Raw genomic sequence first — 230,686 nt, 5'->3', positions numbered from 1 at the left:
TCCAGCTTATCACTTATACCAAGACGTATTGAATTCCGGTGGATCGAAACAATATGCTTACGAGCACTACTTGGCGAAGATGAACTACCCAGCAAATGATAATTGGGGCGTTGAATCTGCTCCTTTAGGGACAGTAGATGTAACGACGCTTCAACAGACAAATGGATTCCAGGCCTTAGCAAATGGTGGAGTCTATGAAGAAGGCTATATCATTGATTCCATCACAGATAATGCAGGTAATGTGATTTATAAACATGAAAGTAATTCTGTCCGTATTTATTCCGAAGCAACGGCATCGATCATGAATGACATGATGCGTAGTGTGATCAATGAAAAAATCACTACACCATTCAAAGATGTCATCTCAAGCTTAAACGGAAACCTAGGAAAAGCAGATTGGGTCGGAAAAACTGGTTCTACCAATGAATACCGAGATTCATGGCTGATCGTCTCAACTCCATCTATCACTATCAGTAGCTGGGCAGGACACGATGACAATACTGGAATGGACAGCCAAGCAAGGATACGTTCGGCTAATTATCTTGCCAATCTAATCAATCAAGCTTACCAAGCAAACCCTGAGATTTTCGGCACTGATGAGAAATTTGACTTATCATCTGATGTGATGAAGAAAAAAGTATCTGGGTTTACAGGACAAACAGCTGGAAAAGTTACTGTCAATAAAAAATCTATCCAAACGCCAGGAAAAACAGTTGAATCACTTTGGGCGAAAAATGGTCCGAAGAAAAGCGCCTTTAAATTCGGCGTTGGCGGTACTGATGAAAACTATACAGATTACTGGAACACCGCTTCAGCTTATGCTAGAGCGAATCCAGAGACCAAAGAATCAGACGATAAAGATGATTGATCTAATAGATTAATCAGAAATAAAGGGAGCTGCGACAAAAATCTTGTCGCAGCTCCCTTTTTCCGAATAAACGGTGTTCAAAAGCTTACATCTACAATAATAAGTCAAATTTATACAAAAATGTGAAAAGCCATTTTCACAAAATTTTTCTATATAACTTTACTAACGAAACTGTTTTAATTCCTTTTCTTGTCTTTGGAATAATTCGGTTAGTTTTTCTGCAAATTGTCCTTTTACTGATTCTTTCAAGTGTGCATGTCGGTTAGAAAATTCTTGAGCAGCTTCTTCTGCAGTCATTTGGTGGTTTTGATCTGTCAATCGTTTTTCTGCCCAAATTTGCTGAGATACCCCCATCCCAACTGAACGTACATTTGATCGATGTAGATTTTTCTCTAATTCTTTTAGTAATTGCATTAAAAATTCATTCATAAGATGATTTCTCCATAGTTATTTGTCTGATTTTTTGACGATAGGAACGTTCTAGTTCGTCTTGCTGCTGATAGAGTTTTCGTCGTTCTACTTGTAGGGCTTGTTGATAATGCTCCTGATAATTCGAATAACTTCGTCTTGCTTGAAACAGAGGCTCATTATCTAAAGCTAAGTTCTTTAATACATGATGCAGTCGCTGCTCCTCTTGCTCCATCAATCGTAATCCTTGATTCTTAAAGTGGATCAATTCATCTTCTTGAGCTTCTAATTGTCTTCGTTCACTTCGATAATCTCTTTCCAATTCTTCTAGTTTCATCTACTTCTCCTTTAATTGAATTGCTGTGCTAATTCTCGATCTCGTGCCACGATTTCATTGATTTTGTCTTGGATCTCCTTCGCCAATGTATCAAAGGCCTCCCCCATACGTCTTGCCTTATTGATTCGCAGCAGATAGACTTCTTTCGCAGAATCGACTAAGTTTTCTTTTGTAGCGCCCACACTAGCTAATGCTTCTATGATTTCCTGTTCAGTCAACGAAGGGGCGACAAAACGTGCTTGTCGCAAGCCTTCTAGCCATTTTTTCTCTAGCTCAAAAATTCCTCTTTGATTGATGCGGATAACTTCTTCCATAGCGCTTTTCATTTTTGCCGATAACTTTCCCACTACTAACCTAGCTTGTGTGTCATCTAAGTAAATTTGTTCTTTAACTGTCAGCCGGCCGCCACTTAATCGTAGTTTTTTGCGTATGTTGTTCAGTTCTTGCAACTGATAGGAAAACAACTGGGTCGCTTGGTTTTCTTTCTGTTGTTTTCGAGCTTCAACATTGTTTTCATTTTCAGGAATAATCAGCTTTCCATTTTCATCAAACTTCCAAGAGGTTAAACTGTGGGAAGCAAGCAGATTCAAGAATTCTGTTTCCATACTGATCCGAACTTCAGCACCTGTGCCATTACCACCAAAATTACCGATAAAATCGGCGTGATTTCGGTAATTGGTGAGCATACCGGGATTTTCTTCCACCCATTTTTTTGCTTCTGGTGATAAGAGATCAAACGGGTCCGGCCCGTTGAAGCCGACATTTTTCCATTGTTTCTCTGCTGCTACATATAATGCTAAGAATCCACCTAATGAATGGCCGGTAGTAGAAATAGCAGCTTCTCCATATTCCTTTTTTACTTCATTAGCAAATGCAATCGCTGAATTGATTTGCCCCGCTGTTTTCAATCCACTAACGGATAAAATCTTGTTTGTTGTTGCTTTTTCAGAAAAACTTGCTCCTGGTCTATTCCCATAGAGATTCATGATACTCCTTGCATCCGTTTCCAAATCTTTCCAATCACTTAAGTTCGTTCCTGCAAAAGCAATCACTACTTGAGAAATATCCACTTTACCGTTCTTGATTGGCGCTACAGCCATCGCCTGCATGCCATCCAATGAGTCTTTGATTTTTAGGATTTGGAATTCCATACCAGCAAATTCTTTAACAGAGTTCTTTTTGTATCCCTCATTGTAGCGGGGATATTTGGGATCTAGCCAATAAACCTTCTCACTAATATCATTGTAATGCTTATCGTTTATTGTCATACTAACTCCTCCTGTCCGTTAGAAAAAATTACTTTTACTCTTTTTATAGTGACTCCTGTCTTTTGTACCTCTCTGTTCTCAATGCCAAAGCCACCAAGTTCATTTCTCTCCTTCCAAAAACTATAATCAAAATAAACAGATTTCCCTTCATTATTTGTCATTGTCACAAGTGCACCATAACTTCCGGTGACAGGGTTTTTTTTAAATTCTTCTACCTTCACTTCCTTGATATCCGCAAAGGTATTTTTCAGAACTTTGACTGACTGTTTTTCTACTGCGAGTAAATCTTGCTGTTTTTGCGCTTCTCTTTTGTCCATGTAGACTTTCCCTCCGATTCCTAATATGACGATTAAAAAAATGGCTAAGCTGCGTTTTCTTATTTTCCGTGACAAGAACGTGCCTCCTTTCTTTTTATGTAAGTATTGATATCTTCATTATTTAAGTACGCAAAAATTGGCAAGAATTTTTTTATTTTTGAAATTTTTATTCTCCAATTTGCTATGGACGATTGGCGCTACAGCCATCGCCTGCATGCCGTCCAATGAGTCTTTGATTTTTAGGATTTGGAATTTTGTATTGCCGAAACTATAAATTCCAGCTTCTTTTAAATAAGATGCATAATTTTTATGCTTCGGGTCTAATAAATAAACTATATTACTAAGCTTATTGTAATTTTTTTCTGTTATAGTCAAATTATTTCCTCCTCCTCATTCGAATATATCACTTTAATTTTATTTTTAGTTTTTCCTTCTTTTTGTATTTTTTCATTTACAACTGCAAAACCACTTAATTCGGTATCATTTTTGATGAAACCATAATCAAAAGTTACAGATTTACCTTCAATATTGGTTAATATCACAATGGTGTGATAAAAACCGGTTATATTATTGTATCCAGTACGTTCAATCTTCACTTCCTTGATATCCGCAAAGGTATTTTTCAGAACTTTGACTGACTGTTTTTCTACTGCGAGTAAATCTTTCTGTCTTTGTGCTTCTCTTTTGTCCTGTCTCTTATACACATCTAGATGTGTATAAGAGACAGTCCGGTGACAGGGTTTTTTTTAAATTCTTCTACCTTCACTTCCTTGATATCCGCAAAGGTATTTTTCAGAACTTTGACTGACTGTTTTTCTACTGCGAGTAAATCTTGCTGTCTTTGCGCTTCTCTTTTGTCCATGTAGACTTTCCCTCCGATTCCTAATATGACGATTAAAAAAATGGCTAAGCTGAGTTTTCTTATTTTCCGAGACAAGAACGTGCCTCCTTTCTTTTTATGTAAGTATTGACACCTTCATTATTTAAGTACGCGAAAATTGGCAAGAATTTTTTTATTTTTGAAATTTTTATTCTCCAATTTGCTATGGACGATTGGCGCTACAGCCATCGCCTGCATACCGTCCAATGAGTCTTTGATTTTTAGGATTTTATACATAGTACCGTTAATTTTAAAACTTAAATTTTCTTGCATTTCAGGTACATAGTCTCTATGTTTAGGATCTAGCCAGTAAACAGCATCACTTAATTCACTATATTGTTTGTCAGTAATCATTAAATACTTTCCTCATTTCCATTAGAGTAAGTTACTTTAACTTTATTGAGCGTATTTCCTTCTTTTTGCTTTTTTTCATCAACTATTCCGTAACTTCCTATCTCATTTCTTTCTTTCCAAAAACTATAAGAAAAATAAATCGATTGATCTTGTTTATTAGTCATTAGAATAACTATCCGGTATGAACCCGTCATTTCATTTCGAGCAGATTTTTCAATCTTCACTTCTTTGATATCCGCAAAGGTATTTTTCAGAACTTTGACAGATTGTTTTTCTACTGCGAGTAAATCTTTCTGTCTTTGTACTTCTCTTTTGTCCATGTAAAATTTTCCTCCGATTCCTATAGTAAGAATGGTCAAAATGATGACTATGGTCTTTCGGCTTTTCTTAGGCAAATAGAAGTCTCCTTTCGGGTTAGGTATGATGGATTGTTTCTCCTTTAAGATAAGTACGCAATCGGGCTTGGATTTTTTTGAATTTTTTAGAGTTACTTATCTACTTTTCTACTTTCTTTTTTATCACGTTTTCATTTTAAAGTAATTTTGATAGTAGTGAACAAAATGTAGCATCTACGCACAGATTGTGTCGTATACGATGGACGTAAGGTTTGTTTCCGCCATTCTCTCTTTTTTTAAAGTCACAAAAAAAAGGGGTTATGACAAAATTTTGTCATAACCCCTTTTCTCGTATAAACGTTGTTCCAGAAGCTGACCACTTTTGGAACAACCTTTAAATGATTGATCTTTTATTATTTAGTTGATCCTTTTTCTTCGATTCCATAAGGCAAGATAATCGTTTTTTCTTCGACTTCTTCTTTATTCATCATTTTCGTCAATAGGCGCATGGATACCGCTCCTAAATCGTATAATGGTTGTGTGATACTTGTCAAACGAGGACGAGCTACTTCTGTCAGTAAAGAATTGTTGCTTGTGATGATTTCGAATTCTTCTGGTACTTTTACGCCGCGGTCTAATAAACCATCCAAGATACCAATGGCTAATTCATCGTCTGAAACATAGACAGCTGTTGCACCGCTATTATGAATCCGGTCAACTAGAGACAGACCATCTTTAAAGTTGTATTGTGCCTCAAAGATCAATCCTTCGCTATATGGTAGATTGTTTTCGCTTAATGCTTCTTTATAGCCTTTTAGACGGTTTTGACCATTGATAGGATCAATCAGCGCACCGCTGACAAAAGCAATTTTTTTATTGCCGCTTTTTGCTAATTTATTTACTGCATCTTTTGTTGCTGATACATAATCAATGTTTACGCTCCCTACTTGTTCATCTGGATCAATGGAACCAGCTAGTACAACAGGCGTTTTTGAACGTGAAAATTCTCCACGGATTTCGTCTGTGATATGGTGACCCATAAAGATCACACCGTCCACTTGCTTAGCCAATAAATTATTCAATACATTGACTTCTTTTTGATCGTTACCATCTGAGTTTGCTAAGATGATATTGTATTTGTACATTGTTGCCACATCGTCGATACCACGTGCTAAAGAGGCAAAGAACATATTGCTGACATCAGGAATGATTACGCCAACTGTTGTTGTTTTCTTACTTGCCAAGCCACGTGCGACTGCATTTGGACGATAATCCAAGCGATCGATAACTTCCAAGACTTTTTTTCTTGTTGCTGGTTTGACGTTTGGATTGCCATTTACGACACGTGAAACAGTAGCCATCGAAACATTTGCCTCTCTCGCTACATCATAGATAGTGATTGTTTGCTTTTCCATTTGTGTTCTCCTATTCATATTTTATATGTTTTCTGAAAATACGTCTTACATTTCTAAAATAGGATATCAAATAATCTCAACAATTGCAACCGTTTTATCTCTGTTTTCATGAAAATTTTTACTTTTTTCAGTTTTAAGAACGTTGGTCTTTTAATCAATCAGTGGTACAATTATTGAATACAAAATTAATTTAGAAAGTAGGTTGCCAAATGAATAACGTAAAAATCAATGAACTACGTCAATGGATGGCACAACACCAAGTAGAATTGGCTTATATCAGCGACCCTGGCCACATCGCTTACTTTTCCGGATATGAAAGTGATCCTCACGAGCGTGTACTAGCTCTTTTTATCCCTCTTGAACAAGATCCTTTCCTTTTCACTCCTGCTCTGGAAGTTGAAGATGCTCAAAACAGCAGCTGGGCGTACGATGTACGTGGCTACTTAGACAGCGAAAACCCTTGGGAAATCATCGGAAAAGAGCTTCGCGCACGCTATGGGCAACCTGGTAATGTAGGGATTGAAAAGAATGCTCTGACTGTCGATCGCTTCGATGCTATCTCTGATATCTTGACAGGTACAGATTCTTACACCGATCTAACTTCTATTATCCAGCGTCTGCAACTGATCAAAACGGTAGAAGAAAAAGACAAACTGATCGAAGCTGGTAAATGGGCCGATGTTGCCTTTGAAATTGGCTTCAAAACAGTAAAAGAAGGCGTAACGGAACAAGCAATTATCGCAGAAATCGAATACCAATTAAAAAAACAAGGTGTTTCACAAATGTCTTTCGACACATTAGTCCTTGCAGGAGCAAATGCTGCAAGCCCTCATGGTACACCAGGAAGCACGAAGGTTTCACCAAATGAACTAGTGTTATTCGATCTTGGCGTTGTTTGGAATGGCTATTGCAGTGATGCTACTCGTACAGTGGCTTATCAAAAACCAACAGAATTCCAAGAAAAAATCTACAACATCACTCTTGAAGCACAGCTTGCCGCACAAGACTCAGTTCGCCCAGGTGTGACAGCAGGTGAACTTGATCAAATCGCACGAAACGTGATCAACAGCTATGGCTACGGCGAATATTTCAATCACCGTTTAGGTCACGGAATCGGAACAACCGTCCACGAATTCCCTTCTCTTGTAGAAGGAAACAACTTAGTGATCGAAGAAGGGATGTGCTTCTCTCTTGAACCAGGAATCTATATTCCTGAAAAAGTAGGGGTACGTATCGAAGATTGTGTGTATGTGACAAGTGATGGTTGTGTGCCATTCACGACTACACCAAAAGAATTACTTGTTTTAGAGTAATGAAAATAAAAAAGGTGAGAGCTGGTCAGCTCTCACCTTTTTATTCTAGAAATGAGTATTCTTAGTGATTGGTAGTCGAATCTGTCATTGTATCTTTCATTTCTTTTTTAGCTTCTTTTGCATCTTCTTTTGCCATTTTCAACATTTCTTTTGTGTCATCTGCAACTGGTTTTGCTTCTGACATTCCTTCATTGACCGTCTCTCCTGCTTTACCTGCAGCATCTTTTACATCGATCATGATATCTTCTGAAGTATCTTTAGCAATACTTCCTAATTCGTCTGCTGGTTTTTTCAGATCTTCTGCTGTTTTTTTGAAACGATTAGATAAATCAGCTGATTGTTCTTTGAGGTTTAACAAGATATCATCTGATTCGCTTCCTGCTTCCTCTGCTGATTCACTTACCTTCTGCTTAACATTGCCTGCTAGATCCCCTGCTTGTTGAGAAAGATCTTGCGCTTTTTCTTTTGCAATCCCTGTTAACTCAGATGATTTTTCTTTTGCCATATCTGTGTAATCTGAAGCCATATCCATCAGATCGTCTGCTTGAGCAGCCAATTCATCCCGAAGTTCTTTACCAGATTTGGGTGCTAACAATAATGCGGCGATTGCTGCGGCTGTACCTCCAACTACTGCACCTAATAAAAATCCACCTTTTTTAGCCATTCTTATTTTCCTCCTGTCGTTTCAGTATGTTTTTTGTTTTTAAAAAATTTCATCGCTGTTCCACCGACTTTTCCGGCAACAGTCGCTTTAGCTGTCGTTTTTCCGATTCCGCCGACTTTCGTCACGATGTTTTTACTAGAATGATTAAGTTCCGATACACTTTCACTTAAATCAGCAACTGCTGTGAACAATGGATCGATCGTTGCGACTTTTCCATTGATATCCAAGAGCAGCTCATTACTTTTGACCAGCAACCCTTCTACTTGTCTAGATAAAAGATCTACGTCTTGTGTGACGATCTCAATTGTCGTATTTGCTTCTGCGACAGTCTGGTCTACTTTTTCTAAAGTTTTGGAAACTTGCAACAATACGCGAACGATGAAAACGACAAGTATCGCAAAGGCGATTGCTGCGATCAATCCTGCAATTTCTCCTCCTGACATGATCAAACTCCCTTCTTGTCTCTCTTTTCTATAAGGATAGCATTTTCGTGTTTTTTAAACAAATAAAAACGAGCTTCAACTACTTTTTATTCAATTAGCAGCTGAAGCTCGTTAGAAAAAAAGATTATTTTTTCTTTTCTTCTTTGATTTCTGTTATTCCTTTTGGATTATGATCGATCTTGCTTCCTTCTGCTTCTAATGTTTTACCTAAAGACATGATGTATTCACGCAAAGGTGCCCCTACTTCTGGATGTGTCAGACCATATTCAATACTTGTTTTCATAAAACCAAATTTGTCACCAACGTCATAACGTTTACCTGTGAATTTACGGGCAAATACGCGTTGTGTTTTATTCAACGTATCGATTGCGTCAGTTAGTTGGATCTCATTTCCAGCACCTGGTTGTTGTTCTGATAATACATCAAAGATTTCTGGAGTCAATAAGTAACGCCCAATAATAGCTAAATCACTTGGTGCTTTGCTTGGATCTGGTTTCTCAACAAAGTTTTTGACATTGTATAACCCATCTTCCAGTACTTCCCCTGGGTTGATAATTCCGTATTTTGAAGTTTCATCGTGAGGAACTTGCATAACAGCAATCGTAGAAGCGTGTGTACGTTCATAGTCATCGATCAATTGCTGTGTCAATGGTACTTCGTCTTCCATGATATCATCGCCTAGCATAACGACAAACGGTTCATTTCCAATAAAGGCTCTTGCTTGAAGAACGGCGTGTCCTAACCCCTTTGGATGAGATTGACGGATGAAATGCAAATTGACATCTGTCGTTTCTTCTACTAATTTCAATAATTCAGTTTTTCCTTTTTCACTTAGGTTTGTTTCTAATTCGATATTTGAATCAAAGTGATCTTCGATTGGTCGTTTAGCTTTTCCTGTAACGATCAAGATGTCTTCGATTCCTGATTTCAACGCTTCTTCAACGATGAATTGGATCGTTGGTTTGTCCACGATTGGCAACATTTCCTTTGCCATCGCCTTTGTTGCTGGTAAAAATCTTGTTCCTAATCCTGCTGCTGGAATAACTGCTTTTTTTACTTTCATATACATTCGCTCCTTCAAAAAATTGTTAATGAGAATTCATTTTCTTTTTTCCCATCACGTAACATGATTTCTTTTGCGGCTGTTTTGATTTCTTTTTGCTCATACAGCACTTCATAGATTGTTTGAGTGATGGGCATTTCGATTTCCATCATTTGGGCTAGTTCCATCGCTGCTTGAGTAGTATTCACACCTTCAACGACCATTCCCATATTGGCTAGCACCTCTTCTAGAGGCTGTCCTTGTCCTAACAAGTTGCCTGCGCGCCAGTTTCTGGAATGAACACTTGTGCAAGTAACGACTAGATCGCCTACTCCGCTTAAGCCAATAAAGGTCAGCGGGTTGGCACCCATTGCTACACCTAAACGGCTGATCTCAGCTAATCCGCGCGTCATGATTGCCGCTTTTGCATTATCACCAAACCCTAAGCCGTGAATAGCACCAGCTCCAATGGCAATGATATTTTTCAAAGCTGCCCCCATCTCTACACCAATCACATCAGGGTTGGTATAGATTCGAAAATAATGGTTCATGAACAGCTCTTGTACATATTTTGCTGCTTTTGCATCTGTGCTTGCCGCTGTGATCGTCGTAATGTCATGCTTTGCTACTTCTTCCGCATGGCTTGGCCCAGAAAGAACAGCAACAGCTTTTCTTTTTTCTGTCGGGATTTCCTCTAACAAGATTTCAGAGATTCTTTTATGCGTTCCCTGTTCTAATCCCTTACTTGCATGGATGATCACTGGCTTCGTATTCAATTTGGCAACTAGTTCTTTTGCAACAGAACGTATTGCTTTCGTCGGGATAACGAATAGTACCGCATCTGCATCTTTTACTGCATCTTCCATATCGGTGAATGCTCGGATGGAATCGGGTAGATGATGATCTGGTAAATAACGTTGATTGGTGTGTTGGGTGTTGATTTCTTCTACTTGTGAAGCACGATGTCCCCAAATCCGAACGTCATGTCCGTTTTCAGCGAGGACTTGTGCCAAAGCAGTCCCCCAAGAGCCTGGTCCTAAAACCGCTACTCTATAATTCATTTTACCACTCCTGAAATTTTTTTCATTTTTAACGCTCTGAAAATCAAATAATTTGTTGATTTTTTCCTAATGAGCGGTCATAATCCGGTAAATTTCCTTTTTTTCTACGCCAAATAAACAGAATCAATGTGCCGACAAATAAAACAGCAGACAATAATTGAGAAATGCGGATCACACCTAAAAAGTAAAGGCTGTCTGTGCGTAATCCTTCGATAAAGAAACGTCCGAAACTATACCACATTAGATAACATAAAAGGACTTCTCCTTTTTTCAAAAGATGTGGTTTCTTCCGCAAAACCAAAAGCAGAATAAATCCAATCAAGCTCCAAAGCGATTCATAAAGAAAGGTTGGTTGTCGATAGATCCCTTCGATATACATGTTATCAATGATGAATTGCGGTAAATGCAGACTTTCTAAGAAACTTCGAGTCGTGTCTGGACCATACGCTTCGTGGTTCATGAAATTTCCCCATCGTCCGATTGCCTGCGCCAGTAATACACTTGGTGCAGCGATATCTAAAAAGGTCCACAAAGAAATAAAATGATATTTGGTAAAAAAGTACAGTGTGATTGCACCTGCAATCAATCCCCCGTAAATCGCTAATCCTCCTGAACGGATATTGAATATTTGGATTGGATCAGCTATATATTGGGGAAGATCGAATAAAACATAATACAAGCGGGCACCAATAATGGAAATCGGCAATCCCCACAACATAAAATCTGTCACGTCATCTGCTTTTAATCCTACCCGAACAGCTTCTCTGCTGCTGAGCCACATAGCAATAATGATTCCTGATACGATAATCAATGCATACCAGTAGATAGGAATTCCTACAAGCTCAAAAGCAACTCGATTGATTTGTGCTAACATATTGTCACTCCTTGCTAGTCATTGCCTGAGTTTTCTTCAATCAAGCGACTTAATCTTTCTTCAAATGTTTTCGTTGCGTCAAAGCCCATTGTACGTGCGCGGAAATTCATCGCGGCTACTTCAATGATGATTGCAACGTTTCGTCCTGTTTTGACAGGGATTTTTATTTGTGGAATGCCCACTTCCGCGATTTCAACGGTCGTGTCTTCAGAGCCCAAACGGTCGTATTTCTTATCTTTCGCCCATGCTTCTAGATAAACAGCTAACTGGACTTGCATAGAGCCTCGTACCGCACTCGCACCGAAAAGATTCATTACATCAATGATCCCGATTCCTCGAATTTCAATCAGATGTTCCAGGATTTTAGGAGGTTCTCCGATTACCGTCAGTTCATCTTGCTGATAGACATCTACTCGATCGTCTGCAATCAATCGATGTCCGCGCTTAATCAGTTCCAACGCCGTTTCACTTTTCCCGATCCCACTGTCACCTTGAATTAGTACACCTAATCCGTAGACATCGACTAACACACCGTGGACACTTGTTCGAGGGGCTAAGCGCCCATCTAAATAACTAGATAATTCACCTAGCAGCCGGGATGTTGAGATGGGCGAACGCAGCACAGCTATCCCATTTTCATTGGCTGCTTGGATCATTTCTTCCGGAGCCGGCAATCCTCTTGAAATAATAAATGCGGGCATATCTTCACTACATAATCTTCTCATGATGATCAAACGCTCTTCTGGGATCATCCGTTCCGCAAAACTGATTTCTTTACTGCCAAATAGCTGTAAACGATTATGGGAATAATAATTAAAATAACCGGTCAACTCTAGTCCTGGGCGTGAGATGTCCCCAGTCACGATGACGCGGTCTAAACTTTTCTCGTCGCCTGTGACGATTTCTAAAGATAATTTTTTTACTAATTGGCTAACTTTTACAACTTCTGACATTCATGCTACCTCATTTCTATTAGAGTGTTCTCTATCATTTTATCATTGTCTAGCCAAAAGTACTACCAATTAAAAAAAACGTTTTTATTTAATTACTAATGTAATAGAAAACGCATTCTTGATCCTAAACAAAAAAGCTGTGCCGAGATCTCGGCACAGCTTTTTTTATTTTCTGCTGTTATGTTCACTAACAATTACATTGACAAGTGACATCAAGATAGCTACTAACAATGCTGCACCAAATGAAGAAAAACTAAAATGTTCTGCTCCTACAAAAAAGGACGTCATTTTAAGAATCGCTGCATTGATAACAAACGTAAACAATCCCAATGTGACTAATGTAAAGGGCAGGGACAGGATCGTCAAAATCGGTTTGACAAACATGTTCAACACAGATAATACGAAGCTGGCAAGAACGGCCGTCCAAATACTGCTCACATGGACCATCGCAGGAAAAAGAACAGCCAACGATATGAATGTTAACGTATTAACCAAAATACGCTGAAAGTACGACATTAAAAGTCACTCCATTCGTCATCATCGATTTTTTCCGCTTCTTTGCGTTTTTTTGTTTGTTCACGATAATTGTTTTTTTCATAATATGCATTGTTATGTCCATAGTTTGTTCGTGCAGAACGCGCAGATGGGATAATCAAAGCTAATAAAATGTATAAAATGATTGGACTTCCAAAAGCAACTAAGCTTAGGAATACATAAAGCACACGGATAACAGTGGGATCAATCCCGATATATTCCCCAATCCCTGCTAAAGTACCTGTCAAAACAACATTTTTATTGGATTTTGTCAACTTTTTTTTCATCATGTCTCACCTCTGTTCTACTATTTTAAATGAAGAAAATCGTTGTGACAACCTTCTTCTTAATCGGTGTTCAAGAGATAGCCTATCAGCAATAAGGCACAATTTTGTAAAATAGGGGAAGCTATTTTACAAAATCGCTTCTTATTGCTCAAGGCTGAACACCTCTTTCACAACCTCTTTATTTATCTGTATCTTTTAAATAGATACTTCCTGTTGTCGTTGAAAGTTGCACTTGTGCGATTTCATCATCTGAAACACGACGGAATTGCAACATTTGGTTTGTCCGTTCTTTTTTCTCACGAACTACTTCGTAATTGGACAGACGGCTGTTGATGCTTCCAAGACTTGTTTTAGCGTGTCCTTCCAAACCGATGCTATCTGGTAAAGCAACTTTGACATTCCCGTTCACTGAACTTGCTTCTACTTTTTTCAAATTATCTTCTTTAATCGTAAGACGTACATCACCATTTACTAAAGACACCGAAAGGTTTTCTGGTGTCGCACCAAATGTCACTGTGCCGTTTACTGTTTCGATAATAGAATCTAAGATGTTCCCGTTTCGAATATCGATATTGCCGTTTACACCTTCTACTTCCAACATCGTTGCAGTTAATTGGTCCACGATGATGTTCCCATTCGTAGATTTTGTATAAATATCTTTAGCTTCCAATGTCTCAATCATGATGTTGCCATTTAGAAGTTTGATAGCTGCATGGTCGTATACTCGTTTAGGTAAGTAGAAAACAAGGTCTGCACGCACACGCTTATTTGGAATTTGGAAGGAGATATGATCTTCATTGACCTCAATCTGGCTCCGTTCAGAGAATGCTTCAAATGGTTCAGCACCCATTTTTCCGTAAAGTTTGATCTTAGCTTCCACTTTCACATCATCACTGTCCCACGTTTTTAACGTCACGTTTCCGTTTGCTGCCTTGATATCAAGGATACTTGCTGCAGGAGCTTCATAGTAAAATTCATGTTCAAATTTCGTTGTCGCAATTCCAGGGACACGTAAGCTGACATCTTTCCATTCCATGTTGTCATTTACTGTTTCTGAAACAGTTTGGAATGTTTTCTTCAAGAATTTGCCTAACTGTGATCCAGCTTCTGACATTTTTTCGCCTACTTGATTCAGCGTATCCGTCGCTTGATCTTTCCAATCATCTGGCAATTCAAACTTATCCGTAAACGTCTCTTTTTTCTCAGACCATTGGTTCTTGCGGATATCTTTTAATTCTGCTTCCAGCTTCAATTGTTCTTCTAATAGTGTATCGCCGGTTGCTTCTAACTCTTTGATTTCTGCTTCTAACGTTTGACGCTGTGCTAATTCTTCTTCTGTCAATTCGCCTAATTCTTCTTTTGTATTCAGCTGCATCAATGCTTCCTGTTTCTCATTGCGTGCTGCCTTATTGTCAGCGAATTGAGCATTTACTTCGTCTAGACGCGCCGAAGTTTTATTCGCTTCAGTTGCTAGTTCATCTAAGATCTTTTCTAAGTTTTCTTGATCTTGTCTTTCTTTTTCTTTTGGATCAACTGGCTCAGAAATTTTTTCTTCACCGTTTTCAAGTTCATCGATCAATTGACTTGCCTGATCTTTTTCTTTATGACTAGCAGTTACCTTGTCTGCTTCTTTTTTGATTTGTTTTTCGTCTTTTTCAGTTGCCATGCTTTCTAATAAATCTAAGCCTTCTTCAGTCGAAAGGATTCCTTTTTTCACTAAGTCTAAAATACGTTCTCTTTCTTTCATGGAAATTGCCTCCTTAAGCAAAATTGTTTGCAAGCTTTTCCTTACATCCATATTATGCACTGATTCAGTAAAAATGTCATAGGACTTAAGTTGTAACTTTTACTCCATCTTGAGATGTTCTTTCTTTTTTGTAAAGAGATATGCTGTAGTCACGCAAGTTAAGGGCAGGACAAGTAGTGCGGCCAATGTGGTAAGGATAGCCATCGTATATTCCAAGACAAATGATTTTTCATTGATTATTTGCTGAAAAGGAATGTCTAAATCAATAAACCAAAGAATCAACGCTAAAGAACTCCCCATAAACGCAAAAAGAAGAGTCATCACTGTTGACGCCAATATTTTTTTAGCAATGGCAAAACTAGCATGGCGCAATTGGTTAAAAGACAATTGCGGATTTGCCTGATATACTTCGAATGTTCCACTAGAAATCGCTACACTCGCATCTAAAACAGCACCGCTAAGACTGATCAGAAGCAACGACCTCGTAAGTAGTCTAAAATCAATTGCTAACGTCTTATCTAAGCCAGATAGTTCTTCTAGTTCTATCGAAGTAAACCCTTGGATCGCTAAAAAATCAGTGATAGGAAGCAATAGTAGGAAACAAAACAAAAAGATCAGTATACTGGCAAAAGCGGCTCGCATTTTCAGATTATAACCGTTGATAAAAAATAAGATAACCACAGCGATCAATAGGAACCCTATAATCGACAATACCAATATCGGCCACTTCTGATGATAGCCGAATAATAATAGGAAAAAGATTCCTAAATTAATGAATAATCCTAAAAGAATATACATACCTTGCGTACCGCCGACAAATAGCACACTGATTGCGAAAATTCCAACAAGTATAATAAGTACATTCATTTTTTTAACCTCCTTACAGCGAGAAAAAAGAGGACCGCGATAGGGATTGATAATACTATTCCTAAGCTGCCAGCAATGACGCGTAAAAATTCTAGTGATAAATGTTGTTCTACCGTTTCTTTGAAAGACCAATGATTTCCTAAATATAACAGAAGCGATGGAATCGCTCCGCTGATATAGACGAATAAAAGGATATTAGCCATCGAACCAATCACATCTCGGCCCACTTGCCTTCCTGAAAGCCATAACTGTTTCGCTGATATTTTCGGTTGTTGCTTGGTCAATTCTTCTAATGTCGCAATGACTGTGATCACGGTATCGAGTGTCCCTCCAGCTGTCCCAATCAGCACGCTGGAAAGAAAAACAGAACGATACGGTCGTGTCAGATAATTCAGTTCTTCATAGCGCAGTCCTTGATCTTTCCAATGATTCATTGTCAAAAGACAAATAAAAAATGCTAAAAAAACACTTGTAACTGCAGCCGAAATTTTGATTATACTGCTTCTATTCCATCCGTCTAACGCCAATATACTAACGATTATCCCTATAACGACAAATAAGATTGCTATATTTAAGAGAGAGATACCTTCTGTTTTGGTAAAGAGGAGCAACAAAAGTAAAAGTAAAACGATGTTGACGATGAGACTTCCTAAAGCAAATACGCCCTGTTTTCCACCAATAAGCAACATGGTACCAATGAAGATACTTGTAAAGAAAAAAAGCCAGCCATCATTTTTTTTCGCTACTAGTTGCCATTCATCTCCATGCATTTGGACAAGATAGATTTGTCTTGTTGTTATATTTGCTGTTTCGATTTGATTTTTTTGATAAGGAGCCGATAAAGAAATCACTTCTCCTTTTTGGTCCGTGTTCATCAATCTTCCTGTAATCAATTGCTGATCCTCTTCTATTCTCACTCTTTCGATCTCGATGACAGGTACGTCATATAGAGCAGCTTGACGCTGAATAAACCATGAAGCAAGTATACAAATAAAAAATAGAGTGATGATGATGCCAATCTTTTTTTGCATTCTTTATCCTTTCTATTGAAATAATGAAAAGGGTTTGTGACATGTTTTGTCACAAACCCTTTTCCCGAATAAACGGTATTCAAAAGCTTGCATCTGCGGTAATAAGTCCAACCAAACGAAAAATAGGAGGAGCTATTTTTGTTTGACTGTTCTTATGACTTGATGCAGGACAGCTTTTTCACAACTTCAGTTTAGAAAATCTCATTGTGGTTCGTATTTAATTCAGTGATTTTCCCTGTAGCCAAGTAGACGATCCATTCACAGATGTTTGTCACATAGTCTCCGATTCGTTCTAGATAACTGGCAACATTCAAATAGTCTGTTCCACTGATGACTGTTTCAGGATTTTCTTGCATGTTTTTGATGGTTGCATTATAGATTCGATTGAAATAGTCATTGACTCTTTGATCCATATTGGCGATCGTACGCGCGTCTTTTTCGTCTGTTTTGACATATGCAACTAGGACGTTGTCCACCATTTTTTTCACGTAATCGGACATATCGGAGATCTCTTTTTCGATTTCCGGTATTCTCGTCTGTCCTTTTACGCGGATTGTGGATTTAGCAACGGATACCGCATGATCGGCCATACGTTCTAAATCAGAGCTAGCTTTCATGACTGTGATAATCATACGCAAGTCAGTTGTAACTGGCTGTTGTAATGCAATCATTTCAAAACTTTTTTTCTCCAAACGCGTTTCCATATTATTGATATTTATATCGTTTTCGATAACTTCTTGGGCTAAGATTTTATCGTGTTTGATGTATGCACGAACTGACTTGTGCACAGCGCTGCTCACCATCATCCCCATTTCGTAGAACTGATTATGGAGATTCAGCAATTCTTCTTCAAATTGTGTACGTAGCATTCCGTTTCCTCCTTATCCAAATCGACCTGAAATATAATCTTCTGTCTCTTGTTTTTCTGGATTCATGAATATCTTCTTCGTATCGTTGTATTCGATCAAGTGACCATCTAAAAAGAATGCCGTCTTATCTGAAATACGTGAAGCTTGAGACATATTATGGGTCACGATGATCATCGTATACCGCTCTCTTAATTCTAACAGCATACTTTCGATTTTCCCAGTAGAAACAGGGTCAAGTGCACTTGTTGGTTCGTCCAATAAGATGATTTCGGGATTCACTGCCAAAACACGTGCGATACATACACGCTGCTGCTGCCCACCGGATAAAGACAAGGCACTTTTATGCAGTTTATCCTTCACATCCTCCCAAACGGACGCTGCCTTCAGACTTTCTTCCACTACTTGATCAAGGACTTTTTTATCTTTTTCTCCTTTTAACTTCAATCCATAGATGACATTTTCATAAATAGAAAAAGGAAATGGATTTGGCTGCTGGAAGACCATGCCGATTTCTTTTCTTAGTTCAACAACATCTGTTTTCGGACCATAGATGTCTTTGTCTTTATATAAAACACTTCCGGTGATCGTTACATTTGGAATCAGATCGTTCATTCGATTCAACGAACGTAGATAGGTAGATTTCCCGCAACCAGAAGGACCGATCATCGCTGTGATTTCACCTTGATTGAAACTTAGATCGATTCCCTTTAGTGCTTCTTTCTTTCCATAATACAGATGAAGATCTTTGGATGAGATAATTTCTTTTGTCATGTTGAGGCCTCCGTCTTAACCAAAATGACCGGACACATAATCTTCGGTTGCCTGAATTTTTGGTCTGGTAAATATCTTGTTTGTTTTGTCATATTCCATTACTTTTCCTAGATAGAAAAAGGCAGTATAGTCACTGATACGAGCTGCTTGTTGCATATTATGCGTCACGATGATGATCGTGTAGTCTTCTTTCAAGTTTACAAGTGTTTCTTCAACCGTTCCTGTCGAAATAGGATCCAAGGCACTTGCCGGCTCGTCTAACAGCAAGATATCAGGTTTCATCGCGATTGCACGAGCGATACACAAACGTTGCTGTTGTCCGCCAGATAAAGCCAAGGCACTTTTATCCAAGCTATCTTTTACTTGATCCCACAAAGCTGCTTGTTTCAAGCTTGTTTCAACGATTTCATCTAATTTCTTTTTGTTTTTTTCACCATGCTGTTTCAAAGCAAAAGTTATATTGTCATAAATCGATTTGCTAAAAGGGTTAGGGCGTTGGAACACCATGCCGATCCGTTTGCGCATTTCATAAACATCCACTTGAGGCGCATTGATATCCACGTCTTTATACATGATCTTTCCAGTGATTTTCGTATTAGCAATCCCATCATTCATACGATTCAAAGAACGAAGATACGTGGATTTTCCGCAGCCAGAGGGGCCAATCAATGCAGTGATCTTATTTTTTTCGAACTCTAGATCCACTCCCTTGATTGCTTCATTGTCGCCATACCAAACATGCAGATCATTCGTATATAATGCTACTTCCTTATCTTTTGGCATGGTAATGACATTTGTTTCATTCCAATTATATTTTTTCATCTTACTTCTTCTCCTTAGGCTGAAGTCATTTTTCGGTATAATCGTTTGCCAATCGCACGAGCGCCGAAGTTGAACAGTAAAACAGCAATGATCAACACGGCAGAAGCACCAGCCGAAACAGAAACACCATCAGGCATCGTACCTTCTGTGTTGATTTTCCAAATATGGACAGCCAGTGTTTCAGCTTGACGGAAAATGCTGATCGGACTAGAAACACTTAATGGATTCCAGTTCGTAAAATCTAATGCTGGCGCGCTTTGACCAGCTGTATAAATCAGTGCGGCAGCTTCACCAAAAATTCTTCCTGAACTTAGGATCACACCAGTCAAAATTCCTGGTGTCGCTTCTGGAACAACCACTTTTATCACTGTTTCCCAGCGTGACAAACCTAACGCCAATCCAGCTTCTCGTTGTGTGTAATGGACCGCTTGTAAAGATTCCTCGACCGTTCGAGTCAAAAGAGGCAAGTTGAATACGGTCAAAGCCAATGCACCAGAAATGATTGAGAAACCATACTGGAATTGAATAACGAAAACCAAGAAACCGAATAAACCGACAACAACAGAAGGCAAAGAGCTCAAGATCTCGATAGACGTACGAATCACATCTGTCACCCAATTTTTACCAGCATATTCCGAAAGATAGATACCCGCACCTAAAGAAATAGGAAAACTGATGATCATGGTAATCAAAAGCAAATAAATCGAGTTAAACAGTTGAATCCCGATCCCACCGCCTTCTTGGTAGGCTTTTGAAGGTTCAGTCAAGAAAGACCATGAAATGTGCGGTATTCCTCGAACTAAGATATAAAGTAATAAAGCTGCTAAGATCAATACGATGATCCCTGAAACCACATATAGAACACCTGTAGCAATTTTATCTGAGCGTTTTGCGTTCATTATTTCAGCTCTCCTTTCTTCCCAATCATACGGATCACGATATTAAAGAATAATGACATCAATAGCAAGATCAGCGCTAATGACCATAACACATTATTTTCCACTGTTCCCATGATTGTATTTCCGATTCCCATTGTCAAGATGGACGTCAATGTAGAAGCAGGAGTAGTAAGTCCTGTTGGCATTAATGCCGCATTACCAATAACCATTTGGATAGCTAAGGCTTCGCCAAACGCACGAGCCATACCAAAAACGACTGCTGTTAAAATCCCGGGCACTGCTGCTCGCAGCACCACTTTGTAGATTGTTTGCCATCTTGTGGCACCTAGCGCTAATGAAGCTTCCCGATAGTGCCGTGGCACTGCCTTTAATGCATCCACAGTCATCGTTGTGACAGTCGGTAAGATCATAACGAATAACACAAATGTACCAGCTAAGATACCGAACCCTGTCCCGCCAAAGATACTTCTGACAAAAGGCACGATAACAGATAAACCGATAAACCCGTAAACGACAGACGGAATACCTACAAGTAGCTCGATGACTGGCTGCAAGATCTTCGTTCCGTTTTTAGGAGAAATCTCCGTCATGAATACTGCTGCTCCAATAGCAAATGGTGTGGCAACAATAGCAGATAAAAAGGTCACAATAAATGAACCTGTGATCATAGGCAATGCCCCTACCATGGGTTTCCCATTGGCTCCGATTTGGCTCGGATTCCAATCTGTACCAAACAGAAAATCAAATACATTGATCTTATCAGTAAAAAAGGTGGCCAATCCTTTACTAGCGACAAAATAAAAAATAGATAATACAACCAACACGATCAGCGCGATACATAAAAAACTAATAAATTTTCCGCGCTGTTCCATTTTTGAACGTTTTGATTTTGTTAATAATACTTTTTTCACATCTTCCACAGATGACTCCCCCTTAATCAGGTTTAACATACTCACTCAGTGTACAAATTGAACATCAATTTGGTTTTAATAACATGTAAAAGTTTAGCTAAGTTTGTAAATTTTGTGTAAAGATTACTCTTTAACAATGTTTCCTTGCCAATCACGTTCAACTTTCATATGTGAAACAGGGATATAGCCTAGCTCTCCGACAATATTATCTTGTACTTCTTCAGATAAGATATAGTCTAAAAATTCTTTTGTCAGTTTTTTTGGATGGTCTCTTGTGTACATATGCTCATATGCCCAAATCGTCCATTTGTTCGTTGTCACATTTTCGTCTGTCGGTTCCACACCGTTAACATTCAACGTATCCACATCATCGGAAACGTAAGAAAAAGCAACATAGCTGATTGCTCCGGGTGTGTCCGCAACGATTTGGCGCACCATTCCGCTTGAATCTTGTTCCTGTGCCTGAACAGCTGTTTCTCCGTCCAATACCCATTTTTCAAACGTACTACGGGTCCCGCTTCCTGATGCACGGTTCAATATAACTACTGGCTGATCTTTCCCACCGACTTCACTCCAGTTTTTGATCTCGCCCGTAAATAATTTTTTCAGGTTTTCCATACTGATATCTTTTACGCCAATATCCTTGTTCACAATAGGAGTGATTCCAACAACTGCTACTCGATGATCGACTAATGCCGAAGCATCAATCCCTGATTTTTCTTCCGCGAATAAATCAGAATTTCCGATATCGACTGCTCCTGACTGTACTTGAGACAAACCAGTTCCGCTTCCGCCCCCTTGTACATTGATGAATTTTCCAGGATTTTCTGTCTGGTAGGTTTCAGCAACCGTTTCTACTAAAGGCTGTAAGGCAGAAGAGCCAACTGCAGTAATGGATTCTCCTCGATCAATCCACTTTGAACAGCCTGATAAAAGAATAGCTAATCCTATTATTGGTAAGAATAATTTTAGTTTTTTCATTAGAAATCTCCTTTAATCCTAAAGTATATTTATTCTATCATTTTCATTACTTGATGAAAACGAATCAAAATCATTAAATAACAAAATAAATTCTCATAATTGCAAAAAAAGCTATCTCATTAAAAGTTTCTATGCTATACTGGCTTTGAAATGTGTCTCTTTTAATAGCATATATTAGCTTATTTCTTGCTTTCCCCAAAAAACAAGAGATACCCCAAAGTTAATTTCGCTCATGCGAGACGCTTTCTCCATTTCTGACGTACTCTCAGAAATGGCCCCGAGAGAAAAGGACACGAGATCTCCATCTATTGATGGCTCTCCTGTCCTTTTTGTATTTTAAAGGAGCGGCGAAATCAGTCTTGCTAATCCTTCTTTCATCTTAATCATCATTCCTCGGTTTTCATACACTTCTTTTGTGAGATGCGTCGAAATCTTTGAATCTTCAAAGAATGCTTTTCTTACGCGTGAAGCCATTCGTTCATCATAGATCAGTGTATTGACCTCAAAATCCAATCTAAATGAGCGAACGTCGATATTAGCTGAACCAACGGAAACGATGCCGCCATCGATAATCATCGTCTTTGCATGGATAAATCCATTTTCATATGTTTCAATTCTTGCCCCATACTCGATCAGCTCTGCAGCGAAAGAATACGTTGCCCAGTAAACGAGAAGATGATCTGGTTTGTTAGGTATTTGGATATGGACTTTTACGCCTGAGAGAAGAGCTAACTTCAATGCCTCATGAATCGATCCATCCGGTATGTAATACGGCGTTTGGATCAATATCTCCCGTTTGGCTAACGAAATCATTTTCAAATATGTCATTTTGATTTGTTCATGTTCGGTATCTGGTCCGCTTGTCACGATTTGAACAGCCATATCACCTGTAGAATGAATGGTCGGGAAAAATTCCGGTGAATAACCTACTTCTTTTGTATGCTGAGAATTCCAGTCCATCAAAAAACGGTTTTGCAAGGTGTAAACCGCTTCTCCGTAGATACGCAAATGATTGTCTCGCCAATAACCAAATTTCTTTACCAATCCTAGATATTCGTTCCCAACATTGAACCCACCTGTATATCCGATTTTCCCATCAATCACTACGATTTTACGATGATTGCGATAATTGATTCGAGGATTGATATACGGAACGAATAGAGGAAAGAAAAATGCGACTTCTCCGCCAGCTTTTTTTAAATTCTGAAAAAAACTAGAAGAAACTTGTGTGGAACCCCATGCATCAAGAAGGACTCTGACTTTTACTCCGCGTCTTGCTGCCTCTGTCAATGCCTCTCGAACTTCTTCACCTAATGCATCACTGCGGTAAATATAATACTGGAAATGGATGTGGTCTTCTGCCTGTTTGATATCCTCGATCAGCGCATCGAATTTTTCACGACCATCTGTAAATAAAGTGATTTCATTTTTAGTCGTATAAAGCGTACTTTCAAATACAGTAAGCATATAGATCAATTGTTTCACATCTACTTGTCCAGTAGGCGGATGAGGGTAAAGACCTCGCATCAATGCTTGTTTGTCTTCTTCGATTTCTAGATTCTTACCGATTTTCCCTTGGATCTTCAAATCAAAGATTTTCTCTTTGGAAATCCCTCTTCCTAAAAAAATATATAAAATAAATCCTACAACTGGAATGAACATCAAAACGAGCAGCCATGCCCATGTTTGCGCAGTTTCCTTTCTTTCTCGAAAAACGATAATAAAGGAAAGCAAAATATTCATAATCAAAAGGATCGTAAAAAAATTGTCAACGATAATTTTCACGGCTTCACCTCTTTTTCTACCAACTTAAGAATACCCAAGTTGTTTTTTAAAGTAAAGGGAAAAAAGCCGCCCCATTTACTCCACCTAGCCAATAAAAAAAGAAAGCTGGAACGAAATCGTCCAACTTTCTGATTATATTTATCTTGTGGCACTAGAATTTCAAGAAACGTCTCATAGAGATGATCGAGCCGAGTGAACCAATGATCACACCAATACCGACCATCAAAAGATTGATTTTCCAAACGATATTTTCTGGATGGATCAATGAATAATGAGATCGTAATAATGACGGATTGATCAATTGGTAAAACCATGCGTAACCAAATGTAATGATCAGTATCGGAAGAATGGCACCGATTAAGCCGATCCAACCACCTTCAAGGAAAAATGGCCAGCGGATATATCCATTTTTTGCCCCTACTAAACGCATGATTTGGATTTCACGCTGTCTAGATAAAATCGTGATCCGAATCGTGTTAGAAATGAGAAACATTGCTACAAACAACAGCAATGCCGCCGCAACTAATCCCCATGTTCGAACTGCACCAGCAATTTGGAAAATCCGATCTGAGGAAGCCCCACCGTAATCAGAACGGGAAACATTCTTCAAATCTGCCGCTTTTTCTGCTACTTGTTTTGTATAAGAAGGATCGGTAGCACTTACTACGTATACATCATATAACGGGTTATTATCCCCTTCAAACAATTTCCAAGAATCACCCATTTCGTTTTGGATTTTCTTCAATTCCTGTTCTTTGCTTGAAAATTCGACTTTCTTGACATGATCTAAGTCATTTAATTCTTTTTCTAGTTTTTTCATCTCTTCGTCTTTTGTACCAATGTCTACGAACACAGATACATCCACGTTTCCTTCTATATCTTGTGCTAATTTGGTTGCGTTCATGATGACCGCCATGAATACGCCAACTAAAGTCAACGTGATCGTTACCGCACTGACTGAAGCGACTGTCATCCAGCCGTTACGTTTCAAACTCTTGATACTTTCTAATAAATGGCGGAAAAAGGTTCTAATCATCGTATCCATATTCCCCTTCCGCTTGGTCTCGAATAATGCGGCCGTTTTCGATAGCAATTACTCGGTGTCGAATCGTATTTACGATCGTACTGTTATGTGTAGCCATCACGACAGTTGTTCCTTGTGCATTGATCCGATCTAATAGTTTCATGATTTCCCATGAGTTTTCCGGATCCAGATTCCCTGTCGGTTCATCCGCGATAAGTACTTTAGGCGTATTTACGATTGCTCGGGCAATAGAAACACGTTGTTGTTCCCCACCAGATAATTCGCTAGGAAAGACTCGGACTTTGTGTTTCAAACCAACAAGATCCAGCACTTCCATTACTCGTTTTTTGATATCCCGAGGTTTTCTGCCGATAACTTGCATGGCGTACGCAACATTTTCATATACTGTTTTTCTTGGCAATAATTTATAGTCTTGGAACACCACGCCGATTTCTCTGCGTAGATAAGGAACTTCGCGGTTTTTGATGGCTATTAGATCATGACCTGCGACGTTCAAAGTTCCTTTTGAAGCTTTTTCTTCTCGATACATCAATTTGATGAATGTAGATTTACCAGCTCCAGACGGACCAACAACATAAACAAACTCTCCTTGTTCGATGACAATCGAGAGATTGCGGATAGCAGTGGTACCGTTTGAGTACTTCTTCATTACATCCTTCATTTCAATCATGGCGTTCTCTCCATATCTTTTTCAGTCTTTAGCTATTATAGCATGGCAATGTTTCAACTTGCTTGCAAAATCTTACAATTTTATTTCAATTTAACAAAGGGCTCTTATTACAGATGCATTTTCAAATAGCCGTCAATAAATAAATCAAGATCTCCATCCATAACAGCTTGGACATTTCCTGTCTCTACGTTTGTCCGATGGTCTTTTACCATAGAATATGGATGGAAAACATAAGAACGGATCTGTGATCCCCAGCCGATTTCTTTTTGTTCTCCTCGCAGTGCAGCTGCTTCTTGTTCTTTCTTTTCCACTTCTAATTGGTAAAGCTTAGCTTTCAGCATCCCCATCGCTTGTTCACGGTTTTTCAATTGTGAACGTTGTGCCTGACTCGCTACTACTGTTCCTGTAGGCAAGTGAGTGATTCGTACAGCGGATTCTGTCTTATTGATGTGCTGACCACCTGCGCCACTTGCCCGATATGTGTCGATCTTCAAATCATCTGGATTGATTTCTATATCGATCGTTTCATCAAGCTCTGGCATCACATCTACCGAACAAAAAGAAGTATGACGTCGTTTCGCTGAGTCAAAAGGCGAGATACGTACAAGGCGATGAACACCTTTTTCTGATTTCAGATAACCAAATGCGTTGTGTCCTTTGATCAGTAGGGTCACACTCTTGATTCCTGCTTCATCACCTGCTTGATAATCTAGTGTCTCTACTTGATACCCATGCTGCTCTGCCCAGCGTGTATACATACGTAAAAGCATACTGCCCCAATCTTGGGACTCCGTTCCGCCAGCCCCTGGATGCAATTCAACGATGGCGTTGTTTCGATCATAAGGACCATCTAACAACATAGATAATTCATATGTCTTCATTTTTTCATCTAGCGCATTGATACGTGTTTCTGCTTCTTCTTGCATTGCTGCATCAGGTTCTTCCTGCAACATCTCCACCATCAATTCGATTTCTTCCAGTTCTTCAGCAAGAGAATGGAATTGATCATAGGTCTCTTTATTTGCATTATTTTCACTGATCACTTTTTGAGCAGCTTCGCTATCATCCCAAAAACCAGGTTCAGCCATTTTTGCTTCTGCTTCCGCAATGTCTTCTTCCAGCTGGTCTAAGTCAAAGAGACCTCCTGAAGCTTGTGACCTTTTCCTGCATTTCTGTCAGGAGATTTCGAATTTCGGATATTTCCATGTTTTTTTCCTTCTTTCACTATACTTTTTTCATTATATCTAGTCTAACAGAATCGGCAAATAACAGAAAGAAGGTGAGACGAATTCTTTAAAAAAGAATTTGTCTCACCAATCCTGCTGTCAGAAATTAGTTTGCATCTTTTCCGTGACAGTTCTTATATTTTTTCCCGCTTCCACAAGGACAAGGATCATTTCTACCAACCTTGTTCACATGGATTGGTTGTTTTTTCGCGCTAGTATTACTGTTTTCTTTGGCATCTCCATCTTCTGAGTGAGAAGCTGTTCCTTGAGAAACTTGCTCACGCTGTACGTTTTGACGGATCTCAGCTTTCATGAAGATACGAGTGACTTCATATTCAATGGCACCTACCATATCTTCGAACATCTTGTAGCCTTCTGTTTGGTATTCGACTAATGGATTGTTTTGACCATAGGCACGCAAGCCGATTGACTGACGTAATTGGTCCATTGCATCGATATGATCTGTCCATTTAGAATCCACGACACGTAAGATCACGACTTTTTCGAATTCCAGCAGCTGCTCTGGTCCGTTCAATTGAGCTGCTTTGGTATTGAATACTTCTTGTGCTCGTTCGTTTAGATATTCTTTGATTTCTTGAGGGGTTTTTCCTTCGATATCTGTAAGGGAAATACTGTCTTCATGGACAAGCGTGCTGCCAGCAAAATCGACGATACTTTCCAAATTCCAATTTTCTTTTTCTAATTGCGTATGCGCATCTACCACACGACTGATTGTCCGTTTGACCATATTCATCAGTGGTTTAGATAAGCTTTTTTCTTCCATGATTACTTCTTGACGCTGTTTATAGATTACTTCACGTTGCTCACGCATCACGTCATCGTATTGCAAGACGTTCTTACGTGTGTCGTAGTTGTTTCCTTCTACGCGTTTTTGTGCAGATTCTACTTGTTTCGTCAGCATCTTGCTTTGGATCACAGCGTCTTCGTCACCGATCTTCATTCGATCTAAGAAAGCTTTGATTCGTTCTGAACCGAATCGTTTCATCAAATCATCTTCTAAAGACAAGTAGAATTGTGACATACCAGGGTCTCCTTGACGTCCTGCACGTCCTCGAAGCTGGTTATCGATACGACGAGATTCATGTCGTTCTGTCCCGATAACTGCTAAGCCACCAAGTTCTCTTACGCCAAGCCCTAGCTTGATATCTGTTCCCCGACCAGCCATGTTGGTAGCAATCGTCACTGCGCCTTTTTGACCCGCATTCATGATGATCTCTGCTTCTTTAAAGTGATTTTTCGCATTCAGTACTTCATGAGGAATACGTTCTTGATTCAGCATATCTGATAATAACTCAGATGTTTCAACCGCAACAGTTCCGACTAAGACAGGCTGTCCTTTGCGGTAGCGATCTTTGATATCTTGTACGACAGCATGGAACTTGCTTTGTAATGTTGGGTAAAGCAAATCTGGACGATCGTCACGGATGACCGGACGGTTTGTCGGAATTTGGTATACTTGAATATTATAAATCTCTCTGAACTCTTCTTCTTCTGTCTTAGCTGTACCAGTCATCCCCGCAAGTTTCTTGTACATACGGAAATAGTTCTGGAAAGTAATCGTCGCCATCGTTTTCGTTTCGTCTTCGATCTCTACGCCTTCTTTAGCTTCGATTGCTTGATGAAGACCATCTGAATAACGGCGTCCATCCATGATCCGGCCCGTAAATTGGTCAACAATCAATACTTTTCCATCTTGAACAACATAATCGATGTCTAAAAGCATGATGTAGTTGGCTCTCAATGCTTGATCCAAGTGATGGGTCAATGCAGTATTTTCAATGTCATATAAGTTGTCCAAACCGAATGTTTCTTCAGCTTTTTCGATCCCTGCTTCCGTTAAACTGATTGTTTTTGATTGTACATCGATTTTGTAATCTTCTTCTTCTTTCAAACGTTTCACGAAGTTGTCTGCTCTTGTATATAAAGCTGTTGATTTTTCTGCTTGCCCTGAAATGATTAGCGGCGTTCTCGCTTCATCAATCAAGATCGAGTCAACTTCATCGACAATGGCATAATTCAGCGGACGTTGTACCATTTGATGGCGGTAAACGACCATGTTGTCTCTCAAATAGTCAAATCCTAATTCATTATTTGTGCTATAAGTGATATCGCAATTATAAGCCTCGCGTTTTTCATCCGAAGATTTTGAGTTGATATTCAACCCAACTGTCAATCCTAAGAAATTATAAAGCTCGCCCATTTCCGTCGAGTCACGGGTTGCTAAATATTCATTGACGGTAACTACGTGGACCCCTTCGCCAGTCAAAGCATTCAGATACACCGGCATCGTTGCGGTCAAGGTTTTACCTTCACCAGTACGCATTTCAGGGATATTCCCATCGTGAAGCACGATCCCACCCATCAATTGTACGTGGTATGGATATAACCCCAATACACGTTTTGCTGCTTCCCGAACGACTGCAAAAGCTTCCGGAAGTAATTGATCTAATGTTTCTCCTTTTTGGTATCTGCCCTTGAATTCAGCAGTTTTTGCTTGTAATTGTTCATCAGTTAATGCTGCCATTTGGTCAGCGTATGATTCAACTTTTTTTGCAATGCTATCTAAACGTTTTAGTTCTTTCTTATCGTTTTCGATAAGTGAACGAATCAAATTGGCCATGCGTTGTGTAATCTCCTTTTCCTTCTGTGTATTATCCAGACTATGTAGACTCTACTTTTCATTTTATCATTAGTTATAGATAATTGAAATATCTTAATCGTATTAAAGTAAGAACTTCATAATTTATTCATATTTTAACTAGAAAAGAGACGAACTCAAAAAAACTTGCGGCAGCTATTGACAGCTGCTGCAAGTTTTTGATGTTATTTAAGTATGGCTGATCAGTCTGTTTCGATCAATCCGTATTTTCCATCTTTTCGGCGGTAAACGATACTTGTACCATTTGTTTCTGCATCTTCAAAAATAAAGAAGTTATGTCCCAGCATGTTCATTTGTAAGACTGCTTCTTCACTGTCCATTGGTTTCAATGAAAGGCGTTTTGTACGTACGATATCTAATTCAGAATCGTTTTCGTTTTCTTCCTCTCCATTGAATAAAACAGCAGCATCTGCAGTATTCATGCCCGTTTCACGGGATTTACGATTGATTTTTGTTTTGAATTTGCGGATTTGGCGTTCCAATTTGTCAACAACCAAATCGATACTTGCGTATAGATCTGGAGAAGTTTCTTCGGCACGTAATACAAGATAAGGTAATGGGATCGTTACTTCCACTTTTGCTGTTTTTTCTGTATAAACTTTTAAGTTCACATGCGCCGTAGCATCGGGTGCGTCACTGAAATAGCGTTCTAGTTTGCCTACTTTTTTCTCAACGTAGTCGCGAATCGCTTCAGTTACTTCGATATTTTCGCCGCGTACATTATATCTAAACATAAAAATTACCCCTTTCGTCTACCACAATCAAGAAGGAGAAGGACCACTCTTTCCCTCTTCTTAATTCTATTATATCGAACTCTAGGTTATTTGCAAATTAAATCGCTATCAAATTTCCACATCTGATTCATCTTGCCAAAGAAATGGTTCGGATGATTTTCGGCTGTGCGGTCTGCAAGCAATCTGCTGCATGAAAAAGTGTCTGACCTGTTGTATAGACATCGTCAATAATCAATATTTTTTTATGTTGTATCTTAGAAAAGGGTACAGCAAGCTCAAAAGGCTGAGGCATCTCCAATCTTTCCTTTCGCGTGTTTTTTGCTTGAGCAAGCAGATGCTGCTCTCTTTTGAGTAGCATCTGAAAAGGAATTTTTGCTGCTTTCAACATCTCACTTACTTGATTGAATCCTCTTTCTAGCCACCTTTTTTCAGATAAAGGTATTGGACAATAAACATATGCCGGGTAATCTTTTTTTATCTGAGTCCATTTATATGCAAAAGTCCCTGCTAATCGGATGTCTCCCATAAACTTGTACCGATTGATCCAAGCTTGCATCTTTTCATCGTACGTAAAAAAGGCGCGGTGTTGAAAATCATATGCAGGATATTTCTTCTTCCATTCTTGACAGTCGTTGCAGTAAACGAAACTAGTCTTTGCTTTCTTTTTTGTATCCTCGTATTTCAAATTGATTGGTTTTTGACAACCTGCACAACCTTTTGCTTCCAATAAATGGAATTGTGCGCGGCAAACTGAACATGTCTGAGGAAGTCTATATTTCGACACACCGATGATCTCGCTGAATGTTAAATTTTGGATGATGTCTTTACTGCAGCAACTACATCTCACAGCATCTTCTTCCCTTCTTCGTTCATTTCTTTGATTTCTTGACAGGCTTTTCGAATAGCTGAAGTTTTTTCTTCATAGAAAAAATAGACCCGACTGTTCGTATAAGGACCTTTACGATCAGCTCTTCCTGCGATTTGCACCAAAGAGGATTTAGTAAAAACTGGATGATCTGCTCCTAAAACGATGACAGAGATTCTTTCAAATGTGACTCCTCTTTCTAAGATCATCGTGGTTAACAGTATCTCGTATGTTGCTTCTCGCATTTTCTGAACTTTTTTTGCCCGTTGATCGTCTTGTGAAGAAACATCTGTTATCTCATATTCTGGAAAAGCTTCTTGCAGTGTGACTTTTAAACGATGCATCATCGTAATACTTGGACAAAATAAAAGGATACGGTTTTCTTTGATTAGTTGCTGAATGATTCGCACCAAAGAGTTGATTTTCTTTTTGTTCCCACATTTTTGTCGCCAATTATTCATGAAAACAAGTACGGGTTCAGGAAGCAAGCGCCGATGAAAGCGCAAGGCAAGTTTGTGGAGCTCAAATGTCTGCTTGATTTCCTTTAGTAACTTCTCATCAGGCGTGGCACTTAAGTAGATGAATCGGCCGTCTGATCTGATTGCTGTTTGCACAGCGTGAGCTAGCCCAGTGTCCCCGCTATAAGGAAAAGCATCAATCTCATCAATTACTAATAAGTCAAAGGATCGATAAAAACGGTATAGTTGATGAATCGTACAGATAACAAAAGAACTAAAGGTATAAGCTGTTGTTGTGTTCCCATGGAGCAACATGATTGTTTCTTCTGGAAAAACAGGACGATAGCGTAAAAACAATTCATTACAAACGTCGACTCGCGGTGTACAAATGGCTACTCTTCCTCCAGCTTTTAACGTTTTCACTAAAATCGGATAAAGCATTTCTGTTTTTCCTGCACCTGTTACCGCCCAAATAAGATGGTGTTTTTTTTCTGAATGATAAAGTATCCTCTCTGCGATTTCCGTTTGTTTTTCAGTAAGCTGTCCTGTCCAAGAAAAGACGACTTCTCGAGGTTCTGCTTTTGGCTGATCAAATAAATATAACTCTTGTTGACTGTCGCATCGCCCTAAAGACAAGCAATGTATGCAAAAATAGCCATAGTCTGCAAGCAGTCCCTCAAAGACAGGCGTTTTCACTCCACAACGATGACAAAGAATCCTGTTACCTAAATGTTCTACTGCTGCAATCTTCTTATAATTTGGTAAGTTTCCCTCCTCACAGTCCATTGCTTCAATCTCTCTCGTAAGAAGCCTTCTGCCCCAAAAATGATTCATATCATTCGCCCTAAAAAAATATACGAAAAAACAAGCAATCTTTTTTTTGGATTGCTTGTTCGATAGTTCTATATAATCTATTTATTCACCAATCAATGTAATTGCTTGGTCTAATACTTTTTCGCCATTCATCATTCCATAATCAGCCATATTGATGACGTCTAAAGGAATGCCTTTTGGTTCCAGACGTTTTTCAAAATCAGCTTTCATAAAGCGAACTTGAGGTCCTAATAACAGTACATCTACATCTTTATTTGCAAGATTATTATCTGCATCAGAAGCTGACACAGCGAAAATATCAGAATCGATTCCTTTTGCTTCCGCAGCTTTTTGCATTTTTGTTACGAGCAAACTTGTGCTCATACCAGCCGAACATACAAGCATGATTGTTTTTTTAGCCATACTTTTCTCTCCTTTTTAAAACAGACTACGCAAACGTTTTCTTAGCGTCTGTTACTCTATTATATAAAAAGAAAGAAATTTGTCAACGTTTTCTAAACACGGTTTATTTAATCAAATAGCCAGCTAGATTTCACTAATTTATTGAATACGACATATTCTTTATCCAAATTGATGACCACTACTTCATAGCCTGCATTTAACCAGCCGTAGGCACCCTTTTCTGGATGTTTATAGTCATTTGCCCACCAATCTGTGCTTTCCCTGGCTGTTTTGGGAAGTCCGTTACTGGGAAACAACAGTTCATCAAATTGGGTAAAGGTCAATGTTACTTGGAAGCCGCCGTTGTTCTTCAAATAATGCGTAATTGCATCGTACTTTTTCATTCGTTCCTTCATCCCCGGATCCACCTGCCTTTGTCTTTATTATCGCATACTACAGCAATTGCGCAACCGTTATAGTGTTGAAACAACCTAGAACTTTCTTTATACTGAATAAAGCAACCGAAAAAAAAGAGGTGACAAGATGATCGAACGTTATCGTACAATCAAAGAAAATGGACAAAGTGAGATCGAAATCAAGAAATCACGCTTTATCTGTTCTCTTAAACGAATAGAATCAGAAGAAGAAGCGAAAAACTTCATCCAAGAAATAAAAAAAGAACATTGGAAAGCAAACCATAACTGCAGTGCCTTCGTCATTGGCGAAAAAAATGAGATCCAACGAAGCAGCGATGATGGCGAACCAAGTGGAACGGCGGGCGTACCGATGTTGGAAGTCCTCAAAAAAAATCAACTGATCAATGTAGTTGCAGTAGTCACTCGATATTTTGGAGGAACGAAACTCGGCACGGGCGGATTGATACGAGCATACACTCATGCGGTCTCTCAAGCATTGTCCGACATTGGAATCGTAGAAGGTACCTTGCAACAGGAGATCTCCATCGTGATCACGTATCCGCAACTAGGAAAATTACAAAATTATCTTGAACTACAGCATTTTTTCATAAAAGAAATCCAATACACTGATCAGGTCATCGTCATCTGTGCAGTGAATGAAAAAAATGCTGACAGCTTTAAAGAATCCATCATTGAGCTGCTGAACGGACAAGTCCAATTTGAAGAAGGCCCTGTTTCTTATCACGAGCAACTGATAACTGATCATATATAAAAACAGGTGATTCTGATTCTCTTTTTTTCGAATAAGGAATCAGGGATCACCTGTTTTTTATTTTTCCAAATAAAACTCAAAACGATTTCCTACATATTGCGTACGCACATACTCAAATGGCGTACCATCTTCAAAATAGGAAATCTGACGCAAACGAAGAACTGCATCTCCTCGTTTCACCTCTAAATAGTCTGCGATTTTCTCAGAAGCCAATACAGCAGTAATCGTTTGATTCGCTGGACCGATTTTTTTTCCGCCTTTTTCTTCTAATGTGCGATACAGCGATTCAGTAATCTCTGCTTTGCTGTAGCCATCGATCAACTTTTGCGGAACACTGGCTACTTCAAAACAAATAGGGACATCGTCTGCAAAACGAATACGTTCCATTCGCAAGATCGTGTCATCTTTACTCAAGTTTAGTTTTTCCATTTCACTTGAGCTTGGCGAAGTCAAAAAGTAAGAGATTGTTCGACTAGACGGTACTCTATTTTGCGATTCCATGATTTCTGTAAAACTTGTCGCGCCAGACATCTTTTCTTGTACTTTTTCTCGCGCAACATATGTACCCGAACCGATCTTTCTTTCTAAGATTCCTTCATCTGCCAAGTTTTGAATTGCTTGTCTCAACGTCATACGGCTGACATTGAATTTCACTGCTAATTCTCTTTCTGAAGGAAGACGGTCTCCGACTTTCCATATACCTTGTTCGATTTCATTTTTTAATTGGTCATGAATCTGTATATATACAGGTAATTGATTCGACATAACGTACACCCGTCCTTTCGTTTCTTCTATTATAACTGGTATATACCTGATTCACAACTGAAAAAGATAAAGGATTCTATCCATAAACAGATGATGTAGGTACAAATCTTTCTTCCCATTCCTATTAATAGAATTCATTTTCTAGATATGTCCAATTGAGAAAATAACAAAAGACCCTATAATCGCTGAAAATGCCGATTTATGGATCTTTTGTTATTATTAGCGGTTTTTAGCCATCCATTTTTTTGTATGATTCGTTGGGCGTTTTGATTTTACATGGACTGCTTTTTCGCCTTTTTTAGGAATGTTCACTTCGATATCGTATTTTTCTGATTTGACCAATTCATATAACTTTTCAGCTGCTTCGTCTACTTTTTCTTTCCACTTCATTTTGACCCCTCCAATTCTTTTTGTTAACTTAACTCTATCTTAAATTGACAGAATCTTCAAGGAACAAGGTAGCAAAGCAAAAAAAAGAGCTCTCGAACTAACGAGAGCCTACGGTTGTGCTATACTGGGGTAGCTGGATTCGAACCAACGCATGAGGGAGTCAAAGTCCCTTGCCTTACCGCTTGGCTATACCCCAATGAAATGGAGGAGAGTGGATTCGAACCACTGAACCCTAAGGAACGGATTTACAGTCCGTCGCGTTTAGCCACTTCGCTACTCCTCCGAAAGGTTTGTATCAACCTGACTTAGTTATAATACCTAATTTTCCAGATTTTTGCAACCCTTTATTGAAAGTTTTTTTGATATTTTTTTATTCGTGCAGATTCCAGTGACGAATCACTGTTTCTATCGCATTTTCAAGACTTTTTTCTTTCCCAAAATCTTCTTCACCAAAGAAAATTTCATATTCTTTTGGTCCATAGGCTAAAATTTCACCAATCATTTTTTTCCCTATAAATAACTGAGTGACTTCATAATTCTTACCTTTGATATCTTTTTTTACTTCTTCGATACGCACTTCAATATCTTTATTTTTTTTTGACATCATTTTCACCTCTCAGACATTTTATCATATTGCAGCCAATAAAACATTCCTTAGGTAAAAATCTCTTGTCCATTTCATCTTCTTTTATACAAGAGGCGACTTCTCTAAAGCTCTTAATTCTCCCCTTGACCTATAGCGATATAGTTGGCCGCTGCGCCTACAAGATTAGCATCGTTTCTGTATTCACACAATAGGATCTGTGGCTCGAAATCATGCAGGTCGAATTGATCTGTCAACTTCTTCATTCTACTTTGGATCTCATCAATGAGCCCATCCTTTGCAGAAACACCACCGCCTAATACGATAACTTCCGGATCGAATGAAAATTGGATACTGAATAAACCTTTTGCAAGGTACGTATAAAAACTCTCAACTTCTTCTTTTGCTATTTCATCCCCGGTTTCTGCTAATTCAAAGACGTCTTTTCCGGTATAAGTATTCTTATCGACTCCTTTGCGTTCACAATACCGCCAAGCCATCTGTACGGCTGTACCAAGTTTACTAAATGTCTGATCGCCCTCTAAGAACATCAAACCGAATTCTCCACCATAAAGATGTGCACCTTTATTGATTTGGCCTTTCGTGAACATCGCCCCGCCGATCCCAGTTCCTACCACGACAAAAGCAACATCTTGATAATCACGAGCAGCTCCTTCATAAAACTCAGCCATTCCGGCACAGTTGGCGTCATTTTCAATCGTTACCGGAAGTTGAAACAAAGTTTCCAAATCTCTAAAAATATTAAAGCCATGAATATAAGGAATCGCACTGATGCCCTCAATTACCTGTTTCTCATTATTCACTACTCCAGGTGAGCTGATCCCAATTCCTTCAATTTCAAAGGAAAGACTCATGTCTTTATAGACTTGTAATAATTGCGCTTTCATTTCTTCCCAAGATTCAGGCGTTGTAAATTGGCCCTTGCCTTTGACATCTTTACTATCCCAACAACCATATTTGACAGCCGACCCGCCAAAATCAAAAACTAATATCCCCATAAAAATATTCTCCTTTTTGCTTGCTAAAGCTATTGTAATGTATATTTTCAGTATTTGAAAGCATTTTCTCGGATCACAAGTCTATTCGTTAAAGCTGGTTTTGTGTAAGTGACTTGCTAAAATCACTTGATCTCGCAATTGTTCTCCGTTCTCAAAAATCGGTTTAGAATAATGATGGATAAAATAATCTTTGACTCGACCAATCTCCACATAGCCCATTTTTTGATAGAGATGTAACGCAGCACTGCTAGTACTGCCGGTTCGTACGATGATCTGAGTTTGACTGGAAGCAAGTTGTGAAAGCTTCTGAAAAGCTGTCTCAAGGAGTTTCCCACCAATCCCTTTTCCTTGATGCGAAGGTTCTACAGCTACGTTAACGATTTCGAATTCTTTTTCCCTTACTATATAGATCAGTATACCTATTGTTTTTTCTTTTTCTTTCCATATCCAGCCGTTTCCCTTTGAAACATATACCTGAACTTTTTCTTTATCAGGATCTGCATCTAATAACAAGGACCATGGTAAATCTATCTTATTGAGTTCTTCGATCATTTTTGACCTCCATATATGTAGTCATGAAGTCGTTGCTTTGATAGTCACTCTCTCTTTTCTTTATTGCTCAGTGCTACCCGTATTTTTCACAACCTTTTTTTGACGGTGTTCAACATCCAGCACTTCGGCAATAACTCACAATTTTGCAAAATATGGGAAGCTATTTTCCAAATTGTTTCTTTATTGCTCAGTGCTACCCGTATTTTTCACAACCTTTTTTTGACGGTGTTCAACATCCAGCACTTCGGCAATAACTCACAATTTTGCAAAATATGGGAAGCTATTTTCCAAATTGTTTCTTTATTGCTCAGTGCTACCCGTATTTTTCACAACCTTTTTATAATCTGGTTCTTTTTTATCTTTCTTATTTCTCGTTAATTGAAAGGTCAAAGGTACATAATCGATGCCGCCTTTGACAAAGGGATGACAGCGTAAGATCCGAGCCGTCCCCATTACCGTCCCTTTTAGCGCACCATGAGTTTGAATTGCTTTTATCATATAATTAGAACAGGTTGGATAATAGCGGCAACTAGGAGGAAATGCAGGCGAAATAAAGCGCTGATATCCTCTAACTAAATAAATCAATATCTTCTTCATCAACTAGATTCCTTCTTTTCTTTTACTAAAAAAAGGGATCGCGACTAAAGTCAACGTTCCCTTCTGTTTTCTTTTATCCTATGCTGCTTCATGGCTCATTTCCTATCGACTAGAACCACCGTAATTAATTATCAATGAAAAAAGTCTCGAATATGAATCCACAAGCTTGGTTGAAATACTTTAAATGGATTGCCACCACCGATGACACCATATCCAATCATCGTTCCGGCTACAAAAAGAAGGATAAGCAATAAGATCACCACTAAAATCTTTATCAGAGTTAATAAGATATATCGTTGGTTACTCATTCAGCCACTTCCTTATGCAATCGTTTGTGCTGTTTTTTCAGCAGGAGTTTGATCCATGTCTACACGTTCAACATCTGCACCTAATTTTTGTAGTTTGATATGGAAGTTATAATAGCCACGGTCTAGATAATTCAAGTTGCGGACACGTGTGATTCCATTTGCTTTCAAGCCAGCTAAAACTAATGCTGCTGCTGCACGCAAGTCTGTTGCATACACTTCCGCACCTTGCAATTCATGGTTTCCATCCATGATTGCTACATTTCCATCGATTTTGACGTGGGCGTTCATACGGCGCATTTCTTCTAAATGTTGGAAACGATTTTCAAAAACTGTTTCAGTCACTACGCTTGTACCTTCTGCCACTAATTGGATGGCTGTCATTTGCGCTTGCATATCTGTAGGGAAACCAGGATGAGGCATCGTTTTTACATCTGTAGGTAAGATATGTTTTGGTCCGATGACACGGATTCCGCCTTCTTCTTCAATGATTTCTGCACCCATTTCGATCAATTTAGAAATCAATGGGCGGTTATGTTCAGAGATAGCATCAGCAATCAGTACATTGCCTTCTGTCATTGCAGCAGCGACCATAAAGGTACCAGCTTCGATACGATCTTGTACGATTGAATGGTTGACTGCATGTAAATGATCAACGCCTTCGATACGCATTGTTTCAGTACCCGCTCCATAGACATGAGCACCCATTTTATTCAAAATATTTGCTAAATCAACGATTTCTGGTTCGCGAGCTACGTTTTCAATGATGGTTGTTCCTTTTGCTTTTACGGCAGCCATCATGATATTTTGAGTAGCACCTACACTAGGAAAATCTAAATAAATCGTGTTACCGATCAATTCATCTGCAATTGCTTCAATATAGCCGTTTTTTTGAATAATTTTTGCTCCTAAAGCTTGAAATCCTTTTAAATGTAAATCGATTGGGCGTTTACCAATCGCACATCCACCAGGCATAGCCACTTTTGCATGTCCATTTCTAGCAAGTAGCGGTCCCATCACAACGATTGAAGCACGCATTTGACTAACATATTCATAAGGCGCTTCGATCTCTAATTGTCTTGAAGCGTCGATTGTTACTTGATTCTTTTGTTCATCAAAATCTACATCTACATTTAAGTGACGAATCACTTGATTCATAGTGAAGACATCAGAAAGAATCGGAACGTTGTCTAATGTCGTAATACCTTCTTCTGCTAACAAACTGGCAGCTAAAATAGGCAATACAGCATTTTTAGCTCCTTCAATTCTTACTGTTCCATTTAATTGATTGCCACCTCTTACGATGATCTCTTCCATGTTGTTGTTCCCTCCAAAAAATTCCAATGAGCATACACTTACTCAAAATCTTTTCTATTATAACACCCTTGCTTTTAAAATAGTACCTTTTTTTAAAATTTACAGGCTAACGAAAAGATTTCGGCATAAAGCGATAACTTCTAAGAAAAAATTACTTGCAGTGTACCCTAAAAAGATTGAAAAAAGTACGATTGCCATTCTAATTTGCGTATTATGCATTGGTCTAAAAAAAGTCTCAATGCGTAACGAACGTAAAGACCAGAAGGCTAAGTAAATAAACGCCAAATGACTCACGATTCGAAGTATCGCATCAATTCCGTATACTTGCATAATGACGTCCTTTCTAACAGTTGTTTTTATAATAACTAATAAAATGATAATACCATAAAATGTATAAAAGGAAAAACAAGTATACTTAAAAATAGAGGAATACCCTTACATTTTTAGGAAATAAGGGAAAAATATGCAAAAAAAGAGACTGAGACAAAAGTCTTGTCTCAGTCCTTTATTCCAAATAAACGGTGTTCTCCTGCCAACTCCTCGGTCACAAGCCATAATATTCATCAAACATGAGAACCTGTTTTTTAATTTGTTCCTTGTGACTCGGAGCTAAATGGCAGGCTCACGACCTCTGATTCAGGGTGTTCCAGAAGTAGCTTCTTCGGAAATAAGCTGACCACTTCTGTCACAACCTCTGATTCACGGATAAACATCCGCTTCTCATGTTATGAGTGCTTAGATACTTTAATACGATTGATTGCTCGATGCAACGCAACAGTTGCCCGCTTCAATTCGTTCGTATCTTGTTTTGCTTTTGCTTCTTCGATTTGGCGTTCTGCACGTTGTTTTGCACGTTCCGCACGAGATACATCGATATCCCGTTCACGTTCCGCACTATCAGCAACGATTGAAACAACATTATCACGCACTTCCATGATTCCGCCATTCACAGCAATCCAATCGACATGGGTATCTGAATCTGTTCGTTTTACACGAACTTCATCAATCGTCAAAGGAACGATGATCGGTGCATGTTTAGGCAAAATCCCAAGCTCACCAGCTGTCGTACGTGCGACGACGATAGCTGCATGGTGATCATAGACCAAACCGGCAGGAGTTACCACATTTACTGTTAAATATTGATCCATGGGGCACCCCTTTCTAGTAGCCTAGTGTTTTCGCTTTTTCTACGACGTCTTCGATTCGGCCAACACTTCGGAAAGCTTCTTCAGGAAGATCATCGTATTTGCCTTCCAAGATTTCGCGGAATCCTTTCACTGTTTCTTCTACAGGAACATAAGAACCTGGAAGACCAGTAAATTGTTCAGCCACGTTAAAGTTTTGTGACAAGAAGAATTGGACTCTGCGGGCACGAGAAACTAACACTTTTTCCTGATCGGATAATTCATCCATACCTAAGATAGCAATAATATCTTGTAATTCACGATATCGTTGCAATACGTGTTGGACTTCTGTTGCTACTTTATAGTGTTCTTCTCCCACGATTTCAGGTGCTAAAGCACTTGAAGAAGAAGCCAATGGATCTACCGCTGGATAAATCCCTTGTTCTGTTAATTTACGTTCCAAGTTGGTTGTCGCATCCAAATGGGCGAATGCTGTTGCCGGCGCCGGGTCAGTGTAGTCATCGGCTGGCACATAGATGGCTTGGATCGATGTAATCGAACCTTTTTTCGTAGATGTGATACGTTCTTGCAATTGACCCATTTCTGTTGCCAATGTTGGTTGATACCCAACTGCAGAAGGCATCCGTCCTAACAAGGCTGATACTTCAGATCCAGCTTGAGTGAAACGGAAAATATTGTCGATAAACAACAGTACATCTTGGCCTTCTACATCACGGAAATATTCCGCGATCGTCAAACCAGTTAACGCAACACGCATACGTGCACCTGGTGGTTCGTTCATTTGACCAAACACCATGGCTGTCTTTTCGATAACTCCTGAATCTTTCATTTCATAATACAAGTCATTACCTTCACGAGTACGTTCACCGACACCGGTAAATACAGAAATACCACCGTGTTCTTGGGCGATATTATGGATCAGTTCTTGGATCAGTACGGTTTTACCAACACCGGCACCACCGAATAGTCCAACTTTCCCACCTTTTAAATATGGGGCAAGCAAGTCGATAACTTTGATCCCTGTTTCCAAAATTTCTGTACTTGTACTTAATTCGTCAAAGGCTGGTGCTTTTTTATGAATTTCGCTTCTTTCCGCATCTTCTGGGAAAGGTGTTTCTAAATCGATCGTATCTCCTAGTACGTTGAATACGCGACCTAATGTTTCTTTACCTACAGGAACAGAGATTGCTTTGCCTGTATCAATGACTTCCATTCCTCTTTGTAAACCATCTGTTGATTCCATCGCAATGGTCCGGATCACTCCGTCCCCTAATTCTAATGCTGCTTCAAGAACAACTTTTGATTTATTTTCGTCATTTTTATAAACAACTAATGCGTTGTTGATATCTGGTAAGGATTGGTCTAAAGAAAATTCCACGTCGACAACGGGACCGATTACTTGAACAATCTTGCCTGAACTCATCTTTTTTCCTCCAATCTCAATACTATTCTAGTGCCGAAGCTCCGGCAACAATTTCGGTAATTTCTTGGGTAATAGCCCCTTGTCTTGCACGGTTATAAGAAACCGTCAGCTCATCAATGATATTAGCAGCATTATCAGTTGCTGTTTTCATTGCTGTCATACCAGCAGCATGTTCTGCTGTTTTGGCGTCAACGATCGCACCGTAGATCAAACTTTCAGCATACTGAGGCAATAACTGAGACAAGATTTCTTCTTTTGAAGGTTCAAAAATATATTCTTGTTCGAAAGTCGTTGCTTCTTCTGGATCTAAGTCTGAGATTGGCAGCATTTTTTCTACACGAAACTGACTAGTTAGCGAATTGATATGATGGTTATAACATACGTATAATTCATCGAATACTTCGTTTTGGTACATAGTTGTTGCCATATTTACGATTTTGCGGACTTCATCAAAGCTTGGCTGATCAGATAAATTGCGCAGCTCATATGCTAGGTTGATACCGCGTGCTTTAAAGAAGTCTGCACCAGTTCCGCCAATTGCGATCATCACGTAATCATCGGGTGATTGGTGGTCTTCTTCTAAAATAGACATCGTTTGTTTCAATATCGAACTGTTATATCCACCGACCAGACCGCCATCTGCAGTGATGACGATATAACCGGTTTTCTTCACAGGACGGCTGAGCAGCATGCTGTTGTAATTGATATCCCCTCTAGGATTTTCTGAGGCAATATCATTTAACTGAGTAGCAGTCAAATGCGTAACGATTTCTCTTACTTTTGTTGCATAAACCTGAAACTTCTGTGAAGAAGCTTCAGATTTTGTCAACTTAGAAGCAGACACCATCTGCATTGCCCGCGTGATTTGGCTCGTTTTTTTCGTTGAAGCGATACGTGTCTTGATTTCATTTAATGAAGCACCCATTCATCTCACCTCACTATGCATTTTGAATGGATTTCAATTTATCTTCTGTAGAGGAATTATTTCCTTTTGTAGCTAAGAACATGTCTTTATATTCCTGAATCGCACTGTTCAACGTTTCTTCTTCTGGAAGATCTTTTGTTGTACGGATTGTTTCAAAAATATCTGAATGATTGGTATCCAGATATTCGAATAATTCATGTTCGAAGTCTAAAATACTGTCTACAGGGATACTGTCCAAGAATCCATGTGTCAAGGCATACAAAATCACTACTTGTTTTTCAACAGCTAGCGGTGCATGCAGTTTTTGTTTCAAGATTTCTACTGTACGGCGTCCACGATTTAGTTTTGCTTGTGTTGCCGCATCCAAATCAGAACCGAATTGTGTAAATGCTTCTAATTCACGATAACTTGCTAAGTCTAGACGTAAAGTCCCAGCAACTTTTTTCATTGCTTTGATTTGCGCAGAACCCCCTACACGAGAGACAGATAGTCCGGCATCAACCGCTGGACGAGTACCTGCGTAGAACAAGTCGCTTTCTAAGAAGATTTGTCCGTCAGTGATTGAAATAACGTTTGTTGGGATATAAGCAGAGATATCTCCAGCTTGCGTTTCAACAAATGGCAAAGCAGTCATTGAACCGCCGCCTAGATCATCACTTAATTTTGCTGCACGTTCTAATAAACGTGAGTGCAAGTAGAAAACATCCCCAGGATAAGCTTCACGACCTGGTGGACGGCGAAGTAGCAAGGAAAGTTCACGATAAGCAACAGCTTGTTTTGAAAGATCATCAAAAATGATCAATACATGTTTACCGTTGTACATGAATTCTTCACCCATTGCAGTACCAGCATATGGTGCGATATAAAGCAATGGTGCTGGTTGAGACGCACCGGCATTCACAACGATTGTGTAATCCATTGCGCCATATTTTTTCAATGTTTCAACTTGTGTACGAACTGTAGAATCTTTTTGTCCGATTGCTACATAGATACAGATCATATCTTGACCTTTTTGGTTGATGATCGTATCGATCGCAATAGAAGTTTTCCCTGTTTTACGGTCACCGATGACTAATTCACGTTGTCCGCGTCCGATTGGCACAAGAGCGTCAATCGCTTTTAGCCCTGTTTGCATTGGTTCGTTAACAGATTTACGTTGCATAACGCCTGGTGCCATCGCTTCTACTGGACGAGCTTTGTCAGTAACGATTTCACCTAGTCCGTCGATTGGTTGACCTAGCGGATTGACTACCCGACCGATCAAGGCCTCTCCAACTGGAACTTCCATGATCTTACCTGTTCGTTTTACTTTATCTCCTTCACGAATGGACTCGAAATCGCCAAGGATAATGATACCTACATCATTTGACTCTAAGTTTTGCGCCATTCCGTATGAGCCGTTTGAAAATTCAAGCAACTCACCACTCATCGCGTTTTCTAAACCATGTGCACGAGCGATCCCGTCACCTACATAAGTTACGGTACCGATTTCTTCGACTGAAAGCACGTTTTGATAATTTTCAATTTGTTCTTTAATCAAGGCACTAATTTCTTCTGCTTTGATGGCCATTCGATTCACCTACCTCTTTGTACTATCTGTTTAATTGATTACGCATTTTTTCTAATTGCGTGCGAATGCTTCCGTCGATTACTCGATGGTTGGCTTCAACAATCGCGCCACCAATAATAGAAGAATCAACGATTTGTTTTAATTCAACTGATTGATAGTCCATTGTTTTTGCAACATTCTTTTCTAATTGTATTCGTTGTTCGTCTGAAAGTGGGACTGCTGTTGTGACACTTCCCAATAGTAACCCTTGATGTTCATCATATCGACGTTCATATTCTTCGATCATGAACAAAAGGTCATCCATTCGGTTATACTCATAAACAACTTCTAAAAAGTTTTTAACGATCCCATCATAACCGCTGACAAGCTTGTCCATGATTTCTCGTTTTTCATGAGGTTCTAGACGAACATCACTTAACATATTCCCTAATCCAGGTACTTGTTCATAGATTTGACGTAAACTTACGAGATCTTGATAGATTTCTTCTGCTTGATTTGAATCGATCGCCAGTTCAAATAAAGCTTTCCCGTAACGTCTTCCTACTGTATATTTATCTAGTTTCATTTGAAGAACCTAGACCTTCAATGTATTGATTGATTAATGATTCATGCATTTCTGGAGATAATTCTTTGTTCAAGATTTTTTCCGCGATTTGAAGAGAGAGTTCTGCAACGTCGTCTTTTACAGAGTTCAGCGCTGAATCACGTTCTACAGTGATATCAGCTTGGGCTTTGCTTTTTAGACGAGCTGCTTCTTCTTGAGCATCCTTCAAAATATTTTGGCGGCTTAATTCTCCACTTTCTTTCGCATTTTTGATGATATCAGCTGCATCAGAACGAGAGGCTAACAATTGTTGTTCGCGTTCTTGTTCCATTTTCGCTGAGTTGATGCGAGATTGTTCTGCAGAATCTAAATCATTGGCGATCTTGTCTTCACGTTTTTTCAAAATATCGCTGATTGGTCCCCAAGCAAAGTGCTTCAAGAGAGCCAGTAGTATCAAAAATGAGCCGCTGACAACGATGATATTACCTAACATCGCATTGCCAACTTCTGCAATTGCCAATTGATTCAGCATAGGCGAGCCTTCCTTTCTTTGGAGTATTTCTAGTTTCCATGTAAAAAAGCAGTAACAAACGATGTTGTTTCTGCCTTAATACTGATTCAATTAAACGGCAAAAACTAGAATCAAGGCGATAACTACCCCTAAGATAGGAACAGCTTCAACTAGAGCTACCCCGATAAACATTGTTGTACGGAATTGACCAGACATTTCAGGTTGGCGAGCCATTGATTCGATTGTTTTAGAGATAACTTGACCGTTACCATAACCGGCTCCGATTGCTGCTCCCATGATTGCGATTGCTGCTGCGATATAATTCATAATTGTTTTCCTCCTAAAATAGATAAATAGTAGTTTGTTTTTTAACCGAGTATTATTCTTCTACTTCAATCTTATGGCTCATATAAACCATTGACAAAGTAACAAAGACAAATGCTTGGATGCTCCCAATAAACAAGGAGAACGCGATCCAGACCATCTCTAATGGAATTGCTAATGGTAATGAGAACCAGCCTAAGCTTGTCATCATTTTTGCAATCAAGGTTAGCAAAACTTCCCCCGCATAAATATTCCCATAAAGACGTAAAGCAAGTGTTAATAAGTTTGTAAATTCTTCAATTAGTTTCATCGGAAACATAAAACTATAGGGTTTCAAGAACGAATTTACGAAATATCCTTTGAAGCCTAACTTTTTCACCCCGAATAAGTGAGTAAGTAAGATCATTATAAATGCCAAAGTTAAAGTAACAAACGGGTCTGCTGTCGGGCTTTTCCAAAGTGTTGTTTCGTTAGGTAAGACGATTTTTGTTACTAAACCGATGTTGTTTGCAACAAAAACAAATAAAAACAATGTAAATGCCAACAAATGGAAATTGCTCAATTCTTTTCTAGGCAGATTATCTGTTACGATTCCTCGACTAAAATCAATGACCCATTCTATCGCATTTTGTTTGCCTGTTGGTTTCAACTTAAGATTTCTTGTAAAAAAGTAAGTTAAGAAGAAAACAATCAAACAGGTCAGTAACACCATTATACAAACTGTACCATCAAACCAAATTGGTCCAATGTGGAACGTTAGCGAGCGTTCATCCAATCCATTTCACCTCTTTTCCCCGAAATTCACATAAAATCAATTCATGTGCGTATCTGGTTTTTTCCAATCGGTTTCTAACCACACGGTATCATACCACCATGAAACAGAAAATTCAAAACATTTTCATGAAAATTAGACACTTTTTTATTTCAGTCAAAAACGAAGCGAATTTTTCCCCATACACGGTGCTCCTGATCTAAGAAAAAACCTGTGATAATCATGTTTTATCAGATTAAATGCTAACAAATTTTATCATTAAGTAAAAGCAAAAGCACCGAATATGCGAAAAAGGATAATGAAATTATCTAGAGAAATTTTTTAATGTTCGATCAATTTGTCGATCGATATCTTTTCGTTTCAAATCTTCCCGTTTATCATACGATTTTTTCCCTTTTGCCAGACCAATCAATACCTTGGCATAGCCGTTACGAATATAGACTTTTAAAGGAACAACAGTGATTCCCGTGTTTTTCAATTCGTTTTCAAGACGAACGATTTGTTTCTTGTGCAATAATAGTTTTCTCGTGCGCAACGGATCATGATTAAAAATATTTCCTTGTTCATAAGGACTGATATGAACATTATGCAAGAAAGCTTCCCCGTTGCGGACACGAATAAATCCATCTTTCAGATTGATCCGGCTGTTTCGTATCGACTTGATCTCCGTTCCTTGCAAGACCATCCCTGCTTCCATCGTGTCGATGATCGAATAATCATGGCGAGCTTTCTTGTTTTGTGCAATTAGTTTTCCCTCGCCTTTTGGCATAGCTGTTTCCTCCAACTCATTTTATTTTTTCTTTTTCTTCTTTTTGACACCTTTGTAAAATGGCTTTTTCCCTTTTTTCTTACCGAACGTTTGCTTACTATCACTATATCGTTTGTTCTTCTTGCCATTTTTTTCTGAGCGTTTGCCTGCTTGTTTTCCTTCTCGTTTTCCAGATTTTCCATTGCGTGCTTTTGGACGTTCCAACGCAGTGACCTCTTCTGCGGAAACGAGTTCAAAATCTACTGCTCGTTCATCTGGATCAGCTTTTACTACTTTTACGCGCACTTTTTGTCCGATTTTAAAAGTCAGACCGGTTCTTTCACCTACAAGCGCTAAATGATTTTCAATAAAATGGAAGTAGTCTTGTTTCAATTCATTGATATGGATCAATCCTTCTACTGTATTCGGCAGTTCGATAAACAGTCCGAATTTCACAACAGAGCTGATGATCCCGTCGAATTCTTCTCCCACTTTGTCCATCATGAATTCTGCTTTCTTCATCGCATCTACTTCACGTTCTGTTTCTACTGCGCGACGCTCCATCTTAGAACTATGATCTGCGATTTCAGGAAGTTCCTCAGCCCATAAACTTTGATTGCTTTCACTTTTATCTTGGCTATAGGAACGGATCAGCCGATGGACGATCAGATCGGGATAGCGTCGAATAGGAGATGTAAAATGTGTGTAGTAATCTGCTGCTAAGCCATAATGCCCAAAATTGTCTTCTGAATAGCGTGCTTGTTGCATACTTCTTAGCAACATAGTATTGATAACTGCAGCTTCTGGTTTATCTTCTACTCCTTCGATCACATGCTGTAAATCTTTCGGTGTGATCGTTCCTTTCGTTCCTCGTACCAGAATGCCCAAAGCTGAAGCAAAATCAAAGAAGCGCTGCATTTTTTCTTCTTTTGGCTGTTCATGGATTCGATAAATAAACGGAAGATTTAATTTATTATAATGTTCAGCTACCGTTTCGTTGGCGGCAAGCATAAAGGATTCGATCAAGCGTTCACCTATGCCTCTGCTTCTTAGCTGGATGTCATTTGGGTGTCCTTCAGCATCAACAAGGATCTTCGCTTCACGATCCTCAAAAGAAATCGCTCCACGTTTGATTCGCATCGTTTCAAGGATTCGATGCAATTCACCCATTTCTTGGAACATAGGCACGAGCTGAGCATAGCGTTGCATCGTTTCTTCATCTTGATCTTCTAAGATTTGATTGACAGCTGTGTAGGTCATCCGTTCTGTTGTTTGGATCACACTTGGAAAAATCTCATGAGAGACAACTTGTCCATTTGGATCGATCTCCATTTCACAACTCATGGTGAGTCGTGGAACATGGGGATTCAATGAACAGATACCATTGGATAAACGTTGTGGGATCATCGGAATCACTCGATCGGTCAAATAGACACTTGTTCCTCTTTCGTATGCTTCTCTGTCCAGTTGACTGCCTTGCGTCACATAGTAAGATACATCTGCAATGTGTACTCCAAGAAAATAATTACCATTTTCTAATTTTTTGACCGTCACTGCATCATCTAGATCTTTTGCATCTTCTCCATCAATCGTAACGATGAGCTGATCTCTTAAATCTCTGCGTCCAACAATATCCTTTTCGCTGATCTGGTCTGGAACTTCATCTGCCTCAGACAACACATCATCAGGAAATTTTGTAGGGATACCGTTAGCCACGACAATCGAGAGGATATCCATGCCAGGGTCATTCTTATGACCAATCACTTGCTTGATTATCCCTTCTAAACTAGTCGCATACCCTTTTTCAGGGTAATGGGTCAGTTCGATCAGTACAATACTTCCGTCAACTGGACGAACTCCCTCTGCCGCTGCATACACTTTGAATTGGTTAAGCTTTCTATCTTTCGGGATGACCACACCATAAAGATCCGTTTCCTGTATCTCTTCGTCTGAATAAGCAACAAATTCTCCGGCTAACTGAGTAGTCGCTCGGTCTCGAATCTCCACTACTTTTCCCTCTGCTCCGCGATCCATATCTGTATTTGCTCGCTTCATGATATCAATTGCTACGGTATCCCCATCCATTGCAAAGCCAGTCGCTTCTTTCGGGATATAGATGTCATCTTCTTCGGGATCAATCGTTACAAATCCAAATCCTCGTTCATTTGCCCGAAATGTCCCTTCGACCAAGATTGGTTTTAAAGGAAGTTTCACTTTTCCTTTTTTATTGAAAACGATACTCTGTTCTCTTTCCATTTGAGCAATCGTTTGTACTAGTAATTTAAAATCATCGCTTTTTTGAAAGCCTAGACCTTCAGCGATTTCTTCCATAGAAAAACTACGTTTGCGACTGCTTTCCATGAAAAAGAGAATTTTCTCTTTTATTGTTTCTTTTGTCATATTTATTCCTCATTCCAAGGTAATTTTTCTAAAAATTCCAACACGTCTTTTTCTAATTCGCGTCTTGCTGTGCCAACTGTAATCACATGACCGCTTTCAGGATACCATTGAAGTGTCACCCGTTGGCGGCTCAATTTGCGTGCCGTTTCAAATACACCATTTGGGTCAATCATTTCATCTTTCCCAGCTTGAGCTAAAAATATCGGCTGTTGGATATCTGATAGTCTACTTTCTGCGATTGCTGCTTGGTCTTGTATATCCATTAATTGATGTTCAGCTAACGAGCGGTAAGACACAGCTTTTTCATTGATTTCTTTTTCTGATTTGCCTGCTATCTTCAGCACTTGACGTACATATTTTTCAAAATTTTCAGGCACGTTTGTTTCTACAGGAGACAGGGGCGAACAGAAAAAACCGCCGCCAATTACTGATTCTTCTTCTAGTGCTCGTACAGCAAAGATGCCACCCATCGATAATCCCAATACGGCAATATCAGAAAACTGTTCAGACTGTAAAAAATGGATGGCTTTTTTAGTATCTGCCCACCAGCTTTCTGCTTTTTCTTGCAAGATATCATATGGCTCCATCGTTCCATGTCCTTTAAATAGCGGCGCATAGACTGTATAATCTGCTTTTTCTAAAAACCGTGCGAGCATCCGGACATCATTTGGACTTCCTGAGTACGCATGAAGCAGCAAAACTGCTCGTTTTCCATGTTTTGCATAAAGGGGTTTTGGTAATTGTTTCACTCGTTTCACCTCTTTCGCCTCATTTTACCATAGTTTCTTTCATAACTTCTTCTTAAGCGTTCTCTTTGCAATAAAAAAAGCCGCCCGCCGTTGTGCGAGAGGCTTATTCGACTACTTCGAAGATAAAAATGCTAGGACAAATAATAAGATCATCCAGACAGCTCCCATGACTGCAGTTGATCGCTGCATGACAGCTTCAAAGCCGCGAGCTTTTTGTTTGCCGAATAGTTGATCCGCACCGCCGGTAAATGCACTCGCTGCACTATTTTGCTTGCTTGGCTGCATCATAATCGCAATGACCATAACAATCGATAAAACGATCACGATTCCCAAAATTAAATTATACATATAGCAGCCTCCTTCCCAAAAGATATCGTCTCTTTAACTTTATCATAGATAAAACTCCGTGACAACTCTATATAAATGGAAAAACAGCTGAAAGTGCAAAACTTTCAGCTGTTATTATTATGATTGGCGTAAGACGTCATGATATTCTGGTTTCTTCTCAAACTCTTTTTTTGCGTAAGGGCATAAAGGGATGATCTTTTTCCCTTCTCGTCTTGCTACTCCTACTCCAGTATACACTAGCTTTTCAGCTAATTTTTGACCACGATATGCTGGATCGACAAATGTATGGTCAATGATCATGATGTCTGGCCCCGCATCCGACCATGTCATTTCTCCGATTTCTTGTTGCTCATCATTGAATAAAGCAAGACGATTTTTTTCCTCTTTGATTTCCATATGCCGCACTCCTCAAATAACTGATATTTTTTTATTCCTACCTTATTTTAACAGTCTCCTGGTCTATAAACAATTATTTATCCTCGGATTGCTTACAAAAAGGAAGAGAAAATCAATCCATCGTTATTCTTTGTTCAATAAATGAAAAAATCACTGTCCAATAGGTTTTCGGATCTTTCATCGATGCTTCCAAATGTTCTGCTTCTGGAACAAGCAGTAATGCTTTATCCCCTGCCGTAGCGTTTTGAATCGTGTATGCTGCTTCTGTAGGAACAAAATGATCTCTTTCACCATGGATGACTAACAAAGGCAAATGGTTACTACCAAGCTGTCTTGTAGCTGATGCTTGCTTTAAAGAATAACCTGCGTATTTCTGAGCATAGTGATTCGCATATCTCATGATCATTTTTTTAGGAAAGACCGTGATTTTACTTAACATGTACCGAAATTCCGCATAAACAGAAACATATCCGCTGTCTAAGATAAATCCTTTGACTGCAGATGGAAGCTTTTCACCACTTGCCATCATAATCGTAGAAGCGCCCATCGAACCCCCATGCAAAATAATGGATGCATCTGGTTGTTCATCTAAGATGAGTTGGATCCATGCAATTAAATCTAGCCGGTCTAGCCATCCCATTCCGATGATTTCTCCTTCACTTTCTCCATGCGCACGTAAATCGGGTATAAGAACGTTGAATCCTTTCTCTGCATATCTTTTACCTATATGAGACATATCTCTTTTCCCTGTACTTCGATAATCATGTACACAAATGACCCATTTATTTTGCTGAGTTGGTTGGAGGAACATCTGTCCAGCTAGTTTCAACCCGTCATAACTTTTGATCGTTTTCGGTATTCCTTGTTCCCAGAAGCTTTCACACTCTTCTTCTAATTTTTGTCGCTTTTTTTCTACTGACGTGACTGCAGCAGGATCCATCAAGCGGTGCCCAGTGTCTTCATACCAGTCATAGCCTCTCTGTACTCCCGCTCTTACTAATTTCTTTGCATAAAAATAAGAAAGAAAATGGTAACTGATTCCTATAATTATCAGAATAAGAATGAAATAAAAAATAACCATCGTACACCCGCCGCTTTCTGCCAAACTATAATCTATTTATTATACAATATACCGATCAATAGGATTCTTTTTCTTCGGCACACGTAAATTCCATTTCTTTTTCATTGTATCATTTACTTAAAGTTCTTCTCAATAGATTTACTTGTAAGAGAGCATTTACATTCACAATAAAAGCCAGTATACTAATTTCGTGCATTATAAACAAGACGCTCGTCTTGGACTGGTTCGGAAACTTCCCAGAATAAAAAACTAAGTATCTCTAAAGAAAGGAGATTGGAAATAATGCGAAAAGTAATTATTGATTGCGATCCAGGGATCGACGACACTTTAGCTTTATCACTAGCTGTCAAATCCCCTGATATCGAAGTAGTTGCTATTACCGTCGTTTGCGGGAATGTCCCTGTAGATATCGGTACGCAGAATGTGCTGAAATGTTTGGAACGCTGTGATCGTTTAGATATCCCTGTTTATCAAGGAATGGAAAAACCTTTGAAGCAACCTTTCATTAGTGCGCAAGACACTCATGGGATGGATGGATTAGGGGAAACAAATTTCCCGATGGTCTTAGCAAAACAGGCAGAACCGCTCCATGCAGTTGATTTTCTGGCTGATTATTTCAAAGAAAAAACAGATACATCAGTCATTGCTTTGGGTCCTTTGACCAATATCGCTTCTGCTTTGAAAATCAACCCAACTGTTGGGAAACATATGGATCGTTTTGTCTCAATGGGCGGAACTTACAAAAGCCATGGTAACTGTTCACCAGTTGCTGAATACAATTACTGGTGTGATCCTGAAGCAGCTTCTTATGTATTCGAGAAGCTCAAACAACCGATAGAAATGGTTGGGTTAGATGTGACAAGAGAAATCGTCTTGACACCAACTATCCTTGAATATTGCTGCCAAATGAATCCTGAAGAGGGAGAGTATCTAAAAGCGATCACTCGTTTTTATTTTGACTTCCACTGGAAACAAGAAAGAATCTTGGGATGTGTCATCAATGATCCGTTAGCTGTTGCTTATTTTATCGATGAGTCTATCTGTGAAGGCTTTAAAAGCTTCACTGCTGTAGAAACTCAAGGAATAAGTCGCGGGCAAACATTGGTTGATCGTTATGAATTTTGGCAGAAACCTGCTAACAGTAAAATTATGACAAAAGTAGATACTCGTCTTTTTTTCCAAAAGTTTTTAACCGTTCTTTTAAATGCACAAGAAGAAACGATTATGAAAGATTTGGAAAGGTTAAAGATGGGCTAACAAAATGAATAAAAACAAGATGGCAACTCGCGTACTTACAATGATGGCTTTGTGTATTGGGATCAATTATGTTGGAGGAACGATTGCTTTATGGCTTCGTTTGCCAATCTATCTAGACTCTATTGGAACGATTTTTGCTGGCGCGTTACTTGGTCCCATACCAGGAATGTTGACAGGACTATCCAGCGGTGTATTAAGCGGGGTGACTACAGATATTTTTTCACTGTATTATTCACCGATCCAAATCCTCACAGGTTTGTTGGCTGGATTGATTTTACCAAGGTATCTCGACAAAGACAAAAAACGTTTGAAACTTTTATTACTCGCTTTGATTTTGTCTGTACCTGGAACGATCGTCTCTTCGATCATTACCGTTCAGTTATTTGGCGGAATCACTTCCTCAGGATCTAGCATGATCGTCCAATTGTTACATGGGTTAGGTTTTGATCAAACCATCAGTGTGATCTTGGTACAGGCGGGCACAGACTACCTTGACCGTCTGCTGTCTATCGTCGTTGTTTCATTAGTCATCACTATGTTGCCGCAGCGCTTGATATATTCCAAGAGAAAAATAGGATGAACAAACAGAGCCAGATGAGCAACTTTTTGCTCATCTGGCTCTATTTTTCATCTATTAAAAAAACTTACGCTAAGTAGGATAAAATAATGGCTTGATATTTTTCGATCATATCTAAATAATTATCGAGCTCGACATACTCATCTACTTGATGAGGCAAAGTAACGACACCAGGCCCAAAGACGACAAAGTCGAAGGAGTGGTCAGCTTTCGTAAATTCAGCTGCATCTGTGGTTGCTGCCGCTCCAACTAAAGGTAATGGCTGACTGAATTGTTGCTGAATGCAATGAATCAAAGGAGAATCTGGATCAGCTTTGACAGGTATTTTGTTGTAATCAATCGTCAATTCCAAATGGTAGTCTGTCTCTTGATTCAATTCCTTGACGATTGATTGCAGTAATGTAATGATTTTATCATTTGGATATTCAGGAATCGATCGGATATTCCCTTGAAGCTGCGCGTGGCTCGGAATGCTGTTTACTTGATTTCCGCCACTAATCAACGTGACGTTATGGATTGTTTTTCCTAAGACGGGATTCTCGATTGTTTCAGCGAGGTGATTCATTTCAGCATTTGCTTTCGTAATGAATTCATTTAGATGATTGATCGCATTATAGCCTTGGTCTGGCATAGAGCTATGCGCTTCTTTTCCGTGCGAGATGACTGTATAGTTGATTGATCCCATGTGTGTATACATCAAACTGTAATTGGTTGGCTCTCCGATGATCAAGGCATCTAAGTCATCCACATAGCCTGCTTTCGTGAGCTGTTCCCCACCTAATTCACCCACTTCTTCTCCGACAGTGGCTAATAATTTGACTGTTCCGTTAAATGGTTTTCCTGACTCTTTGAGCTCGATCATGGCAATCACCATTGCCGCCAAGCCACTCTTCATATCTGTAGCACCACGTCCGTACAAACGATTCCCATGGATTTCTGCTGCAAAGGGCGCATAGGTCCAAGACGATTCATTACCTGCCGCCACGACATCCATATGACCAGATAGGCCTAACACTTTTCCTGATTGCCCTTTTTGGAATTGAGCAATCAGATTATCTCTACCATTACTATAAGAAACGATTTCTCCTATTATGCCATGTTTTTCCAAAAGCTTATTCAAATAAGCTGCTACTTCGCCTTCATTTCCATTCACTGATTTTATTCGGATGATCTCTTGTAAAATCGCAATTTTTTCTTCTTTTTTCATCTAATCTTCTCCTTTGCCGTTTCTTTTTATTGTATTGGAGTACGCCTAGATTTTCAAATAAGAGAGGCCACAGAAAAAAAGGGCGTGACAAAAGCAGCGTCACATTCCCCTTTTCCAAGTAAATGGCGTTCCAATTCTTGCCTCTACGCTAGTAAATCCAACCAAGTAAAAAAACAAGAGAAGCTACTTTGTTGAACTGTTCTTCTGTAGTCAAATCATTTTATTCCTCATCATTGAAAATAAGAGTATCACATGATCTATAATTACCCCTCCTTACGTAATAACCACGTAGCCAATTATTTTCTTCAAGAGAGTAGTCATACTCATATTCATACAAACTATTCCTTACCATGAAAAAAATACTGACACCGCCTCTACCACTTTTCGTATCCTTCACCACTCTTGAAATAAAAATATCATAATCGGTTAATTGGTATTCCTCCTCTAATAATTGATACAGTGCTCGTGTAGCTATATGTTTCTTGATTGGAAATTGATAGAGCCATGTACCACCTAACAGTAAAACTATCGAAATAAAAATCTTAGAACAGTAATTTCTTTTTTTAGAAATCCTCCTTCTCATCATCAATTCTCCCATGTTAAGATATGGATCGCTCTTTCATCAAAATAATCAGGAAGATCGTATGGCAAAGCAATAAGCGGCTGATACATTCCTCCTACTTGCACAGCAGCTGAAGCATACCAATAAGCTTGCCAGACGATTTTAGAACAGTAAGTCGGATCCATCCCAAAAATATTTGTAGTTATCCCATATTTATAATTTTTATCATTGTAATTATCTAAAATTTTTTCATTTTTCTGTCTCCCTGTTCAAATGATTTTTATCGAAAGAGGAAGATTGCCATCCCCTTTTTGAAGAGAATCATCCTATCCGAGCGTAAAAGGATATGAATGAAACGAAGACTGCTTCCTCCTCTCTTATTGTTCTGTCCTTAAAAGGTCCTATACGATGTTATCTCTTGATAACTGATTTTTTTCGATACTATTGTCTCGTATCGATATTTGTAAATATTATATACAGAAGCCAGTTACAAAAATAAAATTATGAGTTATTTTTAATAAATATGGATATTTATATAATAGGTTTTATATGATATTTATAAATAAACAATTGTTATTATACTAATTTATGTACTCTCCCGATTTTTCTGTTCTTAAAAAAGAGATTTATTCATCAAATGATTTTCACAACAAAAAAACTCTCTACTTGCTGAAATCAGCAGGTAGAGAGTCTGATTACTTAACTAAGTGATCATGCTCGTCTATCTTTCAATAGGTCGATCATGTATCTTCATTAGAAAAGAATTATTTGTTTTTCAAGTTGTAGAAAGATTTCAAACCTTTGTATTCTGCAACTTCACCAAGTTGGTCTTCGATACGTAGTAATTGATTGTATTTAGCAATACGGTCAGTACGTGATAGAGAACCTGTTTTGATTTGACCAGCGTTTGTTGCAACAGCGATATCAGAGATTGTTGAATCTTCTGTTTCACCAGAACGGTGAGATACAACTGCTGTGTAGCCAGCTTCTTTAGCCATTTCGATAGCTTCGAAAGTTTCTGTTAATGTACCGATTTGGTTCACTTTGATAAGGATTGAGTTAGCAATTCCTTTTTCGATACCTTCAGATAATTTTTGAGTGTTTGTTACGAACAAGTCGTCACCAACTAATTGAACTTTGTCGCCTAATACGTCAGTTAATTTCTTGAATCCGTCCCAGTCGTTTTCGTCTAATCCGTCTTCGATTGAGATGATTGGATATTTAGAAACTAATTCTTCGTAGAATTTGATCATTTCGTCAGTTGTTTTTTCGCCTTCGCCTGAGTCAGCTAGTACGTAAACGCCTTTTTCTTTGTCGTAGAATTCTGAAGAAGCAGCATCCATAGCAAGAACAACGTCTTTACCAGGTACATAGCCAGCTTTTTCGATTGCTTCGATGATTACTTCGAACCCTTCTTCGTTTGAACCAAGGTTTGGAGCAAATCCACCTTCGTCACCAACAGAAGTTGCTAATCCGCGAGCTTTCAAGATTGAAGCTAATGCGTGGAATACTTCAGCACCCATACGTAGAGCTTCTTTGAATGTTGGAGCGCCAACAGGCATGATCATGAACTCTTGGAAGTCGATTGAGTTATCAGCATGTGATCCGCCGTTGATGATGTTCATCATTGGTGTTGGCAATACTTTCGTGTTGAATCCGCCTAGGTAGTGGTATAAAGGTACTTCTAGGTAGTCAGCAGCTGCACGTGCAACAGCGATAGAAACACCTAAAATAGCGTTCGCACCTAATTTACCTTTGTTAGGAGTTCCGTCTAAAGCGATCATAGCTTTGTCGATAGCCATTTGGTCACGAACATCGTAGCCAATGATTGCTTCAGCAATGATGTTGTTTACGTTGTCGACAGCTTTAGTTACACCTTTACCGCCATAACGAGCTTTGTCTCCGTCACGTAATTCAACTGCTTCGTATTCACCAGTTGAAGCACCTGAAGGAACCATTCCGCGGCCAAAAGCTCCGCTTTCTGTGTATACTTCTACTTCGATTGTTGGGTTACCACGTGAGTCTAAGATCTCGCGAGCGTAAACATCAGTAATAATTGACATGTTTTGTCTCTCCTTTGAGTTTGTTTTTTCCTAAGGGATTTCCCTCATATACGATTTTAGTTAATTTTGCTCATTAGTGCAAACATTTCTTGCATTTTTCGCAAATTTTCACCAATTATTTTACAGCGTCTAACAATGACAAGAATGAATCTGCTTGCAAGCTTGCGCCGCCGACTAAAGCACCGTCAACATTTTCTTTTGCCATGTATTCAGCAATATTTTCTGGTTTTACAGAACCGCCGTATTGGATACGAACAGCTTCTGATACTTCTTTTCCATAAAGTTTTTCAACTGTTTGACGTACAACACCACAAATTTCGTCAGCGATTTGTGCGTCAGCTGATTTACCAGTACCGATTGCCCAGATTGGTTCATAAGCAATCACCATGTTTGACACTTGCTCAGCTGAAAGATCAGCTAAACCAGCTGTAATTTGTCCTTCGATCCATTCAGCAGTTTTGCCTGCTTCATATGTTTCTAAAGATTCGCCACAGCATAAGATTGGTGTCATACCGTTTGCAAAGATAGCTTTTGCTTTTTTATTGATGTCTTCGTCTGTTTCATGGAAATATTCACGACGTTCTGAATGTCCGATGATCACATAGTGAACACCTAGATCAGCAAGAGCTGCTGGTGAAGTTTCACCAGTGAACGCACCTGAGTTTTCCCAGTAGCAGTTTTGTGCTGAGATTTTTAGTTCTGTACCTTCAGCTGATGTCATTAATTCTTGTAAGAATAATGCAGGAGATCCGATGACTGAATCAACCTTGTCATTTGAAGGGATTTTGTTTTTTACTGCTTCAGCAAATTCTTTTGCTTCTGATGCAGTTTTGTTCATTTTCCAGTTACCTGCGATAATAGGTTTACGCATTGAGGAACACACTCCTTAATTTATTGAAAAATGGCTAGGGAGTCATGAAAACTCCCTTCACCTTTTGATCGATTACTCGTCAGAATAGAGCAAACTTGGCTGTTTATTTATCGTTGATTGCTGCTAGTCCTGGTAATTCTTTACCTTCAAGCAATTCCAAGCTTGCGCCGCCACCTGTTGAGATGTGTGTGAATTTGTCAGCAAAACCTAATTGTTCTGCTGCTGCAGCTGAGTCTCCGCCACCGATGATTGTTGTTGCGCCTTCTAAGTTAGCGATTGCTTCACAAACACCGATTGTACCTTTAGCAAAGTTACTCATTTCAAATACACCCATAGGTCCGTTCCAAACAACTGTTTTTGCACCTTGTAATGTATCAGCAAATAATTTTACTGATGCTGGGCCGATGTCTAAAGCCATCAAACCGTCAGGAATGTCTCCTTCGATTACTTGTGTTTCTACATCATTTGAAAATTCTGGTGCACAGACATTGTCGATTGGCAAGACAAGTTTGTCGCCTGCTTTTTCGATCAATTCTTTTGCTAGTGCTACTTTGTCAGCTTCTACTAGAGAGTTACCGATCTTGATTCCTTTTGCTTCGTAGAATGTGTAAGTCATTCCGCCACCAATCAAGATTTTATCTGCTTTAGGAATCAAGTTTTCGATTACGCCGATTTTATCAGAAACTTTTGCGCCACCAAGGATTGCGATCATTGGGCGTTTTGGTTCTTCTACTGCTTCACCGATGAACTTGATTTCTTTTTCCATCAAGAATCCAGCAACTGTTGGGATACCAGTTGAAGCGATACCTACGTTAGAAGCATGCGCACGGTGAGCTGTACCGAAAGCATCGTTAACAAATACATCACCTAATGAAGCCCAGTATTTACCTAGCTCTGTATCGTTTTTGCTTTCTTTTTTACCGTCAACATCTTCAAAACGTGTGTTTTCAAATACGACAACGTCGCCATCTTTCATGTTGCGGATTGCTTCTTCTAATTGTTCTCCGCGAGTTTCAGGTACGAATGTTACTTCTTTACCTAATAATTCGCCTAGACGTTTTGCAACTGGAGCTAAAGATTTTCCTTCTTTATCTTCTTCTGTTTTTACACGTCCAAGGTGAGAGAAAAGGATTGCTTTTCCGCCTTGTTCTAAAACGTAGTTGATTGTTGGCAATGCTGCTTTGATACGAGTATCGTCAGTGATCACGCCGTCTTTCAAAGGAACATTGAAGTCAACACGGACAAGAACTTTTTTGTCTTTTAAATCGATATCTTTCACTGTTTTCTTAGCCATTTTATTTCCTCCTGAATAAACTTATTATCAAAAAAAGCGGAAGAAGCGCGATTGCTTCCCCGCTTTTAAATGTACATGTCTATCATTTACACTTGTACGTTTGTCTATCTTATAAGTTAGCGAAGTATTCTAAAGTACGTACTAATTGTGCAGTGTATGACATTTCGTTGTCGTACCAAGCAACAGTTTTAACTAATTGTTTGTCGCCAACTGTCATTACTTTAGTTTGTGTAGCATCAAATAATGAACCGTAAGTCATACCAACGATATCTGAAGAAACGATTTCGTCTGTATTGTATCCATAAGATTCGTTTGAAGCTTCTTTCATTGCTGCGTTGATTTCGTCAACAGTTACTTCTTTTTCAAGAACTGTTACTAATTCTGTTAATGAACCTGTTGGTACAGGAACACGTTGAGCAGCTCCGTCTAATTTACCGTTCAATTCAGGGATTACTAAACCGATAGCTTTAGCAGCACCTGTTGAGTTAGGAACGATGTTTGCAGCAGCAGCGCGTGCACGGCGGAAGTCACCTTTAGGATGAGGTCCGTCTAGAGTCATTTGGTCACCTGTGTAAGCGTGGATAGTTGTCATTAATCCTTCAACAACACCAAATTTGTCGTTCAATGTTTTAGCCATAGGAGCTAAACAGTTAGTTGTACATGAAGCACCTGAGATAACTGTTTCTTTACCAGTTAATGTTTCGTGGTTTGTGTTATAAACGATTGTTGGAACATCGTTTCCGCCAGGAGCAGAGATAACAACGCGTTTAGCACCAGCTGTTAAATGTTTTTCAGCTGCTGATTTAGAAGTGAAGAAACCAGTACATTCTAGAACGATATCTACGCCTAGTTCGCCCCATGGTAATTCTTCTGGGTTGCGGTTAGCTAATACTTTAACTTCTTTTCCGTTTACGTTGAATGAACCTTCATGAACTTCAACTGTTCCGTTGAAACGTCCTTGAGTTGTGTCGTATTTTAACAAGTGTGCCAACATTTTAGCATCTGTCAAGTCGTTGATTGCTACTACTTCGATTCCATCTACATCTTGGATACGACGGAATGCTAGACGTCCAATACGTCCAAAACCATTAATACCTACTTTAACTGTCATTTAAGATTTCCTCCTTATGAAAATCAAAAAAATATTTATTTTAAAGGGTTACCCCTTTTAAAATCTCGTTTGCAGCAGCTTCATCAGTGATGAGCCACGTTTGTTTTGGTGCATTTTTCATATAAGCTCGAATTGCTTTGGCTTTTGATTTTCCGCCCGCTATCGCCATGATGATCGGGACTTTCGCCAAATCTTGCAATTCTATGCCGATTCTAGGGACCTTATAAACGACTTCGCCTTTTTCATTGAAAAAGTAGCCAAAGGATTCCGCTACAGCATTTGCTTGTTTCAGCATGACTAATTCTTTTTCAGTCATCTTTCGACGTGCTGCCATGTGTAATGCACGCCCAATACTATGAATAACACAATTCGCCTCACTAATCAAGTTTAAGACTTCTTGGATAGATGGCTCATTGAGTAAAGAATTGTAAGTTGCCAGACTTAATTGTTCCGGAACATAAAGCGCACGGTGGTTTCCGTTTGCTTTAGCAGCCATTCTTGCACTGACAGAATTTGCCTGTACAGTTATCGCTTCACCAATCCCGCCTCTTGCAGGAACAAATAGGTTATGCCGTTTTTTATTTTCCAGATTAGACAACTGTTCTGCTACAACTGCCATGGTGGTTCCTCCCATCACAGCGATGATATTCTCGCCTTCCGGAAGCAGTCGGTCTAAGGCTTCACTCAGCGCTTCGCCGAATGCATCAGCCACTTTGGTTTGCTCTTCGCTGTTTCCTGAAACAACGATACAGCGCTGATTACCAAAATATTCTGCCAACTGTTGTTCGGTTTGATGCGTACCTAAAAGCTGATCCATGAAGTTTTCAAGACTTTGATAAACTTCTTCGCCCTTAGTTGTCAGCGTCATACCGCTTTTTGAGGTATCGATCAAATTCAGATTTTTCAAAAGGTCTGTTTCTGTTCGCAATACTCGTTCTGTTATCCCCATACTTTCCGATAAACTTCGACGTCCAATCGGCTGCATCCAATAGATATTTCGTAAAATTTTATAGCGTTCTTGCAACACTTCGATAATATCTGGTGCAACAGATTCAATCATTTTTATTTCATCTAGCATAGCGATCTCCTTAGTTGGACACTTTACGTCCAATGTAGACTTAAAACGACCCATATACGATAAAAAAAAGAAATTAACTTTTCGAATTTCACATCAATAAAGGGAAATCTCAACCTCACGACTGTTAGTCTAACAGTTTTGCTTTCGTTTTTCAACTAAAAAGATCAGAAAAAGTAAAATACTTTTTCTGATCTTTTGGATGATTAATTATCATAACGTTTTCTTTTTGATGAACTCGGGATTCCTAATAAATCACGGTATTTTGCTACTGTTCGTCTTGAGATCGCTATCTCATCTTTTTTCAGCAATTCAACCAATTTCTGGTCCGACAACGGCTTGCTTTTGTCTTCCTGATCAACTAATTCCTGTAACTTTTTCTTCGCAGTATCTGCCGAAAGATCTTCTGTCTGTTCTGCACCGTTAGTAGGGATTCTTGCAGTGAAAAATTTCTTTAACTCAAATACACCGAAATCTGTTTCCAAATATTTCCCGTTGACTGCTCGACTGACCGTAGATTCATGCACATTTATCTCGGTCGCAACTTCCTTTAACGTAAGAGGTTTGATTGGCCGCCCCTTGTCGATAAAGAAAGCTTTTTGCCGAGAAACAATGACTTGAGCAACCCGCAAAATTGTATCCCCGCGTTGGAGGATCGTTTTCTTCAACCATTCGAATTCCTGTTTCCGTTCTTTTAAATAATTTTCAGTTTCTTTATCTGCTTGTTGTGACATTTGCTTGAAGTAGGTCTCTTGGAATCGGATATTCGGCTGGTTTTTTCGGTTTGAGATGACTTGTACATTTCCATCGTCCACTAATACCCGGACATCAGGAATAATGTACAATTCGCTACTACGGTCGAAAATTCGTCCAGGACTTGGGCTCAATGTTTGCAAATAGTCGAATATTTGCTGAACAGCGTGTAAATCAACAGAAAAACGCTGCGCAATCTCTTTCCATTTTCGCTCTACCAATTGCTCAAAACATTCTTCTAGAACGATATAAGCTAGTTCCGGCGCATAATCATCCCGTTCCGTTTGAAGCATGAGACATTCTTGCAAACTACGTGCACCTACTCCAGCTGGTTCTAATTGTTGGATCAGTGTCAACGCATCGAGCATTTGGATAGGCGTCGCTCCGATCTCTTTTCCAGCTTCCTCTAAACTAATCGTCAAAAATCCGTTCAAATCGATGTATTCTACAAGATAAAGAACGATTTTCCTCAAAAAAGTATCTCGGTAATTCAAATGGACTTGTTCGATCAATGAATCAAATAAAGACCCTTTTGTATCAGGAATCTGATTTAGGTAATTTGTCTCTTCTCCTTCATAAGAAGATGAAGAAGCTTTTATGTAATCTGGCTGCCATTCCGGCTCAACAACTTCCACCAATGGATTTTCCATTGCTTGGTTCTCAACGAATGCCAACAGCTCTTCACTGTTATATTGTAAAACTTGGATGGACTGCTGCAACTGTTGCGTCATGGCTAGTTTCTGTGTCTGCTGCTGTTTTTGTGAAAAATTTTGCTCAAATTTCATTTTTTTGTCCAATCCCCTTGTAATTTTTTATCTGTTTAGTTACAATTATCCCAGTGCTTGCGTCCTTAGTGTAGTGGATATCACGTAAGATTCCGGTTCTTGAGACGGGGGTTCGATTCCCTCAGGACGCGTTCTATTTTTTTATAGCAGGATTCACGACACTTTCTACCAGAGACGGAAAGTGTCTTTTTGCTTTTCTTAAAATTTACCTACCTGTTAATTCCCATCCTCAACGCTGCGCAAGTCACTTTTATTTTTGAAATGCTGATGTTTGAATGTCTTCCATGACCACATGCTAAAGTAGATACGCACTTATTATACCTGTTCATCTAACCACTTATCAATCACAATTCGACTAAATCACCAGAATCTATTCACTCCAACATAAAATGTACATATAATTGACTTTTATCCCTTTTGCTTATGGACATATTCTAATACTTCTAATTTTTGTTGATTCATCTCTTTTGTATGAATAACTTTATTTTCATGTCAAATCATCTTGTTTATACAATAAAATTTGAATAAGGTTAAATATTACAGCTACTTGGTTAATTGTATCATTTAGATTTTTGAACGTATTTTTGTTTTATTATCAATTTATCGAATTTGGTGATAAAACATTGATTCGACGATCTTAATGCTCGGCTATTTCGAGTCTATAGTACAACTGACATACGTTTAACTTTAAATATGGTTAGGGATGATCCTTTTTTGTTTGATAACAAGACTTGCCATTCGAAATTAATCCTCGCTCTAGGAATGGGAGCAGATATATTCATTCTTTTAGTGTAGTTAATACCAACAATCAACTACTTTAGGACGTGATTTTACTATGAACAATCATTTAAGTATCCATTCTCTTTCAAAAAAATATAAAAATAGTAGTAATTTTGCCAATAAAAATATAACTATCGTTTTTTCCCCTGGAGAAATTGTTGCTGTAACTGGACACAACGGTGCAGGAAAAACAACTTTCTTAAATCAAATCATAGGCGTAACAAAACCTACTTCCGGTAGTATTACTTTCCAAGGCCACTTTTTAGATAAAAACTGGAAAATGGCTAGGCAATTTGCAGCAATGATGCCCCAATTTCATGCACCATTAGATGGGGTTACCATGCAACAGTCTATTGAAGCTATTTTAAGGATACGAGGATTTAATAAATCTGATACCCAGACTCATGTTATAGAGATTATGCAAGAACTTAAAATTTCGAAATGGGCTCATGTACAAGGGCAGAAACTATCAGGCGGATTGCAAAGGCTTACTTCATTTGCCATGTCTATTGTTGCCCCTCCACCAATCTTACTGCTTGATGAACCTACAAATGATGTTGATCCGATAAGAAGAAAAATCATTTGGAATTCGTTAAGAAAATTGGCTCAAAAAGGACACATTGTAATTGTGGTAACTCACAATTTACTCGAAGTAGATCAATATGCAGATAGATATCTACTCTTTGATAAGGGAACTTTAATTAAAGATGCGTATGTTCGCGAATCGTTAGAAAAAACGTTGATCCAAATGCACCTTGTACTATTCTCTGAGAAGGAATTTGAAATGCAAGAATTACCTAGAAATATTGGCTGTATCTTACAAAAGGGTGAGTTACGTTACGATATCACTTTGTCACAAGAACAAGTAGTTGATGCAATGATATGGATTAATGAAAAGATTTCATCAAGAGAAGTAACGAACTATAGCTTATCACCTCAAACATTAGAAAACACATACGGAGGATTAACGAATGAAAAATAAGCAAAGCTACGATTCCTATTCACGCCCTTCCGATAGTCGATTATTTCAATTATACGCTTTACTTAGATGGAGTCTAATAAGATACAAGGTACTTTTGCCAGTCTTTACAGTGGCCCAACTGCTACTATCATTAGCAATTGTTTACGGGCTTACTTTTTTAATTCCTACAATGGATGATACAACCGCTGTTTATTTATCCTCTGGTGCAATAGTACTTGGGATTATTGCTGTCGGGTGCGTCTTATCGGCACAGATAGTAAGCACTGCTAAGCAAAACGGAATCGTTTCTTATCAAAGAACACTGCCCGTTTCCCGATTCAATCTCCTATTTGCTGATTTTATTATCTGGGGATTCGCTTCTTTACCAGGAATCCTGATGTCTTTTCTTGCTTCATCCCTAAAATTTGGTCTAGCGATTCATTTTTCTGTACTGTCTGTCGCTTTATTGATTTTAGCTCAAATGTCGATGATTTCTATCGGATTTTGTATTGCTTACTGGCTGCCCGCTAACGGAGTGTCTTTAATGACACAAATCATCATGATTGGCGGGTTACTTTTTTCACCGATTACTTATCCGGCCGATAGACTGCCTGAATGGACAAAAATAATATATGATTTCTTACCTTTTGTCCCAACAGCCAATTTGATTCGTACTTCTTTTTTTGGCTCTGGATTTATTCAGCTAAAAAATATCCTAACAGTTAGTATTTGGTTAATCATCACCGGCGCATTGTCATTAAGAGCATTATCACGGAGGAATTGAAGATTTTGAGAAGAATTGAAATAACTGAATTATATAAAACCACCTCTGAACACTTCAGACTGAACATTGAACAACTCGATTTATATTCAGACACGATTTACGGATTGATAGGACCCAATGGATCTGGAAAAACCACTTTATTGAAATGCATTTGCGGACTATTGATTCCTGACAGTGGGACGATAAACTACACCGATGATCTATCTCAAGCGCCTGCTATGATTGATTTAGGGATGATTGGAACTAATTTTATTGATTTGGATGGATTAAACAGTCTTTCATTGGATGAAATTTATTGGGATCAAGTTGTTTATCATCACTTGCTTGATCCACCTTTACTTCAAGAATTATTAAATGATGTCGCTTTGAATGTATCAGGCACTTTGATTTTCAGAAAAATGTCATTAGGGATGAAACAACGCTTTATGTTGGGGATAAGCTTGCTTTCAGATCCTCAAATTATTTTACTAGATGAACCATTTAATGGCCTTGATCCTGATGGCGTACAGCTTTTTATAGAATGTTTAAAATCTCAGATCAATGATCGAATTATCGTTATAAGTAGCCATGGGCTAGAAGATCTAGAAACATTTATTCACTCCGTAATTTTTATAGAAAATGGTGAGCCAAGAGAGCCTCTTCTTCTTGAAACAATAAAAAATAAAGGGAAGGGTGGATTAAGAGATTATTATGATAAACAAAAAAGCAGCCAAGGATGAACAGGGCCATAAGATCAAAATATTTCAATACGAAGTGAAAAAAATAAAAAAGTTACTGCCAAAAATATTTGTGATAGGTTTAATCACTCAAACAACCGCTTTCTTATTTTTTCTCTTCATTGGTAAATATGAGGAGCATGGTAAGTTATTTAGCAGTTTCATTGGATTGATATCGCTATCCACTACTCTTGCAATCTGTATTTTGTCTATAGTAGGCGCAGTATTTATTAGGAAACTGATTGTTCATCTATATATTGGAAATCAAAGAGCTCGAATGTTTCTTTTTCCTATAAAACGCAGTCAGCTTTTTCTTACAAAAAATGTTTCTTTTTTTCTTATATTCTTGTTAGGATCGATTTTTTCACTAATTGTATCCTTTATTTTCGAATTACTCCTTTATGCTATATTCAACGATCCACAAAGCTTAAGTATGATTGTTTTCGTTCATTCTATACTCATTAAAATCACCTGTTGTCTACTGTTGTGTTCTATCATTACCCTCTCTGAAATCGTAGCTGTTAGAATGCAATCTGAGACAGTGACCATTATCACTGCTGTTATAAACATTATAGGTGTTTCAAATATTGTCGTTTTAGGTGCATTGAATTACACAATATTAACATTTATACTGTCAGTTTTTATCGCTCTGATTATTGGAATGACACTGATCACCTTTACACAACGCATAGAAAAAACAGAAATACTTTAAATTCCATAATGGAAAACCAGACAGACTAACTTTTAAATTCTGTAGTCTCTATTCATAAACGTCAAACAATACGATGCTTGCAAAGTATCTATCAGCTTCAGTCCAAGAATGATAGATTCCACCATTTTTCTCGACTAAAGATCTTATACTTTTTATACCTATACCAGCACTCTGTCTTTCCTTTCTTGTATATCTCTCATTGACTAAATAAGCATTATTTATCTCTATGAAAAGATCACTTTTAAACTGCTTAATAATCACGATGATATCTTTGCCTTTTCCGTTATTTCGAGTGCATGCTTCGATCGCATTATCCATTAGGTTTCCCACAATGATTGCTATAATATCATGATCAATTTTTACATTTTCTGATATAAAAATCGATGTATTGACCTGAATTTCCGATTGTTCTGCTATAGTCAGTTTTTCATTTAAAATATAATTCAAGATGGGATCCGAAGTATAAAAGTCAGTAATCGTTTCTTGTTGTTTCATCGTCTTCCTCAGATATTTCTTAGCTGAAGAAATATCTTCATTTTCTAACAGCCCAGATAGAACCAAAAAATGATTTCGCAAATCGTGTCTAATTTGTTTCAGATTCTCTTGGCTCTTTTTAATTTCCTCCACATATTTTATTTCTGATTCAAGCGCCTTCTTCTCTAGAGAGATTCGATTGATATATGCTTGATGAAAAGAAATACTGTGATAAAGGTATAAAACACAAATATTCATGATTACAATTCCCATCGTTATAAAAACATCTATTATCCTTCTATTGATGGCCATGTTTACTTCTGACATAAGAAACCCGAAAAGTATGATACTTGAAATAATCGGAATTGAACTCATTGTTAAGAGAGATATAGTATTAATTTGATTATGTAGCGTTTCTTTTCGCGAAAGGAATAGTCGCATGCCAAAGAAAAATAAAATTTCGATAAGTAACGTGAGACTAGTGCTAAATAGGATCGAATAATGAGTATTTATATTTTCTAACTGATTCAAAATTACTAACTGAATCAACTTGACTGAAACCGATTCGCAGATGAAATTAACTGCTAGTAGAAACAACATCCAAAAGAAAATCTCACTATCTGATAAAAAATATTTCTTCGCAATACTCGCAATTACAAAAAGACTCAAGAAAATATTAATATAAGGTAAATATTCAAACTGTAAAAAAAGATTCGAAAGGAAATTGAATAAAATAATCGTACAAATAATTAAATTTATCAAGAAAGTCTTACTTTTTTTTACTGCCACTCCAGAGAAAAAATAATCGAGCAAAAAAACGTACATTATTAAACTAATATTTCGAAGTAAAGCATCTTCCATTAGAATAAATCTCTCTTTCGCATAAGTATCTTTGTTAGAGCGTCTGCTTTAAACTTTCTGCTTATAGGCAATTCAATGATATTTTCGCAATTGCTTAATCGAACATAGTTTTTTCCTATTTCTCTTATATGCTCCATATTTATAATAAATGAAGCATGTGTTTGAACAAATGTTGATGGCAACTTGGCAATGATCTCCGAAGTTGACATATTTGCTACATATTTGTTTTGAGATGTCATATTGATGAATACTTGACGTCTATTTTTTTCAAAAAACAAAATGTCATTTAACGCGATTCGATAATCCGTTTTTCTATAGGAAAACTCAAATTTATTATTTAAAATTCCTAAATATTTGATAGCCCTTTCAATTACTTGAAAAAAATAGTTCTGTTCCAACGGCTTCAGAATATAATCAAACGTATGTAATTTAAAGACTTTTTCCATATATTCTCGATAACTCGTTAAAAAAATAATCGGAACATTGAAATCATTTTGTCGAATAAAATCTGCTACCTCCATTCCATTCTTTCCTGGAAATTCAATATCTAAAATATACATATCAAAATTTAATTGATCCATTTGTTTGATCAACTTTGACGGATCATAATATACATAAGGTTCAAATAAATCTGGATCATAATTTTGCAACAAATTACCTACATAGTTAGCAATGCCAGGTTCATCATCGCAGATAGCAACCTTCAACATAATATCACTCCTATTGTATGCTGACATACCTTGAATGTGTACACAACTATTAGGGTTCGATTCCCTCAGGACGCGTTCTATTGCTATTTTAGCATAACTTCCGAATGTTTGCTTCCTTATTTTTCAAGTGAAAACTGTCCACCAAAAAAATTGGCGGACAGTTTTTTTATTATAAGTATACTTGTTTTCACTTACTGGACTGGCCGATGATCGTTTCTGCCATAATAATTCTCGACAGTCGTTGGATGCCCTAATAAATCCCCCACTGTCGTGATGCGATACCCTTGCTCTTGCAGATAATCGATCACTTGAGGGACGGCACGAATCGTTTCAGGATAAATATCATGGAATAAAATAATTGCACCATCGTATACTGTTGCTTGGATCTTCTGCAAAATCAAATCAGGATTTCTTGTCTTCCAATCTTCTGAATCGACCGACCATTCGATGATTGGTCGCTGGATAACACTTGCTCCTACACTTGTGATCGAACCATAGGGCGGACGAACGAAAGTGGGGGTTTTACCAGTGGCTTTTTTGATCTCAGTGTCTGTTTTTGTCACTTCCTCTGTGATCGACTGGGCAGAAAGCGTCGCCAGATCTTGATGATCATACGTGTGATTGCCGATCTCGTGTCCTGCTTCAGCTGTCTGCTTCACAATTTCAGGATGTTGCACCGTATTTTCTCCTAAAACAAAAAAAGTAGCATGCACATTTTTTTCTTTAAGTATTTGCAACAGCTGTGGTGTCGTGGTCGCTCCTGGTCCATCATCAAAACTGATGGCAATACTTTTGACAGTTGGATCTTGGACAGTTTCTGTACTTTCTTGTGTTGGTTCTGGTTCAGTTGATGGACTTTGTGCCGGTTCCACTGATTCTTGAGTGGGTTCGTTGACGCTAGCTGTTTCAGTCGACTTGTTTTTATTCGTTGATTGTTCTGATTGTTTGAAAGCTTGTGACGAACGCTCCGAAGAAGTTACTTGTCCTTTCTCTTCGCTGATCAAGGAGGCGACCGAAGTGACTTCGAAAAATAAAAGCACGGATAAAGCAATGATACTGATAACTAAGTAATTTCTTTTCACTATATCTCTTCTTTCTCATTTTCTCTTTTTCTCTTCTTAATTACTTACTTGAAAATAACTGTAAAAAATTGAAACTGCTAGTCGCAACTACTTCTCGCCTAATGATCCAAATAATCTTCCGATGCCAAAATCGTTTTTGTCACGGACTTTGGAATGACAAATTCTGGTGTTCCCATATAACCAGGAGCAATTTCATATTGAGAAAAAGTCAGAACTAATTGATGCTCTTTATTCAAATAAAAACTTCGTGTTGGTGTAACAAGTGTTGGTTTTTCTATCGTTCCTTCTTGAATATCTTGTTCAGTCCAATAGTACTTAGACGGATCTTCCTTGACTTGTTCGGTCATTTGCCGCTTGACTTCTTTTGTCAAAACAGATAGATAGGTGTCATCTTTGAATAACAGCGGAAGTGAGAGCTGGACACTGTTTTTCTTGTCGATTGTGTCGTATCTTTTTTCAACGTGGCTATCCGCTGCTGTTTGGGTAATCTGTCTTTCGATCACAAGAAACCGGTCATCGTCTACGATTTTCTGATAATCACCCAGAACTTGGTAATGATCCGTTTCAAGATTTCCATATTCTTTTTCAGCTTTTTTAAAATCTGCTTGTCCTTCGTGAAAGTATTTTTGGTTTAATCCATGAATCGTTTTGTTTTCTTTCTCATTTTGAGTATGGATCTTCGGTACTTGAATATCGATTTTTTCAGATTGATCAGTAAAACGTTCACCTAAGATCAATTCAATGACTGTTCCTAAAATTGGTAAGTCTTCTGCAAAGCTTCGAACTTGACTATTAAAAAGGAGACTACTTGTTGTAATCATCACGATAGCCAAAGATACTCCGAAACCTTGGAGGCGTCTCTTTCTCCGTCTTGCTTTTATGAATGATTGCTCTTCGATAAGAAAACGCTGGCGGATCTCCTCTTGAAGCCCTCTTGGAATTTCTTGTTCTTTATAAGTTTTCTTTAGTTTTTTTAACTTTTCTTTTTGAGAATACATAGCGGTCTTCTCTCCTTCATTCTAGGATTTGACGTAAAACATTCAGTGAACGATACATTTTTGTTTTAACTGTGTTTTCGTTCATATCTAAGATAGTCGCAATTTCTTTCAAACGAAATCCTTCAAAAAAGTAAAGGATCAGAATCTCTTTTTCCGGACTGTCTATTTTATCTAAAATCATATGGAGTTCTGCAACGGAAGTTTCTAAAGGTAATTGCTGCGGGATATCTTGAATTTCAAATAAGTCAACAGGGGTCCTTTTTTGTCTGCGCCAACTATCTAATGCCGTGCGGATCAATATCCGGTAAAACCATGCACTAAAATGCTCGATTTCTTTTTCTTTTTCAAAATACTTCAGTGCTTTATGGAAACTATCTTGCATCACATCTAAGGCCTCTTCTTTATCATGTACGTAATTCATCGTGATACGGAACATTTTTTGATAATCAGTTTCGATGAGTCCATTCAGCAGGTGACGGTATTTTTCAATCTGCCGTTTTTTCTTATATCCAGTAAAAATCATTCTCCACTCCTTTCCGCCTCACTTAATATGACGTACAAGGTACGCTAAAAGTTTCAATTATTTTATTTTTTATGTATTAACTTTGAATTTTTATATACAAAAAAGAAGGTGTGACAAAAATCATGTCACACCTCCTTATTCCGATAGGTTCAACGTCTCTGTTGCAACCTCTGATACACGGTGTTCTAGAAGTAGCTTCTTCGGAAATAAGTGGAAATTTCTTGAAGTTGACCACTTCCGTCACAGCCTCTACAGTAAATGATGTTTATTCTTTTTCAGAGTCAGAAAATTCTTCCTCTTCATAGTCTTCATCATCATCGTCTTCGTCTATGATACTTAAATCTTCTTCGATATTCCCAGGCAAGTCTTCTTCATCATCTGTTGGGTCATCTGCTCCAATTTCTTGCAAGTCAGAATTATAAGCAGCGATTTCTTCATCTTCATCATCATCGTCATCAAACAGATCATCGTCGTCTTCTTCTGTCAGATCTGTATCTTCTGGGTCATCGTCATTGTAATCGATCGCGTCTTCATCATCATTGATAAAGGCGTTGACTTTCTTGCGTTTACGGCGACGCGGAGTATCTTCATCCTCTTCGTCCATTCCATGGTTTACTTCTTCATCGATCGAATCGATAGCATACCATGAACGCAAGCCCCAACGATTATCCCCTAATGAGATAAAGCTGCCGTCAATATTCAAGTCAGTATAAAATTGTGCGAGTGAATCACGAATTTCACTGTCTGATTTACCAAGATAGTTTTGGATTTGGTTGGCTAAATCAGAAAAATCCATGACATCGCCACGTTGTTCTAAGATCGCGTGTGCTACTTCGATCATTGATAATTCGCTTTTGTTTGCACCTTCAAATACACTAATTTCCAATCAGGACACGTCCTTTCACAGTCTACTCCTTATCATACAAAATCAGACACAAAAAATCAAACTTTTCTTTTATATTTACGCTGTAAAATCCAATGTCAAATAATATTCGCCGATTTTTTCTAGTCCCATGAACAAATCATAATCGATTCGAACCTTGCCTGCTGTGGGACGGTCTTTCAAACTTACATGCAGTTCTTTCGTAAAGGTAGCAATCTGGATCATACCGTATGGTGTTCGGTAGGCTGTTTCTAATCGTTCTTTGTAACCAAATTTCAAACGCATTCGCATTTCTCCTGCACGGATCAGCTGTACATGACCATCTGGAACTAATTTGATCGTTACAGGGATTTCATCGCCTGTTTCCTCCTGAATCTCTTTATACCGTATGTACAGCGTATCGCCAATCGTCACCATTTGCCCTTTCAAATCAAAATAAAAATCTTGCACTTCCCCTTGTTGTTTCACTTTTGTACGCAATTTGATCGAAATCGGTGTTCCTTGTGATAATTCCATTCTTCATTCTCCTTTACTTCTCATAGCTACATTGTTCCTAGTTTCTTTTGTTTTGTCAACCAACTTGTCCATTTTTACAGAAAACCTTTTTTCCAAAACAACTCCTTGAATTTAGAGTATAATATTGTAGAAAATATGAATTTATAAAAAGGAGCCGGTTGAATGAACCCTGCGATTCGACTAGATCAGCACATTTATCAAAAAAACGACTTTTCCCCTTTCGCATTAACAGATATATTAACGGAATATTCCAAAGAACACCAGCAGATCTTTTTGCATTTCTGGCAATATGACTGCACCGTCATCTTAGGTATGAAAGATGTTCGGACACCTTTTCTTAGAGACGGGATCCAAACACTGAAAGATGCAGGTTATGCTCCGGTAATCAGAAACTCAGGTGGATTAGGAATCGTATCAGACGAAGGGATTTTGAATATTTCTTTGATTTTCCCCCAGAATGACCAAAAAAAAATAACCATCGATGAAGCTTACGAGCAAATGCTTCGATTGACTAAATACGCCTTTCCGAAGGCACCAATTCAAGCATTCGAAATCACCCATTCTTATTGTCCTGGAACTTATGATTTAAGCATACATGGCAAAAAATTTGCCGGCATCGCTCAGCGTCGCATCAAAAATGGGATTTCTGTTATGATGTACTTAAGTGTCAACGGTAATCAGGAAGAACGCGGGCAAGTCATGAAACGATTTTATCAATCTGCTTTAAAAGAAAGCTTTGGTACAAATGGCTATCCTGCAGTTGATCCTGCCACAATGGCAACACTTGAAGAACTGCTTGACCATCCCCTTCTCGTAGAAGAAGTCAAAGAATCATTTGCAAAAGCTTTTGAAAAGCTGTATTCTGCAAGTGATTTACTGGATTCTACCGACTGGCTAAAAAAAGAAATCCAGCTGGAGCAATGGAACAACCAAATCCAGAGAATGGAACAACGCAATAACATAAAGGAGCTACAATATGACAACCCCTTATAAATATCAAATGCTGCCTATGGAGAAAGTTTTTCGTGACCCAGTCCATAACTATATCCATGTCCAGCATCAAGTAATCTTAGATTTGATCAACTCGAAAGAAGTCCAACGTCTGCGACGAATCAAACAATTAGGCACTGCTTCTTTCACTTTTCACGGAGCAGAACATAGCCGTTTTACCCATTCATTAGGTGTTTATGAGATTTCAAGACGAATTTGCGATATCTTTTCTCGAAATTTTCCAAAAGAAAAGATAGGCAACGGAGGCTGGGATGATCAGGAACGGCTGGTAACTTTATGTGCGGCACTATTGCATGATGTCGGTCACGGTCCTTACTCTCATACATTCGAGCATATCTTCCATACGAATCACGAGGCTATCACTGTAGAGATCATCACTTCTCCAGAAACAGAGGTGTATCAGATCCTTAACCGAGTAGAAGAAGGTTTTCCTGAAAAAGTAGCGAGCGTGATCCAAAAAACCTACCCTAATCCGCAAGTTGTCCAAATGATTTCCAGCCAGATCGATGCAGATCGAATGGACTATTTGCTTCGGGATGCTTATTTCACCGGAACGGAGTATGGAACATTCGACCTTACCCGAATATTACGTGTGATTCGTCCATATGAAGGCGGGATCGCCTTTTCCATGAGTGGCATGCATGCAGTGGAAGATTATATCGTTAGCCGATATCAAATGTATGTGCAAGTGTACTTCCATCCTGTTTCCCGTGGTATGGAAGTGATCTTGGAGCATCTGCTTCATCGCGCGCACGAGTTGTATCAAGAAGATGCCAGCAGTTTTGAACTTCACTCTCAACTACTCTTGCCATTTCTTGGCGGAAGCTTTACTTTAGAAGAATACCTCAAACTTGATGATGGGGTCTTGGGTACTTACTTTACTCAATGGTCTGAATCTGCTGATCCTATTTTAAATGATTTAGCTAAACGTTTTTTGAATCGTAAACCACTGAAATCCGCCACTTTTTCTGGCAACCGAGATTCAAATTTGATTCAAAAACTTACTTTATTAGTAGAAAAGGTCGGCTATAACCCTGTTTATTATACTGCTGTCAACTCTAGCTACGATCTGCCTTATGATTTTTATCGCCCAGAACAAGGCAGACATCGTACGCAAATCGAGATTTTGCGAAATGACGGAACTTTGATAGAATTATCACAGGTTAGTCAGCTTGTTGCCGCTTTAGCGGGACAAGAACAAGGAGATGAGCGATTTTTCTTTCCAAAAGAAATGGTTGACCCATCCTTGCGTGATCATTATGATTTATTTGATGAAACTTATCAAGAATTTGCCAGCCATATCCGTAATGGCGCATTGATTGAAATAAACTGAAATATATTGGAGGAAATTATGGCTATCAAACTAGTCGCTATCGACATCGATGGTACTTTATTAAATGAGAAAAGAGAAGTAACAAAAGAAGTAAAAGAAGCGATTGCCGCTGCTGTTGCAAAAGGGGTCTCAATCGTTTTATGTACTGGTCGCCCCTTACCAGGTGTCCAAGAACAGTTAAACGAGCTGGACCTTTTTCAAGATAATGATTACGTTATTACTTATAATGGAGCACTCGTACAACAAACAAAATCAGGTAAAATCATTGCCCGTCACGGTCTGACTCATGAAGATTTTCTAGAGATCGAAGTGATGGCACGCCGTGTTGGCAGTCATCTCCATTCGATTGATGACAAAGCGATCTACACACCTAATCGAGATATCAGCGCTTATACGATCCACGAAGCAAGTTTAGTCAAGATGCCGCTAAAATATCGAACACCTGAAGAAATGACACCAGACATGAACATCGTCAAAATGATGATGATTGACGAACCAGAAATTTTAGACGCAGCAATTGCACGTTTACCGCAAACTTTCCGTGATAAATACACAACGGTCAAAAGTGCACCCTATTACTTTGAAGTACTAAATAAAGAAGCAAGTAAAGGTGCGGCAGTTGCAAATCTCGGACAACATCTTGGTATTGATCAAGATGAAATCATGGCTATCGGGGATAACGAGAACGACTTATCCATGATTGAATATGCTGGTCTAGGAGTAGCTATGGGAAATGCCGTTTCTCTTGTCAAAGAAGCAGCAAATGTCATCACTTCATCGAACGACGAACACGGCGTAGCTGAAGCAATCAAAAAATACATTCTGTAATAAATAAAAAACTGAGAGAAAGCTGTTCTACTCGCTTTCTTTCAGTTTTTATTTTTTATTTTTTTCGACCCATCTCTCGACTGCCCATCGATGGCTACCACGTTTCAATTTTTCAAGTGCTTCTAGAGGACTGACCCACCAGATTTTATTGGTCTTTTCTGTGGGTTCTCCTATACGCTTCCAAGAATCAGCAGCAAAGAAATATCCTGGATTATAGTAATAAGTTGCACGATAATTCGAGTAAAAGTACTCATCTGCTTCTCCCAGATAGAAAGCAATTTCTGCCGCAATCCCCATTTCTTCTATTAGCTCACGAACGATTGCTTCTTCTTTCGTCTCATCTCCTTCAATTTCCCCGCCAGGAAGAAAAAAAGCACCATTTGGAGCCTCGATTACTGCAATCTGCTGATCTCTTTCTATGACAATATATGCGGCATAACGGGTTTGATAATCAGCAAATTGCTTTTTTTCACCAAAAATTGGTTTATCCATGAATAGTTTCCACCTTAACAGTTTTATTTTCTATCCATTTTACATGAGAAATTTCTCATGAACAAGCACAAATCAACTATTTCCTTACTTCTTTTTGTTATGATTAAATAAAAGGAAAGGGAGAGATGAATCTATGAAAATGGCTCACACATGTGTTCGAGTGAAAGATCTTGAAGCATCAATCGAATTTTATCAAAAGGCATTTGGTTTTGAAGAAAGCCGCCGTCGTGATTTTCCAGAGAACAAATTTACACTTGTTTATTTGACACTTCCTGGGGATGACTATGAATTAGAGTTGACTTATAACTACGATCATGGTGCCTATGATTTAGGAAATGGTTATGGTCATATCGCTATTGCAGCTGATGATTTAGAAAAATTACATGAACAGCATAAAGCTGCAGGTCTTGAAATTACTGACTTAAAAGGATTACCTGGCACTGCGCCTTCTTACTACTTTGTCATTGACCCTGATGGTTATAAAATCGAAGTCATCCGAGGATAGTTAGTAGGGGGCATTTTGCTCTTGATTGAACAAAAAACAAACGCCAATAATTAAAATGAGACGCAAACTTTCTTTAAATTGAAAAAGTTTGCGTCTTTTTTTAACAACTATTGTAGCTATAAGGCTGCCACTCTCCACTTATTTATTTTTAGTTCATTTGAAAGAAATCAAATAAACGAGGTACCTTTAGAAAACAAAACTGCTTTTCCTCCTATTATCACACGATCTTCTTTTAATTCACACTCTAGATACCCGCCCCTTGATGACATTTGGTAAGCTGACAATTTTGTTTTACTCATTCTTTTCGCCCAATAAGGAATAAGATTAGAATGTGCTGACCCACATACTGGATCTTCATTGATTGTTAATTTTGGAAAGAAGGTTCTAGAAACAAAGTCTTCTTGCACACTTTCTGCTGTCACGATGACCCCTATTCCTAAATCAAAATTTTTGATACTTGTGAAATCTGGCTGCAATTTAGCCACTGTTTTTTCATCTTCCAATACGAAAAATAAATCACGTGCTAAGTAGGCTTCTTTAATCTTAGCCCCAATCGCTTCTTCATATTCAGACAATATCGGTACTTTTTTTGGCATAATACTAGGAAAATCCATGTAATAATGATCTTCAATTCTTGTCACAAATAGATTACCGCTTTGAGTAGAAAATTTAATCGTTTCATCAAGTATTTTGTAATAGTTAAATAAAACAAATGCTGTTGCTAATGTCGCGTGACCGCAAAGATCGATTTCTCGATCTGGCGTAAACCATCTAAGCTCAAATCCTTGATTTTTCTTCACTGTAAATGCTGTTTCAGATAAATTGTTTTCAATGGCAATTTTTTGCATCGTACCTTCTGGCAGCCATTCTTCTAGAACATAGACTGCTGCTGGATTTCCTTTGAACACCTCATCTGCAAATGCATCAACTACGTAATAATCTAAGTTCATTTTAAAGACCCTCTCTCTAATTTGTTATAAATATATTCTGCACAGCAAAGATCTTCAACAGCTAGACCAACTGCGTCGAAAATCGTCGGACTCGATTCTCCTTTGTAAACTGTTTTTTTCCCAGAAACTAATTCGCCTAATGTACCAACGATACAAGATTCCTCTAAATCTCCTTCTGACATGGCTATAAGTAGGTCTCCGCTTTCTGTTAAGGCAGCTGAGTAATCATCTACATAGATTTGAGAAGTTTCCATCAATGGTGTGCTTATCTCTCTTGTATCAGGAGTAAACGTGCCCACAGCATTGATATGTGCGTCTTCCCTTACCCACTCTTTTTGAAGAAATGCCTCTTTACTAGGGGTCAACGTACAAATGATTTCCGCTGAACGTACTGCATCTTCTACTGATATTGCATTTATAAACGTTATTTTCGGATACTGATTTTTAGCATTAGCGATAAAAGCATTTCGTCTTTCTTCTAAAATATCGTAAACAAACACTGTAGTGATGCGACGAATGGTAGAAATCGCAGCCAAATGCGACAATGCTTGTTGACCAGCTCCAATTAAAGCAAGTGTTTCTGCATGCTGATCTGCTAAGTAATCTGTTGCTAGCGCAGATACAGCAGCTGTTCGAATCCAAGTGACTGCATTTGCGTTTATCAATGCTTTGGGTAGTCCGTTTTGAGCATCAAACAAGAAAATCTCTCCTAAATGAGAAGGTAAATGATACTGATGATTATCCGGGAAAGCGGTAATGACTTTTGTCCCAAAATATCTGTTCTCTCCCAAATAGGCAGGCATCATCGCAAACACATTTTTGTCTTTTCCGTCCGGTAAAATTTCCACCAATCGAGGATTTTGGCTGATTTTACCACTTTCATAATCAAAGAAACATTTTTTCATTACTTGGATCGCTTCTTCAAAACTAAAAGAAGCTACTACTTCCTCAAAATTAATAATTTTCATAGACAATTCCCTCCTCACAAAAGATTAACTTCTAAAATCAATACAATCAATGGTAAAATTGTATGGTATACAATTTTAAGGAGTGGAGAAAATGCCTATTAATTCTTATGACAACTACCCGTTAACTTGGCGGCCAGACAAACAAAAATTGAAGCGTCCTTATTATCAATCGTTGATTCAACAATTAGAACAAGATATTTTAAAGAATAAATTACAGAAAAACACTCAGTTACCCTCCCAAAGAGAGCTAGCTGATTATTTAGATTTAAATTTTACTACCGTTGGCAAGGCTTATAAATACGGAATTGAGAAAGGTTTGCTGTATACGAATATTGGAAGTGGCACTTTTATTTCTCCCAATGTCTTTGAATCCATTACCATCTCTACCAATGAAGTAACCGAACATATCATTGATTTTGGTCTGGTTAGTTCTTTTGAAGAATGTAATAAATTTGTTGTCCCGTTTATTCAATCAACTGGTAATAACCCAAATCTTGTTGGTTTGCTTAATTACCAAGATCCCAAAGGCACAAATTTTCAATTGACTACTGCAGCAAATTGGTTAAAAACTCAAGGAGTCATTCCGCCCTTAGAATCTCTATCTATTGTTTCCGGTGTTCAAAATGGATTGGCTATCACACTTTCTGCACTTTTCTCTCCAGGTGATAGAATAGCAACAGACCGATATACGTACGCTAATTTCATTGAATTGGCTCATTTATATCATTTAGAGATCGTTCCAATTGATTTTGACGAGCAAGGAATGCGACCTGATATATTGATTCAGGAATGTAGAAAAAAGAAGATCCATGGTGTCTTTCTTATGCCTTCTTGCAATAATCCTATAGGGTTTCAAATCTCTCACCAAAGACGAGAGCAATTAGCCGAAGTAATTGAAAAAGAAGGTCTATGGGTTATCGAAGATGATATCCATTCTTTTTTAACAACTTATTATCAACATACGATCATTCCTCCTTTCCAAAAATTGTTACCTAACCAAACAATCTACTTAGCTGGAATGACAAAATTTATTTGTTCTGGATTGCGAGTTGCTTATCTTGTAGCTCCAGTACATGTCCAAAGCAAGATAGAACAAGCAATTTTTAATATAAATGTGAAAACTTCTGGATTAGATGTGGAGGTCATCACTCAAATCCTCCATTCAAATGAAGCAAATAGAATCTTAGAAACTAAATTAAATCTTACGAAAAGAGCTAATCAGCTTTTTGATTCTCATTTCAAAGTAGAAAAACCAACGAATCGTGTTCCTTATTATCGAATTCTTCCAGTTGATCCTGAGATTGATCCTAAGAGGATTGAAAATGACTTTCTGGCTAACGGCATCCGACTCTATCATTCCCGACGCTTTACTACGCGAGCGCAACCGGATGCATTCGTTCGTATTTCCCTATCTTCAAACAACCTTGAGATTTTAGCTTCTGGACTAAGTATCGTAAAAGAAAAAATAAAAAAATATGAATTATAATCTATTGATAAATAAAGGAATCAAAGCTGATTGATTCCTTTCGATAAAAAAGAGGCACTACCCGAAGTTCAACAACGGATAGTGCCTCAAAAAGCAAATGAACATTTTGCACTTAAAGTAACCAAACAGCAAAAAAATTTGTCTTATATTTTATTTTCTTATTTTGCTAGATCACTAGATTTCTGTCAGAAGATGAAATTATCCAATCATGACACTTTCTTCTGGATATTTGTATTTTGATTGAGTTCTTTGTGCTTTTGTCATCAGAGAGAAGACCACAGTCAATACCCCAACTCGTCCAATGTACATAAGCGCTATAATGATCAATTTCCCTATTGCAGTCAAGTCTGGCGTCAATCCCATCGTAAGTCCTACTGTTCCAAATGCAGAGAAGACCTCAAAAGCAATATATTCGATGCCAGAAGTTTTAGGTATCGTTTCAGTCACTGATAAAATCATGATGGCGACTACACACAGTGTCAACGTGATAAAAAACAACGTGAGTGCTCGCAACACTGCGCCTTGACGGATTGTACGGCCAAATGCTTCCGCTCTCGTACGTCCTTTAAGCATCGAACGCATCTGGATCAGCAACACACCTAACGTAGTTGTTTTCAATCCGCCGGCAGTCGACCCAGATGTTCCGCCAATGTACATCAAAAACATCGTTAAGATCAGACCGGCATGACTCATATGGAGATAATCAACTGAATAATATCCAGCCGTTCTAGGTGTTACACTCATAAAAAAAGTATTTGCCAATCGTTGAAACATATTCCCTTCCACTAATGTTGCCCCATTGTGTTCTGTGAAAAAGAACACAACGAAACCGCCTAATAAAAGGGTACCTGTAACGGTTAATGCGATTTTTGAATGAATCGTCATCTTCTTTTTCTGATGATATTCCAATAAGTCACGCCAAACGATAAAGCCTAATCCGCCAGAAATAATCAAAGCAGATACTACCATGATCAAATAAACATTTTGCTGGTGATTGGCTAAACTGTCTCCTAATAAATCAAACCCTGCATTACAAAAACTAGAGATTGCATGAAATAAACTGTACCAGATCCCTTTCAGCCAGCCAAATTCAGGCACGAATACAAAAGATAAAGCAACCGTACCAATCAATTGGATCACAAAGGCCAATTTCAGGATGTAAAGCATGAGCTTCATCACACCTGATACTTCTTCTAGATTTAGCGCTTCTTTTAATATAATACGTGTGCTGAGACTGACTTTTTTCTTTATCAATGCAAAGCATAGAATCGGAACCATCATAAAACCAAGACCGCCAATCTCAATCAAAAGCATAATCAAAAACTGACCAGCACTGTTCCAATGTTCTGCTGTATTCAATGTCGTCAATCCCGTCACGCAGACGGCAGAAGTTGCAGTGAAAAGCGCATCGATAAAATTTGTCCCATGCCCACTATTACTAAAAAATGGCAGGGTAAGTAGGCCACCGCCAACTAAAATCAGGAGAAAAAATCCTAATGCGAGAAGCTGAACGGCCGGCAAGCGTTTCTTTATTTGTTTGTTTTGTTTAATCATCGTTTTCCTCTTTTAAAAAAGGATACCACTTAGTCAGTGGTACCCATATTTTTTACTTTGATCAACCTTGTTACTTCTGCGCGCTCGTTTTCTTCTAGCTTCATACGAATATAATAGATCGTTTCTTCTAATTGAGGGATCGTCATATATTCTAATGCATTGACTCGCCGACGTGTCTTTTCGATCTCACTTGCCATCAGCTGACAAGTTTTTTCGATTTCTGTCAGTTCCAAAAGTTTTGGAAGCAAGGTAGTAAACCGATCGATTGACCGATCCAGTTCGGCACTGGAATTCAAATACCCGTATTCCAAAGGTGTGTCTGTCAGCTGTTCATCATATTCAAAATTCATCACAGGTACTTTTACACTCATGATATTTTTGTCTACGATAGACAAATCAACGTTTTCCGCCGGCAAAGCAAACAATTCTTCAATGAAAGGTTCCGTGATTGAAGCATTTGCCAATACAAAATCAGACATTGCTTCTGTCATGGACTCTTCCATTTCTTGACGCAGTTGGTTGTTCTTTCGAATCAACAGAATGAATTGACGCATCAGTTCATCTTGCTTATCTTTTAATAATTTATGCCCTCTTGTGGCAGTTGTCAACTGTTTTTTCAATCGGGTCAATTCCATGCGGGTCGGATTCACATTCAATCGTGCCATCAGAACTCACTTCCCTTCTGGCAGATATTTGTCCAGCATGTCGTCTTTGATTCGTTTTAATTCGGTTCTTGGCAACATCGATAGCAGTTCCCACCCTAGATCAAGTGTTTCAGTAATCGAACGGTTCGTGTGGAATCCTTGATTGACATATTCTTTTTCAAACCGCTCAGCAAACTTCGCATAGATCTTATCTACATCAGATAAAGCAGATTCTCCTAAAACTACGGCTAATTCTTTTGCCTGCTTTCCTTGTGCATAGGCTGCAAAAAGCTGATTCATCGTTGCCGCATGGTCTTCTCTTGTCTTTCCGGGTCCAGTTCCTTTATCTTTTAACCGCGAAAGAGACGGAAGTACATCAATTGGTGGTTGTATCCCACTCTTATAAAGCTCTCTAGTCAAGATGATCTGGCCTTCTGTAATATAACCGGTCAAGTCAGGGATCGGATGGGTCTTATCGTCTTCTGGCATTGTTAAAATCGGAATTTGAGTAACTGATCCTTTTAGTCCGCGGATCCTTCCTGCTCGTTCGAACAAAGTAGCTAAGTTCGTGTAAAGATACCCAGGGTAGCCTCTTCTTCCTGGAACTTCTCGCCGTGCTGCAGAAATCTCTCGCAATGCCTCTGCATAGTTGGTCATGTCTGTCATGATAACCAATACATGCATTCCTTTTTCATAAGCAAGATATTCTGCAGCAGTCAAAGCCATACGAGGAGTAGCAATACGTTCGATTGCAGGGTCGTTTGCTAAATTCATGAACATGACAGAACGGTCGATTGCACCAGTTTGTCGAAAATCCTCCATGAAAAATTCTGCTTCTTCAAAAGTGATTCCAATAGCAGCAAAGACTACGGCGAAATCATCTGATGAATCAAGTACCGTTGCTTGTCGCGCGATCTGAGCAGCTAATTCTTTGTGAGGAAGACCAGAACCAGAAAATACTGGTAATTTTTGTCCACGAACTAATGTGTTCAAATGATCGATTGCAGAGATACCTGTTTGGATAAACTCATCTGGGTAATCCCGAGCTACTGGATTGATTACTTCTCCGTTAATATCCAAATACTTTTCAGGCAGGATTTCTGGTCCATTATCTTTTGGACGTCCCAAGCCATCGAATACTCGACCAATCATATCTTCCGATACACCTAGTTCTAAAGGATGTCCTAAAAATCGTACAGAAGAGTCACGTAAATTGATACCACTTGTTCCTTCAAATATTTGGACCATTGCTTTATCTTCTTGAACTTCCAATACTTGTCCCCGACGAATCTCGCCATTTTGCATACGGACTTCGATTAATTCTTCATATTTGACACCAGCAACTTTTTCAACCGCCATCAATGGACCGACGACTTCACCGATCGTACGATATTCTTTAATCATTGCTCATGCCTCCTTCTGAAACGATTGTTTGCATCGTTTGTTTGATTTCACCTATAATTTGATCTAGTTTTTCTAATTCTGTTTCCGGGATATATTTACTTCGTCCGATCCTTTCACGAATCGATACGGTACCGTCCATGATCTCACTTAAATAAGCACCTAACGACAACGCACGGCGTCCTTCTTCACCAAAGGTCAAGATCATCTTCAACATTTTGAATTGTTTCTCTCTTGAAGTGAATGTATCGACATCATCAAAAGCATTTTGCTGCAAATAATCTTCACGAATGGATTTTGCCACTTCTAATGTCAGACGGTCATTATCTGAAAGGGAATCAATCCCTACCAAACGCACGATTTCATTCAGCTGCTGTTCTTCCTGCAAAATACGCATGCCCTCAGTGACCATGGATGCCCAGTCAGCTTGAAGGATATGATCCATATACTTCCCTACTTCTGTTGAATAAAGAGAATAACTTTGGATCCAATCGATCGAAGGAAAATGTCTTTTTTGGGCTAAAGTCGAATCAAGTCCCCAGAATACTTTTACGACCCGCAATGTATTTTGTGTGACTGGTTCCGAAATATCTCCTCCAGAAGGCGATACAGCACTGATTGCGGTTATACTTCCTTCGCGACCTTCTGATCCTAAAGCAATGACTCTTCCAGAACGTTCATAGTATTCCGCAAGACGGGAACCAAGATAAGCTGGATAACCTTCATCACCAGGCATTTCTTCCAAACGTCCGCTCATCTCACGAAGTGCTTCTGCCCATCGCGAAGTGGAGTCTGCCATGATAGCAACGTCATAACCCATGTCACGGAAATATTCCGCAATCGTGATTCCCGTATAGATAGAAGCTTCTCGAGCCGCTACCGGCATATTAGATGTATTGGCAATCAATACCGTACGTTCCATCAACGATTCTCCTGTATTAGGGTCAATCAATTCAGGGAATTCATTTAAAACATCCGTCATCTCATTTCCACGTTCACCGCATCCCACATAAACGACCATGTCCACATCGGCCCATTTTGCGATTTGATGCTGAACGACTGTTTTTCCTGCACCAAATGGACCAGGAACAGCTGCTGCTCCCCCTTTTGTCACTGGGAAGAACGTATCGATCACTCGCTGTCCGGTGATCATCGGTGCATCAGGGTTTAATTTTTCTTTGATTGGCCGACTACGTCTTACTGGCCATTTTTGGAGCATCGTCAAGTTTTTGTCACCATTTTCAGTTTCAACGACACATACGGTTTCATCAATAGTGAACGACCCTTTTTCGATTGTTTTGATTGTACCTTTTATCCCATTTGGCACCATAATTTTGTGTTTGATAACTTTTGTTTCTTCTACGATTCCAATCACATCGCCAGCACTAACCGTTTCTCCGGCTTCTAATGCTGGTTCGAACCACCATTTTTTCTCATGATCCAATGCAGGCAATTGGACTCCCCGTCCTAAGAAATTACTTTGTGTGATTTCCATAAAGGTATCTAATGGCCGTTGGATTCCGTCAAACATTTGTGAAATGATCCCTGGTCCTAATTCAACAGATAAAGCTTCACCAGTAGAGCGAACCGGTTCGCCTGGACCAATTCCAGAAGTCTCTTCATATACTTGAATAGACGCCACATCGCCACGCATCTCGATAATTTCTCCGATAACTCCTAGATCTCCCACTAGACACATGTCTTGGATACTGGCATCAGACATGTTCTCAGCCATTACAAGAGGTCCGGAGACTTTTATGATTTTTCCAATTTGCAAAATTTCTATCTCCTTTTCATACTATAAGATATTTTGACCTACTGCTTTTTCTACGTTCTTTTGAATTTCTTCCAGCCCAATCCCTAATGATCCTTGATGATTGGGAATCAATACGATAGCAGGTATCATTTGTTCCTTGTAACGTTCGATCGTTTCTGGGCTCAATGCTGCACATTGCTCTGTGACATAAATCACGCCATACTCATTCTTTGCCATTTCTTCAATTGCCTGACGAACGGTCTGCTTGGTTGTACCATAACGAACATCAAAGCCAAACAATTTGAATGGCAAAACAGAATCTTTGTCGCCAACTACACCGATCTTATGCGTCATAGACTTGTCTCACCCGCTTTCTGATTGTTTCTGGTTCGAAATGGCTTCTTTTGCCGATAACCAGTAAACGAAGGTTTTTGCTTTCTACCTCTTTTGCGTTCAAAAAGGCTAGTAGTGGCAGTGGTCCGAAAGCCTGGGTTTGGGCTTCTTGATACAATGAACTTAGATAATCATCTTTCAACTGTTCAAGCTTTACGAGATCAAGATTTCCCTCACGGATGACAGGACGCAGAAACTCAGCATAATCTGTCTCTAATAGAAAGTTCGTGTAAGCTTCCATGTCTTTATCTACAAAGTTCAAAAATACTTCTTTTTCGATACTTCCCGAACTGGAAAGCACCGTCGTCATGAACCCATATGTTCTTTTCTGCAATATTCCTCGAGCCATCGTTGTGATATTGGTCAAGTCAATAAAAGCAATGACTTCTGTCAGCAATTCTTGATATCCTAGCTTATCGGCGAGCCGTCGCTGTTCAGTCAAAAACTGCCGATCATAGATCACATCGATTCCCTGAAGAATGGTAGACTCTTCAAAATAATCACGTACTTCTCGTATACTGTCCATAATGCTTTCAGGGAGTTCATTTGAAACTTGCGTATGAATGGCATCCTTCAAGGTTTCTAATGAATAAAACCCATCGTCGATATACAAATGGTCCAGATTTTGATTTGTCATCTCGGCTTTTGTCAAAACCTTCAGATTATGGAAAGTATAACGCATCGTATAGATCCAAACGATTTCAGGCTCCGGTGCTGATTCCTTTAACCAGCGAAATAGACGGCTCTGCTCCTTTAAAAGATTCTGTTCGAAGTCATATTCATATCCGTCATAGATATATGGACTGTAAATCGTGGATTTCAATATTTCACCAAGTGCTTCGACAGAATTGGTTTGAATCATCCGTTCAAATGTCTCATTGGACAAAAGTTCAAGCTCTCTTCCGCGAATCAAGGGATTTAGTTCGTGGTATTCCATACACTGATCCCTCCTTATTCAAATAATTGATTGGCAATCTCAAAACTCATCGTTCCTTGAATATCTTGTACAAGGCTGCTGAAAAGAAAATTATACTGAACTCCTTGATCATTTATCAGAAACCCAGCTTGACCAGCAACAGATTCATCGCTTAAAACCATCGTAAAGGGAAGTTCATTGTTCCATTCATCCAACAATGTCTGAGAAAGATAAGCTGCTGATTTTTCTCCAGCAATGAATGTTACTTTGCCTGTCAAAGGTAATGAATACAATGAATTTTTGATAAACTGGATTTGTTCAGATTCATCCCAATTCTCCATTTCAGCTATTGCATCTGCAAACAATCGTCGTAAAAATTCCTGCTTCGCGTTCAAATTTTCTTGTCGTACTTCTACTTGTTGGCGATTCCTAAGCTGACGGTATTTTTTTTCAAGTAATTCGATTTGTTTTTCTTTTTGTTTTTGATGTTCTGTTTCGATTTGCGTACGTTTTTGTTCAAAGTTTTGATCGATCTTTATTCGCTCTTCTTGCTCTAACGCCGCTCTTTCTTGCTCTGCTGCTTCATTCATCTGAGAGATGATTTTTTCAATGGCGTTCATCTGCTTTTCCTCCTTTATGCTTAGGCATTCAATACTAATAGGAAGGAAATAACGAAACCTAAAATCGCATATGTTTCAACCATCGCAGCAAAAATGATTCCTTTTGTAGCATGTTCAGGTTTTTTCGCTAAAATTTGGATACCTGCTGCTGCAACTTTTCCTTGGGCGATACCTGAAAACAAGCCTGTAAAAGCAATCGGCAGAGAAGCGCCTAAAAAGTTCAATCCTTGTACAACTGACATATCATTTCCTAAGTTGATAAAAATCAAAAAGGCGATAACGAATCCATACAACCCTTGCGTACCTGGAAGCAATTGCAGAATCAGAGCCTGTCCGAATTTTTCGGGTTGACTTGTTGTTAACGCTGCTGCTGCCTCACCTGTCATTCCAACACCTTTAGCTGAACCGATTCCTGAAAAAATCGTCGCTGTTGCCATCGCTAATACTGCAAATACCATTCCACCATTTTGACTAATTAAGTAATCCATCATTGTATAAAAATCCTCCAATTATTTATTGTTTTTTTTCTTATGATTGATGTTGACGTATTTTTCCGCCGTTTTCAGCGGGTCAAAGGCACGTCCGCCTCCTGTATAAAATTTTCCAAAAAATTCGACATACTGCAATCGTGCGCCATGGACATAGGCACTCAACAGTGTCAAAAACATATTCAGTGCGTGTAAAGCGATGATCAAAAGGATCCCTACACTGAATCGAGCGGCTGGCGGCATGAAAGCAACTAGCATATTGAATGCCGCGCCAATACTTCCGCCTGAAATACCTAGTGCCATCAAACGTGTATAACTGACTAAATCACCGATATAACCAGTCAGTCCGTAAAGATTATACGCTCCTTTGGCAGCACCCTTGACTTTAGACGGCGATTGGATAATCGGCACGATTAAGATACATAAAGCAGCAATGATCGATAGCCCCGCGCCAAGATAAACAAACGCTGTATTTTTTATCAACATGGCACCAATCAATGCAATAACGATCCCAATTAGGATCCCTTGCCAGGCAAATCCATCACTGACAGCACTCAAGTAATCTTTCCTCCTGATATTTTCCTTTGCTGCCACAAATAATCCAACCAAGATCTGTATCAGACCGAAAATCACAGATAAAATCAAAATCGTATTGACATCATCCGTCGTAGATAGGATTGGGAAAGGCAAGCGGATGCCAAACAGTTCTTTTGGTAATGCCTGTCCGAAAAATGAACTGTAGATCAATCCCCAAATGATCGATGGTACCGAGAGAATCTCAAAGAATTTTACGAAACGTTTCATCCCGCGTGGTAAAACAAGTAGTTTTTGAGCTAGTATTGTCCCAATGAGCATCAGCAATCCGTAACCCACATCTGCGACCATCATCCCGAAGAAGACAAGATAGAACGGTGTCATCCAAGGTGTTGGATCTACTTCTTCATATTTTGGCAGACTGTACATTTCAGTCAGCAATTCAAAAGGTTCGATAAGCGGATGGTTTTTCAATTTAGTAGGGACTTCCTGCTGAATCTCTTCTGAGTTTGGTGTTTCGAAACTAACATATATATCTTCTTCTGATACAGTTTCGTTTAACACATGCATCAAATTCTGTTTTTCTTCTGCATCTACCCAACCTTGCAAAACGATCAGATAAGTCGCATGGATAAACCGTTCTTTTACTTTTTCCCGTTCTGCAACGGCAAGTGTGACTTCTTCTACCCATTCAAATTCTTGGATATAGCCGCTGCACTGACCTAACGCTGTCGTTATCTTTTTTTGCTGCTCGTGAACAATGGACAATTGCTGTTTGGTTTCTTGCAATTTTTCTTTAGGATTTTGTTCATAAGGATACGTTTCTTTATTGAACCCGTATTTCCCAGCAATTTCTTCTATAGCAGCAACTGATTTTTTTAAAGCAACATACGAAAGATAAACTTGTTTCGGCGTATAATCTATTTCTTCCATATAAACGTCATCAAGCTTACTCAGTTCTTCCTTGAAACTTTCAAAATTTGCTGCACTCACAGTCCCCATCTCAAAAATGGTCGTCTTACTTGCATACATACTTGGAGCAATATCCAGCTGTTGCCAATGAAGAAGCCATTCTTCCTCTTCTTCTAAACGATCACGTTTTTCAGTTAGCTGTTCCCACTTTTCTTTTAAATCAAGGACTTCTTCTAATTTATTCATGAAATTTTCTTCGGAATAATTTGCTTCCAAGTCTTGTAAGGAAAGTTCTTGACGTTTCAAATGGAGTTTCTTTTGACGGCTATCGCCGTGGTGTTGTATGAATTGGATAGCTTCTTGGATGTCTTTCAGCCGATTGCCTAAAGCGCTTAATTTTGCTTCTTTATCAATAATCGTGGTATCTGGAAAATATTTTTCTACCCACTGGTTGTTTGTTCTATTTTGATACAGATCCCGGATTTCAACATTTTGGATTCCTTGTACTGCTTGTAAAATCCTCTCCTGATTTCTTTTATCTGAAATGAGGGTCACTTTTTCCATCTTAGTGACGGCCATAAGTTTCTTTCACCCTTTCAATGATTGCACCGATTGCTTGACTCTGATGCTTTTGATATTGGTCTTTCAAAGTAGCTTGCACCTTGTCTGCTTCTGCTTTCAATTTCATTTTTTCTTTTTCTAATTCTTGCTTTTCGAATTGTTCTTTTTCTTCTACCAACTGTTTCAGCTGTTGCCGATTGTTCGTTTGGATTATTTCCAATTCTTGCTCTTTTTCTTCTGCATAGGTCTTTAACTGCTGCCGTAGGGTTCGAGCACGCTTCTCATTTTCTTCTTCTGCTTTTCGGATTTGTTCCAAAGCTTCTAACACTTGCTTCACTTCCTTTCGATTTAAAAAAGAGGTACATGCTTTCTTTTTTCATTGAAAGTATGTACCTCTAAAGATAACTTAGTATAGGCAGGCCCCTTCAATAAAATGTCCTTCTCACCCCTTGAAGAACTAGATCCTTGAAGCTTACGCCCAACCTTTTTATTTCTGCTTACTTTTTATTATAACAAATTAAGCAATATTTTCAACTATCGTCATGAATTTCACACGAAAATTCTCTTTACAGATAGTAACACAGCAAGAACAGATAAGTATAGGGGCAAGTCTTACATAGTTTAAATTTTTTTAAATCCTTGTTACAATTAGTCTACTTTAGGGGGAATACAAATGAAACCAATCATCGGCATTGCCGGGAATCAACTGATTCGAGCAACAGATACTTTCCAAGGAAATCAAGTAAGCTATACACCGCAGGGATTTGTGGATGCAGTTTTAGATGCTCAAGGATTGCCTCTTATTCTGCCAGTCATGTCTCCAGATTCAGCGCCTCAACTAATTGAGAAAATCGACAAACTCATTCTTGCAGGCGGTCAGGATGTTAGTCCGCAACTTTACATGGAAGACCCTCATCCAAAACTGACGGAAACAAATATTCAACGAGACCAATTCGAACAGGCATTGATCTTGGAAGCATTGAAACAAAGAAAACCGATTTTTGCAGTCTGCCGAGGACTTCAACTATTGAATGTCGTGTTGGAGGGAACACTTTATCAAGATCTTTCATTATATCCAAAATGGTCCGTAAAACACGAACAACAGCCCACTGCCCCGCAGTTTGCGACTCACGAAGTCAAAATCGTTTCGGACAGTTTATTAAGTGACCTTCTCCCTGATTCATACTTTGTGAATTCCTATCATCATCAGGCAGTCAAAGATCTTTCTCCTTTGTTAAAAGCCATCGCCTTTTCCAACGATGGACTCATTGAAGCAGTCCAAAGTAAAGATAATATGCACAAAATCCTTGGTGTCCAATGGCATCCGGAACTTTCTCATCGTGTAGATTCATCTGAACAGCGTTTATTCGATTTCTTTGTGAATGAATTTTAATCGTTTTTCTGATTAGGTCGTGAGCCTGCCGTTTAACTCTGAGTCACAAGGAGCAATTTCAAAAAACAGCTTCTCATGTTTGTTGGATATTGTGACTTGTGACCGAGGAGTTGGCAGGAGAACACCGTTTATGGAAGAGGTCGTGAAATCAGCGTTTTGACCTGAGTATTAGAGAAACAAAACGGAAAAATCGCTTCTCATATTTTACCGTTTTTTGAGCTAATACCGAAGGTGACTGCGACACGCCTTTTGTTGCAGTCCTTTTTTAGTCTATTGAGCAATGTTGGCTAGCATTTTTCTCAATCGTCCTTTCGATAGTCCAACAGCCTTTGGAGCTGAGTAATCTGTTGCTGTAATTCCATTCCTTTTGTCGTATCCCGATTAAGTTTGCGTGGGAGCTGCTGCTCGATCACTTTTTTTACATTCGTTTGATCAGATTTTTTTGCAAATTGTTGTTCAATAGGCAAGAACGGATAATGTGTCACGATTTGGAAACCGTAAGAATTGCATAATAGTGAGTAGCCAGCAATCCCGGTTGTTTTTTGATAAGCTTTGGATAGACCTCCGTCAATAACAAATGCTTTTCCGTTTGCTTTGATCGGTGACTCCCCTTTTTTTACTTTTACCGGCGTGTGCCCATTGATGATTGCTGAACCTTCTTCTTTTGCATCGAATTCTGCCAAAATTTTTTCACTGAACCACTCTTCATCTCGCAAGTGATAATAGGGATTGCTTTTTTCGACGTGCGTATGAGGCTCTGTGAGAAAATAGCGCTCAAAAGTCGCCATTTTACTCTTGCCAAATAAAGGCGAAAATGGCCCGCTCCACGCATACCAAATCAAATCAGTCGCTAAATCTTCTTTTGCAGTCAGATCTTTTGCGCTTTCAGTTATCTGTTTTTCAAAAAATCCCAGTAGTTCTTTTCCGCGATAAGATTGGTCTAATTCAAATGCTAAGAGCTGCCCCTTTTCATCTACAGGTATACAGCCATGAAACAGTACATGCTGATTGTTCGTGAGATACATTCCCCCTTTTTCGATCAAAAACGTCATGTGTTTTTGCATTCTTAATGAGTGCTGGAATGAATACATCAAACTATCGATCACTTTTTGTTCCTCTTCCAAGAACTTTTTAGGATCATCTGGCTGGATCGTTTGAAAACAAGTCCCTTTCAACTCATAGAGCTGACCTTCTAAATCGATCGTTGATTCCTCATAGTTGATTTTTTCCAACAATTTACGATCGTCCATTTTAAATTCAGGTCGTCGATCCAACAACTGATGTTCTGATTTGAATTGGAGGATAGAAAGTGCTTGATGGATTTTTTCTAATTCTTCTTGCTCTCTTTCAGATAGATCTTTCCTGTTTTTAGGCGTAAATACAGGATTCTTCTGGTAGGTTTGATGGGCAAAAGAAAATAATGGACGTAAATTTAATCCATATTCTTTCTCTAATTCAAATAAATAGTTGTAGCGTGCGGCAATCCGTAAAAGCGTCAATAAACATGCCTCAGAGCCGCAATACGCACCAATCCACAAAATATCATGATTCCCCCACTGGATATCTACAGAGGAAAAATCCATGATTCGATCCATTACTTTGGCTGCTTGAGTTCCCCGATCAAAAATATCACCCACGATATGCAAATGATCGATGACAGATTTTTGGATCGTCTGCGCAAGTTTTGTTAAAAATTTTTCTTCTTCCTTCATCAAGACAAGTTGTTCAATGATTTTTTTTACATAGTCTTTTTTCCCGTTGATACGATCATCGATATACAAGAGTTCCTCAATGATATAGCTATATTCTTTTGGCAATCCTTTTCGAACTTTTGATCGAGTGTATTTGACTGTCGTAAACCGTAAAAGATCAATCAAACGATGGATCAGCTGGGATTTATCTTGTTTTTTGTACCAATCAGTCGTCAATGCATATTCTGGATAAGCCGTAAAAATAGTGAATTGGCTAATCTCCGTTTCCGTCATTTGTTCAGAGAAAAGGTCTTTGATCTTTTCTTTAAGATTTCCTGAACCGATACGCAGAATATGATCAAAAGCAGGAAATTCGCCATGTATATCGCTCAAAAATAACTCTGTTCCTTTTGGAAGCTGCAAAATTGCTTCGAGATTGATGATTTCCGTGATGACATCTTCCGTTGTGGGGAATTTCTCTGAAAGTAAATCTAAATAGCGGTCCATTAAAACGCCTCCAAAAATTGGTATACTCAACATTATAAAGTTGTTATACACTATTTTCAATGGATATATATCCAATATAATAAAAAAATAGAAATAGGTCTATACAAAAAAGAAGCTGGGAACAATAAATGTCCAGCTTCCTTCTATATTTTTCTATATTTTATGCTTTTTTTCGTTCATTTCTCATAATTGAAATCGATTGTTTCAATGAACTCCATAATCCGCCTTCGCTATAAACGAGTACATTCGATTTGTACATATTTGCAGACAAGATCATCAATAAGAATGTCACGGCTACAAGTACCAACAAGGAAATCAATGCTCCACCCATACCGACTGTCTCATTTGCCAAGCGAACCGGCATAATATAGGAAGATAAAAATGGAATATACGAAGTGATCCGAATAACGATATTATTTGGATCTGACGCACCTAATATCAACCCAAGCATGTATCCGCCTAAAGATAAATAAGTCACTGGCAAAATTGCTTTTGCTGTATCTTCTGTTTTGTTGACCAAAGAGCCACATAAAGCTGCCAAAACAGAAAAAATCAAAATGCCAAAGATCATAAATAGAAGAGAATACCACAAGAATGGTCCAATCAAGTTATCCAATGAGATACCGTCCAATATATTCTTGACCATTTCCATATCTTTGAATTGATTATATCCTACACCAAAAATAATGCCGTATAATGCCATTTGCGTTAATGCAACAAGCAAAACACCAGTTAGTTTCCCGTAAAAATGCTTTTGTGCAGTCGTGCTGGACAGGATCACTTCCATGATCCGCGTGCCTTTTTCAGAAGCAATCTCTTGTGCAATGATTTGTGCATAAGTCAGAATGATAATGAACAAGACAATCGTCGCCACATAGCTGACAACATATTGGACTGTCGAATTATCTTCTCCTACCGACATTTTTCCTTTTGAATCAAAGTTGACTTTTTGCCGAGTCAAACTTGCCTGTTGGCTCAAACTTGCCACTTCTTCTGGAGAAATGCCTAATTCACTTGCTCGAATCATTGATTGCAAGCCAGTCAATTGTTGTTGTATCAGCAGTTGTGTACTTTGTCCCAATGAATTTTCGCTATACAGCGTCCCATTTACCTTATCTTTATCAGTTGTGACTACTAAATAAGCATCAATTTTTTCTTTCGAAAGGTCTTTTTGTGCGTTTTCTTCAGAATCCACTGCTTTGAACTCAAAATCATCTGTTTTGACTTGGCTCATTTGCTGCCTGATTTGCTCATTATCAGCCAATACGCCGATTTTATTGACATCACTATTTTGCTGGGCAAAGTTTCCTGCTACATAAATAATACCTAGCATGATGAAAGGGACTAATATCATAATCAAGAAAGAAATCGACTTGACATTTTTTAAATAGACATCTTTGGTAATAATCCAAAACTTACGCATCGATTTCACCTGCTTTCAATTTGAAAATCTCTTCCAAAGTTGGCGGTTGCTGGTTGAACATAGGGATATAACCGAATTGAGTCGCACGAGTAAAGATTTCTTTCCCTGCTTCAGGATCCTCTAATGTGATCTCTAACGTATTATCCTCACGAAGGATCACTTTTTTCACGCCTTCGATTTCTTCTACTTCCTGTTGGCTTAATCCAGATTCCAAGAATAACTTCGTACGGCCAAATGATTCACGGATCTCATGGACTTTTCCATTCAAAACCATTTTTCCGTTTCGCAGCATGATCAAATGATCGCAGATTTTTTCTACATTATCCATATTATGGCTAGAAAAAATGACACACGAACCGTGTTTTTTCAATTCCAATATTCCATCTTTCAGTAATTCCGCGTTTACTGGATCTAACCCGCTAAATGGTTCATCCAAAATGATCAATTTAGGTTCATGGATCAATGTGGCGATGAGCTGGACTTTTTGCTGATTCCCTTTAGACAAAGATTTTACTTTATCCGTCTTTTTCCCTTTTACCTGAAATTTTTCCATCCAAAAATCGATTTTTGGTTCAATTTCTTTTCTTGATTTCCCTCTAAGTTCTGCAAAATAAAGCAGTTGGTCTTGAATCGTTACTTTTGGATAAAGTCCTCGTTCTTCTGGAAGATAACCGATGATATCATAATCTTTCTCCCCAAGATGATGACCATTCCATAACACTTCTCCTTGATCTTGTGTCAAAAAATCCAAGATCAAACGAAAAGTCGTTGTCTTACCAGCACCGTTTTGACCAATCAGCCCCATGATTTTTCCGTCTGGGATTTGGAAAGAGACATGATCGACAGCTGTGTAGTTCCCAAAAGTTTTAACAAGATCCTTGACTTCTAACATTTCTTCACTCCTTCTTCAATAAATCCATATATCCTAAGACACCAGATGTAAGCGATTTATTATTTACCAACAAAACGTATACTCTCTTGTTGTTGTAAATAAAATGATAGGACACTTTACTTTCTTTGTAAAGTGCCCTTTTCTCATTCCTGATGTAATTTATCAAATACGTTTTGTGCGACATTTTTCGGTAGTCCGATTTCTTGTAATTCTTCTATCGTAGCTGCTGTGATATTTTTCAATGATTTGAACTCTTTAAGCAACATTTTTTTTCGTTTCGGTCCTAGCCCTTCGATTTCGTCTAATCGGGAAGCAAAACTGTTTTTACTACGCAGTTGCCGATGGAAAGTGATTGCGAATCGATGGACTTCATCTTGAACCCGCTGGAGCAAGAAAAACTCAGGTGAATTTCGCTCAAGTGGTACTACAGCCAAATCTGTACCGAATAGCAATTCATTTGTTTTATGTTTATCATTTTTTGCCATACCAGCAATAGGAATATCGATTCCTAATTGATTTTCTAAGACATCTTTCGCTACATCGACTTGTCCTTTTCCTCCATCGATCAAGATCAAATCAGGTAAAGGCAACCCTTCACGAATCACTCGTGAATATCTGCGATAGATGACTTCTCTCATCGATGCATAATCATCGGGTCCGTTGACTGTTTTTATTTTATATTTCCGATATTCTTTTCTTGCTGGTTTTCCATCAATGAATACGACCATCGCAGCCACAGGATTCGTTCCCATGATATTGGAGTTATCAAAAGATTCGATGCGTATTGGGGTCGGGATATTCATTGCGTTTCCTAAACGTTCAACTGCTCCGATCGTCCGTTCCTGCTTTCTAGCAATCAGATCAAATCGTTCATTCAAAGCAACTGAGGCATTCTTATTCGCCAATTCCACTAATTTTTTCTTTTCGCCTCGTTTCGGTTGTAGAACTTTCGTATCCAACAAAGCTTCTACACTTGGCTTGTCGATCGTATCAGGAATCAAGACTTCTTTAGGAATGAAATGTTCATTTTCCTGATAAAACTGGCCAATATAAGTCAAAAAATCTTCTTCTGCTTCGTTATAGAAAGGAAACATTGAAACATCTCGTTCAATTAACTTTCCTTGTCTTACAAAAAACACTTGGACACACATCCAGCCTTTATCAATCGCATAACCAAATACATCTCGATCCAGTAAATCAGTATTTGTCATTTTTTGGCGAGTCATGATTGTTTCGATAGCACGGATCTGGTCTCGGTATTCTGCAGCTTTTTCAAATTCCATGTTTTCAGCAGCTTTTTCCATTTTCTGATGGATCTCTGACTCGATTTTTTCGTGTCCTCCGTTTAAAAAGTTTTTCACTTCATCAACGATTTTCGTATAGACTTTCGGATCTACGTCGAAATAATAAGGACACAGACATTGCCCCAAATGATAGTAAAGACAAGGCTCCTTCGTCTGACTAGGTTTGCATTTTCTCAGAGGAAATAATCGGTCGAGGATCTTCTTTGTCTCATTCGCCGCACCGACATCGGGATATGGTCCAAAATACAGTGCTTTGTCTTTTAGTACTTTGCGAGTAATCACCAAACGGGGATATTTTTCATTCGTTATCTTAAGGAAAGGATAGGTTTTATCATCCTTTAACATAATATTGTATTTAGGATCATTTTTCTTTATCAGATTGATTTCTAAGAGCAAGGCTTCTATATTCGATTCTGTAACGATGTATTCAAAGTCTTCAATTTCACTAACAAGCCGTTCCGTTTTCGTATTATGGCTGCCAGTAAAATATGAGCGGACGCGATTTTTCAATATTTTGGCTTTTCCGACATAAATGATCGTTCCATTTTTATCTTTCATCAAGTAACAGCCGGGCTGATCAGGAAGTAAAGCTAATTTGTTTTTGATTCGTTCGTTCATCTGGTACTCCCCTTCATATTCAATTAAAGTTATTATAGCATGTCTGTCAAAAAAACAATCCAGCCTGACAACGTAATTATACTCAAAAAATGTTAATTTGAATAACCTTAACTCAACCGCAAAAAAACCGAGGACGGAACTGAATTCAGTCCCATCCTCAGCTTATTTTTGCTTTAAGCTTTTATAAATATTGATCGATCATTTGACGTAGTTGTTCTTTTGAATGAACACCAACAGCTTTTTCTACTACTTGACCATCTTTTTTCAACATTAATGTTGGAATACTCATGATTCCGAATTGTTGAGGAGTTTCTGGATTTTCATCCACATCCATTTTAGCAATTCTGAATTCTTCTTCATCATATTCTTGTTCCAATTGATCCAAAATCGGTGCTTGCATACGACATGGACCACACCAAGTTGCCCAAAAATCAATTAATACAAGTCCTTTGTCTGTTTCTTCGTTAAATGTCTTATCTGTAATTACTTGTGACATATCAAAGACCTCCATTTTTAAAATCTATGACCAGTATAGCATTTCTATCCTTGGATAGCGAACCATCTGCTTACCTTTAGTAAGTTTTACTTAAATTTAACAATTGTTGCACCATTTCCGCCTTGATTTGCCGGTGCAAACTCAAAGCTTTTGACGCTCCGATGGTTTTTAAGATAATCAGTAATTCCCTTGCGAAGTGCGCCTGTCCCCTTTCCGTGGACAATAGTCACTTGAGGATAACCTGCTAGGATGGCAGAATCCAAATACTGATCTACTTCACTTAGCGCTTCCTCATATCGTTTTCCTCGAAGATCCAATTGATTCGGCACATGACTGCTAGATTCAGAGCGTACAGCATGGACAACTCGTTGTGTCGGCTCTTTTTGAGGAGCAACAGGCGTCAGTTCGTCTTCGGACACATTCATTTTTAGTATACCGATTTCTACTTGCCACTGATTCCCGTTTTTACGTAAAAGCGTTCCTCTTTGGCCGTAAGTCGTAACCAACACTTCGTCTCCCGGTTTCAATGTTTTTTGTTCTTTCGCCTTCTTCAATACTTTATTTTTCTTCAATGTTTCTTCTTGATGTAGATTTGCTAATTGGGTCTTTGCATCGATCAACTGATGCTCTTTCACATTTCCTTGCCCGATCTGCTGTTGCATTTTACGAATATCAGCAATGATTTTTTCTGCTTTTTCTTCCGCCTCTGACACGACTTCATTTGCTTTTTTCTTTGCTTTCTCTATTTCTTTTTCACGTTCTTCAAAGAAATAGCTGTAAGCTTCTTTCAAATCATGATGAAGTTCTTGTGCTTCAGAAACAAAATGACGCATTTCCAGATATTCAGTCTCTGCCATTTTCCGGCGATTCTCTAAATCTGTGATCATTTCATTTAAATCTTGGCTCTCATCATTCATCAACTGCTTTGCTTCATTAATAACATCTGTATCAAGGCCTAATCGGCTGGAGATTTCAAACGCATTGCTTCGTCCAGGCACACCGATCAGTAAACGATACGTTGGACTTAGTGTATCCACATCGAACTCCATGCTGGCATTAATCGTATTTGCCCGATTGTATCCATAAACTTTCAATTCAGGATAGTGCGTAGTTGCCATCACATAAGCAGACTTTTTACCAAGATCATCTAAGATTGCGATGGCTAGAGCAGCACCTTCTTGTGGATCTGTTCCTGCACCAAGCTCGTCAAATAGTACCAGACTTTTTTCATTGACTTTTGATAAAATATCTACGGTGTTCGTCATATGAGAAGAAAAGGTCGATAGACTTTGCTCAATCGATTGTTCGTCACCTATATCCGCAAATACTTCTTCAAAAATACCGATTTGGCTTTCTTCTCCTGCAGGAATCGGCAACCCTGCTTGCCCCATCAGCTGTAACAGACCTAAAGTCTTCAACGTGATCGTTTTCCCACCTGTATTAGGTCCTGTAATGACGATGGCTTGATAGTCTTTTCCAATTGCGATGTCATTAGGAACTACTTTTTCCTGATCAATCAGCGGATGTCTTGCTTGTTTCAAGACGACATGATTGTCTTCGCTGATTCCCGGCACGATGGCTCTTAATTCTTTACCAAATCGTGCTTTTGCATTCATCAGATCCATTTTACCAATCACATAAGCATTGTGGATGATTTCTTGACGATGTGGAACAAGTTCTGCAGAAAGTTCACTTAAAATACGTTGAATCTCATTTCGTTCAGCGATTTGGTATTGACGCAAACGATTATTCAAATCCACCACTTGTTTTGGTTCAATAAATAAAGTCTGTCCTGAAGCACTTTGATCGTGGACTACACCGCCAAATACACCGCGGTATTCTTGTTTGACTGGGATAACGTAGCGGTCATTTCGCATGGTGATGATTGCATCGCTCAAATATTTTGCGTTCTTCCCGCGGACGATTCCGTCTAACTGTTCACGAACAGCTTGTTCACTTCGACGAATGTTCTGTCTTATGATTTTTAGCTCAGGAGAAGCATCATCGGTCACGCGTCCGTCTTCATCAATTGCTTCCTTTAAACGGCGACTTAAAACAGGAATCGTGACTAGCTGATCTGCCCACATATACAAACGCGCAAATTCGATTTCACTGTCAGAAAGATCATCAATGAACCGATGCAATTCACTTGTCGTAGATAACACTCTGGAAACTTGTGCAAGCTCCACTCCATTCAAGTCTGCCTCGATTTCGATCCGTTTCATATGAGGGCGGATATTTTCAAGTTTTGGTATAGGAATCCCGCCTCGCAGACGTTGTACTTTCAACCCATCCTCAGTTTCTTGAAGCCATTCTGTGATCGTTTGTTTCTCGCTCACTGGTACCAATTCTGCCAGTTCTTCTTTTCCTTGTGCAGTCACTACAAATTGTTTGACCATTTGTTTGACTTTTTCAAATTCCAATGTTTCAAGGATTCGGTTATTCATTTTATCACCTTATCTTTCACTATGAAAAAAGGGCTGTGCCGGACATACGTTGCGCAGCCTTCTTAAATAAACTACTGTGTACAAAAAACAAAACATTCTTGTAAAAGTTTTTCTAAAAAAATATTTTCTAGCCCTATTTTTCCTTAATTCAAAATATTCGTTACCCAAAGCTCATACATCTTGTTGGTAAGAAAGGGCGTTCTCTCAACGATAAAACGAGCGAAACTATGCTCGCCGAATTGATTTTGGACCACATCTAATGGAACAAAGGCAAGTAACTGCAAAATCAAAAATATAGTAACGTAAGCCATGATTAGTGACAGGATGCCTCCTGCAATCCAGTCTACCTGTCTCAAGATCGGCACATATGTCAATCCATGGACAAAGACCCCCACAAATCGGGTGATCAGCCAGCCAATCAGCAAAATGATCAGAAAAGCCGTTCCTGCATAAAAAGCTTCATCTAGGTGAAAGGCAAATACTTGATCAAAAAATGCTAATTTTGATGTCGGGGTGACAGCTGGGTATGGAATGTATAATTCCAAATGACTTGCTAATGGTTTGTAAAAATGCTGGGCAGCAATAAATGACAACACATATCCGATTGCGAATATGACTTGTAAAGCAAACCCGCGACGTGCTCCAGAAAAAAACGCGATTAGCAATAAAAATAAAATCAGCAAACTCAGCATGCTACGTTCCTTTCTCTTCTAACTTTTTTAAATTTTTCTTATTTTGATAAAAGGATCTTAATTAGAAGATTTTTGTTTGATTTGTCCTTTTCGTTTTTCATTTAAAATCTGTTGTGCTTCCACATGATTTTTAATTGTATGATCTGCTTGACCATTTTCTTTCAGTACTTCTCGAGCTTCATTCTCGATTGCTTCCATGCGTTTTACGCGATTTTCAAGCTCTGTAAATTTGATCATTTTTTTCTTTAATTCTGCTGTTTCTTCTTCTAGTTCCAAGATTCTTTCTTGTTTCTTCAATTGATCCGAAAGCGCATTGACAGCCATCAAGATCGCTGCTTGTTCATTATCCATTTGTGGTGATAATTGTTTCAATTCTGCTAACTGCTCATTGATCAGCTTCGTTACGATATCCATATGATGCTTGGTTTCCCGTCCGATAATAGTATATGTTTGGTTGGCAATCACTGCTTTGTAGCGTGTTTTTTCGTGCGCCATACGAATCATTTCCTCCTATTTGATGAAAGTTTTATTTAGTGTACCATGAAGTTGGTTCTTTCACCGTTCTCCACAAATATTTTTCACATACTTAACTATTATATGATAAACTTTAAAAAAATGCTATGTCTCGCAACCTCTTAGAAAACGAAAAGTCAGGAGTTGCGGTATAGATTTATGTATAAAAACGAGGAGAATTTTATGAGCAACGTCATTATCAAAGCAACGAACGACCAACTTAGTCAAATGAAAGCATACTATCGCTCTTATTTGTTAAATAAACAGATTCCTTATACTATCTTTGCTGCAAAAAAAGACGGGACGACCATCACTGCTTACACATCAGGAAAAGTGATGTTCCAAGGGGCAAACGCAGAAACGGAAGCTCAGCGCTGGGGACAGGCACAGGATAAACAGGCCAAACCAGCAAGAACGGTCTCTTCTTTGCCAAAAAATATCAGTCAATTATCCGTTTTAGGTAGCGATGAAGTCGGAAATGGCAGCTATTTCGGTCCACTAACAGTATGTGCTGCTTATGTGAAACGTGATCAGCTTGCAGAATTACGTAAACTTGGTGTTCGAGATTCAAAAGAGTTAAAAGATAGCCAAATCATCCAACTTGCTGATATCTTAAAAGAAACTATCCCTTACAAACTACTTGTCTTGCCCCCAGAAAAATACAATGAGATCCAGCCAAAATACAATGCCGTTCGGATGAAAGTCGCTTTGCATAATCAAGCAATCCATTTGCTGCTAAAAAAAATCGCACCAGAAAAACCAGAAGCGATTTTGATCGATCAGTTTACGCCAGAAGCAAATTTTAAAAAATATGCGCGTTTAGAAAAAAATCACTTGCAAGAAAAACTGTACTTCGTTACTAAAGGAGAACAATATCATTTAGCTGTTGCTGCTGCTTCTATCATCAGTCGTGCCAGCTTTTTAGAAGAGTTAGACAAAGCATCAGCTGAAGCTGGAATCACCCTTCCCTCAGGAGCTGGAACGAAATCTGATCAAATAGCGGCAAAACTATTAGAAAAAGGCGGCATACCTATGCTTGAAAAATATGCCAAACTTCACTTTGCCAATACAGAAAAAGCGTTGAAGCTACTAAAAAAATAAAAGAACTGTGACATAAGTCGTGTCACAGTCCCTTATTCCGAATCAACGGTGTTCAAAAGCTTGCAGCTGCGGTAATAAGTCCAGCCAAATGAAAAATATGAAGAGCTATTTTTGTTTGGCTGTTCTTATTACTTGATGCAGAACAGCTTTTTCACAACCTCTTTCCTTAAACGGTGTTCTCCTGCCAACTCCTCGGTCACAAGTCACAATATTCATCAAACATGAGAAGCTGTTTTTTGAAATTGCTTCTTGTGACTCGGAGCTGAACGGCAGGCTCACAACCTCTTTCTTAAACGGTGTTCCAGAAGTAGCTTCTTCGAAAAATAAGCCGAAATTTCACAAAAATTTGAGAAGCAATTTTCGTAAATTCCTTCTTATTTCTTGAAGCTGACCACTTCTGTCACAACCTCTTTCCTTATTTATTGCTGAAAATAAGTGGTCAATGCTTGTGTCAAACTTGCAGCGATCTGCTGCTGATAACTGTCTGTTACTAATTCCTCTAAATCACCATCATTATTCATGTAACCCATCTCGATTAAAATAGAAGGTTGAAGATTTTCTCGAAGAACTTGATAGTTCCCAGTGGAGATTCCCCTTGAATCCAGAGGCAGATCAGTGAAGGAATCAGCGATTGTTTGTGCTAATGTTTCCTCTTGTCCATAGTAATAATATGTCGTGATCCCAGTTGCTTCATTCGCATATTCCGTAGAGTCTGCGTGTAAACTGATAAAGACATCTGCCTTTTTTTCTTCACTGTAGTCGCATATATCTCCAAGCTGTACTAATTCATCTGTAGTGTGGGTCAAATAAACCGTTGCTCCAGCATCCTCTAGCGCCTTTTTTACTTTTATAGCTGTACTTAATGTTATATCCTTTTCTTCTGTTTGTTCATCATTGCTTAATGCCCCAGTATCATTTCCGCCATGCCCAGGATCTAATACAATCACTGCATCAGATAACTCTTTCGGTTTTGTTTGTATATTCTTTGTGACTTTGGTTCCATCTTCGAGGGCTAAATATCCAGTATAGCCATCATTTGTCTTAATCTGATAAGCATTTTTTGTTTCGGAAAGAAACTCCGTCAGTTCTCCGCCGTTTATAGTTGCTAATGGGGTAGTTAGCGAGTCATCTGTATATAGTGTACGGTCATTTTTTCCGATTTTGACTAATGTCTCTTGTTCTGTGTCATCAGATGATTCCTTTGTCTTTGTAACCGTACTGTTCGTACTGCTGACCGTTTGTCCAACTATCTTTTTTTGACCAAAAACATCTATTTGAAAACAGATAATAATGATAATGATTGCACATACAAAAGCTCCAATTATTTTTTTCATTCTTGACTCTCACCTCGTAGATCCAGACTAAGGGTCAAAACTTAAAATCAGCTTAAGTACGCAAAAAAGGAGCTGCGACAAACGTTTTGTCACAGCCCCGTGTTTTCAAATAAACAGCAAATTTAACCAATCAGTTCCCATGCGCCCCACTCATTAGAACCTGGTTCTTCCCCTTGATTCCACCACTTTGCCTGGTAAACTTTCCCTTGATAAGTGACGATGTCTCCCTTGACATAAGCTTTTTCTGGGTGCCATTCTTCGTATCCTGGAGCAGGGTCTTCGCTTTTCGTTGTGATCGTTATCGGCAAGCTTTTCTCAGATACATTTCCAGAAGCGTCAAATGCACTGACTGTATAAGTGTACGGTGTATTTGTCTCCAAACCTGTATCTGTATATCGAGTATGAGCTGTTTGTGCTACACGCTGACCATCACGATAGATGTAATAACCTGCCACCTGATTATTGTCTGTTGATTCTTCCCAACTCAAAGTAACTTGTGTTCCTTGAATATCTGAAACAGCTAGATTTTCGGGTACAGATGGTGGTTGAGTGTCGGATGGATCCGGTATCAGTTCTTTTCCATAGATAACTTGCCGATTGATTTCCGCTCCTTCATCTCCGATTCTTTGGACTAACGCAATATGGCCAATTCGATCGACTGTTGGATTCTCATCACTTGATCTTAATCTAAATTCATAAGAAGCATCTGGCTCGATATGTTTACCGTCATATACAGAAGCTAAATCAATCACGACATATCCATTTTCTATCGTTACTGTTCCAGCTTTGTAATCTCCGGCACTTAGGCTTTCAGCTGAATGGATTGGAATATATAGTTTAGGGAATTTGATTGTTTCTTGGGCTAATTCCACTGCACTCAATACACTAGAAGTTTCGTTAAGCTGCTCGTTATTCTTGATAGTGATGTTATAACCATTCGCACCATATTCATTATAAGTAGAAATATCTACATCAATCGCTAACGGGGAGGAAACTATTTCTTGTTCTGACAGCTTTTCGTCACCGAATAATCCTTGTTTGATCGCATTAGTCAGCTCGTCTCTCTTACTACTGTTAGTTTCCTTATCTTGTGATTGCATCCAGGAGATTACTCCACCTAATTCATTTTCTTTTACATATTCTGCTTTGTAGCTGACAGATCTGACATTGTCATAAGTAAAGAATTCTCCTGTTGTTTTACTGTACATATAAGGTGCTTTCGCTACATCATCCCAATATTCTTTTAAGTCTGCTGTTTGATCAATCAAATCAGCGATATTCCGATAAGGCCAGACGCCGCCAGCTCTACCACCATTTCCTGAAACAAGATCGTTTTTGTTTTTGGCACCGTAAGAAGGTGTTTGATCGGCATCTTGGTTGCTTGCTTTTGCTGATTGGAACAAACCAGGCAGCTCTTTGTTATCCCCGCTTTCTACCTCATGCCAGCCGCGTGTATAAAAAGCTGCACCAATCACGATTTTATCGGAAGGAGCTCCTTCTTTTTGTAAAAATTTGACTGTCTGATTGACAGAAAGACCTTCTTCATAATTAGGATCAGCTGGATTGCCATAAAGTGCCGTATGGTGAGCACTGTTTGGACTCCATGCCCCATTCAAATCATAGGTCATGATATTGGCAAAATCTACCACAGAGAATAATTTAGGAATGTCAATCCCATCATTTAATTTTTCTCTGGAAGAAGGAAGCGCTACAGATAATTCATATGTTTTCCCTAACTTTTCTCCTTGTTGATCAATTGACTCGCGAATCTCTTTTAAAAGCGTGATGTAATTCTCTTTATCTTCCGGTTTTGCATGTGGTGTTCCTTCATCGTTTACATTATCTACTAGATCTGGCTGACGGACATCAGCTGGATATTCCCAATCGACATCGACAAAATCCATATTGGTATACTTAATAAATTTCGTGATATTTTCTACTAGATTTTTACGTTTTACTGGATCAGCTGCCACTTCTGAAAAGTCTCCTGATTTTGACCATCCACCTAAAGATACGCCTATTTTTAGATTTTTATTTTTGCCGCGTAAATCTTGGATTGCATTCAAAATCCCAGAACTTGGTGTGTTCCATCCTACGCCAGGTTGATCTAAAGATGCACCCACTGCAGCATCTGCATCTGTAAATTCCAGATTCCCCTCGCTATCAAAATCTAAGAAGGCAAAGTTCAAATGTGTTAGCTGATCCGCTGGAATATCTTGAGGAAGAAATTTCCCTTCACCATCCCAGATGGACCAATCTCCATAATACATGACATTCCGGTATTCTTTTGCTTGAACAACTTGAGCTGTTTCTTCGGCATAGACAGAGTCTTTTTGTCCTAATAACGGAGATGTGACAGACATCACCGAAGAAAATAACATTACTGCTAAACTGATTTTTTTCATTTTTGACATATTTTGAAACCTCCTTTTGTCTATTCGTTGTGATTCATCCACCAAATAAATAGTTTCTTTCATTCTACAAACAATTAATTATTTTTGTTATTAAATAAAAACACCTCCTAGATTCCCGACAGAACAAGCGCACCAGAAACATTGACTTTATAATTACAAATAAATAGTAACATTCCGGAATTAAGTTTGCAAACGTTTTCTTTTATATTTTGTTCGTTATTTATAAGTAAACAAAAACTACTTTTTGGTTAAATCCTTTTTGATAACGATTCAATTAGAATGAAATAATAAATAAAATATTCCTTGATAATTATGAGAGAATAACAAAGTTTTATGCATGAAAAACTAGCCGTATAAAAAAGAAACAAGATACAACGATTTTCGTCATATCTTGTTTCTTTACCTAACTATTTTTCTCCACATTTAACAGCTTTACGTTTGTCCTAATACACCATTCAAATATAAATCGATCAATTGTGCCACATTTAGCGGTTCTTCTACAGGTCTTTTTGATCGAGTGATGTACGGTGCCAACACTAAGAAAAAATGCCTTGCTGCAATTTCTTTGGAAATCCCACTTCTTAACACGGATTGGTTTGTTGAAAAAATTTCTTCAAATGGTTCACGATAATTTTTCTTCCATAGAAAGAAAAGATGATCTCTCGTTTCACTGGAAAGATTGCTTTCAAGGTCGTGAAGCATCAGAAATAAATCAACAAGATGCGTCTCAATCAAAAATTGAGCCATTTTTGTCAACGTCACTTGAAATCTCGTTTCGCTTGTTTGGACGATTTCTCTCAACGCTTTCCCAACATCTTCTAAGTGCTTTTCTAATACTGCTGTATATAACTTTTCTTTATCACCAAAATAGTGATAAAGATTGGGCTGGGTGATCCCAACTTTTTGTGCGATCTCTCTTGTTGAAGTACCGAGATAGCCCTTGGACATGAACAAGTCAGTCGCTTCTTTTAAAATTTTTTGTTGCGTGTCTTTATTGTATCGATGGACCATTTTTCCACCTACTTTTTGGTTATTCTTTTTCTTTCAATACACCATCTTCCATCATAAATATTCTATCGCATTTGTCAATCAACCGTGTGTCGTGCGTCACCATGATTGTTGCTTTATTTTTTTCTTTTGATTCTTTTGCCAAAATATCGACTACTTCTCTTGCCTTTTCTGAATCCAAACTGGCAGTTGGTTCATCTGCTAGAATAATAGACGGATCATTGTACAATGCACGAGCAATTGCCACCCTTTGTCTTTCACCACCAGATAGTTCTTCTGGATACTTGTTGATCAGCTTATCCACGCCAAGCTGCTCAAATAATTCTTTTGCTTCTTTTTGCCGACGTTCATGTTTGATTTTATCTACTAATAACAACTGCTTTTTTACTGTCAGAAAAGGAACCAGATTTGATGCCTGCAAAATAAAACCAATTTCTTTGAAGCGGAGTTTAACACGTTCGCTTTCTTTTTGATTACTGAATTCCTGATCATTGATAAATACAGAGCCGCTGCTAGGTGTCTGCAATCCGCCTGCTAAAGTCAAAAAGGTACTTTTTCCTGAACCAGAAGGACCGATGATTGCAACAAATTCCCCTTTATCGATACTCATTGTTGTTTCTTTCAATGCTTTTACTACTTGGTCGCCATCTTGGAAACTTTTTTCTACTTCTTTAAATTCTATTGCTTTCATGTTCTTCCTCCTTCTTATCCAATGGCCTTCAGCGGATCGATTTTCACGATCGTCCGAACAGAAAATAGTGCGCCTAACACAGCCACTACCAACATCAACAAGCTAATGACGCCAAAAAATAGCCAATTGCTTTGGAATGGAACCGCATCAGGTAGAACAAGAGATGTTCCCACTGTTCCCACTAGACCAAGAAGAATACCAACAAAGGATAAAATGAATGTTTGTGCCACTACAGAGCGTGCAATAAATCCTCCCGTGATTCCTTGGGCTTTCATTACACCAAAGATATTGATTTTTTGCATCGTCAGTACATAAATAAAAATCCCGATCACGATAGCCGCAATAACAATCAAAAAGCCAATCATAAACCCAAAAGTCAATACTTGTGCATTGTATCCAGGTAATTCATTGATGAATTTAGAAATTTTGATCTGTTCCAAGTCTTCAGGTAAATCGTTGATTTTTCCTCTGACAACTATTGCATTGATCCGTGCATTCTCACTTGTGTCTTCTTTTTCGAAACGGATTTGTTGGTAAGCATTGATGGTCGTATAAAGAACCGGTGAAACATTAAACTTGGCATGATCCGTAAAACCAGTTAATTTAAACGTCTTATCACTACCAGATAACTTAACCGTATCTCCTACGGCTAGACCATATTCTTCCTTCAGGCTAATATCGCCTATTGCCTCATCATCGTTATTAAAAGCTTTTCCTTCAACAAGATTCGGCATGATGAACTGATCTTTATCGATACCAAAGAAGCTAACATTGATTTTTCCTTCTTCTGTACTGTCTTTACTAGTCACGACTCCAGGTGTTTGGGCAAGATACGCCACTTTCCCACCTTCGACTTCTTCTGCGGTCTTCTTAGTAATCATGGACATCCCTAGATTTGAATTGGCATCTTTCGAAAGAACGATCGAATCTGCCTCCCACTTGTCAACCGCCGTTCGATTGTCTTGAGCTAAGCCATAAGCTAACCCGGTCAAAAAAAATACCAAGTAGGCGATTAAAAACATCACCCCTGCAACTAATGCGTAACGTAACTTTGAATGCATAATTTCATTTAATGCTAAAAACATTTAATTCCTCCTCTTGAAATAATTATTTTATACAATAATTTTATCACTTGATAAATTTTTGGCGAATATTATGCTCAAAATACATTTTCGCTTTTTTATTATATCTCCTTATGATGTCTAAACGCTTTTTAGTTAGTATTTTTCAGTTTTTTTATTATAAAAATAGCATTTCACATAATAAAAGACCGTGATGTTTCTCACGATCTTTTTTCTACTCTATTGCGATTTGCTCTCTTAGCTAGTACTTTAAAAGCTAACTCATTGAGATAGTGAAAACGTGGGGTATATTCAGCCAAAAATCCAAAGTTTTCAACTGCTAACTGTGGAATCGTGGTTTTTTGTTTCACGATATCAGCAAGTAAGTTCAAATCTGATAATAAAAATTCTTTGCTTATCAGCTGTCCGCCAATGATTTCTAATGTATCTGGATGATAGATCAGCTTTGCATTTACTGTTTTATTTTCTTCATAGTATTGTGGAAATAGGTCAAGCTCTCCTGAACAAGAACAGGCACTTTGTTCCAAAAATGGTGCTTCGTCTTCTGTCAACCCAACAGTTCCTAAAAAGTAATCGGTAATGACCGTTGCTGTTATCTTTTGTTTGAGATCATAAGCAGTCGGCTGCTCGCACAAAGTCAACGCTACCGCTCTCGCCATATGTACAGCTCGAGTAACTAAGGGCAAAAAGAGATGCCGTTCATTCTTGTCAAAACTGACTGGAACGATATCGCCAATCGCATAGATATCCGAATCACTTGTCTGCAGGTATTCATTGACCATCACAGTGTCGTCCTCATACAATGCCACTTTGTCTTTTAACAATGACGTATTTGGACGAGTTTGAGCAGAAAAAATGACGATATCTGCCTTCAGTGTTTGAGACAAAAGTTGTACGGATACTACCTCTTCTCCTGATTTTTTCCAATCAATCAAAAATTCATTTGGATGAAAGTTGATTTGCTTGTTTTTCAGCTGATTTTGAAAACTGCCAATCATATCTTTATCGAAATATCTTGATAAAACATTCGGCATGTAATCAACTAAATGAATCATATGTCCCTTATTTCTCAAAGCATCTGCTAATTCTAACCCAATATAACCAGCACCAAAAATCACTACTTCTTTTGCTTCTTTCAAAGCGGCAAGTACTTGTTTAGATTGCACTAGATTTTTATAGGTGTAGACATTTTCAGCTTCAATTTGTTTATATAAAGTGGCAGGAGATGAACCTGTTGCCACGATTAGTTTATCATAGGTTAGGGTTTCTTTTTTTCCTTCCTCAGAAGTGAGGATGAGCTGATGTTTATCTGGGTCAAGTTCAGTTACTCTCCATTCCGTGATCAGTTTTGCACCACTTGCTTGAAGAGTCCGCTCGTTGTTGACAGCTTCAGCTAAACTATGTATCTTTCCTTTTAAATAAAGATTGATCCCATTTGAAACATAGCCTAACCCATCTTTGTGATCTTCATCGATCAACAGAACTTCTGCTTCCGGTTGAAGTTTTCGTAGATTTAGGGCAGCGGTGATGCCTGCATGGGAAGCACCAATGATCACGATTTTCATGTTTTATTCATCCTTAAATTCAATTTTTCTAAATAGCATTCTTTTAAAAATTGGTTCAAATAGGGAAAATCATAGTTAAATTCATTACTCGTAAATACAAAAACTTTAGCGGACTTCTGTGACGGGTATTCTTTCAATTGGCTAGTCAAAATGACATCATATTGCTTGTCTTTCTCGTATTCGACTAAATCATATTTGATCGTATTCAACAACTGTTCTTGAATGATTTCTTTCACGATATCCGCCATTAGCCTTTCGTAAGGAAGATCATAAGCAATTTGCAAACGCAATTCCAATTGCTTGATTAGCGTTCGTAAAATAGATGCATAGCGAGCAAATAATTCAAAACGGGCATTTTCCTCGTCTGCTTCAGTAAAATCTACAATAGCAAATGTTTGTCTGACCAGCCTTTCGCATAAAACAAGGAATTGTTTATCTTCTACTTCAGTTAACCGTTGTTTCAATCCTTCTTGACCAAAAATATTCATCCATCCTCTAAAATAGGCAAAATGAGCGTGATTTTGCATCACTGTCAACGCAATCTTTTGCGAAATCTCTTCTGGAAAAACATAGAAAGAAAAATATTCTTCTATCGATTGTTTAAACGTTCGATTCAATTGAGCCACTACGTCATCTTTGTATTTTTCGCTTATCAAAAATTCCTGAACATGTGAATTATGTGTATCTAATGTAAAGTTACTGATCATGAAAAGATAAAAAACCAACGTTTCGTTTTGGTCCCAAGGAAAGGCATATTGAAAGAAATAACGGGTCAAAAATGTATGAAGCTCCAATAAAAATTGTGTCGTTTGAAACAATCCAACAGGAAGATTACTATAATCTGGTTTGGCTTTTTTCGTACAGCGCATCCGTTTCTTCATAATGGAAAGCCATATTTCAAATTTCAGTCGTCCTTCTTCTGTAATGGCGAAACTGAACTCTTTTTGTAGCAGATCTAAAAAAGTGTTTCCTGATAAATCGCTGTATTCCTTTTTATTTTCAAGGTAGGGGCGACCAAACCAAAATAATTGAAAATAGAAATAGCGGATTTGATTTTCTGGGCCAGTCAAACGCCCGCTTTTTATTTTCAAATGAAACTCTTTTAAAGAATCATTTAATTCCTTCACTCTACGCGACAAAGTAGCCGAACTGATATTAAGTTCCATAACGAGTTTCTGCCGATCAAATGAGCCATATTCTAACAGATAAAGAAGGATTTGATATTTTGTAGAATAGCGCAAGTAGCAATGATAATAAACATCGATAGCTGCTATATTGCCATGTCTGATCAATAAAATATTTCCTTCTTGAATAACGATTTCCAGTTGTTCGATGTTTTCCAAGCTAGTTTGTAAATAAAATAAATCTTCTTTCAAGGTAGACCGATCGATTGATAAGCGGGCAAGTACGTTATTAACAGAGATCTCTCCTTTTTCCTCTAATAAAAGTTGAAAAAGTTTGATTTGCCGTTGTTCATTTTTTTCAAGCAAACTGAAAAGTTCCAAGTCCACTCCTCCAAGCATTTCTGATTTTAACAGCAGAAGTTTCCTTCTCACCCTTGAAAAAGAGGATCTGCGACAGTTGTCACAGATCCATACAAATTCTGATCACTTAGCTTGACGGACCAGCTGACAGTTCCCATGTGATCGTGCCTTGATACCTTACGCCAGGTTGAGCGTTCGTACTGCTATTTACCTCTAAGAGTAAACCATCGGTATCGGGAAAGTCAACGAGAACCTCTCCTTTAGCTGTACCATCACTTTGATAAATCAACGTGTTTTGTCCTTGCTGGATCAATTGCTTTGATCCAGCACGATTAAAATACAATTTTGTTCCGCTTAATTCTTGACCTTGATCATTCTTAAATGAAGAAGTCAATGTACCTGTCAGTTGCCAAGGAGACGTGCTTGGAAGCCGAGTATCCCGTACATCAAAAGAAAAATCGCCTTTTGCTTCATAATAACTGGTCTTCAACGGTTTGGGGAGATCATTGCCAAATGTAAAATCATCTGGTACATCAACTAATGTCAATTCTTGTTTGGGGACAAGAATTGTTTTAGAGGATGTTTGGACAATCGGGTTAGGAAGCTTAGCACCATCTGCTAATGTAATATTGCTAGAAAGTACAGCTGCCTTTGTCGGTATGCTGACAGATTGCACAGAAGTATCTACAGTATTTAATTGATAGTTGTAAGTAAGATGAATGGTATCGCCGACTTTGCTCAATAAATCTGCCGGGACAGAAACTCCTTGTTGAACGCCAGTATCTGCGACAGTTGTATCATTTAATTTTAAGGTGCCATTGATATAAGTAGTATTTTCTGGAAGTGAGATCGTGATTTTTTTGTCGGTTATCGCATCCCCAGATTTTGTCAACGTGAATGTCGCATCTTCTTGTATCGTATCCCCTGATAGTGCAGATAAGGGAGTTCCTTCATCCGGTTGTCTGCTAAGATTTTTTAGCTGGCTGTCTGCACTCACTGATGGAAAATTAGCCACTGTTATTTGGGGAAGAGTGGTGATTCCCGCTTGTTCAGACTGCCATTTGTACGCAAAAGACGGATACAGGTTAGTAAGCACATCGTCCACCAAGCGATAATCAAAATAATATTGCCCTGAAGCCAATGCAGGTAGTGTAGAAGTAGCTGTAGTTGTGCCGCCATTATTTGATGAGATCGTTTGGAAAAGTTGATCTGTCCATCCTGCCGCTAATTTTTGGGTTCCTTTCGAATAAAGCCTGTAATGGATCGACCCCGTTTTTAATTCAGTTGCTGACCAATTGGCCGTGACTTGGTACGGCGCAGGGGAAAGGAGCTTTCCCCACTGACTATCAGCTGTTAAATTTGTTGGTAAAACCGTACCGTCTAGCTTATACTGCTCCAATACCTTTAAAGCAACGGGAGAAAGCAATCCACCTTGCGCATCTTTCCCGCTATATAAGATATTGGTTGACTGATTCAATCCACTTGTGCTTGCTGGAGTATGAGTCAGTGTTGCACCTTGTGTGACGTTTTTTCCTGTAAAATAATTGACTACACGATCAAAGCGAGTAGATGGTAGTTGATCAAAACGTCCTTCAGTCAACCCCATCGTTAGTGTTCGATTATTGGTTGAGCCTGGAAGGTTCTGGTTATTCCCATCCACGTATTCTGTAGTATCAGCAAATGTATTATATTTTCCTGTTGAATCACTTGGTGAAATGTAACTATTCCACGTATTTATCTCTGCACTTGCAGAAAATGCATATGCTCCTGGATTCAATTTTCCACCAGTTAGTTTAGGATAAAATCTACCTGCAGCTGGAGCTATAATCGAATTGAACATACGATCTTGGATAATATTATTCGAGTCATAAAAATCAACAGAAAAAATAGCCTTTTTAGACATAGAAGGTTGTAATTTACCCTTGGTCAAAATTTTGTTTGGACTCGTATCATATTTATCTCCGTTTTCTGTCATCTTCGCGACATTAGCTGTAATATCAAATTGAAGCGGGACATCGTCAACATTGAACTCGCCTCGCGTAATAATAGCGATGATATCTGCCAACAGAGTATTTGTATCCCACGAACCCATCCCGAAACGTAAGGTATGGCTTCCTGCTGATAATAAACTTCCGCTAGTAACCTTGATGGGGGCACCGGCAATATACAAGTAGGCGTTGTTCCAGTCAATTGCTTTTAATACATCACTGCTTGATACATGTTCCGGTAAATTGATGATTGCAACGAAGGCAAAACCTTGTGCAGTGATATTCACCAAATCAAGTACATTTGTTAGTTTCACATGGCTTTCCCAATGAAAACGGACCGTGCCACCTTTCCAAGGATCATTTGAACCATCGTTCAAATAAGTAGCAGTCAATTTAGGCAACTGGTTAGCCCCAGTTAGTTGGACAAGCTTCCCGCCATTCACTGCACTACGTCCACCATTTGGAGGTACGATGTTTTCGTATGTGTACGGATCATAAGAAATGGTAGGAGGCGTTGCTCCAACAGCTTCTGCCGAAGATGAAAAGATAAATATACTTAAAACAAAAAGCGAAGTAAAAAAGAAGGAGCGAAAAAATGTAAATTTATTTTGTAGCAACATGTTCATCCTCCTTTTCCTTTCTTCTCCATAACAACAACCACGCAAGAAGCCATAATTCTATACCAATAATCAAATAAAGAACACGGATCCTTTGTTCATTCGTCTCCGGGAATACGCCATGTTGATTAGCTTCTTTATAAATCGATGGCTGTGTCTGCTGTTTTGATGCGCCATTGACTGAACCACTTGGATGCGGAACTGGACTTAGATCATAAAATGTAATCGTGCCTGAACTTTTGGTATCTGCTTGGACTGGCTCTTGCCAGCTGAAGAACAGCAAACTTGCAATAATCCCTCCTAATAAGATTGATGTTTTCAACGAAATCACCTCATCGTATTGTTTCTCCTTTTTTCTTTTTCTTGTGGATCCACAAAAACAGCAAAATCAACAGTAACACTAGAACTGCAGCAACCAATCCTACATAAAGCCATGGGAAAGATTGTTCTTGTACTTCAAAAACGGAATTTTCATTTACTTTCTGTGCTTTTTCTTTTTTGATCGTAAAGTTTTGTGTAAATCGCCATTCATTACTGTCACCTGATTTTGCTATGATTTCTGCGCGGTAATCACCAGCTTTTGCTTTATCACCAGCTAAATCAAGATTCAAGTGAAAATTCGAATTTGGTGCAACTAAAAATGCATTAGACGTATTTTCAATATAAAGCTGATTTTCATAATAGATCTTGCTCGTAAATATCAAATTGCTGATAATCGTAGGCTGAGGATTTTGGAAACGAAGCTGAACAGTGGGCTTTGCATTGACCTCGTTCAAATCTCCTGATAAAAGTTTCAGATCCGGTTCTATCGTCTCTTGACTTTCTTGTAAAACGACTGCGAGATTATAAGCAATACGATTTTTGACTTGTGCTCCTTCTGTAGCATTTTCTGCTTCAGCTTCTTCTTTAGGTGAAACATGAATACCCGCTAAGACACGTCCCTTAAAGCTTTTAGCTGGGATTTTTACTTCTACAGGTACAGTTGTTTCAGCATGCGCTGATACATTGACTTCCTTTTTCGCAACAATCAAAACGTCACGGACATCAAACGGCAAAGTCCCATCTAGCGTTGGTTTTTTTTGACTATAATCGATCGTTCCACCATCACTCGTTACCGCCGGATTAACAGAGACCTCAAATGTACGTTCTTGATCTGAAGAATTGCTGATAATTACTTCCAGTGTCTGATTTTGTTCCAGTGCCACTAATAAATCAAAATAACCGATTGCTTTATCTATTTGATTCTCTGGAAATACCGGTTTGATCCCAAAGTCTCCTGCTGAATCCTCTGCTTGACTGATTGACGGAAAAATGAAAAATAGACTTAAAATAGAAAAAAACGAAACAAACAGTCGTTTACTTTGATTCATTGTCCACCACATCCTTTCAACAACAACTACGGTAAAAAGATTCTTCATCCATAGTATTTTCACCGCAGTTTGTTGAATTTATTTCATATTCTATGCTACTGGGCCAGCCACGAGATTCCAAGTCAAATCAGCCTTGAATGTTCCAGCTGCTGCTTTAGGCACTTTCAGCGTGATATTTGCTGGATCATAAACAGAAAGCCATGTTCCCAGACCTTGGTCTTTTGCTGCTGTAAATATTGGTGTCGCTGTACTTGCTTTACTCAATCCAGTCACAGCTTGACTAGTTGGTGCAGTGGCTTCGTTATCTGACGTACTTTTCACAGTGGATGTCCCAAAATCCAATTCAGCCCCTTGCAAAATTTGTGAACCGTTTACAAAATCTGAAACCGAAACTGTCACGTTCCACCCTTGTGCTTGCCCGTCTGCACCTACACCTCGACGATCTGATACTTGGAGATAAGGTGTATCATTTTTTGAAGCATCTACTTGATATGTTTTTGTTCCGCTTTCAATCTCGTGTGTACCAAACGGCAATTCGGGAACTACATCCAGTGTTAAAGGACCTGTCTGGCCAGTTGCTGGATTTTCCGGATCTGCCGGATCTACTGGTTTTGAAGGGTCAGTAGGGTTAAGAGGCTCCACGGTATTTGTTGGTTCAGTAAAGGTAATATCTCCTTTTGAAGTTGCTTGACCTTCAGCAAAAGCTGGGGTTGCCAAGCCGCCTAGAAGAAGTGTTGAAAGTAATAATGTCCCAATCATGTTCTTTTTCATAATAAATCACTCCTTTTTCTTAGTGACCTAAGTATAGTAGAGACAGCATGCAAAAAATCCTCATGAATTCATCCGCTTACTTGAAATTCTGACCCTTTTTGTATAAAAGAGAAAAAAGCAATAAAATCGTTTACATGAATATTCTTCTTTTTTTATTAAGTATGAAAAAACATTTCAATTTTCTTTTTTTCGTTTCAACTTATTCTATTAATGGCATCTCTGACCCATACAAATAGGAGTACGGCTTCAACTGCCGCACTCCTATTGTTTTCGTCATTTGTATCTTAAATAAAACGATTCTCACGCAATTTTATTTTTTTGATATCTTCTACTGTTTGTGTTCCAGCTAATTGCATGACCATTTCCAATTCTGTTTTAAAGAAATCAAACACTTGACGGACTCCTGTGCTTCCTCCTAAAGACAATCCATAAATAACGGGTCTGCCAATAGCAACTAGATCTGCACCTGATGCGATTGCTTTGAAAACATGCTGTCCGCGTCGTACACCGCTGTCAAACACGATTGGTACACGTTTATCTACTGCATCTGCCACATATTGCAACGAATCAAACGCTGCAGGACCACCATCTAGTTGACGGCCGCCATGATTAGATACCCAGATTCCGCCAGCACCCGATTCTAATGAACGATAGACATCTTCTTCTGACTGGACACCTTTCACATAAACTGGCAAATCAGAATGAGCAGCAATAAATTCTACATCTTTTGGACTAAGCTTCTGTTTGGAAGATTTGTACACAGCATCCATCGTTTGGCCTACTCCTGATTGATAAGCCTGAACGATCGGCATTGGCAGTGGGAAGGTAAACCCATTTCTGCGGTCTGTTTCACGGTTTCCTCCAACTGTTGCATCCGCTGTCAATACGATTGCTTTTGCTCCATTACGCTTGGCCACTTCAAGAATATCCAAATTGATTCCATTATCTTTGCTCATATAAAATTGAAACCATTGCGGTGCTTTCTCCCCGCCTGCTTCTCTTATCTCTTCTAAAGTACAAGAAGCGTAAGAACTTGCTGTATAGATCGTCCCAAAATCTGCTACACCTTTTGCAGAAGCTTTCTCCGCCTTCACATGAGCTAAGCCATGAGCAGCAACTGGTGCCATGATGATTGGTGCAGTCAGCGTTTCTTCGTCAAAATGTGTAGTTGTATCGGGTAATTCTACATCTCTTAATACATGAGGAATAATCAGCTGATGATTGAATGCCCGTTCATTTTCTTGATAAGTAAATAAGTCGCCAGCACCACTGCTGATGTAACCATAACCACCAGCTGGAATCACTTGTGAAGCGGCTATTTCTAAATCTTCCATATTGATAAAATCCACTATTCCTTCATTTGTACCTGCTTGATACGTTTTTTCCATTTCAATGCCTTCCCTCTATAAAAAATTGAATGAATGATATGATAGCGTTTACACTTTTTATATTACTCTTCCGTATTGATACAGGCAAATAATCTGTTTACATTTCAGTCATTCCAGATGTCACTACTCTGGAAGAAATGTTTAGAACACAAATAGATAAAAAACGATGGGACTTTGACAAAAATCGTGTCAAAGTCCCTTTTACGAAATACTGTGTATGCCTATTGAAATAAGTGAGGATTGTTTCTTTGTGTTTCAATCGTTTCTTGCCATTCTTCGTTTAATTTTGGATTACCGTTTTCTTCCTTGAACGCATACGGTCCCAATCCAAAAAGCTCAGTTAGTATTTGATTCACGATTTCATATAGCTCGGTGTGATCGGACACATGATTATTGAAGATCATCTCATTATCACCACGTTTAAATCTCACATTCGGGCTCTCATGATGTACCTCTATGCATTTTTCCTCTTTTTTTAACTGACGGACTTCTGAAAACATCTCATAAATATCTTCTCCAATAAAACCTTCAGCAAGCGCCAGACTGTCCACAAGACCGCCTACTGTCAACTCAGAGATTATCGCTTTGTTGGCACCAAGCTTTAATGTATAGCTTGTTGCTTCTACTACGCCGCATGCATTGCAACCGCCTTCTGATAGTTCGCTTTTTCTGATCAATTGAACTTCTTTCATTTTCTGTTCCTCCTCTTAGTTTTCTACTTATGTATTTTTTATCACCTGACGTAAGTGAATTTTATCGTCACGATCACGTGATTTATTCTTCAGAGATTCTATTTATCTATCTAACATATCCTTTATTCTTCTACTTTTCTTTAGCATATAAGAGATACGCATAGTAATCAAGCAAGGATTGTTGATATAAAAAGAACAAATACCGCTATTTTGATTTCTTGTGACTCTATTACTCATATAAATAAAATTTATTATACCTGCTCTTTTTGACTATATCCTCATCTGACTCCTATACTTCGTTTGTATTAAAACTTAGGAGGAATCATTCATGCTTACAGGGCTAAACTTATTAAATAATCCTTTTCTAAATAAAGGAACAGCTTTTACAAAAGAAGAACGGGCAAAATACGGAATCACTGGTATGCTTCCAAGTACTGTCCAAACATTGGAACAACAATCTGTCCAAGCTTACGGTCAATACTTAAGCAAACAGACCGATTTGGAAAAACGTATCTTCTTAATGAATCTATTCAATACAAACCGGACATTGTTTTATAAATTGATGGGCGAACATTTAGTTGAATTCATGCCTGTCGTTTATGATCCTGTCGTTGCGGATTCAATCGAACAATACAACGAAATTTTCTTGAAACCACAAGATGCTGCATTTCTTTCAATCGACGAACCAGAAAACATCAAAGCAAGTTTGAAAAACGCAGCAGATGGACGCGACATTCGTTTGATCGTTGTGACAGATGCAGAAGGAATCTTAGGTATGGGTGACTGGGGTGTGAACGGTGTTGACATCGCTATCGGTAAATTGATGGTCTATACTGCTGCGGCTGGTATCAATCCTGCACAGGTCTTACCTGTATCGATCGACGCTGGTACTAATAACGAAGAATTATTGAATAATCCATTATACTTAGGGAATCGTCATGCTCGTGTAGAAGGCGAAACTTACTACGAATTCATCGATCAATTCGTTCAATCAGCTACTGAATTATTCCCAGAATTGTTATTACATTGGGAAGATTTTGGACGAGGAAATGCTGCAACGATCTTAGAAAAATACGAAGATAAAATCACTACTTTCAATGATGATATCCAAGGCACAGGAATCGTTGTACTAGCTGGTGTATTAGGTGGATTGAATATATCAGGTGAGCAATTGAAAGATCAAACAATCTTGACATTCGGTGCTGGTACTGCTGGTGTAGGTATCGCAAACATCCTTTTAGATGAAATGATCCGTCAAGGTGTACCTGAAGAAGAAGCACGCCAACATTTCTATCAAGTAGATAAACAAGGTTTATTGTTTGAAGATACAAAAGGATTGACTCCTGGTCAAATCCCATTTGCTCGTAAACGCTCAGAATTCACTAATGCTGATGAATTGACAAACTTAGAAGCAGTTGTAAAAGCAATCCATCCAACAATCATGATTGGTACTTCTACCCAACCTGGAGCATTCACTGAAGAAATCGTGAAAGAAATGGCGGCTCATACCCCACGTCCAATCATCATGCCTTTGTCTAATCCAACAAAATTGGCAGAAGCAAAAGCAAAAGATTTGATTGAATGGACGGACGGAAAAGCTTTAGTTGGAACAGGTATCCCTGCTGCTGATGTGGAATATAACGGTGTAACTTACCAAATCGGTCAAGCAAATAATGCGTTGATGTACCCAGGATTAGGGCTTGGTTTGATTGCTTCAACAGCTACACGAGTAAATGCTGAAATCATTTCTCAAGCTAGTCGAGCATTAGGCGGAATCGTTGATGTAACAAAACCAGGAGCAGCTATCTTGCCTCCAGTAGCAAAAATCACTGAATTCTCTCAAACGATTGCTGAAACTGTCGCAAAATCAGTTGTTGCACAAAAATTGAATCGTGAAGAAATTACGGATATCAAAGAAGCAGTTGAATCTGCTAAATGGGTTCCTGAATATAAATCTTTAGAAGATTAAGATTGTTATAGTAAAAGAACATACAGAAACTTTGTATGACGTCTAAAAAGAAAAAAGCGACTGCGGCAAAACAGCAGCCAGCCAACTACTGCTCTTTTGCCGCTTCTCTTTGGCTTTTTTCATACGATACAGAATAAGAAAGGATCTGTAAAAATGGCACAAAAAACAACAACTGCAACTGCAGTTGAGGAAAAGAAAAAAGAAGGATTTTGGTCAACAAAAATTACCGGCGTAAGTTTGCCCCTTTATTTGATCATGGTTCTTGTCCTGATCATTGCAATGGCTTTAGGAAAATTACCGACGAATATGATTGGCCCAATCGCTGTTTTGGTCATTTTCGGTAATTTATTTCATTTTATCGGGACAAAAATCCCTATCGTCAAAAGTTATTTAGGTGGTGGCTCCGTCTTTGCGATTTTTGCCTCTGCTGCGATTGCTACATTTGGGATCTTACCTGAGTATGTAGTGAAATCCACAGAAAACTTTGTCAGCAATATGGGCTTTTTAGACTTTTATATTGCTGCCTTGATTACTGGTAGCATCCTTGGTATGAACCGTAATCTATTGATGAAAGCTTCTGTTCGTTTTATTCCTGTTGCACTTATTTCAATGGTCGTCTCCTTTTTTGCCGTAGGACTCGTAGGTATGCTTATCGGAAATGGTTTTGCAAATTCCGTTTTATATATCTCATTGCCCGCAATGGCTGGTGGTGTTGGAGCCGGAGCCGTACCTTTATCAACGATTTATGCAAATGTTTTAGGTACGGACGCTTCTTCTATCATTTCCCGCCTGATTCCTGCTACAGCAATGACAAATGTCCTAGCTATTATTGGTGCAGCGTTAGTTGCTCGTGCGGGACAATCAATGCCAAAATTCAACGGTAATGGTAAATTAATGGAAAAAGGCGACCTTGGCGATGGAAAACCTAGAAATGTAAAACCTTCCATTCCACAATTAGGTGTTGGTTTGATGGTATCATTGACTTTCTTCATCTTAGGACAAATCGGTAACTATTTTGTTCCTAAAGTCCATGCGTACGCATTCATGATCATTATCGTTGTTATCTGTAAAATCGCAAACCTTTTACCAGAATATTACGAAGATGCAGCTATCATGTTCAACAACTTGATTGTCAAAAACTTGACAGCAGCTGTTCTTGCCGGTATCGGTATTGCGTTATTGAATCTGAATGTATTGGCTTCTGCTTTGACATGGCAATTTGTTGTCTTATGTTTGACAAGTGTTATCGCGATTTCAGTGGTTTCAGGATTTGTCGGTCGTTTGTTTGGTTTATATCCAATCGAATCAACTATTACTGCTGGCTTATGCAACAACTCGATGGGTGGTACAGGAAATGTAGCTGTCTTATCTGCAGCTAATCGGATGGAACTTATTGCTTTCGCTCAAATGGGCAATCGGCTTGGTGGTGCCATCGTTTTGATCATCTCAGGTTTCTTGATGCAATTACTTTCTTAGTCAAAAAAATACCTGATCATCAAGTATCGGCTTGATGACCAGGTATTTTTTGATAAAAATTTACAGGATTTTCAAAAATCTTTTTTGCATTTTATCGGAATGATAACCGATGTGTTCATAAAATCGGTGTGCTTCTACTCTGTATTCTGCAGAATTAAGTCTTATTGCTGATATTCCTCGTTTTTTCGCTTCTTCTTCTACGCCAGTCATCAAGGCCTTTCCGATTCCTCTTTTTTCAGCATGTTTAGACACAGCAAGTGCCATAATATTGAACATCGGATCGCTGAAAATCGATTCATAGGACTCCGCTTGTACATAGCCAGCTGCTTTTTTAGAAATAGGATCTTCATAAACCAAGAAAAAATTTTTTTCTGGCTCCTTCAACAGTTTCTTCATTTGTCTCACCGTAACAGTTAATGGTACATCATACCCTAATTGTTCCGCATTGATTTCTCGTAGTGCTTCTGCATCACCTAAACGCATTTCCCGCAACATCCAAATCACCAGCCAATTTCTATTTTTTTAAATGAATTTTTTTATCACAGTATACTCCTTTTTTCATTTAAAAAAAGACTTTTCAGTGATTTTGACTTGCTTGAATCCAGGTCCTTCTAATGTTTGCAAGATGACGAAAGCATTGTAAAGATTGATCAAAAGAACCACGATGACGATTGCTTGAAAAATAAAGGTCACTTTTTTTGAAGACAAAATCCTGCTAAATCTTGCTCCCCACAAACCTCCAATAATAGCAGCGGGGATAACATAAAACAACATAGATAAATCAAAGCGCATAAAGCTACTTGTTAAAGCAATCGTTACCAATTTTGCCAGTTGAGAAAAGAAAATCGTAGATAGAGAATATAGTGTTGCTTCTTTTATTGGCAATGCAAACATCAGCATCAACAAAGAAACATTGACTGGTCCGCCACCAATACCTAAAAAGCTAGCTAAAAAGCCCAGAACTACCCCACATATAAGGTACCAAGTCCATGACGTCAAATGAAATTTTGGCTGATGATGCTTGGTGTAGAAGAACGCAAAAACCAAGGTCAATACCGTCAAAAAAATTTGAATCAGCTGCACATGCTTCTCATTTTCAAATAACTGTAAAAAAACTTCGAATACAATGTTGCCGACTACTCCTCCAACAACAGCTCCACTAGATACCCAACCGACAATCTGCCAATTCAGTGATTTCCCGCTTGATACTTGTCGCACAGTCGAAACAATGGACATCGTGAATACTGCAACTGTTGAGTAAAAAGAAATCCCTGCAACAGAATGGGCACCGATAAGGTCAAGAATCGGTTTGATCAACACGCCTCCACCCATCCCGGAAATAGCGCCGACTGTGTTCGCCAGAACGATCACCATAAAATAAATCAGACCAATCATCTTTTATTTCCTTTCTCTTGTTTATCTCTTTTGGCGATTTTTACTCTTTTCTTTTATTATACAGTAAAAGAAACAAACGAGGCTTCGAAAGCTTTTCTACTTTTTAAGGAAATGTAGTGCTAAACGAAAAGAGGTTGTGAAAAAGCTGTCCTGCATCAAGTAATAAGAACAGCCAAACAAAAATAGCTCCTCCTATTTTTTGTTTGGTTGGACTTATTACCGCAGATGCAAGCTTTTGAACACCGTTTAAAGAAGAGGTTGTGAAAAAGCCGCTTAGTTTCGAGTATTAAGAAAAATTTTGTGAAAATGGCTTTCCACATTTTTGCATAAATTTAGCTTAATACCGAGAAACTGGCTTTTGAACACCGTTTATACCAAGAGGTCGTGAGCCTGCCGTTCAGCTCCGAGTCACAAGGAACAATTTCAAAAAACAGCTTCTCATGTTTGTTGAATATTGTGACTTGTGACCGAGGAGTTGGCAGGAGAACACCGTTTAAGGAAGAGACTGTGAAATCAACGTTTTGACCTGAGTATTAGAGAAAAAAACGGAAAAATAGCTCCTCATATTTTGCCGTTTTTTGAGCTAATGCCGAGGGTCAGCTGATTGAACACCGTTTAAGGAAGAGACTGTGAAATCAACGTTTTGACCTGATTATTAGAGAAACAAATGGCAAAATAGTTCTTCATATTTCGCCGTTTTTCGAGCGAATGCCGAGGGGCAGCTGATTGAGCATCGTTTATTTGGAAAAAGGGATTGTGACAAGACGTTTGTCACAATCCCTTTTTTTATATCTTATTAATTCATTCTTTCGTTCTATTCTTCTTCTTCCGCCATGAATGTATTGAATACTTCTTCGATCATATCCCATTCTGCGTCTGTTTCGATTTGTTCTAACTCGCCTTCTGTTCCATCTTCGTTTTCGATGTATGCATAAGCTTGTAATTCTACATCTTCATCTTCTGAAACACCAGCTGGATATAAAAGAACATAGTTACGTCCAAATTCTTCTTGTCCGTCAACTGTTAGCAAGATTTCGTATAATGTTTCATTTCCTTGGTCGTCCACCAATGTAATGTGTTCGTGTCCTTCGTGGTCGTGGGAATGGTTATGTTCTGTCATAAGATTACCTCTTTTCTTTTTATTATTAAAATAATTGCTTACCTGAGCCGTCTAAATAATTTTGTAAAATCATCACAGCTGCTAATTTATCGATGACTTTTTTTCGTTTCGCTCTTGAAGTATTTGCCTGCTCTACTAGCATACGTTCTGCCTGAACAGTGGTTAGTCGTTCATCTTGATAATCAACCGGCAAGGAGAATAGTTCTTTGATCTTCTCTCCATATAACATGGAAGCTTCTGCCCTTGGTCCGATGGAATTGTTCATATTCTTAGGTAATCCAACTACAAAACGGTCTACTTCGTACTGCGCCACTAATTCCTTCAACCGATCAAAGCCAAACTCTTCTTCTGCTTCATTGATTCGAATGATTTCTACTCCTTGAGCTGTCCAGCCAAAGGGGTCGCTCACAGCAACGCCTACTGTCTTAGAACCGACATCCAAGCCCATTACTCTCATAAATTCACTCCATGATTTGAGAGGTAGTCTTTGACAATTACTTCCATGATTTCATCGCGTTCGTGACGGCGAATCAAATTTCGTGCATCACGATAACGAGGAATGTAGGCCGGGTCTCCAGAAAGCAAGTAGCCGACAATCTGATTGATTGGATTGTAGCCTTTTTCTTCCAAAGCCCGATAAACAATCGCTAATGTTTCGCTCACTTCTTTTTTGCGACTATCGTCAAAACCAAAACGTACGGTTTCATCTGTAAAACCCATGATTCTACACCTCTTTCCCGCAAGGTAATTCCAGCTTACCTTCTACACCCTTATTTTACTCGAAGAAAGGGAAAACTACAAACAAATATTCCAAACTTCTGAATAAATTAAGAAACACGATTTGTCTGATTTTTCCTTTTTTCTGTGGCTTTTTCAAAAGCCCTCTTTTCATAAAGTATACGCTATATTTCTTTGAAAGTATGTTTTTACACAATTTTTTCATAAAGTTCATAAAAAATTCGAATTGCTGCTACTAATTTTTCGTTTTCGTTGCTTGCCCTGTCTCATAATTGATGGTGTAGCCATCTTGAACATTGTAGATAAAGACATTAAATTCAATTTTTTTGTCTTCAATGCTTTCTGCTTCCAACTGCACACCTCTTGCTACCAGTTCATTTCCCTCGAAATGAGGAGTGACACGATAGCGTACATGATGATTTGTTTCCTTGATATATGCCGCAATATCATTTTCATGGACAAGCATATACGGAGCATTCAACGAACGCGTCCCTGTCATTAAGTTTTTAATGTTATTATTTTGACCAGTCAACTGGAAACCAATCAAATGGCTGCGGTTGTATAACCATTGTCCGTCACTTAATTTCTTTTGTTTCCAACCTGTCGGATCAATATACAAAGGTTCTCTCTTTTCAGTAGGAAACAAGTCTTTTCCCAACATCGCATTGGCTTGTCCTACTCTGTTCAATTTGTCTATATTTGAATAGCTTTCCCATGTCCCTTTGGAAAGACTAAGGTCCTCTTTTGTAAACTCCGGCTGATTCCCATTGATTTCTATTTCTTGATGTTTTCCATCATATTCTGGCACATCCGCTACTTGAGAAGCTTGCGGTGTGGAATCAAAAATGGTTGTAATTTGTTGGAAGATATCTGAATCTTTTTGTGTGGTGGAAATACCGAGTGCCCCTGCAATCACAGCAGCGACGATCCCCACAATCGCCTTGGTTGTTTTTTTGCTCATTTCTTTACTCCTTTACTAACAGCTCCCTAAATCTTAACATATGTTCCCCTATAAATAAATACTGGAAAGAAATAGAAACAGTAAAAAAATAAAACCAGTTTTTAGACGGCTTAAAAACACAAAAAAGAGACGGATTCCTCGTCTCTACTCAATCACAAAACACTATTTACAAGATATTTATTATCAATCAAAAAATTTTTCTTACTACTCAAAACTAAACGGCTTCTGTACGACCTCTTGGCAAACGGTGTTCAAAAGTTTGCATCTGCGTAATAAGTCCAACCAAGTCAAAAACATAAGAAGCTTTTTGCTTGGTTGTTCTTATTTCTTGATGCAGGGCAGCTTTTTCACAACCACTTTTAAGCGGGTGACGGGAATCGAACCCGCGACATCAGCTTGGGAAGCTGGGATTTTACCACTAAACTACACCCGCGGCACAAAAACAGTATACGCCTCTTTCACTCCTTCCTCAAGTTTTTTTATTCTTTACGCTTCCGATATGTTTTGTAGTAAAATAAAACTAATCAATCAATTATTGGAGAAGATGCTATGACGGGAAAAGAATTAGATCTGCTGCTAGACACTTGTCTACTCGCTGGGAAAATCATGATGGAAAGCAATGCAGAGATGTATCGGGTAGAAGATACGATGAGTCGAATTGCTTTAGCTTCTGGAAATTTCCGTTTGGTCAGCTATGTCACGCAGACTGGTCTCTTTATTGGTCTTGATCGTACCTCGACCATTCGAATGGAACAAATTACCAACCGTTCGATCAATTTAGAAAAAGTAGTAAAAGTGAATGATCTTTCACGTAAGTATGTTGCTTCAGAACTAACATTAGAAGAACTTTACAGTGAATTGCAGGCAATCGACCGAGACCGTTCGTTCTTTCCTGTCTGGTTGCAGATCGTTAGTGCGGCAGTTATCAGCGGAACGATCATGGTGTTATTCGGCGGAAAGATGACCGATTTGCCTGTGACTTTAGTTATTGGTGGATGGGGATACGCAGTTTATCTGTATAGTTTGAAATTTTTTAGAATCAAATTTTTATCGGAATTTTTATCTTCTTTATTGATTGGCATAGCTGCTATCTACAGTGTTCGTTTTGGCTTAGGAAGCAATCAGGATTTAATTATCATCGGATGTGTGATGCCTTTGGTTCCTGGGGTTCAAATTACGAATGCTATCCGTGATTTGCTAGCTGGCCATTATGTGTCAGGGGTTTCTCGCGGAACAGAAGCGATGATGACTGCTACGATGATTGGTTTTGCGATTGCTTTTATTTTCCAGCTTTTTTATTAAGAAAGGAGCACGAGTATGGGCACGATGTTTATTCAATTTTCTTTTAGTTTTTTAGCGACTGCGGCATTTGCCATTGTTACAAATGTCCCTAGGCGTTCATTGGTTTGTTGTGGTCTTTCTGGTGCTTTCGGCTGGATGATCTACTGGATCTGTGTTCAAATGGGCGGATCTGCTGCTTTCGGGTCATTGCTTGGCTCTTTAGGAGTCGCATTCATCAGTGATCTTTTCTCTAAACGTTTGAGAATGCCTGTAACGATTTTCAATATCCCTGGGATGGTTCCTTTAGTCCCTGGTGGTTTGGCTTATCAAGCGGTTCGGAATCTCGTTACTGAATCCTATCAAGAAGCGGCTCATTATGCGGTCCAAGCAATCATGATAGCTGGTGCAATTGCTTTAGGTCTCGTATTATCGGAAGTCTTTAACCATAACATCCGCAACTTCAAAGTAAAGCGTGATGCAATCATGTTGAAGCGAAAAAAACGGCTTTTTAAATAAACGAAATGTAACAAAAAAAGGTTGTGACAGAAGTGATTAGCTTCACGAAATAAGACAGGATTCACGAAAATGGTTTCTTAAATTTTTGTGAATCCCATCTTATTTTTAGAAGAAGCTACTTCTGGAACACTGTTTAGTAGAAGTGGTGAAATCAGCATCTTGGTCCGAGTATTAGAGAAACAAAATGGAAAAAGGAACTTGCATGATTAAATTAAGTCTGTTTACTAAAAAGTTAGATATGATCCTTTATTTTTAATTTTTTAAAATGATTCATTCCCTATCTTTTCTTGAATAAATTTCTTTAGTTTATCAATACTTCTCTTACCCATCTCTAACTGTTCTCCATTCGTAAACGTTACTACTTCATTTACTCGGCTAATAGATGCAACGTTTTCAGTATTAATGATGTAGGCTTTTAAATCTTTACATAAATACTCATATTCCAGTGTTTTTTTATATTTTTTTATTGTGCCGTTTACGAGAGCCTCTTCGTCTTTCAATACCAAGCCTATTTTATTTTTATAACCTGGCATACTCATTAGATAAAGGATCTCATCATAATGGATATAATGATCGCTATTGCCATAACGAACAGACGTCCACTTTTTTTTGTTTGCTTGTTGAACAGGCTCGTTCTCTTTTTCTTTCAATAAGTAACTTTGGATGTTTTTTTTATTTTTTTCATAAGTGAATTCTTTTATCAAATAACCGCTAGGCGTAATATTTCGGTTAATAACAGCTATTGCTTTATTCGGATGAGAGGTCAAATAAACAATTTTACACTTCGCGTTCTTTTCTCTAAGCATTTCTCCTAGTTCAATCCCGCTGTAATAAGCGTTCAAATCGATATCAAGAAAAAAAATATCCGATGAACGAATGTCATTGTTTTTGACAAATTCAACAAACTGCATGACGTTCAATCCCTTGATTATCTCGAAATTCCAAGGAATCAGTAAATTTCTGGATTCTTCTAAAATATCTTCTATCATTTTTTCAAAAACCAAACTGTCATCCAAAATAAATATACGTGTTATCATACAAAGTACCTCCACTTGATATTTTACTATTTAAATTATTGCATACCATTTTTCTAAATACATTTTAGGAATAAATTGTAATTCTCTTCACAATCTTTTCCAACACCTTTGAAACCGCCATCAACTACATTCAGTATGCAACTTCTAAAATAAATATCATTTTACAAAACATATCAAATAGCCAAATATCTCATACAAAAAAAGCCAGACAACCGACGTCCTTACACGTCAACTGTCTGAGCTATGTTCATTTATTTTTTTCTTTTAAAAAGAACGATACACATACTGATTTTTCGGAGCAGAGACTTTCTCAGCGTTTGTCACAACTACAGATGGAATTTCACGCTTGAATGGTTGATAATAGTCCGATTGGATGGTTCCTTCTATTTTATACCACTCATCATTTTTAACCGTTACTCCTTCAGGCATATGTGTTAACAATCCAAAGACTCCTGAATCTGCCACACAATGGATAATACCGAATCGGAACAAGAAGACATCTGCATTGCTATCGTTCGGTGTTTGGTAAACAAATCCTTCGTAGCTGATTTTTTTGCCAATGAATTCGCTAGGGTAATTATAGATTAGCTCCATGACTTCTAAATAATTTTCATCTGTGATCTCGATAGTCTGCTTATCCCCATACTTCTCTTTCAGTTCATTCATTTGGTCTAAGTAGTCTGATTTGTTGAAATAAATACTTGTATCCGGCTTTAGGTATTGTGTCTGCATTTCCGGATCCCCTACCGATTCTTTGCTTACCGGAAAATTAAATCCTTTGGCTTCTACGATCGTAGTGTCCAGACTAACTGTTGGAAACAACGTACCAACGATCACTGGCAAAGCAAGCAGTACATAGGCGATTCCACGTTGATAAGGTTTCGATAACCCATGGTCGTGATCATGATTATGCTCGTGCGTCTCTTCCTCTGCTTTTCCGTTTTTGACCCACAAATACAGCTGAACTAAAGCCAAAAGAGCAGATAAAATCATCGAAAGAATAGCTAAATAACGATAGTGGACATTGATATATTGATCAAGTTTGCCAGAAACTTGCAAATACATCATCAATTCGAAATAGCCAGATAAAATCAAAAACCGCAGCATACTTTTCCTCCTAGATAAATAATGTGAATCCAACAACGCTAAGGGCAATCAGTCCGATCAGCGATAAAATAAAACGTCCTGTAAAATATCGTTTCATCATCAATAGATTTTTGATATCGACCATCGGACCAAAGACCAAAAAGGCAGCTACAGGTGCTGTGCCGAACAGACTTAACAAAGAAGACCCGATAAACGCATCTGCTTCTGAACAAAGAGACATCGTAAAAGCTAATAACAGCATGATAATGATGGCTAAAATCTTTGTTGAGCCGAGCGTTAGCATCACTCTAGTTGGTAAATAAGTCTGCATCGCAGCTGCGATTAACCCACCAATGATCAAATAACGACCTGTATCAAAAAATTCATCGATTGAATGTGTCAACACATGCCCCGTTTGATGGATCAGCCGATTTTTTGGTTCATTCTTATCACTGTGTTCTTCTTCATGGACATGATGGTGGTGATCTTCTGCTACTTTAGAGGAGATTTTTTCTTTCAATACAGCGTCTTTTTGAAAATAGGCAAGCCAGACACCAATCACAAGGGCAACAAAAAAGCTGCCTATCACCCGCCAGCTTGCCATCTGCCAAGAATTGCCAAATGCGATAAACGTGGAAAAAATCACGATGGGATTAATGATTGGCGCTGTCAGCATAAAAGCAAATGCTGTGTGGACCGGCACGCCTTTTTTTACAAACTGATGAACGATTGGTACGATGCCGCATTCACATGAAGGAAAGAAAAATCCTAAGATCGAACCAGTAAAAATAGAGAATATACGATTTTCAGGAAGCCATCGCTTCACACGTTCTGGGGTCAAAAATACTTGTAAGGCGCCTGAGATAAGACAACCTAATAGTACAAAGGGCAATGCTTCGATAACGATCGATAAGAAAATCGTACTCATCTGCAAAACCGAATTGGGAATAAAAGAAAACATGAGTTTCCTCCTTTTCATTTCTAGTTCATTCGCTTTGCAAATATACGCTTTTATTCAAAAAAAAACAAGTTGCTCTGTAAATTTTTACACAACTCTTATTTTTTATCAAAGCACTTCAATTGACTTTTTCTATTATTCCCATTAAATTAAGGTCTCGTACATATCACTTCTATCACAAAAGGGAGAATGAAAATGAAACAAACCACTAACTTGACTGAAGTTCAAGACATACTGCAACAATCATCCGTTGCCATCGTTTATCTTTCGATGCCTAATTGCAGTGTTTGTCACGCTGTTCGTCCACGATTGGAGGAGCTGCTCACCCATTATGATATTCCGGCACTTCATTTGGATGCATTCGAAACACCAGAAGTAGCTAGCAGATTTGAAGTATTGACTGCGCCAGTTGTTCTGATTTTTCATCAAGGCAAAGAGGTCTTTCGGCAAGCGCGGTTCATCGACTTTAAAAAAATCCGGTATTTACTAGATGAACTGACAGCAGAAGATGACTCTCTTTCTTATGAAGAAATCTTTCGAACAGAATAATCATTATCCAAACAGAAAAAAGCGATTGAACAAGTGAAAGTTTTGCCTTCATTTGTTCAATCGCTTTTTATTTTTATTCTGCTGTATTTTCGGAATGCGCATTTGCGTCAGAATGCAAGAAATAGATTAAGGTTTGCAATTCATTCGTCAAATCAACATTTTGGATCAATACATCTGACGGAGCATTCAATCGAGCAGCGGTAAAGTTCAAGATTCCTTTGATTCCTGCTTCCGTTAACTGATTGACTACTTCTTGTGCTCTTTCAGCGGGAATCGTTAAAATCGCTACTTCGATTTGCTGGATCTTGATTTGTTCCGACATATCTTCCATTGGATAAACGGGGATACCGTCTACGATGCGTCCAACGATTTCCTCATTCACATCAAAAGCACAACTGATACGTATGCTATTACTTTGATGGAATTTATATTTTAGTAAAGCACTTCCCAAGTTCCCTACACCAATCAGCGCAACATTTGTCAATTGATCATCATTTAATGTCTTCGCAAAAAAGTGCATAAGATCTTCTACATCATACCCATACCCACGTTTTCCTAATTCGCCAAAATAAGAAAAATCTCGACGGATCGTTGCACTATCTACTTGAACGGCTTCACTTAATTCAGTTGAAGACACTTTTTTCTTTCCAGCATTATTTAAAATCCTTAAATAACGATAATACAAAGGCAGTCTTTTTGCTGTCGCCTTTGGAATAATATGATCTTTCACGAAATGACCTCCACGTATTGTCTAATTACATCTTTGATTTCTCCATCATAGCAGTATTTATAGGAAAAAATCAATTCCATTGCTCAGATATTGTGAAATTTTATTCTTTATTCATTTATTTATCATTTCTGCAAATCTCGCAGTATGAGGGAATTTATGGTAGACTACTAATTGAAAAATAGTTTTTTATTTGAGGAGAATTCACAAAGTAGAAAAGAGGATTCCATGATATTATTACAAGCCAATCAGATTGCTCGCCATTTTGGTGCAGAAGTCTTATTTGAAAACATACATTTAGAAATCAGTACAGGCGCTCGTGTCGCTTTAGTTGGCAGAAATGGCGCTGGAAAATCGACTTTATTGAAGATCATTGCTGGAATTGAAGCACCAGATGATGGAAAGATTGCTAAAAATAAAACAGCGACTCTCGGATACCTCGCTCAGGACACAGGACTTGATTCCAATGAAACAGTGTGGAACGAGATGTTGAAAGCTTTTGAACAAGTTAGAAAAATGGAACAGCGGATGCGCGAACTAGAGATTTTCATTAGCGAAGGTACGCCAGATACACCCGCTTATACTTCTTATTTAAAAGAATATGATCGCCTGCAACACGATTTTTCGGATCGAAACGGCTATGGTTATGAAAATGAAATTCGTTCCGTATTGCATGGTTTTAAATTCGATTCTTCCTTTTATGACCAGAAAATCGATACTTTATCAGGTGGACAGCGTACACGTTTAGCTCTAGCTCGCATGCTTTTACAACACCCTGACATTTTGATTCTAGACGAACCCACAAACCACTTGGATATCGAGACGCTTTCCTGGCTTGAAAATTATCTGCAAAGTTATACCGGTGCATTACTGATTGTTTCACATGACCGTTATTTCTTAGATAAAGTAGTCAATGAAGTTTATGAACTAAGCAGAAGAAAAATGCGCCATTACAAAGGCAACTATTCGAAGTATCTAGACTTGAAAGCAGAACAGCTGACAAGTGAATGGAAGGCTTATGAAAAGCAGCAGACAGAGATCCACAAATTAGAAGACTTCGTTGCTCGGAATCTTGTTCGTGCCTCTACCACTAAACGGGCGCAAAGTCGCAGAAAGACATTAGAAAAAATGGAACGTCTGGATCGTCCTCAAGGGGATGAGAAACAAGCAAACTTTCTTTTCAGTATAGAAAAACCTTCTGGAAATGTTGTCTTGCAGATCGAAGATGCCGCTATCGGATATGATGATGTCACCTTATCTGAACCAATCAATTTGGATATCCGCCGACAAGAAGCGATTGCTCTAGTAGGTCCGAATGGTATCGGAAAATCGACGTTGCTGAAATCGATTATCCACCAGATTCCTTTTATCCGTGGCAAAGAAACGCTAGGGACAAATGTCACCATCGGCTATTATGATCAAGGGCAAGCTGATCTGCATACAAACAAGACGATTCTAGCAGAATTGTGGGATGAGCATCCTACCACTCCAGAAAAAGACATTCGAAGTGCTTTAGGTGCTTTCTTATTTTCTGGCGAAGATGTAGAAAAACCAATCCCTCTGTTAAGCGGCGGTGAAAAAGCACGGGTTGCTTTAGCCAAGCTAGCGATGAACAAAGAAAATTTTTTGATTTTGGATGAACCAACAAACCATTTAGATATTGACAACAAAGAAGTATTAGAAAATGCATTGATCGATTACGATGGCACACTGCTTTTTGTTTCCCATGACCGATATTTCATCAATCGGATTGCGACAAAAGTCGTCGAACTCTCTGAAAATGGCAGTAAAGTCTATCTTGGAGACTATGATTATTATTTAGAGAAAAAACAAGAAGAAGAAGAAATCGCCGAATTGTTGGCACAAGATGAGCCAGAATCCGCTCCTGCTCCTACGAATAAATCCGATTATTACCAGAGCAAAGAACAGCAAAAGCTTATCCGTAGCCTTCAACGAAAAATCACTCAGGTTGAAGAAGAAATGACGCGGATCGATGAATGGATCGATCGGTTGGAACAAGAAATGGTCGCACCAGAAAATCTGGAAGATCACGTAAAACTCAATGAGCTGAACCAAGCTTTAGAATCAGCTAGACAAGATCAAGAAACAAAATTGTCGGAATGGGAAGAACTAAGCTTGGAATTAGAAGAATACGAGAATTAAAAGCCAATGGAAAGAGGTTGTGACAGCACTGTTGTCATAGCCTCTTTCTTTTTTATGCAGAAACATAGCGAAACCGTTCTCTTTTTCTTACTATTTTTCTCTACTGACAAAATAAACAATAATTTTCCGGCACAATTATTTGCTGTTTTTTGCCATAACATAGTACGATCAACGTAGAAAAGGAGATGTTTTTATGAAAGTTGTTGTCATTGGCGGTGTAGCTGGCGGTCCTTCATTTGCCACTCGTTTCCGTCGATTGAATGAAGCACACGAAATCATTATCTATGAACGCGGAGAGAATATTTCTTACGCAAGTTGTGCTTTGCCTTATTATTTAGGTGGTGTGATCACGAACCGTGACTCGCTGATCGAACGTACACCAGAAATATTGAAAACAAAAAACAACATCGATGTCTTTACTAAACACGAAGTAACAGCAATCGATCCATCTGCTAAGCGATTACTAGTTAAAGACCTATCTACAAATAAAGAGACAGAAACGGATTACGATAAGTTGATCATCTCTTCTGGTGCTAGACCAGCTTACCCGGATATTCCCGGAGTTTTTGAAGCAGAAAACGGCTTTGTCCTTCGCAGTGTGACGGATGCGGATCGAATCAAATCGTTCCTGGAAGAAAAAGATCCACAACATGTCGTCATTCTTGGCGCAGGTGTCATGGGTCTGGAATTAGCGGAGAATTTCAAGCATCGCGGCTTAGACGTGACTTTAATCGATCAATTGCCGCAAGTCGCTTTCCCTTATGATCCAGAAATCGCTGATCTAGTTTATGACAAATTGCTAAAAGAAGGACTAACCGTTCATTTAGAAACAACAGTTACTGAGATCCGTGAAAAAGGTCGAGAATTAGTATTATCAGATGGCTCCGTCCTTTCCACTGATATGCTTGTCTTTGCTGTTGGTGTTTCTCCGAATAATGAAGTGGTGAAAGCAGCCGGCATACAATTATCAGATACAGGCCAGATCATTGTTGATGACCAGTTACAAACCAATCTGCCGGACATCTATGCGATTGGTGATATTATCGAAACGACTAGTGTAGTGACTGGGCAGCCGATTCAAAGTATGCTTTCCAGTGCGGCCAATCGTCAAGGACACATGCTGGCAGATATTTTAAATGGTACGCCTATGCGCTATCGCGGATATATTGGTGCGGGTGTCGCAAAAATCTTTGATTATACAGCAAGTTATGCTGGAATGACAGAACATGCACTAAGAGCATCAGGCATAACGAATTACAAAACTGTTTTTATCACTCCTTTTGACCATGCCTATTTCTATCCAGGAGCCACAAGATTAAATCTAAAGCTGATTTTTGATGCAGATAGCGGTCGGATTTTAGGTGGACAAGCATTTGGAGAAAAGGGAGTCGATAAACGGATGGGAGAGCTTTCTGTAGCGATCACCGGAAACTTGACTGTCTTTGATTTGCCCGATCTGGAGTTGCCTTACTCTCCCCCATATTCTACTACCCGTGACCCGCTGAATATAGCTGGTTATGTCGCAATTAATCAAATGACAAATATCGTAGAAACAATCAAAGCAGGTGATATACCCGAAAACGATTTGAAAGAAGCGTTCTTTTTAGATATACGTGAACCTAATAAAGCACCTTCTGGCAGTATCTCGGCAACAAAAAATATTCCAATGAATGAATTACGAGATCGAATCAATGAAATCCCAAAAGATAAAAAAGTTTACATTACTTTTAGAAGAGGACTGAATACTTATACTTCTGCACGAATCTTGTCAGGTTTGGGTATCAAAGCGATTTTGATTGAAGAATAAAAAAACGACCGCGGTGGGTAGCCGCGGTCTAGGAGTTATTTTTACTTGAGGAGTAAAAATGAAAAAGTATATAGGGTTGTTGGTTGGTATGTATATAGAATAGAAGATAAATGTGAAGAAATTGTGCATTATTTCTTCACATTTATTAGGTTATAGTTTAAGAAAGTTTAAATATTCCACAGTTTGGTTATTTTAGGCGTTTCTTTTCATTAGAAAAACCATCTTTTGGTTCTGAGATAAATCTTAACGCATAGTCGTCTCTAGAATAACGGCGCCTAATGTTATAAGGCTTCATATTAATCTCTCAACACCAGGGCCTAATATGATATTTCTATTAGATGTTTTTTTGTTTTCATTTTTGTTTTCTATTCTTTTTTCTAACAAAATTTGCTGTAACTTCTTTAAGTGAGCCGGGTCGATTGGCTTACGTTGTGAGATGCTAGGAACTAGTTCTCCAAAAATGTCTCTTCTATTGTTATAATATTTTTTGACTTCCTCATGAATCGCATAATGATGAACGGACATTCGGTTGACTATATCATTTACAGCTTGGTTATTCAATTTTCTGTTTGGGATTTTTCCATCAAGACACCAGAACAAAAGAGTATAGTGTATTTGGAAAGTTTTTTTATTTTCTTCTTCGAAAGTTTTTTTTAATTCTTCATCGTATCGCCATGTAGATTTTATATAGTTCAATTTTTCTTTTTCTATATTCAACCAATAATGAAGATAATCAGATAAATAAATTTTATCTTGTAGTTGACCAACCATGTCTTTTTTAAAATATTTTATAAATTCACTTGATGGTGTATCCCCAGTAAAAGGTGGTCTCCAGGTCATTTGTGCTAAATTTGCAACATAGTCCAACCGATAATATGCTTCCATAGAATTAGAATGACTAGTTTCTTCTGCATAGTATTTCTTCTCATACATGCGCAAATATTTTAACACATCCGTGTATACATCAAATCCTACGGCTTGAAAATGAGCATTTAGTTTCTGTTGGCTTTCGTTACTTTGACTCACAAGATCATATCGTTTATTTTTTTTGAAAAAATGTGAAAACATTTTGTTCCTTTTCATACAATCTCCTCCCTTTCTTTTGTCGATTACCGTATCATTTTATCGAAAAGAGGGAAAGGTCATTTTTTTCCTTTTGGTTTATAGAAAATGAAAAATATAGTGAAGGATTTATGGGATACGGCTAATCATCAGAAAATAAAAAGAGTGGATCTCTCCACTCCATGAAAAGCGAACTTTTTGGAACACTACATTTTTCCCAAGCCCACATTTTTTATAGCCAAACTTCTTTTGCGACTTGCTGCAATAATTGGATTTTCTTCCATTGTTCTTCTTCTGTTAAATGATTTCCTTCTTCTGTTGAAGCAAACCCACATTGAGGACTGATACTTAGATTTTCCAACGGTACAAATTGTTGTGCTTCTTTTATTCGTTCTTTTATCTTCTCCGTATCTTCCAAATCTGGAAACTTAGAAGTAACTAATCCTAAAACGACTTTACTTTCTTTGTTATTCCAATGTCTTAAAGGGGTAAAATCACCTGCTCGTTCAGAATCGTATTCCAAAAAGAAACCATCATAATTCGTTGAAAACAACTCTTCTGCAATGGGTTCATATCCACCGGAGAACAGCCAAGAAGAAGCGTGATTCCCGCGACAGATATGTGTCGTGATCGTCAAATCTTCTGGTTTGTCTTCCAGTGCGTTATTGATAATCTCTGTACAAATATGGGCCATTTCTTTCGGATCAATTCCTTTTTGAAGAAGTGTTTCTCTTTTAGTTTGATCAGCTAAAAACGCCCAATTTGTATCATCGAATTGCAGGTAACGGCAACCTTTTTCATAAAAAGCATGGATGGCTGCTTTGTAAGTAGAGGACAAGTCCTCATAAAAATCAGATAGATCAGGATAGATCTCATTGATTTTTGAAGAACCATCGTTAGATAGAATCTCTTGTCGTAAAATCATCGTGGGACTAGGGATCGTTGCCTTTGCGACAAAAGTATCATCTGTTTCCACTACTTCTTTCAGAAAAGCAAAATCTTTTAAAAATGGGTGGTTTGGATTGAAAGATAATTTATCTACTACCCGAATATTATAAGCTGGAGCTGCTTTCCCGTGGAATGTTTGATTATATCCAGTTTCTGGAACATAGCCTTCGATACCATTTAGTTCTTCTAAAAAATCAAGATGCCAAAATCCGCGCCGAAATTCGCCATCCGTAATTCCTTTGATGCCCACTGCTTTTTGATTTTCTACTAATCTCTTTATCTCCTGATCTTCGATTGTACGAAGTTCTTCTTTTGAAAGTAAGCCTTCTTGAACTTTTTTTCTTGCTTCTTTGATTGATTGCGGACGTAAGAAACTTCCGACATGATCTACTGTAAATGGTTTGTTTTTGCTCATTTCACTCACTCTTTTCTTTGTTTTTTGTAAAAAAAAATCCTTTTACTAGCAAATACTAGTAAAAGGACGATTATACTCGTGGTACCACCTTTTTTCAGAAAAAACATTCTTTCTCTCAGCCTGACAATAAAATCAGTGGTCTTGGTAACGAAAGACTGTTCGTTTTTGCCTACCTTTCGACAAAAAATCCTCTAAGGCCATTTTCGACAGTCAACTTCTAGCTTTTTACACCAACCAAAGCCTCTCTTGAACCATTTCCTGTCTACTTTCCTTCTCATCGGATACTATTAGAATAAAATTAGAATAGCATGTTTGAAAGAAAAGTCAATAGGGGATAAGAACAAATAAATACTAATTTGGTATCCTTAGATCACTTCCTTAAAATAATTATACCCGTTTCAACTACATAAAAAGGACTTAATTTTGAAAAATTTCCCATCAAAACTAAGTCCTTTTTATTATAGTTATGCAAATTTGCTGATTTTCTCACTATTTCCGATACATCTTGAATTCTAAGAATAGGTCATTATAGATGCCTAGGTATTTCGATCCTAAATCTTCGTAGACTTCAAGATGAGAGATCGTGTCATCAGATGGATAAAATTGTTCGTCCGACGAAATGTCTTTTGGCAATAACGCTTTTGCTTTTTCATTTGGTGTAGAATAACCAATATACTCTGCATTTTGTGCCGCGTTTTTCGGTTCTAGCATAAAGTTGATGAAATCATAGGCACCTTCTTTATTCTTCACGGTTTTTGGCATAACGATATTATCAAACCAAAGATTGGACCCTTCTGGTGGGATCACGTAATGTAAATGTTCATTTTCCCACATCATATCGGCAGCTTCACCAGAAAATGTTACTGCCACGGAAGCTTCTTCATTGATCATATACATTTTGATCTCATCAGCCACGATTGCTTTGACATTTGGTGTTAGATGATTCAATTTATTTGCTGCTTCTGTCAGCTGTGCCATATTCTTACTATTCAAAGAATAGCCTAGACTATTCAAAGAAAGCCCCATAACTTCTCGTGCACCATCAATCAGCATCAAACTGTCTTTCAATTCCGGCTTCCACAAATCATCCCAATGCTGGATTTGATCTGCATCAAAGAATTTATCATTATATACGATCCCTAAAGTTCCCCAAAAATATGGAATCGAATACTGATTATCTGGATCAAAATCCAAATTTAAAAATCGTGGATCGATATTATTTAATCCTTTGATCTTTGAATGATCTAAGGGTAGCACTAGTTTTTCTTTGATCATTTTTTGGATCATATATTCACTTGGAATAGCGATATCATAGTTTGTTCCACCTTGTTGGATCTTTGTGAACATCGCTTCATTAGAATCAAATGTTTCATAATTTACTTTGTATCCATATTCTTTTTCAAATTTCGTGATCAAACTAGGATCGATATAATCCCCCCAGTTATAGATCGTCAGTACCTTCGCTCCACTCATGCCACTTGTTTTTTCAAGTTGACGTACACCAAGCAGCAGCACCGCAATAATGATGAGAATACCTAAAAACAGAGATTGTAATTTTTTCATCGTAGCCGTGCCACCCCCTCGCGTACTCTTCTGTTTTTCTTCAACCGTTTTGGACGGTTCTCTTTACTAATGAAGTAGTAACCAATGACCAATATCATGGAGAACAAGAAAACTAATGCACTTAGCGCATTGATTTCTAAACTGATTCCTTGTCTTGCACGAGAATAAATCTCTACTGAGAGCGTTGTAAAGCCATTTCCTGTGACGAAAAACGTAACCGCAAAATCGTCAAGAGAATAGGTAAATGCCATAAAATACCCAGCTATGATCCCTGGAGAAAGATAAGGCAAAATGATATTTTTGACTACTTGCAAATTATTAGCACCAAGATCTCTAGCCGCATCAACCATTGAATCGTTCATTTCTTGCAATTTTGGCAAGACCATCAAGACGACGATTGGAATGCTGAAAGCAATATGGGAAAGCAATACACTCTGAAAACCTAATCCGAATCCTAGTAGTGTAAAGAAAATCAAGAAACTAGCACCGATAATAACATCAGGAGAGACTAATAAGATGTTATTCATGCTCAACAACGCTGTCCGTGCACGTCGTTTCTTCGTGTAATAGATCCCCATAGCCCCAAATGTCCCGATGATCGTGGCGATCAATGCAGATAAAAAAGCCAGCATGAACGTATTCAATACGATAATGATCAAACGAGTATCTTCAAAAACAGCTTCATAATTTTCCCAAGTAAACCCTGTAAAGCTGTTCATCGTTCCTCCTTCATTGAAGGAATAAAAAATCAGATAGAAGATCGGTGCATATAAGAATAAAAAGACGATCCCTAAATAAAGATACGACCATTTAAATTTTTTCATTTATGAGCGACCTCCTTTTTTCTTCTCGCCTGTCAGGAGCATCACGATAAACATAGCAATGATTAAAATCACACCGATTGTAGAACCCATCCCCCAGTTTTGCGTAACCAAGAAATGCTGTTCGATAGCTGTTCCTAAAGTGATTACTCGGTTACCACCAATCAGACGAGTGAGCATGAATAAAGAAAGAGAAGGAATAAAGACTGCTTGGACGCCGCTTTTCACACCATTTAATGATAATGGAAAAATCACTCGTCGGAAGGTCTCAAAGCTATTCGCTCCTAAATCTCTGCTGGCACTGATCAAAGAAGGATTCATCTCTTCCAGTGCATTGAAAATCGGCATAATCATAAATGGAATCTCGATATACGTTGCGACGAACAAGAAACTGAAGTCTGTGAACAATATCTGTTTCGGTCCGATCCCGATAAAGTCAAAGAAATGATTCACGCTGCCGTGAACACTGAAAATTCCAATAAATGCATAAGCTTTAAGCAGCAGATTCACCCATGTAGGCAAAATAATCAACATCAGCCATAATTGCTTGTGCTTCAGTTTTGTTAAAAAATAAGCAGTCGGGTAACTGATGATCAGTGTAAAAAACGTGATCAAAAATGCATACCATACAGAATTGATCGTCATAGAAAGCGATGTCCCCGACGTAAAATAAGATAGATAGTTATTCAGCGTGAATTGCCCATTCATATCAAAAAAAGATTGATAAATGATCATTAATACAGGCGCGATCACGAATAAACCGAGCCACAAAATATAAGGGACGGAATAGATCCTGCGCATTGTTTTCATTCTTGTCCCCCCTATTCTTCGTAACTGTCAAGACGTGCATCGAATTCTTCTTCAGACTCGTTGAAACGCATGACATGGATATCTTCTGGCTCAAAGGCCAATCCTACTTTACTTCCTTCTTTAGCTTTTTTCGTCGAATGGACCATCCATTCATTTTGCTGTTCATCATAACAGATGATTTCATAATGGACACCACGAAACAGCTGAGTATCGACCGTTACGACTAACTTTCCTTTATCTGGTGTCGTGATTGTCAAATCCTCTGGGCGTAAAACAACTTCAACTGGCTCATTCGGGCGCATCCCGCCATCGACACATTCAAATTGCTTACCAACAAATTCAACTAGATTATCTTCAATCATCACACCGTCCACGATATTGCTTTCCCCAACAAAATCAGCAACGAAATGATTGATTGGCTCATCATAAATATCTACAGGCGTACCACTTTGGACGATTTTCCCTTTATTCATGACAAAAATCTCATCACTCATCGCCAACGCTTCTTCTTGATCATGAGTCACAAAAATAAACGTGATCCCTAATCGTTGTTGCAGATCCCGCAGTTCATACTGCATATCTGTACGTAGTTTCAAATCAAGCGCCGATAACGGTTCATCTAGTAGCAATACTTTGGGTTCGTTCACGATTGCTCGTGCAATCGCTACACGCTGTCTTTGACCACCAGACATTTCACTGATCTCCCGTTTCTCATATCCAGGAAGCTGGACCATACGCAATGCATCTTTTACCTTCTTTTCGATATCAGATTTGGACATTTTTTTGATCTTCAATCCAAAAGCAACGTTATCAAAAACATTCATATGAGGAAAAAGTGCATAATCTTGGAAGACGGTGTTTACTTGTCGCTTATTAGCTGGCAAATCATTCAACCGTTTCCCTTCAAAATAGATGTCCCCTTCTGTAGCTTCGGTGAATCCAGCTATAATACGTAGGATCGTTGTTTTACCACAGCCGGAAGGACCAAGCAGTGTATAAAATTTTCCTTGTTCGATCTCAAAACTTACTTTTTTTAATACTGTTTCATCATCATAGCGTTTCACTACTTGATCAAATGAAATGATTGGTTTCCCCACGTTTTTACCCCCTATATTACAAATATGATTGTGTCGCGACAATCAATGCTTTTGTTCGTTTTTTGAGATGATTCCTTAATTGATGTTGTTTTGTCGCTTGATAATAGATCGACTGTCCTGCTTTTGCCACATAGACCGTCTCTCCTAAGCTTAACTCTAATTCCCCTTCTAATACAAAAATAAACGTTTCAGATAATGAAGGTTCAAACGTCTTATATTCTCCTGCACCTTCAAAAGTTAGTAAGACAGGCTCCATTTCTTTTTCATTCGAATCAGCCACCAGCCATTCCAATTCATACCCGTTTTCTTCATCGAAATAAACCGTATGATCTTCTTTTGAATAAACCACTTGCAGATTCGCTGCTTCTTGATGAAAAAATTCTTCTGGAGTGACACCTAAGACTTCAAGAATAGAAAAGAATGTTTCCATTGATGGTGAACTTAAATCTCGTTCCAACTGGGAAATATACCCTTTTGACAAATCTGTGCGTTCGCCTAGTTCTTCTTGTGTCAAATTCTTTTGGATGCGCAAATTTCTTAACTTCTCACCAATTTCCATAATTTCCTCCGTATGAAGTTTTCTAATAGTAAACTTCTGGTTTACTACCACTCGTATTAGTATACGAATTTTATTGCAAAAGGCAACCCTTTTTAAAATTTTTTTTGCTGAATATTTCTTTATCTTTTCGAATCATTTCTACTTATTCGATTCTTTCTTTTTTCTGCCTCTTTCACCTAATTTTTGTCTAAATTTAAGGAAGAACCAGAATAAAAAAGTAGGCTTTGTGGTATGATAAAAGAAAATTTTTAAAAGGAGTGTCTCACGAATGAACGCTTTTCGATCTTTTCAGGTAATAAATGAACCTGTTTTCCATACAGCAATCAGTGATCTGCCATTTACTGAATTGGCTGAAAATGAAGTCTTGGTAAAAATTGCCTATTCTGATGTCAATTATAAAGATGCATTGGCAATGAGCGAGTCTGGTCAGGTGATACGAACCTATCCGATGACTCCAGGGATTGATTTATCCGGAACTGTCGTCCAAAGTAAAGATTCACGTTTTTCAGAAGGAGATCTTGTACTTGCTACTGGTTTTGGGCTTGGTGTCACCTATCCAGGCGGTTACAGCCAATACCAAAAAGTACCAGGAGACTGGTTAGTCCCTCTACCGAAAAATATGACACTGCGGCAAGCGATGATTTTTGGTACAGCAGGGTTTACTGCTATGTTGTGTGTGAACGCTTTAATCCGTCAAGGCATAACCTCCAATAAAAAAGTTGTCGTTACTGGTGCTTCTGGCGGTGTAGGCAGTGTAGCTGTCGCCCTGTTACATAAACTCGGATTCCAGTCAATCATTGCTTTTTCCAGAAAAGAAGAGTCTGTCACATGGCTAAAAAGCCTAGGTGCTTCTCAAGTCGTACGACCTGATGAATTTCTGCCAGAAACAACAAAAACTTTAGGAAAACAGCAAATCGATGCTGTCATCGACACAGTAGGTGGTGAGCAACTAAGTAGTCTTCTTCCATTGATCTCTTATAACGGTGTAGCAGCTTTATGTGGCAATGCAGGGGGAATCAAACTAAACACGACCGTTTTGCCTTTTATTCTGCGAAACATCCAATTGATTGGGATCGATTCTGTCAATGTACCTATTGAACAACGTCCTTCTTTATGGCAACAGATGGCAGATTTGCAGATGGCAGATGATCTAGTCGTCCAAGAAGTTACTCTGGAGCAGTTGCCTGAAACAGCAACTAAACTACTTGCTGGGACACATCAAGGAAGAACACTGGTAAATGTAGGTGACCAAAAATGAAGGTTCTGATCACAGCTGGAGGGACAACTGAAAAAATCGATCAGGTACGTGCTATTACGAATCATTCGACAGGACGATTAGGACAAGCTTTAGCTGATCACTTAGCTGCCAACCCAGATACCACAGTCGATTACGTGACTACGAGACAAGCACTGAAACCGGAAAGACGTTCCAATATAACGATCTATACGATCGAGTCTGCCCAAGACTTGTTTTTACAATTAGAAGCACTCACAAAAAAAGAACACTATGATGCAATTATCCACAGTATGGCAGTCAGTGATTTTACTCCTGCTTTTAGTTTTTCAGAAGAACAGTTGGCAAAAAAACTACCCGCTTCTTCAACACAAGAAGAACTGGCCAATTGGTTTGCAGAAAATGAACAAATAAAGCACTCTGCTTCAAAGATCTCTTCTGACACCGAGCATCTTGTGCTCGTTTTGAAGAAAACGCCAAAAATCATTTCTTATCTGCGTGAATGGCAGCCGAAAGCGAAAATCATTGGTTTCAAACTATTAGTAGACGTACCAAAGGAATCTCTTCTTACAGTTGCCAAAAACAGTCTGATAAATAACAAAACTGATTTTATTTTCGCGAATGATTTGACAGAAATCCATGGCGAGACACACCACGGTTATCTCTTATCTAAAGATGGGACAGTGGAAGAAGCACAAAGCAAATCTGAGATTGCTGCATTGATTACTGAAAAAATTAGATTGGAGGAATCAAAATGAAAAAGATCTTATTAGGCGTTACCGGAAGTATTTCTGCTTACAAAAGCGCCGATCTTACAAGTCAATTTGTCAAATCAGGTGTCCAAGTAGATGTGATTATGTCTAAAAGCAGCACACATTTTATCACGCCATTAACCTTGCAATCTCTGTCGAAGCGAGCAGTCCATACAGATGTCATGCAAGAATCAAATCCACAGGTGATCAATCATATCGAACTAGCCAAACAAGCTGACTTGTTTCTAATCGCACCTGCTACGGCGAACATTGTCGGCAAGCTAGCAAACGGCATTGCAGACGATCTCCTTTCAACAGTCGCAATGGCGCTTCCGATGGGAACACCAAAACTGATTGCCCCTGCTATGAACACGAATATGTATCAAAACCCGATTACTCAGCGTAATCTGGAAACATTGAGATCTGTCGGCTATCAGGAAATCGAACCAAAAGAATCTCTTTTAGCTTGCGGAGATTTTGGAAAAGGTGCCTTAGCTGATATTCAGACGATCATCGAACAGGTCATGCTGACTCTTAACGAAAGAAATGCTTAGTGAAAAAGGAGTACTTATGAAAAATACAAAAAACTTTACTTTGACTGCGATGTTTTTAGCTATTTTGATTTTATTAGCTGTTACGCCTCTAGGGTTTATTCCTATTGGCCCAATAAATGCAACAACCATGCATATACCTGTAATCATTGCTTCGATCGTTTTAGGACCAAGACTAGGTGCTTTTCTTGGCGGTACATTTGGACTGATCAGTATGATTCGAAGTACGGTTATCCAAACACCTTTGTCTTTTGTCTTTTCTCCGTTCATCCCAGTCATCGGAACTGAACATGGAAGCTGGAAAGCCTTGTTGATTGCGTTTATCCCTCGGATCTTGATTGGTGTTGTTCCTTATTTCGTTTATAATGGTCTGCGCAAACTGATGAAACAAAAAGCAGATACCGTCTCTTTATTCTTAGCAGGACTTGCCGGCTCATTGACCAATACGATTTTAGTGATGAATATGATCTACTTTTTATTCCAGCAAGATTACGCCAAAGTCATCGGGACAAATTTAAACGCTGTTTATTCAGCTATTCTTGCAGTTATTTTTACAAGTGGCGTACCTGAAGGAATCGTCGCTGGTCTTGCGACTGCGGCAGTATGCAATGTCTTGTTAAGATACTTCAAGCGCCCTTCTCTTCATCACTGATAGTCATCGTAGCCGATGTCTGATTTTTTTCTCTTTTGGTGTTACTATTAAATAGTAAGATTTGACGTCGAAAGGATGATCCAAAATGAAAATTTTTGTTGTAGGTGCAAACGGACAGATTGGCCGACACCTGATAAAAGATTTAGCTTCAAGTTCCCACGAAATTTTTGCTGGGGTAAGAGATGTCGCTTCCCAGACATTAGTGAAAAAAGAGAATGTTTCGTATGTCTCTTTTGATTTGACTTGGTCCGTGGAAAAAATGGCTGAAGCATTCAAAGGTATCGATGTATTGATTTTTGCTGCCGGTTCTCAAGGAAAGAATCTTTTGCAAGTAGACTTGGATGGTGCAATCAAAACAGTTATCGCAGCTGAAAATGCGCATGTCTCTCGCTATCTGATGGTCAGTGCTGTTTATGCAGATGAACCAGCAAAATGGCCTAAGTCCATGACAGATTATTATATTACTAAACATTATGCAGATGAATGGCTGAAACGAACTAACTTAGATTTTGTCATTCTTCAACCAGTCACATTGACGAACGATGAAGAAGTCACCTCCATTCAATTGACTAAGCCTAATGAAAAAGCAGCCAAAACGATTACTCGTTCTACAGTTGCTGCTGTACTTGCCGCTCTTGTGGAAGAAACGGATATTTCCCGTACGACTCTAGTGCTTTCTGAAGGTAGCCAAGAGTTGAATACAGCATTCCAAGAATGGGCAAAGGAGGAATAGATCCATGCGTGCCATTTCAATCAAGCATCCTGGTTCTGTAGATGTATTAGAACAAATAGAAGTGCCTGTTCCTGAACCAAAACAAGGCGAATTATTGATAAAAGTCCATACAGCAGCTGTCAATCGAACAGATATCATGAAAAGAGAATCAGTCTCTTTAAAACCTCCCTACCCTATTTTGGGTGTCGAAGTAGCTGGAGAGGTAGTTGAGAATAAAAGTGATATCCCCATTTTTACTCCTGGGACAAAAGTGTACGGATTAGTCAATCTATGTGGTTATGCTGAATATGCTGTGATGCCTGCCAATCGAGCAATCCTTCTCCCTGATACGTTAGATTATGTTTCTGCTGCTGGAATCTCAGAAGTTTTTCTGACTGCTTATCAAACACTTTATTGGCTTGGAAAATTACAAGAAGGCGAAACTGTTTTGATCCACGCAGGAGCAAGTGGTGTTGGAACAGCAGCGATCCAATTAGCTAGACAACTTTCTCACGCGAAAATCATCGTTACTGCAGGATCAGAAGAAAAGCTCGCCTTTTGTAAAGAACTTGGTGCAGATGAATTGATCAACTATAAAAAACAAGATTTTCAAGAAGAGGTAAGAAAAATCACTGATGGCCGAGGAGTCGATGTTATCTTGGATTTCATCGGCGCTTCTTACTGGGAAAAGAATTTAGCTTCTATAGCCGTTGATGGTCGCTGGGTCTTGATTGGTATGCTTGGAGGAACCATTGTGCCTGAGATAGACCTTGGTGTATTAATTGGGAAACGCGTCCAACTTCTTGGTACATTATTGACACCTAGAAGTGATCAGTATAAAGCAGAGCTCGCACAAACTTTTATGGAAAAAGCGGGGCCTTTTCTAGAAAGTGGCAAGATTCGGCCAATCATTGACCGTACATTCCAATTCAGCGAAGTCAAACAAGCGCATGAATATATGGAAGCAAACAAAAACATCGGAAAAATCATTTTGAAGATAACTGAATAAAACCATGCTGATCAAAAAAGAGGCTGGGACAGAAGCGTTTAACTCCAAGAAATAAGAAGGAGTTGCTTCTGCTTTCGCCGTTTATACGTGTTTAGAGCGTGAGACAAAAGTGTTCTTTACTTTTGTCCCACGCTCTTTTTCCGAACAAACGGTGTTCAATCAGCTGACCCTCGGTATTCGCTCAACAAACGGCAAAATATGAGGAACTATTTTGCCGTTTGTTTCTCTAATACTCAGGTCAAAACGCTGATTTCACAACCTCTTTTTATTTACGTTCTATTTCATTCATTTTCCGAAGCAAATCGAGCTGCTTGTATGCCCGCTTGTCGCCCAAAAATAATGATTTCTGCAACTGAGTTTCCACCGATCCGATTGTCTCCATGTAAGCCACCTGTGACTTCTCCGGCAGCATACAACCCGCTGATTGGCTGATTTTCTTTATCCAATACTTCGGTATTCGTATTGATTTTCACGCCACCCATCGTATAATGGATCCCTGGCGCGATTTTGATTGCATAATAATTTGGAGACGATAGATCATGTTCCATGGCTGTGGCACGATTGAATTGAGCATCTTTTTTCTCCGCAACATCCGCATTCCATCCATCAACTGTTTTTGCTAATGTTTCTTTTGGCAAATCAATTTTTTCTGCTAATTCTTCCATTGTTTTTCCAGTTGTGACATATCCTTTTTGGTCATAAAATTCGATGGCAGTGACACGATCACGCACGCCTTGATCAAAAATCAAATACGCTGATTTTTCAGGCAACGCTGTGATGGCTGCAGATACTTTATCCCTTGTATCCATTTCATTCACAAATCTTTTTCCTTCTTGATTCACCAAGATTGCTCCTTCTCCGCGAACCACTTCACCGATCAAGATTCCCTCATCCTGTTGCACGGTTGGATGAATTTGTATTTTATCCATGTCAACGGTTTGTCCGCCTAACTTTTCGATCATGGTAATACCATCTCCAGTTGATCCTTCTTGATTTGTCGTAATATAATCAGCTAAATCAGGACGATATCTTTCAATAAATTCTTTGCTAGCACCAAAACCGCCTGTAGTGACGACGATTGCTTTACCGGTGATTTTTTTTGGTTCTTCTCCTTGGACATGTACAGTCACTTCATTGACTGTTTCGCCATTTTTCTTAATATCTGTCACATCTGTGTTGACAAAAATCGGTATTTTTCGCTCATGGACGCTGTTCAATAATCCATCCACTAAATATCCACCGATAGCCGAGCCATCAGACGGACGATGCGTCCTCTTCTCACTCATCCCTCCAGTGATCGTTAAATTATCTAGTTTGATCCCATTTTGATCCAACCAATCGATTGCATCAGCAGAGTGATCGACAAAGTAACGAAGCATTTCTTTATCATTTGTTCCTCCGCCACCTTTTAGCGTTTCTTCATAGAATGCCTCATTTGAGTCTTCGATTCCCTCTTCTTTTTGGAATTTGGTTTCAGAAGCGTTCATTCCGCTTGATGATTTAGACGTATTTCCTCCGGCAACAGGCATCTTTTCGAAAATCACTGGGTTCAAGCCAGCATCTTTTGCTTCGATAGCGGCTGCCATCCCTGCACCGCCGGCTCCCACGATTACGATATCATAAGATTCTTTCATTTCTTTTGGATCAGTATATGCTTGTTCAGAAGCACCTGATGACACTTCGGCAGATTCCTTCGTACTAGAACTTGTCTGTGCTGTATTTTTCTGATCTGCGCCACATGCACTCATGGCAAGAAGCGAAACCGCCGTTAATAAACCAACAACTAATTTTTTCATGTTTATCCCCCTTTTCTCCTTATACCTATATTAAGTGATTTTTTTCACAATATCAACTCTGTTTTTCTTTAAGACATATAGTTTTGGTAAACACGCGCTTCTTAGTATAATTAAGGATATACATGAAGGAGTTATTTTATGAATCATTTGAAAACCTTTTTTACGAACAGTACAAAAACTGCTGGCAGAATCACAAATGGAATCTATATTTTATTACGTATCATCGTTGTTATTATGTTGGCTGATCAGATTTGGAACCAACATTGGGGAAATACGATGCTTTTATTATTGACACTGATTTTATTTGAAATTCCTTATTTCCTGGAAAAGATATTAAAAATACAGATTCCAAATATGTTAGAAATCATATTGTTATCTTTTATTTTCAGTTCAACGGTTTTAGGAGAATTAAGCGATTTTTATGGCTATTTTTCAATGTGGGATACTTTTCTACATGCATTCAGCGGATTTTTAGCTGGGGGTGTCGGTTTTTCACTTGTTTATTTGCTCAATAAAAATACAAAAACGATGAACTTGACTCCTTTGTTATTAGCAGTCGTTTCCTTTTGTTTTTCGATGACAGTTGGTGTTATGTGGGAGTTTGTTGAATTTTCAGCAGATAAATTGCTACAATTCGATATGCAAAAAGATACGATCGTTCAGCAAATCAATAGTGTGGAGTTAAGCAAAGACGGAAACACTGTCTATCATGTTCCTGATATCACTCGGACAATCATTGAAAGTCAGAATGCAGACGGTAAAACAGATAAAATAATCATCCAAAATGGTTATTTAGATGTGGGAATCATGGATACTATGAAGGATTTATTTGTTAATTTTATTGGAGCAGTCGTTTTCAGTATATTTGGTTACCTTTATAGTCGAAATGATTACCAAAAATTTACTTTCATCAAGAATTTTATTCCCAAAAAAATCAAACGATAAAAATACTAAAAAAATAAGAGAAGAGGCAGTGACAAGACTTTTGTCACAACCTCTTCTTTTTCGAATAAATAGCGTATCATCAGCTAGCCAACAGGATGAATTCAAAAACAGTAAGATAGAAAGAACTACTTTTCCGTTTTTCTTCTCATATTGTGAGCTGATTTCACCATTTTTTATTTATCTAATTTACTTAAAACCTGCATAACTTTTTCATAATCTGAATTAGGTGTGCCGTCTAGATTTTCAGCAATAAAAGAAAAACCCATTTTTTTATAAAGAGCAATTGCCTGATGGCTCCATGTCTGGGTGTGAAGATAGATTGGTCCATCCGTATGGAGGGTAGGAAATTCTTGTAAGACTTTAGCAGTCAATGCTTTTGCGAGCCCTTTTCCTTGGTAAATTGGTTTAACTGCCAACCAATGAAAAACCGGATACACTCGCTCTCTTGATTTCTTTCGCCAAGCGGTACAGGTTGCTACTTTTTCTCCATTTTTTGTCTCTACAAAAAACATCCTTCTTTCAAGTTCTTCAGGATAAGGAGCAAAGTTTTTTTGAAAATACTCAAGTGCTTCATCTGACGTTTGAAATTCCCCAACAGAAGTTTCAATCTCTGACCAAGCAGATTCGTCCCCTTTTTGATAGGTTCGAAATTTAAAGCCTTTCGCTAAAGGCGTCATTGGCACAGGCAGTTGAAGTGGTCTTGTCATCCAGATTTCTGCGTAAGGCAACGTTTTATCTAACATTTTTCTATCCCTCCTCGTATCCATTATGCCAAATAACTGATAACTCAGCTACTTATTTGACTATAACAATCAGAACCAGTCATCTGCGTCAAATTCATTTCGATTAGCGTATACCCATGTTCCTGCCATACCTCGCATGACATCTCCTAAAGCGGAAGAAGAAGGGACGCCTCCACCAGGTGCGGGTGTTCCCTGACTAGGAAGTGGTACTTGCGGCTGCAGATGCTCATTGGTGGAATCAATAGTTGACAAGCGCTTTTTCTTCGTTTCCTTGCAGTCATCTGATTCATTTTGATCTTCCGGCTGTTTAGCAACAATTTCTTTTTCCAATTGTTGTTCTATGTTAGACTCTAACATTTCATTTTCCGATTCAGAAACTTGTGGTACCAAATGATCTTCTTGCCCTATCGTTTGGTTAGATTCTGAGCTTTTTACAGATATTCTTGCTGGTTCTAGGCTTCTTGTTTGTTTTACTTCTTCTGTTGGAGAAACTGCATGAGCCATTTGTTGTTTTTTTTCTGACAAGCTTTCTTCTTGTCTTTTTTGTTCTTTTTGGTTTATCTGTTTGTTTAATGGTAAAACATGTAATAGCGACTGAGCATGGAGTTCTTGGAGTGAATACGGGTCATGATAACTATACATAATCGTAAAATCGCCTGTTTGTTTGGTCAAATAACCATCCTCCAATGGTTCTCCGTTGATTGTGACCTCTACATCCTTTGACGGTACGGGTTTACCTAAGGAGTTTGTTGCGGATTGGATCAACTCTTCTTTACTTATTTTTTCATTTGGCTGAGCAATAACAACGTGACCTTCTAATGAACTATTATCCGGTACATAAACATAAGTGAAGGTAATTTCCTCTCCTGATTGCTTCCTATTATTCATCAGTTCTGAGTGAAGGGCTTCAAGGATTACCGACCAGTTACTATTTCTGTCTAATCTGTTTGCTTGCATCCAGTCAGAAATAGAAGTGACTTTTCCGTCTTGTTCATAAGTCGACAAATCTACATTTGGCACTCGATCAGAAAATTCAGCAGATAGTTGTAAATCTGGAATAGGTTCTACACTACTTATGCGTGTTTCTGCTTGCAGTTCTTTATTCGTTTGACGATCAATAAAATGAGTGATGACAGTCGATGAAGCAGCAGGTGCTTCTACATAAACGACAACTGTTGTTTCCACCGCTTTTGATGTAAGAGGATCTACATAAGTTAATGCGACGGGATATTCTCCCGGTGTGGTAGGATCTACTGTCCCGCTCATTTTGATTTCTTCTTTATTCCCTGAAGTTCCATCGCTTTTTGTTACATATTCGATAAGCGCTTTAGGGTCGTAATTCTCTCCTGTTATTAGATGAAGATCTTTTCCTTTGATAGCTGTTTGATCAGCATGAACATGAATCACAGCAGATGCAGTCATTGTTTTTAAAGCAATTGGATCAAAATAAGACAAGTCAATAGTAGATACACCTGTATTGGTCGTGTCTATGATATTCCCATTGTTTGAAATTACTTTGGACATATCTCCTTGTGTTCCATCTGCATTCCTCAAGCTTTCTACCAGATTCGATATCGAAATTTTTGTCCCTGCCAGAACGTCGATTTCCTTTCCTTCGAACTGTGAATAATCTTTTCCATATACATAAGAGACTTGTGCACTTCCACCGTCCTTCACACCTGTCAAAGCATGATTTAAAATATCAATAATTTGTTTTAGCTGATCACCTTTTGTTGGATCAGTCATACCGGAAAAAATAGAAAGCGGCACGCTGCTTCCAGTTTCTGATGTCCATAATGTTTTGTTAGGAATTAACCAATAGTGGTTTATCGTTGGAGGATAACTGACTTTATTATAGGAATTCAAAGAAGGAAGTAGCTGTGTTCCACTTACATCAGTGAAAGTATGGGTAATAGTAATAGGGGAATCAGTCGTCTCAGAGACAGATGTACGTACGATCTTGATGGTTTGTGCCGTTGCCTGAACGGGTACATTCATATAGACACCTACAGATAAGCTGATCAGCATCGTACGCATCACAAATTTGACGTAGCGATTTTCAGAACACGATCGTTCTTTGTCTAAACGGCAAGCGTGTTTATTTAGTTTTTTAGGTTGTCTTTTTGAACACATTTATTCTTAGTCCTCCCTACTCTTGCCTCGGCATGAAGTAGTAATTTTCATAAGATGATTTTATTATATAGATAAAATCAAAAAAAGATGGTCCATTGGGACAATATTTTTCTTGATTTTTTATTGTTTCAAGAAAATCGGAATAATAACTTATGTACTTTTTAATTTTGTCAAGCAATAACTCTCGATATCTAGTCATCCTTTCTTTGAAAAAAACATAAATCAGCTAATAAATAGGTGAGACAAAGTTGTCCTCCATAAATATTAGCTGATTTTTTCAGTTAAATGTCTATTTTTTTCTCTGATAATGATATTCCCAAAATATTCCCAGTCATCTGGAGTCGGCGGATTTTTCCATATTATCTGCTCTTTGTTGAATTTTTCAAGCAAACAATCAGATAAATAAATATCCGTACGGGAAGTGATTCGACTTTCAATCACAATATTGTAATTTTTAAATCCCTTCACTTGAGAAATAATATAATCGGTATAGGCAGATCCTTGAGAAAAATCAATACAGACATGGATTGGTGCTTCAAAATAAGAGACTGGACAAATACCGACCAATAAAAAAAGATAATCATAAAATAAGCGAATCATGAAACGTTCATCTTTTTCCAAGAAATAACGTTTATTATCTTGTATAACATTTTGGATCGCTGTACTGAATATTGGATACGTTTCGAAGAAAAACTGCAACTGCTTTTTAGACGTAAAACTAGTCATCTCAAAGTCGAATATCCAATTTTTCCGATTGACATGCATCATCCCCATACGAAGTTCTTTTCGTATATGGAGTCTTTCTTCTTCAGAAACTTCAGTTGAAAATGGTAATTGATCAATCAATTCCACTGACATTTTTTGACTAATCATATGGATATCATGGAAATGAGCTTCTGCAAGTCCAAACGCACCATCTAATTCAAATTCTTCTTCCGTAATCAAAAATAACATGATATAAGAAATCTCATCAATAATCTGCTCTTTAGGGATATGTAGAAAAGAAATATGCGATAAATCCTTAATAATCTTCATTCCTTCTGAGCTCTTAAAGTATTCATCTGAAAAGAAACGTTTTCCTATTGGTTGATTTCCATAAATCCTCAACAAACTAACAGTAGTTAGCAAATTGAATTTGATTCGCTTTGTGGCAGACAACTTTAAATTGAACAGATATTCAAAATATTGCACGATACTCTTTGCTTCATTCATGACGCTTTCTCTAAATGGCATAGAAAAACCATTAAAGACCCCAAAATATACCCCAAATAATACGTTCCGTATGTTTATTTCTTCCCCAACTAATATGTTTTTCTTTAACTTTATTTGATGCTGTGCAAGAAAAGAGACTAATTCTCTTCTTTTTACATAAGCTCTTGATATGCTTAAAAAATGGTTCTCTGCAAATTTTTCAATTGTTACTTTTGAATCCACGATCTCCGTTAACAGTCGAGCAATTTTTGATCGTTGAAAGTAGATTCTTCTTAAATTTTTGATATCCGTCAAATTTAGCCGTTCAACATGAATCTCTCCTTCTTCTGAGATTTGGATCTCTGGCTTTGATTTGAATTCAAAAAATTCTTTATTTAATTCTATGATATAATTTCTTGTTTTAAATTTAGATAAACCTAATGTTTCATATAACTTAGACAACACGACGTAATTCTTTTTCTCAAATTCTAAATATCTGGCTAACAGCAGTTTTTCTCTATCTTCCTCTTCGATAAGGTAATCCAACTTCATATCCTACACCTCAAAAAAATGCCTCATACCAATCACTTGATATGCAGATGAAAGTTCATCTTTTCACCTATACTGATTTTATGATGGATTACACCTGTTTTTTCATCAGTTATTCTCATTTTTTATCTTTTTTTTGAGAATATTGCAAAAAATGGAAAAATTTACGGGAAAATATTCTATATTTTTTGTTTTATTGTGTTAAAATGTACAAGATTTGCACCATTTGCGTAAACAACCACAAAAAAGAGCAGGGCGTCCACCGTCCTGCTCTTTTACTTATTTTAAGTGCAATTACTTATTAATTCGCTAAACTTTTGCTTGTTTCTGATAGTGCTTGTTTCTCTCCAATGATCCGCACTTCTGTTTCTAAAGACACATCAAATTTTTCTTTGATTACTTCTTGGATGTGCGCAATCAATTCAATATAATCTGTCGCTGTCGCATGATCGATATTGACGATGAATCCAGCATGTTTTTCAGAGATTTGTGCACCGCCCCATTTCAGACCTTGCAATCCTGCTTGCTGGATCAGCTGACCCGTATAATGTCCTACTGGGCGCTTAAAGACACTGCCGCATGAAGGGTACTCTAATGGCTGTTTTGATTGACGCAATTCTGTCAACTCATCCATTCGTGCTTTGATTGCTTCATAATCCCCTGTTTGCAAACTGAATCGAGCTTCCAATACGATAGCACGTAGTTCTTGGACTTTACTGTGACGATAAGAAAATACCATTTCTTCTTTTGTCAAAGTTTTCAATGTTCCATCTTCAAGCAAAAGATCCACTTCAGCAAAAACATCTTTGATCTCTCCGCCATACGCACCTGCATTCATATAAACCGCTCCACCGACACTTCCCGGGATGCCGCAAGCAAATTCAAATCCAGTCAATGATTCGGCCAAAGCTGCATAAGTCGTATCAATCAGTGAGGCACCTGCTTCCGCAATGACCATCGTTCCTTTGACATGAATCTGTTTCATTTCAGTCAGCATGATGACTACACCACGGATCCCGCCATCTTGAACGATCAGATTGCTTGCGTTTCCTAGTACCATCCAAGGTATATCATGGATTCGGCAATAATCGATGATTTGCTTTACTTCTTCTTGCTTTTTCGGGAATGCAAGGACATCAGCTGGTCCGCCTGTTTTCGTAAACGTATAGTTCATCAATGGTTCATCAAACAATAAAGTGATCGTGGCTAAGCTTTCAACTATTTCTTCTTTATTCACTGAGGATTTTCCTTTCTTTTCTCAAACGTCCCCATTATTCTATCACGCTTAATACAATCTTGCCAGTCTTGTTCAAAGTTGATGACGGTAGTGCTCTTTAAGCACTTCCTCGCATAATTCATGACTTCTTACTACTTCTTGCTGTTTAAGCAGTTCTGCTTCCCGTTTACCTGAACGTACCTGAGATAAGAAGGCCTCTACCATTGGCTCAAACCCGCGTTTGACTAGCGTGTTCGTCCAGTCGCCAAATTCTTTCACCTTTTTTCCATCAGCATCTTGAATGACAAGCTGGGTCAGGTCGCTTACTTCATAAGTACCATTCTTACTTGTTACTTGATATTTTTCTGTATTAGCACCACTTGCCAAATCCATCGTTAATATAGCCGTTTGATTTTGTGTTTCTAATTGTAAAATGGCATATTCCAAATATTCCTTTGTTTCTCTTATCTGATATTTTGTACTCAAAATGGGTTCATCCAATAAATACACCGCTGTATCAATGAGATGTAAAAATAAATCATAAAGGACGAATTCTGTCGTCTCTTTTGCCGCTATTCGATTTTTTTGCAGTTGGATCAGCCGCTTCTCTGGGATACGTTTCAATTCTTCTACCATAGGAGCAAAGCGTCGGTTAAAACCGACCATCAAGATCAATTGGTTCTTATCAGCCAATTCTTGCAATTCACGCACTTCGTTTAGATGGACACTCAACGGTTTGTCAATATAAACATGGATACCATTTTCTAGACATCTTTTTGCTAGCTCATAATGTACTTTTGTTGCTGCGTGAATCATGCATGCTTCGATTTTTTCTTCTAAAAGCTCATCGATCGTTTCATATAGATGTTGGAACCCATATTCTTTTTGGATTCTTTCTTTTGTTTCTTTATTTCGTGTTGCAAAATAAAAATCAACTGTTCCTTGTTTTTTCGCATAAGTTGGTAAATATGCTTTTTCTGCAATATTCCCTACACCGATTACACCAATCTTCATCGACTTTCCTCCTGGATCATTTAGTTACTTTCATCTTACACCATTTTTTCCTAAAATGAGGTACAATAGTATCGCAAAGGTAAGGAATTTAATTCGAAGGAGTGTGCTTTTATTGAAATTTATCTCTTGGAACGTGAACGGGCTTCGTGCCATCGTAAATAAAAATTTTTTAGAAGTTTTTCATGAGTTAGACGCCGATTTTTTCTGTTTGCAGGAAACAAAGCTCCAAGCAGGACAGATTGATTTAGATCTTCCTGGTTATTATCAATATTGGAATTATGCGGAACGAAAAGGCTATTCTGGTACAGCCATTTTTGCTAAAGAACCTGCATTGAATACCACTTACGGAATGGGTATCGATATCCACGACACAGAAGGCCGTCTGATTACTTTGGAATATTCCGATTTCTTTCTTGTAACTTGTTATACGCCAAATTCTCAAAGTGAATTGAAACGTTTAGATTACCGATTAGAATGGGAAGAAGCCTTTTATAATTATCTAGAAAATTTAAAGAAACAAAAACCAGTCATCGTTTGCGGGGATCTAAACGTCGCGCATCAAACGATCGATTTGAAAAACTGGAAAACGAATCAAAAAAATGCTGGATTCACTCCAGAAGAAAGAGCGGCTCTTTCTCGACTGTTGGATAACGGGTTTATCGATACATTTCGTTATTTTTATCCAACTCAAGAAGGTGTTTACTCTTGGTGGAATTACCGATTCAATTCAAGAAAAAACAATGCTGGTTGGCGGATCGATTACTTTTTGACGAGCAAAGATTTAGCGCCAAGACTGGCTGATGCAAAGATCCATACGGACATTATGGGCAGTGACCATTGTCCAGTAGAATTAGATTTGAAATAAAGAGGTTGTGAAAAAGCTGTTTAGTTTCGAGTATGAAGAAAAATTTTGTGAAAATGGCTTTCCACATTTTTGCATAAATTTAGCTTAATACCGAGAAACTGGCTTTTGAACACCGTTTATCAAGAGGTTGTGAAATCAGCGTTTTGACCTGAGTATTAGAGAAAATAAACGAAAAAATAGTTCCTCATATTTTGCCGTTTGTTGAGCTAATACCGAGGGTCAGCTGATTGAACACCGTTTAAGAAAGAGGTTGTGAGCCTGCCGTTTAACTCTGAGGCACAAGGAGCAATTTCAAAAAACAGCTTCTCATGTTTGTTGGATATTGTGACTTGTGACCGAGGAGTTGGCAGGAGAACACCGTTTATCAAGAGATTGTGAAATCAGCGTCCTGATCTGAGTATTAGAGAAAGAAAACGGCAAAATAGTTCCTCATATTTTGCCGTTTTGTGAGCTGATACCGAGAAGTCATGATCCTCTCGTCTAACTCCGAGTCGCAAGGAATGAGTTCAAAAAATAGCTTTTCTCTACAAAAACTACATAAAAAATCCTATGTTTTTTGTTAAAACTATTTGTTTTTTTCAAAAGTATGTTACAGTAATTTCCCAAGGAGGTTTTACAGAAATGAATTTTGTTGCCATGGATTTTGAAACTGCCAATCATCAGCCTTATAGCGCTTGTTCTCTTGCGTTAGTCATGGTAAAAAACAGCCAAATCGTCGATGAATTCTATACATTGATACAGCCTGAAACTCCTTTTTTCTGGCGAAACGTCCAAATTCACGGAATCCATCAAGAAGACGTACGCAATGCGCCAAAATTTCCAGAAGTCTGGCAAACTATCCAACCATATTTTCAAAAAAATCGTTTAGTCGTTGCACATAATGCTGCTTTTGATACAAAGGTCTTAGCAGGTTGTTTAGATTATTACCACCTCGAACAGCCTAATTATCTTTCTTTATGTACAGTGAAAAGCAGTCGTCGCTTGTTCCCTGAATTTCCAAATCATCGATTGAACACTGTGTGCGAAAATTTGAACATCCAATTAGATCATCATCATGATGCATTGGAAGATAGTCGTGCGTGTGCGGAAATCCTGCTTTATCAAGAAAAAAAATTCGGGACAGATCCATTGAAAAAACTCGTGACTATAAAGTAAAACAATCATTTACTTATGAAACGCACAAAGAGGTTGTGAAATCAGCGTTTTGACCTGAGTATTAGAGAAACAAACGGCAAAATAGTTCCTCATATTTTGCCGTTTTTTGAGCTAATACCGAAGGTCAGCTGATTGAACACCGTTTACAAAGAGGTTGTGAAAAAGCTGTCCTGCATCAAGTAATAAGAACAGCCAAACAAAAATAGCTCCTCCTATTTTTCGTTTGGTTGGGCTTATTACCGCAGATGCAAGCTTTTGAACACCGTTTAAGGAAGAGGTCGTGAGCCTTCCGTTCAGCTCCGAGTCACAAGGAGCAATTTCAAAAAACAGCTTCTCATGTTTGTTGAATGTTGTGACTTGTGACCGAGGAGTTGGCAGAAAAAGATTGACAGTTTCTTAACTCTTTTCTTATTTTTTCTATTCAATCAAATAACTCATTTTATATACATCTAAAAATTCACCTAAATCTGTTCTTGCCCCTCTAGGCATGACCGCTTCAATTTGGAAACCCATTTTCTGGTAAAGGTGTACGGCTCTTTCATTACGAACTTGAACATCCAGCTCCAATCGAAAAAGTACACCCATTTCCTTCGCCCAATTGATGATTTCTTCTAACATAAGAGTACCTAGTCCCATTCCCCAATATTCCTGCAGGATACTGATACCGACTTCTCCCACGTGAGATAAACGAAATTGACTGTCTGCTTTGACTGATGCTGTTCCAACAATCGTCCCCTCATTGATAGCAAGCAGCAATAAATTATTGTTGCTTTCGTACATATAACCCAACTCTTCTGCTAAAGTTTCTGGTGGTAAAAGAAGTTCTGCTTCATCTAAAGCTAAAAATTCTGTCTCGCTATTGACTTGTTCCATCATCGAAAGAATATCTTTTGCATCTTTTGGCACTGCTTCCCGCAAGATGATTCCAATTTCTTCACTCATGGTTTTCAACCCATTTTTCTAGGATTCGCTGTTTGAATGTTTCACTTTGTTCCCCATATGAGACTAATTTCACATAACGCTTTTCTAAATCTGTATCACTTTTTTCTAAAATCAGTTCCAAATAATCTTCTGGCAGTGCTTCTTCTAATAGATTTCCCCATTCGACAACGGAAAGCCCATCTCCTTCAAAATATTCATCTAACCCTAAGTCAGCTCCGCTAGCTGCTACCCGATAAATATCCATGTGATACAACGGAATCCTGCCTTGATTATATTCTCTAATAATCGTGTATGTCGGACTTTTGATCATTTGCGTTATTCCCAGTCCTTGGGCGATACCTTTCGTCAATGTTGTTTTACCCGCACCTAGATCACCAGTCAATATCAGATTATCACCTGGCATGGCGGAATGACCAATTGCCTCTGCAAATTGTTCTGTCATTGTTAATCCTGATAGTTCGATCATTTTTCATCTTCTCCCGCTCTTCTTTCTTTTTGCCAGTATATCGCGTAATGAAGTTTTTTTAAAGAAAAAAACGAACTAGTCAAGAACAGCAGCTGCCGTTTTTGGACTAGTCCGTGTGTATTTGTTAATCAATCAATGTTTGTGCTGCTGTGATAATCGATAATTTATATACGTCTTCTTCATTTGCTCCACGAGACAAGTCAGAAACCGGCTTGTTCAAACCTTGCAAGATTGGTCCGATTGCTTCAAAGTTACCGAAACGTTGAGCAATTTTATAGCCAATATTTCCTGATTGCAATTCTGGAAATACAAAGACTGTTGCTTGCCCAGCTACTTCTGAATCTGGCGCTTTTAGTTGTGCAACTGAAGGAACATAAGAAGCATCAAATTGCAATTCGCCGTCGATCAAATATTGCGGTGCTAGTTTTTTAGCGATTTTAGTGGCTTCAACTACTTTGTCTACTTCTGGCGATTTCGCTGAACCTTTTGTCGAGAAGCTCATCATCGCCACTTTTGGTTCGATATCGAACAGTTCAGCTGTTTTTGCAGAATCTACAGCGATTTCTGCCAATTCTTGTGCAGTTGGATTCACATTGATCGCACAATCAGAAAAGACGTATTTTTCTTGGTCTCTTCCACGTACCATGATCATCGCACCACTTGTTCGACTGACACCAGGTTTTGTTTTGATGATTTGAAGTGCTGGACGAACAGTGTCACCAGTCGAATGGATTGCTCCAGAGACCATGCCGTCTGCAACACCCATATACGTAAGCATCGTGCCAAAGTAATTCACATCTTTTAAAATCTTTTCTGCTTGTTCTTTGGATGCCTTTCCATTTCTACGTTCGACAAAAGCATCTACCATTTCATCCCACTTATCATAAGTATCAGGACTAATGATCGTAAAGCTAGATGTTTTGATTCCTCTGGCATGTGCTGCATTTCTTATTTCTTCTTCGTTTCCTACTAAAATGGGTTCCACCAGTTCTTCTGCTTTCAACCGGGCAGCTGCACCTAAAATTCGAGCATCAGTAGCTTCCGGGAAAACGATTTTGATCCCACGGCGAACAATCTTAAATCTTAAACTATCAAACAATTCCACAAGATGACCTCCAGACGTTTTTATATGTATTATCATACACTATTCCATAAAAAAAGAACAGTTTATTTTATCTGTATCAGTCAAAAATGCTGGAAAAATGAAGTTTTTCACATACATGGCAAACTGCGCTATAACAGGAAAGCGCTGTTTTATTACACTGTTTCAGGCAGCTGCCAATCAATCGGTTCTTCTCCTAACGCAAGGAGTGCATCATTCGTTTTTGAGAAGGGTTTGGAACCAAAAAAGCCACGGCTTGCAGATAGCGGACTGGGGTGTGGAGATGTAATGATGATATGACGGCTCTTATCGATCATTTTGATTTTTTCTTGCGCCGGTTTTCCCCACAAGATAAACACGATTGGTTTTTCTCGTTCATTTAATTTTTCAATGATCGTGTCTGTTAATCTTTCCCAACCTTTCCCGCGATGTGAATAAGCTTGCCCTTCCCGAACAGTAAGAACAGTGTTGAGTAAGAGGACTCCCTGTTTAGCCCATGATACTAGGTTCCCATGTTGAACAGGTACGATACCAAGATCATCATGCAGCTCTTTGTAGATATTTCTTAAAGATGGCGGGATCTTCACGCCGGGCTGCACAGAAAAAGATAATCCATGAGCTTGGTTTTCTCCATGATAAGGATCTTGTCCTAAGATCACTACTTTGACTTCTTCATAAGGAGTCAATTCCAACGCTTCATAGATATGATACATATCTGGATGGATCTTTTGGGTCGCATATTCTTTCTTTAAAAATTCTCTTAGATGCAGATAATAATCTTTTGAAAATTCTGAGGACAAAACTTCTTGCCAACTGTTATGAATGATTTCTTTCAAAACCTCCACCTCCTAATAAAAAGAATAACTCACATTTTCTTCAATCACAAGGGACAATCTTCCCCCTCAGCACTTGATTAATATGGTAAACTAGGAACAAGAAGCAGAAAGGAACGATAATCATTATGATCAAATTAATTGCATCAGATATGGATGGTACATTATTAGATGCCCATATGAGTGTTTCTCCTGAAAATGCCGAAGCGATACGTTTTGCAAACGATGCCGGCGTTGAGTTCATGGTCGCTACTGGACGAAACTATCAAGAAGCTCGCGCCGCTTTGGATGAAGTAGGAATCGATTGTGCGATGATCACTTTGAACGGGGCACAAGTATTTGATAAAGAAGGAAATTCCTTGTTTACCGTATCCATCCCAAATAATCAAGCAACCTCTGTTTTGGATATTTTAGACGCTAACGGTATTTACTATGAAGTAGCAACCAACGATGGTCTTTATTCTGAAAATCAAGCGAAGCGGATCGAAAGCTTTGCTTCCATGGTCGCTACCCATTTACCTCACCTTACGTATAAAATGGCGATTGCCATGGCCTCAGCTAAGCTGGAGTTGTTGCACATCACATATGTAGACAGTATTCGTACCATTCTGGAAGAAAAGAATCTGGAAGTCTTGAAAATCATCTGTTTTCATACAGAAGGACCTGCTGTGTTAGGACCAGTTGGTAAGCAGATTTCTCTTTTAGGCGATTTAGCTGTCACTTCTTCTGGTCAAAACAATATTGAAGTGAACCATAAAAACGCTCAAAAAGGGATTGCCGTTGCCCATGTCGCACATGAGCGTGGCATTTCTTTAGAAGAAGTCATGACGATTGGTGATAATTTCAATGATGTCAGCATGTTGCAAGTGGCAGGAGTCAGTTTTGCAATGGGAAATGCAGAAATCGAAGTAAAAGATTATGCCAAATATACAACGGACACGAACCTTGAATCTGGCGTAGGAAAAGCCATATTGCGCGCGATTGCAGAAGACTTATAGTTTTATCTAGAAAAGAGGGATATGGATGTCAGAATTTTTCATTCAGGAAAAACAGCTTGGACGTGCAACTCGGACAATCGTCAAAAACGAAAAAGGGCATTCCCTGTTTTTGATGGTTGGTCGCTGGGGAACAAAGGGCGATGCGTTGTCTCTTTATGCCATGAATGGCGATCTTGTTGCCCACATCAAGCAAATAAGCCTGACATTCGGTACGCGTTTTGAGCTGTATAAGGAGTTCGAAAAAGTGGGAACCATGCAGAAAATATTCAATTGGCCCGGTGATTTTTATTATATTCGTAGGCTTCACTGGACAGTCCAAGGTGATATCTATAATCATCAATATCAAATCCATCATTTCAATCAACAAATCATGAAGATGGATAAAGCTACGCTTTTTTCAGGAGATTACTATGTACTGGATATCTCAAATGATGAAGATGCTCCTGTTTGTATTTGTATTGCTGCGGTTTTAGATTACTGGCTTTACCGAAAGAATAAAAACAAAGAAAAGCCTTTATCCTATCGATTTGATGTGAATTAGAAAAAATAAAAGTAGCATGAAAGCAAGCCAACAATAAACAACCTCAAAATTTAAGTCAAAATGAAGAATCTACGATATTGGGAGTCGTTACTTGATCGAGTAACGACTCCCAATATTTCTTATCAATAATAGAAAATACCAAAATTCCCCACGAAGCAGAGGTATTCAAACACTCTTGATGAACTAAAAAAGTGCTGTTTCATCCGTCTATATTCTCCTATCACATATTAAGACTTTAATCGACCGATAGGACATCCTCCATTCGATCTGACCGTCCCTCTGTATATCCCTACATACCAGAATCTTCCTGTAGCAAAATCTTTGTCGTAAGACCAACTTTGTAAATATAATTGCCCACAATAAATACCATCATTATATATAATTGTATTTGTTAGACCGCTTAAAGTAGCCGATCGTCTTGTATGGTAGATAACTTTACTACCTCTGCTATTGATAGTACTCATTACCTGCTCAGCACTTAAATCATTTGTATCGGCATAGATTTTTTGTGAAAAAGCGGTTAATCCCCATATAACCATTGTTAAAATAAATAAGTTCTTAAAATTTTTCATTTATATATCTCCTTCCCTGAAATTTATTTTTGAAAGAATCGGTAAAGGTAAGGAATGGTGATAAAAATATCCCTCATAATATCCTCGAGTTCCATTTGAAACAGGCATTTCCCTATATTTTCCAAGCCAACCTCGATAGGCTCCGGATTGGAAGAATGCAACAGCTGGAGCAGGATTTCCAGTCGTTGTCCATCCACTTGTCCAATAACGTGTCAATATAGCTTGCGGAGAAATAGTGATAAACTTCATTTGATTGAAATCAAAAATAGTAGTTTCTACAATGTGAGAAGGAGCATCCTCACCATAGCTAAAATCTTTTGCTTCAGCATGGACACCGTTATTACTTAATAAAAAAACAGCAACGGACAGTAAAAAACAACCAGATAAAAAAACATTTTTAATCATAAAAAACCTTCATTTATATTTTTACACTCTGATTTATAAATAGAATTTTTATGCACATCAAACAAAACTTCAATTATATTACCATTATTTTATAAATATGGTAAAATATTAGAAAAATAGAGATTTAAGGAGAGGAGCACATGAAAAAAAGTTATTAAAAAGAACTATTTATACATCACATTTGTTATTATTATTCATAATCAGCGGTTGCAATTCGAATTACAATAAAATAACTTATGTCACAATAGAACAAATTACAGCTAATGGAACCTTACAAACTAGAGGAACTTATATTTTAGATAATGGGTATTTAGAAATCAGTAAAGAATTTAAACAAAATATAAATTTAAATACCTCTCCAACAAAATTGTTAAGCGAAACCGATCGACTGTTACTGGCTGAAATGATTAAAGAAGACTTTCCTTCCGAAACTATTTCTACTGATAATCCAGAATTACTGCAAAGTTTCAACAGGAAAGTCAAAAATGGAAAAGTGGAAATCGATTCTGATAATAAAAAAACTTATCTAATCGGAAAAGATTACAAAAAGGAATTTACATGGGTAGCTGACAATCAAGCAAGGCTAAAAGATTCATTCGGAGTCGAATACAATTTTACAACAGATAGCAAATAGGACTGTGACAAAAATCGTGTCACAGTCCTTTATTTCGAATAAACGGCGTTCAATCAGCTGACCCTCGGTATTAGCTCAACCAACGGCAAAATATGAGGAACTATTTTTCCGTTTGCTTCTCTACTACTCAGGTCAAAACGCTGATTTCACAACCTCTTGATAAACGGTGTTCAAAAGCCAGTTTCTCGGTATTAAGCCAAATTTATGCAAAAATGTAGAAAGCCAGTTTCACAAAATTTTTTCTTAATACTCGAAACTAAGCGACTTTTTCACAACCTCTGATTCACGGTGTTCCAGAAGTAGCTTCTTCGGAAATAAGCCGAAATTTTACAAAAATTTGAGAAGCAATTTTCGTAAATTTCTTCTTATTTCTTGAAGCTGACCACTTCTGTCACAACCTTATTAAAACCTATTCAATTTTTAGTAACAATTATTCTTCTTTACACTATTATTATTTTTTTACTATTTGACCATTTAAATCAATTTAATTTCTTTTGCATATGATCATAAAGATGACCACTGATCATCCGCTGACCGACCACTTTGAAGCCATGGCGTTCATATAATTTTTTAGCCTTTGGATTTTTTTCATCCACACTTAGTCCGATGACGGAGCGATTCGCTTTCTTCGCCAATTTAGGTAATGCTTCTAATAATCGTGAACCGATGCCTTGCCCTCTAAAATCTTCTGATACACTGATAGAATCCAAATACCATTCATTGGGAAACGTTTCTTTATCAATGAACAAACGTGTAGACGCATCTAACTGATATTTTTCTAAGATAGGTACTAGTGGCTGATCGATGATTGCTTCTTCTTCATCTGTATAACCGTAAGCAACTCCTGCAACTTTACCGTCTATTTCTTCTACGATACCTCGTGAATAACTGTAGCGATAATTAGGATCAGTGATTGCTTCTTCTAAAATCTCTAAAGTCTTTTGTTCCCCTGTCTGCTTCAAAAATGGCAATTCCATGTCTTTTAGAATTACTAAGATCAATGGGGCGATTTCTGGAGCATCTTCTTTTCTCGCAAAACGAATCATAGTTTCCTCTCCTTTTCTCCATTCTAACATGCAGAAAAAGAAATCGCAAAATCGTTATTTTAAAAAATCTTCTATCTTTTCAGTAATGAAATAACCATGAGTAACGATTCTTGCCGCTTCAGTTCGGCAATAAGGGCAGACGATTGGCATTTCTTTATCATTATGTTCGACTACATTATTGACTTCTTCGTATGCAAATTTTTTCCCGCAATTAGGGCATTTCATTTTTTCCATGTTATCTCAACTTCCTTTCATCTTTACCCTCTTAGCTTACTCTTATATTGAAAAAAAGAGAAGCAATAGCCTCTTTCTATGCAGATATCCATACCTGTTGAGTCTGTTTTCCATCAATTAATTGGACTTGATAATACGGACGTTCATCTTTAACTACAATCGCCCACTCTTTCACTTTTGCTTTTTTCCCGTAGTAGCTGACTGCTTCTTTCATCGCTACTTGCGGTTGCTTGAACTCTTCCGTTTTTTCTATATCAAATAGAGGTTCTGCTGTTTTTTCTGTATGATTCCTTACAGTTGCTTTCCCAGTGGACGGATTGACTGCTATGACTTGTCCTTCACAAAAAAACTGGTATTCATATGTTGCATTCGTAGGATTATCCAATTCTTTTTCCACTGCAAAATGGATAGAAGATATATTGTGTTTTTTTATTTCTTTTTTAGCGATTGCTGCTGCTTCGTTCAATGAGATCCGATATTCTTGATCACTAATATCATCCAAGTGAAAAGCGGCGCTGAGCAATCCTGTCATACCGGTAATCAATATTACGATGAGGGCAGCAGCACCAAACATCATTTTTTTCATTCTTCATTCTCCTGTTTCTTTTTTTTAAAGAATATCAAGAAATGAACGAACGAAAAATCGAATGAAACGAAAAAAAAGTGACAATTTTGTTATCTTTATTCGTGTAGTTCTAACGGCAACCCGTCTGGATCAAAGAAAAAGGTCATTTTTTTACCTGTAAACGTATCTTCTCTTACCGGTTCAGATTCGATCCCTAGGGAATGCAATTCTGCAATTGTTTCTTCGATATCGTCTACTTTGAAAGCAAGATGACGCAAGCCACAAGCTTCTGGATAGTTTGGTCGTTGTGGCGCATTGGCAATTCCAAAAATCTCCAATTCGGCACTTCCTAGTTTCAGATCTAATTTATAGTCATCTCGTTCTTTGCGGTAGTTTTCTCTGATTACTTCAAATCCTAATTTATTAACATAAAAATCACGTGATTTCTGATAATCTGAAACAATGATGGCTACATGATGGATCGTTGTAAGGTTCATATGAGCACTCCTATTCTTTGTTTAAATTCACATCTACATTATTCTCCAGTTCCATTGTAAATGTGTCAGCTTGAAAAAAATAGCTGTTTTTTCTTTTTATAAGAAAAAAGGCAAAAAAAAAACAGAAAGTAGGTCCTCCAAGACACTCTTCCTGTTCCCAATATAATAAATGAAAGTAAGAAATTATATTTTCAAGAAAACAAACAGAAAATTATCATAACACAAATTATTTATAATTGAAAGACTAGTTTTTTTTCAAGAAAAGCATACAATAGATTGTGTTAGTAAATACAGAACACACTACATTTAGTGTCTTAAGGAGTCCTCATACATGAAGTCATATTTTCAGTTTTTAGCTCATCAGCTAAAAGGCTGGCCGCAACAAAATTATTATCTTTTCTTTTTCAGTCTTGGCTGTCAGGTCATGACTCTTGTCAATAGTCCCATCACTTGGCTGTCCGTTATCACATTTATCGGTACCACGCTTGGTGTACTGTGTATTTTATCCATCAATGCGGCAAAATCAGTCAACGGTATTTTAGGTATTTTGTCTGCGATTTGTTTTATTATCGTTGGATTTTCAGCAAAGAACTATTTAAGTATCGGTGAACAGATTGCTTATATGATCACATTGGATATCCCCGTATTGTTAAGCAAAGAATGGAATCATAATATGGCTTCAAAAATCCGAAAATTCACTGGAAAAAGCTGGTTTATCGCAATCATCAGTACTTTCCTTGTCTATCTTGTTTCAGGATTCCTGATTGGTCGTTATACAGATGATCCTCGCCCATGGGTAGATGCCATTGCTTTTTCCATTAGCTTGACTGCTGGTATCATCAGTTTCTTGCGTTACAATAACCAATATTACTGGTGGTTAGCTTCAGGGCTTGCACAAATGGTCCTTTGGTATATTTCATTTACGCATGGATCTGCAAGTTTGGCGATGTTCGTGAACAGCTCTGTTTACTTGCTGAATGATGTCCTTGCATTTACCGTTTCTCCTTGGTATAACCAAAAAGAACGTGAACGTATGCAAAAAATGGAAGAAGAATACTACAACGCACAACAACACGCATAAAAAAGCTGGCTTTCTCTCTAAAAATAGAGAGAAAGCCTATTTTTTATAGTAATTCCTTCAGATACTTTCTTGCCTCATCATTGAAACGCAGTGATTCTTCTAACTTCTGATAATATTCTAACGCTTGTTTTTGCGCTTCAGTAAAACGATAATGTTTTCCTTTCCATTTGTCGATTGTCTCTTGTACATTCCCAGAATGGATATCCTTCACTACTAGCTGCCATTTTTCTTTTGAGACTGTGTGCCCTTTCTTATCAGCAAATTGTACGGCTTCTCGTTCTTTACGCAATACTTTTAAAAAACCATTTCTGACTATCCGAGGAATGCTGTCGAAGAATCCTTCCGTAAAACCATAGCGACAATATTGCTTCCAAATAAATAGATAGATTTTTGGTTGGATGAACCGTTGTTTTTTCGCAAAATATTCCATCTGAGCAATGACTTCTGGTGTTCGCTGACGTTTTGTCTTTCTCAATGCGGAAATAAACGTTTCAAAATAAGCATTAGGATGTGCTGGCACTTCTTCATAAACGATGGATTGCCAATCTTTACGTAAAAATGTGCGATAGTTGTTCAAGAATTCTTCTACATCCTTTACTAATTCTTCTGCAAAGTCGTCAAACAGTTCTTTCTTTATCTGTCGCTTTTTTGGCTGCCCATTGATGTGTTCACTGATTTTCTTGATTTCATTTTCCAATGCTTGATAATCCGCTATGTAAATCGGCATTTCTGCTTGGCGAAATTCTGCGAGACGCTGTGCTAATTTTATATCCGGTAAATATGGCTGTTTCATCCGTCGATTTTGGTATAGGACAAAACAGTATTTTTGCCATAGTTCTTCAGGAAAATCGATATTCTTTTGCTTAAGCCATAATAATTCATCTAAGGCCAGATCGACTTTTGTCATTCCCTGATGGATCGAAGCTGCTACTGTCGGAGAAACATGCAGGTGATCGGCAAAGTGGTTGATACCTAGCTTTAGGATCTTTCCGGTTTTTGGCGATTTGACGATATATTGCACTTTTAATTCTCTCCCACATTCGCAATACAATTTTTGCTGGCTTCGTTTTGTTCGAAAAAACGGATTGATCTTGAAGTCAGAAAACACCCAATCTGTTGCGGACAAATAATGTTCTTCCATAAAACGAGAGCTGATTAGATATCGGCGGTGCTTATCGACTAGTTCCCGCTGTTTTTTTGTTAATTTTGCATAGATCTCCCAACGTTGACTACTTGTGTATTGTTTAGAGATCTTAATAGGATAGCTTTTGTTGATTTCTTTTGGAAACCATTCTTCAAAGACGGATTGCCATTCTTCCACAGCTATTTCTTTCCTTTCTAATTACAAAAAGCTGGCTACTAACATAACGTTAGCAACCAGCCAGTGTTTCTTGCTAAATTAGTGAGTTGTTCCGGCATTCCCGGAAATATCTTCTTTATTTTCTACTGCTGCTTCAACTGCATAAGTTAAAGAAGAAGCAATGTCTTCCAGAGACATTGAAGGTGTACCCACTGGACGATCGATCACTTGATCTGGTGAGAATGGTACGTGGATGAACCCACCGCGAATTGCAGGGAATTGCGTTTCGATCAAATGAAGCAAACGATACATGATATCGTTGCAGACAAATGTTCCTGCTGTATAAGAGATGTACGCTGGTAGACCATGATCTTGTACATTTTTTGTCATTGCTTTGATTGGCAATGAAGTAAAGTAAGCGGCCGGACCGTTTTCTTCTAAAGCCGTGTCGAACGGCTGATTTCCTTCATTATCAGGGATTCTTGCTTCTGCTAGATTGATTGCGACACGTTCAAACGAGACTGCTGACCGTCCACCTGCTTGTCCGACACAGATCACGACATCTGGTCGGTACTGTTGGATGGCTTCTTTGACTACTTGACTGCTTTTTTCGAATACGGTCGGCACTTCCACTTTGATGATTTCAGCACCGCTGATTTCATCTGGCATTTTCTTTACTGCTTCATAGGCTGGATTCACTTTGTCCCCACCAAATGGATCAAAACCTGTTACTAGTACTTTCATCTGTTGTTCCTCCGTCCGATTGATTTAACATATGGTTATCTTTTATCTTACCATTTTCCTTGAACAGCGTAAATAAAGGAAAGAAGAGTTTAAATAACATAACAGAGCAAACTTAATATATTCTTATAAAAAAATGGTGTTCCACTACTTTGAAAGCGGATTATTTCGCTATAAAATAAAGATTGTCTGATGGAAATATCACCTATACCATTTATTAAAGAAAGGAAGTAAGAAATGAAAAAAATAACATTAGTTTGCAAAATAGGACTTCTTTTAGGAAGTACCGTCATTAGCATGGTGCAAGCAGAAGTACATGCTGACACAGTCACAGACTCAAAAAACGAAATACGGATAACCGAACAAATGCCTCGATCAGGCGGGGTCATTTTGGATGATAGCGGGAAAGTGATTAGCACGACAGATCCCTCTCTCATAACAGATGTCCCTTTAGAAAGCAGAGGATCTGTCCATATCCACCGCGGACATTGGACATACGGGACACATAGTTGGCCTGTTATGCCAATAGGACAAAAACGTGCTTGGTCAAATTTCAATCATTATGATAAATTCCACTATGCAACAGCAGTGGTTGGAGGTAGAAGATATACTGCTTATGCTGACCGTAACATGTATGCCTATGCCACTGTAGTAGGTGATAGCAAACACACAGGCTTAGCGTATTACGGCTGGTGGTAATCCATCTTTAAGTAACTACACTGATGTTTTCATCAGACATCATTAAAAAATTGCTACTTATTTTAACAGTAAAGGATCACATTTCATGAACAATAAACTTATTCGGTTGAATTTATTCGTCCTTTTTTCTATCCTTTCATTCATGATTTTCTTTTATGTCCAAGAGGTGGCACAAGAAAGGATCATCGCCGACAGCTATTCACTTCCTGAACAATACCAATCGTTCGATCTACCTCGAACGATCCAAGACGATCGACAAAATTTTACGAGAAATCTGACCATTTTGCTCGAAACGGCAGAAGAAGAACAGTTGAACGTACTTTTTCGTGAAACAAATTTCACACCCAAAATCACGAACGGAAAGCCTGACCCAAGTGTTGATTTAGTCGTGATCGACTATTTTTCCAATGAGCCTGATTTGAGAACGCTGCTGAATCATCCTTCAGCAAAACACCTCTCAACCCAACACCTCTCAACCCAACACTATACGATCAATTATGCTTCATTCAATAATCATCCATTGATAGAGCTGCCTTCCTTTAAAGAAGCGACGAAATTTGTAGAGAGCCAAAATTCAGAGCAGGTATCCGCGTTCATCGAAAGCTTGACGACTAAGTATAATGAACTCTATCAACCTTCATTCACGGTGCAGGATTTTCAATATACAGATTATCCAGAAACCATCATATTGCTTGATCATCGCCCTGTGAGAAACCTGATTGTTATCAGTCTGATCTTCTTTCTGTTATTCACCGCTCTATGGCTATTCGACAATGCAAGGAAGTTGTCGATCCTACGATTGAACGGACTCTCTTGTGCGACGATCTTGTATAAAGTACTGATAAAACATCTACTTTTCCTGTTCGGATCGTGTTGTTTGGTCCAGCTAATTTTTGATCCATCGATCTTCCTTTTGAACATGTTCCACCAATTCGCTTTTTTTACCGTATCTATCATTAGTTTGCTATGTGTCATTTATTTCTTATGCACCACTTCTTTTGTGGAGAATCTAAATAGGAAATCGTATGCCAGAACCTTTATTTTTTCACTTTATTTCTTCAAGACCATCGCCTTCGTCTGGTGCTTGGCAAGCGTCCTTACACTTGTAGAACTGGTCAATCTGTCGCTTCTTCCTTCTACGTATCCGGATGAATTTTCTGAGTATGCGGTATTTTATAATACCTATTCAGGGAAAAACAACCATGAAGTCATCAGTATCGAAAATAATGTATTAAGCGCTCAACAAGACCGCTTGTATCAATATCTAGAAGAAAACGGGATGCTACTGATTGGTACAGTCAGTTACTTTATGGAAGAAAAAGAAATCAACCGCAAAATTTGTGTAAATGTCAATTATTTGCAAAAATACCCGATCATCAGCGTAACTGGACAAAAAATAGCGATCTCTCCCGAGGAAACACAACGTGTCTTTCTAGTACCGGAAAGATTGGAGAACCAGTTCCAAGAAATCAAAGAACATTACTTGCATGGCTACTTTCTGGATGAATCACAAGCTGATTTTTATCTCATCCGGTCCAAACAAGAAATAACAGCGCGGGGAATCTCCGGCAAATCATTACTGGTGGTGGATATTTCGACCCAGTCAAAGTTCCTATCACTCAATCGATCGAGAAAACATTTGAACCGATCAAAAAGGTACTGGAAGAAAATTATTTATTGGACAACTACCCAGTCCTCACTCCGCTTTCAGAAATCAAAAAAGTAGATTTACATTTCGGAATCAAACGACGTAGCCTGGAAATTCTCTTCGCACTTTATCTTTTGATCACGATGATTGCTTATCTCGTGCTGATCTCTTTGAAGATCAAAAAGCAGAAATATACGATTTGGCGATTGAATGGTATTTCCATGATCAAAACTTATCGTATGATTTTCTTGCCGTTTTTCATACAATATGGTGCATTGGTTTTATATACGACTTTCATGGAGGCGCCTTTTGCTTGGCTCCAAAGTCTGATTCTTTTTTCTATCTTAGAGATAGGAATGATTTTCTTCACCTTGCACCGTTTGGAAAGAAAAGAAAAAGCAACTATATTAAAAGGAGAATGATAGCCTGATGCCTCTCATCCAATTAGATCATGTAACGAAAACCTACAAACAAAAACTTGTCCTTGATGCTGTCTCCTTGTCGATCGATCAAGGAGAATTTTGGACGATCCACGGAAAAAGCGGTGCAGGAAAATCCACCCTATTGAATCTTTTGGGACTTATTGATTCATTCGACGAAGGAACGGTCTCGCTCTTTGGAAAAAATGCGCCGAAAATCAACAGCAAAGCAGCTCTTTTACTACGGAGAAATAAGATCTCCTATCTTTTCCAAAATCATGGATTGATCGAAGATGAAACGATCATGGACAATTTGAACATCCCCTTCATCTATCGAAAGACCAGACGAAGAGAAAAAATCAAGCTGCAGCAAGAAGCTCTTGCCAAGGTTTCCTTAGACTATCCATTGAAAACAAAAGTTTATCGTCTTTCTGGCGGAGAAAAGCAACGCCTAGCTTTTGCCAAACTCCTGCTAGAAGACAAAGAACTGATCCTAGCAGATGAACCCACTGGCTCTTTAGATAACGAGAATCGTAACCATATCTTGGATCTGCTATTCCAACAGCATCGCGCGGGAAAAACAGTCATCGTTGTGACCCATGATCCTTATATCATCGAAAAAAGTCCACGCTCTTTTTCGATAGATTCTTGGCAAGAAATATAAAAAAGGTTGTGAAAAAGCTGTCCTGCATCAAGTAATAAGAACAATCAAAAAAAACAGCTTTTCATGTTTTTGATTTGATTGAACTTATTACCGCAGATGCAAGCTTTTGAATAGCGTGTATCTGAGATTGTGAAATCAGCGCTCTGACCTGAGTATTAGAGAAACAAAAAGGGGGTGTGACTAGTGTCACACCTCCTTTTTCCGAACAAATGGTGTTCCAGAAGTAGCTTCTTCGAAAAATAAGCCGAAATGCCACAAAAATTCGAGAAGCCATTTTTGTCAATTTCTTCTTATTTCTTGAAGCTGACCACTTTTGGCACAACCTCTTCTTGCCTCTTTTACTTAAATAAAATCATATAAGCAATTTGGAAAACCAGCATAAATAACGCAATAAACAACTGGTTTTTGATCACGCCGTATTTGTCTTTCATTTCCAGCATCGCTACAGGCACGATATTGAAGTTAGCAGCCATTGGTGTCAGCAAAGTTCCACAAAAACCGCAAGTCAATGCGACCATTCCTATTAACGCTGGATTCGCTCCATGGCTAAATACGAATGGTGCACCGATACCAACCGTCATCACGGTGATAGCCGCAAATGCATTCCCCATGATTACCGTAAATATCACCATGCCAAGAGCATAAATGATGATACCGATGTTCACATTTCCTTCTGGAACGATCGTACCTACGGCATTGGAAATCACTGTTCCAACTCCGGCACTTGTAAATACCGCACCAAGAGAAGCTAAAAGCATTGGCAACATACTTAACGGCCCTACTGTGCCCAGCATATCTGCTGCGTCATCTAAAAATGTGCTTGGGCGATTATCTCGAGAAAAGAACATCAAGATCAGCATAGCCGCAAAAACACCGACACCCACACCGACTAAAGCACCTAAATTGGTGAATAAAGCAAACAAAATCGCAAAGACACCGATACTCAAAGCTGGAATAAATATTTTCATTCCTAGTTTGTCTGACATTTTTTCCATATATTCTTTTGATGGAAGCCGGCTTTCTCCTTTGCTGACTCTCTTAGCAATCGCCGGTATGGTCATCGCAAAAATCAAACCACCGTTCACGATTGCCGGAAGCCATCTTCCTCCTGCAATAACTACCCCTAAAACCGTCCAGAAAAAGGCTGAGCCGTAACGATGAGGATTGGTTTTATCTGTTAAGTTTCTTACTCCAGTGTAAATCAACACAAGTCCCATCACGATATAAAGGATCTCCAATAATTTATCACCTAACAAAATATCAGGATTTGTAAAAAAGTCCATCTTATTGCCCCTTTTCTGAATAATATTTCTTCGCTAGCTTCTTTTCTTTAAGATAGAAGTAGACACTTGCCACGACTAAAGCCGTGATAGCCACTGGAACTTCCACTAAAGCAAGCTGTCCCAATGTTACGTCATATCCTAGATCCTTCAATGTGGATTGGACTAGCAATGCCCCTGCTCCTCCGATGAACAGTACTTGTCCAAAGAACCAGCAGACATTTTCCATAGCTGAAGCCATCCCTTTTAGTTCTTCTTCATGCTTCGGATGGACTTCTAACCCTTTTGATTCGATGGTCCCCAATGCCATAGGTAAAATGATTGGTCGAACAAATCCAGCAACTCCACCAAAACTCACGTTAAAAGCTGCAAAGATCATTCGAAAGATCCCATAAATATCTACGATCATACCAGCAGATACTTTCTTGAATCGCTTGATCAAGGAAGCCGCTGATTCTTTCAGACCATTTCTTTCAAGCGTTCCTGTCGCCAACATAATGATGATGAAAATCGCCATCCCACGATTGTTCACAAAACTTGTGCCTAAAAGTTCTAACATTCCTTGAATGCCAAGACCGCCAGTCAAAGCTGTCACAACTAAAGCAACCATTACGATCAATATCGAATCTAATTTAAATGCGAACCCGAGAATAACGATCAATACGCCTAAAAGGCTAAGATAATTTTCCATGTATTTTCCTCCATAAAATGACAATATTTTTTTAATTATAATGCAAAACACATAAAAAATATAGCTGTTTTCTCACGAAATAGACACTATTTTTAAATATTTTTCGTTATTTTTTTATTATATAATTCGCCTTACTTATTGTAAGATAAAGCTTTTTTCAATCTAATGCTCGATAATAGATAAAAACAAGGAACAGCTACCGTTTTTTTTAAATTATTTATAAATAACAGATTAGTTCTATGCTGTTGAAAAGTATTTATTTTCCGCTAATGATGTATCTGTCAATGCTTGATACACCTTACTAAAAAGTATGAGATTGCCGATATCTGGATAGGTGTGCTATACTACAGAAAAAGATATACGAACTGCCACCGGGTAGGATAAAGAGGATGATCATTCCATTAGGTCTTTGAAGGGATGATTTTCCTCTTTTTGTGTATTTTTTATAGTTAAGGAGGAATGTAAGTATGGCATGGATGGAATTAATCATAGCAGGGATTTTGGAAGTATTCTGGTCAACGATGATGAAATGGAGTGATGGTTTTTCCAAAGTCAATTATTCTTTCTACACAGTGATTGGCATGATTGCTAGTTTTTACTTTTTGTCAAAGGCAATCAAAAGTTTGCCGATGAGTCTCTCTTATCCTATCTGGACAGGGATTGGCGCAGTTGGTTCGGTCATTATTGGTGTGGTCTTGTTTCATGATAAGCTAAATCTTTCCACTTGGTTCTTTGTCGGGTTGCTGCTCATCAGCATCATTGGCATCAAGATCACTAGCGGTCACTAGATACTTAGACAAGCAGACAAGGACTGATCAGAAAAAGCGGGGCTTTTTATTTGATATTCCTCTTTCTATGAAAAAACAAGAAAATAAGACTAATGACCTAGCGACTTCTCTGCTCATCAGGTGTATGCTTGTACTATCTATAGAAAAGGAGTGAATATTTTTGAAAAGTCTTTCGGTCCAAGAATTATCCAAGAACTTTGGTCACAAACAAGCCCTCAGCGATGTCAGTTTTAGCTTATCTCCTGGCAAAATCGTTGGATTAGTAGGTCCTAATGGCGCTGGAAAAACAACAATCATGAAAGCTATTTTAGGACTGATCCATTACTCAGAAGGAACGATCCGTATTGGTGAAAATGAGATTTCTCCCTCTAGTCATAAAGGATTAGAACAAGTAGGAGCATTGATCGAATATCCGGGTATCTATCCATTCTTAACAGGTTATGATCATCTGAAGTTATTCTCTGAAACAAACGATGTATCTGCTATCGACACTATCGTGAATCAGCTCAAGATGGAAAAGTACATTCACAAAAAAGCGAAATCCTACTCGTTGGGAATGAAACAAAAATTGGGAATTGCTCTTGCCTTACTGAACCATCCATCTATCGTTATTTTAGATGAGCCGATGAACGGTTTGGATCCACAAGCAACAAGAGATGTGCGAAAAATCATTACCGACTTGGCTACTCAGGGCACCTCTTTCTTGATCTCCAGTCACTTACTCAGCGAGCTTGAAAAAATGGTCGATGAGCTGATCCTGATCAATCAAGGAAAGATCATCAAACAATGTACAATGGCTGAATTGAACCAAACAGCGCAAGATTTCATCGTTATCTCTACAACAAATGATCAAGCTGCTCGAACGATCTTGACAGACGCTGGATATTCTTTGGAAGATCCTGATAAAATCAAGCTTCTAAAAGAAAACGAAGAATTATTAGGAACTGTGATCCAGTTATTGTCTGCAGAAAATATCCATGTGACAGATGTTCAGCATCTGACGAATGATTTGGAATCTTCCCTATTGGAAATTCTGGATTCAGTAAAGGGGGAAGAGGAAAAATGACATTGCTTGTAAAACAAGAATTATTTAAATTGATCAAGAAAAAGTCAACTGCTGTTTTATCTGTTCTATTAGTCGCTTTGCTCATAGGAACAGCACTTCTAGCCAAAAAATACACGACGATCATTGATCCAGTTGAAATGACTGCTCAGCTTTTCAGTGCCACATCTTGGATTGTCTTTATCATGATTGCTGCTGCAAGTACGATCATTTCAATGGAATCACAATATGGTACATTGAAAAATCTCCTTTATCGAAAGTATTCTCGAGGAGAAATATTAGTAAGTAAATGGATCACATTAGTTATTTATTCTATTTATTTATACCTTTTAGCTATTATTGTCACCGTGTTGATGAAACTGATCCTTTTCCCTTCGATTTCCTTTACGGAGAAGATTTCTACTGGTCAGACACTAATCCAAAGCTTGTTCACTTATACTTTGGGTAGTTATATCGGTTTATGGCTGATTTTAAGTTTAGTGTTGATGATTGCTTGTTTTATCAATAGTTCCGGTGCCTCCATCTCAGCAGGGATCGTCTTTTATTTTGCTTCATCAATCATATCTGGTATCCTCATCGCACTCATTCAAAAATGGGAGTGGATCAAATGGAATCCAATCAGTATGCTGAATCTGCAAAACCAAATTGGCAACGAAGAGATCATGAAGCAATGGACTCATCTTTCTACTAATCAAATGCTGTTTGGCAATTTAGCTTACATTGCTTTGTTCTTAGCATTGGGATACCTCGTATTCAAGCGAAAAAATGTATGATGGTTCATTAAAAAAGAGGTTGTGACAGAAGTAGTCAGTTTCAAGAAATTTCGGCTTATTTTTAGAAGAAGCTACTTCTTGAACACCATTTATTCAAAAAAAGGAGCAGTGACACCATTCGTGTCACCGCTCCTTTTTTTGAATAAACGACAGGCTCACAGCCTCTCTTTATACTTCTATACGTGAAGCATCCCAGTGGCAAATAAAACCATTGCGATTACTCCGACCATCGTCACACCGATAAGTAAAATCTTATCTAAGTGGATATGTTGTACAGGTTCGTTTTGCTCTTTACGTGCTTTGAGGTAAAAATAAATGCCTGGTAAGAAAAGAACAAGAACAAGCATCACTTCATTAAAGGCTACGACTAGCATGGCCCATACTTGAAAAGCACTTGCTAAAAACCCTACTAAAAATTGGACCCATTCTTTCCGCTGATAAGAAAGCTTCATTTGGTACAGCCCTAAGAAAAGCCACGTGAAGAAAATCGCTGCTGTACCAAGTGTATAAGCAAAGTTATACGCACTGTCAGTGAATAATAATGAAAGTAAAAAGACATTCGTACATAACGTCGTCAATACGATAGCATAAGTTGGTGCCCCATTTTTGTTGAGTTTTCCCCATGCTTTAGGCAAAAGTCCGTCCTCAGCCATATTCCCCATTGTTTCAATCGGCAAGATCGTCCATGAGAGCCAAACCCCAACTAAAGAAATGATCAAACCGCCGTTGATCACGACCGCCCCCCATTTACCAACCATCATTTCAAATACATATCCCATAGCAGGTTGCGCTTTGATCGTTTGCAGCTGATTCATCGTCATTGTGCCATATGGAAGCATGGAAACCAAGACGTAAATAATGATCAAACCGAATATTCCTAGAATCGTTGCTTTCCCAACATCCGATTGTTTTTTTGCTCGTGAGCCTACGACAGAAGCTCCTTCAATACCAACGAATACCCAAAGCATCACCATGATGCAACTCAATACTTGACTAGAAAACGGGATCGGCTGCCCATTCGCATTCAATATGATATCGCTAGAAAAGTTATTAATGAATTGTTGGATCGAAAAGGTGCTGATAGCTACTACAATAAATAAAAATAATGGCACTAATTTACAAAATGTGACGATAGCATTGACAAAGCTAGCATTTTCAACTCCCCGATTCACTAGCCATGCATATCCCCATAAGAAGATCGTACTCATCACGATCGATGCCACATTTTGACCACCTTCGAATACGGGGAAGAAATAACCTAATGCACTCATCAACAAGGTTGCGAACGCCACGTTTCCTAACCAGCATGTGAGCCAGTAACCCCAACCGCTGATAAAACCAGCGAAACGGCCAAAACCTTCTTCTGCGTAACTAAAGATCCCGCCTTTTAAATCTGGACGTTTTTTATTGATATTATTGATTGATAAGGAGAGCATCAACATTGCTGTTCCTACGAGTACCCAGCTGAAGATAGCTGGGCCACCAGCCGATCCGGAGATGTCCGTCATAATACCAAATACGCCACCTCCAATCGCTGAACCAATCACTAAGGCAGCAAGTGGAATCAAACCAATTCCTTTTTTCTGTTGCTCTGTATCCATGTAAGCATCCTCCAAAGTAAAACCGCTTTTATCAAAAAGTATAACAAACCTTTTTTATTTTTACTTAATTAATAAAAACTTTAATAGAAATATAATTCTACCGACTTTTTTCTCATTATACAAGCAAAGCGCCTAGTCCCTTTCCAAATTACACCACCAAAAAACTTAAAAAAGATGCTATACTAAAGGGAAAGAATTGGGGGATGAGCCATGAACATTTTATATATATCGATTTCAGGAAATACGCGTGCTTTTGCCAAACATCTAGCAGAATATGCTGAAAAAATGCATGCAGAAAATCCTGTCAATCCTGAAGTTACTTTAAAAGAAATCCATGAAAATAGCGATTTTACGAAAGAAACAGAACCATTTTTTACTTTCGTTCCTACTTATTTAGACGGCGGGAATGGGTTAGACAACGGTGACACAGAAATCTTGACCGAAACAATGCGCGAATATCTGGAATACGAAGACAATCATAAACTTTGCCTTGGTGTAGTCGGTAGCGGTAATAAAAACTTCAACAATCAATATTGTCTGACAGCCAAACAATACGCACAAAGATTCGGCTTTCCTTTCTTGGCAGATTATGAATTACGGGGAACACCATCTGATGTGGCACGCGTTTATCAAATTTTGGCAGAAAAAAATAAATAACACAAAAGAATAAGCTGGACACCTCGATACATTTTTTAGTGTTCAGCTTATTAAAATTTTTAGCTACTACTTGTATATTTTTTATTATTCTTTATTTTTATAGAAACGATCTCAATAAAAGCCCTACACATACACCCATAATAAAAACAATTATTAATTGCCATTTGTTTTTCATCATTAATTATCTCCGTCTAAATTTGTGCTGAAAAAGGTCTTCCATTACCTCCAAATATTCCACCATTAGCATAGTGTACCGTCGATAAGTTAGAAGTAAATTTATTATTATTATACCATATTCTAGCAGCATTCATCGCATTTGCAATATGTTGTGATACTGGTTGCCCAGTCCTATAAATAATTATTCCATCAACAATATAGCCTACTACTATACCAGCTACAAACACGGTAACTTTACCTAAAATTCTTGGTTGAACTCTCTCATTCAACATATCAGCTGGAATATTATCATAATCAGCCTCAAAAACTGGACTTGTTATTGATAGAGTACTGATTCCTTCTTTTTCATTACTTGATATTTCTGATGCATTGACTGTGACTGTTTGGCTAAAAATGGCTACTGGGGACAATATAACTGGCATGATAGTGACTAGACATAAGAAAAAATTTTTTTTCATACAGCTATCTCCTAATTATTTTTATTTTGATACATCTATAATTTTACCCTAAAAGGAAGCGTTAACTTGAACTACATTTTCTAAAAAATAAAAAAACTGGAACAAATAAAAAAAGGGCTGCGACAAAAAAGTGTCACAATCCCTTTTTCCGAATAAACGTTTTTTCCAGAAGTATCTTATTAAGCTTTGACATCCATCACAGGTGCTTTTGCTTTCGCTTTACCTGTTTTTTCCAAGACAAAGTTTTTTACACGATCCATATTGGTTACCAAGACGATCATGGAGGTTTCTTTGTCTGCTGCTTTGATTGCTTCTAGGTCAGCTTCTGCTACAAGCGTATCAGGTGTCACTTGCTGTCCTTCTGTTACTTTCACATCGAATGGCGTACCGCCTAAGTCAACTGTGTTGATGCCCATGTGAAGCAAGATTTCTAAGCCATTTGGTGTCGTAATGCCGATAGCATGTTTTGTTGGGAAAACAGAACTTATTACTCCAGTAACCGGAGAATAGATATGTCCGTTTTCTGGTTCTACAAAGTAACCTTCACCCATCATTTTTTGTGCAAAAACTGGATCACTTGCTTTATCTAAAGAAACTACTGTTCCGTCAGCGACTGATGAGAGGATAGTCACACTTTCAGCTGAAGCTTGAGGTACTGCTTTTTCAGGTACTTCATTTACTGTGGCTGTTTCGGTCGCTAGTTCTTCTTTTTCTAAACGGTCTTTAGGAATACCGAAGAAGAATGTAGCAACGAATCCACCAGCGTAAGCGGCCAATAAACCAAGGATATAGCCTAACCATTTACCATCAGAGATCAATGGGATCAAAGCGGCTCCTGAAGGTCCAATAGCGATTGCTCCGACATTTCCGATCATTCCGATCACTGCCCCACCGATACCTCCACCGATACAAGCAGTAATAAATGGACGTCCTAGAGGTAATGTTACTCCGTAAATCAATGGTTCGCCGATTCCTAAGATTCCGACTGGTAAAGCCCCTTTGATCATTTCTGTTAATTCTTTGTCTTTTTTGCAGCGGATCCATAATGCCAATGCTGCACCCACTTGTCCTGCTCCGGCCATCGCAAGGATTGGAAGCAATAAGGTACGACCAGTTTCATCAATCATTTGTACATGGATTGGCGTCAAGATCTGATGTAGTCCGAACATGACCATTGGCAAGAATAATGTACCTAGAACGAAGCCGGCAAATGCTCCTCCAACACCAAGTACCCAGTTGATCCCACCGACCATGCCGTCAGAAATGAACCCTGCTAAAGGCATGATGAAGAAAATTTCGATCAGACCGATGGCAATCAGTGAAAGAGTTGGCGTAACGATGATATCTACTGCATCAGGTACTACTTTATGCAGTTTTTTCTCAACGATTGACAATAACCAAACTGCGAAGATAACACCTAAGATCCCGCCTTGTCCAGCTGCAAGAGCTTCACCGGTAAACAAGTTTTTCAGTGGTGCTTCCGGATTCATCCCTGTCAGCATCACAACAGCCCCGATAACTCCACCAAGCGTTGGCGTTGCACCAAAAACTTGTGCAGCATTGATACCTGTATAGATAACTAGATAGCTAAACATCCCGTTTTTCAAGATGTTCATCACATCGATATATTGTTGCCATGTTCCTGCGTCTAGTGTTCCAGCTGTGACTAAGTTTGCTAAAACTGCGGCAATCCCTGCCACGATCCCAGTGCCGACAAATGCAGGGATCATTGGTACAAAGATATTAGAGATGTCTTTTAATACCGATTTGATTTTAGAGGGTTTTTGTTTCGATTTTTGTGCCGCTTTCATTTCTTGTGCCCGTTCGTTTACACGGTCTTTTCCAGATGCAGAAGAACTTGCTGTAGTTGCACTAGCAGAAGGAAGTTTTTCTCCTAATTTCACGCCTGCTAAGTCAACCATTTCCTGCGCTACCTTGTTCACTTTCCCAGGTCCGATGATGACTTGGAGCTGTTCATCCTCTACTACGCCAAGTACTCCTGGAATCGCTTTTAATTCCGAGACATTTACAAGATCATCATTGATGACCTTCATACGTACACGAGTCATGCAGTGGACAATGCTTTCAACATTGCCCATACCGCCTGCTCCTTGATAAATTTGTTTTGCCAGTTCTTCCAAAGTCAATTCGTTTTTTGCCATGGTCTTTTCCCCCTCATAAGGTTCCTTTTACAAAACCGTTTGCTTCAGCTAATTTTGCTTGAGCTGCCTCTTTATCACTATTTGTCAAAATCATGACGATAGCCAGTTTGACATTTTGATCTGCTTCTTCAAAGTACTTTTCAGCTGTTTCGTAGTCAGCTTCTGTCGCTTGCATGATGATTCGTTTTGAGCGTTCGATTAGTTTTTCATTTGTTGGTTTGACGTCGACCATCAAGTTATTGAATACTTTACCGATACCGATCATACTGATAGTAGAAATCATATTCAAAATCAGTTTTTGTGCTGTTCCTGACTTCAATCGAGTAGAGCCTGTCAAAAATTCTGGTCCTGCATCGACTTCGATTGGGAAATCCGCATGCTTGCTGATTTCTGCTTGTTTATTGCAAGAAATCGTTCCTGTAACAGCACCAATCGATTTTGCGTAATCTAATCCACCAATCACATATGGTGTACGACCGCTAGCTGCGATACCAATAACTATATCATTTTTTGTTAAATTCAGCTTGATTAGATCTTCTTGCCCTAATTCATAAGAATCTTCGGCTCCTTCGACGGCTACAGTCATTGCTTCTTCTCCACCAGCAATTAGACCTATGACCATTTCCGGTTCTACACCGAATGTCGGTACACATTCAGCAGCATCTAATACACCAAGTCTACCACTCGTTCCAGCTCCCATATAAATCAAGCGACCACCTTTTTTAAAGGATTCAATCGTGTTGGCGATCACTGGCTCGATACTTGTCAGTTCTTTTTCAACAGCAGCGGCCACTTTCTGATCTTCTTTGTTCATTAGTTGGACTGCTTGAGAAATACTCATTTCATCTAATCCAAAAGTTTCTTGGTTTCTGCGTTCCGTTGTTAGGTTCTCTAAATTGATTTTGCTCATTTTTATCTTCCTTCTTTTCTTATAAATTGATAGTTCATACCAGCTTTGATTTGGTTGATCAGCGGTAGTTCTTCTTTGATGACTTTGGCTACTACATTCACTTTTTCATCCGCTGGCAAATCATATTTAGTTAATTGGATCTCGCCCATATAGCGCAAATACTTTTCGTTATCTAAAGTAATAGATCCTTTCATACGCTTAGCTGTATTTCTTACTGGGATTGGCGGAATCTCTCGAAAACGCGCATCTGCGCTTCGTATGACATCTCTTGCATCATCTTGCCGATTCGTATGTTTTCCTAATATATATTCGTAAAAATCTTCATCTACAGGTTCCGTATGGAGCAAGACTGTCTGTTCTTTTTGGAAAGAAGCAAATTGCTCCTGAACGTGTTCTGACAGACCTGCATCTCCGATATAAACAATATCCGTGTTACTTGCTAATAGATCAAGAGCGCCTGCAAGAGGATGGATTCCTCGATGTTCTTCCAAAGTCGGCAATCCCTGATACAGTGGACCTCTCAACTCTGTATCTCCTGGTACAAAACCTTGGACAAGGAATCCTTGAGTTTTGAGCCATTGATTTTTTTCCTGATACCATTCTTTGTCCAGCCCTGTTTCAGGACGTGGATAATAATTATGCCAAGCTTCGATCTGTGAGAAATCAGCCTCTGCTTCTTTCAACTCATCGATATCTTTAGGCGTGATCGTGCTGGCATTCAAACTGATTTTCAATTGATGAGACCAGTCAGCGATCTGCTGATTAGAAATATGATAATCCATTCTTAACCCTGTTACACCAATTGCTTTCAAGGGTGTTAGATCTTCTAATGAAAAGCCAGCTCGTTTCAATGCCTCTCCTGAAATATCGACCATCAACTCTAGTTTATTCTTTTTCGCTTCGCTTCCTAGTTCGATCAATCGATTTTGATAAGCCGAAACATCATCTTCCGGTATATGCATGGAAGTGAAAATACCGACAAAGCCATTGGATGCCATTTGGCGGATATACTGTTTCTTCTCTTCTGACAAAGAATCATTCATAAATATTGAAAAGCCAAACATATTATCCCTCTTTTTCTGTATCCGTCTTCATTTCTATGACTAGAGTATATATCTAAAGAAACAAAATTTCAATACTTTTATTAAAATAATTAAATTTCATTTCTAAAAATTAGGTTTATACTGCCAAAAGAATTGTCATAACCTAAAAAAAGGCACTGCTAAGCAAAAGCAGTGCCTTGAAACATTTTATTTAAATAACAAAAAATCCTAATTACTCATAAGAAACCAATTCTGTATTGTCTACCATGAATGTAAAGAACCCTTCATTAGGCATCGGATGAAAATAAGCATTGATCACTCTTATCAAGGCATTATGACAGACTAACAAGTAGACATTTTCTTCGTCTTCCATGCATTCTTTCAATAAAGGAACGATCCGTGCGTACACATCTAAGACCGACTCTCCATTTGGGAAACGTACAGCAAACGCTAAACGCGCTTTTTGAAAGTTTTCATCTTTGCTTGGCAGTCCATCATAATCCCCAAAATCCATTTCTACCAATCGCTCATCAGCGGTCATTGGCAAATTGAGACGATCAGCTACTGCTTGTGCTGTATCTCTTGCTCGTTGAAGAGGGGAATGGATGATTTTCGTGATCGGAACAGGCAAATCTACTACCTTTTCTGCTAGTGCCTGTGCCTGCATCTGTCCTTTTTCAGTCAGCAGCACATCTGCCCGCCCGCAAACTAATCCTTGTGCGTTCCAAGTTGTTTCTCCGTGTCTCGTTACATAAAGCATGTGATTCTCTCCTTCGTTGACAAAGTTCTCCTTAACCATACCTTGTTGTCTTTGAGATTACAAGGTTTAGATTTTCTCAAGAGAAATAATCTCAGTAGATACTTTATCTAGAAAGGTTTGATCATGTTCCACTAGTAACATAGCAGGTTTCACGTTCAAAATCAGTTGTTCTAATTGTTCTTGATTGAAGACATCCAAATAATTCAATGGTTCATCCCATATATATAGCTCAGCTGGTTGTGATAAAGATTTAGCCAATTCCACTTTTTTCCGTTGCCCCATACTCATCTGTTCGATTTTGTTATGAAAAACATCTCTTTCCATCCCAAGCTTTCGGAGATTATTCAAAAATGCTTGGTAGTCTACTTGGTTTTTCTCCGCGAATTCCGCCAATGTCCCTCGATTGTCTTCATAATTTTGGCGTACGTAACTAATGGTCAAATGTTTGGGCTGGGATTTTTCTCCTACAACCTTGCCGTTGAATGTTCCCAGAAGATAATGGATAATGGATGACTTTCCCGCGCCGTTAGGACCTGAAATTGCTACCCGCTGATGAGGTTCAATCGTAAAATGAACTGGCTCGAATAACAGATTTTCATACCCTAATTGAAGATTTTCTACGCTTAACAGCCGTTTATGATGAGACACTTGGCTATTCATCGTCAAAGCATCGATATACTCGATATCTTTTAATAATTTTTCTTTCTCACTGATCTGGGTTTCCATCCGATTCACGATTGCTTTAGATCGTTTCATCGTCCGTGCAGCATCAGCGCCTACTGCTCCTTTATTCACTCGCCTAGATTCCGTATCGATGAATCCGACTTTTTTCTTTGTTTTGTCTCCTTCACGGGAACGAGACCATTCTGCTTTTTCTGCCGCTGTTTTCTTTAGCCTGCTGACTTCTTTTTTCAATTTTTCATTTTGAGCTATTTCAAATTCATCACGAAGTTTTTTCTGTTCTTCATAGATAGAGAAATTCCCTTGATAAAGTTCCAGCTGGCTCTTTTCGATTGCTAAAACATGGTCCACTACTTCATCGATAAATCCCCGATCATGACTCACCACGATGAATCCTTGTTTTTTCTTTTTCAAATAAGCCGCTACTTGTTTTCTACCAGAGATATCCAAATGATTCGTTGGTTCATCGATTAACGGGAAATGAGTGTCATCCACAAATAAGAGTGCCAGTAGGACTTTTGTCTTCTCTCCTCCTGATAGTGTGCTGAATTCTCTCCATAAGATTTCAGGATCTGTTTGCATCAGTTGGAGCTCTCTTTCAATTTCCCATATCTCAAAATCCGTAATCTCATTTAATACATAATAGGTCAAACGCTCTTTTTCTTTTGTTTGCTGCGGGAAATAGACAAACGCTTGCTGATGGATCACTTGCCCTTGATAAGGGAGTTTGTTTTGCAGGATATTCAGTAACGTTGTCTTTCCTCGACCGTTTCGTCCGATAAGTCCTAGTTTCCATTGTGTGTCAAAGTTTAGATTGGCTTGTTCAAATAATAATGTGCCTTGGCTGTCATAGCCGAATGTCAGATTTTTTATTTCGATTTTAGACATTATTCCATCACCTCGTAAAAAAAGACCAGTCCTATTTTCAGAACTGGCTAAAGAGGATGCAAGGGTTTGGTGCACACAAAAAGACCCATACATCGAAAGAACCAAGCCAATCCTGAAAATCTGCACACTGCTCCCTTGTCTCCACAAGGTACAGTCTGAATGCAGCTTTCATCAATCGACTTAATTTTTCAATGCACGGATCCCTCACTTTGTCCTATATTTGAAATTACGATAGCATAAAGAAATTGATTTTGTCAACTACTTCGGGAGGATGGTGAAAAATCTGCTGAGTGTCTGTCCTAAGATTTTTGTTTTTTCTAATGTTTGCCTGTGTTCCATTGCTTCCTCTAAATCGATTGGTCCTAATTGAATGCTTAAGACAATGGGGAGAAAATCAGAGAGTCCTTCCAACTCTTGTTCTCTACTTCCGCAAATAGCGATTATTGGTTTTCGATATTTTTTTGCAAGCACTGCTACGCCATATGGAACTTTTCCGTGGATTGTTTGCTGATCAATCCGCCCTTCTCCTGTAATGATGACATCTGCTTGTTCGATCTGTTTTTCTAATCCAGTGATTTGGCTGACCAACTCAAAACCAGAGACCATCTTCGCTCCTAACAAAAAAAGGGCTCCGCCAATACCGCCTGCTGCTCCGCTTCCTGGGATGTCATCTAAACCCACCTCCCAAAAATCTTTTATCTGCTGAACAATCTTTTCTGCTTGTTTATCCAAGAAAGCTAACGTCGTATCCGTTCCTCCTTTTTGTCTTCCAAATTGCCAAGCAGCTCCTTGTTGACCTGTATATGGATTGGTCACATCTGCAGCGATGATCACTTTTACTTTAGAAACAAGAACGTTCCTTCGATCCAAATGAAGTTTTCTAGTAGATAACAAAGGATTTCCTTCTGTGTACCCTTCTAAAGAAGCACCCAAGGATTGGAGTAATCCTAGACCACCATCGCTACATCCGCTTCCTCCTAAAGTGACAATGATTTGTTCCACTTCTTGAAGCAGTGCATCTTTGATAAGCTCTCCCAAGGCATAACTAGAAGCAAGTCGGATGGTTTGATCCGTTGGTTTATCAAGTAAATCTAATCCTAATACTTGTGCAGATTCAATGACTGCGGTATTTTTTCCTTGCCAGTTCGTCAATAAATAACTGATTTTTCGCTGACGAAATAAGAGATCCATCCCATCAATCGTACGCCAGGTTCCCCCGAGCGCGTAATAGATTGCTTCTGCAGTATTTTCTCCGCCATCTGCAATCGGCACATTGATTTTTCTTCCTTTACGGTCTTCCCAGCCATTTAGAACTGCCTGATTTAATTCAAATGAAGAAGCACTTCCTTTAAATGAATCGATTGCCGCCAAAATATCCATCTATATCCCTCACTTTCTTCTTAAGTAAGACACTTTTTTTCACTTTTTTCAAACAAAACAATGCTATTTTCTTCTGTTTTTCTATATACTAAAAGGGAACTCATTGAATAAAGGAGAGAAAAAACATGAAAATCGCAATAGCTGGAGCCGGAGCAATGGGCAGCCGAATCGGATTGATGTTGCATCAAAGCGGAAATGAGGTCGTTTTGATCGATCGCTGGCCTGCTCACATTGAAGCCATTCGTACAAATGGATTGATTGCTGACTTTAATGGCAAAGAAGTAGTTGCAAAACTGCCAATCTATTCACCAGAAGAAATCATCGAAAGCAACGAACACGTGGATTTGATCGTAGCCTTGACAAAAGCGAATCAATTAGATGATATGTTTCGTTCGATCCAATCCATTATTACTGAGAATACTTATGTTTTGTGTTTACTGAATGGATTAGGTCATGAAGATGTACTGGAAAAATATGTACCAAAGAAAAATATCTTATTTGGAATCACGATGTGGACAGCTGGTCTAGCTGGTCCCGGAAAAGTCACATTATTAGGTGATGGAGAAATCGAACTAGAGAACTTGGAACCAGAAGGCGAAGCATTTACAAAAAAAGTTGTAGAAGTCTTTCAAGAAGCAAAATTGAATCCAATCTATAGTCATAATGTTCGTTATTCCATTTGGCGAAAAGCTTGTGTAAACGGAACATTAAATGGATTATGCACGATCTTGGATTGTAATATTGCTGAACTAGGTGCGCAAAAAGCGGCAGAGGGCATGGTTCGAACGATCGTATCTGAGTTTGCTTCTATCGCAGCAAAAGAAGGAATCACATTAGATCAAGAAGAAGTGTACCAACATATTGCTTCTACTTATGATCCTGACAACATCGGGTTGCATTACCCATCTATGTACCAAGACCTGATCAAAAACCATCGTTTGACTGAAATCGACTACATCAATGGTGCCGTTTGGCGAAAAGGACAAAAATATGATATTGCTACACCATATTGTGCCTTTTTGACCCAATTAGTCCATGCAAAAGAAGGAATCCTTGGCGCAGAATAAAAGGCTCTATGATGAGAATCAGCTGGATCAGCAGCTGGTTCTCATTTTTTAACCCCCATGAAAGATCAAAAAGAAAAACACAATTCTCATGTTGCCATAAGAATTGCGCTTGTTTATTTTCATCTATGATTGGTTGGCACTTTTATTTATTTTTAACAGAGGAAAGATCGTATTCATATTGTTCATAAATAGCGGAGTCAGTAGTGAAAAATCGTTTTGCCCAATTTTCTGCATCAAAAAATTCCAACAGTTCTGATGGGATTGGCTGAAATGGCGTATGCAGAAATTCCGGTAATTCATCTAAATCACGTTCTTGAAGCAAAAAAATATTTTCAGGATGATAAAACTGATAATGAGCTATGGCTTGATTATCTGTCACTAGCTTCTTTTGAAAATACATAGATTCAAACGTTCGCAAAGTCACGCCTTGCTGCCCTTCCCGCAACAGTTCTAGAATCCCGCTCGATTCCCCAGTCTTTTTCAGATACTCTTCATAAGTAAGGTATCCAGGTTGTTCATTTCCTCGAAGCGGAAGAATAAAGTAATTGGTCGTAACACCTCTTTTTGTAAATTCCTGCTTATATTTTTCTGCCCGTTCTTTTCTGCCGTTATTTGTTGCACCAAAAAAAAGATCCGTCTTTGGTTCGCTAGAAGAAAAATCCATATGTTTCGAATAAAAGGAACTATTATGTTTTAGTCCAAGTTCTTTCGCTTCCAAAAAATCAAAATGATAAATCTCATCGATTGCCGGTTCATCTTGTGCCTGTTTCAGCATCGCCTCGTGTTCTGCTTTGAAGTGGTTCCAAAAAAATAACACGATTTTTGCATTGGTAAATGGACGCACGCGTCGAGCCATCTCCATATCAAATCCATAATCTAAAAAAACGATCAGCTGATAATTTGCCAACTGTTGTCGAGCTGATTTAATGAATTCCGACTGTAGTAAATCTTTTCCGGACCAAACATCTAAAGAGCGGATGGAAGGAAAAAAATAAAGTGATTTATTTTTCGCAACTAGCAATACGTCGTTTTTGTTCATCTGTTCCGCCTCACTTTCTCTGTCACTTTTTCCTATGATAGCCTGTTTAAATAGTAAAAAGCCAGTAAAACGCTTCCTATTATTTTTATAAAAATTTAACATTTCTATGAAAATACGATGAAATAAATCATTCTTCCATTAAAATATGCCTAAAAGTTTTCTGAATAGTTGTAATTGTCTGAAAATTTGTTATCATTAGTCATTGTTATTATTACTATTTATTCTTACTATACATTTTGATTGTGAATTTAAAAGAAAGAGGTTATTTATGGAAGATAAAAAATTGAAAAAACAACTTAGCTCCCGACATATCACCATGCTAGCTTTGGGTGGAGCGATTGGTGCAGGTCTATTTAAAGGAAGTGGCGAAGCGATTGGAATCGCCGGCCCTTCTGTATTGATCGCTTTTTTGATTGGCGGCATAATTTTATATATCGTGATGAAAGGTCTGGGAAAAATCGTTTTAAGTGGTGGCGATACGCACCACGGATTATCTGGATTGATTCGTCCATATCTAGGTGCTCATTCTGCCGATTTTACCGATTGGGTCTACTGGTCCATGTGGATTATCAATATCATTGCTGAAGCTGTTGCAGCTGCTTCCTTTTTACAGTTGTGGTTCCCCCACATCCCAGCTTGGGTATTTGTTTTTATGTTGGCTGTTTTAACTACTATCATCAATCTTTATTCGGTACGATTATTCGCAGAGACAGAATATTGGCTGGCCTTTGCTAAAATCAGTGTCATTATCCTATTGATCATTTTTGCGGCTTATCTTGTCGGTCAGCAAATGTTGGGTACTGGTGTTTTCCCTACCCTTCAACAATTAACTGATCATGGTGGTTTTACTCCCCATGGTATGAAGGGAATCATCAGTTCTTTGCTTGTAGTTATCTATTCTTACGGCGGTTCTGAGCTGATTGCTATCACAGTAAGCGAAGCAGATGATCCTAAACGTGCGATTCCTAAAGCAATCAAAGGCGTCATGGGAAGAATCATTTCCTTTTACATTATTCCTTTATTTTTGCTTTTGATTATTTTTCCTTGGAATACTTTAGCAGGCACGAACGTTAGTCCTTTTGTGATGGTATTTGAGAAAATGAATATTCCATTTGCAGCAGATATCGTCAATTTCGTGATTGTTCTTGCTCTGTTCTCGTCTATCAATTCAGGTGTGTATGCTTCTTCGAGAATTTTGTTCTTCCGCTTGAAAGATCGAAAAGGTTCCTCTAGAAAACTAGCTGTTTTAAACAAGCATCAAGTACCGCAACGTGCTGTGCTGTTTTGTACCAGTGTTCTTTATCTAGGTGTGGCTCTTTCTTATTTTGTCGGTGACAAATTATTTGGCTATCTGGCAGGTTCTCTTTCCTATACAGTATTATTGATCTGGATCATTATCAGTGCTGCGTCCTTTGTACTGGCACTAAGGAAAGGAACGTTATGGGACAAAGGAATCAGCTTTTTTGCATTAGCAGTCTTAGGGTTGATTTTCCTCGGTATCCTCTTCACGAACTCCATTGGGGTAACTGTATTGACCGGTTTGCTTTACCTGTTCATTTATTTCAGTTATCAAAAAAAGAATGATGCTTTCGTCTTGACGAATGAATGAAACCAATAGAGAATTTTATTCTATTTATATTGAATAGCTAGAGCTATTGAAAAAAGGAGCTGCGACAAAAATTGTTGCAGTTCCTTTTTACGTTTTTATTGTTCTAATTGCGCTGTCTTGCTTACTGCTTCTTGCGGTTTCACAAATTTCTTTGAGATCCCCCAGCCTGTAAAGGCACTGACCATCGAAAACACAGGTGAAAGCAAACTGAAAAACACGAATGGCAAGTAAGTGAGTGTAGGAATGCCAAATGTACTTGCTACGAAACTTCCGGCGATCCCCCAAGGCACTAAGTAGTTGATTACTGTTCCACCATCTTCTAGTGTTCTCCCTAATACAGTTGGATCAAAGCCTGCTTTTTCGTAAGTTTCTTTAAATGCATTACCAGGCAGGATAACAGATAGAAATTGTTCTCCAATAAAGATATTTACTCCGATGCTTGTCATCAATGTTGTAAAAATCAATTTTGGAGTGTTCGTCATCTTTCTTGATACTCGTTCCATAACGGTTGAAATCAACCCAAATTCGATCAACAAACCACCTAATGACAATGTTAGAATAATCAATGACACAGTTGGCATCATACTTTCGATTCCTCCACGGCTAAGTAGTGAATCGATTTGTTGGTTTCCAGTATTTGAAACAAATCCAGATTCGATGACCCCTGCCAACTTCGTTAAGGAAGTTTGTGGGTTTTGAATAAAGATCATTCCTACTGCTACAGCGATATTCAACAAAATCGTCAAAATTGCCGGCACCTTTTTCCATGCACACAAGAGCATTAAAAATAGAGGAATCAGTGACCAGATTGAAATAGTAAAGTTTACTTCTAGAATATCGGTCACTTCACGAATAGATGAAAGACTTGCGGCTTTACTTGTGTGTCCTAAAATCATGAATAAAAAGAAAGAAACAACAAATGCCGGAACAGTCGACCACATCATATGCTTGATGTGTTTGAACAAATCGGCATCAACAATAGCTGCTGCTAAATTTGTTGATTCGGATAATGGAGACATCTTGTCTCCAAAAACGGCACCTGAAACAATGGCTCCAACTACAAGGGCTGGATTTAGTCCTAGTGTTGTCCCAATACCAAAAAATGCAATCCCAATCGTTGACATAACCGTAAAGGCACTCCCTACAGCGCTACCTACGATTGCACAAACAACAAATACAGAAGGGACGAACCACTGGACACTGATCAATTTAAATCCAATGACCATGAGGGTTGGAATAATTCCTGCTTGTATCCATACAGCAATCAATGAACCGACTAAAATAAAAATAAAGATTGGAATGATCCCCGGTTTGATGCCATTGATGATCCCTTCGTGCAGCCAATCTGTCGGGTATTTTTTTATCACTGCGTACAACATGACCATTCCGATAGCTGCTAAAATCGTGATATTAGGTGAAACCTTTAATCCGACTACGCCAATCGCAATGCCTAAAACAATGACCATTAATACAAGTGTTGCTTCTAAAAAACTTGGTGTTCCTTTTTTTTCCATGATAATCTCTCCTTTTTTAGTTGTTCTTATGTTCTAAAAAAGTTAAGATATCGGATTACTCCGCCACAATTCATCCGCGATTCCTCCTTTATAAAAATAAAAAGACCTGCTTTCAACTAAGGACGAATGACTCCGCGGTACCACCTTAATTAAAAACAGATCTGTTTTTCACTTTCAAACGATTATTCAAATGTATGGACTTTCCATGTAATTCGTCAATTAGGCTTGATCGGTTCGCAGCGACCACCGACTTTCTGAACAAAACACCTAACCGCTACTGCGTGAAAAGTTGACTTGTATGAAGTTTACCTTCCATAAGATTATTTGTCAATGAAAAAGAAAATATTTTTTCATTTTTCTGAAAATTATTTTTATAACTTTCACTCACAACTTTATCTTTTTACTAGAAAGTAGCGCCCTCTTGTTTTTTTCTTGCTACTATTTCTTGATGTTCTTGTTTGATTTTTTCTAATAGCTTGGGTTCTCTCAATAAATCTAGAGCTGTATTGGCAAGTAATTCCGCTGCAATCGCAATAGAAGCAAGTCCTTTTTCACTTTTAGCAGCAGCTTTGAATTCTTCTGTATGTCCGGCAATGTATGTCTCAGAGATTGCTACAGTAGGTTGTATCGTTGGAATGACTTGGCTGACATTTCCTACATCAGAAGAACCTAGACTTGTTCTTTGTTCCGTTTCTATTTCTTCATCAGGCACACCTGCTTCTTTTGCATGTTGGAAGAATAAGTTATCGAAAGAAGGCGTGACGATGACATCATCGACTGCATTTTGGAACAATCCAAACTCAAAAGTCGTACCCGTGCTTAATGCAGCGCCTCGTACGATATTTTCCACTTTTTCATATACTTTGTCTAATGTTTGTCGATTTCCTGCACGTAAATAGAAACGTCCAGCAGCGTAGTCTGGTATGACGTTGGCCGCCACGCCTCCATCTGTAATGATTCCATGGATATTAACATCTTTTGGCAATTGCAAGCGTAAAGCGTTGATTCCGTTAAACACTTGGATCAAGGCTTCCAAAGCATTTACTCCTTTTTCAGGTGCTGCTGCTGCATGAGAAGCGACACCGTAAAATTTGATATCGACTGGATCATTTGCTAAAGATTCTGTCGTTTTCCCATAACGAAAAGCTGGATGGACACATAATGCTGCATCGACATCCTCAAAAAACCCTTCCCGAACGAAGCTGCCCTTAGCTGATCCATTTTCGCCTCCTTCTTCCCCCGGAGTACCATACACACGGATTTCTCCGCCAATCTCATCAATGAATTGTTTCACTATGCTGGCTGCTAATACGGAGTAAGTACCAAATAAATTATGTCCGCATGCATGACCAATACCTGGTAAAGCATCAAATTCTGCCAAAAAGGCAATTGTCGGACCTGGTTTATTGGAAATATAACGTGCATCAAAACCTGTTCGGTGCCCAGCTACTTCTTTTTCTACCCAGAACCCTTCTTTTTCCAATTGTTTGATTAAAGCTGCTGAGGAATAAAATTCATAATTACTTACTTCAGGATGGTCGTGGATAGCTAGTGCAAGTGCTTGATATTCTGGTAAACGGTATTGGATCAAATCCTTCAATTGATTTGTTGAGAGTGTTGTTGTCATAAAAATTTCCTCCTATGCTAGTCGTTTTTTTCTTATTTTCTCCCGAATGTTTCCCACGCAGGTACACTTGAACCTTTTGATGTTTTTTCGATTACTTTGGCTGTTTCTTCTGTTTGATAGGCATCTACTATTTTTTGATACGTTTTATTGTCTTCATCTTCTTTTCTTGCAACGATGATATTGACATAAGGACGTGCATGGTTATCAACTGGTTCTAAGAAGATTGCATCAGAAGTGGGATTAAATCCAGCATCTACAGCTACACCGCTATTGATGACTGAAATATCTACATCTGACAAAGCACGTGCTGTTTGGGAAGCATCTAATTCAGAAATGTCTAGATTTTTTTTATTCTCGGTAATATCAGAAACAGTTGGCGCTTGGCCTTTTGCCTTGTCCACTTTGATCAATCCAGCAGTTTGCAATAACAGAAGAGCTCTGCCGCCATTCGTGACATCATTAGGAATTGCAACTTTCGCTCCATCTTTGATATCAGCCACATCTTTTAACGTATTGGAATAAATTCCCAACGGTGCATTAACCGTATTCCCAATCGATACTAAATCAGTTCCGTGTTCTTCATTGTAATTGTCTAAAAAGAATTGATGTTGGAAGGAATTCAAATCGATCGATCCATCTGCTAAAGCCGCATTTGGCTGATTGTAATCTGTAAATTTCACATATTCCAAATGGATGTTTTCCTTTTTCAAACGGTCTTTCACATCGTCCCATACATCTGTATCTTCCCCAATGATCCCTAGTTTTACGGTAGTTTCTTTTTTGTCAGTTGTAGCTGCTTTTCCTTGGCTGCACCCTGCCAACCAAATAATTGCTACAAATGTAATGACTACAAAACGAATAATTTTTTTCATTTTTTCTCCTCCACTTTCAATGTGTGATTTTTTTAATCAGTTGATTACTGATAAATTGACTCAAAAAAACTAAGACCAGAATCAATAATGTAGCGACAATCGTTACATCTGTTTGGAATCGATTATATCCTCTCGATATAGCAAGATTCCCTAATCCTCCGGCACCTACTGCTCCGGCCATGGTAGTCAGTCCGATCACATTGATAATCGTCAACGCTGAGACCCGAATGATACCAGGTAACCCTTCTAACAAATAAACACGTAAAATGATGCCGATTGGGCTCGTGCCCATCGCTTCTGCTGCTTCGATCACCCCAGGATCAACTTCTAGCAGTGCATTCTCGATTTGACGGGCAAAAAACGGGACAACGCCAAAAATCAAAGGGACTAAAGCTGCTTTGGCACCAATCGTCGTTCCAACTAAGAAACGAGTAGTCAAAGCTAAAAGGGAAAGCAAGATAATAAAAGGGATGGAACGAATGATATTGATCAACTTATCAAGTATTTCGAACAACAGCCTGTTAGCTAGTAATCCATTTGGACGCGTCACTACTAACGTCACACCTAAGATGATTCCGATAATCCCACCAATGAATGCCGTCCAAAAAGACATATATAGTGTTTGCTTTGTCGCTTCGATGAATTCATCCGGAATCAAATAGACATTCGGCAAATATGTTTTAACAAATTCAGTCATTTTAGCTTCCTCCTTCGATGACTTTGATACGGTTATCTAATTCATTTTTTTGTAAAATAGTTATTTTTACACCAGATTTGATCAAATAATCCAATGCTTTTTGCCGCTGTTTGGTTTCTCCAGCTAAAGTAACGATCAAACTTCCTAAGGGTGTTTCTTGTAATAGCTCTACATTACCGTATAAGATATTCGCTGTTACTTGGTACTTGCCGTAAAGATGAGCGATTAGAGGTTCGTTCGTCTGGTTGCCGATATAACTTAATTCCACCAACCATTTATTTGCAATCTGATCGGCAAAAGCAGCATGGGCACTGATTGTTTCCAATGCTTGGTCAAGGTGTGTCGCTGTCCGAATAAAATCTTTAGTCAATTCTTCTTCAGGATGACTGAAAATCTGGATGCTGCTACCTTTTTCAATGATTTTCCCCGCTTCCATAACCGCTACCTTGTTGCAGATTTCTTTGACAACTTGCATCTCATGAGTGATCAGGACGATCGTTAGACCTAGTTGACGATTTAATTTTTTTAACAGTGCAAGGATCTGAAGGGTCGTTTTCGGATCAAGTGCACTAGTTGCTTCATCGCATAACAACACTTTAGGTTCATTTGCCAGAGCTCGCGCGATTGCCACTCGTTGTTTTTGTCCCCCCGACAATTGTTTAGGATACGCAGATGCTTTTTCTTCCAGACCGACAAGTTCCAGTAGTTCATTCACTTTTTGACGACGTTCCTGTTTTGATTTTCCAGAATACTTTAGAGAAAAATCTACGTTGTCAAAAATCGTTCGGCTTTCCATTAGATTGAAATGCTGAAAGATCATACCGATGGCCTTTCTTTCTTTTCGTAATTCTTTTGGAGAGAGCTGGCTTAAATTCGTCTGATTGACGATGACTTCTCCTGCTGTTGGTTTCTGCAACAAATTCATCACGCGGACTAACGTACTCTTTCCTGCACCTGAGTAACCGACGATCCCATAAACATCCCCTTTTTCAATCGTTAAATCTACAGAATCTACTGCCTGTATCTCTTTTTCTTTTTGTTTGAAACATACAGAAACATCTCGCAATTCAATCATTAACATTCCTCCTTGTCTATAAAAAAAGCATCCTCAAGAAAATGAAAAATAGTCATTTTCTTGAGGACGCCTTTTTGCGTGTTACCACCTCATGTTCAAGCTGTGTTCACACACAACTCCTCTTCAAGTACCATCATACTCTAGCAAGATATCGGTCGCAGCCGTCATCGCCTTACATCTATGCTCGGGATGAATTGCTCGATGGCCATTTTCCAATAGTCGTTCCTTGCTTCTTCTCAGCTACCGAAGCTCTCTGTCAAAGGTTCTTCTATCGTACTTACCATTTCAATGCAAATAATATTCAAAAAAAAATCCTTTTACTAACATAAACTATGTCAGTAAAAGGACGACGTATCGTGGTACCACCTTTTTTCGGAAGTTTCCTTCCCTCAAGCCCAACATCTCAAAAAGAGAGATTGGCGTTCGTTTTAACGGTCGAACATTTCCGAATTTGCCTACTTATCGACAAATTATTCTCCAAGGCCATTTTCAGCTTTTCTTACTTGACTCTTCTCACCAGCCAGAGCCTCTCTGCAAAGTTTCCAAACTTACTTTCCTTCTCAACGAAATCAATATTTTGTTGTTGGGATTAATCTACAGGAGGAAAACTGAAAAGTCAAGCATGAAATTCAAATTATTTTTTCTATATTTATTTTTCTGTTTTTTTATCTAACATTTCAATAACAGTTCGAAGATCTTTCCCTTCCGCAAGAAGGTTCAATTTTTCCTTCTCTTCGACGCTATAATTTCGAACAAAACTGGAATCGGGTATCAAAACAACGCCTAGTCCTGCACGTGAAGCGGCTGTCGCTCCTACTAAAGAATCTTCCACTGCAAAAGCTGAAGGAGCTTCTAATCCTGTTCGCTCCAAAGCTGTCAGATAAGGGACTGGTGAAGGCTTGTTCTCCGATACTTCATCTCCGAACGTAAACGTATCAAAGTAATCGGCTAATTGAAAGTGATCCAAGATATCTGTTGCTCTTTTCGTAACAGTTGTCGTAGCAATCCCTAGTTTCATATGACGTTCTTTTAAGTCTGTCAATATTTCTTTTGCGTAGGGTTTCAATTGGATAGCTCCACTTGTCAGCTGTTGATAAAAATATTCTTCACGCTTTGCTCGGACTTCCTGCACTTTTTCAGGACTGCCTGCTGCCTGCACTAAAATATCAAAACTTTGTTTCCAGTTTTTTCCGCCCCAAGCATCAACGATTCCTTTCGGGATATGAATATCAAATTGCTGGAATCCCCAAAGCCAACCATCCCGATACGTTCTTTCCGTATCCACTAACAAACCATCTAAATCAAATATTGCACCTTTCATCTATACATTAATCCTTTCCAAAACAATACACCTAGTTTAGCATGACTGATCCAAAATGAACAGAAGCATAGAGCCAGCCGTATCACTTATAAGAGCTCTTGGAATCGGCGGATATAGATTTTCTTCACAGCTGTCACAAGCGCCAGATAAGCGACGACTGTTACAAGCAGCCATAACCAGTAATTTCCAGGGAGCGGCATCAAGCCTAACTCAGCACCAAATCCTGTGAATGGAAGGACTGAACCAACAATGATTCCTAATGTAGTGATAACTAGCATGGCAAATGTTGCATTGCTTTGGATAAATGGTATTTTCGGTGTACGCAATGCATGGAGCACTAATGTTTGTGTCCACAGGGATTCGACGAACCATCCTGCATGGAATAATGCGATAAAAATCACTTGTTGTGAGCTATCCAATGTATGGAAACTTCCACCAACTACAGCAGGACAAATAACAAAATACATCAACAAGTAAGTAGTGATATCAAAAATCGAACTTGTTGGACCAAAATAAACCATGAATTTTCCAATACTAGATGCATTCCATTTCTTTGGCTCATCCAAATATTCTTTATCCATCCGATCCCATGGTAAGGAAATGCAAGAAACGTCATAGATCAGATTCAAAAACAGAAGTTGCAAAGGCAACATTGGTAAAAATGGTAAGAACGTACTGGCAATCAGTACGGAAAACATATTGCCAAAATTAGAACTTGCTGTAGCCTTGATATATTTCATGATGTTTCCAAAAGTTTCTCGTCCAGAAAGAAGGCCTCTTTCCAAAATCGTCAAATCTTTTTCTAAAAGGATCACGTCTGCTGATTCTTTTGCGATATCCACAGCTGTATCCACGGAAATACCGATATCAGCCACTTTCATTGCTGGAGCATCATTGATACCATCTCCTAAAAATCCGACAGTATGACCATTTTTACGTAAAGCTGTCGTCAAACGTGCTTTTTGCTGAGGATTCAATTTTACGAATACTTCATGGTCTTCAGCTACTTGCGCTAATTCATGATCATTCATTTCTGAGATTTTCTCACCAGTAATCAATTCATTGATTTCTAGGCCTACTTGACGGCACACAGACCGTGTGACTAATTCATTGTCCCCAGTCAGAACTTTTACAGCTACACCATGTTCTTTTAAAGCTTTCAACGCTTGTTTTGTTGTTTCTTTTGGCGGATCAAGGAAAGCAAGATAACCAATCAGAACCATGTCTGACTCATCTTTGACTGAAAATTCTCCAACAACGCTTGGATTGGTCTTTTGTGCGACACCAATCACTCGCAAGCCGTCTTCATTAAGTGATTGTACTTTTGCAAGCACCGCTTCTTTTCGTTCTTTTGTTAATGGTGCGACAGTACCACCAAGATCAATAAATTTAGAAATGTTCAACATTTCTTCAATCGCGCCTTTTGTGATCATCTGTGTTTTGCCAGCTGGATCAGCGACCACAACACTCATACGGCGACGTTCAAAATCAAAAGGAATTTCATCTACTTTTTGATAATTGATCGTATCTGTATCTAAAGTTTCTGCTGCTTCATCAATGATAGCCACATCTAACAAATTTTTCAGCCCTGTTTGATAGTAGCTGTTTAGATAAGCATGGCGCAAAACACGATCATCTTCATTTCCTTCACAATCCATATGATATTCAAGAATGATTTTATCTTGTGTCAATGTCCCCGTTTTATCCGTACATAACACATCGATTGCACCAAAATTCTGGATAGCATTTAAATTTTTGATGACTGTTCCTTTTTTGGCCATCACACTTGCTCCTTTGACCAAATTCGTCGTAACGATCATTGGAAGCATTTCAGGCGTTAAACCAACTGCTACAGATAATCCAAAAAGAAAAGCTTCTAACCAATCTCCTTTTGTAAGCCCATTGATAACGATAACTGCTGGAGCCATCAATGACATAAATTTGATCAGCAGCATGGATGTTTTGTGGATGCCTAATTCAAAACTTGATTGGATGGGTTTTTCAGATAGCGTTTCTGCTACATGCCCAAATAGTGTTTCATTTCCGACAGAAACAATGATTCCTTCCGCGCTTCCACTGATGACATTGCTTCCCATAAAGACAAGATTTTCATAACTTGTTTCGCTTTGCTGATCGTCTTCACATACTTTCGCATGCTTTTCTACTGGATAGCTTTCCCCTGTCAGTGCTGCTTGGGAAATGAATAGATCCTTTGCGGACAATAAACGCATATCCGCTGGTATCATATCTCCTGCTGAAAGCCGAACAAGATCTCCGCAGACAATTTCTTCCATAGGAATCTCAGTATATTCGCCATTTCGTTTGACAGCTGCCGTTACTTTCACAAGTGATTTCAGTTTTTCAGCTGCTTGATTAGAACGCACAGACTGGATCAACGTCATCGTCCCACTGACGATAACCATAGTGAAGATAATGGCTACACCGAAGAGATCTTTATCTCCTGGAGCGGCTAATACGTATTCCGTAATGAATGAAATAATTCCTAATGCAATCAACACTAATGTAAAGGGTGTGATGTATGCTTTCAATATTTCTATAATGAATGGTGTTTTTTTGCCATATGAAATCGCATTTTCACCATAAGTTTCTCTTGAACGCTCGATTTGTTCTTCTGACAATCCATTTGCTGATGCATGGAACAATTCAAATAATTCTTGCTTCGTTTTTCCAGCAAAAGCTGCATAGATTTTTTGTGTATCTTTCTTTTTTTCCATCTCGATCTCTCCTTTGTGTCCAAAAGACAGCTGTTCTCGCTGTTTTTGGTCTTTTGCTATTTATCGGATCGATAGAGAAAATGCTGAAAGGGGCTGAGAACAGATAGATAATAGCCCTGGCCTTTCCTCTAAATCCTTGTTTTTCGAATGACTGTCATCCATTTGTTCTCATCTCCTTCACTAAGTAATTTTAATTCATGACTTCCAATCATTTTTCGAATAGTTATTTTCCCAACTCGCTCACCCCCCTTTTTGTTTTTTCACCGATGGGATTTACGGCAACAAAAAAACCTCTCGCCAAATACTCAGCGAAAGGTTTGAAAAAGCAAATCAAAAAAAGCTTCTCAGATCTCATCGTTGAGTTTTGACACTGTACAACGTAAAAAGCAGATATCTGCTTTTAGCTACCTTATGAAAAGCCTTATCTCGACAATTCCTGTTCTACCCATTGGCGTCTCTCGACGTTTTTGGGCAGTAGCCTATGTTTGTATAGGAGCCTCACCTAACAAATCCTATTCGGTTTTCCTTCGTTAATATAACAACTAAAAAAGAGGATGTCAAATTAATTTTCCATGTTTTTCATACTTTTTTAAAATACACGCGTTATATTTCCTGTCTCACGCAGTTTTATTTGTCTCATTTTCCACCTCCCGCTATAATAGAATTATAGTAGGAAACGAGGTGCTGTTATGGAACGAACACTTGTTATTATCAAGCCAGACGGCGTAAGACGCCATTTGGTCGGAAGCATCATCCAACGTTTTGAAGCAAAGGGACTGGCCATTGCTGAAATGAAATTTGCAACGATGACACCTGAACTAGCAAAAGAGCATTATCAGCACTTGACTGAACGCAGTTTTTTTGATGAGCTGATCGATTACATGACTTCTGGTCCGGTCGTTTATCTTGTGCTGGTCGGCGAGGAAGTGATTGATATCGTCCGTAAGATGGTCGGAGCAACAAAAGCGGCTGATGCCGTTCCAGGTACGATCCGAGGAGATTATGCACTGCCGGGAACTGAAAACATCATCCATGCTTCTGATTCCCGTGATGCTGCAACAAAAGAGATCGCCCGCTTTTTCCCACCATTCGATACAAACAAACCGTCTGAAAAAGCGGCGAAGTGATACAAATCCTAAACTGTTGGTCTAACTGCTGGGTTTAGCAATGGCCAGCAGTTTTTTCTCTAAAGAATTCCTTTGATTCTTCCCTAATGTATATTCGATCACTGCGAAAAACTCTTGGTAGTCTTCCGATTTTTCTTCCCCTAAAGCAGCGGAAATCAGTCGTTGATAATAATCCACCATCAATGTTTCATAAATCACTGTACTTCTTTCTTTATGCGCTAAACTCCGTTTCATATCTTCATTCACGCTACGTGCCTTTTTTAAGCGACCATTTTCTATATAAAACAAAGTCAAATTCGTCAAAAAAGTAAAAAGATACTGCTCGTGATTATTCAGTTGCGCGATTCGTCGCATTCTTTTTTTGATTTTCAAATAATTATTCTCAATAAACCGATCACTGAATATCCAAGGAAAATCAGCTAGAATAGATACTTCAAATTGCCCATACTCTGGTACTTGCATCAAATATTCTTCAATGATACGACATTCATAACGCAAAAATTCAAATTCCGTCTCAGATACTTCTGTTTTTTTGGACATGTGCAGATTCAAAACCAAATAGTACAGATCTTCTGTTTTCTTATAGTGCCTGCGGTTATTAGCAATTTCTTTGTAAGGATCAAAGCTGTCTTCTTGAATCCGATCTAGCATTCGTCTTTTTTTCTTTAATTTTTTTGGCTCATCAAGCTGATTTCGTATCCATTCATATTCGGCAAGTGTCATGTTCATTCGCTCTAAAAATGATTTCAATGTTCCAAATGATACTTTTTTCACTGAATTTGTCTCGATCCCGACTAGCGAAGTTTTAGAACAGATTCCTTCCGCTAATTGGGACTGCGTCAGCTTTTTGTTGACTCGAAGTTTCTTGATCAATTCTCCATCATACATAATAGTTCTCCTTTTTTAATTGAAATTAACCCTTGGCTTTTCCAGAATGCTTGCCAATAAGAGGAATGATTATTTCAATTTAAATTTTCCGCATTCAATAAATAGATACGTTAAAAAGAAAAATACACGAAAAAAATAAAAAAATGTTTTTCTCATAAAAAATACCAACCTTCAAGCATGAGACTGCTGTCTAATCCCTGAAGGTTGGTTTGATTGTTTATTGAGTATTTTTTTGCTGCTCCGCATGGGTTCCTGTTACTGGATATAGGTTAGTCGTTGTTTTATTGCCGTTTTTTGAAAAGACACTGGTCGAATGTTCACCTTTTTGCTTTTCGATTGCTTCATTACGTTCCGCTTCGTTTTTATAGTCATATTTTTTCGGATCAATCGTCTCAAATCCGTTTGGCACATAAAACCGCAAGAGATTTTCCTGATTCAGCTTATCTGAAAGACTTAACGCAGTCTTGACTTTTTCCTGATCTTTGGAGATTTCCTCGTCGATTCCTGCTGCTTTCGTATCGATGATTTCTCCTGTCTGATTATTGTAAGCTTTTCCTCCTAAGACGGTGTATTTGGGTGTCACAAAGTTCCCATTTCGAAAAGCAACTACTTGATCATGCTGAGAAGATAATAAGTCTGTACCAAAATGAAGATAATCTTTATCATCGATTCCCAATAGATGTAGTAATGTCGGCAAAACATCGATTTCTCCACCGTATTCATGATTGACTGTCCCTTTAGTATAACCAGGCATATGGATCATCAATGGCACTCGTTGCATCTGTGCGTTGTCAAATTCATCCCATGTATCTGGATCTTTACCAAGAGCACTTGCTAAATCTTTATTATCTGTATTCGAGATCCCAAAATGATCCCCGTAAATCACAAAGATTGAATTTTGGTAAATACCAGATTTTTTCAAATACGTAAAAAATTGTTCCAATGATTGATCCAGATAATGTGCCGTTCGAACATAATTATCTACTGTGCTATTGCCAGTATTCAAAGATGGAAAGTCGAAATTCTTGTCATCCGTATAATAAGGCGTGTGGTTGGTTACGGAAAGAAATTTCGTGTAAAACGGCTGTTGTAGATGCTCAAGATATTGGGCAGATTCTCTGAATAAATCTTTATCTAATATCCCATAACCTAACGTTTCGTCGGATTCATCAAAATAAGATCGATCAAAGAAATTGTCATACCCTAAATTTTTATATACATGATCTCTATTCCAGAAACTAGCTACATTTCCATGGAAAACAGCACTTGTGTAGCCTTGTGTTTGTCCAAGGATCGCTGGTGCTGCTTGAAAGACATTATCTGACCCAAGTTCTGTGAATAATGAGCCTTGAGGTAAACCAAATGTGCCAGTTTCCAGCATGTTTTCAGCATCACTTGTCTTTCCCTGTCCTACTTCATGAAAGAAATTGTCAAAGCTGATCGTTGCTTGATTCTGGAAAATACTATTTAAAAATGGCGTGACTTCTTGTCCGTCTACCTTCATATTGATCAAAAACTGTTGAAAACTTTCTAAATGAAGGACAATCACATTTTTTCCTTTAGCGAGCCCAAATGTTTCAGGATTTGGCTCTGCGTAATGCTTCTTTGTATAATCTAAAACTTCATCAATTCCATTACTGCTTGCATGTGCGCGAACACTGCTAGTCATTCCTGTTTTGATCCCGTCATAAATAGTGTACGCATCGATTCCTAGATATTTGACAATATAGGAACGGTCAAATGTCCGCTGCAGTAATTGTGGACGGTTGGCTTCGCTCAACGCTAGATTTCCTGAAAAAATCAATCCTGAAAGACAGGTAACAGCGATAGCCATCGGTTTGCTGACAGGGTTGCTTTTTATAGGCATTTTCTTGACCTTCAACCAAACCAGTAGCCCAATGAACACAGCGATATCCAGCCAGTAGATGACATCATGGGGCTTCATCAAAGAAAAGGAGCTTCCTGACAATCCTTGCGACACTTTCGAAAAGCCTAATACAGATTTGACTGTAATGAAATCTGTGAATTCCCGATAAAAAATAATATTCAAGTACAACAAAAGCGTATTTAAAATATCAATGATCAAAAGAATAGCTAACGCTGGCTTTGGCTTTTTAATATACAAAGAAAGGCCAAAAAACAATAAGGTAGTCGCAATTGGGTTGATCCACAAGATAAAGTACTGGATCGTACCTTCCACACCTAATGAAAAATCTGCATAGTAGGCAATGATCGTCTTCAGCCAGAAAAAGAAAACAGCTGTCAAAACGATTGCTAAACGATTTTGGCACAATTTTTTAAGTTGTGTCACGTATATCACTTCTCTCTATTCACATTTTTTCTTATTTTGCTCCTGAAAAATGAAAATTTCCTAAAAAAGTTGTTATCTTAAGATTTTTTTATTCTTTCTAAAGATTATTCCGTCCACTTTTCACAGCATAAAACCGCTGCGATGTAAGCGATTAAACTAATGAAGAGCTAAAAGTCTTGTGGTGACCGCTTCACTCCACGGTATTTAAAAGCCAGTTTCTCGGTATTCGTACAAAAAAAAGGCTGTGACAAAATTCTTGTCGCAGCTTCTTATTTCTTGAAGCTGACCACTTCTGTCACAACCTCTGTTTTTCATTGCCCATAAGTTTGATATTGTCCTTCTGATGACTCATTCGTAATGATTGAAGCTTGATTTTCTTCATTTCCCGTTATCGTTTGCCCACTGCCAGAATCTGAAGGACTTGTTCCTGTCGACTCGTTTTTTTGAGAAGAAGCAGTTGTTTTCTTGACTTGTTCATTGGTCTTTTTCCATTCCGCTAATCGATCGGCCACCACTTTTTTGTCCACTTTTTCAGAATAAGCTGTGACCACTTTTCCATTTTTCAAACGAGCTACCTTGTCGCCATCATGAGTCAAAAGCAAAACGGCCAAATGTTTGTCTTTGAATTGATATTGTCTGAGAGAAATCGCACTAAGTACGTCATCGATATTGATAAATTGATTTTCTTCTTTTCCTTTCGGCAAATAGATGTCCAATTCACCTTTTTCGTAATTGGCAGTTAATTTATATTCCTCCCACCAATAAGTTGAGAATTCTTTTTTGAAATTATCTACTGATTCTTTGCTTGCTACGATTTTTTCTGTTTCTTTCTGAGCAAGATCTGCTGTCATTTTTCCTGAAAATGCTGCGGATAAAATAAGCAGTAAGAAAAAACCGAATAACCAAAAGAGAAGAAACGGTCTTTTTTTCCTCATGCCTTCCTCCACTCCTATTTAATTTTGACTATTCTATTATATACAAAAAATGAAATAGAAAGACAAAAAAGTTGAAAAAGATCGTAAATAATTGAACTTCTTTTTCCTGAAGCGGTAAGAATAGGGACTTTTATACATTCTCTCTTGGCTATTCTTTCTTTAAGCTTCAAATCCATTTCTGTCCGATACATCTTTGAACCAATGACCCGATTTCTTGATCGTTCTTTTTCCATCTTGTGCTAAATCTACCGAAATAAAACCGTAACGATTCTTATAGGCATTGGTCCACGACCAGTTATCCATACATGTCCACATATGATAACCTAAACAATTGGCACCTTCTTGAATGGCTTGATGGACATATTTCAGATGAGATTGAACAAATTCGATCCGATAATCATCGTGGATCATACCATCTTCCTTGATAAATCGTGCTTCATTTTCTACACCCATGCCGTTTTCAGAAATAAAACAGTCGATATTCCCATAATGATCTCGTACATTGATCAAAATATCATAGATTCCTTTTTCATAGATCTCCCATCCGCGATAAGGATTCATTTTACGACCAGGCATTTCATAATTGTCGAAGTAATCCTCAGGCATAGGACCGTTTTTAGTATCGATTGGTGTTTCTTTTGCTTTTATTCGGCGTGGCTGGTAATAATTAATTCCCAAAAGATCTACTGTGTTTTCTTTAATGATCGTCAAATCATCTGGATGGATCTCCGGCATTAGATCGAGTTCTTTTATTTTCTCGATCAATTCACTTGGAAACTCACCTTTTACAGCTGGATCAAGGAATGAACGATTGAAGAACGCATCTGCTATTCGTGCTGCTTTAACATCTTCGGGATTTGATTCGTCTCTTGGATAACTCGGTGTCAAATTCAAGATGATTCCGATGACACCGTTTTGATCCATTTCATGGTAAGCTTTGATGGCTAACGCTGAAGCCAACGCTTCATGATAACCAACTTGGATTGCCTTTTTCATATCTGATTCTTCCGGATAATGCCATCGATACAAATAACCTGCCTCGACTGGAACGATCGGTTCATTATGGGTAAACCATTTTTTTACTTTCGAACCAAACAATTGAAAACAACTTTTTGCGTATTTTTCATAAGCTTCAACCGTTTCTCGGTTCAACCATCCGCCTTTTTCTTGCAGATACATCGGCATATCGAAATGATACAGATTAACAAAGGGTTCGATACCGTTTTCAATCAACTCATCAAAATAGCGATGATAGAAACGAACGGCTTCTTCGTTGATTGTTCCAGATTCATCAGGTATCAAACGGCTCCATTGGATAGAGGTTCGAAATGAATTATGCCCAGTCTGTTTCATCAACTGTACATCCTCTTGATACTTCGTATAAACTTGCGAGGTTTTTTCAGGTCCTACTTGATCAAAGAACTTTTGCGGTTCGTTTTTGTACCAATAATCAAAAATGTTCTCTCCTTTTCCATCGCCTGAAATTCTTCCTTCTGTTTGTGGACCACTTGCTGCAGAGCCCCACCAAAAATTTTCTGGAAATTGATATCTTTTCATCAAAGCACCTCTTTTTCTTTTTTAGTTGATTCCATGTATGATATTTTCCATCACAATCACTTTTTCATTTTCTTCCTCTTCTTTTTTGATTCGTTTCAACAGCTGCTCTGCTGCTCGTTCCCCGATTTTATCTGTTGGTGGCGTGATCGTGATTTTCGGAAGGATACTCAGATCGTTTTTATCTAAATAATCATAGTGACTGAACGCAATATCCTTCCCGATTCTGACACCTTCTTGATTGAAACATTCGATGGCACCAATCGACATATTGTAATTGCTGACAAAAATAGCAGTTGCCCCTTTTTCTAATAATGCTTTTGCCCCGTAATAGCCGCTTTTTCTAGAATAGTCTCCTGTAAAGATCTCTAAATGGATAGACGGATCCTTTTGTACCGCTTCTTTAGCTCCAGCTAAACGTTCTCTTGCTACGTAATCTGTTTGAGCGGCAGCAATAAATCCTATTGTTTTATGTCCTTGTTCGCCATGATGAGCAATCACTTTTGCTACACTTTCTCGATCATTCACTACTATTGTATCAATACCTGCTGGCCCATCCGGACAATTCAATGCGACAACTGGGATACTCATTTTTGTCAGCATTTCAAATCCAGACCACTCTTCTTCTGATAAGAAGACGATCAACCCATCGATTGCATGCTTCATCAGGTATTCAATTTTTTGTTCGTTTTTTTCTGGCTGATCGGCAAACCCGCTTAATAATAAGCTATACCCATTTTCTTCAGCTACTCTTTCGATCCCTGAAACAACCTCCGAACCAAAACGGCTAGATATCCCGTTTATCAAAAGTCCAATAGAGAAACTTCGATTATTCTTCAACCCTTTAGCAATGATGTTTTCTTTATAGTCCAACGCTGAAATCGCTTCTGCTATTTTTTCCATATTCTTTTCCTTCAGCTGCTGACCGTTTAAATAGCGGGAAACTGTTCCCACTGAAACACCAGCCATCTTAGCCACGTCACGGATCGATGCCATACATTTTCACTCCTGCCAGTTACATTTGATTTCTCTTTCTTGTTGTTCGACCATGATGACCGCTTTCTTTGCATAATGCCTTTTGTCATCAATATCCATATAACTAAAGTCTTCAGAAGTGAGTTCAAAAACAAGCAGTCTTTCCTCTTGAGATTGCAATTCATCTTTACGAAAAGCTTTCAATAATTTCGTTCTTTGGATGACAGCGCCGTCAATTAATCGGACATAGACAAGAGTACTTGTTTTACCTGAAACACTTCCTGTATTTTTAACTTTAATTGATATTATTACTTTGTCAATATCCGTTTTGACTTCCATCTGACTGTATTCAAATGTTGTATAGCTTAGACCATGTCCAAAAGGATAAAATGGACTGCCGCTTAAATCATAATAATTCTCTTGTTTAGAAGCAGCACGCTGATAGTAATAAACAGGTAGTTGCTGACTATTTCTAGGATAAGACAAACTCAATCGTCCGCTTGGGTTATTTCTTCCAGAAATCATCTGTGCAATGGCTTTTCCACCCTCCTGTCCAGGAAACCATGCTGTTGCAATGGCATTCGTAAATGACTCGATTTTCATCAAATCGTAGGGTCTTCCTTGCACAAGTATCATGATGATTGGCTTGCCTAGTTGATGCAATTGTTCGATCAGCTGTTCTTGGTATCCACCTAAAGAAAGAGAAGCAACATCTACATTTTCTCCAGAATCCATGTTGATCCCTTTCGATGAAACTGCCCCGTTACGAAGGAATTCCATATCAAAGTTCCGCGCACTTGATCCACCTAGAACTGCAATGATCACATCTGAGTTTTGAGCAAGGGTCACCGCTTCTAATAATTTTTCTTCCTGATCCTCCTGATTTCTTACTTCACATCCTTGTGCATAAGAAACCGTTGATTGTGGAAACTCTGTTTTTATTTCTTGTACTATCGTTTTTTTCAAACGGTCTTCTGTTTGTGGTGCAGAGTAGTCTCCCAACAAGTGGTATACATCGTGAGCATTTGGTCCTATAACAGCAATGTTTTTTACTTCTTGATCCAACGGCAATATACCGTCATTTTTTAGTAAAGTGATACTTTCTTTTGCTGTCTCTAAATTTAAGTGCTCTGATTCCTCCATGAGATGATCCCAATACTCCTTTGGATCGTTTGCAAACGGCTGTTCAAACAAACCCAATAAAAATTTGACAGATAAAACTCGGCGAACTGCTTGATCTAGTAGCTGTTCATCTACGACTTGATCATCAATGGCTTCTGCAATCTTGGTATAGGTCTCGTCCCACAAACTTAGATCGATTCCTGCCGCTAATGCATATGCTGCAGCAGTCTTTTTATCTGTAAAAACATCGGATAAACGATCCAAAGCAACACCGTCTGCCATAACGATCCCTTGATAACCGATTTTTTTTCTTAATATTTGCTCAAAAAGCGCTCGATTGATATGACAAGGTACCCCGTCGATATCATTATAAGCAGCCATGACACCTACTGCATTTCTTGTACTCTTCAATAATGGTCCGTAAATATCGGAAAACTCTCTGCGTCCAATCGTCACTGTGCCTGAATTATGACCGCCTAAAGCTTCTCCTTGTGCGATACAGTGCTTTAACACAACACCGATCTGCTCCTTCTTCTTATTGATTTCCTCTACTGTCTGATCAAGAAAAGAAACTTTTTCTGAAATAATCTCTCCTTGAAACCCTCGAACAACCGCTTCAGAAAAACGAGCTGAGAGAATCGGATCTTCCCCAAAACACTCTTCTGTCCTTCCCCAACGAGGATCTTTTGCCAGATCCAAAGTCGAAACCAGCGCTAAATGAACACCTTTAGCAGCCAGTTCTTTTGCCATCAATCGGCTCGTTTGTTCTAATAACGCTACATTGAAGGTATTTCCACGGCCGATATTCGTTGGATAAGAAATCCCATCCAAACCTTGATGACCATGTGGACATTCTTCCACAAGCAAAACAGGAATTTTCCATCGCGAATGCTGTAGTACATATTCTTGGAGTAGATTAGCCACCTTCCAGCTTTCTTTTGCAGGAATCCCATTCTTATAATCTGTCTTAGACCACGGATCAGAGCGAAACAGACCGTATAAGGCACCCAGACCGCCTCCCCATTTAACATGTTCTTTTAACTTTTCTGTTAATTCGATCTTGTCTCCATTTTTTTCATAACATTCCCAACCATACAAATGCTGGTTTACCTGTCCTACTTTTTCAGCAATATTCATCCGCGAAAGTAAATCTTCTACTCTTTGGCGGATGGTTAACTTTGGGTTTTGATACGGGTAATCGTACACCTTAATATCCTCCTTCTGCCAATTTTGCCTTATTAGCGGCTAATACAAATGGCAGGAATAAAAATACATCTAGAATGATAAGTATTACTGTTAAGACTGCTGCTCGTATATCGCCTCCTGTAGCAATAAAAGATTGTATAACCGGCGGAGTGATCCAAGGTGCAGCAGCAACTGTTTTACTGATGATTCCAAGACTTGTGGCTGCGTAGGCAATAATCAAGTTAATAGATGGTATAATAGCGCAAGGAATCATATATATTGGATTCATGACTACTGGCAATCCAAACATAATTGGTTCCGTAATATTAAATAAACAAGTAGTCAGACCAAATTTAGCGATCGATCGCTGTTCTTGACGTTTAGAAGCCCACAAGATAGCAATAACTAACGGTAAAATACACCCGCCACCTCCAATCAATCCAAATGCATTGGTAAAGGGCTCCGTAATAATATTAGGAATTTCTTTTCCTACTGAAAAAGCATCCATGTTTTCCTGAATAGACTGTAACAAAGGTGCTTGCCGTATAGGAGCCAAAATACTCGAACCATGCATCCCAAACACCCATAAGAAATCAGAGAAAAACTGTAAAAATAAGATGCCTGGGACGGATAAAACAAAAGCTTTCAATGGCGTCTGAATCGCTAATTCAATTAATTGCGGAACATTCAAACCAGTCGTATGGTTTAAAGTAAAAACGACAACTGAAAAAAATAAAATGACAACTATTTCTGGTACTAAAGAATTAAATGACGTGGCTACTGCCGGTGGAACTCCTTCTGGCATCTTGATTTTAAAACTCTTCATTTTCGCTAATTTGATAAATAATTCTGTACTGACAAGGGCAGCAATCATCGCCGTTGCTAAGCCAGACGAAGAAGTCAGACTTTGTAAGAAAACCCCTGTAGCTTCTGCTGTATTTCCGTCCAACAAAGTGACTGTACTTGATAAAGGCATCAAAATAAACATTACGGCTGTACTTAGAATTCCTGCATGAACAGGACTAAATGATGGATCATCAATCACGCCTATTTGGATATAATGGGTTGCCAAATTCCAGCCGATATTGTAACACACGATAATAGCTAAAATACTCATCGTACCATTATTCACGATTGAAGCAAGTTCAGCCAATGGACTTAGATCAAGTACTCTTTGGATTGTTGCATTTGAAAAAATCAGAGCATTCAGCAAAACCATGACAGAAGCAGCCATTACTAACGGCATAGTAACGATAAAACTGTCTCGAATGGCCAGCAAGTGCCGCTGGCTACTCATCTTAGATACGATTGGTAGCATTTTTTCAGATAGTCTGTCTACGACTTTCATTATTTCATCTCCTAGATTCTAAAATTGAACCGGTTCATTTTTAATATAGCATTTTTCTAAAAGATTGCAACACATTTTTTAAAAACGCTTTCTGAAAGTGGTGGATTTTTTATGACTTTTGAAAATTTATTCTATTTAATGGTATTTTGTGAATTTTTTCTCTTCCATCCGTTTGAAGTTTTACTTTCCAATGGTATAATTTCTTTATCCTATCAAATGGGGGAAGTATTTTGAAGAAATTAATCGTACTATTTATTTTGTCTGCGGGACTTTTGACATTGACTGGCTGTGATTTGTTTGGCGGCTCTGACCAATCCTCGGACGAAACAACCGATTCTTCTGTCTTAAAAGCGGAAAAAGCAGATATCACTAACAGTGTATATACGCTAAAAGTACGTAAAGATATGGATTTATCCGCGGGACAGTTGACATTTACAGATAAAAAAATGGAATGGACACGCACGTATCAGACACAAGGAACTGATTCTTCTGAATCATCTGAAGAAAAAACAGTGCTGACAGATATTAAGATCACTACCAAAGATGACGAATATATTATTTCAGGAAAAGAAAATAAAAAAGAAGCAACAGTCACATTTACCAAAATCGGTAATTACCGTTTGAAGGATGAGGATGGCAACATCTACAGTCTATAGTGCCATCTGTTGGATCTTCTTTTGTTTCTCCCCTTCTTTTCTGCTATAGTAAAGAAGCAAGATGACTGTAAAGGAGACGAAATGGATGATCGATAGTCCTGATTATTGTACATGTAATAACAACAAAAATATCCATACAGAATTTAATGATCAAGGAAGTTTGAGTATATGCGACAATTGCCACAAACTAGTCAAAGATTCTTTTAAATCGTTTGAATCTTATCCTGTCAAAAATTATGTAAAAAGCAAAAGAAGATAAGCAAAATCAAGCAAAACTCACTATGGCTGATTTTTATGAACTTCAAACTCAGCTTCTTCCTTTGATTAAGCTTCATCAGTAAAACAAACTGTGGATCATTTCAGTTCACGAATCAAAGAGTAACGTTTTATTTATTTCACATCTTTGAATATAAAATAACCAAACGATAGAAAGACTTATTCTACATCACGTAGTAATTTTTCTTTCCCGTCGTTTGGTTTTTTATTTTTAGCCTAATTCTTGACCTTTCGCATGCTGATTATCTGTAAAATATTTTCCAGCAGGCTTTCCTTCCAATTCAGCTAATTTTTCTTGGATCTGACGAATCACCTTTTTTGCATCTTCTGGATTTTCTACAAAATCGAATGTATCCCCATCCACTTGTATTTTAGGACATACATCAAAATCCTCATACCATTGATTATAGCGGGTGTTCAATGTTTCGTAATAGGTGTATAACGTTTCATCGCTTTCTAGTTGTTCATAGTCACGCCCGCGTTTTTTGATACGTTCTAGCATCGTGTCCAAAGAAACTTTGATATGGACCATCAAATCAGGCCGTTTTTTTGGAGCAACATCATCTAACTCGTTTAGCATCGTATCTAATAAGCTATCGTACTGCTGTACTTCGATATCCGTTACCCGACCTAAATCAGCATTTAGATGGAACAACAGACTATCTTCGTAGATGGAGCGGTCTAGCACATTGTCATCGTTCACTAAAGCATTTTTCATTGCTAAAAATCGCTTATTCAAAAAGAAGATTTGCAATAAAAATGCGTACTGCTCAGGATTTGAATAAAAAAGCGGCAATACTTCGTTATCCTCGACATTTTCATAAAATGGTTTAGAATCAATCTCTTTTGCAAGCATATCCGTCAAACTGCTCTTACCTGCACCAATCGTTCCTGAAATCAAAATCACTGACATACAACCCTTCCTCTTCTATAAGTACTCGCCTACGTAAGTTTCAACAGGCAATTTTTCAAAATCATATTCACGTACAGCTTGGTCTGATTTTAAATACGTGTGGAGACTTTGTGTGATCATCAAGTTCGTAGGTACCGTCTCTTCTTGTACGATGATCATCGGTTTTTTCAACATAGTTGCCACACCTAATTCGTAAGCCGTTCCTGGATCGATTGTTTGATGCTCAAAGTCAAGGATAGCAACAACAAATTCTGCATTTGTCAACTCTTCCATATCTTTTTCGTATACTTCTTGCGCCCAACCAGCACTGAATAGTTCATAATTGCTTTCTTGGTGATGACGTGGAGAGTAAAAACTTGTAACTGTTTTGTTTTCCTCCAACGCTTTTTCGATACGACTTACTCGATCGATTTGCTCCTCTGAAAAAAATGGTCCTGCTAAATATATTTGACTCATTATTTTGCCTCCTTCAATAATAACTGATTTTTAATAGATACTGCTCGTAATTCATTGACCAGTTCCAATGGATTGTTGGAAAAGATCACTTGATCCAACCATTTTTTATCCATAAAATCCTCTTTTGCAAAAGTTTCTAATAATTGTTGCAAGCCGCTGTAATAACCGCCAATATTCAATATTCCGATTGGCTTATCAGGCGTCAGGCCGATCGCTATCCAAGAAAGAAGTTGCGAAAATTCCTCCAATGTACCTAGACCTCCAGGAAAAACGAGGACAGCATCTCCTTTTTCAAATAATAATACCTTTCTTTCATCGATCGTCTCTGTAGGAATAAATGTAGTAACATCTTTCCCAGGCAGCTCAGTTTCAAAAAGGCCATTTGGATAGATACCTGTGACTTTTCCGTTATTTTCCAGTACTGTTTTACTAATCACTCCCATAATCCCGGAGTATGAACCACCGTAAACCAGTTCGATTTCTTCTTGTGCCATATATTTTCCTAACGTTTGCGCAATAAATTTGTAACTTTCTTTATTGCCAAAACGGGAACCGCAAAAAACAGTAAGTTTCATAAAAAAACACTCCCTAACTCAAAAGTCTATCTTCATTCTACACGTGTTTTTTTAAAATAAAAGACTAGATTTTGTAGTTTTTTAGTGGTATATAGATTAAACACCACTATATATAGTATTTACAAAAAAAGAATTTTTCAGCTATTTTACAGTAACAAAAAAAATAAATAACTAGTAAATATAAAATTGAAACGACTTACTTATAGAAGAAATTGGGATTTCGTCCTGCATGTCAATAACACGCATTATTTAAATCGTCACACACTTCTTTCTCCTATTAATGAAAAATCCATTTTATTCTCGTGTTATGTTTCACCAACGCCTGATGTTTCTCTAAATAAAAAAGCCGACGAACCAAATGATCGAAATTTGATCATTTTGGTTCATCAGCTTGTTCTCAAACCTTTGTATTAACGATAAATAGCTGGATTCATAAAACTATCACTTGGATCATCACTACTGGAAGAACATTCGGTGATAACCGCGCCTGTTGCACCTGCCTGGAACCAGTGTTTGATAGTTGGTTCGATCGTGTACTGGTCTCCAACGTGAAGTATGATTTCTTTTTTTGCCGTATAGTAACTTTCTTGCCCCTTTGGAATAGTACAGGAAAGTTTTTTTGTTTCTTTTCCTTCGACATAAAGATATACTAAGCCTTTTCGATACTAAAAACTGTATATTCGATTTTTTCTAGTGTTGTTTCTTTCAATACTACTCCTGAATCTAGGAACATTTGTTGTACTCTTTTCTTGTAATCCATTCTGTTCCGTCTCTACCTTCCTAAATGATCGTCAAATCATCCCAAGATACCTCTTTTTCTCCTTGGATGATTTCTGCATTTAGGGCTACTGGCTTTTTCAATAATAAACAGGATAGAAAACAGCCAAATAAAATCTGCTTTCATAATATGATACGCAAAGGCTGGTTCCTTTGACGAAAAAAGCATCTTTTTACACTGACCTGATCTGCTGGCTGTAGCTCTATTAAAAGAATATAAAACCTTCGAACAGAGCAGATTTATCTTCGGGTGTATGTTCAGACAAAAAAAGGTATTGAACACAATGTCCAATACCTTTTGCTCAGCAAATAAAACGCATACAATTTGTTAAAATTTCTCCTCTAAAGGGTAGATTTCTCCTTTTAGATTCGATACAATAAACAAGGTTGATGTATTTACATTGACTATGGCAAACTTGGACGGTCACGTGTGATGACTTTTCAAGGCCTCTGCTTCTAGCTGCCACTAGAAGTAGAGGTGCCTTTTTTTATTTGGCTGTCTCTATCTGCCATTTATGATACTGATAGCGCCATCAGTAGTCAAGAAAAAACGAAAAAACACGAAAATGTGTACTGTTTTTCGGTCAGGTTTTTGTAAAAGCAACATTTCTTATTCTTTTACGACCCATTTGCGAAATACACTTGTTTCTAGTGCCCCTTCTCTTTTTCTTTCTTCTAATAGTTTCAAGATGAGAGGTGAAGCGTTTGGTTCATTTAATGGATCTATGGAGTAGCTTCAATGAATTAAAAGCTTCCTTTAATCACTAGACTTCTACGAATGAGTAGATTTCCCTCATTTATAGAAGTCTAATTTTTTGGTTAATGCAGTTATTTATATGTTTAAAATTTTTGAAGTGTTAAAGTTATAGGGAAAGAATACCTAAAGCGGAGCCAATGTGTGCACCTGCAAGTAACTGTTGTTTCGCTTGTCGTTGTAAACTCGTTTTTTCTGGATAGTCTTGTACTTGAGCATCTACTCGTCCAAAGATCCATGGAACTCCGCTATCATCTTGTTCGTCCACTGACAAAAGGCGATAATCAGCTGCAAAAAGTCGGATTTTTGAATCTTGTTTCAACCATTTAGTAAGATTTGGCGACAGTAACCAAGTATCTGTGTACATCACTTGGTAATGATAATCAGAAAAATACAATTCAAAAAAACGAATGGCGCTTTCGTAACTATCTCTTATCTTATTTCGGGATAAATCTGCATCGGAAGGAATATGAAGAGAAAGACACTGCTTCCCCTCTAATTTTAGCTCTTTGTGCCCCTTTGGAAAATATGTCCTTTCGTATTCCAATTCACCAATCCGAAAGATCAATCCGCTAGTGTAACGCCAAATCCAAAAACCACGGTCAAAGCGATACCTTCCTGTTACTTGAAAATGTTCATGAATAAATCTAGTAAAAGCATTCATTGTTGCCAAATAGACAGTTCTTGGAATCTTCAATGGTTGATAAATTTTTAACCAACTTTGAGAAGCTGCATATAGATAAATTGTTAATGCTACAAATGGCTCTTCATCATAAACTTCGTCTATTTTTTTAGCAGCTGCTTTTGCTTTATTAGCATCCAGTAATTCACGACTATATTGTTCAAGTACTTCACTAGAAATACTTTCTATTTCCAGCATCATTTGTTCTATCACGGCTTCTGGGAAATCTAAGTCACCCGCTAGATTCTTGATTTTATACATTATTTCCTCCATCAAAATTCTTTCTTCATTCCCCTCTTCTTAAGTGTATGGCTCAAATGATTAATTATCGTTTTTCGAATCTTTAATCAACTTTTTTATTGTACATCATTTGCAAGATCAGATGCCGTTACTACTTTGATTCGCCCAGCATCACGTTGTTCTTTTACATAATCACAAAGTGCCAAATAAATATATATCAAAAACAACAACTTTATGTAAAAAAATAATACTTATGCTAAATAATTTGATTTCCATACTAAGTAAAAGAATAACTTTGCTGTGTCATATGGTTATAAAAAAATTCTATTCAGATTAGCTTTTAATTTTCATCTAATTCTCTCCAAACCAGAGAGGTTTCTTAATCAAATATACTTTTCCTCTTTATTATACAGGAGTACAATAAATAGAAATAAAAACGTTATTTTATTTTCTTAGATAATTGGAGGCTAATTTCATGAAAAAAAGGATATTCATTTTACTCCCTCTCGTACTTCTGTTTGTTGGTTGCGAGCAAAAAAACACTCGCCAGTCGACACCTCATTCGACTGTTATTGAAAACACTACTGCTCGTGAAGCAACAACTGACAGTAAAACGAATAACGAATCAAGCGCTACTGTTAAAAGCAGTAGTGAATCAGTTTCACACACCACTAGTTCTTCCATCGTTCCATCAACTACTTCGTCGTCAACTGTATTGTCAACAAATAGTAGTGAGACTTATGCTTCTGTCAGTGAATCGACAAGTCCACAAGTCAGTAATTCAACTGATTTGTTAAGTAATTATTCTGATCTAGAAATAGAATACGCTAGAGTTTGGCTAGCTGTGATGGGCACACAATATAAACAATGGTTAGCTGATCCAATTACTGGTTTTGAACTGCATGTTTCTAAGTCTCCAGCAGGAACCCCAATTGACCCTTATGACCAAGGAAGTGTCGCTTTTCCAGCTGAAACAGTCACACTTAGTGGGAATATCAGTTTCCAAGGTTTAGTAGTTTATTCTAGCAATCATAACGGTACAATAACTCAATACCCTGTTCCTTCTCACTGGCAACATGATGAAACTTCTGACCATCCTGAGCTAGTCAAAGAAAAGACTCAAAAAATACTAGATGAAGCTTCTACAGTCAGTATCCCTACCAACACTCCTGAAGATATCAAACAGCTTATTGATGTTATGGTAATCGACAATTGAACGAGGACAACAAAAAAACATCCATTTAACAAGTTGATTTTCTTTGACTGAGACAGGAAGTCTACAAAAAGGCGTACCATCTTATATGGATTCAGAAACCTTCTGTTAAAAGATAGATACATCTAGTACTCTCAAACTAACAGATCATTAATTTGTCATGTACTAAGAACTATTACATGAATGCAACAAAGTACTGAAGATTAAACAAAAAGGAACTTTGACAAAAACGTGTCACAGTTCCTTTTTCCGAATAAACGGTGTCCTCCTGACAACTCCTCGGTATTAGCTCAAAACACTGATTTCACAACCTCTTTTTGTATTTTTTCTTGAAGAAACAATAGAGTCCATCTTCAACCTTGAGATGAACATATAAAATTTGTGACAAACTGGCAACTTCTTTTCCAAGTATGCCATTCCTACCAATTATAAGTATTTTCATTTTTATTTCTCTTTTGTCTTCAACAATACTTTTCCGATGTTTTTTCCCGATTCAAGATATTCGTGGGCTGTTTTTCCATCCTTTAACGAAAAAATTGTCGGTTCATGGATCACTATCTTGTTATTTGTAAGATAAGAAAAGAGACGTTGGCTCCTTTTTTCTCTTTCCTCAAAAGAAGAAAGATAATCCCAAAGGTCTCCTGTAAGGATACTTTTCGAATGAGCAAGCATATCTACTAGATCAATAGCTGGCGGATTGCCTCCTGCCATTCCGAAAAAGATTACTTTTCCCCTGTTATGCAATAATTCAATACTGCTTTCCAATGTTTTGCCAACTCCATCAAATACTGTGTCAAAGCGATTGTTGTTAGCTGCTTGCCAATCGGTTTCTCTTGAGGAAAATACTTCTTCTACTCCTAAAGAAAGTGCTATTTCTTGCTTTTCCTTTGTAGAAGCTGAGCCAAATACTCTGACGCCATCTACAATCAGAATTTGAGAAAGAAGCTGTCCGACACCACCACTGATACCAGTAATAAATACCTTGTCTCCTGGTGCATTGTTTCCAAGATCATGAGCCAAAAAATCGGCCGTTAATCCTTGTAAACCAATTGTGGCTGCTTCTTTCATTCCAATCCTGTCGGGGAGAAAAATCAACTTTTCAACAGGAACTGCTACAAATTCAGCATTTGCAAAAGGAACGTCTACAAAAAGAACTTTCTTGTCAATCAACGCTTTCAGTTCTGATGAACCAGCATCTACAATTGTTCCTGCCCCTTCATATCCGTTGATATATGGTGAGTGTTTCTCGATATGATAAGTGCCTCTTCTACGATAGATGTCTGCAAAATTTAATCCAATATACTCGGTTTGTACCAATACCTCTTGTTCACCTAACTTCGGTTTTGGAAGCTCTCCATACCTTAACACTTCACTTGAACCAAAAGTTGAAAAATATAATGCTTTCAAAAAAATACGCCAGCTTTCTTTTTCATTTCACATACTAAAAATACCAATGTACTTGCTTTACTATCAGCAAAAGTTCTTTCAAATCATAACACAGGAAAAAAGTATAGTGAAACATAAAAATCTAGTGATTCTTTAACTGCCCTTTTCTTTTTGGATGGAAAAAAACTGGGTCAGAATGATGTTCATCCTGACCCAGTTTTGATTTTACTCAACTCATCGGTTTCTATTAACCAAAAGCTTTTTTATCTATGCACACTTCGTTTATTTTTCATACATTTCTTTTACCATGATCGATTTTACAAATCATTCGATAGACGCCCAATCGATAACGCCACTTACTAACATAAATACCTAGCAACTGTTTTCCGAATGCCTTGGGATTTTCGCAGTCTTCTAGATTTTAGCTCCTTTAGCAAAAACAAGGCTAGGACAACAAATCATCCTAACCTGTTTTATCCCTGAATCTTTTTACCGGATCAAGTCTGTTTCAGGATCATTCAGTAGACGTTCGACTTGTTCTCTTGTCGTTAACGGAACATCTCCTTGGATCGAATGAGCTAATCGAGCATTTCCTAAGGCAAAATAAACGGTCTTCTGTAAGGACCACTTCTCAGAGAAACCGAGTAAGATCCCTGCAGCAAATGCATCTCCTGCCCCGATTCGATCGAGTACATCCAAGGGATAAACAGTTGTTTTCTCTGCTTCTTGTTGTGTGATCAAATAACCACTTAACTGTTTTCTTCCATCTACACTTTCTCGCCTTGTCCCAGCAAACCATTGGATATCGTAGTGGTTCATAAAGGACTGGATATAAGAAATAGGATCATGTTCGTTTTCTACATCGGCTGTTTCCTCCCACTGCACTAGCTCTGTCAGATCTCTGACTGAGCCAAACAAGATGTCGCAATAAGGTAACATTGTATGATAACGCTTCTTCATTTGTTCTTTTTTTCCATCTTCTTGATTCAAACTAGGACGATAATTGAAATCAAAACAAACTTTTTTCCCTGCTTTATGTGCTTGTTCTGCTAATTGGATAGCCGTTTCAGCTGTCTCATCGGACAAACTTAAACTGATCCCGCAGATATGGATCAAGTCGATCTCATCAATAAACGATACGTAGTCATAATCCTCCATCACAGATAAACCAAATGAGCTATGTTTTCGATTTTGATAAGTGACTTCTGTCGGGCGGACACCATACCCCATTTCCGCAAAATAAGTGCCGATGTGTTGATATTGATGGATCACATACTTCGTCTGGATACCTAGGCCGTTCAGATTAGTGAGTGCTGCTTTTCCTAGCCGATTGTCTGGCAGAGCCGTCAGTAAATAACTTTCAACGCCAAAATGGGCAAGATTCCCTACCAGATTTACGCCAGTCCCTGTATAAGCCATGCGTAAGGTATGGGTTTGTTCCAGCATCAAATGTTCAGGAGGAGTGAGTCGCAGCATGACTTCCCCAAATGCACCGATTTTCATTCTTCTCACCTTATTCCACGATTTTTTTCATCAATTGCAACAGTTGACGTACCTCTTCTGGGCGTGTATTCCCTGTATCCTTGTCGATAATTGCACTATATACATGAGGGACGACCTTTTTCACTCCTGCGTCTATTGCGATCCGTACGATTTCTTCCACATTATCAAGGTCGATCCCACCAGTTGGCTCTAAATAAAAATCATTGGCAGCACAAGCTTCTGCTAGTGCTTTATATTCTTTGATATGGGCAAGTCCCTTCATAGGAAAATATTTGATCGAGCTGCCGCCCATATCTTTCAACAATCGAATAGCTGTTTCAAGTGTCACGACTCCTGCAGGTCCTTGTGAACTTAAAGGACCAGTTGCGATGTTTACGTACCCTTCTTTACCCGTGGGAGAAACCAAACCGTTGATGACCGTTTCTGTCTGTTTCAATACTGCTCTGGAAGCTCCTACTCCTGTAAATACTTGATTGACATGCTGAGGCTGCAATACTTCGGCTAAACGAGTGACCATCTGGCTCTGGTTTGGGTCTCCCGCGCCTAGACCGATGGACAAGGCGTTATTTGTTGCTTGCTGGTATTTTTTCATTTCTGCAATAGCTGTTTCGTCGTCAGAAAAGTTCTTTGAAAGTACACCTAAAACGATATGGCCTTCTGCTGCCTCATAGCATTCTTTTGCGTTTTCTACAGAATTTGCTAACACATTTAGACAGATCTTATCTTTTAAATAATTGGGACTTAATCTCATTCCTTTTTCTCTCCTAGTTCTTCAAGATTTCTTTTAAACGATCGATGATTTTTGCCATCTCCTGTTGACTGACAGAACGGATATCGAATTCGATGATGCCGTTGTTTGCCTGGTATTCTCTTGTATAGATGGCAGGATTTTTTTCTTTCAATGCTTTAATCACTTGTTTAGCTGATTGATCTCCTGAAACTTTCACACTTGCTCGATAGATTGCTCGACCTGCGCTATCTTGAACGATCTTAGCTTCTAAATGATTGATTTGATTAAGTTGTTCGATGAATGGCTGTAGTCTTTCTTTCATTGCAGGGCCAGACTCACTGCCTTTGTTCAAATAGTCTTCCACTGCTTGGACAAAACCAAGGATATTTTCCTTTCCGATTTTCATGGAACGTCCAATTCCTTTTGATTGCATCCGGACCCATGAAACATACGTTTTTTTCCCAATGACCATTCCGGCACTTGGTCCTTCGATTGCTTTTGCTCCTGAATAAATAACCAAATCAGCGCCCATTTGCACATATTTTTTCAGATCTTCTTCTGCCGCAGCATCAACGATCAACGGAATCTGGTGCTTTTTGGCAATCTGTGCTGCCTCTGACACGTCAAGCATACTTTTTTGTACCGTGTGATGGCTTTTTATATAGAGAATCCCTGCTGTTTCTTCTGTGATCATCATTTCGATCTGTTCCGGCGTACACATATTGGCGTAACCTGCTTCGACTACCTGACCGCCTCCTTGCTGTACCATGATTTCCACAGCCGTTCCGTAATCTACATTGTGTCCTTTCGGCAAAATGATTTGTCGCTTTCTGATGGATTCTGCATAAGGGTGATAAAGGGGATACAGTTCTCCTTTGCCTATAACAGCAGCTACCGATTGAGCAATTCCTGCAGAGGCGGATGAAACGATCTGGACATCTTCTACTTCTAGCAAATCGGCTAAATATTTTCCTGTTTGAATGCTTAATTCTTCCATCTCAAAAAAATGCTGACCGCCAAAACGTTGCGCGTCAAGAACTGTCTCTGAAAGGGTCGAGACGCCTAGAATCGTCATTCTTCCTGAAGCATTAATGACTTTCTTCAGCTGAAATTTCTCATGATTCGCATGCATAACTTTTTCCTCCGATGATTGTTTTTACTGGTTTGATTTGCTGATTTGACTGTCTTTTCTCTCCATTGGAATCGATTAGTTCCTTGGGTTGATTGATCAATTCAAAAACAGTAAAATCAGCGTCAAAGCCTTCTTTGACTTGTCCCTTTGTCTTCAAATGGAAATTCTGTGCAGGAACTTCCGTCACCTTTTCGATGATTTCTTCCCACGTATATCCGACAAGCTTCAATTTTTCCATCGTTGTAGCCAAATCATAGACTGGACCGTTTTTACGATTACGAATATAGATATCTGTACTGATCGTATCTGCTTTTATCCCTTGGTTATAGGCAGTTTCCGCAACTTGGAAATTAAAACTATCCGTCCCATGTCCAATATCGAAGATGATTCCTCGATTTTTTGCTTCTACAGCTATTTGTTTGATTGTTTTCGTTTCTTGATCCAAGATGCCGTTTGTTTTCCCATTGAAACAATGAGTCATGATATCTCCTGATTCCAGCAAAGAGAGGATATCCGGCAATTCCGGCGGAGCAGAACCGATATGGACCATCAAAGGAAGCTGATGGTTTTCTTTTTGTATCCTTTTTGCCAGTTCTAGTGGAGTGATGCCGTTTTGACCAACTACGCTCTTGCTCATCCGTGCTTTGATTCCAATAATGAAATCTGGCAGTTCCTTGATTTTTTGCTTTACCATATCAGCTTGGATCTTGTTTAGGTCTGCTAGTTCATCTTGTGCAACGATTCCCCATTTTGAGATATTCAAAAGCGCATAGACATTTGTTTTTGCCTGTTTGGCATGTTCATAAAAATCAGCAATGTTTTCTGCCCCAGTTGTCCCTGCATCTATGACTGTTGTCACACCTTTATTCACACCGATCTGATCTGGATAATCATAATACAAAGTCATTTCCTCAAAACAATGAACATGATCGTCGATCCAACCAGCCGACAAATATTGCTGAGGGGTCAAGCTGATTTCCTGACGAGATTTTTGTTTGATGAGAGGGGCGATTTCGCAGATTCTTCCTTTTTCTATCCCGATATCGAAGATCTTCCCGTTAAGCTCTCTTGCATTTTTAATGACTAAATCATACATAATCATTCCTACTTTTCTATAAATTTGAATTTAGACCATGGATGAATGAACGG

229 protein-coding genes, 4 tRNA genes, 1 pseudogene, 2 riboswitches and 4 other annotated features (2 of these 240 running past the window's edge) are annotated in these 230,686 nt (G+C 38.4%); of the genes and pseudogenes, 50 read left to right on the top strand and 184 right to left on the bottom strand.

Features of this window, described 5'->3' with window-relative positions; translation table 11 throughout:
- A protein-coding gene (locus A5816_RS01935; RefSeq protein WP_086310557.1) for a transglycosylase domain-containing protein crosses the window boundary here: on the top strand, window positions 1-868 show its 3' end. The gene continues 1,478 nt to the left of window position 1, outside the view; the window shows 868 of its 2,346 coding nt (coding positions 1,479-2,346); its start codon lies beyond the left edge, outside the window; the stop codon is at window positions 866-868.
- A gap of 162 nt (window positions 869-1,030) precedes the next feature.
- Here the strand turns inward: A5816_RS01935 and A5816_RS01930 are convergent, their stop codons facing one another.
- The 10 genes and pseudogenes from A5816_RS01930 to ccpA all read right to left on the bottom strand — a co-directional run bounded on the left by A5816_RS01930 (window position 1,031) and on the right by ccpA (window position 6,182).
- The gene (locus tag A5816_RS01930) at window positions 1,031-1,297 is read right to left on the bottom strand and encodes a hypothetical protein (RefSeq protein ID WP_010732160.1); all 267 of its coding nucleotides are present in this window, start codon (window positions 1,295-1,297) and stop codon (window positions 1,031-1,033) included.
- On the bottom strand, window positions 1,290-1,613 hold the full coding sequence (locus tag A5816_RS01925; RefSeq protein ID WP_002305582.1) for a hypothetical protein: 324 nt from the start codon (window positions 1,611-1,613) through the stop codon (window positions 1,290-1,292). Before A5816_RS01925 ends, A5816_RS01930 begins: the two co-directional genes overlap by 8 nt.
- Window positions 1,614-1,624: 11 nt before the next feature.
- Complete coding sequence (locus tag A5816_RS01920) at window positions 1,625-2,881, bottom strand: lipase (protein WP_086310556.1); 1,257 nt, start codon at window positions 2,879-2,881, stop codon at window positions 1,625-1,627.
- Window positions 2,878-3,273 (bottom strand): hypothetical protein, encoded by a 396-nt coding sequence (locus A5816_RS01915; RefSeq protein ID WP_038398514.1) that lies wholly within the window; start codon window positions 3,271-3,273, stop codon window positions 2,878-2,880. Before A5816_RS01915 ends, A5816_RS01920 begins: the two co-directional genes overlap by 4 nt.
- Window positions 3,274-3,315: 42 nt before the next feature.
- Entirely contained in the window at window positions 3,316-3,573 is a 258-nt protein-coding gene (locus tag A5816_RS01910) for a hypothetical protein (protein ID WP_086310555.1), read from the bottom strand.
- Window positions 3,570-3,902: a hypothetical protein gene (locus A5816_RS01905; RefSeq protein WP_086310554.1), complete on the bottom strand. Its 333-nt coding sequence runs from the start codon at window positions 3,900-3,902 to the stop codon at window positions 3,570-3,572. Before A5816_RS01905 ends, A5816_RS01910 begins: the two co-directional genes overlap by 4 nt.
- A gap of 21 nt (window positions 3,903-3,923) precedes the next feature.
- Window positions 3,924-4,135: pseudogene (locus A5816_RS01900) on the bottom strand (hypothetical protein); the annotation flags it as partial.
- 42 nt (window positions 4,136-4,177) lie between these two features.
- Window positions 4,178-4,432 (bottom strand): hypothetical protein, encoded by a 255-nt coding sequence (locus tag A5816_RS01895; protein WP_086310553.1) that lies wholly within the window; start codon window positions 4,430-4,432, stop codon window positions 4,178-4,180.
- Entirely contained in the window at window positions 4,432-4,827 is a 396-nt protein-coding gene (locus A5816_RS01890; protein ID WP_086310552.1) for a hypothetical protein, read from the bottom strand. The genes A5816_RS01895 and A5816_RS01890 overlap by 1 nt, the downstream gene beginning before the upstream one ends.
- Before the next feature lie 353 nt (window positions 4,828-5,180).
- The gene (gene ccpA / locus A5816_RS01885) at window positions 5,181-6,182 is read right to left on the bottom strand and encodes a catabolite control protein A (protein WP_002291653.1); all 1,002 of its coding nucleotides are present in this window, start codon (window positions 6,180-6,182) and stop codon (window positions 5,181-5,183) included.
- A gap of 209 nt (window positions 6,183-6,391) precedes the next feature.
- Between ccpA and A5816_RS01880 the strand changes: the two genes are divergently transcribed.
- Window positions 6,392-7,495 carry an aminopeptidase P family protein gene (locus tag A5816_RS01880; RefSeq protein ID WP_086310551.1) on the top strand — a complete coding sequence of 368 codons (1,104 nt, stop codon included), beginning with the start codon at window positions 6,392-6,394 and terminating at the stop codon, window positions 7,493-7,495.
- 61 nt (window positions 7,496-7,556) lie between these two features.
- Here A5816_RS01880 and A5816_RS01875 read toward each other — a convergent pair whose 3' ends face one another.
- The 27 genes from A5816_RS01875 to A5816_RS01745 form a co-directional block, all read right to left on the bottom strand.
- The gene (locus A5816_RS01875) at window positions 7,557-8,159 is read right to left on the bottom strand and encodes a YtxH domain-containing protein (protein ID WP_002400529.1); all 603 of its coding nucleotides are present in this window, start codon (window positions 8,157-8,159) and stop codon (window positions 7,557-7,559) included.
- Between the two features lie 2 nt (window positions 8,160-8,161).
- Window positions 8,162-8,602: a DUF948 domain-containing protein gene (locus A5816_RS01870; RefSeq protein WP_002308608.1), complete on the bottom strand. Its 441-nt coding sequence runs from the start codon at window positions 8,600-8,602 to the stop codon at window positions 8,162-8,164.
- 124 nt (window positions 8,603-8,726) lie between these two features.
- The gene (gene galU / locus A5816_RS01865; protein ID WP_002291647.1) at window positions 8,727-9,665 is read right to left on the bottom strand and encodes a UTP--glucose-1-phosphate uridylyltransferase GalU; all 939 of its coding nucleotides are present in this window, start codon (window positions 9,663-9,665) and stop codon (window positions 8,727-8,729) included.
- Between the two features lie 14 nt (window positions 9,666-9,679).
- Window positions 9,680-10,705 (bottom strand): NAD(P)H-dependent glycerol-3-phosphate dehydrogenase, encoded by a 1,026-nt coding sequence (locus A5816_RS01860; protein WP_002340896.1) that lies wholly within the window; start codon window positions 10,703-10,705, stop codon window positions 9,680-9,682.
- A 43-nt stretch (window positions 10,706-10,748) separates the two neighbouring features.
- Window positions 10,749-11,579 carry a prolipoprotein diacylglyceryl transferase gene (lgt, locus tag A5816_RS01855; protein WP_002308605.1) on the bottom strand — a complete coding sequence of 277 codons (831 nt, stop codon included), beginning with the start codon at window positions 11,577-11,579 and terminating at the stop codon, window positions 10,749-10,751.
- Window positions 11,580-11,593: 14 nt separating this feature from the next.
- Complete coding sequence (hprK, locus tag A5816_RS01850) at window positions 11,594-12,532, bottom strand: HPr(Ser) kinase/phosphatase (protein WP_002289568.1); 939 nt, start codon at window positions 12,530-12,532, stop codon at window positions 11,594-11,596.
- Window positions 12,533-12,697: 165 nt separating this feature from the next.
- Window positions 12,698-13,048: a phage holin family protein gene (locus A5816_RS01845; RefSeq protein WP_002289566.1), complete on the bottom strand. Its 351-nt coding sequence runs from the start codon at window positions 13,046-13,048 to the stop codon at window positions 12,698-12,700.
- A complete protein-coding gene (locus A5816_RS01840; RefSeq protein ID WP_002292752.1) occupies window positions 13,048-13,356 on the bottom strand; it encodes a PspC domain-containing protein in 309 nt (102 codons plus the stop codon). Before A5816_RS01840 ends, A5816_RS01845 begins: the two co-directional genes overlap by 1 nt.
- A 175-nt stretch (window positions 13,357-13,531) precedes the next feature.
- The gene (liaX, locus tag A5816_RS01835) at window positions 13,532-15,100 is read right to left on the bottom strand and encodes a daptomycin-sensing surface protein LiaX (protein ID WP_025478457.1); all 1,569 of its coding nucleotides are present in this window, start codon (window positions 15,098-15,100) and stop codon (window positions 13,532-13,534) included.
- 99 nt (window positions 15,101-15,199) lie between these two features.
- Window positions 15,200-15,967 (bottom strand): YibE/F family protein, encoded by a 768-nt coding sequence (locus A5816_RS01830; RefSeq protein ID WP_010732149.1) that lies wholly within the window; start codon window positions 15,965-15,967, stop codon window positions 15,200-15,202.
- Window positions 15,964-16,998, bottom strand: coding sequence for a YibE/F family protein (locus tag A5816_RS01825; protein ID WP_086310550.1), 1,035 nt, complete (start codon window positions 16,996-16,998; stop codon window positions 15,964-15,966). The genes A5816_RS01830 and A5816_RS01825 overlap by 4 nt, the downstream gene beginning before the upstream one ends.
- 191 nt (window positions 16,999-17,189) lie before the next feature.
- Window positions 17,190-17,867, bottom strand: a complete 678-nt coding sequence (gene phoU / locus A5816_RS01820; protein ID WP_002289490.1) for a phosphate signaling complex protein PhoU — start codon at window positions 17,865-17,867, stop codon at window positions 17,190-17,192.
- A 12-nt stretch (window positions 17,868-17,879) separates the two neighbouring features.
- Window positions 17,880-18,638, bottom strand: a complete 759-nt coding sequence (gene pstB, locus A5816_RS01815) for a phosphate ABC transporter ATP-binding protein PstB (RefSeq protein WP_002292757.1) — start codon at window positions 18,636-18,638, stop codon at window positions 17,880-17,882.
- A 15-nt stretch (window positions 18,639-18,653) separates the two neighbouring features.
- Entirely contained in the window at window positions 18,654-19,460 is an 807-nt protein-coding gene (gene pstB, locus A5816_RS01810) for a phosphate ABC transporter ATP-binding protein PstB (RefSeq protein WP_002308601.1), read from the bottom strand.
- A gap of 14 nt (window positions 19,461-19,474) precedes the next feature.
- Window positions 19,475-20,359 (bottom strand): phosphate ABC transporter permease PstA, encoded by an 885-nt coding sequence (gene pstA / locus A5816_RS01805; RefSeq protein ID WP_002400539.1) that lies wholly within the window; start codon window positions 20,357-20,359, stop codon window positions 19,475-19,477.
- Window positions 20,359-21,279, bottom strand: coding sequence for a phosphate ABC transporter permease subunit PstC (pstC, locus tag A5816_RS01800; RefSeq protein WP_002292761.1), 921 nt, complete (start codon window positions 21,277-21,279; stop codon window positions 20,359-20,361). The genes pstA and pstC overlap by 1 nt, the downstream gene beginning before the upstream one ends.
- Before the next feature lie 114 nt (window positions 21,280-21,393).
- Entirely contained in the window at window positions 21,394-22,251 is an 858-nt protein-coding gene (locus A5816_RS01795; protein WP_002400540.1) for a phosphate ABC transporter substrate-binding protein PstS, read from the bottom strand.
- Between the two features lie 336 nt (window positions 22,252-22,587).
- Window positions 22,588-24,036, bottom strand: coding sequence for a cardiolipin synthase (gene cls / locus A5816_RS01790; RefSeq protein WP_002336560.1), 1,449 nt, complete (start codon window positions 24,034-24,036; stop codon window positions 22,588-22,590).
- A gap of 151 nt (window positions 24,037-24,187) precedes the next feature.
- Window positions 24,188-25,072: a permease-like cell division protein FtsX gene (ftsX, locus tag A5816_RS01785; protein ID WP_002292767.1), complete on the bottom strand. Its 885-nt coding sequence runs from the start codon at window positions 25,070-25,072 to the stop codon at window positions 24,188-24,190.
- Window positions 25,065-25,751: a cell division ATP-binding protein FtsE gene (ftsE, locus tag A5816_RS01780; protein ID WP_002292768.1), complete on the bottom strand. Its 687-nt coding sequence runs from the start codon at window positions 25,749-25,751 to the stop codon at window positions 25,065-25,067. The genes ftsX and ftsE overlap by 8 nt, the downstream gene beginning before the upstream one ends.
- Before the next feature lie 107 nt (window positions 25,752-25,858).
- Window positions 25,859-26,957, bottom strand: a protein-coding gene (gene prfB / locus A5816_RS01775; RefSeq protein WP_179189639.1) for a peptide chain release factor 2 whose coding sequence is annotated in 2 segments (ribosomal slippage) — window positions 25,859-26,884 and window positions 26,886-26,957 — 1,098 coding nt in all. Because the reading frame shifts where the segments join, the coding sequence is not laid out codon by codon here.
- A 126-nt stretch (window positions 26,958-27,083) separates the two neighbouring features.
- Window positions 27,084-29,618, bottom strand: a complete 2,535-nt coding sequence (gene secA, locus A5816_RS01770) for a preprotein translocase subunit SecA (protein ID WP_002400544.1) — start codon at window positions 29,616-29,618, stop codon at window positions 27,084-27,086.
- A 221-nt stretch (window positions 29,619-29,839) separates the two neighbouring features.
- Window positions 29,840-30,391, bottom strand: coding sequence for a ribosome hibernation-promoting factor, HPF/YfiA family (gene hpf, locus A5816_RS01765; protein ID WP_002292771.1), 552 nt, complete (start codon window positions 30,389-30,391; stop codon window positions 29,840-29,842).
- A gap of 127 nt (window positions 30,392-30,518) precedes the next feature.
- Window positions 30,519-31,238 carry a ComF family protein gene (locus A5816_RS01760; RefSeq protein WP_086310548.1) on the bottom strand — a complete coding sequence of 240 codons (720 nt, stop codon included), beginning with the start codon at window positions 31,236-31,238 and terminating at the stop codon, window positions 30,519-30,521.
- Window positions 31,235-32,548: a DEAD/DEAH box helicase family protein gene (locus A5816_RS01755; RefSeq protein WP_086310547.1), complete on the bottom strand. Its 1,314-nt coding sequence runs from the start codon at window positions 32,546-32,548 to the stop codon at window positions 31,235-31,237. Before A5816_RS01755 ends, A5816_RS01760 begins: the two co-directional genes overlap by 4 nt.
- A gap of 81 nt (window positions 32,549-32,629) precedes the next feature.
- Complete coding sequence (locus A5816_RS01750) at window positions 32,630-32,950, bottom strand: PTS sugar transporter subunit IIB (RefSeq protein WP_002292778.1); 321 nt, start codon at window positions 32,948-32,950, stop codon at window positions 32,630-32,632.
- A gap of 107 nt (window positions 32,951-33,057) precedes the next feature.
- Window positions 33,058-33,345 carry a hypothetical protein gene (locus A5816_RS01745; RefSeq protein ID WP_086310546.1) on the bottom strand — a complete coding sequence of 96 codons (288 nt, stop codon included), beginning with the start codon at window positions 33,343-33,345 and terminating at the stop codon, window positions 33,058-33,060.
- 127 nt (window positions 33,346-33,472) lie between these two features.
- On the opposite strand from A5816_RS01745, the gene A5816_RS01740 reads away from it, so the two are divergent.
- On the top strand, window positions 33,473-34,117 hold the full coding sequence (locus A5816_RS01740; RefSeq protein WP_086310545.1) for a YigZ family protein: 645 nt from the start codon (window positions 33,473-33,475) through the stop codon (window positions 34,115-34,117).
- A gap of 57 nt (window positions 34,118-34,174) precedes the next feature.
- On the opposite strand, the gene A5816_RS01735 is transcribed toward A5816_RS01740, so the two are convergent.
- The 25 genes from A5816_RS01735 to A5816_RS01615 all read right to left on the bottom strand — a co-directional run bounded on the left by A5816_RS01735 (window position 34,175) and on the right by A5816_RS01615 (window position 52,581).
- The gene (locus A5816_RS01735) at window positions 34,175-34,882 is read right to left on the bottom strand and encodes a GntR family transcriptional regulator (protein WP_002292782.1); all 708 of its coding nucleotides are present in this window, start codon (window positions 34,880-34,882) and stop codon (window positions 34,175-34,177) included.
- Between the two features lie 219 nt (window positions 34,883-35,101).
- Window positions 35,102-35,272, bottom strand: coding sequence for a hypothetical protein (locus tag A5816_RS16165; RefSeq protein ID WP_086310544.1), 171 nt, complete (start codon window positions 35,270-35,272; stop codon window positions 35,102-35,104).
- A gap of 124 nt (window positions 35,273-35,396) precedes the next feature.
- Window positions 35,397-35,468: transfer RNA gene (locus A5816_RS01725), tRNA-Gln, on the bottom strand.
- 6 nt (window positions 35,469-35,474) lie between these two features.
- Window positions 35,475-35,555 (bottom strand) — tRNA-Tyr (locus tag A5816_RS01720).
- A gap of 87 nt (window positions 35,556-35,642) precedes the next feature.
- Entirely contained in the window at window positions 35,643-35,879 is a 237-nt protein-coding gene (locus A5816_RS01715) for a DUF2969 domain-containing protein (RefSeq protein WP_002316425.1), read from the bottom strand.
- A 110-nt stretch (window positions 35,880-35,989) separates the two neighbouring features.
- On the bottom strand, window positions 35,990-36,874 hold the full coding sequence (locus A5816_RS01710) for an ROK family protein (RefSeq protein WP_086310543.1): 885 nt from the start codon (window positions 36,872-36,874) through the stop codon (window positions 35,990-35,992).
- Between the two features lie 81 nt (window positions 36,875-36,955).
- Complete coding sequence (locus A5816_RS01705; protein ID WP_086310542.1) at window positions 36,956-37,426, bottom strand: N-acetyltransferase; 471 nt, start codon at window positions 37,424-37,426, stop codon at window positions 36,956-36,958.
- A gap of 300 nt (window positions 37,427-37,726) precedes the next feature.
- A complete protein-coding gene (gene yidD / locus A5816_RS01700; RefSeq protein WP_002329491.1) occupies window positions 37,727-38,023 on the bottom strand; it encodes a membrane protein insertion efficiency factor YidD in 297 nt (98 codons plus the stop codon).
- Window positions 38,024-38,154: 131 nt separating this feature from the next.
- Window positions 38,155-38,331, bottom strand: a complete 177-nt coding sequence (locus A5816_RS01695) for a DNA-directed RNA polymerase subunit beta (RefSeq protein ID WP_002292789.1) — start codon at window positions 38,329-38,331, stop codon at window positions 38,155-38,157.
- A 12-nt stretch (window positions 38,332-38,343) separates the two neighbouring features.
- The gene (gene murA / locus A5816_RS01690; RefSeq protein ID WP_002308580.1) at window positions 38,344-39,645 is read right to left on the bottom strand and encodes a UDP-N-acetylglucosamine 1-carboxyvinyltransferase; all 1,302 of its coding nucleotides are present in this window, start codon (window positions 39,643-39,645) and stop codon (window positions 38,344-38,346) included.
- Between the two features lie 99 nt (window positions 39,646-39,744).
- Window positions 39,745-39,975 (bottom strand): DUF1146 family protein, encoded by a 231-nt coding sequence (locus tag A5816_RS01685; protein ID WP_002300479.1) that lies wholly within the window; start codon window positions 39,973-39,975, stop codon window positions 39,745-39,747.
- A gap of 395 nt (window positions 39,976-40,370) precedes the next feature.
- Entirely contained in the window at window positions 40,371-40,793 is a 423-nt protein-coding gene (locus tag A5816_RS01680; RefSeq protein WP_002289005.1) for a F0F1 ATP synthase subunit epsilon, read from the bottom strand.
- 13 nt (window positions 40,794-40,806) lie between these two features.
- The gene (atpD, locus tag A5816_RS01675; protein WP_002289006.1) at window positions 40,807-42,213 is read right to left on the bottom strand and encodes a F0F1 ATP synthase subunit beta; all 1,407 of its coding nucleotides are present in this window, start codon (window positions 42,211-42,213) and stop codon (window positions 40,807-40,809) included.
- A 22-nt stretch (window positions 42,214-42,235) separates the two neighbouring features.
- Complete coding sequence (locus tag A5816_RS01670; RefSeq protein WP_002292792.1) at window positions 42,236-43,138, bottom strand: F0F1 ATP synthase subunit gamma; 903 nt, start codon at window positions 43,136-43,138, stop codon at window positions 42,236-42,238.
- Window positions 43,139-43,151: 13 nt separating this feature from the next.
- On the bottom strand, window positions 43,152-44,708 hold the full coding sequence (gene atpA / locus A5816_RS01665) for a F0F1 ATP synthase subunit alpha (RefSeq protein ID WP_002292793.1): 1,557 nt from the start codon (window positions 44,706-44,708) through the stop codon (window positions 43,152-43,154).
- Between the two features lie 22 nt (window positions 44,709-44,730).
- Entirely contained in the window at window positions 44,731-45,273 is a 543-nt protein-coding gene (locus A5816_RS01660) for a F0F1 ATP synthase subunit delta (protein ID WP_002292794.1), read from the bottom strand.
- Window positions 45,260-45,784 carry a F0F1 ATP synthase subunit B gene (atpF, locus tag A5816_RS01655; RefSeq protein WP_002292796.1) on the bottom strand — a complete coding sequence of 175 codons (525 nt, stop codon included), beginning with the start codon at window positions 45,782-45,784 and terminating at the stop codon, window positions 45,260-45,262. The genes A5816_RS01660 and atpF overlap by 14 nt, the downstream gene beginning before the upstream one ends.
- 90 nt (window positions 45,785-45,874) lie before the next feature.
- Entirely contained in the window at window positions 45,875-46,090 is a 216-nt protein-coding gene (gene atpE / locus A5816_RS01650; RefSeq protein WP_002292797.1) for an ATP synthase F0 subunit C, read from the bottom strand.
- Between the two features lie 52 nt (window positions 46,091-46,142).
- Window positions 46,143-46,862, bottom strand: coding sequence for a F0F1 ATP synthase subunit A (atpB, locus tag A5816_RS01645; protein WP_010732140.1), 720 nt, complete (start codon window positions 46,860-46,862; stop codon window positions 46,143-46,145).
- 301 nt (window positions 46,863-47,163) lie between these two features.
- Window positions 47,164-47,628 (bottom strand): SsrA-binding protein SmpB, encoded by a 465-nt coding sequence (gene smpB, locus A5816_RS01640; protein WP_002292799.1) that lies wholly within the window; start codon window positions 47,626-47,628, stop codon window positions 47,164-47,166.
- Window positions 47,629-47,649: 21 nt separating this feature from the next.
- Window positions 47,650-50,007 carry a ribonuclease R gene (gene rnr / locus A5816_RS01635; protein ID WP_002314673.1) on the bottom strand — a complete coding sequence of 786 codons (2,358 nt, stop codon included), beginning with the start codon at window positions 50,005-50,007 and terminating at the stop codon, window positions 47,650-47,652.
- Window positions 50,008-50,009: 2 nt separating this feature from the next.
- The gene (locus A5816_RS01630; protein ID WP_002300470.1) at window positions 50,010-50,765 is read right to left on the bottom strand and encodes a carboxylesterase; all 756 of its coding nucleotides are present in this window, start codon (window positions 50,763-50,765) and stop codon (window positions 50,010-50,012) included.
- Between the two features lie 102 nt (window positions 50,766-50,867).
- Complete coding sequence (gene secG, locus A5816_RS01625; RefSeq protein ID WP_002292802.1) at window positions 50,868-51,104, bottom strand: preprotein translocase subunit SecG; 237 nt, start codon at window positions 51,102-51,104, stop codon at window positions 50,868-50,870.
- Between the two features lie 117 nt (window positions 51,105-51,221).
- A complete protein-coding gene (locus tag A5816_RS01620) occupies window positions 51,222-51,500 on the bottom strand; it encodes a GNAT family N-acetyltransferase (protein WP_086310541.1) in 279 nt (92 codons plus the stop codon).
- 112 nt (window positions 51,501-51,612) lie between these two features.
- A complete protein-coding gene (locus A5816_RS01615) occupies window positions 51,613-52,581 on the bottom strand; it encodes an alpha/beta hydrolase (protein ID WP_002314671.1) in 969 nt (322 codons plus the stop codon).
- Window positions 52,582-52,795: 214 nt separating this feature from the next.
- A riboswitch (PreQ1 riboswitch) is annotated at window positions 52,796-52,840 on the top strand.
- A 23-nt stretch (window positions 52,841-52,863) separates the two neighbouring features.
- Between A5816_RS01615 and A5816_RS01610 the strand changes: the two genes are divergently transcribed.
- Entirely contained in the window at window positions 52,864-53,838 is a 975-nt protein-coding gene (locus A5816_RS01610; RefSeq protein ID WP_086310540.1) for a nucleoside hydrolase, read from the top strand.
- Window positions 53,839-53,842: 4 nt separating this feature from the next.
- Entirely contained in the window at window positions 53,843-54,418 is a 576-nt protein-coding gene (locus A5816_RS01605) for an ECF transporter S component (RefSeq protein ID WP_002400562.1), read from the top strand.
- Window positions 54,419-54,482: 64 nt separating this feature from the next.
- Here A5816_RS01605 and A5816_RS01600 read toward each other — a convergent pair whose 3' ends face one another.
- The 9 genes from A5816_RS01600 to rpoN form a co-directional block, all read right to left on the bottom strand.
- Window positions 54,483-55,622, bottom strand: a complete 1,140-nt coding sequence (locus A5816_RS01600; protein WP_002400563.1) for an ArgE/DapE family deacylase — start codon at window positions 55,620-55,622, stop codon at window positions 54,483-54,485.
- Window positions 55,623-55,842: 220 nt separating this feature from the next.
- Window positions 55,843-56,208, bottom strand: a complete 366-nt coding sequence (locus A5816_RS01595) for a hypothetical protein (RefSeq protein WP_002320278.1) — start codon at window positions 56,206-56,208, stop codon at window positions 55,843-55,845.
- Window positions 56,208-56,369: a hypothetical protein gene (locus A5816_RS16160; RefSeq protein ID WP_002292811.1), complete on the bottom strand. Its 162-nt coding sequence runs from the start codon at window positions 56,367-56,369 to the stop codon at window positions 56,208-56,210. Before A5816_RS16160 ends, A5816_RS01595 begins: the two co-directional genes overlap by 1 nt.
- 579 nt (window positions 56,370-56,948) lie before the next feature.
- Window positions 56,949-58,247 (bottom strand): phosphopyruvate hydratase, encoded by a 1,299-nt coding sequence (gene eno, locus A5816_RS01590; RefSeq protein WP_002292812.1) that lies wholly within the window; start codon window positions 58,245-58,247, stop codon window positions 56,949-56,951.
- Window positions 58,248-58,362: 115 nt separating this feature from the next.
- Window positions 58,363-59,118: a triose-phosphate isomerase gene (gene tpiA, locus A5816_RS01585; protein ID WP_002292815.1), complete on the bottom strand. Its 756-nt coding sequence runs from the start codon at window positions 59,116-59,118 to the stop codon at window positions 58,363-58,365.
- 103 nt (window positions 59,119-59,221) lie between these two features.
- A complete protein-coding gene (pgk, locus tag A5816_RS01580; RefSeq protein ID WP_010732134.1) occupies window positions 59,222-60,412 on the bottom strand; it encodes a phosphoglycerate kinase in 1,191 nt (396 codons plus the stop codon).
- Window positions 60,413-60,521: 109 nt separating this feature from the next.
- On the bottom strand, window positions 60,522-61,523 hold the full coding sequence (gene gap / locus A5816_RS01575) for a type I glyceraldehyde-3-phosphate dehydrogenase (RefSeq protein WP_002292818.1): 1,002 nt from the start codon (window positions 61,521-61,523) through the stop codon (window positions 60,522-60,524).
- Window positions 61,524-61,563: 40 nt separating this feature from the next.
- On the bottom strand, window positions 61,564-62,655 hold the full coding sequence (locus A5816_RS01570) for a sugar-binding transcriptional regulator (protein WP_016628649.1): 1,092 nt from the start codon (window positions 62,653-62,655) through the stop codon (window positions 61,564-61,566).
- A gap of 149 nt (window positions 62,656-62,804) precedes the next feature.
- Entirely contained in the window at window positions 62,805-64,136 is a 1,332-nt protein-coding gene (gene rpoN, locus A5816_RS01565) for an RNA polymerase factor sigma-54 (protein ID WP_086310539.1), read from the bottom strand.
- 59 nt (window positions 64,137-64,195) lie between these two features.
- Between rpoN and A5816_RS01560 the strand changes: the two genes are divergently transcribed.
- From A5816_RS01560 to A5816_RS16465, 5 genes are all read left to right on the top strand, one after another.
- Window positions 64,196-64,267: transfer RNA gene (locus A5816_RS01560), tRNA-Arg, on the top strand.
- A gap of 704 nt (window positions 64,268-64,971) precedes the next feature.
- Window positions 64,972-65,898 (top strand): ABC transporter ATP-binding protein, encoded by a 927-nt coding sequence (locus A5816_RS01555; protein ID WP_002308564.1) that lies wholly within the window; start codon window positions 64,972-64,974, stop codon window positions 65,896-65,898.
- Window positions 65,888-66,661 carry an ABC transporter permease gene (locus tag A5816_RS01550; RefSeq protein WP_086310538.1) on the top strand — a complete coding sequence of 258 codons (774 nt, stop codon included), beginning with the start codon at window positions 65,888-65,890 and terminating at the stop codon, window positions 66,659-66,661. The genes A5816_RS01555 and A5816_RS01550 overlap by 11 nt, the downstream gene beginning before the upstream one ends.
- Before the next feature lie 5 nt (window positions 66,662-66,666).
- Window positions 66,667-67,380, top strand: a complete 714-nt coding sequence (locus A5816_RS01545; protein ID WP_010732120.1) for an ATP-binding cassette domain-containing protein — start codon at window positions 66,667-66,669, stop codon at window positions 67,378-67,380.
- Window positions 67,352-68,089, top strand: coding sequence for a hypothetical protein (locus tag A5816_RS16465; protein WP_002400576.1), 738 nt, complete (start codon window positions 67,352-67,354; stop codon window positions 68,087-68,089). The genes A5816_RS01545 and A5816_RS16465 overlap by 29 nt, the downstream gene beginning before the upstream one ends.
- Window positions 68,090-68,137: 48 nt before the next feature.
- On the opposite strand, the gene A5816_RS16460 is transcribed toward A5816_RS16465, so the two are convergent.
- The 7 genes from A5816_RS16460 to A5816_RS01500 form a co-directional block, all read right to left on the bottom strand.
- Complete coding sequence (locus A5816_RS16460) at window positions 68,138-68,875, bottom strand: sensor histidine kinase (protein WP_228550338.1); 738 nt, start codon at window positions 68,873-68,875, stop codon at window positions 68,138-68,140.
- A gap of 548 nt (window positions 68,876-69,423) precedes the next feature.
- The gene (locus tag A5816_RS01530; protein WP_029682523.1) at window positions 69,424-70,134 is read right to left on the bottom strand and encodes a LytTR family DNA-binding domain-containing protein; all 711 of its coding nucleotides are present in this window, start codon (window positions 70,132-70,134) and stop codon (window positions 69,424-69,426) included.
- 191 nt (window positions 70,135-70,325) lie between these two features.
- Window positions 70,326-71,216 carry a polysaccharide deacetylase family protein gene (locus A5816_RS01525; RefSeq protein WP_086310537.1) on the bottom strand — a complete coding sequence of 297 codons (891 nt, stop codon included), beginning with the start codon at window positions 71,214-71,216 and terminating at the stop codon, window positions 70,326-70,328.
- A gap of 98 nt (window positions 71,217-71,314) precedes the next feature.
- The gene (locus A5816_RS01520) at window positions 71,315-72,214 is read right to left on the bottom strand and encodes an RsiV family protein (protein WP_086310536.1); all 900 of its coding nucleotides are present in this window, start codon (window positions 72,212-72,214) and stop codon (window positions 71,315-71,317) included.
- A 16-nt stretch (window positions 72,215-72,230) separates the two neighbouring features.
- Window positions 72,231-72,737, bottom strand: a complete 507-nt coding sequence (locus A5816_RS01515; RefSeq protein WP_002292824.1) for an RNA polymerase sigma factor — start codon at window positions 72,735-72,737, stop codon at window positions 72,231-72,233.
- Window positions 72,738-73,002: 265 nt separating this feature from the next.
- Window positions 73,003-73,623 carry a DNA-directed RNA polymerase subunit delta gene (rpoE, locus tag A5816_RS01505; protein WP_002292825.1) on the bottom strand — a complete coding sequence of 207 codons (621 nt, stop codon included), beginning with the start codon at window positions 73,621-73,623 and terminating at the stop codon, window positions 73,003-73,005.
- Window positions 73,624-73,698: 75 nt separating this feature from the next.
- Window positions 73,699-74,136 (bottom strand): DUF1934 domain-containing protein, encoded by a 438-nt coding sequence (locus tag A5816_RS01500; RefSeq protein ID WP_002334869.1) that lies wholly within the window; start codon window positions 74,134-74,136, stop codon window positions 73,699-73,701.
- 162 nt (window positions 74,137-74,298) lie between these two features.
- Here A5816_RS01500 and A5816_RS01495 point away from each other — a divergent pair, with 162 nt between their 5' ends.
- Genes A5816_RS01495 through yidA form a run of 3 tightly spaced genes read left to right on the top strand, consistent with a single transcriptional unit; the run spans window position 74,299 to window position 77,308 of the window.
- Window positions 74,299-75,129: a lipoate--protein ligase family protein gene (locus tag A5816_RS01495; RefSeq protein ID WP_086310535.1), complete on the top strand. Its 831-nt coding sequence runs from the start codon at window positions 74,299-74,301 to the stop codon at window positions 75,127-75,129.
- Window positions 75,113-76,480: an HD domain-containing protein gene (locus A5816_RS01490; protein ID WP_086310534.1), complete on the top strand. Its 1,368-nt coding sequence runs from the start codon at window positions 75,113-75,115 to the stop codon at window positions 76,478-76,480. The genes A5816_RS01495 and A5816_RS01490 overlap by 17 nt, the downstream gene beginning before the upstream one ends.
- Before the next feature lie 18 nt (window positions 76,481-76,498).
- The gene (yidA, locus tag A5816_RS01485; RefSeq protein ID WP_086310533.1) at window positions 76,499-77,308 is read left to right on the top strand and encodes a sugar-phosphatase; all 810 of its coding nucleotides are present in this window, start codon (window positions 76,499-76,501) and stop codon (window positions 77,306-77,308) included.
- Window positions 77,309-77,356: 48 nt separating this feature from the next.
- Here yidA and A5816_RS01480 read toward each other — a convergent pair whose 3' ends face one another.
- Complete coding sequence (locus tag A5816_RS01480) at window positions 77,357-77,800, bottom strand: NUDIX hydrolase (RefSeq protein ID WP_086310532.1); 444 nt, start codon at window positions 77,798-77,800, stop codon at window positions 77,357-77,359.
- A 133-nt stretch (window positions 77,801-77,933) separates the two neighbouring features.
- On the opposite strand from A5816_RS01480, the gene A5816_RS01475 reads away from it, so the two are divergent.
- Window positions 77,934-78,305 (top strand): VOC family protein, encoded by a 372-nt coding sequence (locus A5816_RS01475; protein ID WP_002308538.1) that lies wholly within the window; start codon window positions 77,934-77,936, stop codon window positions 78,303-78,305.
- Between the two features lie 167 nt (window positions 78,306-78,472).
- On the opposite strand, the gene A5816_RS01470 is transcribed toward A5816_RS01475, so the two are convergent.
- Both A5816_RS01470 and A5816_RS01465 read right to left on the bottom strand, forming a co-directional pair.
- The gene (locus tag A5816_RS01470; protein ID WP_002400583.1) at window positions 78,473-79,255 is read right to left on the bottom strand and encodes a PhzF family phenazine biosynthesis protein; all 783 of its coding nucleotides are present in this window, start codon (window positions 79,253-79,255) and stop codon (window positions 78,473-78,475) included.
- Window positions 79,252-80,223 (bottom strand): ornithine cyclodeaminase family protein, encoded by a 972-nt coding sequence (locus tag A5816_RS01465; protein ID WP_002400584.1) that lies wholly within the window; start codon window positions 80,221-80,223, stop codon window positions 79,252-79,254. Before A5816_RS01465 ends, A5816_RS01470 begins: the two co-directional genes overlap by 4 nt.
- A 91-nt stretch (window positions 80,224-80,314) precedes the next feature.
- On the opposite strand from A5816_RS01465, the gene A5816_RS01460 reads away from it, so the two are divergent.
- Window positions 80,315-81,709, top strand: a complete 1,395-nt coding sequence (locus A5816_RS01460; RefSeq protein WP_086310531.1) for a PLP-dependent aminotransferase family protein — start codon at window positions 80,315-80,317, stop codon at window positions 81,707-81,709.
- 198 nt (window positions 81,710-81,907) lie between these two features.
- Here the strand turns inward: A5816_RS01460 and A5816_RS01455 are convergent, their stop codons facing one another.
- Genes A5816_RS01455 through A5816_RS01410 form a run of 10 tightly spaced genes read right to left on the bottom strand, consistent with a single transcriptional unit; the run spans window position 81,908 to window position 91,825 of the window.
- Window positions 81,908-83,263, bottom strand: a complete 1,356-nt coding sequence (locus A5816_RS01455) for a TrkH family potassium uptake protein (RefSeq protein WP_002292840.1) — start codon at window positions 83,261-83,263, stop codon at window positions 81,908-81,910.
- A 29-nt stretch (window positions 83,264-83,292) separates the two neighbouring features.
- A complete protein-coding gene (locus A5816_RS01450; RefSeq protein ID WP_002292841.1) occupies window positions 83,293-83,928 on the bottom strand; it encodes a V-type ATP synthase subunit D in 636 nt (211 codons plus the stop codon).
- Window positions 83,929-83,934: 6 nt separating this feature from the next.
- The gene (locus A5816_RS01445) at window positions 83,935-85,311 is read right to left on the bottom strand and encodes a V-type ATP synthase subunit B (RefSeq protein WP_002308533.1); all 1,377 of its coding nucleotides are present in this window, start codon (window positions 85,309-85,311) and stop codon (window positions 83,935-83,937) included.
- Window positions 85,304-87,085 (bottom strand): V-type ATP synthase subunit A, encoded by a 1,782-nt coding sequence (locus tag A5816_RS01440; protein WP_025478462.1) that lies wholly within the window; start codon window positions 87,083-87,085, stop codon window positions 85,304-85,306. The genes A5816_RS01445 and A5816_RS01440 overlap by 8 nt, the downstream gene beginning before the upstream one ends.
- Window positions 87,086-87,106: 21 nt before the next feature.
- Complete coding sequence (locus tag A5816_RS01435) at window positions 87,107-87,418, bottom strand: V-type ATP synthase subunit F (protein WP_002292844.1); 312 nt, start codon at window positions 87,416-87,418, stop codon at window positions 87,107-87,109.
- On the bottom strand, window positions 87,408-88,394 hold the full coding sequence (locus tag A5816_RS01430) for a V-type ATPase subunit (RefSeq protein WP_002400592.1): 987 nt from the start codon (window positions 88,392-88,394) through the stop codon (window positions 87,408-87,410). The genes A5816_RS01435 and A5816_RS01430 overlap by 11 nt, the downstream gene beginning before the upstream one ends.
- Window positions 88,395-88,408: 14 nt before the next feature.
- Window positions 88,409-88,993 carry a V-type ATP synthase subunit E gene (locus A5816_RS01425; RefSeq protein ID WP_002400594.1) on the bottom strand — a complete coding sequence of 195 codons (585 nt, stop codon included), beginning with the start codon at window positions 88,991-88,993 and terminating at the stop codon, window positions 88,409-88,411.
- Between the two features lie 20 nt (window positions 88,994-89,013).
- A complete protein-coding gene (locus A5816_RS01420) occupies window positions 89,014-89,484 on the bottom strand; it encodes a V-type ATP synthase subunit K (RefSeq protein WP_002292848.1) in 471 nt (156 codons plus the stop codon).
- 18 nt (window positions 89,485-89,502) lie between these two features.
- Window positions 89,503-91,506, bottom strand: coding sequence for a V-type ATP synthase subunit I (locus A5816_RS01415; RefSeq protein WP_086310530.1), 2,004 nt, complete (start codon window positions 91,504-91,506; stop codon window positions 89,503-89,505).
- Window positions 91,493-91,825, bottom strand: a complete 333-nt coding sequence (locus A5816_RS01410; RefSeq protein ID WP_002400597.1) for a hypothetical protein — start codon at window positions 91,823-91,825, stop codon at window positions 91,493-91,495. Before A5816_RS01410 ends, A5816_RS01415 begins: the two co-directional genes overlap by 14 nt.
- A gap of 99 nt (window positions 91,826-91,924) precedes the next feature.
- Window positions 91,925-91,972, bottom strand: a sequence feature (sodium ion sensor (DUF1646 type); this cis-regulatory element may regulate processes involved in with the transportation of sodium ions).
- 189 nt (window positions 91,973-92,161) lie between these two features.
- Between A5816_RS01410 and A5816_RS01405 the strand changes: the two genes are divergently transcribed.
- The gene (locus A5816_RS01405; protein ID WP_002292852.1) at window positions 92,162-92,881 is read left to right on the top strand and encodes a gamma-glutamyl-gamma-aminobutyrate hydrolase family protein; all 720 of its coding nucleotides are present in this window, start codon (window positions 92,162-92,164) and stop codon (window positions 92,879-92,881) included.
- A 299-nt stretch (window positions 92,882-93,180) separates the two neighbouring features.
- On the opposite strand, the gene A5816_RS01400 is transcribed toward A5816_RS01405, so the two are convergent.
- The 8 genes from A5816_RS01400 to zapA all read right to left on the bottom strand — a co-directional run bounded on the left by A5816_RS01400 (window position 93,181) and on the right by zapA (window position 103,446).
- Entirely contained in the window at window positions 93,181-95,079 is a 1,899-nt protein-coding gene (locus tag A5816_RS01400; protein WP_086310529.1) for a fructose-1,6-bisphosphatase, read from the bottom strand.
- A 160-nt stretch (window positions 95,080-95,239) separates the two neighbouring features.
- Entirely contained in the window at window positions 95,240-96,502 is a 1,263-nt protein-coding gene (locus tag A5816_RS01395) for an ABC transporter permease (RefSeq protein ID WP_086310528.1), read from the bottom strand.
- Window positions 96,495-97,394 (bottom strand): ABC transporter ATP-binding protein, encoded by a 900-nt coding sequence (locus A5816_RS01390; protein ID WP_002314648.1) that lies wholly within the window; start codon window positions 97,392-97,394, stop codon window positions 96,495-96,497. Before A5816_RS01390 ends, A5816_RS01395 begins: the two co-directional genes overlap by 8 nt.
- Before the next feature lie 143 nt (window positions 97,395-97,537).
- Window positions 97,538-99,316, bottom strand: coding sequence for an excinuclease ABC subunit UvrC (gene uvrC / locus A5816_RS01385; protein WP_010732103.1), 1,779 nt, complete (start codon window positions 99,314-99,316; stop codon window positions 97,538-97,540).
- Window positions 99,317-99,497: 181 nt separating this feature from the next.
- On the bottom strand, window positions 99,498-99,812 hold the full coding sequence (gene trxA / locus A5816_RS01380) for a thioredoxin (RefSeq protein ID WP_002290803.1): 315 nt from the start codon (window positions 99,810-99,812) through the stop codon (window positions 99,498-99,500).
- An 86-nt stretch (window positions 99,813-99,898) separates the two neighbouring features.
- Complete coding sequence (locus tag A5816_RS01375; protein WP_086310527.1) at window positions 99,899-102,259, bottom strand: endonuclease MutS2; 2,361 nt, start codon at window positions 102,257-102,259, stop codon at window positions 99,899-99,901.
- A 143-nt stretch (window positions 102,260-102,402) separates the two neighbouring features.
- Window positions 102,403-102,951 carry a CvpA family protein gene (locus A5816_RS01370; protein WP_002333754.1) on the bottom strand — a complete coding sequence of 183 codons (549 nt, stop codon included), beginning with the start codon at window positions 102,949-102,951 and terminating at the stop codon, window positions 102,403-102,405.
- A 57-nt stretch (window positions 102,952-103,008) separates the two neighbouring features.
- Window positions 103,009-103,446 (bottom strand): cell division protein ZapA, encoded by a 438-nt coding sequence (gene zapA / locus A5816_RS01365; protein WP_010732101.1) that lies wholly within the window; start codon window positions 103,444-103,446, stop codon window positions 103,009-103,011.
- A 201-nt stretch (window positions 103,447-103,647) separates the two neighbouring features.
- Here zapA and rnhC point away from each other — a divergent pair, with 201 nt between their 5' ends.
- Complete coding sequence (rnhC, locus tag A5816_RS01360) at window positions 103,648-104,565, top strand: ribonuclease HIII (protein ID WP_025478443.1); 918 nt, start codon at window positions 103,648-103,650, stop codon at window positions 104,563-104,565.
- Window positions 104,566-104,984: 419 nt separating this feature from the next.
- Here the strand turns inward: rnhC and A5816_RS01350 are convergent, their stop codons facing one another.
- From A5816_RS01350 to A5816_RS01285, 13 genes are all read right to left on the bottom strand, one after another.
- Window positions 104,985-105,899 carry an N-acetylmuramoyl-L-alanine amidase gene (locus A5816_RS01350; protein WP_086310526.1) on the bottom strand — a complete coding sequence of 305 codons (915 nt, stop codon included), beginning with the start codon at window positions 105,897-105,899 and terminating at the stop codon, window positions 104,985-104,987.
- A 122-nt stretch (window positions 105,900-106,021) separates the two neighbouring features.
- Window positions 106,022-108,313 carry a glycosyl hydrolase family 18 protein gene (locus A5816_RS01345; RefSeq protein WP_086310525.1) on the bottom strand — a complete coding sequence of 764 codons (2,292 nt, stop codon included), beginning with the start codon at window positions 108,311-108,313 and terminating at the stop codon, window positions 106,022-106,024.
- A gap of 432 nt (window positions 108,314-108,745) precedes the next feature.
- Entirely contained in the window at window positions 108,746-109,324 is a 579-nt protein-coding gene (locus tag A5816_RS01340; RefSeq protein ID WP_002373166.1) for a TetR/AcrR family transcriptional regulator, read from the bottom strand.
- A gap of 19 nt (window positions 109,325-109,343) precedes the next feature.
- Window positions 109,344-110,012 carry an ABC transporter ATP-binding protein gene (locus tag A5816_RS01335; RefSeq protein ID WP_002308499.1) on the bottom strand — a complete coding sequence of 223 codons (669 nt, stop codon included), beginning with the start codon at window positions 110,010-110,012 and terminating at the stop codon, window positions 109,344-109,346.
- Window positions 110,013-110,026: 14 nt separating this feature from the next.
- Window positions 110,027-111,097, bottom strand: coding sequence for an ABC transporter permease (locus A5816_RS01330; protein WP_002308498.1), 1,071 nt, complete (start codon window positions 111,095-111,097; stop codon window positions 110,027-110,029).
- A 197-nt stretch (window positions 111,098-111,294) separates the two neighbouring features.
- Entirely contained in the window at window positions 111,295-112,659 is a 1,365-nt protein-coding gene (locus tag A5816_RS01325) for an NAD(P)/FAD-dependent oxidoreductase (protein WP_086310524.1), read from the bottom strand.
- Window positions 112,656-114,182, bottom strand: coding sequence for a helix-turn-helix domain-containing protein (locus A5816_RS01320; protein WP_086310523.1), 1,527 nt, complete (start codon window positions 114,180-114,182; stop codon window positions 112,656-112,658). The genes A5816_RS01325 and A5816_RS01320 overlap by 4 nt, the downstream gene beginning before the upstream one ends.
- Before the next feature lie 88 nt (window positions 114,183-114,270).
- The gene (locus A5816_RS01315) at window positions 114,271-116,751 is read right to left on the bottom strand and encodes a WxL domain-containing protein (protein ID WP_086310522.1); all 2,481 of its coding nucleotides are present in this window, start codon (window positions 116,749-116,751) and stop codon (window positions 114,271-114,273) included.
- A complete protein-coding gene (locus A5816_RS01310; protein WP_025478385.1) occupies window positions 116,735-117,070 on the bottom strand; it encodes a hypothetical protein in 336 nt (111 codons plus the stop codon). Before A5816_RS01310 ends, A5816_RS01315 begins: the two co-directional genes overlap by 17 nt.
- Before the next feature lie 10 nt (window positions 117,071-117,080).
- Window positions 117,081-118,118 (bottom strand): DUF916 and DUF3324 domain-containing protein, encoded by a 1,038-nt coding sequence (locus A5816_RS01305; RefSeq protein ID WP_086310521.1) that lies wholly within the window; start codon window positions 118,116-118,118, stop codon window positions 117,081-117,083.
- Window positions 118,119-118,208: 90 nt separating this feature from the next.
- Entirely contained in the window at window positions 118,209-118,889 is a 681-nt protein-coding gene (locus A5816_RS01300; RefSeq protein ID WP_086310520.1) for a WxL domain-containing protein, read from the bottom strand.
- Between the two features lie 284 nt (window positions 118,890-119,173).
- Window positions 119,174-120,277, bottom strand: coding sequence for an alpha-hydroxy-acid oxidizing protein (locus A5816_RS01290; protein WP_002373180.1), 1,104 nt, complete (start codon window positions 120,275-120,277; stop codon window positions 119,174-119,176).
- 221 nt (window positions 120,278-120,498) lie between these two features.
- Window positions 120,499-120,969 carry a DUF4809 family protein gene (locus A5816_RS01285; RefSeq protein ID WP_002373182.1) on the bottom strand — a complete coding sequence of 157 codons (471 nt, stop codon included), beginning with the start codon at window positions 120,967-120,969 and terminating at the stop codon, window positions 120,499-120,501.
- Between the two features lie 328 nt (window positions 120,970-121,297).
- Here A5816_RS01285 and A5816_RS01280 point away from each other — a divergent pair, with 328 nt between their 5' ends.
- Both A5816_RS01280 and A5816_RS01275 read left to right on the top strand, forming a co-directional pair.
- The gene (locus A5816_RS01280; protein ID WP_002295057.1) at window positions 121,298-122,938 is read left to right on the top strand and encodes a malolactic enzyme; all 1,641 of its coding nucleotides are present in this window, start codon (window positions 121,298-121,300) and stop codon (window positions 122,936-122,938) included.
- Between the two features lie 153 nt (window positions 122,939-123,091).
- Complete coding sequence (locus A5816_RS01275) at window positions 123,092-124,414, top strand: 2-hydroxycarboxylate transporter family protein (RefSeq protein WP_002308483.1); 1,323 nt, start codon at window positions 123,092-123,094, stop codon at window positions 124,412-124,414.
- A 60-nt stretch (window positions 124,415-124,474) separates the two neighbouring features.
- Here the strand turns inward: A5816_RS01275 and A5816_RS01270 are convergent, their stop codons facing one another.
- From A5816_RS01270 to A5816_RS01235, 7 genes are all read right to left on the bottom strand, one after another.
- Window positions 124,475-124,909, bottom strand: a complete 435-nt coding sequence (locus tag A5816_RS01270; RefSeq protein WP_086310519.1) for a GNAT family N-acetyltransferase — start codon at window positions 124,907-124,909, stop codon at window positions 124,475-124,477.
- A gap of 63 nt (window positions 124,910-124,972) precedes the next feature.
- Window positions 124,973-125,809, bottom strand: a complete 837-nt coding sequence (locus A5816_RS01265) for a sulfite exporter TauE/SafE family protein (RefSeq protein WP_086310518.1) — start codon at window positions 125,807-125,809, stop codon at window positions 124,973-124,975.
- An 814-nt stretch (window positions 125,810-126,623) separates the two neighbouring features.
- Window positions 126,624-126,929, bottom strand: a complete 306-nt coding sequence (locus A5816_RS01255) for a DUF1292 domain-containing protein (protein WP_002290887.1) — start codon at window positions 126,927-126,929, stop codon at window positions 126,624-126,626.
- A gap of 25 nt (window positions 126,930-126,954) precedes the next feature.
- Entirely contained in the window at window positions 126,955-127,386 is a 432-nt protein-coding gene (gene ruvX, locus A5816_RS01250) for a Holliday junction resolvase RuvX (RefSeq protein ID WP_002320247.1), read from the bottom strand.
- Window positions 127,383-127,649, bottom strand: a complete 267-nt coding sequence (locus tag A5816_RS01245) for an IreB family regulatory phosphoprotein (RefSeq protein ID WP_002290885.1) — start codon at window positions 127,647-127,649, stop codon at window positions 127,383-127,385. Before A5816_RS01245 ends, ruvX begins: the two co-directional genes overlap by 4 nt.
- 253 nt (window positions 127,650-127,902) lie before the next feature.
- The gene (locus A5816_RS01240) at window positions 127,903-128,628 is read right to left on the bottom strand and encodes a DNA/RNA non-specific endonuclease (protein WP_002373657.1); all 726 of its coding nucleotides are present in this window, start codon (window positions 128,626-128,628) and stop codon (window positions 127,903-127,905) included.
- A gap of 362 nt (window positions 128,629-128,990) precedes the next feature.
- Window positions 128,991-129,061 (bottom strand) — tRNA-Gly (locus A5816_RS01235).
- A gap of 116 nt (window positions 129,062-129,177) precedes the next feature.
- Between A5816_RS01235 and A5816_RS01230 the strand changes: the two genes are divergently transcribed.
- Both A5816_RS01230 and A5816_RS01225 read left to right on the top strand, forming a co-directional pair.
- Window positions 129,178-129,930 (top strand): threonine/serine exporter family protein, encoded by a 753-nt coding sequence (locus A5816_RS01230; protein ID WP_002308449.1) that lies wholly within the window; start codon window positions 129,178-129,180, stop codon window positions 129,928-129,930.
- A 15-nt stretch (window positions 129,931-129,945) separates the two neighbouring features.
- A complete protein-coding gene (locus tag A5816_RS01225; protein ID WP_002373654.1) occupies window positions 129,946-130,425 on the top strand; it encodes a threonine/serine exporter family protein in 480 nt (159 codons plus the stop codon).
- Between the two features lie 260 nt (window positions 130,426-130,685).
- Here A5816_RS01225 and A5816_RS01220 read toward each other — a convergent pair whose 3' ends face one another.
- The 3 genes from A5816_RS01220 to A5816_RS01210 all read right to left on the bottom strand — a co-directional run bounded on the left by A5816_RS01220 (window position 130,686) and on the right by A5816_RS01210 (window position 133,509).
- Window positions 130,686-131,462: a LytTR family DNA-binding domain-containing protein gene (locus A5816_RS01220; protein ID WP_038398478.1), complete on the bottom strand. Its 777-nt coding sequence runs from the start codon at window positions 131,460-131,462 to the stop codon at window positions 130,686-130,688.
- 264 nt (window positions 131,463-131,726) lie between these two features.
- Window positions 131,727-132,569, bottom strand: coding sequence for a TIGR03943 family protein (locus A5816_RS01215; protein WP_010732081.1), 843 nt, complete (start codon window positions 132,567-132,569; stop codon window positions 131,727-131,729).
- Between the two features lie 10 nt (window positions 132,570-132,579).
- Window positions 132,580-133,509 carry a permease gene (locus A5816_RS01210; RefSeq protein WP_002320243.1) on the bottom strand — a complete coding sequence of 310 codons (930 nt, stop codon included), beginning with the start codon at window positions 133,507-133,509 and terminating at the stop codon, window positions 132,580-132,582.
- 192 nt (window positions 133,510-133,701) lie between these two features.
- On the opposite strand from A5816_RS01210, the gene A5816_RS01205 reads away from it, so the two are divergent.
- Window positions 133,702-134,055, top strand: coding sequence for a thioredoxin family protein (locus A5816_RS01205; RefSeq protein WP_002320242.1), 354 nt, complete (start codon window positions 133,702-133,704; stop codon window positions 134,053-134,055).
- Between the two features lie 73 nt (window positions 134,056-134,128).
- Here A5816_RS01205 and A5816_RS01200 read toward each other — a convergent pair whose 3' ends face one another.
- On the bottom strand, window positions 134,129-134,785 hold the full coding sequence (locus A5816_RS01200) for a redox-sensing transcriptional repressor Rex (protein WP_002287746.1): 657 nt from the start codon (window positions 134,783-134,785) through the stop codon (window positions 134,129-134,131).
- A 225-nt stretch (window positions 134,786-135,010) separates the two neighbouring features.
- On the opposite strand from A5816_RS01200, the gene A5816_RS01195 reads away from it, so the two are divergent.
- The gene (locus A5816_RS01195) at window positions 135,011-136,945 is read left to right on the top strand and encodes an ABC-F family ATP-binding cassette domain-containing protein (RefSeq protein ID WP_086310517.1); all 1,935 of its coding nucleotides are present in this window, start codon (window positions 135,011-135,013) and stop codon (window positions 136,943-136,945) included.
- Window positions 136,946-137,138: 193 nt separating this feature from the next.
- Window positions 137,139-138,752 carry an FAD-dependent oxidoreductase gene (locus tag A5816_RS01185; RefSeq protein WP_086310516.1) on the top strand — a complete coding sequence of 538 codons (1,614 nt, stop codon included), beginning with the start codon at window positions 137,139-137,141 and terminating at the stop codon, window positions 138,750-138,752.
- 291 nt (window positions 138,753-139,043) lie between these two features.
- Here A5816_RS01185 and A5816_RS01180 read toward each other — a convergent pair whose 3' ends face one another.
- From A5816_RS01180 to A5816_RS01145, 7 genes are all read right to left on the bottom strand, one after another.
- Entirely contained in the window at window positions 139,044-139,835 is a 792-nt protein-coding gene (locus tag A5816_RS01180) for a hypothetical protein (protein WP_086310515.1), read from the bottom strand.
- 211 nt (window positions 139,836-140,046) lie between these two features.
- On the bottom strand, window positions 140,047-141,177 hold the full coding sequence (locus A5816_RS01175) for a 5-methyltetrahydropteroyltriglutamate--homocysteine S-methyltransferase (RefSeq protein WP_086310514.1): 1,131 nt from the start codon (window positions 141,175-141,177) through the stop codon (window positions 140,047-140,049).
- A gap of 59 nt (window positions 141,178-141,236) precedes the next feature.
- Window positions 141,237-141,464: a binding site (T-box leader), on the bottom strand.
- 202 nt (window positions 141,465-141,666) lie between these two features.
- Entirely contained in the window at window positions 141,667-142,740 is a 1,074-nt protein-coding gene (locus A5816_RS01165) for an ABC transporter substrate-binding protein (RefSeq protein ID WP_086310513.1), read from the bottom strand.
- A complete protein-coding gene (locus tag A5816_RS01160) occupies window positions 142,737-143,564 on the bottom strand; it encodes an ABC transporter permease (protein WP_002308417.1) in 828 nt (275 codons plus the stop codon). The genes A5816_RS01165 and A5816_RS01160 overlap by 4 nt, the downstream gene beginning before the upstream one ends.
- Window positions 143,565-144,371, bottom strand: a complete 807-nt coding sequence (locus tag A5816_RS01155; RefSeq protein ID WP_002287038.1) for an ABC transporter permease — start codon at window positions 144,369-144,371, stop codon at window positions 143,565-143,567.
- A gap of 11 nt (window positions 144,372-144,382) precedes the next feature.
- Window positions 144,383-145,468 carry an ABC transporter ATP-binding protein gene (locus tag A5816_RS01150; RefSeq protein ID WP_002308416.1) on the bottom strand — a complete coding sequence of 362 codons (1,086 nt, stop codon included), beginning with the start codon at window positions 145,466-145,468 and terminating at the stop codon, window positions 144,383-144,385.
- A gap of 16 nt (window positions 145,469-145,484) precedes the next feature.
- Window positions 145,485-146,027 carry a helix-turn-helix domain-containing protein gene (locus A5816_RS01145; RefSeq protein WP_086310512.1) on the bottom strand — a complete coding sequence of 181 codons (543 nt, stop codon included), beginning with the start codon at window positions 146,025-146,027 and terminating at the stop codon, window positions 145,485-145,487.
- Between the two features lie 268 nt (window positions 146,028-146,295).
- Here A5816_RS01145 and A5816_RS01140 point away from each other — a divergent pair, with 268 nt between their 5' ends.
- From A5816_RS01140 to A5816_RS01115, 6 genes are all read left to right on the top strand, one after another.
- A complete protein-coding gene (locus A5816_RS01140; RefSeq protein ID WP_010732066.1) occupies window positions 146,296-147,285 on the top strand; it encodes an oxidoreductase in 990 nt (329 codons plus the stop codon).
- Entirely contained in the window at window positions 147,282-148,019 is a 738-nt protein-coding gene (locus A5816_RS01135; protein WP_086310511.1) for a phosphopantothenate--cysteine ligase, read from the top strand. The genes A5816_RS01140 and A5816_RS01135 overlap by 4 nt, the downstream gene beginning before the upstream one ends.
- On the top strand, window positions 148,016-148,567 hold the full coding sequence (coaC, locus tag A5816_RS01130) for a phosphopantothenoylcysteine decarboxylase (RefSeq protein ID WP_086310510.1): 552 nt from the start codon (window positions 148,016-148,018) through the stop codon (window positions 148,565-148,567). Before A5816_RS01135 ends, coaC begins: the two co-directional genes overlap by 4 nt.
- 16 nt (window positions 148,568-148,583) lie before the next feature.
- The gene (locus tag A5816_RS01125) at window positions 148,584-149,216 is read left to right on the top strand and encodes an ECF transporter S component (RefSeq protein WP_002308409.1); all 633 of its coding nucleotides are present in this window, start codon (window positions 148,584-148,586) and stop codon (window positions 149,214-149,216) included.
- An 85-nt stretch (window positions 149,217-149,301) separates the two neighbouring features.
- Window positions 149,302-149,949 carry an NAD(P)-binding oxidoreductase gene (locus A5816_RS01120; RefSeq protein ID WP_002373409.1) on the top strand — a complete coding sequence of 216 codons (648 nt, stop codon included), beginning with the start codon at window positions 149,302-149,304 and terminating at the stop codon, window positions 149,947-149,949.
- Between the two features lie 4 nt (window positions 149,950-149,953).
- On the top strand, window positions 149,954-150,937 hold the full coding sequence (locus A5816_RS01115; protein WP_086310509.1) for an NAD(P)H-quinone oxidoreductase: 984 nt from the start codon (window positions 149,954-149,956) through the stop codon (window positions 150,935-150,937).
- 281 nt (window positions 150,938-151,218) lie between these two features.
- Here A5816_RS01115 and A5816_RS01110 read toward each other — a convergent pair whose 3' ends face one another.
- On the bottom strand, window positions 151,219-152,733 hold the full coding sequence (locus A5816_RS01110; RefSeq protein WP_086310508.1) for a flavocytochrome c: 1,515 nt from the start codon (window positions 152,731-152,733) through the stop codon (window positions 151,219-151,221).
- A gap of 138 nt (window positions 152,734-152,871) precedes the next feature.
- Here A5816_RS01110 and A5816_RS01105 point away from each other — a divergent pair, with 138 nt between their 5' ends.
- The gene (locus A5816_RS01105) at window positions 152,872-153,678 is read left to right on the top strand and encodes a hypothetical protein (RefSeq protein WP_002340928.1); all 807 of its coding nucleotides are present in this window, start codon (window positions 152,872-152,874) and stop codon (window positions 153,676-153,678) included.
- Between the two features lie 173 nt (window positions 153,679-153,851).
- Here the strand turns inward: A5816_RS01105 and A5816_RS01100 are convergent, their stop codons facing one another.
- The 5 genes from A5816_RS01100 to A5816_RS01080 form a co-directional block, all read right to left on the bottom strand.
- Window positions 153,852-154,421 carry an N-acetyltransferase gene (locus A5816_RS01100; protein WP_086310507.1) on the bottom strand — a complete coding sequence of 190 codons (570 nt, stop codon included), beginning with the start codon at window positions 154,419-154,421 and terminating at the stop codon, window positions 153,852-153,854.
- Between the two features lie 69 nt (window positions 154,422-154,490).
- A complete protein-coding gene (locus tag A5816_RS01095) occupies window positions 154,491-156,554 on the bottom strand; it encodes a bacterial Ig-like domain-containing protein (RefSeq protein WP_086310506.1) in 2,064 nt (687 codons plus the stop codon).
- A gap of 264 nt (window positions 156,555-156,818) precedes the next feature.
- The gene (locus A5816_RS01090) at window positions 156,819-158,297 is read right to left on the bottom strand and encodes a helix-turn-helix domain-containing protein (RefSeq protein ID WP_086310505.1); all 1,479 of its coding nucleotides are present in this window, start codon (window positions 158,295-158,297) and stop codon (window positions 156,819-156,821) included.
- 298 nt (window positions 158,298-158,595) lie between these two features.
- Window positions 158,596-159,531 (bottom strand): UDP-N-acetylmuramate dehydrogenase, encoded by a 936-nt coding sequence (murB, locus tag A5816_RS01085; RefSeq protein ID WP_086310504.1) that lies wholly within the window; start codon window positions 159,529-159,531, stop codon window positions 158,596-158,598.
- Between the two features lie 72 nt (window positions 159,532-159,603).
- Window positions 159,604-160,524, bottom strand: a complete 921-nt coding sequence (locus A5816_RS01080) for a Gfo/Idh/MocA family protein (protein ID WP_086310503.1) — start codon at window positions 160,522-160,524, stop codon at window positions 159,604-159,606.
- A 112-nt stretch (window positions 160,525-160,636) separates the two neighbouring features.
- On the opposite strand from A5816_RS01080, the gene A5816_RS01075 reads away from it, so the two are divergent.
- Both A5816_RS01075 and A5816_RS01065 read left to right on the top strand, forming a co-directional pair.
- Complete coding sequence (locus A5816_RS01075; protein ID WP_086310502.1) at window positions 160,637-161,389, top strand: exodeoxyribonuclease III; 753 nt, start codon at window positions 160,637-160,639, stop codon at window positions 161,387-161,389.
- A 621-nt stretch (window positions 161,390-162,010) separates the two neighbouring features.
- The gene (locus A5816_RS01065; protein WP_002291442.1) at window positions 162,011-162,544 is read left to right on the top strand and encodes a 3'-5' exonuclease; all 534 of its coding nucleotides are present in this window, start codon (window positions 162,011-162,013) and stop codon (window positions 162,542-162,544) included.
- A gap of 417 nt (window positions 162,545-162,961) precedes the next feature.
- On the opposite strand, the gene A5816_RS01055 is transcribed toward A5816_RS01065, so the two are convergent.
- The 4 genes from A5816_RS01055 to A5816_RS01040 all read right to left on the bottom strand — a co-directional run bounded on the left by A5816_RS01055 (window position 162,962) and on the right by A5816_RS01040 (window position 165,890).
- The gene (locus A5816_RS01055) at window positions 162,962-163,486 is read right to left on the bottom strand and encodes a GNAT family N-acetyltransferase (RefSeq protein ID WP_002375316.1); all 525 of its coding nucleotides are present in this window, start codon (window positions 163,484-163,486) and stop codon (window positions 162,962-162,964) included.
- The gene (gene tsaE, locus A5816_RS01050) at window positions 163,479-163,952 is read right to left on the bottom strand and encodes a tRNA (adenosine(37)-N6)-threonylcarbamoyltransferase complex ATPase subunit type 1 TsaE (protein WP_002344487.1); all 474 of its coding nucleotides are present in this window, start codon (window positions 163,950-163,952) and stop codon (window positions 163,479-163,481) included. Before tsaE ends, A5816_RS01055 begins: the two co-directional genes overlap by 8 nt.
- Window positions 163,953-164,076: 124 nt before the next feature.
- A complete protein-coding gene (gene pta / locus A5816_RS01045) occupies window positions 164,077-165,057 on the bottom strand; it encodes a phosphate acetyltransferase (protein WP_002312157.1) in 981 nt (326 codons plus the stop codon).
- A 152-nt stretch (window positions 165,058-165,209) separates the two neighbouring features.
- Window positions 165,210-165,890: a uracil-DNA glycosylase gene (locus A5816_RS01040; protein ID WP_002308387.1), complete on the bottom strand. Its 681-nt coding sequence runs from the start codon at window positions 165,888-165,890 to the stop codon at window positions 165,210-165,212.
- A gap of 125 nt (window positions 165,891-166,015) precedes the next feature.
- On the opposite strand from A5816_RS01040, the gene A5816_RS01035 reads away from it, so the two are divergent.
- Together A5816_RS01035 and A5816_RS01030 are read left to right on the top strand one after the other, a co-directional pair.
- A complete protein-coding gene (locus A5816_RS01035; RefSeq protein ID WP_002312156.1) occupies window positions 166,016-166,885 on the top strand; it encodes a Cof-type HAD-IIB family hydrolase in 870 nt (289 codons plus the stop codon).
- Window positions 166,886-166,910: 25 nt separating this feature from the next.
- Window positions 166,911-167,426 (top strand): LURP-one-related/scramblase family protein, encoded by a 516-nt coding sequence (locus A5816_RS01030; RefSeq protein WP_002375323.1) that lies wholly within the window; start codon window positions 166,911-166,913, stop codon window positions 167,424-167,426.
- 227 nt (window positions 167,427-167,653) lie between these two features.
- Here A5816_RS01030 and A5816_RS01025 read toward each other — a convergent pair whose 3' ends face one another.
- The gene (locus A5816_RS01025) at window positions 167,654-167,998 is read right to left on the bottom strand and encodes a hypothetical protein (protein WP_086310501.1); all 345 of its coding nucleotides are present in this window, start codon (window positions 167,996-167,998) and stop codon (window positions 167,654-167,656) included.
- Window positions 167,999-168,403: a hypothetical protein gene (locus tag A5816_RS01020; RefSeq protein ID WP_086310500.1), complete on the bottom strand. Its 405-nt coding sequence runs from the start codon at window positions 168,401-168,403 to the stop codon at window positions 167,999-168,001.
- Window positions 168,404-168,806: 403 nt separating this feature from the next.
- On the opposite strand from A5816_RS01020, the gene A5816_RS16455 reads away from it, so the two are divergent.
- Window positions 168,807-169,037 carry a hypothetical protein gene (locus tag A5816_RS16455; protein ID WP_242480156.1) on the top strand — a complete coding sequence of 77 codons (231 nt, stop codon included), beginning with the start codon at window positions 168,807-168,809 and terminating at the stop codon, window positions 169,035-169,037.
- 479 nt (window positions 169,038-169,516) lie between these two features.
- On the opposite strand, the gene A5816_RS01005 is transcribed toward A5816_RS16455, so the two are convergent.
- The 4 genes from A5816_RS01005 to A5816_RS00990 all read right to left on the bottom strand — a co-directional run bounded on the left by A5816_RS01005 (window position 169,517) and on the right by A5816_RS00990 (window position 171,379).
- On the bottom strand, window positions 169,517-170,083 hold the full coding sequence (locus A5816_RS01005; RefSeq protein WP_002346106.1) for an N-acetyltransferase: 567 nt from the start codon (window positions 170,081-170,083) through the stop codon (window positions 169,517-169,519).
- A 54-nt stretch (window positions 170,084-170,137) separates the two neighbouring features.
- Entirely contained in the window at window positions 170,138-170,317 is a 180-nt protein-coding gene (locus A5816_RS01000) for a hypothetical protein (protein ID WP_002308376.1), read from the bottom strand.
- A 76-nt stretch (window positions 170,318-170,393) separates the two neighbouring features.
- Complete coding sequence (locus tag A5816_RS00995; RefSeq protein WP_002373973.1) at window positions 170,394-170,903, bottom strand: hypothetical protein; 510 nt, start codon at window positions 170,901-170,903, stop codon at window positions 170,394-170,396.
- 95 nt (window positions 170,904-170,998) lie between these two features.
- A complete protein-coding gene (locus A5816_RS00990; RefSeq protein ID WP_002313429.1) occupies window positions 170,999-171,379 on the bottom strand; it encodes a VOC family protein in 381 nt (126 codons plus the stop codon).
- 331 nt (window positions 171,380-171,710) lie between these two features.
- Between A5816_RS00990 and pnuC the strand changes: the two genes are divergently transcribed.
- Window positions 171,711-172,460, top strand: coding sequence for a nicotinamide riboside transporter PnuC (gene pnuC / locus A5816_RS00985; protein ID WP_002287078.1), 750 nt, complete (start codon window positions 171,711-171,713; stop codon window positions 172,458-172,460).
- A gap of 43 nt (window positions 172,461-172,503) precedes the next feature.
- Here the strand turns inward: pnuC and A5816_RS00980 are convergent, their stop codons facing one another.
- Both A5816_RS00980 and pcp read right to left on the bottom strand, forming a co-directional pair.
- Window positions 172,504-173,781 (bottom strand): hypothetical protein, encoded by a 1,278-nt coding sequence (locus tag A5816_RS00980; RefSeq protein WP_086310499.1) that lies wholly within the window; start codon window positions 173,779-173,781, stop codon window positions 172,504-172,506.
- Between the two features lie 78 nt (window positions 173,782-173,859).
- Window positions 173,860-174,504, bottom strand: a complete 645-nt coding sequence (pcp, locus tag A5816_RS00975) for a pyroglutamyl-peptidase I (protein WP_010732053.1) — start codon at window positions 174,502-174,504, stop codon at window positions 173,860-173,862.
- A 234-nt stretch (window positions 174,505-174,738) separates the two neighbouring features.
- Here pcp and A5816_RS00970 point away from each other — a divergent pair, with 234 nt between their 5' ends.
- From A5816_RS00970 to A5816_RS00960, 4 genes are all read left to right on the top strand, one after another.
- A complete protein-coding gene (locus A5816_RS00970) occupies window positions 174,739-175,200 on the top strand; it encodes a lactococcin 972 family bacteriocin (protein ID WP_256925895.1) in 462 nt (153 codons plus the stop codon).
- Window positions 175,201-175,285: 85 nt separating this feature from the next.
- Complete coding sequence (locus tag A5816_RS00965) at window positions 175,286-176,926, top strand: bacteriocin-associated protein (RefSeq protein ID WP_256925891.1); 1,641 nt, start codon at window positions 175,286-175,288, stop codon at window positions 176,924-176,926.
- Window positions 176,878-177,270 (top strand): hypothetical protein, encoded by a 393-nt coding sequence (locus A5816_RS16450; RefSeq protein WP_256925889.1) that lies wholly within the window; start codon window positions 176,878-176,880, stop codon window positions 177,268-177,270. The genes A5816_RS00965 and A5816_RS16450 overlap by 49 nt, the downstream gene beginning before the upstream one ends.
- Window positions 177,271-177,277: 7 nt before the next feature.
- Window positions 177,278-177,931, top strand: coding sequence for a putative bacteriocin export ABC transporter (locus A5816_RS00960; protein WP_086310498.1), 654 nt, complete (start codon window positions 177,278-177,280; stop codon window positions 177,929-177,931).
- 338 nt (window positions 177,932-178,269) lie between these two features.
- Here A5816_RS00960 and A5816_RS00955 read toward each other — a convergent pair whose 3' ends face one another.
- Window positions 178,270-179,214 (bottom strand): DUF979 domain-containing protein, encoded by a 945-nt coding sequence (locus A5816_RS00955; RefSeq protein ID WP_002373987.1) that lies wholly within the window; start codon window positions 179,212-179,214, stop codon window positions 178,270-178,272.
- 1 nt (window position 179,215) lies between these two features.
- Entirely contained in the window at window positions 179,216-179,902 is a 687-nt protein-coding gene (locus A5816_RS00950) for a DUF969 domain-containing protein (protein ID WP_010732049.1), read from the bottom strand.
- 467 nt (window positions 179,903-180,369) lie between these two features.
- Here A5816_RS00950 and A5816_RS00945 point away from each other — a divergent pair, with 467 nt between their 5' ends.
- From A5816_RS00945 to A5816_RS00935, 3 genes are all read left to right on the top strand, one after another.
- Window positions 180,370-180,690 carry a multidrug efflux SMR transporter gene (locus tag A5816_RS00945; protein WP_002308356.1) on the top strand — a complete coding sequence of 107 codons (321 nt, stop codon included), beginning with the start codon at window positions 180,370-180,372 and terminating at the stop codon, window positions 180,688-180,690.
- Between the two features lie 160 nt (window positions 180,691-180,850).
- The gene (locus A5816_RS00940) at window positions 180,851-181,756 is read left to right on the top strand and encodes an ABC transporter ATP-binding protein (protein WP_086310497.1); all 906 of its coding nucleotides are present in this window, start codon (window positions 180,851-180,853) and stop codon (window positions 181,754-181,756) included.
- The gene (locus A5816_RS00935; protein ID WP_086310496.1) at window positions 181,753-182,526 is read left to right on the top strand and encodes an ABC transporter permease subunit; all 774 of its coding nucleotides are present in this window, start codon (window positions 181,753-181,755) and stop codon (window positions 182,524-182,526) included. The genes A5816_RS00940 and A5816_RS00935 overlap by 4 nt, the downstream gene beginning before the upstream one ends.
- A gap of 176 nt (window positions 182,527-182,702) precedes the next feature.
- On the opposite strand, the gene A5816_RS00930 is transcribed toward A5816_RS00935, so the two are convergent.
- Window positions 182,703-184,127, bottom strand: a complete 1,425-nt coding sequence (locus A5816_RS00930; RefSeq protein WP_002306103.1) for a basic amino acid/polyamine antiporter — start codon at window positions 184,125-184,127, stop codon at window positions 182,703-182,705.
- A gap of 210 nt (window positions 184,128-184,337) precedes the next feature.
- On the opposite strand from A5816_RS00930, the gene nrdI reads away from it, so the two are divergent.
- Window positions 184,338-184,784 carry a class Ib ribonucleoside-diphosphate reductase assembly flavoprotein NrdI gene (gene nrdI / locus A5816_RS00925; RefSeq protein WP_010732046.1) on the top strand — a complete coding sequence of 149 codons (447 nt, stop codon included), beginning with the start codon at window positions 184,338-184,340 and terminating at the stop codon, window positions 184,782-184,784.
- A 191-nt stretch (window positions 184,785-184,975) separates the two neighbouring features.
- Here the strand turns inward: nrdI and A5816_RS00920 are convergent, their stop codons facing one another.
- From A5816_RS00920 to A5816_RS00890, 7 genes are all read right to left on the bottom strand, one after another.
- Window positions 184,976-185,419 (bottom strand): hypothetical protein, encoded by a 444-nt coding sequence (locus tag A5816_RS00920; protein WP_086310495.1) that lies wholly within the window; start codon window positions 185,417-185,419, stop codon window positions 184,976-184,978.
- Between the two features lie 179 nt (window positions 185,420-185,598).
- Window positions 185,599-187,581 carry a glucose PTS transporter subunit IIA gene (locus A5816_RS00915; RefSeq protein ID WP_002308350.1) on the bottom strand — a complete coding sequence of 661 codons (1,983 nt, stop codon included), beginning with the start codon at window positions 187,579-187,581 and terminating at the stop codon, window positions 185,599-185,601.
- A gap of 13 nt (window positions 187,582-187,594) precedes the next feature.
- A complete protein-coding gene (murQ, locus tag A5816_RS00910) occupies window positions 187,595-188,491 on the bottom strand; it encodes an N-acetylmuramic acid 6-phosphate etherase (RefSeq protein ID WP_002306098.1) in 897 nt (298 codons plus the stop codon).
- A 2-nt stretch (window positions 188,492-188,493) separates the two neighbouring features.
- Complete coding sequence (locus A5816_RS00905) at window positions 188,494-189,555, bottom strand: DUF871 domain-containing protein (protein ID WP_002373997.1); 1,062 nt, start codon at window positions 189,553-189,555, stop codon at window positions 188,494-188,496.
- A gap of 211 nt (window positions 189,556-189,766) precedes the next feature.
- Complete coding sequence (locus A5816_RS00900; protein ID WP_086310494.1) at window positions 189,767-190,294, bottom strand: histidine phosphatase family protein; 528 nt, start codon at window positions 190,292-190,294, stop codon at window positions 189,767-189,769.
- Between the two features lie 66 nt (window positions 190,295-190,360).
- Entirely contained in the window at window positions 190,361-191,863 is a 1,503-nt protein-coding gene (eat(A), locus tag A5816_RS00895) for an ABC-F type ribosomal protection-like protein Eat(A) (RefSeq protein WP_086310493.1), read from the bottom strand.
- A gap of 258 nt (window positions 191,864-192,121) precedes the next feature.
- Entirely contained in the window at window positions 192,122-193,243 is a 1,122-nt protein-coding gene (locus A5816_RS00890) for a glycerate kinase (protein ID WP_086310492.1), read from the bottom strand.
- Window positions 193,244-193,368: 125 nt separating this feature from the next.
- Between A5816_RS00890 and A5816_RS00885 the strand changes: the two genes are divergently transcribed.
- Complete coding sequence (locus A5816_RS00885; protein WP_002374006.1) at window positions 193,369-194,310, top strand: 2-dehydropantoate 2-reductase; 942 nt, start codon at window positions 193,369-193,371, stop codon at window positions 194,308-194,310.
- 142 nt (window positions 194,311-194,452) lie between these two features.
- Here the strand turns inward: A5816_RS00885 and A5816_RS00880 are convergent, their stop codons facing one another.
- Window positions 194,453-195,349 (bottom strand): hypothetical protein, encoded by an 897-nt coding sequence (locus A5816_RS00880; RefSeq protein WP_010732040.1) that lies wholly within the window; start codon window positions 195,347-195,349, stop codon window positions 194,453-194,455.
- 268 nt (window positions 195,350-195,617) lie between these two features.
- On the opposite strand from A5816_RS00880, the gene A5816_RS00875 reads away from it, so the two are divergent.
- Window positions 195,618-196,958 carry an amino acid permease gene (locus A5816_RS00875; RefSeq protein ID WP_002374011.1) on the top strand — a complete coding sequence of 447 codons (1,341 nt, stop codon included), beginning with the start codon at window positions 195,618-195,620 and terminating at the stop codon, window positions 196,956-196,958.
- Window positions 196,959-197,053: 95 nt separating this feature from the next.
- Here the strand turns inward: A5816_RS00875 and nhaC are convergent, their stop codons facing one another.
- The 7 genes from nhaC to mgtA all read right to left on the bottom strand — a co-directional run bounded on the left by nhaC (window position 197,054) and on the right by mgtA (window position 206,799).
- Window positions 197,054-198,472 carry a Na+/H+ antiporter NhaC gene (gene nhaC, locus A5816_RS00870; protein WP_086310491.1) on the bottom strand — a complete coding sequence of 473 codons (1,419 nt, stop codon included), beginning with the start codon at window positions 198,470-198,472 and terminating at the stop codon, window positions 197,054-197,056.
- Window positions 198,473-198,875: 403 nt separating this feature from the next.
- Window positions 198,876-200,099 (bottom strand): M20 family metallopeptidase, encoded by a 1,224-nt coding sequence (locus A5816_RS00865; RefSeq protein ID WP_086310490.1) that lies wholly within the window; start codon window positions 200,097-200,099, stop codon window positions 198,876-198,878.
- A 32-nt stretch (window positions 200,100-200,131) separates the two neighbouring features.
- Window positions 200,132-200,971 carry a MetQ/NlpA family ABC transporter substrate-binding protein gene (locus A5816_RS00860; protein ID WP_086310489.1) on the bottom strand — a complete coding sequence of 280 codons (840 nt, stop codon included), beginning with the start codon at window positions 200,969-200,971 and terminating at the stop codon, window positions 200,132-200,134.
- Window positions 200,972-200,987: 16 nt separating this feature from the next.
- Window positions 200,988-201,668 carry a methionine ABC transporter permease gene (locus A5816_RS00855; RefSeq protein WP_002374019.1) on the bottom strand — a complete coding sequence of 227 codons (681 nt, stop codon included), beginning with the start codon at window positions 201,666-201,668 and terminating at the stop codon, window positions 200,988-200,990.
- Between the two features lies 1 nt (window position 201,669).
- Window positions 201,670-202,743, bottom strand: coding sequence for a methionine ABC transporter ATP-binding protein (locus tag A5816_RS00850; protein ID WP_086310488.1), 1,074 nt, complete (start codon window positions 202,741-202,743; stop codon window positions 201,670-201,672).
- A 59-nt stretch (window positions 202,744-202,802) separates the two neighbouring features.
- Window positions 202,803-203,041 (bottom strand) — a binding site (T-box leader).
- 41 nt (window positions 203,042-203,082) lie between these two features.
- Window positions 203,083-203,316 (bottom strand) — a binding site (T-box leader).
- Window positions 203,317-203,392: 76 nt separating this feature from the next.
- Window positions 203,393-204,064 (bottom strand): HAD family phosphatase, encoded by a 672-nt coding sequence (locus tag A5816_RS00840; RefSeq protein WP_086310487.1) that lies wholly within the window; start codon window positions 204,062-204,064, stop codon window positions 203,393-203,395.
- A gap of 86 nt (window positions 204,065-204,150) precedes the next feature.
- Complete coding sequence (gene mgtA / locus A5816_RS00835; protein ID WP_002374024.1) at window positions 204,151-206,799, bottom strand: magnesium-translocating P-type ATPase; 2,649 nt, start codon at window positions 206,797-206,799, stop codon at window positions 204,151-204,153.
- Between the two features lie 342 nt (window positions 206,800-207,141).
- Window positions 207,142-207,316, bottom strand: a riboswitch (M-box (ykoK) riboswitch).
- A gap of 172 nt (window positions 207,317-207,488) precedes the next feature.
- Here mgtA and ndk point away from each other — a divergent pair.
- Complete coding sequence (gene ndk / locus A5816_RS00830; RefSeq protein WP_002308328.1) at window positions 207,489-207,926, top strand: nucleoside-diphosphate kinase; 438 nt, start codon at window positions 207,489-207,491, stop codon at window positions 207,924-207,926.
- A 21-nt stretch (window positions 207,927-207,947) separates the two neighbouring features.
- Here ndk and A5816_RS00825 read toward each other — a convergent pair whose 3' ends face one another.
- From A5816_RS00825 to A5816_RS00795, 7 genes are all read right to left on the bottom strand, one after another.
- Window positions 207,948-208,814, bottom strand: coding sequence for an Rgg/GadR/MutR family transcriptional regulator (locus tag A5816_RS00825; protein ID WP_086310486.1), 867 nt, complete (start codon window positions 208,812-208,814; stop codon window positions 207,948-207,950).
- 217 nt (window positions 208,815-209,031) lie between these two features.
- Complete coding sequence (locus A5816_RS00820; RefSeq protein WP_086310485.1) at window positions 209,032-211,125, bottom strand: LTA synthase family protein; 2,094 nt, start codon at window positions 211,123-211,125, stop codon at window positions 209,032-209,034.
- A gap of 311 nt (window positions 211,126-211,436) precedes the next feature.
- Window positions 211,437-212,060 (bottom strand): hypothetical protein, encoded by a 624-nt coding sequence (locus tag A5816_RS00815; RefSeq protein ID WP_086310484.1) that lies wholly within the window; start codon window positions 212,058-212,060, stop codon window positions 211,437-211,439.
- Window positions 212,061-212,219: 159 nt separating this feature from the next.
- A complete protein-coding gene (locus A5816_RS00810; protein ID WP_002373680.1) occupies window positions 212,220-213,617 on the bottom strand; it encodes a glycoside hydrolase family 1 protein in 1,398 nt (465 codons plus the stop codon).
- A gap of 21 nt (window positions 213,618-213,638) precedes the next feature.
- Complete coding sequence (locus A5816_RS00805; protein WP_086310483.1) at window positions 213,639-214,610, bottom strand: LacI family DNA-binding transcriptional regulator; 972 nt, start codon at window positions 214,608-214,610, stop codon at window positions 213,639-213,641.
- Between the two features lie 6 nt (window positions 214,611-214,616).
- Entirely contained in the window at window positions 214,617-216,917 is a 2,301-nt protein-coding gene (locus A5816_RS00800) for a glycoside hydrolase family 3 N-terminal domain-containing protein (protein WP_086310482.1), read from the bottom strand.
- A gap of 1 nt (window position 216,918) precedes the next feature.
- Window positions 216,919-218,244, bottom strand: coding sequence for a PTS sugar transporter subunit IIC (locus A5816_RS00795; RefSeq protein WP_086310481.1), 1,326 nt, complete (start codon window positions 218,242-218,244; stop codon window positions 216,919-216,921).
- A 230-nt stretch (window positions 218,245-218,474) separates the two neighbouring features.
- On the opposite strand from A5816_RS00795, the gene A5816_RS00790 reads away from it, so the two are divergent.
- On the top strand, window positions 218,475-218,900 hold the full coding sequence (locus A5816_RS00790; protein ID WP_002373688.1) for a hypothetical protein: 426 nt from the start codon (window positions 218,475-218,477) through the stop codon (window positions 218,898-218,900).
- Between the two features lie 487 nt (window positions 218,901-219,387).
- Here A5816_RS00790 and A5816_RS00785 read toward each other — a convergent pair whose 3' ends face one another.
- The 5 genes from A5816_RS00785 to A5816_RS00760 form a co-directional block, all read right to left on the bottom strand.
- Window positions 219,388-220,089, bottom strand: coding sequence for a deoxynucleoside kinase (locus tag A5816_RS00785; protein ID WP_002293604.1), 702 nt, complete (start codon window positions 220,087-220,089; stop codon window positions 219,388-219,390).
- A 15-nt stretch (window positions 220,090-220,104) separates the two neighbouring features.
- A complete protein-coding gene (locus A5816_RS00780; protein ID WP_002308312.1) occupies window positions 220,105-220,545 on the bottom strand; it encodes a nucleoside 2-deoxyribosyltransferase in 441 nt (146 codons plus the stop codon).
- The gene (locus A5816_RS00775; protein ID WP_002293608.1) at window positions 220,545-221,120 is read right to left on the bottom strand and encodes a TIGR00730 family Rossman fold protein; all 576 of its coding nucleotides are present in this window, start codon (window positions 221,118-221,120) and stop codon (window positions 220,545-220,547) included. The genes A5816_RS00780 and A5816_RS00775 overlap by 1 nt, the downstream gene beginning before the upstream one ends.
- A 410-nt stretch (window positions 221,121-221,530) precedes the next feature.
- Window positions 221,531-221,677, bottom strand: coding sequence for a hypothetical protein (locus A5816_RS16680; RefSeq protein ID WP_323748461.1), 147 nt, complete (start codon window positions 221,675-221,677; stop codon window positions 221,531-221,533).
- A gap of 1,083 nt (window positions 221,678-222,760) precedes the next feature.
- Entirely contained in the window at window positions 222,761-223,594 is an 834-nt protein-coding gene (locus A5816_RS00760) for an acyltransferase domain-containing protein (protein ID WP_373404610.1), read from the bottom strand.
- A gap of 454 nt (window positions 223,595-224,048) precedes the next feature.
- On the opposite strand from A5816_RS00760, the gene A5816_RS00755 reads away from it, so the two are divergent.
- Window positions 224,049-224,789, top strand: a complete 741-nt coding sequence (locus tag A5816_RS00755; RefSeq protein ID WP_002373701.1) for a hypothetical protein — start codon at window positions 224,049-224,051, stop codon at window positions 224,787-224,789.
- 441 nt (window positions 224,790-225,230) lie between these two features.
- On the opposite strand, the gene A5816_RS00750 is transcribed toward A5816_RS00755, so the two are convergent.
- The 6 genes from A5816_RS00750 to A5816_RS00725 all read right to left on the bottom strand — a co-directional run.
- Entirely contained in the window at window positions 225,231-226,193 is a 963-nt protein-coding gene (locus A5816_RS00750; RefSeq protein WP_086310479.1) for a zinc-binding dehydrogenase, read from the bottom strand.
- Window positions 226,194-226,661: 468 nt separating this feature from the next.
- Entirely contained in the window at window positions 226,662-227,675 is a 1,014-nt protein-coding gene (locus A5816_RS00745) for a sugar kinase (protein WP_086310478.1), read from the bottom strand.
- A gap of 10 nt (window positions 227,676-227,685) precedes the next feature.
- A complete protein-coding gene (locus tag A5816_RS00740; RefSeq protein ID WP_086310477.1) occupies window positions 227,686-228,426 on the bottom strand; it encodes a KDGP aldolase family protein in 741 nt (246 codons plus the stop codon).
- Between the two features lie 13 nt (window positions 228,427-228,439).
- Complete coding sequence (locus tag A5816_RS00735; RefSeq protein WP_002373710.1) at window positions 228,440-229,537, bottom strand: DgaE family pyridoxal phosphate-dependent ammonia lyase; 1,098 nt, start codon at window positions 229,535-229,537, stop codon at window positions 228,440-228,442.
- Window positions 229,521-230,633 carry an amidohydrolase/deacetylase family metallohydrolase gene (locus A5816_RS00730; RefSeq protein ID WP_033795734.1) on the bottom strand — a complete coding sequence of 371 codons (1,113 nt, stop codon included), beginning with the start codon at window positions 230,631-230,633 and terminating at the stop codon, window positions 229,521-229,523. The genes A5816_RS00735 and A5816_RS00730 overlap by 17 nt, the downstream gene beginning before the upstream one ends.
- 8 nt (window positions 230,634-230,641) lie before the next feature.
- On the bottom strand, window positions 230,642-230,686 hold the 3' portion of the coding sequence (locus tag A5816_RS00725) for a DUF871 domain-containing protein (protein ID WP_002373712.1). The gene runs 1,044 nt beyond the window's last position; the window shows 45 of its 1,089 coding nt (coding positions 1,045-1,089); its start codon lies off the right edge, out of view; the stop codon is at window positions 230,642-230,644.

This window comes from Enterococcus sp. 3G1_DIV0629 (genome assembly GCF_002141285.1).
Classification (GTDB): Bacteria; Bacillota; Bacilli; order Lactobacillales; family Enterococcaceae; genus Enterococcus_B; species Enterococcus_B lactis.
This window is presented reverse-complemented; position numbering and strand designations above follow the sequence as displayed.

What these genes read in the sequence shown, in the direction of transcription:
- A5816_RS01290 (WP_002373180.1), bottom strand. Translation starts at nt 120,277, where the DNA reads ATGGAAAAAACGTATCAAGCAGGTACAAATGAAGGAATAGTGGATTTT.
- A5816_RS00950 (WP_010732049.1), bottom strand. Translation starts at nt 179,902, where the DNA reads ATGGAAAATTATCTTAGCCTTTTAGGCGTATTGATCGTTATTCTCGGG.
- A5816_RS01230 (WP_002308449.1), top strand. Translation starts at nt 129,178, where the DNA reads ATGACGGGAAAAGAATTAGATCTGCTGCTAGACACTTGTCTACTCGCT.
- A5816_RS01895 (WP_086310553.1), bottom strand. Translation starts at nt 4,432, where the DNA reads ATGATTACTGACAAACAATATAGTGAATTAAGTGATGCTGTTTACTGG.
- A5816_RS01425 (WP_002400594.1), bottom strand. Translation starts at nt 88,993, where the DNA reads ATGAACGCCATTGAAAAAATCATCTCTCAGATGAATGAAGCAGCAGAG.
- A5816_RS00930 (WP_002306103.1), bottom strand. Translation starts at nt 184,127, where the DNA reads ATGGATACAGAGCAACAGAAAAAAGGAATTGGTTTGATTCCACTTGCT.
- A5816_RS01570 (WP_016628649.1), bottom strand. Translation starts at nt 62,655, where the DNA reads ATGGGTCGTTTTAAGTCTACATTGGACGTAAAGTGTCCAACTAAGGAG.
- A5816_RS01840 (WP_002292752.1), bottom strand. Translation starts at nt 13,356, where the DNA reads ATGATGAAAAAAAAGTTGACAAAATCCAATAAAAATGTTGTTTTGACA.
- zapA (WP_010732101.1), bottom strand. Translation starts at nt 103,446, where the DNA reads ATGGCGCACGAAAAAACACGCTACAAAGCAGTGATTGCCAACCAAACA.
- A5816_RS00965 (WP_256925891.1), top strand. Translation starts at nt 175,286, where the DNA reads ATGAACAATAAACTTATTCGGTTGAATTTATTCGTCCTTTTTTCTATC.
- A5816_RS00745 (WP_086310478.1), bottom strand. Translation starts at nt 227,675, where the DNA reads ATGAAAATCGGTGCATTTGGGGAAGTCATGCTGCGACTCACTCCTCCT.
- A5816_RS01115 (WP_086310509.1), top strand. Translation starts at nt 149,954, where the DNA reads ATGCGTGCCATTTCAATCAAGCATCCTGGTTCTGTAGATGTATTAGAA.
- A5816_RS01205 (WP_002320242.1), top strand. Translation starts at nt 133,702, where the DNA reads ATGAAACAAACCACTAACTTGACTGAAGTTCAAGACATACTGCAACAA.
- pstA (WP_002400539.1), bottom strand. Translation starts at nt 20,359, where the DNA reads ATGAACGCAAAACGCTCAGATAAAATTGCTACAGGTGTTCTATATGTG.
- A5816_RS01120 (WP_002373409.1), top strand. Translation starts at nt 149,302, where the DNA reads ATGAAAATTTTTGTTGTAGGTGCAAACGGACAGATTGGCCGACACCTG.
- pstB (WP_002308601.1), bottom strand. Translation starts at nt 19,460, where the DNA reads ATGAAAAAATATAATTGGAATGAAACAAATGTCATTACCATGCCAAAA.
- A5816_RS01490 (WP_086310534.1), top strand. Translation starts at nt 75,113, where the DNA reads ATGACAACCCCTTATAAATATCAAATGCTGCCTATGGAGAAAGTTTTT.
- A5816_RS01095 (WP_086310506.1), bottom strand. Translation starts at nt 156,554, where the DNA reads ATGTGTTCAAAAAGACAACCTAAAAAACTAAATAAACACGCTTGCCGT.
- A5816_RS01005 (WP_002346106.1), bottom strand. Translation starts at nt 170,083, where the DNA reads ATGATTCGTTTTGCGAGAAAAGAAGATGCTCCAGAAATCGCCCCATTG.
- coaC (WP_086310510.1), top strand. Translation starts at nt 148,016, where the DNA reads ATGAAAAAGATCTTATTAGGCGTTACCGGAAGTATTTCTGCTTACAAA.
- trxA (WP_002290803.1), bottom strand. Translation starts at nt 99,812, where the DNA reads ATGTCACAAGTAATTACAGATAAGACATTTAACGAAGAAACAGACAAA.
- A5816_RS00990 (WP_002313429.1), bottom strand. Translation starts at nt 171,379, where the DNA reads ATGAACCTTACAACGATCCATCATGTAGCCATCATTGTTTCAGATTAT.
- A5816_RS01435 (WP_002292844.1), bottom strand. Translation starts at nt 87,418, where the DNA reads ATGACGCATAAGATCGGTGTAGTTGGCGACAAAGATTCTGTTTTGCCA.
- A5816_RS00840 (WP_086310487.1), bottom strand. Translation starts at nt 204,064, where the DNA reads ATGAAAGGTGCAATATTTGATTTAGATGGTTTGTTAGTGGATACGGAA.
- A5816_RS01875 (WP_002400529.1), bottom strand. Translation starts at nt 8,159, where the DNA reads ATGGCTAAAAAAGGTGGATTTTTATTAGGTGCAGTAGTTGGAGGTACA.
- A5816_RS01090 (WP_086310505.1), bottom strand. Translation starts at nt 158,297, where the DNA reads ATGAAGTTGGATTACCTTATCGAAGAGGAAGATAGAGAAAAACTGCTG.
- A5816_RS00805 (WP_086310483.1), bottom strand. Translation starts at nt 214,610, where the DNA reads ATGGCATCGATCCGTGACGTGGCTAAGATGGCTGGTGTTTCAGTGGGA.
- A5816_RS01125 (WP_002308409.1), top strand. Translation starts at nt 148,584, where the DNA reads ATGAAAAATACAAAAAACTTTACTTTGACTGCGATGTTTTTAGCTATT.
- A5816_RS00935 (WP_086310496.1), top strand. Translation starts at nt 181,753, where the DNA reads ATGACATTGCTTGTAAAACAAGAATTATTTAAATTGATCAAGAAAAAG.
- liaX (WP_025478457.1), bottom strand. Translation starts at nt 15,100, where the DNA reads ATGAAAGAAAGAGAACGTATTTTAGACTTAGTGAAAAAAGGAATCCTT.
- A5816_RS01105 (WP_002340928.1), top strand. Translation starts at nt 152,872, where the DNA reads ATGAATCATTTGAAAACCTTTTTTACGAACAGTACAAAAACTGCTGGC.
- A5816_RS01470 (WP_002400583.1), bottom strand. Translation starts at nt 79,255, where the DNA reads ATGAACTTAGATTATTACGTAGTTGATGCATTTGCAGATGAGGTGTTC.
- A5816_RS01030 (WP_002375323.1), top strand. Translation starts at nt 166,911, where the DNA reads ATGTCAGAATTTTTCATTCAGGAAAAACAGCTTGGACGTGCAACTCGG.
- A5816_RS01710 (WP_086310543.1), bottom strand. Translation starts at nt 36,874, where the DNA reads ATGGGGATATTAGTTTTTGATTTTGGCGGGTCGGCTGTCAAATATGGT.
- A5816_RS01670 (WP_002292792.1), bottom strand. Translation starts at nt 43,138, where the DNA reads ATGGGTGCTTCATTAAATGAAATCAAGACACGTATCGCTTCAACGAAA.
- A5816_RS01100 (WP_086310507.1), bottom strand. Translation starts at nt 154,421, where the DNA reads ATGTTAGATAAAACGTTGCCTTACGCAGAAATCTGGATGACAAGACCA.
- A5816_RS00970 (WP_256925895.1), top strand. Translation starts at nt 174,739, where the DNA reads ATGAAAAAAATAACATTAGTTTGCAAAATAGGACTTCTTTTAGGAAGT.
- A5816_RS01750 (WP_002292778.1), bottom strand. Translation starts at nt 32,950, where the DNA reads ATGGCTAAAAAAACAATCATGCTTGTATGTTCGGCTGGTATGAGCACA.
- tsaE (WP_002344487.1), bottom strand. Translation starts at nt 163,952, where the DNA reads ATGATCGAACTATCAGGATTAACAATGACAGAACAATTTGCAGAGGCA.
- A5816_RS00810 (WP_002373680.1), bottom strand. Translation starts at nt 213,617, where the DNA reads ATGAAAAGATATCAATTTCCAGAAAATTTTTGGTGGGGCTCTGCAGCA.
- A5816_RS16455 (WP_242480156.1), top strand. Translation starts at nt 168,807, where the DNA reads ATGATTAAAGAAGACTTTCCTTCCGAAACTATTTCTACTGATAATCCA.
- A5816_RS01480 (WP_086310532.1), bottom strand. Translation starts at nt 77,800, where the DNA reads ATGGATAAACCAATTTTTGGTGAAAAAAAGCAATTTGCTGATTATCAA.
- ndk (WP_002308328.1), top strand. Translation starts at nt 207,489, where the DNA reads ATGGAACGAACACTTGTTATTATCAAGCCAGACGGCGTAAGACGCCAT.
- A5816_RS16160 (WP_002292811.1), bottom strand. Translation starts at nt 56,369, where the DNA reads ATGGATCCGACTTACTGTTCTAAAATCGTCTGGCAAGCTTATTGGTAT.
- A5816_RS01340 (WP_002373166.1), bottom strand. Translation starts at nt 109,324, where the DNA reads ATGGTCCATCGATACAATAAAGACACGCAACAAAAAATTTTAAAAGAA.
- A5816_RS01135 (WP_086310511.1), top strand. Translation starts at nt 147,282, where the DNA reads ATGAAGGTTCTGATCACAGCTGGAGGGACAACTGAAAAAATCGATCAG.
- A5816_RS01515 (WP_002292824.1), bottom strand. Translation starts at nt 72,737, where the DNA reads ATGATTTTTACTGGATATAAGAAAAAACGGCAGATTGAAAAATACCGT.
- hpf (WP_002292771.1), bottom strand. Translation starts at nt 30,391, where the DNA reads ATGTTTAGATATAATGTACGCGGCGAAAATATCGAAGTAACTGAAGCG.
- A5816_RS01155 (WP_002287038.1), bottom strand. Translation starts at nt 144,371, where the DNA reads ATGAAAACAATGCGCAGGATCTATTCCGTCCCTTATATTTTGTGGCTC.
- A5816_RS01455 (WP_002292840.1), bottom strand. Translation starts at nt 83,263, where the DNA reads ATGATTAAACAAAACAAACAAATAAAGAAACGCTTGCCGGCCGTTCAG.
- A5816_RS00860 (WP_086310489.1), bottom strand. Translation starts at nt 200,971, where the DNA reads ATGAAAAAAATTATTCGTTTTGTAGTCATTACATTTGTAGCAATTATT.
- A5816_RS00945 (WP_002308356.1), top strand. Translation starts at nt 180,370, where the DNA reads ATGGCATGGATGGAATTAATCATAGCAGGGATTTTGGAAGTATTCTGG.
- A5816_RS01685 (WP_002300479.1), bottom strand. Translation starts at nt 39,975, where the DNA reads ATGCAAGTATACGGAATTGATGCGATACTTCGAATCGTGAGTCATTTG.
- A5816_RS01460 (WP_086310531.1), top strand. Translation starts at nt 80,315, where the DNA reads ATGCCTATTAATTCTTATGACAACTACCCGTTAACTTGGCGGCCAGAC.
- secA (WP_002400544.1), bottom strand. Translation starts at nt 29,618, where the DNA reads ATGGCCAATTTGATTCGTTCACTTATCGAAAACGATAAGAAAGAACTA.
- A5816_RS01225 (WP_002373654.1), top strand. Translation starts at nt 129,946, where the DNA reads ATGGGCACGATGTTTATTCAATTTTCTTTTAGTTTTTTAGCGACTGCG.
- A5816_RS01325 (WP_086310524.1), bottom strand. Translation starts at nt 112,659, where the DNA reads ATGAAAATCGTGATCATTGGTGCTTCCCATGCAGGCATCACCGCTGCC.
- A5816_RS01500 (WP_002334869.1), bottom strand. Translation starts at nt 74,136, where the DNA reads ATGGAATTATCACAAGGAACACCGATTTCGATCAAATTGCGTACAAAA.
- A5816_RS01860 (WP_002340896.1), bottom strand. Translation starts at nt 10,705, where the DNA reads ATGAATTATAGAGTAGCGGTTTTAGGACCAGGCTCTTGGGGGACTGCT.
- A5816_RS01615 (WP_002314671.1), bottom strand. Translation starts at nt 52,581, where the DNA reads ATGGTTATTTTTTATTTCATTCTTATTCTGATAATTATAGGAATCAGT.
- A5816_RS01345 (WP_086310525.1), bottom strand. Translation starts at nt 108,313, where the DNA reads ATGTCAAAAATGAAAAAAATCAGTTTAGCAGTAATGTTATTTTCTTCG.
- galU (WP_002291647.1), bottom strand. Translation starts at nt 9,665, where the DNA reads ATGAAAGTAAAAAAAGCAGTTATTCCAGCAGCAGGATTAGGAACAAGA.
- A5816_RS01465 (WP_002400584.1), bottom strand. Translation starts at nt 80,223, where the DNA reads ATGAAAATTATTAATTTTGAGGAAGTAGTAGCTTCTTTTAGTTTTGAA.
- A5816_RS01555 (WP_002308564.1), top strand. Translation starts at nt 64,972, where the DNA reads ATGAACAATCATTTAAGTATCCATTCTCTTTCAAAAAAATATAAAAAT.
- A5816_RS01165 (WP_086310513.1), bottom strand. Translation starts at nt 142,740, where the DNA reads ATGAAAAAATTACAATCTCTGTTTTTAGGTATTCTCATCATTATTGCG.
- pgk (WP_010732134.1), bottom strand. Translation starts at nt 60,412, where the DNA reads ATGGCTAAGAAAACAGTGAAAGATATCGATTTAAAAGACAAAAAAGTT.
- A5816_RS00885 (WP_002374006.1), top strand. Translation starts at nt 193,369, where the DNA reads ATGAAAATCGCAATAGCTGGAGCCGGAGCAATGGGCAGCCGAATCGGA.
- yidA (WP_086310533.1), top strand. Translation starts at nt 76,499, where the DNA reads ATGGCTATCAAACTAGTCGCTATCGACATCGATGGTACTTTATTAAAT.
- nhaC (WP_086310491.1), bottom strand. Translation starts at nt 198,472, where the DNA reads ATGGAAAAAAAAGGAACACCAAGTTTTTTAGAAGCAACACTTGTATTA.
- A5816_RS01870 (WP_002308608.1), bottom strand. Translation starts at nt 8,602, where the DNA reads ATGTCAGGAGGAGAAATTGCAGGATTGATCGCAGCAATCGCCTTTGCG.
- A5816_RS01185 (WP_086310516.1), top strand. Translation starts at nt 137,139, where the DNA reads ATGAAAGTTGTTGTCATTGGCGGTGTAGCTGGCGGTCCTTCATTTGCC.
- A5816_RS01795 (WP_002400540.1), bottom strand. Translation starts at nt 22,251, where the DNA reads ATGAAAAAACTAAAATTATTCTTACCAATAATAGGATTAGCTATTCTT.
- A5816_RS01180 (WP_086310515.1), bottom strand. Translation starts at nt 139,835, where the DNA reads ATGAAAAGGAACAAAATGTTTTCACATTTTTTCAAAAAAAATAAACGA.
- A5816_RS00755 (WP_002373701.1), top strand. Translation starts at nt 224,049, where the DNA reads ATGAAAAAAAGGATATTCATTTTACTCCCTCTCGTACTTCTGTTTGTT.
- A5816_RS01315 (WP_086310522.1), bottom strand. Translation starts at nt 116,751, where the DNA reads ATGTTGCTACAAAATAAATTTACATTTTTTCGCTCCTTCTTTTTTACT.
- atpA (WP_002292793.1), bottom strand. Translation starts at nt 44,708, where the DNA reads ATGGCCATCAAAGCAGAAGAAATTAGTGCCTTGATTAAAGAACAAATT.
- A5816_RS01265 (WP_086310518.1), bottom strand. Translation starts at nt 125,809, where the DNA reads ATGATTGGTCTGATTTATTTTATGGTGATCGTTCTGGCGAACACAGTC.
- A5816_RS01845 (WP_002289566.1), bottom strand. Translation starts at nt 13,048, where the DNA reads ATGTCGTACTTTCAGCGTATTTTGGTTAATACGTTAACATTCATATCG.
- phoU (WP_002289490.1), bottom strand. Translation starts at nt 17,867, where the DNA reads ATGCTACGTACACAATTTGAAGAAGAATTGCTGAATCTCCATAATCAG.
- A5816_RS00920 (WP_086310495.1), bottom strand. Translation starts at nt 185,419, where the DNA reads ATGAAAAAAAATTTTTTCTTATGTCTAGTCACTATCATGCCAGTTATA.
- secG (WP_002292802.1), bottom strand. Translation starts at nt 51,104, where the DNA reads ATGTATAATTTAATTTTGGGAATCGTGATCGTTTTATCGATTGTTATG.
- A5816_RS00785 (WP_002293604.1), bottom strand. Translation starts at nt 220,089, where the DNA reads ATGTCAGTGATTTTGATTTCAGGAACGATTGGTGCAGGTAAGAGCAGT.
- tpiA (WP_002292815.1), bottom strand. Translation starts at nt 59,118, where the DNA reads ATGCGTAAACCTATTATCGCAGGTAACTGGAAAATGAACAAAACTGCA.
- A5816_RS01475 (WP_002308538.1), top strand. Translation starts at nt 77,934, where the DNA reads ATGAAAATGGCTCACACATGTGTTCGAGTGAAAGATCTTGAAGCATCA.
- A5816_RS01420 (WP_002292848.1), bottom strand. Translation starts at nt 89,484, where the DNA reads ATGATGGATTACTTAATTAGTCAAAATGGTGGAATGGTATTTGCAGTA.
- A5816_RS01605 (WP_002400562.1), top strand. Translation starts at nt 53,843, where the DNA reads ATGAATAAAAACAAGATGGCAACTCGCGTACTTACAATGATGGCTTTG.
- A5816_RS01000 (WP_002308376.1), bottom strand. Translation starts at nt 170,317, where the DNA reads ATGGAAAAAATGAAATGCCCTAATTGCGGGAAAAAATTTGCATACGAA.
- A5816_RS01330 (WP_002308498.1), bottom strand. Translation starts at nt 111,097, where the DNA reads ATGTTTTTAGCATTAAATGAAATTATGCATTCAAAGTTACGTTACGCA.
- A5816_RS01025 (WP_086310501.1), bottom strand. Translation starts at nt 167,998, where the DNA reads ATGAAAAATTTTAAGAACTTATTTATTTTAACAATGGTTATATGGGGA.
- A5816_RS01740 (WP_086310545.1), top strand. Translation starts at nt 33,473, where the DNA reads ATGATCGAACGTTATCGTACAATCAAAGAAAATGGACAAAGTGAGATC.
- A5816_RS01215 (WP_010732081.1), bottom strand. Translation starts at nt 132,569, where the DNA reads ATGCTGCGGTTTTTGATTTTATCTGGCTATTTCGAATTGATGATGTAT.
- A5816_RS00880 (WP_010732040.1), bottom strand. Translation starts at nt 195,349, where the DNA reads ATGAACAAAAACGACGTATTGCTAGTTGCGAAAAATAAATCACTTTAT.
- A5816_RS01280 (WP_002295057.1), top strand. Translation starts at nt 121,298, where the DNA reads ATGCTTACAGGGCTAAACTTATTAAATAATCCTTTTCTAAATAAAGGA.
- uvrC (WP_010732103.1), bottom strand. Translation starts at nt 99,316, where the DNA reads ATGAACGAACGAATCAAAAACAAATTAGCTTTACTTCCTGATCAGCCC.
- hprK (WP_002289568.1), bottom strand. Translation starts at nt 12,532, where the DNA reads ATGTCAGAAGTTGTAAAAGTTAGCCAATTAGTAAAAAAATTATCTTTA.
- A5816_RS00740 (WP_086310477.1), bottom strand. Translation starts at nt 228,426, where the DNA reads ATGAGATTAAGTCCCAATTATTTAAAAGATAAGATCTGTCTAAATGTG.
- A5816_RS01255 (WP_002290887.1), bottom strand. Translation starts at nt 126,929, where the DNA reads ATGACAGAACATAACCATTCCCACGACCACGAAGGACACGAACACATT.
- A5816_RS00780 (WP_002308312.1), bottom strand. Translation starts at nt 220,545, where the DNA reads ATGAGTCAAATATATTTAGCAGGACCATTTTTTTCAGAGGAGCAAATC.
- pcp (WP_010732053.1), bottom strand. Translation starts at nt 174,504, where the DNA reads ATGAAAGTACTAGTAACAGGTTTTGATCCATTTGGTGGGGACAAAGTG.
- atpD (WP_002289006.1), bottom strand. Translation starts at nt 42,213, where the DNA reads ATGAGTTCAGGCAAGATTGTTCAAGTAATCGGTCCCGTTGTCGACGTG.
- ftsX (WP_002292767.1), bottom strand. Translation starts at nt 25,072, where the DNA reads ATGATTAGAACCTTTTTCCGCCATTTATTAGAAAGTATCAAGAGTTTG.
- A5816_RS01530 (WP_029682523.1), bottom strand. Translation starts at nt 70,134, where the DNA reads ATGTTGAAGGTTGCTATCTGCGATGATGAACCTGGCATTGCTAACTAT.
- A5816_RS01210 (WP_002320243.1), bottom strand. Translation starts at nt 133,509, where the DNA reads ATGTTTTCTTTTATTCCCAATTCGGTTTTGCAGATGAGTACGATTTTC.
- A5816_RS01160 (WP_002308417.1), bottom strand. Translation starts at nt 143,564, where the DNA reads ATGAAAAAATTTAAATGGTCGTATCTTTATTTAGGGATCGTCTTTTTA.
- murA (WP_002308580.1), bottom strand. Translation starts at nt 39,645, where the DNA reads ATGGAAGAGATCATCGTAAGAGGTGGCAATCAATTAAATGGAACAGTA.
- rpoN (WP_086310539.1), bottom strand. Translation starts at nt 64,136, where the DNA reads ATGAAATTTGAGCAAAATTTTTCACAAAAACAGCAGCAGACACAGAAA.
- A5816_RS01300 (WP_086310520.1), bottom strand. Translation starts at nt 118,889, where the DNA reads ATGAAAAAGAACATGATTGGGACATTATTACTTTCAACACTTCTTCTA.
- A5816_RS00865 (WP_086310490.1), bottom strand. Translation starts at nt 200,099, where the DNA reads ATGACAACAACACTCTCAACAAATCAATTGAAGGATTTGATCCAATAC.
- A5816_RS00775 (WP_002293608.1), bottom strand. Translation starts at nt 221,120, where the DNA reads ATGAAACTTACTGTTTTTTGCGGTTCCCGTTTTGGCAATAAAGAAAGT.
- A5816_RS01370 (WP_002333754.1), bottom strand. Translation starts at nt 102,951, where the DNA reads ATGCTGAGTTTGCTGATTTTATTTTTATTGCTAATCGCGTTTTTTTCT.
- A5816_RS01285 (WP_002373182.1), bottom strand. Translation starts at nt 120,969, where the DNA reads ATGAAAGAAGTTCAATTGATCAGAAAAAGCGAACTATCAGAAGGCGGT.
- A5816_RS01375 (WP_086310527.1), bottom strand. Translation starts at nt 102,259, where the DNA reads ATGAATAACCGAATCCTTGAAACATTGGAATTTGAAAAAGTCAAACAA.
- A5816_RS01495 (WP_086310535.1), top strand. Translation starts at nt 74,299, where the DNA reads ATGAACCCTGCGATTCGACTAGATCAGCACATTTATCAAAAAAACGAC.
- ftsE (WP_002292768.1), bottom strand. Translation starts at nt 25,751, where the DNA reads ATGATTGAAATGAAGGATGTAATGAAGAAGTACTCAAACGGTACCACT.
- A5816_RS01680 (WP_002289005.1), bottom strand. Translation starts at nt 40,793, where the DNA reads ATGGATCAATATTTAACAGTAAATGTGGTAACTCCTGCCGGTTTGGTC.
- A5816_RS01600 (WP_002400563.1), bottom strand. Translation starts at nt 55,622, where the DNA reads ATGAAAAAAGAAGAAAAAATTGCGATTTTACAAGAGATCATCCGAATA.
- A5816_RS01880 (WP_086310551.1), top strand. Translation starts at nt 6,392, where the DNA reads ATGAATAACGTAAAAATCAATGAACTACGTCAATGGATGGCACAACAC.
- ruvX (WP_002320247.1), bottom strand. Translation starts at nt 127,386, where the DNA reads ATGAGAGTAATGGGCTTGGATGTCGGTTCTAAGACAGTAGGCGTTGCT.
- A5816_RS01715 (WP_002316425.1), bottom strand. Translation starts at nt 35,879, where the DNA reads ATGATGTCAAAAAAAAATAAAGATATTGAAGTGCGTATCGAAGAAGTA.
- atpF (WP_002292796.1), bottom strand. Translation starts at nt 45,784, where the DNA reads ATGCTGAATCAATTGGCAATTGCAGAAGTTGGCAATGCGATGTTAGGT.
- A5816_RS00760 (WP_373404610.1), bottom strand. Translation starts at nt 223,594, where the DNA reads ATGTATAAAATCAAGAATCTAGCGGGTGACTTAGATTTCCCAGAAGCC.
- A5816_RS01450 (WP_002292841.1), bottom strand. Translation starts at nt 83,928, where the DNA reads ATGGCACGATTGAATGTGAATCCGACCCGCATGGAATTGACCCGATTG.
- A5816_RS00905 (WP_002373997.1), bottom strand. Translation starts at nt 189,555, where the DNA reads ATGTTTGGCTTTTCAATATTTATGAATGATTCTTTGTCAGAAGAGAAG.
- A5816_RS00795 (WP_086310481.1), bottom strand. Translation starts at nt 218,244, where the DNA reads ATGAAAGTCGTAGACAGACTATCTGAAAAAATGCTACCAATCGTATCT.
- eno (WP_002292812.1), bottom strand. Translation starts at nt 58,247, where the DNA reads ATGTCAATTATTACTGATGTTTACGCTCGCGAGATCTTAGACTCACGT.
- A5816_RS01520 (WP_086310536.1), bottom strand. Translation starts at nt 72,214, where the DNA reads ATGTATTCTCAAAAAGAAAAGTTAAAAAAACTAAAGAAAACTTATAAA.
- A5816_RS00735 (WP_002373710.1), bottom strand. Translation starts at nt 229,537, where the DNA reads ATGCATGCGAATCATGAGAAATTTCAGCTGAAGAAAGTCATTAATGCT.
- A5816_RS01745 (WP_086310546.1), bottom strand. Translation starts at nt 33,345, where the DNA reads ATGAAGGAACGAATGAAAAAGTACGATGCAATTACGCATTATTTGAAG.
- pnuC (WP_002287078.1), top strand. Translation starts at nt 171,711, where the DNA reads ATGAAGTCATATTTTCAGTTTTTAGCTCATCAGCTAAAAGGCTGGCCG.
- A5816_RS16460 (WP_228550338.1), bottom strand. Translation starts at nt 68,875, where the DNA reads ATGGCCATCAATAGAAGGATAATAGATGTTTTTATAACGATGGGAATT.
- A5816_RS01350 (WP_086310526.1), bottom strand. Translation starts at nt 105,899, where the DNA reads ATGAAAAAAATAATTGGAGCTTTTGTATGTGCAATCATTATCATTATT.
- A5816_RS01275 (WP_002308483.1), top strand. Translation starts at nt 123,092, where the DNA reads ATGGCACAAAAAACAACAACTGCAACTGCAGTTGAGGAAAAGAAAAAA.
- A5816_RS01145 (WP_086310512.1), bottom strand. Translation starts at nt 146,027, where the DNA reads ATGGAAATTGGTGAGAAGTTAAGAAATTTGCGCATCCAAAAGAATTTG.
- nrdI (WP_010732046.1), top strand. Translation starts at nt 184,338, where the DNA reads ATGAACATTTTATATATATCGATTTCAGGAAATACGCGTGCTTTTGCC.
- A5816_RS00855 (WP_002374019.1), bottom strand. Translation starts at nt 201,668, where the DNA reads ATGACTGAATTTGTTAAAACATATTTGCCGAATGTCTATTTGATTCCG.
- A5816_RS01110 (WP_086310508.1), bottom strand. Translation starts at nt 152,733, where the DNA reads ATGAAAAAATTAGTTGTTGGTTTATTAACGGCGGTTTCGCTTCTTGCC.
- A5816_RS01195 (WP_086310517.1), top strand. Translation starts at nt 135,011, where the DNA reads ATGATATTATTACAAGCCAATCAGATTGCTCGCCATTTTGGTGCAGAA.
- A5816_RS01660 (WP_002292794.1), bottom strand. Translation starts at nt 45,273, where the DNA reads ATGAAACTAGATAAATATACAGTAGGAAGACGTTACGGGAAAGCTTTA.
- A5816_RS00915 (WP_002308350.1), bottom strand. Translation starts at nt 187,581, where the DNA reads ATGGCAAAAAACGAATTGACTTTGGAAGAACTGGCAAAACAAATTTAT.
- lgt (WP_002308605.1), bottom strand. Translation starts at nt 11,579, where the DNA reads ATGTTAGCACAAATCAATCGAGTTGCTTTTGAGCTTGTAGGAATTCCT.
- A5816_RS01705 (WP_086310542.1), bottom strand. Translation starts at nt 37,426, where the DNA reads ATGATCGAAGAACTCAATAAGATAGATTTACCATGGTCCTTGTTATTA.
- A5816_RS01620 (WP_086310541.1), bottom strand. Translation starts at nt 51,500, where the DNA reads ATGGAAATCAAAGAGGAAAAAAATCGTCTTGCTTTATTCAATGATGAG.
- A5816_RS01390 (WP_002314648.1), bottom strand. Translation starts at nt 97,394, where the DNA reads ATGTTAGAAGTCAAGGATCTTGTTAAAACTTTTGGGAACTACACAGCT.
- A5816_RS00960 (WP_086310498.1), top strand. Translation starts at nt 177,278, where the DNA reads ATGCCTCTCATCCAATTAGATCATGTAACGAAAACCTACAAACAAAAA.
- A5816_RS01335 (WP_002308499.1), bottom strand. Translation starts at nt 110,012, where the DNA reads ATGAAAGCAATAGAATTTAAAGAAGTAGAAAAAAGTTTCCAAGATGGC.
- ccpA (WP_002291653.1), bottom strand. Translation starts at nt 6,182, where the DNA reads ATGGAAAAGCAAACAATCACTATCTATGATGTAGCGAGAGAGGCAAAT.
- A5816_RS01735 (WP_002292782.1), bottom strand. Translation starts at nt 34,882, where the DNA reads ATGTCGAATCAATTACCTGTATATATACAGATTCATGACCAATTAAAA.
- A5816_RS01220 (WP_038398478.1), bottom strand. Translation starts at nt 131,462, where the DNA reads ATGATAACACGTATATTTATTTTGGATGACAGTTTGGTTTTTGAAAAA.
- atpE (WP_002292797.1), bottom strand. Translation starts at nt 46,090, where the DNA reads ATGAATTATATCGCAGCAGCAATCGCAATCATGGGAGCAGCAATCGGA.
- A5816_RS01405 (WP_002292852.1), top strand. Translation starts at nt 92,162, where the DNA reads ATGAAACCAATCATCGGCATTGCCGGGAATCAACTGATTCGAGCAACA.
- A5816_RS01930 (WP_010732160.1), bottom strand. Translation starts at nt 1,297, where the DNA reads ATGAATGAATTTTTAATGCAATTACTAAAAGAATTAGAGAAAAATCTA.
- A5816_RS01035 (WP_002312156.1), top strand. Translation starts at nt 166,016, where the DNA reads ATGATCAAATTAATTGCATCAGATATGGATGGTACATTATTAGATGCC.
- A5816_RS01020 (WP_086310500.1), bottom strand. Translation starts at nt 168,403, where the DNA reads ATGATTAAAAATGTTTTTTTATCTGGTTGTTTTTTACTGTCCGTTGCT.
- yidD (WP_002329491.1), bottom strand. Translation starts at nt 38,023, where the DNA reads ATGAAGAAGATATTGATTTATTTAGTTAGAGGATATCAGCGCTTTATT.
- A5816_RS01415 (WP_086310530.1), bottom strand. Translation starts at nt 91,506, where the DNA reads ATGGCCGTCACTAAGATGGAAAAAGTGACCCTCATTTCAGATAAAAGA.
- A5816_RS01430 (WP_002400592.1), bottom strand. Translation starts at nt 88,394, where the DNA reads ATGGAATACCACGAACTAAATCCCTTGATTCGCGGAAGAGAGCTTGAA.
- A5816_RS01550 (WP_086310538.1), top strand. Translation starts at nt 65,888, where the DNA reads ATGAAAAATAAGCAAAGCTACGATTCCTATTCACGCCCTTCCGATAGT.
- A5816_RS00955 (WP_002373987.1), bottom strand. Translation starts at nt 179,214, where the DNA reads ATGGACTTTTTTACAAATCCTGATATTTTGTTAGGTGATAAATTATTG.
- A5816_RS01140 (WP_010732066.1), top strand. Translation starts at nt 146,296, where the DNA reads ATGAACGCTTTTCGATCTTTTCAGGTAATAAATGAACCTGTTTTCCAT.
- A5816_RS01305 (WP_086310521.1), bottom strand. Translation starts at nt 118,118, where the DNA reads ATGAATCAAAGTAAACGACTGTTTGTTTCGTTTTTTTCTATTTTAAGT.
- A5816_RS01445 (WP_002308533.1), bottom strand. Translation starts at nt 85,311, where the DNA reads ATGATTAAAGAATATCGTACGATCGGTGAAGTCGTCGGTCCATTGATG.
- A5816_RS01755 (WP_086310547.1), bottom strand. Translation starts at nt 32,548, where the DNA reads ATGAATCATTTTTGGGGCAGAAGGCTTCTTACGAGAGAGATTGAAGCA.
- gap (WP_002292818.1), bottom strand. Translation starts at nt 61,523, where the DNA reads ATGACAGTTAAAGTAGGTATTAATGGTTTTGGACGTATTGGACGTCTA.
- A5816_RS01175 (WP_086310514.1), bottom strand. Translation starts at nt 141,177, where the DNA reads ATGAGCAAAAACAAACCATTTACAGTAGATCATGTCGGAAGTTTCTTA.
- pstB (WP_002292757.1), bottom strand. Translation starts at nt 18,638, where the DNA reads ATGACAAAAGAAATTATCTCATCCAAAGATCTTCATCTGTATTATGGA.
- A5816_RS01245 (WP_002290885.1), bottom strand. Translation starts at nt 127,649, where the DNA reads ATGGGTTTTACAGATGAAACCGTACGTTTTGGTTTTGACGATAGTCGC.
- A5816_RS01240 (WP_002373657.1), bottom strand. Translation starts at nt 128,628, where the DNA reads ATGAGCAAAAAAACAACCAAGGCGATTGTGGGGATCGTCGCTGCTGTG.
- A5816_RS01595 (WP_002320278.1), bottom strand. Translation starts at nt 56,208, where the DNA reads ATGATGAGAAGGAGGATTTCTAAAAAAAGAAATTACTGTTCTAAGATT.
- A5816_RS16465 (WP_002400576.1), top strand. Translation starts at nt 67,352, where the DNA reads ATGATAAACAAAAAAGCAGCCAAGGATGAACAGGGCCATAAGATCAAA.
- A5816_RS00850 (WP_086310488.1), bottom strand. Translation starts at nt 202,743, where the DNA reads ATGATTGAATTGCGAGATGTTTCTGTATGTTTCAAACAAAAAGAAAAA.
- A5816_RS01925 (WP_002305582.1), bottom strand. Translation starts at nt 1,613, where the DNA reads ATGAAACTAGAAGAATTGGAAAGAGATTATCGAAGTGAACGAAGACAA.
- A5816_RS01055 (WP_002375316.1), bottom strand. Translation starts at nt 163,486, where the DNA reads ATGAGTGAAGAAATTGGAATCATCTTGCGGGAAGCAGTGCCAAAAGAT.
- murQ (WP_002306098.1), bottom strand. Translation starts at nt 188,491, where the DNA reads ATGAGCAAAATCAATTTAGAGAACCTAACAACGGAACGCAGAAACCAA.
- A5816_RS01270 (WP_086310519.1), bottom strand. Translation starts at nt 124,909, where the DNA reads ATGTTGCGGGAAATGCGTTTAGGTGATGCAGAAGCACTACGAGAAATC.
- A5816_RS01830 (WP_010732149.1), bottom strand. Translation starts at nt 15,967, where the DNA reads ATGAATGTACTTATTATACTTGTTGGAATTTTCGCAATCAGTGTGCTA.
- A5816_RS01080 (WP_086310503.1), bottom strand. Translation starts at nt 160,524, where the DNA reads ATGAAGATTGGTGTAATCGGTGTAGGGAATATTGCAGAAAAAGCATAT.
- A5816_RS01920 (WP_086310556.1), bottom strand. Translation starts at nt 2,881, where the DNA reads ATGACAATAAACGATAAGCATTACAATGATATTAGTGAGAAGGTTTAT.
- A5816_RS00730 (WP_033795734.1), bottom strand. Translation starts at nt 230,633, where the DNA reads ATGTATGATTTAGTCATTAAAAATGCAAGAGAGCTTAACGGGAAGATC.
- A5816_RS01610 (WP_086310540.1), top strand. Translation starts at nt 52,864, where the DNA reads ATGCGAAAAGTAATTATTGATTGCGATCCAGGGATCGACGACACTTTA.
- A5816_RS01065 (WP_002291442.1), top strand. Translation starts at nt 162,011, where the DNA reads ATGAATTTTGTTGCCATGGATTTTGAAACTGCCAATCATCAGCCTTAT.
- A5816_RS00875 (WP_002374011.1), top strand. Translation starts at nt 195,618, where the DNA reads ATGGAAGATAAAAAATTGAAAAAACAACTTAGCTCCCGACATATCACC.
- mgtA (WP_002374024.1), bottom strand. Translation starts at nt 206,799, where the DNA reads ATGGAAAAAAAGAAAGATACACAAAAAATCTATGCAGCTTTTGCTGGA.
- A5816_RS01320 (WP_086310523.1), bottom strand. Translation starts at nt 114,182, where the DNA reads ATGCTTGGAGGAGTGGACTTGGAACTTTTCAGTTTGCTTGAAAAAAAT.
- rnr (WP_002314673.1), bottom strand. Translation starts at nt 50,007, where the DNA reads ATGACAAAAGAAACAATAAAAGAGAAAATTCTCTTTTTCATGGAAAGC.
- smpB (WP_002292799.1), bottom strand. Translation starts at nt 47,628, where the DNA reads ATGCCAAAAGGCGAGGGAAAACTAATTGCACAAAACAAGAAAGCTCGC.
- A5816_RS16165 (WP_086310544.1), bottom strand. Translation starts at nt 35,272, where the DNA reads ATGAAGTGGAAAGAAAAAGTAGACGAAGCAGCTGAAAAGTTATATGAA.
- A5816_RS01695 (WP_002292789.1), bottom strand. Translation starts at nt 38,331, where the DNA reads ATGAGTAACCAACGATATATCTTATTAACTCTGATAAAGATTTTAGTG.
- rnhC (WP_025478443.1), top strand. Translation starts at nt 103,648, where the DNA reads ATGAGCAACGTCATTATCAAAGCAACGAACGACCAACTTAGTCAAATG.
- A5816_RS01400 (WP_086310529.1), bottom strand. Translation starts at nt 95,079, where the DNA reads ATGGACCGCTATTTAGATTTACTTTCAGAGAAATTCCCCACAACGGAA.
- A5816_RS00995 (WP_002373973.1), bottom strand. Translation starts at nt 170,903, where the DNA reads ATGAAAAAAATGATGTTTGGTGCTGCTGCCCTCATCGTAATATTGATT.
- A5816_RS00900 (WP_086310494.1), bottom strand. Translation starts at nt 190,294, where the DNA reads ATGCTTTATGTAACGAGACACGGAGAAACAACTTGGAACGCACAAGGA.
- A5816_RS01825 (WP_086310550.1), bottom strand. Translation starts at nt 16,998, where the DNA reads ATGCAAAAAAAGATTGGCATCATCATCACTCTATTTTTTATTTGTATA.
- A5816_RS00815 (WP_086310484.1), bottom strand. Translation starts at nt 212,060, where the DNA reads ATGAGGAAAAAAAGACCGTTTCTTCTCTTTTGGTTATTCGGTTTTTTC.
- A5816_RS00825 (WP_086310486.1), bottom strand. Translation starts at nt 208,814, where the DNA reads ATGTATGATGGAGAATTGATCAAGAAACTTCGAGTCAACAAAAAGCTG.
- A5816_RS01395 (WP_086310528.1), bottom strand. Translation starts at nt 96,502, where the DNA reads ATGCGTAAGTTTTGGATTATTACCAAAGATGTCTATTTAAAAAATGTC.
- A5816_RS00890 (WP_086310492.1), bottom strand. Translation starts at nt 193,243, where the DNA reads ATGGATATTTTGGCGGCAATCGATTCATTTAAAGGAAGTGCTTCTTCA.